Source organism: Virgibacillus sp. MSJ-26 (genome assembly GCF_018918075.1).
Taxonomy (GTDB): Bacteria; Bacillota; Bacilli; order Bacillales; family Amphibacillaceae; genus MSJ-26.
The window spans coordinates 173,015-403,700 of the sequence record NZ_JAHLPW010000003.1 but is presented as its reverse complement, the minus strand read 5'-3'; the positions used below and the strand labels follow the sequence as shown (position 1 = coordinate 403,700).

At 36.5% G+C, this 230,686-nt stretch carries 230 protein-coding genes, 6 pseudogenes and 3 riboswitches (2 of these 239 cut by a window edge); of the genes and pseudogenes, 178 read left to right on the top strand and 58 right to left on the bottom strand.

Going from position 1 to position 230,686, the window contains the following annotated elements:
* Positions 1-455, top strand: part of the annotated coding region (locus tag KQI49_RS03965) for an IS1182 family transposase (protein ID WP_253286641.1) (this coding region is incomplete at its 5' end). 894 nt of the annotated region lie to the left of the window's left edge; 455 of its 1,349 annotated nt are in view.
* Positions 456-518: 63 nt separating this feature from the next.
* On the opposite strand, the gene KQI49_RS03960 is transcribed toward KQI49_RS03965, so the two are convergent.
* The 4 genes from KQI49_RS03960 to KQI49_RS03945 form a co-directional block, all read right to left on the bottom strand.
* The gene (locus KQI49_RS03960) at positions 519-1,115 is read right to left on the bottom strand and encodes a protein kinase (RefSeq protein ID WP_216486982.1); all 597 of its coding nucleotides are present in this window, start codon (positions 1,113-1,115) and stop codon (positions 519-521) included.
* 718 nt (positions 1,116-1,833) lie between these two features.
* Positions 1,834-2,127, bottom strand: a complete 294-nt coding sequence (locus KQI49_RS03955) for a type II toxin-antitoxin system RelE family toxin (RefSeq protein ID WP_216486980.1) — start codon at positions 2,125-2,127, stop codon at positions 1,834-1,836.
* Positions 2,111-2,389: a hypothetical protein gene (locus KQI49_RS03950; protein WP_216486979.1), complete on the bottom strand. Its 279-nt coding sequence runs from the start codon at positions 2,387-2,389 to the stop codon at positions 2,111-2,113. Before KQI49_RS03950 ends, KQI49_RS03955 begins: the two co-directional genes overlap by 17 nt.
* A 408-nt stretch (positions 2,390-2,797) precedes the next feature.
* Positions 2,798-4,522 (bottom strand): SulP family inorganic anion transporter, encoded by a 1,725-nt coding sequence (locus KQI49_RS03945; RefSeq protein ID WP_216486978.1) that lies wholly within the window; start codon positions 4,520-4,522, stop codon positions 2,798-2,800.
* A gap of 321 nt (positions 4,523-4,843) precedes the next feature.
* Between KQI49_RS03945 and KQI49_RS03940 the strand changes: the two genes are divergently transcribed.
* The 5 genes from KQI49_RS03940 to KQI49_RS03920 all read left to right on the top strand — a co-directional run bounded on the left by KQI49_RS03940 (position 4,844) and on the right by KQI49_RS03920 (position 8,547).
* Complete coding sequence (locus tag KQI49_RS03940) at positions 4,844-5,437, top strand: Dph6-related ATP pyrophosphatase (RefSeq protein ID WP_253286640.1); 594 nt, start codon at positions 4,844-4,846, stop codon at positions 5,435-5,437.
* A gap of 144 nt (positions 5,438-5,581) precedes the next feature.
* Positions 5,582-6,565 (top strand): ABC transporter ATP-binding protein, encoded by a 984-nt coding sequence (locus KQI49_RS03935; RefSeq protein WP_216486976.1) that lies wholly within the window; start codon positions 5,582-5,584, stop codon positions 6,563-6,565.
* Positions 6,543-7,316 (top strand): ABC transporter permease, encoded by a 774-nt coding sequence (locus KQI49_RS03930; protein WP_216486975.1) that lies wholly within the window; start codon positions 6,543-6,545, stop codon positions 7,314-7,316. Before KQI49_RS03935 ends, KQI49_RS03930 begins: the two co-directional genes overlap by 23 nt.
* A gap of 107 nt (positions 7,317-7,423) precedes the next feature.
* On the top strand, positions 7,424-7,852 hold the full coding sequence (locus KQI49_RS03925) for a spore coat protein (RefSeq protein ID WP_216486974.1): 429 nt from the start codon (positions 7,424-7,426) through the stop codon (positions 7,850-7,852).
* Positions 7,853-7,986: 134 nt separating this feature from the next.
* The gene (locus tag KQI49_RS03920) at positions 7,987-8,547 is read left to right on the top strand and encodes an SLOG family protein (RefSeq protein ID WP_216486973.1); all 561 of its coding nucleotides are present in this window, start codon (positions 7,987-7,989) and stop codon (positions 8,545-8,547) included.
* 8 nt (positions 8,548-8,555) lie between these two features.
* On the opposite strand, the gene KQI49_RS03915 is transcribed toward KQI49_RS03920, so the two are convergent.
* Together KQI49_RS03915 and KQI49_RS03910 are read right to left on the bottom strand one after the other, a co-directional pair.
* On the bottom strand, positions 8,556-8,840 hold the full coding sequence (locus KQI49_RS03915) for a YesK family protein (RefSeq protein WP_216486971.1): 285 nt from the start codon (positions 8,838-8,840) through the stop codon (positions 8,556-8,558).
* A gap of 498 nt (positions 8,841-9,338) precedes the next feature.
* A complete protein-coding gene (locus tag KQI49_RS03910) occupies positions 9,339-10,220 on the bottom strand; it encodes a glycoside hydrolase domain-containing protein (RefSeq protein WP_216486969.1) in 882 nt (293 codons plus the stop codon).
* A gap of 164 nt (positions 10,221-10,384) precedes the next feature.
* On the opposite strand from KQI49_RS03910, the gene KQI49_RS03905 reads away from it, so the two are divergent.
* From KQI49_RS03905 to KQI49_RS03885, 5 genes are all read left to right on the top strand, one after another.
* Entirely contained in the window at positions 10,385-10,876 is a 492-nt protein-coding gene (locus tag KQI49_RS03905; RefSeq protein WP_216486967.1) for a GNAT family N-acetyltransferase, read from the top strand.
* Between the two features lie 21 nt (positions 10,877-10,897).
* The gene (locus tag KQI49_RS03900; protein ID WP_216486965.1) at positions 10,898-11,404 is read left to right on the top strand and encodes a GNAT family N-acetyltransferase; all 507 of its coding nucleotides are present in this window, start codon (positions 10,898-10,900) and stop codon (positions 11,402-11,404) included.
* A 181-nt stretch (positions 11,405-11,585) separates the two neighbouring features.
* On the top strand, positions 11,586-12,158 hold the full coding sequence (locus tag KQI49_RS03895) for a histidine phosphatase family protein (RefSeq protein ID WP_216486963.1): 573 nt from the start codon (positions 11,586-11,588) through the stop codon (positions 12,156-12,158).
* An 86-nt stretch (positions 12,159-12,244) separates the two neighbouring features.
* On the top strand, positions 12,245-12,868 hold the full coding sequence (locus KQI49_RS03890) for a zinc dependent phospholipase C family protein (protein ID WP_216486961.1): 624 nt from the start codon (positions 12,245-12,247) through the stop codon (positions 12,866-12,868).
* A gap of 25 nt (positions 12,869-12,893) precedes the next feature.
* Positions 12,894-13,340, top strand: coding sequence for an NUDIX hydrolase (locus tag KQI49_RS03885; protein ID WP_216486959.1), 447 nt, complete (start codon positions 12,894-12,896; stop codon positions 13,338-13,340).
* Positions 13,341-13,421: 81 nt separating this feature from the next.
* Here KQI49_RS03885 and KQI49_RS03880 read toward each other — a convergent pair whose 3' ends face one another.
* From KQI49_RS03880 to KQI49_RS03870, 3 genes are all read right to left on the bottom strand, one after another.
* Positions 13,422-13,808, bottom strand: a complete 387-nt coding sequence (locus KQI49_RS03880; protein ID WP_216486957.1) for a hypothetical protein — start codon at positions 13,806-13,808, stop codon at positions 13,422-13,424.
* The gene (locus KQI49_RS03875) at positions 13,805-14,362 is read right to left on the bottom strand and encodes a sigma-70 family RNA polymerase sigma factor (RefSeq protein ID WP_216487041.1); all 558 of its coding nucleotides are present in this window, start codon (positions 14,360-14,362) and stop codon (positions 13,805-13,807) included. The genes KQI49_RS03880 and KQI49_RS03875 overlap by 4 nt, the downstream gene beginning before the upstream one ends.
* Positions 14,363-14,614: 252 nt before the next feature.
* A complete protein-coding gene (locus tag KQI49_RS03870; RefSeq protein ID WP_216486954.1) occupies positions 14,615-15,787 on the bottom strand; it encodes an RtcB family protein in 1,173 nt (390 codons plus the stop codon).
* Between the two features lie 154 nt (positions 15,788-15,941).
* On the opposite strand from KQI49_RS03870, the gene KQI49_RS03865 reads away from it, so the two are divergent.
* Complete coding sequence (locus KQI49_RS03865) at positions 15,942-17,072, top strand: glycerate kinase (protein WP_216486952.1); 1,131 nt, start codon at positions 15,942-15,944, stop codon at positions 17,070-17,072.
* A 217-nt stretch (positions 17,073-17,289) separates the two neighbouring features.
* Here KQI49_RS03865 and KQI49_RS03860 read toward each other — a convergent pair whose 3' ends face one another.
* The 3 genes and pseudogenes from KQI49_RS03860 to KQI49_RS03850 all read right to left on the bottom strand — a co-directional run bounded on the left by KQI49_RS03860 (position 17,290) and on the right by KQI49_RS03850 (position 19,160).
* The gene (locus KQI49_RS03860) at positions 17,290-18,489 is read right to left on the bottom strand and encodes an NAD(P)/FAD-dependent oxidoreductase (RefSeq protein WP_216486950.1); all 1,200 of its coding nucleotides are present in this window, start codon (positions 18,487-18,489) and stop codon (positions 17,290-17,292) included.
* A 94-nt stretch (positions 18,490-18,583) separates the two neighbouring features.
* A pseudogene (locus tag KQI49_RS03855) lies at positions 18,584-18,892 on the bottom strand ((2Fe-2S)-binding protein); the annotation flags it as partial.
* Positions 18,882-19,160, bottom strand: coding sequence for a (2Fe-2S)-binding protein (locus KQI49_RS03850; protein ID WP_216486946.1), 279 nt, complete (start codon positions 19,158-19,160; stop codon positions 18,882-18,884). The pseudogene KQI49_RS03855 and the gene KQI49_RS03850, both read right to left, overlap by 11 nt.
* Before the next feature lie 199 nt (positions 19,161-19,359).
* On the opposite strand from KQI49_RS03850, the gene KQI49_RS03845 reads away from it, so the two are divergent.
* From KQI49_RS03845 to ribH, 13 genes are all read left to right on the top strand, one after another.
* Positions 19,360-20,535 carry an NAD(P)/FAD-dependent oxidoreductase gene (locus tag KQI49_RS03845; RefSeq protein ID WP_216486944.1) on the top strand — a complete coding sequence of 392 codons (1,176 nt, stop codon included), beginning with the start codon at positions 19,360-19,362 and terminating at the stop codon, positions 20,533-20,535.
* Between the two features lie 180 nt (positions 20,536-20,715).
* A complete protein-coding gene (locus tag KQI49_RS03840) occupies positions 20,716-21,780 on the top strand; it encodes a YkvI family membrane protein (RefSeq protein WP_216486942.1) in 1,065 nt (354 codons plus the stop codon).
* Between the two features lie 341 nt (positions 21,781-22,121).
* Positions 22,122-22,415 carry a WXG100 family type VII secretion target gene (locus KQI49_RS03835; protein WP_216486940.1) on the top strand — a complete coding sequence of 98 codons (294 nt, stop codon included), beginning with the start codon at positions 22,122-22,124 and terminating at the stop codon, positions 22,413-22,415.
* Positions 22,416-22,548: 133 nt separating this feature from the next.
* The gene (gene yukD / locus KQI49_RS03830) at positions 22,549-22,788 is read left to right on the top strand and encodes an ESX secretion system protein YukD (RefSeq protein WP_216486938.1); all 240 of its coding nucleotides are present in this window, start codon (positions 22,549-22,551) and stop codon (positions 22,786-22,788) included.
* A 59-nt stretch (positions 22,789-22,847) separates the two neighbouring features.
* Positions 22,848-24,161, top strand: coding sequence for a type VII secretion protein EssB (essB, locus tag KQI49_RS03825; RefSeq protein WP_216486936.1), 1,314 nt, complete (start codon positions 22,848-22,850; stop codon positions 24,159-24,161).
* An 86-nt stretch (positions 24,162-24,247) separates the two neighbouring features.
* Positions 24,248-28,678: a type VII secretion protein EssC gene (gene essC / locus KQI49_RS03820; RefSeq protein ID WP_216486934.1), complete on the top strand. Its 4,431-nt coding sequence runs from the start codon at positions 24,248-24,250 to the stop codon at positions 28,676-28,678.
* Complete coding sequence (gene esaA, locus KQI49_RS03815) at positions 28,675-31,731, top strand: type VII secretion protein EsaA (RefSeq protein ID WP_216486933.1); 3,057 nt, start codon at positions 28,675-28,677, stop codon at positions 31,729-31,731. The genes essC and esaA overlap by 4 nt, the downstream gene beginning before the upstream one ends.
* Positions 31,712-32,170 (top strand): type VII secretion protein EssA, encoded by a 459-nt coding sequence (gene essA / locus KQI49_RS03810; RefSeq protein ID WP_216486931.1) that lies wholly within the window; start codon positions 31,712-31,714, stop codon positions 32,168-32,170. The genes esaA and essA overlap by 20 nt, the downstream gene beginning before the upstream one ends.
* A 108-nt stretch (positions 32,171-32,278) precedes the next feature.
* Complete coding sequence (locus KQI49_RS03805; RefSeq protein ID WP_216486929.1) at positions 32,279-33,505, top strand: DUF819 family protein; 1,227 nt, start codon at positions 32,279-32,281, stop codon at positions 33,503-33,505.
* 158 nt (positions 33,506-33,663) lie between these two features.
* Positions 33,664-33,810, top strand: a riboswitch (FMN riboswitch).
* Between the two features lie 297 nt (positions 33,811-34,107).
* Positions 34,108-35,220, top strand: coding sequence for a bifunctional diaminohydroxyphosphoribosylaminopyrimidine deaminase/5-amino-6-(5-phosphoribosylamino)uracil reductase RibD (gene ribD, locus KQI49_RS03800; RefSeq protein WP_216486928.1), 1,113 nt, complete (start codon positions 34,108-34,110; stop codon positions 35,218-35,220).
* The gene (ribE, locus tag KQI49_RS03795; RefSeq protein WP_216486927.1) at positions 35,201-35,851 is read left to right on the top strand and encodes a riboflavin synthase; all 651 of its coding nucleotides are present in this window, start codon (positions 35,201-35,203) and stop codon (positions 35,849-35,851) included. The genes ribD and ribE overlap by 20 nt, the downstream gene beginning before the upstream one ends.
* 11 nt (positions 35,852-35,862) lie before the next feature.
* Positions 35,863-37,062, top strand: coding sequence for a bifunctional 3,4-dihydroxy-2-butanone-4-phosphate synthase/GTP cyclohydrolase II (locus KQI49_RS03790; RefSeq protein WP_216486926.1), 1,200 nt, complete (start codon positions 35,863-35,865; stop codon positions 37,060-37,062).
* Between the two features lie 18 nt (positions 37,063-37,080).
* The gene (ribH, locus tag KQI49_RS03785) at positions 37,081-37,545 is read left to right on the top strand and encodes a 6,7-dimethyl-8-ribityllumazine synthase (RefSeq protein ID WP_216486925.1); all 465 of its coding nucleotides are present in this window, start codon (positions 37,081-37,083) and stop codon (positions 37,543-37,545) included.
* An 89-nt stretch (positions 37,546-37,634) separates the two neighbouring features.
* Here ribH and KQI49_RS03780 read toward each other — a convergent pair whose 3' ends face one another.
* A complete protein-coding gene (locus KQI49_RS03780; RefSeq protein ID WP_216486924.1) occupies positions 37,635-37,949 on the bottom strand; it encodes a hypothetical protein in 315 nt (104 codons plus the stop codon).
* Between the two features lie 231 nt (positions 37,950-38,180).
* Here KQI49_RS03780 and KQI49_RS03775 point away from each other — a divergent pair, with 231 nt between their 5' ends.
* The 5 genes from KQI49_RS03775 (at position 38,181) to KQI49_RS03755 (ending at position 45,815) form a co-directional block, all read left to right on the top strand.
* Positions 38,181-38,858, top strand: a complete 678-nt coding sequence (locus KQI49_RS03775) for a GntR family transcriptional regulator (RefSeq protein ID WP_216486923.1) — start codon at positions 38,181-38,183, stop codon at positions 38,856-38,858.
* 30 nt (positions 38,859-38,888) lie between these two features.
* Entirely contained in the window at positions 38,889-40,082 is a 1,194-nt protein-coding gene (locus KQI49_RS03770; RefSeq protein ID WP_216486921.1) for a trans-sulfuration enzyme family protein, read from the top strand.
* Positions 40,083-40,319: 237 nt separating this feature from the next.
* Positions 40,320-41,510 carry an exonuclease SbcCD subunit D gene (locus tag KQI49_RS03765; protein WP_216486918.1) on the top strand — a complete coding sequence of 397 codons (1,191 nt, stop codon included), beginning with the start codon at positions 40,320-40,322 and terminating at the stop codon, positions 41,508-41,510.
* 39 nt (positions 41,511-41,549) lie between these two features.
* Positions 41,550-44,642: an AAA family ATPase gene (locus tag KQI49_RS03760; RefSeq protein WP_216486916.1), complete on the top strand. Its 3,093-nt coding sequence runs from the start codon at positions 41,550-41,552 to the stop codon at positions 44,640-44,642.
* 732 nt (positions 44,643-45,374) lie between these two features.
* Positions 45,375-45,815 (top strand): hypothetical protein, encoded by a 441-nt coding sequence (locus tag KQI49_RS03755; RefSeq protein ID WP_216486915.1) that lies wholly within the window; start codon positions 45,375-45,377, stop codon positions 45,813-45,815.
* An 84-nt stretch (positions 45,816-45,899) separates the two neighbouring features.
* Here the strand turns inward: KQI49_RS03755 and KQI49_RS03750 are convergent, their stop codons facing one another.
* From KQI49_RS03750 to KQI49_RS03740, 3 genes are all read right to left on the bottom strand, one after another.
* The gene (locus KQI49_RS03750; RefSeq protein WP_216486913.1) at positions 45,900-47,177 is read right to left on the bottom strand and encodes a serpin family protein; all 1,278 of its coding nucleotides are present in this window, start codon (positions 47,175-47,177) and stop codon (positions 45,900-45,902) included.
* 78 nt (positions 47,178-47,255) lie between these two features.
* The gene (locus KQI49_RS03745; protein ID WP_216486911.1) at positions 47,256-48,038 is read right to left on the bottom strand and encodes an ABC transporter substrate-binding protein; all 783 of its coding nucleotides are present in this window, start codon (positions 48,036-48,038) and stop codon (positions 47,256-47,258) included.
* Between the two features lie 147 nt (positions 48,039-48,185).
* Positions 48,186-49,583: a purine-cytosine permease family protein gene (locus KQI49_RS03740; protein WP_216486909.1), complete on the bottom strand. Its 1,398-nt coding sequence runs from the start codon at positions 49,581-49,583 to the stop codon at positions 48,186-48,188.
* 240 nt (positions 49,584-49,823) lie between these two features.
* On the opposite strand from KQI49_RS03740, the gene KQI49_RS03735 reads away from it, so the two are divergent.
* On the top strand, positions 49,824-50,591 hold the full coding sequence (locus KQI49_RS03735) for an NRDE family protein (protein ID WP_216486907.1): 768 nt from the start codon (positions 49,824-49,826) through the stop codon (positions 50,589-50,591).
* A 52-nt stretch (positions 50,592-50,643) separates the two neighbouring features.
* On the opposite strand, the gene KQI49_RS03730 is transcribed toward KQI49_RS03735, so the two are convergent.
* Positions 50,644-51,582 carry an MBL fold metallo-hydrolase gene (locus KQI49_RS03730; RefSeq protein ID WP_216486905.1) on the bottom strand — a complete coding sequence of 313 codons (939 nt, stop codon included), beginning with the start codon at positions 51,580-51,582 and terminating at the stop codon, positions 50,644-50,646.
* Between the two features lie 240 nt (positions 51,583-51,822).
* Here KQI49_RS03730 and KQI49_RS03725 point away from each other — a divergent pair, with 240 nt between their 5' ends.
* Together KQI49_RS03725 and KQI49_RS03720 are read left to right on the top strand one after the other, a co-directional pair.
* Positions 51,823-53,133, top strand: a complete 1,311-nt coding sequence (locus KQI49_RS03725; protein WP_216486903.1) for a M20 family metallo-hydrolase — start codon at positions 51,823-51,825, stop codon at positions 53,131-53,133.
* 621 nt (positions 53,134-53,754) lie between these two features.
* Complete coding sequence (locus KQI49_RS03720) at positions 53,755-54,711, top strand: alpha/beta hydrolase (protein WP_216486901.1); 957 nt, start codon at positions 53,755-53,757, stop codon at positions 54,709-54,711.
* 147 nt (positions 54,712-54,858) lie between these two features.
* On the opposite strand, the gene KQI49_RS03715 is transcribed toward KQI49_RS03720, so the two are convergent.
* The gene (locus tag KQI49_RS03715; RefSeq protein WP_216486899.1) at positions 54,859-56,109 is read right to left on the bottom strand and encodes a helix-turn-helix domain-containing protein; all 1,251 of its coding nucleotides are present in this window, start codon (positions 56,107-56,109) and stop codon (positions 54,859-54,861) included.
* Positions 56,110-56,538: 429 nt separating this feature from the next.
* Here KQI49_RS03715 and KQI49_RS03710 point away from each other — a divergent pair, with 429 nt between their 5' ends.
* Both KQI49_RS03710 and KQI49_RS03705 read left to right on the top strand, forming a co-directional pair.
* A complete protein-coding gene (locus KQI49_RS03710; RefSeq protein ID WP_216486898.1) occupies positions 56,539-60,603 on the top strand; it encodes a S8 family peptidase in 4,065 nt (1,354 codons plus the stop codon).
* 260 nt (positions 60,604-60,863) lie between these two features.
* Entirely contained in the window at positions 60,864-61,229 is a 366-nt protein-coding gene (locus KQI49_RS03705; RefSeq protein ID WP_216486895.1) for a BsuPI-related putative proteinase inhibitor, read from the top strand.
* Positions 61,230-61,372: 143 nt separating this feature from the next.
* Here the strand turns inward: KQI49_RS03705 and KQI49_RS03700 are convergent, their stop codons facing one another.
* Positions 61,373-62,116: a DUF3784 domain-containing protein gene (locus tag KQI49_RS03700; protein ID WP_216486893.1), complete on the bottom strand. Its 744-nt coding sequence runs from the start codon at positions 62,114-62,116 to the stop codon at positions 61,373-61,375.
* 207 nt (positions 62,117-62,323) lie between these two features.
* Between KQI49_RS03700 and KQI49_RS03695 the strand changes: the two genes are divergently transcribed.
* The gene (locus KQI49_RS03695; RefSeq protein ID WP_216486891.1) at positions 62,324-62,824 is read left to right on the top strand and encodes a GNAT family N-acetyltransferase; all 501 of its coding nucleotides are present in this window, start codon (positions 62,324-62,326) and stop codon (positions 62,822-62,824) included.
* A gap of 76 nt (positions 62,825-62,900) precedes the next feature.
* Here the strand turns inward: KQI49_RS03695 and KQI49_RS03690 are convergent, their stop codons facing one another.
* Together KQI49_RS03690 and KQI49_RS03685 are read right to left on the bottom strand one after the other, a co-directional pair.
* Positions 62,901-63,593, bottom strand: coding sequence for a hypothetical protein (locus KQI49_RS03690; protein WP_216486889.1), 693 nt, complete (start codon positions 63,591-63,593; stop codon positions 62,901-62,903).
* A 98-nt stretch (positions 63,594-63,691) separates the two neighbouring features.
* Positions 63,692-64,009, bottom strand: coding sequence for a hypothetical protein (locus tag KQI49_RS03685; RefSeq protein WP_216486887.1), 318 nt, complete (start codon positions 64,007-64,009; stop codon positions 63,692-63,694).
* A gap of 452 nt (positions 64,010-64,461) precedes the next feature.
* Between KQI49_RS03685 and KQI49_RS03680 the strand changes: the two genes are divergently transcribed.
* The 51 genes and pseudogenes from KQI49_RS03680 (at position 64,462) to KQI49_RS03435 (ending at position 99,476) form a co-directional block, all read left to right on the top strand.
* Complete coding sequence (locus KQI49_RS03680; protein WP_216486885.1) at positions 64,462-64,776, top strand: DUF5316 family protein; 315 nt, start codon at positions 64,462-64,464, stop codon at positions 64,774-64,776.
* 206 nt (positions 64,777-64,982) lie between these two features.
* A complete protein-coding gene (locus KQI49_RS03675) occupies positions 64,983-65,183 on the top strand; it encodes a hypothetical protein (protein ID WP_216486883.1) in 201 nt (66 codons plus the stop codon).
* Positions 65,158-65,634, top strand: coding sequence for a DinB family protein (locus KQI49_RS03670; protein ID WP_216486881.1), 477 nt, complete (start codon positions 65,158-65,160; stop codon positions 65,632-65,634). The genes KQI49_RS03675 and KQI49_RS03670 overlap by 26 nt, the downstream gene beginning before the upstream one ends.
* A gap of 217 nt (positions 65,635-65,851) precedes the next feature.
* A complete protein-coding gene (locus KQI49_RS03665; RefSeq protein ID WP_216486879.1) occupies positions 65,852-66,412 on the top strand; it encodes a class I SAM-dependent methyltransferase in 561 nt (186 codons plus the stop codon).
* A gap of 219 nt (positions 66,413-66,631) precedes the next feature.
* A complete protein-coding gene (locus tag KQI49_RS03660; RefSeq protein ID WP_216486877.1) occupies positions 66,632-66,964 on the top strand; it encodes a MazG nucleotide pyrophosphohydrolase domain-containing protein in 333 nt (110 codons plus the stop codon).
* Between the two features lie 446 nt (positions 66,965-67,410).
* Complete coding sequence (locus tag KQI49_RS03655) at positions 67,411-68,610, top strand: hypothetical protein (protein ID WP_216486875.1); 1,200 nt, start codon at positions 67,411-67,413, stop codon at positions 68,608-68,610.
* A gap of 55 nt (positions 68,611-68,665) precedes the next feature.
* Positions 68,666-69,124, top strand: a complete 459-nt coding sequence (locus KQI49_RS03650; RefSeq protein ID WP_216486873.1) for a GrpB family protein — start codon at positions 68,666-68,668, stop codon at positions 69,122-69,124.
* Between the two features lie 525 nt (positions 69,125-69,649).
* Positions 69,650-70,501 (top strand): AraC family transcriptional regulator, encoded by an 852-nt coding sequence (locus tag KQI49_RS03645; protein ID WP_216486871.1) that lies wholly within the window; start codon positions 69,650-69,652, stop codon positions 70,499-70,501.
* Between the two features lie 148 nt (positions 70,502-70,649).
* Positions 70,650-70,982 carry a MazG nucleotide pyrophosphohydrolase domain-containing protein gene (locus KQI49_RS03640; protein ID WP_216486869.1) on the top strand — a complete coding sequence of 111 codons (333 nt, stop codon included), beginning with the start codon at positions 70,650-70,652 and terminating at the stop codon, positions 70,980-70,982.
* Between the two features lie 80 nt (positions 70,983-71,062).
* The gene (locus KQI49_RS03635; RefSeq protein ID WP_371817515.1) at positions 71,063-71,440 is read left to right on the top strand and encodes an NUDIX hydrolase; all 378 of its coding nucleotides are present in this window, start codon (positions 71,063-71,065) and stop codon (positions 71,438-71,440) included.
* Positions 71,441-71,529: 89 nt separating this feature from the next.
* Entirely contained in the window at positions 71,530-72,144 is a 615-nt protein-coding gene (locus KQI49_RS03630) for a histidine phosphatase family protein (protein WP_216486867.1), read from the top strand.
* A 503-nt stretch (positions 72,145-72,647) separates the two neighbouring features.
* On the top strand, positions 72,648-72,827 hold the full coding sequence (locus KQI49_RS03625; RefSeq protein WP_216486866.1) for an N-acetyltransferase: 180 nt from the start codon (positions 72,648-72,650) through the stop codon (positions 72,825-72,827).
* Between the two features lie 103 nt (positions 72,828-72,930).
* Positions 72,931-73,185 carry a hypothetical protein gene (locus KQI49_RS03620; protein WP_253286638.1) on the top strand — a complete coding sequence of 85 codons (255 nt, stop codon included), beginning with the start codon at positions 72,931-72,933 and terminating at the stop codon, positions 73,183-73,185.
* Positions 73,186-73,273: 88 nt separating this feature from the next.
* Complete coding sequence (locus tag KQI49_RS03615; protein ID WP_216487043.1) at positions 73,274-73,453, top strand: hypothetical protein; 180 nt, start codon at positions 73,274-73,276, stop codon at positions 73,451-73,453.
* Between the two features lie 90 nt (positions 73,454-73,543).
* Positions 73,544-74,008, top strand: coding sequence for a GNAT family N-acetyltransferase (locus KQI49_RS03610; RefSeq protein ID WP_216486864.1), 465 nt, complete (start codon positions 73,544-73,546; stop codon positions 74,006-74,008).
* Positions 74,009-74,133: 125 nt separating this feature from the next.
* Positions 74,134-74,703 carry a nucleotidyltransferase domain-containing protein gene (locus tag KQI49_RS03605; RefSeq protein WP_216486862.1) on the top strand — a complete coding sequence of 190 codons (570 nt, stop codon included), beginning with the start codon at positions 74,134-74,136 and terminating at the stop codon, positions 74,701-74,703.
* Positions 74,704-74,864: 161 nt separating this feature from the next.
* Complete coding sequence (locus KQI49_RS03600; protein ID WP_216486860.1) at positions 74,865-75,404, top strand: NUDIX hydrolase; 540 nt, start codon at positions 74,865-74,867, stop codon at positions 75,402-75,404.
* A gap of 157 nt (positions 75,405-75,561) precedes the next feature.
* Entirely contained in the window at positions 75,562-75,711 is a 150-nt protein-coding gene (locus KQI49_RS18805) for an RAxF-45 family protein (RefSeq protein ID WP_371817509.1), read from the top strand.
* 189 nt (positions 75,712-75,900) lie between these two features.
* Complete coding sequence (gene abc-f / locus KQI49_RS03595) at positions 75,901-77,778, top strand: ribosomal protection-like ABC-F family protein (RefSeq protein ID WP_216486858.1); 1,878 nt, start codon at positions 75,901-75,903, stop codon at positions 77,776-77,778.
* 149 nt (positions 77,779-77,927) lie between these two features.
* Positions 77,928-78,368, top strand: coding sequence for an ASCH domain-containing protein (locus KQI49_RS03590; RefSeq protein ID WP_216486856.1), 441 nt, complete (start codon positions 77,928-77,930; stop codon positions 78,366-78,368).
* A 74-nt stretch (positions 78,369-78,442) separates the two neighbouring features.
* Positions 78,443-78,901 carry a GNAT family N-acetyltransferase gene (locus tag KQI49_RS03585; RefSeq protein ID WP_216486855.1) on the top strand — a complete coding sequence of 153 codons (459 nt, stop codon included), beginning with the start codon at positions 78,443-78,445 and terminating at the stop codon, positions 78,899-78,901.
* Positions 78,902-79,646: 745 nt separating this feature from the next.
* Entirely contained in the window at positions 79,647-80,135 is a 489-nt protein-coding gene (locus tag KQI49_RS03580; protein WP_253286636.1) for a hypothetical protein, read from the top strand.
* Between the two features lie 112 nt (positions 80,136-80,247).
* Positions 80,248-80,511: a GNAT family N-acetyltransferase gene (locus tag KQI49_RS18495; protein WP_216487033.1), complete on the top strand. Its 264-nt coding sequence runs from the start codon at positions 80,248-80,250 to the stop codon at positions 80,509-80,511.
* A gap of 144 nt (positions 80,512-80,655) precedes the next feature.
* The gene (locus KQI49_RS03570) at positions 80,656-80,796 is read left to right on the top strand and encodes a hypothetical protein (protein WP_216486853.1); all 141 of its coding nucleotides are present in this window, start codon (positions 80,656-80,658) and stop codon (positions 80,794-80,796) included.
* A 223-nt stretch (positions 80,797-81,019) separates the two neighbouring features.
* A complete protein-coding gene (locus tag KQI49_RS18875) occupies positions 81,020-81,148 on the top strand; it encodes a DUF3221 domain-containing protein (RefSeq protein ID WP_216486851.1) in 129 nt (42 codons plus the stop codon).
* A 143-nt stretch (positions 81,149-81,291) separates the two neighbouring features.
* On the top strand, positions 81,292-81,555 hold the full coding sequence (locus tag KQI49_RS03560) for a hypothetical protein (protein WP_216486849.1): 264 nt from the start codon (positions 81,292-81,294) through the stop codon (positions 81,553-81,555).
* Between the two features lie 156 nt (positions 81,556-81,711).
* On the top strand, positions 81,712-82,113 hold the full coding sequence (locus KQI49_RS03555; RefSeq protein WP_216486847.1) for a GyrI-like domain-containing protein: 402 nt from the start codon (positions 81,712-81,714) through the stop codon (positions 82,111-82,113).
* Between the two features lie 106 nt (positions 82,114-82,219).
* Positions 82,220-82,414: a hypothetical protein gene (locus KQI49_RS03550; RefSeq protein ID WP_216486845.1), complete on the top strand. Its 195-nt coding sequence runs from the start codon at positions 82,220-82,222 to the stop codon at positions 82,412-82,414.
* Between the two features lie 81 nt (positions 82,415-82,495).
* A pseudogene (locus KQI49_RS03545) lies at positions 82,496-82,986 on the top strand (GNAT family N-acetyltransferase).
* 83 nt (positions 82,987-83,069) lie between these two features.
* A pseudogene (locus KQI49_RS03540) lies at positions 83,070-83,582 on the top strand (GrpB family protein).
* A 244-nt stretch (positions 83,583-83,826) separates the two neighbouring features.
* The gene (locus tag KQI49_RS03535; protein ID WP_216486843.1) at positions 83,827-84,153 is read left to right on the top strand and encodes a hypothetical protein; all 327 of its coding nucleotides are present in this window, start codon (positions 83,827-83,829) and stop codon (positions 84,151-84,153) included.
* A gap of 504 nt (positions 84,154-84,657) precedes the next feature.
* Complete coding sequence (locus KQI49_RS03530) at positions 84,658-85,047, top strand: sigma-70 family RNA polymerase sigma factor (RefSeq protein WP_216486841.1); 390 nt, start codon at positions 84,658-84,660, stop codon at positions 85,045-85,047.
* On the top strand, positions 85,031-86,113 hold the full coding sequence (locus tag KQI49_RS03525) for a DUF4179 domain-containing protein (RefSeq protein WP_216486839.1): 1,083 nt from the start codon (positions 85,031-85,033) through the stop codon (positions 86,111-86,113). The genes KQI49_RS03530 and KQI49_RS03525 overlap by 17 nt, the downstream gene beginning before the upstream one ends.
* A 185-nt stretch (positions 86,114-86,298) precedes the next feature.
* Positions 86,299-86,604 carry a DUF3784 domain-containing protein gene (locus KQI49_RS03520; RefSeq protein WP_216486837.1) on the top strand — a complete coding sequence of 102 codons (306 nt, stop codon included), beginning with the start codon at positions 86,299-86,301 and terminating at the stop codon, positions 86,602-86,604.
* A 140-nt stretch (positions 86,605-86,744) separates the two neighbouring features.
* Positions 86,745-86,954: a hypothetical protein gene (locus KQI49_RS03515; RefSeq protein WP_216486835.1), complete on the top strand. Its 210-nt coding sequence runs from the start codon at positions 86,745-86,747 to the stop codon at positions 86,952-86,954.
* 107 nt (positions 86,955-87,061) lie between these two features.
* Positions 87,062-87,595 (top strand): GNAT family N-acetyltransferase, encoded by a 534-nt coding sequence (locus KQI49_RS03510; RefSeq protein WP_371817508.1) that lies wholly within the window; start codon positions 87,062-87,064, stop codon positions 87,593-87,595.
* A gap of 173 nt (positions 87,596-87,768) precedes the next feature.
* Complete coding sequence (locus tag KQI49_RS03505) at positions 87,769-88,224, top strand: GNAT family N-acetyltransferase (RefSeq protein ID WP_216486833.1); 456 nt, start codon at positions 87,769-87,771, stop codon at positions 88,222-88,224.
* Between the two features lie 110 nt (positions 88,225-88,334).
* Positions 88,335-88,985 carry a Type 1 glutamine amidotransferase-like domain-containing protein gene (locus KQI49_RS03500; RefSeq protein ID WP_216486831.1) on the top strand — a complete coding sequence of 217 codons (651 nt, stop codon included), beginning with the start codon at positions 88,335-88,337 and terminating at the stop codon, positions 88,983-88,985.
* A 234-nt stretch (positions 88,986-89,219) separates the two neighbouring features.
* Positions 89,220-89,783 (top strand): DUF6434 domain-containing protein, encoded by a 564-nt coding sequence (locus tag KQI49_RS03495; RefSeq protein WP_216486829.1) that lies wholly within the window; start codon positions 89,220-89,222, stop codon positions 89,781-89,783.
* Between the two features lie 197 nt (positions 89,784-89,980).
* Positions 89,981-90,823, top strand: coding sequence for a phosphotransferase enzyme family protein (locus KQI49_RS03490; protein WP_216486827.1), 843 nt, complete (start codon positions 89,981-89,983; stop codon positions 90,821-90,823).
* Between the two features lie 573 nt (positions 90,824-91,396).
* The gene (locus KQI49_RS03485) at positions 91,397-92,308 is read left to right on the top strand and encodes a CPBP family intramembrane glutamic endopeptidase (RefSeq protein ID WP_216486825.1); all 912 of its coding nucleotides are present in this window, start codon (positions 91,397-91,399) and stop codon (positions 92,306-92,308) included.
* Between the two features lie 177 nt (positions 92,309-92,485).
* Positions 92,486-92,791, top strand: a complete 306-nt coding sequence (locus KQI49_RS03480; RefSeq protein WP_216486823.1) for a hypothetical protein — start codon at positions 92,486-92,488, stop codon at positions 92,789-92,791.
* 95 nt (positions 92,792-92,886) lie between these two features.
* Positions 92,887-93,513: a Type 1 glutamine amidotransferase-like domain-containing protein gene (locus tag KQI49_RS03475; RefSeq protein WP_216486821.1), complete on the top strand. Its 627-nt coding sequence runs from the start codon at positions 92,887-92,889 to the stop codon at positions 93,511-93,513.
* A 114-nt stretch (positions 93,514-93,627) separates the two neighbouring features.
* Positions 93,628-93,801, top strand: a complete 174-nt coding sequence (locus KQI49_RS03470) for a hypothetical protein (protein ID WP_216486819.1) — start codon at positions 93,628-93,630, stop codon at positions 93,799-93,801.
* A 93-nt stretch (positions 93,802-93,894) separates the two neighbouring features.
* Positions 93,895-94,254: a DUF1648 domain-containing protein gene (locus tag KQI49_RS03465; RefSeq protein WP_216486817.1), complete on the top strand. Its 360-nt coding sequence runs from the start codon at positions 93,895-93,897 to the stop codon at positions 94,252-94,254.
* A gap of 66 nt (positions 94,255-94,320) precedes the next feature.
* Entirely contained in the window at positions 94,321-95,610 is a 1,290-nt protein-coding gene (locus KQI49_RS03460; protein ID WP_216486815.1) for a S41 family peptidase, read from the top strand.
* Between the two features lie 306 nt (positions 95,611-95,916).
* Positions 95,917-96,837, top strand: coding sequence for an ABC transporter ATP-binding protein (locus tag KQI49_RS03455; protein WP_216486812.1), 921 nt, complete (start codon positions 95,917-95,919; stop codon positions 96,835-96,837).
* Positions 96,830-97,549 (top strand): ABC transporter permease, encoded by a 720-nt coding sequence (locus KQI49_RS03450; RefSeq protein WP_216486810.1) that lies wholly within the window; start codon positions 96,830-96,832, stop codon positions 97,547-97,549. The genes KQI49_RS03455 and KQI49_RS03450 overlap by 8 nt, the downstream gene beginning before the upstream one ends.
* 111 nt (positions 97,550-97,660) lie before the next feature.
* Positions 97,661-98,089, top strand: coding sequence for an N-acetyltransferase (locus KQI49_RS03445; RefSeq protein ID WP_216486808.1), 429 nt, complete (start codon positions 97,661-97,663; stop codon positions 98,087-98,089).
* Positions 98,090-98,239: 150 nt separating this feature from the next.
* A complete protein-coding gene (cobC, locus tag KQI49_RS03440; RefSeq protein ID WP_216486806.1) occupies positions 98,240-98,821 on the top strand; it encodes an alpha-ribazole phosphatase in 582 nt (193 codons plus the stop codon).
* A gap of 112 nt (positions 98,822-98,933) precedes the next feature.
* The gene (locus KQI49_RS03435) at positions 98,934-99,476 is read left to right on the top strand and encodes a GNAT family N-acetyltransferase (RefSeq protein WP_216486803.1); all 543 of its coding nucleotides are present in this window, start codon (positions 98,934-98,936) and stop codon (positions 99,474-99,476) included.
* 54 nt (positions 99,477-99,530) lie between these two features.
* On the opposite strand, the gene KQI49_RS03430 is transcribed toward KQI49_RS03435, so the two are convergent.
* Positions 99,531-99,773 (bottom strand): hypothetical protein, encoded by a 243-nt coding sequence (locus KQI49_RS03430; protein ID WP_216486801.1) that lies wholly within the window; start codon positions 99,771-99,773, stop codon positions 99,531-99,533.
* Between the two features lie 205 nt (positions 99,774-99,978).
* Here KQI49_RS03430 and KQI49_RS03425 point away from each other — a divergent pair, with 205 nt between their 5' ends.
* The 8 genes and pseudogenes from KQI49_RS03425 to KQI49_RS03390 all read left to right on the top strand — a co-directional run bounded on the left by KQI49_RS03425 (position 99,979) and on the right by KQI49_RS03390 (position 105,447).
* Entirely contained in the window at positions 99,979-101,007 is a 1,029-nt protein-coding gene (locus KQI49_RS03425) for an alpha/beta fold hydrolase (protein WP_371817507.1), read from the top strand.
* Positions 101,008-101,166: 159 nt separating this feature from the next.
* Entirely contained in the window at positions 101,167-101,763 is a 597-nt protein-coding gene (locus tag KQI49_RS03420) for a class I SAM-dependent methyltransferase (protein ID WP_216486799.1), read from the top strand.
* A gap of 204 nt (positions 101,764-101,967) precedes the next feature.
* Positions 101,968-102,417: a GNAT family N-acetyltransferase gene (locus KQI49_RS03415; protein ID WP_216486797.1), complete on the top strand. Its 450-nt coding sequence runs from the start codon at positions 101,968-101,970 to the stop codon at positions 102,415-102,417.
* A 258-nt stretch (positions 102,418-102,675) separates the two neighbouring features.
* Complete coding sequence (locus KQI49_RS03410; RefSeq protein ID WP_216486795.1) at positions 102,676-103,314, top strand: hypothetical protein; 639 nt, start codon at positions 102,676-102,678, stop codon at positions 103,312-103,314.
* 75 nt (positions 103,315-103,389) lie between these two features.
* A pseudogene (locus tag KQI49_RS03405) lies at positions 103,390-103,982 on the top strand (AAA family ATPase).
* A gap of 168 nt (positions 103,983-104,150) precedes the next feature.
* Positions 104,151-104,603: a GNAT family N-acetyltransferase gene (locus tag KQI49_RS03400; RefSeq protein ID WP_216486793.1), complete on the top strand. Its 453-nt coding sequence runs from the start codon at positions 104,151-104,153 to the stop codon at positions 104,601-104,603.
* Between the two features lie 224 nt (positions 104,604-104,827).
* On the top strand, positions 104,828-105,037 hold the full coding sequence (locus tag KQI49_RS03395) for a helix-turn-helix transcriptional regulator (RefSeq protein ID WP_216486791.1): 210 nt from the start codon (positions 104,828-104,830) through the stop codon (positions 105,035-105,037).
* The gene (locus tag KQI49_RS03390; RefSeq protein ID WP_371817506.1) at positions 105,034-105,447 is read left to right on the top strand and encodes a hypothetical protein; all 414 of its coding nucleotides are present in this window, start codon (positions 105,034-105,036) and stop codon (positions 105,445-105,447) included. The genes KQI49_RS03395 and KQI49_RS03390 overlap by 4 nt, the downstream gene beginning before the upstream one ends.
* Before the next feature lie 84 nt (positions 105,448-105,531).
* On the opposite strand, the gene KQI49_RS03385 is transcribed toward KQI49_RS03390, so the two are convergent.
* The 4 genes from KQI49_RS03385 to KQI49_RS03370 form a co-directional block, all read right to left on the bottom strand.
* A complete protein-coding gene (locus KQI49_RS03385) occupies positions 105,532-105,870 on the bottom strand; it encodes an ASCH domain-containing protein (RefSeq protein WP_216486789.1) in 339 nt (112 codons plus the stop codon).
* 66 nt (positions 105,871-105,936) lie between these two features.
* On the bottom strand, positions 105,937-106,182 hold the full coding sequence (locus tag KQI49_RS03380) for a hypothetical protein (protein WP_216486787.1): 246 nt from the start codon (positions 106,180-106,182) through the stop codon (positions 105,937-105,939).
* Positions 106,175-106,678 (bottom strand): RNA polymerase sigma factor, encoded by a 504-nt coding sequence (locus tag KQI49_RS03375; RefSeq protein WP_216487028.1) that lies wholly within the window; start codon positions 106,676-106,678, stop codon positions 106,175-106,177. The genes KQI49_RS03380 and KQI49_RS03375 overlap by 8 nt, the downstream gene beginning before the upstream one ends.
* Before the next feature lie 16 nt (positions 106,679-106,694).
* On the bottom strand, positions 106,695-107,066 hold the full coding sequence (locus KQI49_RS03370; RefSeq protein ID WP_216486785.1) for a group-specific protein: 372 nt from the start codon (positions 107,064-107,066) through the stop codon (positions 106,695-106,697).
* 184 nt (positions 107,067-107,250) lie between these two features.
* On the opposite strand from KQI49_RS03370, the gene KQI49_RS03365 reads away from it, so the two are divergent.
* The 3 genes from KQI49_RS03365 to KQI49_RS03355 all read left to right on the top strand — a co-directional run bounded on the left by KQI49_RS03365 (position 107,251) and on the right by KQI49_RS03355 (position 109,092).
* A complete protein-coding gene (locus KQI49_RS03365; protein WP_371817505.1) occupies positions 107,251-107,457 on the top strand; it encodes a PadR family transcriptional regulator in 207 nt (68 codons plus the stop codon).
* 85 nt (positions 107,458-107,542) lie between these two features.
* A complete protein-coding gene (locus KQI49_RS03360; RefSeq protein ID WP_216486783.1) occupies positions 107,543-108,370 on the top strand; it encodes a hypothetical protein in 828 nt (275 codons plus the stop codon).
* 155 nt (positions 108,371-108,525) lie between these two features.
* Positions 108,526-109,092, top strand: a complete 567-nt coding sequence (locus KQI49_RS03355; protein ID WP_216486781.1) for a GNAT family N-acetyltransferase — start codon at positions 108,526-108,528, stop codon at positions 109,090-109,092.
* A gap of 84 nt (positions 109,093-109,176) precedes the next feature.
* On the opposite strand, the gene KQI49_RS03350 is transcribed toward KQI49_RS03355, so the two are convergent.
* From KQI49_RS03350 to KQI49_RS03315, 8 genes are all read right to left on the bottom strand, one after another.
* Positions 109,177-110,292 carry a 5-methyltetrahydropteroyltriglutamate--homocysteine S-methyltransferase gene (locus KQI49_RS03350; protein ID WP_216486779.1) on the bottom strand — a complete coding sequence of 372 codons (1,116 nt, stop codon included), beginning with the start codon at positions 110,290-110,292 and terminating at the stop codon, positions 109,177-109,179.
* A 73-nt stretch (positions 110,293-110,365) separates the two neighbouring features.
* Entirely contained in the window at positions 110,366-111,103 is a 738-nt protein-coding gene (locus KQI49_RS03345; RefSeq protein WP_216486777.1) for a cyclase family protein, read from the bottom strand.
* 81 nt (positions 111,104-111,184) lie between these two features.
* Positions 111,185-111,283: riboswitch (SAM riboswitch) on the bottom strand.
* Positions 111,284-111,397: 114 nt separating this feature from the next.
* A complete protein-coding gene (locus KQI49_RS03340) occupies positions 111,398-111,742 on the bottom strand; it encodes a TIGR04104 family putative zinc finger protein (RefSeq protein WP_253286633.1) in 345 nt (114 codons plus the stop codon).
* Between the two features lie 208 nt (positions 111,743-111,950).
* Positions 111,951-112,805, bottom strand: a complete 855-nt coding sequence (locus KQI49_RS03335; RefSeq protein WP_253286658.1) for a cytochrome c oxidase assembly protein — start codon at positions 112,803-112,805, stop codon at positions 111,951-111,953.
* A 261-nt stretch (positions 112,806-113,066) separates the two neighbouring features.
* Positions 113,067-115,304, bottom strand: coding sequence for an MMPL family transporter (locus KQI49_RS03330; RefSeq protein ID WP_216486773.1), 2,238 nt, complete (start codon positions 115,302-115,304; stop codon positions 113,067-113,069).
* A 596-nt stretch (positions 115,305-115,900) separates the two neighbouring features.
* Positions 115,901-116,590, bottom strand: a complete 690-nt coding sequence (gene tenA / locus KQI49_RS03325; RefSeq protein WP_216486771.1) for a thiaminase II — start codon at positions 116,588-116,590, stop codon at positions 115,901-115,903.
* A gap of 117 nt (positions 116,591-116,707) precedes the next feature.
* A riboswitch (TPP riboswitch) is annotated at positions 116,708-116,812 on the bottom strand.
* Positions 116,813-116,919: 107 nt separating this feature from the next.
* Positions 116,920-117,282 carry a hypothetical protein gene (locus KQI49_RS03320; protein WP_216486769.1) on the bottom strand — a complete coding sequence of 121 codons (363 nt, stop codon included), beginning with the start codon at positions 117,280-117,282 and terminating at the stop codon, positions 116,920-116,922.
* 125 nt (positions 117,283-117,407) lie between these two features.
* Complete coding sequence (locus tag KQI49_RS03315) at positions 117,408-117,767, bottom strand: Lin0512 family protein (RefSeq protein WP_216487022.1); 360 nt, start codon at positions 117,765-117,767, stop codon at positions 117,408-117,410.
* 181 nt (positions 117,768-117,948) lie between these two features.
* Here KQI49_RS03315 and KQI49_RS03310 point away from each other — a divergent pair, with 181 nt between their 5' ends.
* The 3 genes from KQI49_RS03310 to KQI49_RS03300 all read left to right on the top strand — a co-directional run bounded on the left by KQI49_RS03310 (position 117,949) and on the right by KQI49_RS03300 (position 121,658).
* Positions 117,949-119,235 carry a DUF6395 domain-containing protein gene (locus KQI49_RS03310; protein ID WP_216486767.1) on the top strand — a complete coding sequence of 429 codons (1,287 nt, stop codon included), beginning with the start codon at positions 117,949-117,951 and terminating at the stop codon, positions 119,233-119,235.
* Positions 119,236-119,316: 81 nt separating this feature from the next.
* Complete coding sequence (locus KQI49_RS03305) at positions 119,317-120,588, top strand: DUF6395 domain-containing protein (protein ID WP_216486765.1); 1,272 nt, start codon at positions 119,317-119,319, stop codon at positions 120,586-120,588.
* A 146-nt stretch (positions 120,589-120,734) separates the two neighbouring features.
* Complete coding sequence (locus tag KQI49_RS03300; RefSeq protein ID WP_216486763.1) at positions 120,735-121,658, top strand: glycosyltransferase family protein; 924 nt, start codon at positions 120,735-120,737, stop codon at positions 121,656-121,658.
* Between the two features lie 302 nt (positions 121,659-121,960).
* Here KQI49_RS03300 and KQI49_RS03295 read toward each other — a convergent pair whose 3' ends face one another.
* Positions 121,961-122,545, bottom strand: coding sequence for a Maf family protein (locus KQI49_RS03295; protein ID WP_216486761.1), 585 nt, complete (start codon positions 122,543-122,545; stop codon positions 121,961-121,963).
* A gap of 168 nt (positions 122,546-122,713) precedes the next feature.
* On the opposite strand from KQI49_RS03295, the gene KQI49_RS03290 reads away from it, so the two are divergent.
* Both KQI49_RS03290 and KQI49_RS03285 read left to right on the top strand, forming a co-directional pair.
* Entirely contained in the window at positions 122,714-123,910 is a 1,197-nt protein-coding gene (locus KQI49_RS03290; protein ID WP_216486759.1) for a DUF58 domain-containing protein, read from the top strand.
* Positions 123,900-125,102 carry a hypothetical protein gene (locus tag KQI49_RS03285; RefSeq protein WP_216486757.1) on the top strand — a complete coding sequence of 401 codons (1,203 nt, stop codon included), beginning with the start codon at positions 123,900-123,902 and terminating at the stop codon, positions 125,100-125,102. The genes KQI49_RS03290 and KQI49_RS03285 overlap by 11 nt, the downstream gene beginning before the upstream one ends.
* A 938-nt stretch (positions 125,103-126,040) precedes the next feature.
* Here KQI49_RS03285 and KQI49_RS03280 read toward each other — a convergent pair.
* Together KQI49_RS03280 and KQI49_RS03275 are read right to left on the bottom strand one after the other, a co-directional pair.
* Positions 126,041-126,625 (bottom strand): Fic/DOC family protein, encoded by a 585-nt coding sequence (locus KQI49_RS03280; protein WP_216486755.1) that lies wholly within the window; start codon positions 126,623-126,625, stop codon positions 126,041-126,043.
* A complete protein-coding gene (locus KQI49_RS03275; protein ID WP_216486753.1) occupies positions 126,612-126,791 on the bottom strand; it encodes a Zn-dependent hydrolase in 180 nt (59 codons plus the stop codon). Before KQI49_RS03275 ends, KQI49_RS03280 begins: the two co-directional genes overlap by 14 nt.
* Positions 126,792-126,936: 145 nt before the next feature.
* On the opposite strand from KQI49_RS03275, the gene KQI49_RS03270 reads away from it, so the two are divergent.
* From KQI49_RS03270 to KQI49_RS03240, 7 genes are all read left to right on the top strand, one after another.
* Complete coding sequence (locus tag KQI49_RS03270) at positions 126,937-127,074, top strand: hypothetical protein (RefSeq protein WP_216486751.1); 138 nt, start codon at positions 126,937-126,939, stop codon at positions 127,072-127,074.
* Between the two features lie 296 nt (positions 127,075-127,370).
* Positions 127,371-127,874 (top strand): hypothetical protein, encoded by a 504-nt coding sequence (locus tag KQI49_RS03265; RefSeq protein WP_216486750.1) that lies wholly within the window; start codon positions 127,371-127,373, stop codon positions 127,872-127,874.
* Positions 127,875-128,089: 215 nt separating this feature from the next.
* On the top strand, positions 128,090-128,584 hold the full coding sequence (gene ybaK, locus KQI49_RS03260; protein WP_216486748.1) for a Cys-tRNA(Pro) deacylase: 495 nt from the start codon (positions 128,090-128,092) through the stop codon (positions 128,582-128,584).
* A gap of 34 nt (positions 128,585-128,618) precedes the next feature.
* Positions 128,619-128,762, top strand: a complete 144-nt coding sequence (locus tag KQI49_RS03255) for a hypothetical protein (protein ID WP_216486746.1) — start codon at positions 128,619-128,621, stop codon at positions 128,760-128,762.
* 207 nt (positions 128,763-128,969) lie between these two features.
* Positions 128,970-129,164 carry a transcription initiation factor TFIIIB gene (locus KQI49_RS03250; RefSeq protein ID WP_216486745.1) on the top strand — a complete coding sequence of 65 codons (195 nt, stop codon included), beginning with the start codon at positions 128,970-128,972 and terminating at the stop codon, positions 129,162-129,164.
* A 134-nt stretch (positions 129,165-129,298) separates the two neighbouring features.
* A complete protein-coding gene (locus KQI49_RS03245) occupies positions 129,299-129,649 on the top strand; it encodes a hypothetical protein (RefSeq protein WP_216486744.1) in 351 nt (116 codons plus the stop codon).
* A 146-nt stretch (positions 129,650-129,795) separates the two neighbouring features.
* Positions 129,796-130,059 (top strand): hypothetical protein, encoded by a 264-nt coding sequence (locus KQI49_RS03240; protein WP_216486743.1) that lies wholly within the window; start codon positions 129,796-129,798, stop codon positions 130,057-130,059.
* 420 nt (positions 130,060-130,479) lie between these two features.
* On the opposite strand, the gene KQI49_RS03235 is transcribed toward KQI49_RS03240, so the two are convergent.
* Positions 130,480-131,475, bottom strand: a complete 996-nt coding sequence (locus KQI49_RS03235; RefSeq protein ID WP_216486742.1) for a D-alanyl-D-alanine carboxypeptidase family protein — start codon at positions 131,473-131,475, stop codon at positions 130,480-130,482.
* Positions 131,476-131,859: 384 nt separating this feature from the next.
* On the bottom strand, positions 131,860-132,093 hold the full coding sequence (locus tag KQI49_RS03230) for an SPOR domain-containing protein (protein ID WP_216486741.1): 234 nt from the start codon (positions 132,091-132,093) through the stop codon (positions 131,860-131,862).
* Between the two features lie 260 nt (positions 132,094-132,353).
* On the opposite strand from KQI49_RS03230, the gene KQI49_RS03225 reads away from it, so the two are divergent.
* From KQI49_RS03225 to KQI49_RS03205, 5 genes are all read left to right on the top strand, one after another.
* Positions 132,354-133,097, top strand: a complete 744-nt coding sequence (locus KQI49_RS03225; protein ID WP_216486739.1) for a hypothetical protein — start codon at positions 132,354-132,356, stop codon at positions 133,095-133,097.
* A 317-nt stretch (positions 133,098-133,414) separates the two neighbouring features.
* Positions 133,415-133,831 carry a MarR family winged helix-turn-helix transcriptional regulator gene (locus KQI49_RS03220; RefSeq protein ID WP_216486737.1) on the top strand — a complete coding sequence of 139 codons (417 nt, stop codon included), beginning with the start codon at positions 133,415-133,417 and terminating at the stop codon, positions 133,829-133,831.
* Positions 133,832-133,955: 124 nt separating this feature from the next.
* Positions 133,956-134,486 (top strand): YceI family protein, encoded by a 531-nt coding sequence (locus tag KQI49_RS03215; protein WP_216486735.1) that lies wholly within the window; start codon positions 133,956-133,958, stop codon positions 134,484-134,486.
* 173 nt (positions 134,487-134,659) lie between these two features.
* Positions 134,660-135,415 (top strand): SDR family NAD(P)-dependent oxidoreductase, encoded by a 756-nt coding sequence (locus tag KQI49_RS03210; RefSeq protein WP_216486733.1) that lies wholly within the window; start codon positions 134,660-134,662, stop codon positions 135,413-135,415.
* A gap of 480 nt (positions 135,416-135,895) precedes the next feature.
* Positions 135,896-136,513 (top strand): TetR/AcrR family transcriptional regulator, encoded by a 618-nt coding sequence (locus tag KQI49_RS03205; protein WP_216486731.1) that lies wholly within the window; start codon positions 135,896-135,898, stop codon positions 136,511-136,513.
* A 29-nt stretch (positions 136,514-136,542) separates the two neighbouring features.
* Here KQI49_RS03205 and KQI49_RS03200 read toward each other — a convergent pair whose 3' ends face one another.
* Both KQI49_RS03200 and KQI49_RS03195 read right to left on the bottom strand, forming a co-directional pair.
* Positions 136,543-138,060: a class I adenylate-forming enzyme family protein gene (locus KQI49_RS03200; protein WP_216486729.1), complete on the bottom strand. Its 1,518-nt coding sequence runs from the start codon at positions 138,058-138,060 to the stop codon at positions 136,543-136,545.
* A 25-nt stretch (positions 138,061-138,085) separates the two neighbouring features.
* The gene (locus tag KQI49_RS03195) at positions 138,086-139,684 is read right to left on the bottom strand and encodes an acyl-CoA dehydrogenase family protein (protein WP_216486727.1); all 1,599 of its coding nucleotides are present in this window, start codon (positions 139,682-139,684) and stop codon (positions 138,086-138,088) included.
* Positions 139,685-140,028: 344 nt separating this feature from the next.
* On the opposite strand from KQI49_RS03195, the gene KQI49_RS03190 reads away from it, so the two are divergent.
* The 6 genes from KQI49_RS03190 to KQI49_RS03165 all read left to right on the top strand — a co-directional run bounded on the left by KQI49_RS03190 (position 140,029) and on the right by KQI49_RS03165 (position 145,788).
* The gene (locus KQI49_RS03190) at positions 140,029-140,205 is read left to right on the top strand and encodes a helix-turn-helix domain-containing protein (protein ID WP_216486725.1); all 177 of its coding nucleotides are present in this window, start codon (positions 140,029-140,031) and stop codon (positions 140,203-140,205) included.
* An 89-nt stretch (positions 140,206-140,294) separates the two neighbouring features.
* Entirely contained in the window at positions 140,295-141,095 is an 801-nt protein-coding gene (locus KQI49_RS03185) for a DnaD domain-containing protein (RefSeq protein WP_216486723.1), read from the top strand.
* On the top strand, positions 141,092-141,418 hold the full coding sequence (locus KQI49_RS03180; RefSeq protein ID WP_216486721.1) for a replicative helicase loader/inhibitor: 327 nt from the start codon (positions 141,092-141,094) through the stop codon (positions 141,416-141,418). The genes KQI49_RS03185 and KQI49_RS03180 overlap by 4 nt, the downstream gene beginning before the upstream one ends.
* Before the next feature lie 2 nt (positions 141,419-141,420).
* Positions 141,421-142,707, top strand: a complete 1,287-nt coding sequence (locus KQI49_RS03175) for a replicative DNA helicase (protein ID WP_216486719.1) — start codon at positions 141,421-141,423, stop codon at positions 142,705-142,707.
* A gap of 504 nt (positions 142,708-143,211) precedes the next feature.
* Positions 143,212-144,477, top strand: a complete 1,266-nt coding sequence (locus KQI49_RS03170; RefSeq protein ID WP_216486718.1) for a metal-dependent hydrolase family protein — start codon at positions 143,212-143,214, stop codon at positions 144,475-144,477.
* Positions 144,478-144,615: 138 nt separating this feature from the next.
* Entirely contained in the window at positions 144,616-145,788 is a 1,173-nt protein-coding gene (locus KQI49_RS03165) for a hypothetical protein (RefSeq protein WP_216486717.1), read from the top strand.
* Positions 145,789-145,812: 24 nt separating this feature from the next.
* On the opposite strand, the gene KQI49_RS03160 is transcribed toward KQI49_RS03165, so the two are convergent.
* Positions 145,813-146,535: a hypothetical protein gene (locus KQI49_RS03160; RefSeq protein ID WP_216486716.1), complete on the bottom strand. Its 723-nt coding sequence runs from the start codon at positions 146,533-146,535 to the stop codon at positions 145,813-145,815.
* Between the two features lie 309 nt (positions 146,536-146,844).
* Between KQI49_RS03160 and KQI49_RS03155 the strand changes: the two genes are divergently transcribed.
* A complete protein-coding gene (locus tag KQI49_RS03155; protein ID WP_216486715.1) occupies positions 146,845-148,338 on the top strand; it encodes an aldehyde dehydrogenase family protein in 1,494 nt (497 codons plus the stop codon).
* A 168-nt stretch (positions 148,339-148,506) separates the two neighbouring features.
* On the opposite strand, the gene KQI49_RS03150 is transcribed toward KQI49_RS03155, so the two are convergent.
* The 3 genes from KQI49_RS03150 to KQI49_RS03140 all read right to left on the bottom strand — a co-directional run bounded on the left by KQI49_RS03150 (position 148,507) and on the right by KQI49_RS03140 (position 150,899).
* Positions 148,507-148,827 (bottom strand): type II toxin-antitoxin system RelE/ParE family toxin, encoded by a 321-nt coding sequence (locus KQI49_RS03150; RefSeq protein ID WP_216486714.1) that lies wholly within the window; start codon positions 148,825-148,827, stop codon positions 148,507-148,509.
* Entirely contained in the window at positions 148,814-149,080 is a 267-nt protein-coding gene (locus KQI49_RS03145; RefSeq protein ID WP_216486712.1) for a type II toxin-antitoxin system Phd/YefM family antitoxin, read from the bottom strand. Before KQI49_RS03145 ends, KQI49_RS03150 begins: the two co-directional genes overlap by 14 nt.
* Before the next feature lie 472 nt (positions 149,081-149,552).
* A complete protein-coding gene (locus KQI49_RS03140) occupies positions 149,553-150,899 on the bottom strand; it encodes a hypothetical protein (protein ID WP_216486710.1) in 1,347 nt (448 codons plus the stop codon).
* Positions 150,900-151,259: 360 nt separating this feature from the next.
* On the opposite strand from KQI49_RS03140, the gene KQI49_RS03135 reads away from it, so the two are divergent.
* The 21 genes and pseudogenes from KQI49_RS03135 to KQI49_RS03040 all read left to right on the top strand — a co-directional run bounded on the left by KQI49_RS03135 (position 151,260) and on the right by KQI49_RS03040 (position 184,013).
* Positions 151,260-154,619, top strand: a complete 3,360-nt coding sequence (locus tag KQI49_RS03135; protein WP_253286632.1) for a S8 family serine peptidase — start codon at positions 151,260-151,262, stop codon at positions 154,617-154,619.
* A 338-nt stretch (positions 154,620-154,957) separates the two neighbouring features.
* Complete coding sequence (locus KQI49_RS03130) at positions 154,958-155,713, top strand: SDR family NAD(P)-dependent oxidoreductase (RefSeq protein WP_216486708.1); 756 nt, start codon at positions 154,958-154,960, stop codon at positions 155,711-155,713.
* 298 nt (positions 155,714-156,011) lie between these two features.
* Entirely contained in the window at positions 156,012-158,066 is a 2,055-nt protein-coding gene (locus tag KQI49_RS03125) for a DUF262 and DUF1524 domain-containing protein (protein WP_253286656.1), read from the top strand.
* Between the two features lie 296 nt (positions 158,067-158,362).
* A complete protein-coding gene (locus KQI49_RS03120; RefSeq protein ID WP_371817504.1) occupies positions 158,363-158,971 on the top strand; it encodes a DUF1819 family protein in 609 nt (202 codons plus the stop codon).
* Positions 158,968-159,540 carry a DUF1788 domain-containing protein gene (locus tag KQI49_RS03115; protein WP_216486705.1) on the top strand — a complete coding sequence of 191 codons (573 nt, stop codon included), beginning with the start codon at positions 158,968-158,970 and terminating at the stop codon, positions 159,538-159,540. Before KQI49_RS03120 ends, KQI49_RS03115 begins: the two co-directional genes overlap by 4 nt.
* A 12-nt stretch (positions 159,541-159,552) precedes the next feature.
* Complete coding sequence (brxC, locus tag KQI49_RS03110) at positions 159,553-163,137, top strand: BREX system P-loop protein BrxC (protein WP_216486703.1); 3,585 nt, start codon at positions 159,553-159,555, stop codon at positions 163,135-163,137.
* Positions 163,138-163,151: 14 nt separating this feature from the next.
* A complete protein-coding gene (gene pglX / locus KQI49_RS03105) occupies positions 163,152-166,679 on the top strand; it encodes a BREX-1 system adenine-specific DNA-methyltransferase PglX (protein ID WP_216486702.1) in 3,528 nt (1,175 codons plus the stop codon).
* 148 nt (positions 166,680-166,827) lie between these two features.
* Positions 166,828-170,919 carry a DUF4145 domain-containing protein gene (locus KQI49_RS03100; protein ID WP_216486700.1) on the top strand — a complete coding sequence of 1,364 codons (4,092 nt, stop codon included), beginning with the start codon at positions 166,828-166,830 and terminating at the stop codon, positions 170,917-170,919.
* Positions 170,916-171,101, top strand: a complete 186-nt coding sequence (locus KQI49_RS03095) for a hypothetical protein (RefSeq protein ID WP_216486698.1) — start codon at positions 170,916-170,918, stop codon at positions 171,099-171,101. The genes KQI49_RS03100 and KQI49_RS03095 overlap by 4 nt, the downstream gene beginning before the upstream one ends.
* On the top strand, positions 171,098-173,119 hold the full coding sequence (locus tag KQI49_RS03090; protein WP_216486696.1) for an AAA family ATPase: 2,022 nt from the start codon (positions 171,098-171,100) through the stop codon (positions 173,117-173,119). The genes KQI49_RS03095 and KQI49_RS03090 overlap by 4 nt, the downstream gene beginning before the upstream one ends.
* Entirely contained in the window at positions 173,112-173,558 is a 447-nt protein-coding gene (locus KQI49_RS03085; protein WP_216486694.1) for a hypothetical protein, read from the top strand. The genes KQI49_RS03090 and KQI49_RS03085 overlap by 8 nt, the downstream gene beginning before the upstream one ends.
* Before the next feature lie 17 nt (positions 173,559-173,575).
* Positions 173,576-173,671 (top strand): annotated as a pseudogene (locus tag KQI49_RS18870) (restriction endonuclease); the annotation flags it as partial.
* 262 nt (positions 173,672-173,933) lie between these two features.
* On the top strand, positions 173,934-175,535 hold the full coding sequence (locus KQI49_RS03080) for an SIR2 family protein (RefSeq protein WP_216486692.1): 1,602 nt from the start codon (positions 173,934-173,936) through the stop codon (positions 175,533-175,535).
* 682 nt (positions 175,536-176,217) lie between these two features.
* Positions 176,218-176,505, top strand: coding sequence for a hypothetical protein (locus KQI49_RS03075; RefSeq protein WP_216486690.1), 288 nt, complete (start codon positions 176,218-176,220; stop codon positions 176,503-176,505).
* A gap of 217 nt (positions 176,506-176,722) precedes the next feature.
* Complete coding sequence (gene pglZ / locus KQI49_RS03070; protein ID WP_216486688.1) at positions 176,723-179,281, top strand: BREX-1 system phosphatase PglZ type A; 2,559 nt, start codon at positions 176,723-176,725, stop codon at positions 179,279-179,281.
* Between the two features lie 19 nt (positions 179,282-179,300).
* Positions 179,301-181,349, top strand: coding sequence for a protease Lon-related BREX system protein BrxL (gene brxL / locus KQI49_RS03065; RefSeq protein WP_216486686.1), 2,049 nt, complete (start codon positions 179,301-179,303; stop codon positions 181,347-181,349).
* Between the two features lie 111 nt (positions 181,350-181,460).
* A complete protein-coding gene (locus KQI49_RS03060; RefSeq protein WP_216486684.1) occupies positions 181,461-182,006 on the top strand; it encodes a hypothetical protein in 546 nt (181 codons plus the stop codon).
* Between the two features lie 168 nt (positions 182,007-182,174).
* Positions 182,175-182,318: a hypothetical protein gene (locus KQI49_RS03055; RefSeq protein ID WP_216486682.1), complete on the top strand. Its 144-nt coding sequence runs from the start codon at positions 182,175-182,177 to the stop codon at positions 182,316-182,318.
* 78 nt (positions 182,319-182,396) lie between these two features.
* Positions 182,397-183,017, top strand: coding sequence for a hypothetical protein (locus tag KQI49_RS03050; protein WP_216486679.1), 621 nt, complete (start codon positions 182,397-182,399; stop codon positions 183,015-183,017).
* Positions 183,018-183,171: 154 nt separating this feature from the next.
* Positions 183,172-183,552 carry a hypothetical protein gene (locus KQI49_RS03045; protein ID WP_216486677.1) on the top strand — a complete coding sequence of 127 codons (381 nt, stop codon included), beginning with the start codon at positions 183,172-183,174 and terminating at the stop codon, positions 183,550-183,552.
* Between the two features lie 314 nt (positions 183,553-183,866).
* A complete protein-coding gene (locus KQI49_RS03040) occupies positions 183,867-184,013 on the top strand; it encodes a hypothetical protein (RefSeq protein WP_216486675.1) in 147 nt (48 codons plus the stop codon).
* Between the two features lie 309 nt (positions 184,014-184,322).
* On the opposite strand, the gene KQI49_RS03035 is transcribed toward KQI49_RS03040, so the two are convergent.
* On the bottom strand, positions 184,323-184,571 hold the full coding sequence (locus tag KQI49_RS03035; RefSeq protein WP_216486673.1) for a type II toxin-antitoxin system Phd/YefM family antitoxin: 249 nt from the start codon (positions 184,569-184,571) through the stop codon (positions 184,323-184,325).
* 241 nt (positions 184,572-184,812) lie between these two features.
* Between KQI49_RS03035 and KQI49_RS03030 the strand changes: the two genes are divergently transcribed.
* From KQI49_RS03030 to KQI49_RS02875, 33 genes and pseudogenes are all read left to right on the top strand, one after another.
* On the top strand, positions 184,813-185,685 hold the full coding sequence (locus KQI49_RS03030) for an Rpn family recombination-promoting nuclease/putative transposase (protein ID WP_216487017.1): 873 nt from the start codon (positions 184,813-184,815) through the stop codon (positions 185,683-185,685).
* Positions 185,686-186,017: 332 nt separating this feature from the next.
* Positions 186,018-186,362, top strand: a complete 345-nt coding sequence (locus KQI49_RS03025) for a hypothetical protein (RefSeq protein ID WP_216486671.1) — start codon at positions 186,018-186,020, stop codon at positions 186,360-186,362.
* A gap of 798 nt (positions 186,363-187,160) precedes the next feature.
* Positions 187,161-188,069 (top strand): hypothetical protein, encoded by a 909-nt coding sequence (locus KQI49_RS03020; protein WP_216486669.1) that lies wholly within the window; start codon positions 187,161-187,163, stop codon positions 188,067-188,069.
* 185 nt (positions 188,070-188,254) lie between these two features.
* The gene (locus tag KQI49_RS03015; RefSeq protein WP_216487015.1) at positions 188,255-189,175 is read left to right on the top strand and encodes a S66 peptidase family protein; all 921 of its coding nucleotides are present in this window, start codon (positions 188,255-188,257) and stop codon (positions 189,173-189,175) included.
* Between the two features lie 401 nt (positions 189,176-189,576).
* Positions 189,577-190,656: an Rpn family recombination-promoting nuclease/putative transposase gene (locus KQI49_RS03010; protein WP_216486667.1), complete on the top strand. Its 1,080-nt coding sequence runs from the start codon at positions 189,577-189,579 to the stop codon at positions 190,654-190,656.
* Positions 190,657-191,100: 444 nt separating this feature from the next.
* Positions 191,101-192,120, top strand: coding sequence for an asparaginase (locus tag KQI49_RS03005; RefSeq protein ID WP_216487013.1), 1,020 nt, complete (start codon positions 191,101-191,103; stop codon positions 192,118-192,120).
* 11 nt (positions 192,121-192,131) lie between these two features.
* Positions 192,132-193,805, top strand: a complete 1,674-nt coding sequence (locus tag KQI49_RS03000; protein WP_216486666.1) for a sigma 54-interacting transcriptional regulator — start codon at positions 192,132-192,134, stop codon at positions 193,803-193,805.
* The gene (locus tag KQI49_RS02995) at positions 193,806-195,479 is read left to right on the top strand and encodes a peptide ABC transporter substrate-binding protein (protein ID WP_216486664.1); all 1,674 of its coding nucleotides are present in this window, start codon (positions 193,806-193,808) and stop codon (positions 195,477-195,479) included.
* Between the two features lie 216 nt (positions 195,480-195,695).
* Complete coding sequence (locus tag KQI49_RS02990) at positions 195,696-196,265, top strand: class I SAM-dependent methyltransferase (RefSeq protein ID WP_216486662.1); 570 nt, start codon at positions 195,696-195,698, stop codon at positions 196,263-196,265.
* Positions 196,266-196,498: 233 nt separating this feature from the next.
* Positions 196,499-197,737, top strand: coding sequence for a Tm-1-like ATP-binding domain-containing protein (locus tag KQI49_RS02985; RefSeq protein WP_216486660.1), 1,239 nt, complete (start codon positions 196,499-196,501; stop codon positions 197,735-197,737).
* A 1-nt stretch (position 197,738) separates the two neighbouring features.
* Positions 197,739-198,563 (top strand): phosphoenolpyruvate hydrolase family protein, encoded by an 825-nt coding sequence (locus KQI49_RS02980; protein ID WP_216486658.1) that lies wholly within the window; start codon positions 197,739-197,741, stop codon positions 198,561-198,563.
* Between the two features lie 88 nt (positions 198,564-198,651).
* A complete protein-coding gene (locus KQI49_RS02975) occupies positions 198,652-199,857 on the top strand; it encodes a phosphoenolpyruvate hydrolase family protein (RefSeq protein ID WP_371817502.1) in 1,206 nt (401 codons plus the stop codon).
* A 272-nt stretch (positions 199,858-200,129) separates the two neighbouring features.
* The gene (locus KQI49_RS02970; RefSeq protein WP_216486654.1) at positions 200,130-200,564 is read left to right on the top strand and encodes a YwqH-like family protein; all 435 of its coding nucleotides are present in this window, start codon (positions 200,130-200,132) and stop codon (positions 200,562-200,564) included.
* Positions 200,564-200,863 carry a YwqI/YxiC family protein gene (locus KQI49_RS02965; protein ID WP_216486652.1) on the top strand — a complete coding sequence of 100 codons (300 nt, stop codon included), beginning with the start codon at positions 200,564-200,566 and terminating at the stop codon, positions 200,861-200,863. Before KQI49_RS02970 ends, KQI49_RS02965 begins: the two co-directional genes overlap by 1 nt.
* 15 nt (positions 200,864-200,878) lie before the next feature.
* Positions 200,879-201,337 (top strand): T7SS effector LXG polymorphic toxin, encoded by a 459-nt coding sequence (locus tag KQI49_RS02960; RefSeq protein ID WP_216486650.1) that lies wholly within the window; start codon positions 200,879-200,881, stop codon positions 201,335-201,337.
* Positions 201,303-202,970, top strand: coding sequence for a pre-toxin TG domain-containing protein (locus KQI49_RS02955; protein ID WP_216486648.1), 1,668 nt, complete (start codon positions 201,303-201,305; stop codon positions 202,968-202,970). Before KQI49_RS02960 ends, KQI49_RS02955 begins: the two co-directional genes overlap by 35 nt.
* On the top strand, positions 202,967-203,467 hold the full coding sequence (locus KQI49_RS02950) for an SMI1/KNR4 family protein (protein ID WP_216486646.1): 501 nt from the start codon (positions 202,967-202,969) through the stop codon (positions 203,465-203,467). Before KQI49_RS02955 ends, KQI49_RS02950 begins: the two co-directional genes overlap by 4 nt.
* Positions 203,468-203,727: 260 nt before the next feature.
* Positions 203,728-203,841: pseudogene (locus KQI49_RS02945) on the top strand (HNH endonuclease); the annotation flags it as partial.
* A complete protein-coding gene (locus KQI49_RS02940) occupies positions 203,838-204,335 on the top strand; it encodes an SMI1/KNR4 family protein (RefSeq protein ID WP_216486644.1) in 498 nt (165 codons plus the stop codon). The pseudogene KQI49_RS02945 and the gene KQI49_RS02940, both read left to right, overlap by 4 nt.
* A gap of 126 nt (positions 204,336-204,461) precedes the next feature.
* Entirely contained in the window at positions 204,462-205,079 is a 618-nt protein-coding gene (locus KQI49_RS02935; protein ID WP_216486642.1) for a hypothetical protein, read from the top strand.
* A 13-nt stretch (positions 205,080-205,092) separates the two neighbouring features.
* Positions 205,093-205,503: a hypothetical protein gene (locus KQI49_RS02930; protein WP_216486640.1), complete on the top strand. Its 411-nt coding sequence runs from the start codon at positions 205,093-205,095 to the stop codon at positions 205,501-205,503.
* A 42-nt stretch (positions 205,504-205,545) separates the two neighbouring features.
* Positions 205,546-205,695: an immunity protein YezG family protein gene (locus tag KQI49_RS02925; RefSeq protein WP_216487011.1), complete on the top strand. Its 150-nt coding sequence runs from the start codon at positions 205,546-205,548 to the stop codon at positions 205,693-205,695.
* Between the two features lie 133 nt (positions 205,696-205,828).
* Positions 205,829-207,073: a pre-toxin TG domain-containing protein gene (locus KQI49_RS02920; RefSeq protein WP_216486638.1), complete on the top strand. Its 1,245-nt coding sequence runs from the start codon at positions 205,829-205,831 to the stop codon at positions 207,071-207,073.
* A 25-nt stretch (positions 207,074-207,098) separates the two neighbouring features.
* Positions 207,099-208,331, top strand: coding sequence for a PoNi-like cognate immunity protein (locus tag KQI49_RS02915; protein ID WP_216486636.1), 1,233 nt, complete (start codon positions 207,099-207,101; stop codon positions 208,329-208,331).
* 90 nt (positions 208,332-208,421) lie between these two features.
* Positions 208,422-208,586, top strand: a complete 165-nt coding sequence (locus KQI49_RS18865; RefSeq protein WP_371817514.1) for a DNA/RNA non-specific endonuclease — start codon at positions 208,422-208,424, stop codon at positions 208,584-208,586.
* Positions 208,587-208,590: 4 nt separating this feature from the next.
* Entirely contained in the window at positions 208,591-208,779 is a 189-nt protein-coding gene (locus KQI49_RS02910; protein ID WP_216486634.1) for an immunity protein YezG family protein, read from the top strand.
* 159 nt (positions 208,780-208,938) lie between these two features.
* On the top strand, positions 208,939-209,073 hold the full coding sequence (locus KQI49_RS02905; protein ID WP_216486632.1) for a pre-toxin TG domain-containing protein: 135 nt from the start codon (positions 208,939-208,941) through the stop codon (positions 209,071-209,073).
* Complete coding sequence (locus KQI49_RS02900; RefSeq protein WP_216486630.1) at positions 209,070-210,020, top strand: TNT domain-containing protein; 951 nt, start codon at positions 209,070-209,072, stop codon at positions 210,018-210,020. Before KQI49_RS02905 ends, KQI49_RS02900 begins: the two co-directional genes overlap by 4 nt.
* Positions 210,021-210,031: 11 nt before the next feature.
* Complete coding sequence (locus KQI49_RS02895) at positions 210,032-210,658, top strand: hypothetical protein (RefSeq protein ID WP_216486628.1); 627 nt, start codon at positions 210,032-210,034, stop codon at positions 210,656-210,658.
* Positions 210,659-210,872: 214 nt separating this feature from the next.
* Positions 210,873-211,142, top strand: coding sequence for a hypothetical protein (locus KQI49_RS18490; RefSeq protein WP_253286630.1), 270 nt, complete (start codon positions 210,873-210,875; stop codon positions 211,140-211,142).
* Between the two features lie 204 nt (positions 211,143-211,346).
* Positions 211,347-211,646: a hypothetical protein gene (locus KQI49_RS02885; protein WP_253286629.1), complete on the top strand. Its 300-nt coding sequence runs from the start codon at positions 211,347-211,349 to the stop codon at positions 211,644-211,646.
* Between the two features lie 154 nt (positions 211,647-211,800).
* Positions 211,801-212,103, top strand: coding sequence for a hypothetical protein (locus tag KQI49_RS02880; RefSeq protein WP_216486626.1), 303 nt, complete (start codon positions 211,801-211,803; stop codon positions 212,101-212,103).
* Positions 212,104-212,128: 25 nt separating this feature from the next.
* Positions 212,129-213,361 (top strand): PoNe immunity protein domain-containing protein, encoded by a 1,233-nt coding sequence (locus KQI49_RS02875; protein WP_216486624.1) that lies wholly within the window; start codon positions 212,129-212,131, stop codon positions 213,359-213,361.
* A gap of 340 nt (positions 213,362-213,701) precedes the next feature.
* Here KQI49_RS02875 and KQI49_RS02870 read toward each other — a convergent pair whose 3' ends face one another.
* The 5 genes from KQI49_RS02870 to KQI49_RS02850 form a co-directional block, all read right to left on the bottom strand.
* A complete protein-coding gene (locus KQI49_RS02870; protein ID WP_216486622.1) occupies positions 213,702-214,943 on the bottom strand; it encodes an L-lactate MFS transporter in 1,242 nt (413 codons plus the stop codon).
* Between the two features lie 195 nt (positions 214,944-215,138).
* Positions 215,139-216,848, bottom strand: a complete 1,710-nt coding sequence (locus KQI49_RS02865) for a sulfate adenylyltransferase (protein ID WP_216486620.1) — start codon at positions 216,846-216,848, stop codon at positions 215,139-215,141.
* A 979-nt stretch (positions 216,849-217,827) separates the two neighbouring features.
* Positions 217,828-219,363 (bottom strand): BCCT family transporter, encoded by a 1,536-nt coding sequence (locus tag KQI49_RS02860; RefSeq protein WP_216486618.1) that lies wholly within the window; start codon positions 219,361-219,363, stop codon positions 217,828-217,830.
* Between the two features lie 507 nt (positions 219,364-219,870).
* Entirely contained in the window at positions 219,871-220,071 is a 201-nt protein-coding gene (locus KQI49_RS02855) for a cold-shock protein (RefSeq protein ID WP_216486616.1), read from the bottom strand.
* 600 nt (positions 220,072-220,671) lie between these two features.
* On the bottom strand, positions 220,672-221,613 hold the full coding sequence (locus tag KQI49_RS02850) for an aldo/keto reductase (RefSeq protein ID WP_216486614.1): 942 nt from the start codon (positions 221,611-221,613) through the stop codon (positions 220,672-220,674).
* A gap of 404 nt (positions 221,614-222,017) precedes the next feature.
* Here KQI49_RS02850 and KQI49_RS02845 point away from each other — a divergent pair, with 404 nt between their 5' ends.
* Entirely contained in the window at positions 222,018-222,218 is a 201-nt protein-coding gene (locus KQI49_RS02845; RefSeq protein WP_216486613.1) for a hypothetical protein, read from the top strand.
* A 191-nt stretch (positions 222,219-222,409) separates the two neighbouring features.
* Here KQI49_RS02845 and KQI49_RS02840 read toward each other — a convergent pair whose 3' ends face one another.
* Complete coding sequence (locus KQI49_RS02840; protein ID WP_216486611.1) at positions 222,410-222,673, bottom strand: c-type cytochrome; 264 nt, start codon at positions 222,671-222,673, stop codon at positions 222,410-222,412.
* Between the two features lie 472 nt (positions 222,674-223,145).
* On the opposite strand from KQI49_RS02840, the gene KQI49_RS02835 reads away from it, so the two are divergent.
* Positions 223,146-223,793 carry a ribonuclease H1 domain-containing protein gene (locus tag KQI49_RS02835; protein ID WP_216486609.1) on the top strand — a complete coding sequence of 216 codons (648 nt, stop codon included), beginning with the start codon at positions 223,146-223,148 and terminating at the stop codon, positions 223,791-223,793.
* A gap of 101 nt (positions 223,794-223,894) precedes the next feature.
* Here KQI49_RS02835 and KQI49_RS02830 read toward each other — a convergent pair whose 3' ends face one another.
* The 6 genes from KQI49_RS02830 to KQI49_RS02805 form a co-directional block, all read right to left on the bottom strand.
* Positions 223,895-225,697: a BlaR1 family beta-lactam sensor/signal transducer gene (locus tag KQI49_RS02830; RefSeq protein ID WP_216486607.1), complete on the bottom strand. Its 1,803-nt coding sequence runs from the start codon at positions 225,695-225,697 to the stop codon at positions 223,895-223,897.
* Positions 225,697-226,086 (bottom strand): BlaI/MecI/CopY family transcriptional regulator, encoded by a 390-nt coding sequence (locus KQI49_RS02825; protein ID WP_216486606.1) that lies wholly within the window; start codon positions 226,084-226,086, stop codon positions 225,697-225,699. Before KQI49_RS02825 ends, KQI49_RS02830 begins: the two co-directional genes overlap by 1 nt.
* Before the next feature lie 117 nt (positions 226,087-226,203).
* Positions 226,204-228,291, bottom strand: a complete 2,088-nt coding sequence (locus KQI49_RS02820) for a peptidoglycan D,D-transpeptidase FtsI family protein (RefSeq protein WP_216486604.1) — start codon at positions 228,289-228,291, stop codon at positions 226,204-226,206.
* A gap of 61 nt (positions 228,292-228,352) precedes the next feature.
* A complete protein-coding gene (locus tag KQI49_RS02815) occupies positions 228,353-229,291 on the bottom strand; it encodes a penicillin-binding transpeptidase domain-containing protein (RefSeq protein ID WP_253286652.1) in 939 nt (312 codons plus the stop codon).
* Between the two features lie 68 nt (positions 229,292-229,359).
* Complete coding sequence (locus KQI49_RS02810) at positions 229,360-230,406, bottom strand: NTF2-like N-terminal transpeptidase domain-containing protein (protein ID WP_216486600.1); 1,047 nt, start codon at positions 230,404-230,406, stop codon at positions 229,360-229,362.
* A gap of 209 nt (positions 230,407-230,615) precedes the next feature.
* Positions 230,616-230,686 carry the 3' portion of a carbon starvation CstA family protein gene (locus tag KQI49_RS02805; RefSeq protein ID WP_216486599.1) on the bottom strand. It continues 1,384 nt past the right edge of the window, so only the last 71 of its 1,455 coding nucleotides appear in the window; its start codon lies beyond the right edge, outside the window; its stop codon occupies positions 230,616-230,618.

The following is a 230,686-nucleotide window of genomic DNA, read 5'->3' as shown; positions in this document are numbered from 1 at the left end:
CCGATTGTCCTGTGCGCTCCTTATGTACAAAGGCAGCAGAAGGTAAAAACAGAAAGTTATTTTACAATGAAAAATGGGAATACCAAAAAGAATATGTGAGAGAGAAGCTTTCAAACGAAGAAACAGGTGAAATCTATGGGAAACGTAAAATAGATGTTGAACCAGTTTTTGGATTTTTGAAGGCTAATTTAGGTTTCACTCGTATGTCCGTACGAGGTAAATCTAAGGTGCATAACGAAATGGGATTTGCGTTAATGGCGGTAAATTTAAGGAAGTATACCGCCATTAACAATGAAAATGGAACATTTTCACATAAAAACAAAAGAAAAAACGGTTGCGTTTATCTTTTATTGATAAACATAACCGTTTTTGTTTATTTGGGGCTAGTTATGTCCCAGCCTCTTGAGACATTTACTTTTTACTATCCTGTTGTTCTACAATCTGGCCGATTCTAATTTAATTTTCTTCGACAATCGCGCCCGATTGTGGTACAAACGAAATCACCTTAGAACATATCCTTATTCTTTCCCACATTCATAACAGCGTCTATCTTTGTCCTCATCCCCGTACATACATAGCTCCTTTTTCATTTTACAAATGTTACAAAAATCAAAGTAGATTTGAGGTAGTCTACCTTTCTCAGCTAATGGAACCCAACCTTTTTCGTACAAACTTTTCGTCATACCATAATCTATAAAAATAAGCTTATAATTACTGTCTAAACCAAAGTTACTACTATCCTCCAAATCAAAACAATCAAATTCACTATCCAATTCTTTTAAAACTTTTCCAAACAAATTTGGAATCAAATATGAATGTTCTTCAGCATTTATTTCATATGACTGATTATTTTTTAATTCCAGAGGGGTGTAGTATTTTTGTATGGAAATATAATTATCAACATAATACGTTTGAGCGAGTAATGCATCAAGACCCTTTTTTTGCATTGAGGTGTATATCTTTAATTCATTTACTGATTGTTTATATCCAACTGGATGCAGATGTACTTTTATCACATAATCAGAAACTTTATATACTTTTCTTGTGGCACCTATACCCACGAAATTATCTTCCTTACAGAATTGATTCCAATTTTGAATTAACAGTTCTAACATAATTTCCTCACTATCCTAAAAGCATTATTTCAGAATCTGACCCGATTCTTGAATAAACTAAATTAAAAATTCCATTAACTAAATTTTAACATAACTCTTATATTAACCTAACCAATGATGCAATATTCTCAGGAAGTATTATAGTGAATGTATCATCAACCACTAATAAAACAGATATAATGTAATTCGAAACAATTGAATCTCTACAAAAATATGCTCAATTGCATTGGGTTGTTATACCCGTTGATTACCTCGCACTTTTCCTCATTTTATTTCGCCCGATTTTTCACGATTCCTTATTCATGATACTTTTTTGTGACATTTCCATAAAAAAATGAGGTTCTCCCTTTAGAAAACCCCGTTATATCAAAAGTTTATTTATTCACTTTTTGGACCTACATCATGCCCGGTGTGTTGTGAGCCGTTTTTTGTCTTGTGTTGAATTATGAAATGCCGTTAAATCAATATTTTTGATTATTTTATTATAGTAAGACTTCGCGTGATTGTATATCTTTGTTTATCCCTGTTACTTTTTTGTTACTGTTTAAATGTATTTCTACAAACTAAAATATTAATTTATTGACATCTATTAATAGGTATTGCGGTACTACGGACAATTAGAAAAGGTTACAAACATCGTATCCTGACTTTTTATTCATTCTTCAGAAAAAAAATCCCTATTTTTATAGAGTTTATCTTTTGTCAAATTATTATTTCCCTATTTCCTTTTCCAATAAACATCTTCTCGCTTGTGTTTAATACCATCAATCCATACAACTAATTCCTCTTCGTTAACTTCGAATACCAGAATTACCTGATATAATCCAAGTCTTACCCAATAATTTTTTAAGATCCCGTTGGGTATTTGTTTTGCAGTTAAAGTCGGCATAAATGATAATCGCTTATGGGAATCTAAATATATTCGTTCTTTAACTTCTGAAGGATAAGCAACTATATTACTCAATTCATCAAGGGCGGTTTGCGACCAATAAACATTATAAATCTTGTTCACTTTCAAACTCCTTGATTTTTCTTTGGAGGTAATCTAATCCTTGTTTCTGATCATAAATACGTCCATTTGAGCGATCTTTTCGACTTTGTTGTACTTGATAAATAATTCCTTTATCCTCAGATAAATGGCCTAGATTCATTTGTTCAATTGTTTCTTTTTCCCTTTTCATATTTAAATAACCAATAAAGTCGTATACTTGAACAGCGTCTTCTTCTTGAATAGAGTCAATTAAGTTTTTAAGTTCTTCACGGTTAACACTCATCTATAGCACCGCCTTGTTATTTATTTACATCATTATATCATTGAATGAACCATTTCTGGAAATCGCCTGATTCTGACACGATTTAGGCACAGTGTTGTACGACAATAGTCCCCGTTTGTTGAACAAGCAATATTATTATATAAAGTAATTTAAATATATTTAATATTTTAATGGTACCATATTCTTATCTGAATTCAATGCAGTTAAGCAACTTCCCATGACTTAAAGTAACAGTAACGATAAATTGAATTCAGATTTGCTTTTAGTAACGAAAAAAAAAAGCGATGGAATATTCATCGCTTTTTATAATGTTATTAGTTTGTAAAATACATAACGTGAGTGTTTTATAAGTTTCTACAAATTAGGGAAATTATAAAAGGCTAACCGGATGCTTTCGCTTTTGTTTTCTTAACTTGATTCCTCCAATTCTTCACTCGTCTTAAAGGACTGGCAAGACGTCCGCCCGGCACGTGAGCATACTGTGCATTTCTCTACGCTGATAAGACTTAAACCATAATCCACAGCATCTTCAGATCTTGTGAAAATGTGTTCGTGTCCGACTTTCTCATATAGTCCGGTTATTTTCAGCATATCCAAAACATCTTTATTGGCTTCACTAATGAGAGTCGTGCCACCCATGTTGTGGAAATCAGTAATGAGCGATTCAAGGTTTGCTGCTCCAGTCGCATCTAACATCGGTACATTTTTAATTTTTAAAATGAGTACTTTCGGACGCTTATTGATGGATCTTGTAATAGTTGATTCAAACCTGTCAGCAGCACCGAAGAAGAGCGGGCCGTCAATCGTGTAGAATGATAGTTGAGGGCAGGTTGTATCGTATTCTTCAGAGCTGGTTAGTCCATTACGTTTAGTCATTACAGGAATAACTTCCTCCACATCTAATGCGTCACTCATTCGTTTAATAAACGAAATACCTGCAAGGAGTAGTCCGATTTGAACCGCCATCGTTAAATTAACGAATACGGTGAGTAAAAATGTTGTTGCTAGAACGAGCGAATCACCTGATTTTAATTTTAAAATATGCGCGAATGATTTATATTCACTCATGTTATAAGCGACAACCATGAGGATTGGTGCCATAGCTGCTAAAGGAATCGCCGAAGCATAGGGTGCAAATAACAGTAACGTCGCCAGGACAAATACACTTTGAAAAATTCCTGAAAAAGGGCTGACTGCGCCACTTTTTATATTGGTCGCTGTTCGAGCAATGGCGCCTGTTGCCGGGATACCTCCAAAGAGAGGTGTCACCATATTCGCAATCCCTTGCCCCATAAGTTCTCGGTCTGAATTGTGCCTTTTACCTGTCATCCCGTCGGAGACAACGGCGGATAGTAGTGATTCTATGCCACCTAACATCGCAATCACAAATGCCGGTTGCCAAAGCATCAAAATTTTATCCCAAGTGATCTGAGGGAATTTAAAAGTTGGTAACGATTGTGGGATGCCACCGAAAGCCGAACCAATCGTTGCAACTTTACTCGGAAAAAAGATGACTGCAATCACTGTTGGAACAATCAGAGCAACAAGTAAAACGGGTACCCTTGGAAAAAATTTTGGAATAAAAATGACGATTAAGAGACCAATAACGGCTGTAAGCACACTGAAAATGTTTATGGAATCCAGGTTTTGAGCAAGTTGGATCATATTTTGATGAAAATATTCCTTCTTTTCCAAGCCTTCTAATCCGAGAAAGTCACCAATTTGTCCACTGAAAATTATGACAGCAATCCCAGCGGTAAAGCCAATTGTTACAGAGCGGGGAATATATTTTATCAATTGCCCCAGTTTAAATACGCCCATCAAGAGCAGCATAATCCCCGCTAAAAATCCAGCAATCAATAAGTTTTCATAGCCATACTGCAGGACGATGGCGAGTAAAATCGGAATGAATGCGCCTGTTGGACCAGCAACTTGAAACCGAGAACCTCCTAATAACGCGACAAGTAATCCTGCAATAATCGTTGTATAAAGTCCATATTCAGGACTGACACCTGAAGCTATCGCAAAGGCCATCCCAAGCGGCATAGCAACAATACCAACAGTTACACCTGCGACTAAATCACGCTTTAAATCGTCAAGTGTTAAACCTTTAAAGCGATCATCTTTAAACACGAATCAATCTCCTTTAATATTTTTTAAACACAAAGAAACCTCGCCTAGGAGGCGAGACTAAAAAATAAAACATTTGCCCTATCCATCTAATCGTTCTGAAAAGGAAAATAAAGTAAAATAATGAATATTTTATCTACTATATATAATCATACCATATATAGAATAATAATGCTCGGGTTCTGCTTATGGTACTATTTATGGATAATAAAAATGAGATCTCTATATTTTGTGTCGATAAAATACATATCGCAAATCACTGAAAAAATTCAGCCTAGGCTTTATAATCAGGATAGAAATAAAATTCAAAGGGGGGGCATTAAATTGAAAAAAGTTGTTTTATCATTTAGTGGGGGAAAAGATAGTAGCTTAGCTTTGTATTATCTTTTAAAAGAAGGTTTAGATGTTGTTTGTTTAGTGACTACAGCATACAAAGAGAAAGGGGAAACAGTGGCTCATGGTGAGTCGTTAAGCAAGGTTGAAAAACAGGCAAATGAGTTAGGCATACCTGTTACTTTTATTAAAACAGATTTCGATACATATCAGGAGAACTTCGTTAATAAATTAAAAGAGTTAAAGGAAGAGTTAGATATTGACACGATTGCTTTTGGCGATATTTATCTAGAAGGTCATCGCGAGTGGGGTGAGCAACTTGCTCAAGAAGCAAGTCTCAACGCTTATTATCCGCTGTGGACAAGCAAAGAAAATGTGGTTGATATGCTACATGACTTTGTTAACTTAGGGTTTAAAGCGGAAATCATTAAAATAGACGATACTAAACTTCCGTCAAGTTGGTTAGGACGAACGATAGATGATTCCTTTATTAATGATATTTTAGAAAAGGACGTTTGCCCGATGGGGGAATCTGGAGAATATCACACCTTTGTTTATGATGGACCGATTTTTAAAAAAGAGTAGAAAAAACATTATTAATATTCATCTAAAGAATCCGCTCCAAGCTTTTCAGTCTTAGGACGGATTTTTTTTCAATCATTAGTCCGTAGAAGAAATATGTGCTGTTTCGTATGATAGGGTTAGTTAATAAAAGAAAGGGAGAATAGTATGGAGACGATTGTAGATGTGAATCATTTAAACAAAAGTTACAAAATGAGAAGGGGCAAAGAACATATCCAAGCGGTGAATGATGTTTCGTTTAAAGTACAAAAAGGAGAAATCCTTGGACTTCTGGGTCCTAATGGGGCAGGTAAAACAACAACGATTAAAATGATCTGTGGATTATTAATTCCGGATTCAGGCTCAATTTCCATTAAAGGGATGGATCTTAGTAAAAATAAGCTTCAAGGCCTTCAGCATATTAGCGCCGTTTTAGAAGGGAATCGGAATTTATATTGGCGGCTCACGGTTAGAGAGAATTTAGAGTACTTTGCAGGCAACCGAGGGAAATCACGAAAAGAGGTTTATGGTCGGATTGAAGAGCTGTTAGAACAATTTAACTTGAAAGGGAAAGAGCACGAGTTAGTGAATCGCCTTTCTCGTGGTATGCAGCAAAAGTTAGCGATTGCGGTTGCCCTTCTAGCTGATAGTGAGGTGATTTTGTTAGATGAACCGACACTCGGTATTGATATTGAAACAGGCTATGAGGTTCGACAAATCTTAAGAGATATTGTTGAAAAAAGCAATCGAACGATTATTCTTAGTTCACACGATATGGACGTGATTCAGGATTTATGTGACCGAACTGTTATTATTAACCATGGTCAAATTGTGGTTGATGACAAAGTTGAAAATCTTATGCGTTTATTTGCCGTTCGTTCCTACACCATTACGCTAGGTCAACCATTAACGGATCAACAAGAGATTTTACTCCAACAAGAATTTTCCCACTATCAGTATTCAGCAGACCGAATTGAGCCAATCCTTGAAATAGATTTAGCAAAAAGTGAAAACATTTATAAACTATTTGATATTTTTAAAAAGGAAAATACACCAGTGGAAACCATTGATCGCAGCACTATTAATTTTGAGCAAGTCTTTATGAAAATAGTAAAGGGGGAAAACGGGCATGAGCTGGCTTCATCTTCTTAAAGCGAATTTTAGAAAAGAATATATAGAACTGAAACGATATTTACCGAATACAATGGCGATGATCTTTACATTTTATTTTATTTTTCTAGGGATGTTTGCGGGGATTCAAGTTATCGGAGATCCAAGTGTTCAGGACGTTAATACACAGTATGCCATTGTTAATTATATTGTCTGGTTTTTAGCTATGGTTGTGATGCAAGACATTGGTTGGCAAGTAACAAATGAGTCAATGCGAGGGACGTTAGAGCAATTATCGATGTCTCCGATGGGACTCTGGCGGATTATGACAGCCAGGTTAGTGGCGACGACAAGTATTAATCTCATTATCGTTGTTGTATTATTGTACATTTCAATGTTAACGGCAGGTCAGTGGTTAAATATTGACGTTATAGCCATCGCACCTATTCTTATATTAACGCTGATTAGTATGTTTGGAGTCGGCTTTATGATTGCAGGTATATCCATTATATTAAAACAAGTGCAGTCTTTCTTGCAGATATTGCAATTTATTCTCGCTGGTCTCACATTTGTTCCGTTGTCGGTTGCACCTTTTTTAGCCTATCTTCCGTTTGTGAAAGGTGTGGATTTGATTAGATATGTCATGATTGACGGGGCAACTTTGAGTCAGATAGGCGTAGGGAATTTTTTAATATTAGCCTTTAATGCTATCTTTTACTTTATACTAGGACTTGTTTGCTTTCTTTACTGTGAACGGGTGGCGATGCATAAAGGTTTACTGGCCCATTATTAAGCTTTTTCACTAATCTATTTGATAAAACTAGGTTATTGACTTATACAACGATGCAACTTCTTTCATAGGTTATTAATGAACCTATCATAGGGAAGGGAGATATTTTTATGAGACATCATCATGGGCCAAACTGCAGGTGCCCTAAGTGCATCGTATATCCTGTTAAAGAAAATGTTGTGCATAAATGTACAGAAGAAACGGTGGAACATATTCATCCATCTCACACGACAGTAATGAATCATCATTTAGTGAAAAATAAGCATTTCTTTCCACATTCTACTTCTGTTGAGAACACGTATAACAGTGTTGATGAATTTGGAGGAGCATTTAATGTTCCAGGCAATCAAGTCGGTGGCGCAATGAGTCCAGGTATGGGTGGTTCAGGAGGCCAAGTTGGTGGCGCAATGAGCCCAGGTATGGGTGGTCCAGGAGGTCAAGTCGGTGGAGCGATGAAACCAGGTATGCATGGCGGCCAGTGCAAGCCATGCGGAGGACCGATGCATCACCATCATCATAAACACAATAAATGGTGCTAAATTTAATAAAAGAGCTGATGCCATCGTCAGCTCTTTTTTGTTTGTAAAATCATTCTACGCTTTAAGACGCAACATCTTATAACTAGTATGATAAGATAGAGAAAAATTGTAAGAGGAGAAAGGTAGTTATTAAAATGAAAATCATGTTTGTTACTGGTTATAAACCGATGGAACTGAATTTATTTAAGCCAGATGATGAGCGAATTACATATATTAAAGAAGCGATTAAAAAAAGACTCATCCCTTTTATTGAGGAAGGTCTGGAATGGGTTATTATATCAGGACAAATGGGAGTTGAACTCTGGACGGCGGATGTTATTTTAGATGACTTGAAAGATCATTATGATATTCAACTGGGTGTGATCCCCCCGTTTGAAAATCAAGAAAGCCGTTGGCCGGAACCTCTTCAGATGCAATACCAGGAAATGATCATGACAGCTGATTTTTACCAGCCATTGTATAAAGGAGACTATAAAGGACCTTTTCAATTCCGTGCAAAAAATAAATGGCTGATTGATAAAAGCGATGCTTGTCTTATCCTTTTAGATGAAGAAAACCATGGGAGTAATCGTTATTTTTATGAAGAGGCACAGCAAACTGAAAAGGATTATCCGATTTATTTAATCACACCAGCTGATTTAGATGATGTCGTTCGTGAAATACAGATGAATGACCCACGATATTGGGATCAATAGTAATGAATTTACTCCTGATCCCAATATGATTTCTTAAGCTCCTTCATATTAGCGATAATTGCCGTCATGATAAAGGGGATGGCAGACCCAATAAAAAGTGTAAAGCCAATAGTTCCAAGACCGATACCTTCCCAAGCACCTACGATAAATGAAATCCCAATTAATATTAGGCTAAGTATTATAACGCCAATCGGGATAAAATATTGTAAAGGTGACTTTTTACTTTGGAAATATAAAGTAGTCGTTAATAATATAATGACAGTTGCTATTAATAGTCCAATTAAAAGACCCATATCATTTACCTCCAAATATAGTTATCAATTTCTTCGAAGAGGCGTTTAGTTGCCCCGCATGTTAATTACCTGGGTTATGAAGGGCAAGTTCGGTGGAAAGTCCTGAAAGATGTCCTTCATTCAGATTTAGCTAAGCATAACAAGAAAATTCGCGGATTCTTTCTTACTTTTAATCTACAAAATTTAATTTTAAGATTCAATGTTAGTTATAGTAAGTCTAACTCGGACTATTACTTAAATTGTATTTTATCCGTCTCTTAAAAGCAATTAAATGGGGATTCTAGTAAAATCTATGTACCATTTGACTCTTTGATGAACTAAAACAAGTTGTCCAATTAGTTGTGTGAATAGGGGCTGAACATCCTAACGTTCAATATCCTACGAAACTATCACTGAAGCCGATCCTTTGGAAAAAGAATAGGCTTCAGTGATACTACTGACCTAATTATATATTACGTTTAAAGCAAGTGGGATAAAGAAGTAATGACACTGTGTCGATTACCATAAATAATCCAATAGATCGCCTTTAAATAAGTTGGTATCAATCTCGCATTTTTCTGCTTCAATCCCATATTGCCAGCCGTAAAGCTTGGCCTTGTCTGGTCCTTCTGCATCAAATTTCGGGGCGTTATCCTTCGTAGTGATATCTTTTTGAGGTTCTGCTGTCCATACAACTGTATTCTCTTGTGTGTCATCTGACGTAGCGTTATAGGCTTCAAGTAATTTACTATCTTTATCGAACACACCATATACTCCTGGATTATAAGTTGAATCGGCTAGAGTTTCATACCAACCATCAATAAATGCCGAATCTACGGAATAATTAGGTTCAATATCAGCAAAAATAGCAACATCTTCAGGTACTCCTAAATCTTTGGCATAGGAAATAGCTTGTTTTGCTTCTGATATACCATTATCATAACCTACTGCTTCTTCGAAATGGTTGTAGATGACTAAAATCTTAACGTCTTTGTCATGCAAGAATTGGGCTTCGTCTTGCGTAAGCCCGACAGATACATCGCTTTTATCTCCTAAATAGCGTCCCCAAACGTCTGGTTCTCCAAAATTATCTTTGACACAACGATACATATTTTTATCAGTCAAGCTTGCCGAATCGACACCCCAATACGTTTTATCCGACTCTTTATCAGCGTCTTGATCACCTGATTCTTTATCAGTGTCTTTGCTAGAATCATCAGAATCGTCTTTGGGGTCGTTATCGGAATTGTTATTTGGTATGATCTCACCGTTTTCAACTGTGGGTGCGGAAGGATTATCTGTGGCGATTTTTTCGTTTAAATAGAATAATGAAATGATTATAAAAGGGACTAGAAAAATAATTAGCCAACCTAGTAGTTTAGAAAACCATTTTCCATTCATAAGTTTTATTCACTCCCCTCACTTAATGCATTATATTGAGGGAAATCTTGTAATGTGTAGGTATATCAATGGTTTCAGAGATTAAAAGGCAGATGTTATTTTAAATGTTCTGAAATCATATGATATAATCGTATTATGCTAGAAATATATAGGAGGTGGCTGTGATGACAATTATTATTCGTAAAATGACTAGAAAAGATATGAAACAAGTACAAGATATTGCCAAAACAACGTGGCATGCCACTTACGACGGGATTATTCCACGAGATATTCAAAATAATTTTTTAGATAAGGCCTATAGTTTGCAGATGATGAAGCAACGGCTAAAACAACCTTATTTTTTTGTTGCTGAGGTAAAGGGAAAGGTCGTTGGTTTTTCGCAATTTACTGTGCCCGATCAACAAGGCATGACAGAGTTAGTAGCCATTTATCTTTATCCTGACTACCAAGGAATAGGTATCGGATCGGCATTTCTTAAAGAAGGGATGAAGCATCTTAAAGATGTAAAAGAAATCCAACTCAATGTAGAAAAAGACAATCATATTGGCAGACAGTTTTACGAGGCGAAAGGTTTTTCAGTAATTTCTGAGTATCAAGAGGACTTTGCGGGTCATGTATTAAATACAATGCGGATGGCTCTGAAGATGGGAAGGTAGGTATTTTAAGGGAGGGTAAATATGAAAATTAGACGTGCAACCTCAAGTGATGCAGCGAATATCGCAAAGGTGCATGTGGATAGTTGGCGAACAACATATCAAAATGTTTTGCCTACTGATTTTTTGGAGAGCTTATCCTATGAAAAGCGGAAAAAATTATGGGATAACAACCTAAAGGAGCAACAAGTCTACGTTGCAGTAATTGAAGGGGAAATCATTGGCTTTTCGGTTGGAGGAAAAGAAAGAACGGGTCATTATAAGAACTTTCTTGGTGAGTTATATGCTATTTACCTATTAGAAAACTATCAAAATCAAGGGATTGGTGGCCTGTTATTTAATCAAGTTATTAAGGAGCTGAAAGAAAGTAATCTGAATTCAATGCTTGTTTGGGTTTTAGAAGATAATGAAGCGGAGCATTTCTATAAAGCTAAAGGCGGTAAAAAAGTGGATACCAAAGAAGTTAATATAGCAGGACAAACATATACAGAGTTAGCATATGGATGGGAAAAGCTGCCTCTTATTCAATAAATGATGGTGCTCACTGATTTAAAAAACTTCAAACACCTAACATTAGAGTTCAAATTACATATGGACTCATTTGTTATCGATGAGGCATTAATTGAGTTCTTAATATTGCAGTTAATGGAATAAATCTTATAACATATTACAGTAGAAGACATATAAGATATTCATAGATAGGAGTTTTCACATGACGAAAATAGGTTTGATTAGACATGGCTGTACAGATTGGAATAAAGCTAAGCGGGCACAGGGACATTCGGATATCCCTTTGTGTGACGATGGCTACGTGCAAGCTGAAAAATTAGCAGACCGCTTAGCAAGTGAAGCTTGGGATATTATTTATGCTAGTGACTTAAAAAGAGCGAGGCAGACTGCGGAAACGATTGCAGAAAAGATGCAAGATATTGAGATTCATTTAGACGAAAGATTAAGAGAACGTTATGGAGGGCAAATTGAAGGAACAACAGTTGAAGAACGGATTGACAAGTGGGGAGAAAATTGGCGTGAGCTTGATTTAGGCATGGAAAAGAGTGACGAAATAAGTAAACGTGGGATGGCTTGTCTGAATGAGATAATCACAAATCATCAAGATGAAAACATCCTTATTGTGAGTCACGGGGCATTTATAAAACAACTATTAAGAACACTCTTTCCGGATCAGGATGTTGAGGGTTCACTTGATAATTGTTCTGTCACTATCCTTGAAACTAATGGAGAATTATGGGATTTAACCTTGCGCAACAGTGTGAAGCATATGTGAACTAAACCCCACTTAAATTCATACGAAATTTGAATTGGGGACTTCTTGGCTAAAAATGTTAAAAAGCATAGGAAGGGAGGAGCGTGATGGGCTCAAGGATGATGCATTTCATTATAGCGAGTGAGTTAGCGTCAAAGTTTCCAATTGAAAATAAAGAACAATTTTTACTAGGTGGGATAGCTCCAGATGCTGTAGCGACGAATAAAGAGGTCTCACATTTTTATATTGGAAAACATGAAGAATATACTAGGAGAATTGCATTTGAAGCATTTTATAATAAATACTCCAAGCTTACGCAACAAGATTATATTTTAGGGTACTATTGTCATTTGATTGCAGATGATTTATGGTTGACGGGTTTTTTCGCACCATGGTTGAAAAATCGAATTGAAACAGATCAGGAAATACAAAAGACCTATCATCGGGATTTTCATTTGTTAAATGGAAAGTTAGCTGAGCATTATAGTATTAATCCGAATGATGTTAGGAAGTTAAAGGTGACAAGTGATTTACCTGATATAGAGGAAATAGGGAGAGAGGCTTTGGAGAAATTTCTCCCTTTTTTAATGTATGATTTAAATTATAGCCATCTTGAGCTTGAACAACCTCTAGAGGTATTTACTATTGACCAAATTGTTGGTTATATTGAGACATCAATTGAAAAGAGTATCTACTTTTTGAATGAAAAATTAGACATGAATAAGTACTAAAATTATTGGTGAAAGAGGGCGGACAATGCAATCTGCTTACGTTAATTGGGGCTCATCGCGAATTAAATTAACTTGGAAAAAAGAAATGGCGTTGCCAGAGTACCATTTAATGTCAAGTGCCCATGGTTTTTGTTTTCATGAAAGGAAATTATTAATGGTTTATTTAGATGACCGTGGATGGGACTTTCCAGGAGGGCATTTAGAAAAAGATGAGTCACCGGAAGAATGTTTATATCTTGGCTGCCTTGAAATCGATCATCATGAAAACCCGGTTTGGGATAACAATAGCCCCTATCCAAAAGTAGGTTATCAAGTTTTTTATAAAATGAAGATTAATAACTTTTATCCTTTTAAAGGGGACCATGAATCAAGTTTGAGAAAACTAATTAATCCGGATGAAGTAGCTACATATTATAAAAGTTGGCATGAGTTATATCAAACTATTTTAGATGAAGCAATGGTGGGTTCTTAAAAATTTTGTGATAGTAAGCATTATTTGATGGATAAAAAAATCAAGGCGAATGATTCGTTCGCCTTGATTAGCTGAATCCGTTTATTCAGGTAATGTAAATGAAGCTTTCTTGCCTTTAGAAATATCTTTTGTGTCATCATTTTTGATGGGACCGAATTCGATTTCAAAAGGCTTATCTTTCCAAATTTTATCGTATTGTTCTTTTTCTAAAGTGTATACTTGTAAGAATTCTCCTGATTCACCCGGCTCAATCGTGTCGTCATTACCATAATCCAGAAGCATACCTTCATTCAGCAACCACTGCGATCCATCGTTGACTTCGAGTTTAGAAGAGGTAATGAATAATCCGATATTTTCATCACCATTATTTTCTAAGTTAAATTTAACGATATCGCTTTTATCTTTAATCATTTCCTTTTCGCACATCCGCGAGCCGAAAACTCGATATAATATGAGGGAATCAATCATTTAGTGTGAAATCCTAATTTCTTTTGTAACTCTTCATCTTTTAGTTTTTTACGGGCTTGTCTCCCCCAACTTTTTATAGCCTCTTCAGATTTATCTTCTAAATCAGCAATTTCTTTAACCGATAGATCTTTAATGATAAAATAATTTATCCATTTCCACTGATTGCTTGTTAGGTTTTCTTTTAAACAATTCCACATATAAGAATCTTGAACGGGAATATCAGTTGTATCAACAAGAGGATAAGATGTTTCGCTCGTTGTAAAGTAATTTCCGTCATTATGGTCTTTTATCCGCTCTGTAATGACTTTCTCATCATTGTCAGTTTGCCGTGACTCTTTTCTAACTTTATCGATTAATCGATTACGAATGGTGAAGTTGAAATAAGTTGCCATTGGCCCTTTATCGGGTTTATGTTTTTCATAGGCACTCCATAAAGCAATTAATCCTTCTTGGAAAAAGTCTTGGTGTGGGTCTCTGATGTTTAATTTTTGGATATGATAATAGATCCGGCGTTCATTTTGCTCAAAAATCTCATCGAAAGTAAAGGGGTTCATCTTTTTCAATTATAATTCCTCCTTTTAGGTTTTCATTCTTCTTATAACTAATATCGTTTGTAAAGCGAAAAAGGTGGCATGAATTATTAATTTATTTTAAATTGAGGGTTTGATGTGTATTCTAGTTGAAGTATTTACATGATAACAGAACGCATGTTCGAATATCAAGTGAAAAAAGTAATGCCCCTTTAGAAGGACACTACTGTTGTCAAAGTGATCTGGAGGATTTAGATTTTTACTGTCTGTTTAAAATTAATCCATTAATACGCCAATGGGGCGCAATATGTTTAATATATCTATCGTATCTTCATGAGCATCAAGCACTTCTTGGAGTTTTCGATAAACAAAAGGACTTTCATCTGTGCCGCCACCTCTGAGTTCAACGCCAAAATCTTTTACTGCGCGGTTCATCTGATCTTCAGAAATCAACCCTGCTTTCCGGCGTTTGCCACGTCCTCTGCCAGCTGCCTTTGTGCGGCTCATGATTCTTCCTGCCCCGTGGACGGTACTATAAAAAGCTTCCATACTTTTTTCGGATTCTTTACCCTCAAGGATAACGGAAATATCGCCCATACTGCCACCCACAAACCCGCGTTGACCTGGTGCAGCAGGGGTCGCGCCTTTACGAACAACAATATACTCTTTCCCGTCATGCTTTTCTTTCCATGCATAGTTATGATGATTATGAACTTCATCCAGCGCACGTGCATGTAAAATATCAAGGACTTGATTGATAACGATATCACGCCCTGCATAGGCATATTGTCCAGCTAGCTTCATCGCTCGGAAATACATTTGTCCGAGATCACTATCCATATCAAATAGAGTAGGTGCCACGTCCATGCTTTCGCGAGGCGGGTTCACGAAAAAGTCTCTATCATTAGCAAGGTTTAAAAACCCCGTAGCCGTTCGGTGCCCAAACCCTCGACTACCAAAGTGGTTCCCAACCCATACATCATCTGTTTTTTCATCAACTAATATATCGACATAATGATTCCCTGACCCGCATGACCCGAGTTGTTCTCTCGCTAAGGATTTTAATTTATCATGTTCATGCTTACCAATATCGCGAAACACGTTCCAATCAGGGTCGTCAAAAAGATCGTGGTCAAACTTTCGTCCACCTTTTTTGCCGACTCCAAAAGGAATCGTTGCTTGGAGTTCATCCATAATTGTTTGCATGTTGTCTTTAATATCATTGTATTTTAAATTAGTCTTAACTGCCTTATTGCCACACCCAATATCGTAACCTACACCTGAGGGTGAAATTTGTCCATCATAGACTACGACACCGCCAACAGGTTGACTGTATCCATAATGTCCGTCAGCACATAATACTCCACCGATAACATTTCCCGTTTCCAAGCAATGATTGAATTGCCTCAGTGTATTATCATCATGCTTTCCGAAAATAACTTTATTCATTTCATCTACCCCCTATATCCTTTATACCATAAAGCCTGAGGATGGGCTAGGAGAGTGGAATGTGAGGGGGAGAACGATTGGTTTTAGAGATTTTTTGGTATACTAAAAGGAATTAATATGGGTAATTTTATTTTTAAGTGAGGAGTGGATGACTATGAAAATTATTATTGCCCCTGATTCATTTAAAGAAAGCATGTCGGCGTTGGAAGCGGCTAGCGCGATTGAAGCTGGATTTAAAAAGAGTATACCAAAGGCGGATTACATAAAAATTCCTATGGCTGACGGTGGAGAAGGGACGGTTCAATCGCTCGTTGATGCAACGGGTGGAAGAATTTTGAAAGAGTTAGTGACAGGACCGCTCGGCGAATCTGTGGAAGCTTTTTACGGAATAACAGGTGACGGGAAAACGGCGGTGATTGAAATGGCTGCTGCATCAGGACTTCATCTTATTCAGAAGGAAGAGCGCAATCCACTTTATACTACGACACGTGGGACGGGGGAGTTGATTTTGGCCGCACTTCATGACGACGTGGAGCAGATAATTATCGGAATCGGTGGCAGTGCAACTACTGATGGGGGAGCAGGTATGGCACAAGCATTGGGTGCAAAACTCCTTGATTCGTCAGGCACTCAAATTGGTTATGGCGGCATTGCTTTAGAGAAGTTACATTCTATAGATTTGAAGAGATTGGACAAGAGACTACTCGACGTTGAAATTAATATCGCTTGTGATGTTGATAATCCATTAACCGGCGAACACGGAGCAGCGGCTGTTTTTGGACCACAAAAAGGAGCTACACCTAAGATAGTTGCAGTGCTTGATGAAAATCTTAGTCACTACGGTGAAGTGGTCAAAAAAGAACTTGGGAAAGACATTTCAACTATTCCAGGAGCTGGAGCAGCAGGAGGGCTCGGTGCAGGCTTGATCGCTTTTTTAGATGGGGATTTAAGACGGGGCGTTGACGTCGTGATAGAAACAGTGCAACTGGAATTGGCGATGGAAAATGCATCTCTAGTTATAACTGGCGAAGGGAAAATCGATAACCAAACAGCGTATGGAAAAACTCCGCTCGGCGTCGCTAAAGTGGCTAAGAAATTTGGTGTACCAGTTATTGGAATTGCTGGCATGGTGGATTATTGTGTGGAAGACAACCATGGACTTGATGCTGTTTTTTCCATCGTTCCAGGACCCATCTCTTCGTCTGAAGCAATGGAGAGAGCAGAAAAGTATACAGAAGCGCTGGCAAAAAATATTGCCGAGCTCATTCAGATAGGGAATTTATAAAGGAATTGGAAAGGCTGGTAAGAATAGTGTAAGATCTATTCTTATCAGATTTTATTCTTCAGCTGGGACATGTTGCTTGTAAAGATGAAATAGACGGGCGAAGAATATGCAAAAGACCTTCATAGTTCAATGGAGGTCTTTTCCCCCTTTATAAACCTAAGAAAAAATCCTTCATAAAGTTTATGAAGGATTTATCGTTACCAATTTAATTTTATGCTTAGCCTTGTGTCTGATACATCGTCTTCCTGCCTTCTTCAATCTCAGGATGGAATTGGATTGAAGCCTCGGCGCGAGTCTTTTGAACATTCTCCATTGCTTTTTTAATTTGTTTATCAAGATTTGCTGGTTTGTCAGTTTTCCTTTTAGCAATGGAAAGACCTGCGACAGTTCCCTGTGCACGTGCAACTTTTGCACTTTCAATACCCGTGATGTTACCCGCAACATAGAGACCGTCCAGTGGTGTTTCCATTTTTTCGTTATGAACCGGTACGTGACCTCCTAATGATTCAACAAATTGAGTCGGGCATCCGGCGACGGCTGCAAGTTCGGCTAATGGATATAAGCCACCGGCAATACAAACGAAGTCGACTTCAATTGTTTTTTCCGTCCCCTTAATGATTTTTCCTTTTGTTGTCACATTGCATATTGTAACTGATTCAACTTTATCTTCTCCATTAATACTCGTGATAGCTTTACGAACATGGATCGGCATGCCCCACATTTTAACGCCGCCCTTAGGGTAAAACTTCACAGCCATTTTACGAATCAAGGATGATCCTTTAGCAAATTTACTTCCGAATCGTAGAAACGCAGATGGTGCAAGGTGGGCAATTCTGACAAGTCCGTCCATAACTTTTTGCGGATGAGCATGATCTTTTGTCACTGAATTTTGTACAGGTAAAGTCATGCTTTCGAGGTCGATACCCGCGAGTTGTAATTCACGAGCGATGGCTGCAGATAAAACGTTCACACCAACTACAATTCCTTTTTCACCGACTTTTACCCGGTGCACATTGGTCATAACTTGCGCTGCACCGATCGACATGACACCAGGTAATGTCCAACCAGGGATGGGAGCTGCCGTTTCAGCTGCACCAGTCGCAATAAGAACATTTTCAGTATTAATATTCGCATCTGGTGTATGAACGGTAAAGCCGTTATCGATTTTTTCAATATGATAAACGGAAACGCCTAGTCTAATTTCCGTATCAAGTTCAAACGCTCTCTCTTTTAAAATATCGGTTTCCTTGATGCCATTCCACCATTCGCCATTCGGCTCTTGATGGAGTTGTCCAAGGAGGCGGCCACCCATTTTAGGGAATTCATCCAATACAAGGGTTTGTAAACCATTCTCACGGCACGAGATAGCCGCAGCTAATCCAGCGGGGCCAGCACCCACGATGACAACATCATACATGTGGATCACCTTCTTTTTCCATTCGTTTATATGTTTTTTCAAAATCAGCATACGTGCGCGGTAAATCGGTAGCGCCATCTTCTGATTTAAGTGGATCTGGCTCCATTTTTCCACTTTCAACGATCATATCTGCTTGAATTGGTGTCATACACGCTCTGATGCCTGATTCGTCATTCACTGTAACCCGGCACTCAAAGCAGTGACCGATATTACAGTAAATGCCTCTTGGATGTCCAGTTTCTTCGTGAACACGTAATTTGCGGATCCCGTTAGCAAGTAAAGCAGAAGCAATTGTGTCCCCTTCATAGCCTTTGTAAATTTTTCCATCAAATGTAAAAGAAATCACATTACGTGGTTCGATTTTGCCAAGGACAGGATGATCTGTAATTCTATTATTCTTCATAATCGACACCCTCCTTCAGTTTTGTAAGCGAAACAGGGCGCACGGGAGGTTGAACCTTTAACGGAATATTGTCATCCGGCGTTTCTCCAGTTATTTCTTCTAATACGGCATCAACAGCTGGTCTGCACGTTCTTCCGCCACAATATCCCATACCTGCTCTAGTACGCAGTTTTATTTCTCTAGCAGATTGTTCGTATTTGCAAGCTGTATCTTTAATATCTTTTAATGAAACTTCTTCACATCTGCAGATGATCATTTTGTCATCCATAGCGCGCTTCCTCCTTTGTGTATAAAAAAATATGTAAATGCTTACAATTAATCAGATAGTGGTTGCATGTTATTTAATGCTATTCTAACATATATGATACAATAGATATGAATTTTTGCATAAAAAATAATGATTTATTTACTTGTATTTAACGAAAATTGATAGTCTAGTAAACATAGGGCAAGGGGAGGAATAAATAATGAAAAAAGCAAACCACACAGATGTAGCGATTATCGGGGGAGGTATTATGGGCTCTGCAATCGCTTACTATGCTTCTAAATCCGGGCTTGATTGCATGCTAATTGAGAAAAACGATATTGCGAGTGGAACGTCTTCACGGTGTGACGGGAACGTAACGATTGTTGATAAAGACCCAGGATTTGATAGTCAAATGTCGCTGGCAAGCCAGGAACTCACCATAGAGTTAAATAAAGATCTTGAATTGCCTTTTGAATATAGGGAATTAGGTAGTATTCTAGTTTGTGATAATGATGCTGAAATGGAAGCAGCTGAAGATTGGGTGAAAATTCAAAAAGATGCTGGTTTAAAATTTAACGTCTTGGACCGTGAAGATATACGTCAAGAATCCCCATTTTTTGCTGACGATATCCCAGGAGGCTTAGAGTGTGAAACAGATTCTTTAATCAACCCATATCTCTTCTGTTACTCTTTAGTCGAACGTGCAAGAAAATATGGTTTAAAATTGAAAACCCATGCTGAAGTGACGAATATTACTAAAAAGAAAGACTTTATTATAGATACGACAGCCGGAAAAGTGACAGCTAAAAAAGTAGTAAATGCTGCGGGGATTTGGGCGCCGTTCATCGGAGAAATGCTCGGCATAAATATTCCCATCGTCCCTAGAAAAGGCCATATCATCGTTGGCTCTCGCTCAGAACCAGTCATGATGCGTAATGTCATGGAATTCGGTTATTTAATGAATAAGTTTGAACGTGAAAGAATTGCTGATCCATTAACCCAAAAGCACGGTGTTGCCCTTGTCCTTGAGCCTACTGAAAGTCAGAACTTCCTCCTTGGAAGTAGCCGTGAATTTGTCGGATATGACGGAAGCATTAACATAAATGTCGTTAAAGCAATCGCGAAACGAGGATTAAGATTCTTTCCGAAAATGGATGATTTCAATATTATTCGCTCGTATACAGGTATGAGACCTTGGACGGAAGATCACTTACCGATTGTCTCTGAAGTTGAAGACGTGCCTGGCTTCTATATTGCAGCTGGTCATGAAGGGGATGGAATTAGCTTAGCGACGATTACCGGAAAACTTATCGAAGAATTAATTTTAGAAAAAGAAACAACTATTCCAGTTGAACCACTACGCTATGACCGTTTTAAAAAAGTTCCAACCGCTTAATGATTGAGAAGTGACTATTTAATTCAATAGATGTATAATAAGCTATCATCTTTTAAAAGATTGATAGCTTTTTTGTTAAAATAATTGACGTAATTTTTCAGATAGTTTACTGTTAATAATATTAAACTTTATAACTATCAATACATATTAATTTTTAGTTAATGACATCAGGAGGACAACATGTTAAAAGTATTGAAGATTGGAAGCGCTTTTATTGGGATTATTGTTGGAGCAGGATTTGCTTCAGGTCAAGAAATTTTACAGTATTTTACTAGTTTCGGTTACTTAGGTATATTTGGTGCAATCGTGTCGACGGCTTTATTCGCTTATGTAGGGATGACCCTTGTAAGTGTGGGGAGCCGTTTAAAAACGACAAATCATAAAGACGCCTTTTTTGATATTAGTGGAAAAGTCTTTGGAACGATCATCGACTATATTATTATATTTACATTATTTGGGGTTGGCGTCGTCATGTTGGCCGGTGCAGGGTCACTACTTAATCAGCAATTTGGCTTATCCGCTTTCGTTGGAAGCCTCTTGATGGTCGTCTTAGTTGCCATTGTTGTCATGCTTAACGTCCAAAAAGTTATTTCTATTATTGGGAGTATTACACCGTTCTTAATTTTATTTATAATTTTGGCTGGTCTTTATAGTTTATTCACTATGGACTTGTCATTTGAAAAGTTAGAACCGATCGCTTTAGAGCATGAATCAGCTCTATCTAATTGGTTTTTCTCAGCTGTAAATTATGTTTCATTCAACACTGCTGTAGGAGCAGCGATGTCACTGGTGATGGGTGGAGCTGAAAAAAATCCAAAAGCAGCAGCACGTGGGGGCCTCGTTGGTGGACTAGGGCTTGGAATTATGATTATAATCAGTCATTTAGCTATTTTTTCAAAAATTGATGTTGTTGGTGCTTATGAACTACCGATGCTTAAAATTGTCGATCTCATTTCCCCTGTGCTATCATTTGTAATGACATTTGTCTTGTTCGGGATGATTTTTAATACAGCAGTAAGTATGTTTTATGCTTTTACAGCTCGATTTATGGTGATGAACACTCCAAAGGCAAATATATTCGTTGTAGTAACTTTAATTGTAGGCTTTATAGCGAGCTTTGCAGGATTTACTGGTCTGGTTTCATTCTTCTACCCGCTAATCGGTACTCTCGGATTAGTTTTGATTGGAGTTCTTATTTATGCTCCATTTAAGTTGGCACGGTATGAAAAGAAAGGGATTCAGTAATTATAATTGACTTGATAAAACTTAAATAGATTATTTATGGCTGTTCATCCCATCTAATGGTGGAGGGACAGCTTTTTTATCTTGTCGGCATTATACATATTTTAGATATGATATACATAAGGACCATTATTTAAGTACGAAAATGAGAAGCACTTCAATAGTAGGGCACAAAGCACTAGTCTTAAAGTACGTGTGTAAATGATTATATTGTTTATTGGGTTATTATGTAGTTCTAAATATTCAATTTAAAAAATGTACTAAAGTAGTATAGCCTTTGGAATAATCTTCTTTTATACTTAAACGTAAGAATATAATATTTTACTATGTGGAGGTTATTGATTATGTCAGGAAACATTCGTTTGAATCCAGAGGAACTAGAAGAGTTTGCGGGAAGATATGCTGATGAGAGCGGGCAGGTAGGAGAAATGGTAACTCGTTTGAGAGGGCTCATTGGCCAACTAACAGAAGCATGGGAAGGTGGAGCAGCGGAAGCTTTTGCTACACAATATGAAGAACTTGAACCATCATTCCAGAACATGCAAGTACTATTGGAAGATATTAGCCGTCAACTTTCTTCAAGTGCTAACACACTTAGAGATACAGATGCAAATATTGCTAGTCAGATTCGCGGATAATACATCTTTAATACTAAATGATAAAAAAAGTGCCGCAAATTTACGTGTCGGCACTTTTTCATTCTATCAGCATGAGTATATTAGACTATGATAATGGTCGGGGGAGAAAAATACGAGCGAGGCGAATGTTACGATGTATATCAATGTTACGGTTGATTTAAAACAATACAAGCAGTCTCCAATCGAGTTAAGATTATCGAATCAGCACTCCATCAAAAAGTTAATTGATATTGCTTGGCAAACAACAAATTTATCGATTAATCCACGAGAAGGTTATTGGGTTAGAATTCAAAATAAAGATAGGACCTTTGCGGGATCGCTCAGTCTTGAAGAGTGTGGAATCACAACAGGGGATCGTCTAGAAATATTATAATAGACATTTGATGTTAAGTGACAATCAGAGAGAGGTCCGTTGTAGGGGGAGGAATATGAGTGCCACAGGACGAAAAAAGCCGATCTTATTTAGAAAATAAACTGGATACAAAAATTACATATGATTCCGATAAAATCGAATTTGTATTCCAACGTGCGAAAGTAAAGTTGTCAGATGAATTGGAAATACATCTTTTAAAAACTATTAACCCTGAATTCAATAAAGAATTTACACTTACAGAGGACCAAGTCATTATAACTTATCATCCGCCAAAGTCATATGCACGATTTGAAAATATCTATAAAAATAGCATAAGAGCTAAATGGCAATTTGCTTATAACGTTATCCGCGCGATACGTAGTCACTCTATTGAAAGGGCTAAGCTTATTGTAAGTCCTGAAAACATTTTATTTGATCAAGGTCTTGTTCCTCATTTTTTACATTACGGAATAAGCGAAAGTATACCGCCGTATGAAGATAATGAAGAAAGACTATGGAAAGAGACAAAGGCGATTATAGCTGTTATAGCAGATAACAAACATGATTTTGCAACGTATCTAGCACACTATGAAACAATGGATTTACCAGATGTTGCAAAAGCAATTATGCATTCAGAATCTTATGAAGAAATAATCGATATTATTAAAGAAAACATTCAAAAAGACGATGCTTATGAAAAAACGGTGATTCATATCCCGGAGAGTAAATGGAAAGTTCGTCGATATATGATATGGATTTTGACGGTACTATTAATTCCGGCGATGACCTATAGTGTGTTTGCTCTATTTTTTAAAATTCCGGAGAGTGATGCATACGTTGAAAGTAATCGACATTTTCTACAGGATGAATATAGTTCTGTTGTCGATACATTAAGTAAATTTAACCATGAAAAGATGCCACGAGTTGTTCAGTATGAATTGGCCTCATCTTACATAGTTAGTGAATCATTGAGTGAAGAACAAAGGGAAAATATCCAAAATACTATTACCTTGCAAGCAGACCGGAAATATTTCTTATATTGGATTGATATTGGTCGTGGTAATTACCAGGAAGCTGTAGATACAGCAAGGCTTTTAGAAGATCGGGACTTAATCATTTATGGATTGTTGAAATTACGTGAAGATGTTAAAACAGATCAAAGTTTAAGTGGTTCCGAACGAGAAGATGAATTAAAAGAAATTCAGCGTGAAATTGACGAGTATCAGCAAGAAATGGAAGAAGAAAAAAAGGAGGCTGAAGAGGAAGAAAATCAAAAACAAGATAATAAAATAGAAGAATCATCGGATATGGATTCATCTGAACAAGAAGACAACGAAGATGATAAAGAAGATACTGTGGAGAAAGATGAATCAAAGAAAGATAAAGATAAATAAAAAATCAATGAAGGTTGAGCGTAACTTAGTTATATGAAATAACGAAAGTTTGGGAGTTAACCGAGTGTTATTTAGGAGGTGACAAGATGAGCCAGATATGGTTCTTTTATGACAAAACCCATCAATCAATAATGGTAGAGGAAGAAAAAGTAATAACATTAGGTAATGAGCTTCACCACACTGTGACTGTCCAGACATTTAAAGTTGAACCACATGTAACATTAGTTAAGTCTGATGAATCAAATGAGGTCAATGTCTATCAGGCTGATGAATTAGTTGGTACATTGACAGATGGAAACCAACTCGCATTAAAATGTCGCGACCAAAGCATCTATATTCAATATGAATCACAAACATATGAAGAAAATATGTATTATATTGGTAATCAAATTGAAATCTTATTTCCAAATGACCAGAAAAAAGTATTTTCAATGATTCATCATCAGGGTCAATGGCTCATTCAACCGTTAACTGCAGATGTTTATATCAACGGTATAAAAATAATGGAACGTTCAGAGCTTGCAATTGGGGATACTTTATTTTGTTCAAGTTTCTTTCTGATTTTAGAGAATCATGATGCATTAAAAGTAAAATCGAAACAGAATTTAACTTTTGATTTACCTTCGTTAAAAAAGCCAACAACCGTGATGAAACGTAAATACCCTAATTATAGACGTACACCAAGAATGATTTATGATCTACCAGAGGATAAAGTGGATTTCTCCTTTCCATCCGAAGAACGCGATAATGATCAAAAAGGATTATGGATGATTATTACGCCACCTCTGATGATGTTAATCGTAATGGGTGTTGTAGCTATGGTACGTCCACGCGGGATATTTATTTTAATCTCTATCACGATGTTTACAACGACTCTAGTGACATCTACGTTTCAGTATTTTAGAGAAAAGAAAAAACAACGTGAGAAAAAAGAAAAACGCATTCGCCTTTATACTAGATACTTGGAACAGAAAAGAGGAGAACTTCACAAGTTGTCCGAAAAACAGCGTGAAGTATTATATTTTCATTTACCTTCTTTTGAAAAGATTAAATATTTAACGGGGGAAATTAGCGACCGGATATGGGAACGTACGTTGGCGAGTCACGACTTCCTTCATTTCCGAGTGGGAAGGGCTTCGATTCCTGCAAGCTATGAAATGTCAGCTCAACGATCGGATACATCCAATCAAGAAATTGATGATTTATTTGAAAAATCTGAGGAACTTGTTAACCATTATGAAACGGTTAAAAATGCTCCGCTCGTTATTGACTTGGCTGAAGGAGCCATGGGGATGATCGGGAAGGATAGCATTGTAAAAAAAGAAATCCAGCAAATTGTTGGCCAACTTAGCTTTTCACAAAGTTATCATGATATCCGTATGGTGGCTATCTTTGATGAGGAAGAATATAAGTCTTGGGAATGGATGAAGTGGTTACCGCAATTTCAGTTACCACATACTTATGCAAAAGGTTTTATTTACAATGAACAAACACGTGATCAACTTTTAACTTCAATATACGAGATAATTAAAGAGCGTGAGCTCGATGAAGAGAGAGATAAGAAAATATTTACACCCCACTTTATCTTTATTGTGACTAATCGCCAGCTGATTTCTGAACATGCTATTTTAGAGTACCTAGAAGGTGAACATGATAATTTAGGAATTTCTATTATCTTTGCTGCTGACACAAAAGAAAGTCTTACAGAAAATATTCATACGCTTGTGCGTTATATTGACGAGACCCAGGGCGATATATTAATACAGCAGCAGAAAGCCGCTCATATTCCATTTAAATTGGATGAACACGGGCATGAAAATAATGAACGCTTTGCAAGAACATTACTTTCACTAAATCATCAACTAGGAATGAGTCATTCTATTCCAGAAAAAGTCACTTTCTTAGACATGTTTAATACGGATGAAGCTGAAAAAGTTGGGGTTAAGGAAAAGTGGAGAGAAAATCAATCCTCTAAGTCACTTGCCGTTCCTGTTGGCCTTAAAGGTAAAGATGATTATGTTTATTTAAACTTACATGAGAAAGCACATGGTCCTCACGGTCTTCTTGCAGGAACTACAGGTTCAGGAAAGAGTGAATTCTTACAATCTTATATATTGTCGTTAGCTGTTCACTTTCATCCTTATGAAGTTGCTTTTTTACTAATTGACTATAAAGGTGGAGGAATGGCTCAGCCATTTAAAAACATGCCGCATCTTCTTGGAACAATTACAAATATTGAGGGAAGTGAAAACTTTAGTAAACGTGCACTAGCTTCGATTAAGAGTGAACTCAAACGTCGTCAACGCTTGTTTGATGAATATGAAGTAAATCACATAAATGATTATACCGATTTGTATAAAGAGGGAGAGGCAGAATTACCATTACCACATCTTTTCCTCATTTCTGATGAGTTTGCTGAGCTTAAAAGTGAAGAACCTGAATTTATTAGAGAACTTGTCAGTGCAGCACGTATTGGACGAAGCCTTGGAGTTCACTTAATACTAGCAACGCAGAAACCAGGTGGGATCATTGACGAACAGATCTGGAGTAACTCACGATTCAAGGTCGCTCTAAAAGTGCAAGATGAAGGGGATAGTAAAGAAATCCTTAAAAATGGTGATGCGGCTAGAATCACAGTAACAGGTCGAGGTTATTTGCAAGTGGGAAATAATGAGGTTTATGAATTGTTTCAATCAGCTTGGAGTGGAGCACCTTATACTAAGGAAGCAATCGGGGCTGAAGATGAAGTCGCGCTTGTGACTGATTTAGGTCTTGTTCCGCTGTCGGAAGTCTCCGCTGAAGAAAATGAAGGTAAGAAAGATAAAAAGACAGAGATTGATGCTGTTGTTGAAGAAATTGAGAGAGTGCAACATGAACTTAATATCGAAAAATTACAAAGTCCATGGTTACCACCATTGCCTGAACGCTTGGTTATGTCTGATGACGATATTGGTGAACCAAATCATTATTATATTGGATTGATCGATGAACCGGAAAAACAAAGTCAAACACCATACAGCTACGAAGCAGTAGAAGACGGAAATATAGGTATTTTTGGAACTTCCGGTTATGGAAAATCTACTACCTTATTAACTTTTTTATTAAATTTCGCTTCAGTAAATAGTCCGGAAGAATTTCAGTTTTATATATTTGATTTTGGTAATGGAGCTTTATTGCCATTACAACAGCTACCGCATACGGGAGATTATTTCCGTTCTGATGATAGACGTAAAATTGAGAAGTTCCTCGATTTTATTAATCATGAAATGGATAAGAGAAAAGAATTATTTAGGCAGTATGAAGTCAGTAATATTCAGATGTATAACACAATCTCTGAAGATAAACTACCACTCATGTTCTTAACTATAGATAACTTTGATCTGGTCAAAGAAGAAATGACAGATTATGAAAATAAATTCACTCAAATTGCTAGAGATGGTCAATCCTTAGGTATTTATACAATGCTGACAGCCACTCGGACTAATGCAGTTAAACACGCGTTAATGAGTAATCTGAAAACAAAAATTGCCCATTATTTTATGGATCGAATGGAAAAACACAGCATTGTAGGACGGACCGAATATGAAACCGAGGCTGTGGCTGGACGAGTATATATAAAAACCGATTCAGCCTATCTTGCACAAATATATTTACCTGTGGAAGGTGAGAGTGACGTTGAGGTACTAGAGAATTTAAAAGGTAAAGTTCAAGAATTAATAGAAAAATATAGAGACTCCAAAAAACCAATTGCAATTCCAATGTTGCCAAGAAAGTTAAGTTTACTGACATATCGAAATAATTATACTGTTGAAGAATCAGCAACATTGACAGCAATTGGACTTGATGAAGATTCGGTACAACCTGTTTATATTGATTGGAAGAGACATAATCACTGTCTAATTGTAGGGGATGCACAAAAAGGAAAGACAAATATGTTAAAACTCATGATTGACCAGATGCAAACGAAAGCAAAGGCAACCATTGGATTGTTTGATTCAGTAAACCATTCACTAGCAGACTATGCCGATGATGATGAAATCATTTATATGGAAACTAAAGAACATATAGAAACATGGATTCAGATTGTAGAACAAGAGTTTGCTCGCCGGGAGGAAATTTATCGAGAGGCACTTCAAGAACGTAAAGCTAACGAATTGGAATTTGATCCATACTTATTAATGGTAGATGGAATGGGTAATTTTCAGCAAAGTCTTGATTCGAAATTACAAACTAAACTGTCAACCTTAGTAAAAAATTATAGCCACCTTGGATTCCGAATGATCATTACAGGCATGGCTAATGAATTTTCAAAAGGATTCGATGCCTTTACGAATGAAGTCAAACAAATTAAACATGCCGTCTTGTTAATGAAAAAGACAGACCAAAATTTCATACAACTTCCGTATACGAGGAATGAGCCAGAAATTAAAGCCGGTTTTGGCTACTATATAGAAGTTGGAAAAGCAACTAAAATTCAAATACCTCTATATGATGTAGAAAGGGTGACAAGTGTATGAAACGTGGATATAAATCTTCCTTAGGACTAATAGCTAAAGTACTCATTATTCTATTGTTACCGCTTCTCATGTTTCGATATGTTGATAGCCATCCCACTTCTATAGCAAAAGACGATGACGAAGACAAGGGGACAAGAAGCGTTGCCGTTGTTAATGAAGACATGGGGTATGATAGTGGAACAGAAGATATTTCGCTTGGTCAAGATATTACGTCATTATTAAATGATCAAGATGATTATTCATGGGTTGTTATGAATAGAAGTGCAGCTGAACAAGGCTTTAGTAACCAAACTTATGATGCTATTATATATGTTCCATCAAACTTTTCCGAAAATGTTATGACCTTTAAAGATGAATCACCATCGAAAGCGTCAATAAACTATGTAATTCAGCCAAATTTAGAAGCAAAAGAACGACAAAGAATTCACCGAGAAATGGCTAACGCTAAAAATACAATCAACCAAGAAATGTCCACTATTTATTGGAATTATGTATCCCAAGAGGTAGACATAATTCGAGAGGAATTTGACAAAGTTCTGGAAAAAGAAATCGCGTTCCAAGATGCCATGTATTCCTTTTACACACCATCTTCAGAGACACTAGCAAATGAAATTGATAATCATAAAAACCGATTAGAAGGCATTCTGGATCAGACACAACGGGTTGATGAAGTTTCGACTGATAGTGCAAATAGTGCGACAGAGGCAGAAAATAAGATCAGCCAGTTTACAGAAGCGCTCGATGCATATAAAGAGAGTCAGTTTGAGCAGCAGCAGTTATTAGGGGAGTTTCAAGCTGAAAATAAATTGGCCGTTCAAGAAGGAGTAACTGGTTATAAAGAGGCTGTAGAGAATTATCTTGCAGAGATTGATGAACAAATAAGAAAATATGAATCACCAGTATATAGGCAAGATGAAAAGCTAGAACATATTAATCAAAGATTTTCGATGATTAATAGCTCCTTAAATAACGGTAAGCATGAATTTGATAAGTGGAACAAATCTGGTAATGACAACCTAAGAGGACAAATTATTACTTTAAATGTAGCTTTTTTAAATGAATACAATAGCAGGATGACGTTGGAATCTAAGGACGAAGTTTTATATACTATTGAAAACTACTTAACGGATAAAGGTGAAGATGACCACAAAAAACCAGATGAATATACTCCTGAGTCACTTGACTTTGAAAAAATCTATAATGATGTTCAATCTGTGAGGGTAGCCGTAGAACAATTAGAAGATATTATCGGTGACTCAATTGATGACTCAGACACTGGAGGGGAAGAAGAACCTAATCCTGAAAGTGAAAAAGATGTAGAAAATGTAGAAGATGAAAAAGATGAAAAAGATGAAAAAGATGAAAAAGATGAAAAAGACGAAGAAGATGAAGAAGCGGGAAATAGTGAAGTGCAAAACAACGTAGTTTCTTCACCAAATAACTCTACCATAAAAATAAATTGGGACACAGTGTACGAAGAACTTGACAAATTGGATGGAGAAAATGGAACCATCGATACATTAAAAAGCGAATTCGAATCAGAGAAAAATTCTTGGGAAAAACATATAAAGGCGTGGGAAGAAGCATACGAAGAATTAGAAAAGGTGAGAGGACAAGTTTCAACACCTTTAATTGAACAAATAGAAGAACAACAAAACGATATTCTTAATAGTGACAAGTTACCTGAAGTGTTAAACAGTGATGAAATTGCTGTATTAGAAGAAGCTTTCTTGGATAAGTCAGAATTAGAAAATAAGAAAATTCTCTCTTTATCTATATATACGAGTGACTTATCTACTTTATCTAATAATTTAACTGAAAGAGCAAAAATAAATCGACAATTAGTAAGGAAAGTGTTTGCAAGTGAAATAATGCAAGAAGAGCTTGAAAAGATGTATGACTTGGATTCTGATTTAACTAAAGAATTAAAAGGTATGTTTGACCAACTTGTAGATGAAGATGAGTCGATTGGCGCAATAACAAAGCTGGCAGAGAACTTTGATTTGTTAGTAGATGAGACAAATGAGTTTTTGGATGAATATGATGAAAAGGTTTATAATGAATTAAACGAAATCACAAATACTATTGACGAATTGAAAAATGATGCCAATTCTATCGCTGAGCAAATTAGCGAGATTAACAACGAAATTTATAACTGGGAAGAGTCTCCATCGCTTGAATATCTAGACGGTCAGATGGTCTTCCAATACCAGCAGGGGACGGCATCTAATTTAGATAGTCTATCAGATCTTGTTTCATCTTTAGGAGAAAATCAAAATAATATTACATCTGATACAAAAGAGCTACAATCCAAAGTGAGTAGTGTCCAGGAACGTTCTGATGAACTTAATAATCGTTGGTCAACAAACGTTTCAACTACTGAGCAAATACGTGATGATGTATATGATGTACTTGGAAACACAGTTGTTGATGGACAGTCAAATCCATACGTTTATGATTATCTAGCAAATCCAGTAAACGTAGAAGGTCAAGTGGATGGAAAAGTGTTATCTGAAACAGAAGACCGCATGCCACCAGTTGTCCTGTTTATTATTATTTTACTATGCGGATTGCTGATTGGGTTCTTAACGCAGTATTATTCCGGCAACTCATATCTCGTTCAAGGTGGATTGTTTGTCCTCTTGAATTTAGCAGTCGGTATGATCATTAGCATCTATGGTTTAAACATTTATCCGTTAGATGATTCGCAGGCTATTATGTGGTCAGCATTCACTATTTTATTATTAATGGCATGCTCGAATATTATAAGAGGTGGATTGTTTGTCGGCCCATTTGTCGGATGGTTGGCAAGTATCGCAATGATTATATTCTTTATTTCACCATTATTGAATATAATCGTTCCAGAATTCAGTTTTAATAACCCAGTATCAAACGTTTATATGGGATTATTATATGGAGCTTCCTCTTCATATGCAGTAACCATGACAGTTTTAGCTGGAGTAGTACTTATCGTTTCAGCATTTATTTACGCACTTCAAGTGATGAGAAATAAGACTAAGGTGGAAGAACCGAATGAAGAAAAAGCTTCTTAGTTTCTTTATACTTTTAGGCTTAAATATTTGCTTAAGCCCCGTCTCATTGGCAGATGAAGAAAGTGAAGATGTTGAGCCAAATGTGTATGAAAAGCGTGAAATTAACATTCAAAAAAACTTTCGTGATAATCTTATTGAAAGAAGAAAGCTCCCTGAAGAGCAAAAGGAATTAACATTTGAAAAGCCAATAGAGACTGAGAGCGAACAAATAATGGATGAGCTGTTCCAGTCTAACGTGATAGAAACAAATACAATCACATCGAAAGCTGCACAAATGGATTTATTTTCGATGTCAGATCAGGAATCAAAACGAGATATGGAAGAAGAGTTAGTTCCAGAAGGTTCAAACTTATTAATGATACTAATGATAGCTGGTGTCATTAGTATCATTGCCATGTTATTCGTTATCATCCCAAAATTACAACACACCCGAGATTAAATCCCGGGTGTGTATTGTTTTTGCCTACATTCAGAATCTTTGTTTACTTTTGATGGGGTAAAGGTTAAAATTTATTATGACATGTAAAATCTTGGGGGAGAAAAGAATATGAGTCAAACACTGATCCAACCAGATGATACGATAACTCTTTGGGGAATTCTTATTGTTTGGGCGTCGGTAAGTATTTATTTGGAGCAACGGTTTAACTGGGCTTCAAAAATATCTGGAGCAATTATTGCTTTGATTGGGGCAATTATATTATCCAATACGGGGGTTATTCCAACAGAGTCATCTGTTTACGATGCTGTTTGGGATGTCATTGTACCTTTAGCTATTCCGCTTCTTTTATTCCATGTTAATTTTAAAAAAATATGGCAGGAAAGTGGAAAGTTGCTCATTATCTTTTTCATCAGCTCGGTTGGAACGATCGCAGGGACGATTATTAGCTTTATCATTTTAAAAGATCATATACCGTACCTTGAAAAAATCGGGGCGATGATGAGTGCGTCCTATACTGGGGGTGGCGTTAATTTTGCGGCTATGGCGGCTAAATTCGATACACCCGGAGAAATGGTATCAGCGACAGTTGTTGCAGATAATTTAATGATGGCAATCTATTTCGTAATTTTAATGATGATCCCGGCAATTGCTTTTTTTAGAAAGCGATTTAAGACCCCACATATAGAAGAAGTTGAGCAAGGAATCGGTAATGATGACGGAAAAACGTTAGCTGAGAGCTTTTGGAAGAGGAAGGAAATCTCTTTAAAAGATATGGCACTCGCCATCGGGACGGCTTTTCTACTTGTGATTGTGTCATTTAAAGTTGCTGATTTTATTGCTGGTATCATACCGGCTGAGGAAGGAAGCTCATTTATTTTAATTCTTTTGAACGGCTTGTTTGGTGATCAGTATTTAATGTTAACGACAATTACGTTTATCATGTTGGCACTATTTCCACGATATTTTGAAAGTATTAATGGAAGTCAAGAGATGGGGACGTTTTTAATCTATATTTTCTTTGTTGTAATTGGTGTACCAGCATCCATTCCACTTATTGTCCAAAACGCACCACTACTATTAGTCTTTGTATTTATCATCGTGCTATTTAATATGGTTATCTCACTTGGTGCCGGAAAACTATTAAAATATAATTTAGAAGATATCTTAGTTGCTAGTAATGCCAATATCGGGGGTCCAACAACAGCGGCTGCGATGGCGATTGCTAAGGGTTGGAAAAACTTAGTCGGCCCTATACTTGTTGTCGGTACACTCGGTTATATTATTGGAAATTATATCGGAACGTTTCTCGGATTTTGGTTTTCGAGTATGATGTGAGCGCAATTCTAGCAGCATTTACCGATTTGCAATACTTATTAGAACGCTGAATAAAAAAGATGATGAAGCACCAAAATATCGGCTTATAAATTAAATCTCACTATTGTATTTCATTTCAAAATAATGTTATACTAAATTTGAAAATTGAATATATCGTATGATTCCTTCGGGGTCGGGTGAAATTCCCAACCGACGGTGATGAAGCAGTGCTTCTTAGTCCGTGACCCGTGTGGTTGATGAAACCTCACGGTGGATCTGGTGCAACTCCAGAGCCGACAGTATAGTCTGGATGGGAGAAGGAATTTTGTTAGACGAACAAAATCTGTACATAGGCATGACTGTTTTATGTATGTTTATTTAGTTACACATGACTTAACTTAAAACAGTAAAGCTAAAATAATGATTCAATAAGCAAGGTAGTTAATCTGCGCTTGTTTAATGAATTATTTTGCCTAATTTATTTTTATTGTGTTCGTTCATTAAAATTCTACCATCAAGGCCTTTGAAGATACTTTCAGAGGTCTTTTTTTTGTGAAAATAGAAGGAAGCCTTTACGAACTGGAAACTAGATTTAGACCTAAGATAACGGAAAGGAGAAAATCATGTCAGATGAAAAATTTATGCAATTGGCGTTAAATCTTGCTAAAGAAACCATTGGCCAAACATCACCCAACCCTGTTGTTGGTGCTGTTATTGTGAAAGATGGTGATATTGTCGGATTCGGTGCACATTTTAAAACTGGTGAAAAACATGCGGAAGTCCATGCGATTCACATGGCAGGTGATGAAGCAAGAGGATCTACACTTTATGTAACACTTGAGCCTTGTAGTCACCAAGGGAGGACACCGCCTTGCACCGACTTAATTATCAAAAGTGGCGTTAGGCGTGTTGTGATAGCAGCGAAAGATCCGAACAAGCAGGTGAATGGGATAAAAATATTACAAGCTGCGGGGATAGATGTTAAAACAGGTGTTTTACAAGATGAAGCACAAAAAATAAATGCTCTTTTTTTCCATTTTATTAAAACAAAAAGGCCCTATGTCACATTGAAAACTGCGATGAGCCTAGATGGAAAAATAGCGACAAAAACGGGGGAAAGCAAGTGGATTACTGGTAAGACGGCGCGATTTGACGCACACACTTATCGACATAGCCATGACGGGATTTTAGTTGGCGTTGAGACGGTGATTGCTGATGATCCTAGTTTAACGACAAGGTTAAAAGTTGGTGCCGGCAGAAATCCGGTTCGTATTATTTTAGATACACATTTACGAACACCTCTTGATGCTAGCGTAATAACAGACCCGGAGGCATCGACGTGGATTATAGTAGGCAATAAAGTAACTGAAGAGGCGAAAAAACTGTTTTTGCAATCTGATCAAGTAAGGATTATTCAACTTAAAGATGAAACAATCCGCATACCAGAAGTGCTCGACGTTTTAGGACAAAATGAAATCACGTCATTATTTGTTGAAGGAGGAGCGACAGTGAACGGTTCATTTTTACAAGAAAAAATGTTTAATCAGCTTATTGTTTATATGGCGCCTAAGTTAATCGGCGGGTATGGAGCGCCAACATCTTTTTTAGGAACTGGGTTTGCATCATTAGCAGAAGTACCGTCACTTTCTATTCTGCAAGTAGAGCAGGTAGGGGAGGATATAAAGATTGTTGCAACGTACAAAGGAGAGGAAAGCTATGTTTACAGGGATTGTTGAAGAAGTAGGCAGCATTAAACGTATACAAAAGACAGCCAATCAATCGATGCAACTTGAGATTATAGCAGAAACTGTGCTTGAAGATGTTGAACTGGGTGACAGTATTGCGGTAAACGGCATTTGCTTAACAGTGACGACATATTCTAAGAATTCATTTTCAGTCGACGTTATGCCAGAAACCATCAAAGCAACGTCTTTAAACGGGTTAAAAACTCATTCACCTGTCAATCTTGAACGGGCGATGGCCGCTAACGGACGGTTTGGTGGTCATTTTGTAACCGGACATATTGATACAACTGGAACCATTATTAAAAAGGAAGCTCAAGAGAACGCTGTTTATTATGAAATTGAAGTACCGCGACATCTCGAGGCTTATTTTGTCGAAAAAGGGTCAGTAGCCATTGATGGAATTAGTTTAACGATTTTTAAAAATAGAGCAACGAGTCTACTTTTATCTATCATCCCCCATACGGTTAGTGAAACGACCTTAGGTGCAAAAGAGACTGGTGATATCGTGAACATCGAATGCGATATGCTTTTAAAACATGTTCACCATTTGATGAAGTTAGGATCGGTAGCTCATTCAGATCAACTTAACGAAAACTTTCTAATAAATAACGGTTTTATGTAGGAGGAGATAAGATGTTTTATAAGATAGAGGACGCTTTAGCTGATCTAAAAAAAGGTAAACCAATCATTGTTGTCGATGATGAGAATCGAGAAAATGAAGGTGATTTTGTCGCCTTATCGGAAAAAGCAACGCCTGAACTCATTAATTTTTTCATTACTCACGGGAGAGGGTTGGTTTGTACAACGATTACGAGTGATAGGGCACGTAAATTAAATTTAAATATGATGGTTGACGAAAATACAGATCCTTATGGAACAGCCTTTACTATCAGCGTTGACCATGAAAAGACAGAAACTGGGATTAGTGCATTTGAACGTGCGGAAACGATACAGGCGCTGATTGATGAAAAGTCAGTTGCAGAAGATTTTAAACGACCTGGACATGTTTTTCCACTCATTGCAAAGAATGGGGGTGTTTTTGAACGGAAAGGGCATACGGAAGCGTCGGTTGATTTAGCAAAATTATGTGACGTGGCTCCGTCTGCCGTTATCTGTGAAATTATTAATGAGGACGGCACAATGTCAAGACTTCCGCAGCTTCAAGAACTAGCTGAAAAGTTCGATTTGAAACTTATCCATATTGAAGATTTAATCAAATATAAACAGAAAAATGAATCTCTTGTTCAGCGGGAAGTTGAAACCATGTTACCAATGCAGAACTATGGGACGTTTAAGGTCATCGGGTATTCAAATCAGCTGGATAATAAGGAACATATTGCAGTTGTAAAAGGTGACCTCGACTCCAATAAACCAATATTAGTTCGGATTCATTCTGAGTGTTTGACTGGTGACGTCTTTGGTTCTAAGCGATGCGATTGTGGTCCTCAATTAGATAGTGCCTTAGAACAAATCAGCGAGGAAGGAGCAGGGGTTGTAATTTATTTACGTCAAGAAGGCCGAGGTATCGGTTTGTTGAATAAATTAAAAGCATACAAACTGCAATCAGAAGGATTAGATACATTAGAGGCGAACGAAGCATTAGGCTTTCAAGCAGACGAAAGGGATTATACAGTAGCTGCTCAAATACTAAAGGATTTGGGAATTCATTCGATGCGGCTGCTAACAAATAATCCTGAAAAAATAGCAGCTATGAAGCAGCATAATATTGACGTTGTCGAACGAGTGCCACACTATACAACGGTATATCAAGAGAATAAGCAATATATATTAACGAAAATTGAGAAATTCGGTCATCTGACAAAAAATAATTAATAAAAGAGGAGAATAGACATGGGAAATATTTATCAAGGGAATGTCGTCGGGGCAGATTTAAAAATCGGGATTGTTGTTGGGCGGTTTAATGATTTTATTACTAGTAAACTATTAGAAGGTGCGACGGATGCTTTAAAAAGACACGGGGTGGACGAAGGAAATATTGATACGGCTTGGGTGCCAGGGGCGTTTGAAATTCCATTGGTAGCTAAAAAAATGGCTGAATCACAATCTTATGATGCGGTTATCACCTTAGGTACGGTGATTCGCGGGGCAACACCCCATTTTGATTACGTGTGTAATGAAGCTGCTAAAGGGGTATCAAGTGCCTCACTTCAGACGAATACGCCCGTCATTTTTGGTATATTAACGACAGAAACGATTGAACAAGCGATTGAGCGGGCTGGAACTAAAGCAGGAAATAAAGGAGCTGAAGCAGCTGTTTCAGCGATAGAAATGGCTAATTTAATAAAAAAACTATAAAGATACTTTGAAGAACACAAACTCAAGCGCCCAGCCACTATCAATCTAGTGGCTGGGCGCTTGAGTTGGATATGACCAATCTTAGTCATTTAAAAGACATGTAGGTTAGTTGATTTATTTGTTACTTCTTCATTTTGTTTAGAAAAGAAGACTTTACCGAGTAAGACAAGACTTAATATGCTAAAAAGTGTCTCGACACTAACGCTTGCACCTAACATACCATGTGTTTCAGCGTAAGAGCCTGAATAAATGAAAAGTAGACCGCCAATCGACCAACAGATAAAAGAAAGTATAACCGTTCGATTTTTTAATTTATTCCCTTTTTCAGTAATTAAATATAAACAAGCCATGAAAAAATACGTCGCTATAGAAACCATCGTAATTGATCCAAATAAAGAAATCATGCTTGCTCCCCCTTATTATTCATCATTTCAAAATGTATCTCCTAAACATGTGTCCGATTTGTGAATTTCCTTATATTTATTATAGCAAAGTTCACAAATTTGTAAAGTATTTTTAACTGATTGGACATAATAAAGCCATTTATTAAACATAATTCAGATAATTTCCTCTTGACGCTTCGACTAATTTAGAATAGTATAATTGTATACAATTATACAAAGGGTGAGAGCATATTGAATAAAAATGTTTCGCAAGGAAGATGGGCATCTGCGAATGATTACACGTATCATGTTTTAAAAAAACAAATCATTCATGGCACCCTTTCTCCAAATCAATCGATTGTCGAACAAACATTATCGAAAGAATTAGAAGTAAGTCGAACTCCATTAAGGGAAGCCATCCAGAGATTAGAATACGAAGATTTACTGACTAGGAAAGCGAATGGCCGCCTAAAGGTTTCTCCTATATCTATTAAAGATGTTGAAGAAATTTTTATCGTGAGAAGTAAGTTGGAAGCGGTTGCGGTGGAACAGGCTATTGATAATATGACCGGAGAAGATGAAAAAAGACTTTCACACCTCACGTTTATGATTGAAGAAATGTCCAAGCAAAAAATCATTGAGGAAGTAGTAAATTATGGCGAGCAATTTCATAAATATATTCATCAATTGAGTAATAATCAGACCGTCATTAAGATTTTACTTCAGTTGAAAGATCATATAGATCGCTATCGACGATTGGCACCATCTAAGGAAGGGAAGCCGAGAACGGTAGTTAATGAACATCAGTTAATCTTGGACTATATGATTGAGGGAAATAAAGATAAAGCTAAAAAAGCAATGGAAACACACATTATTAAAAGTATGAATTCGATTGTGGAGAAAATTAAAGCAAATAGTCAACTGCAATAACTGTGAAAACATGAAAAGGGGCGGGATTTTGTGAGTAAAGATTGGAATTTTAATACGAGAGCAGTTCATTTGGAACAAACACCTGATGAGAAAACGAGAGTGGTTTCAGAGCCCATCGTTCCAGCTGTTGCCTATTCTTTTAAAGATGCTGACGAAGCAGCGGCTGTTGTTTCAGGTGAAATGGAAGGGGTTTATTATGGCAGATACGGCAATCCGACAACACGTACGCTTGAAAAAAAGATTGCTGCACTTGAAGGAGCAGAGGATGCATTAGGTGTCAGCAGTGGTATGGCCGCTATTTCGATAGCATTGCTTGCGTTTTTAAAACATGGGGATCATGTTATTGTAACAAAAGATGTTTACGGGGGAACGCATAAGTTTTTAACAAACTTTGCAGTAAGATACGGTATTGAAGCTGAATTCGTGGATTGTACAGACGTCGATGCAATTGAGAAGGCAATTCTGCCGAATACGAAAGCCATTTATATCGAGACACCGTCTAACCCTGGATTATGCCTCATTGATATTGAAGCCGTTTCAAATATAAGTCGGGCCCACGGGCTACCGCTTATTATTGATAATACGTTTATGACGCCGTGTTTACAGACACCGCTTGACTTAGGCGCAGATGTTGTTATTCATAGTGCGACGAAGTATTTAAATGGTCATGGTGACGCGATTGCGGGCTTTGTTTGTGCAGATCAAGAAATGATTCAAAGAATGCATAAAGATTTTATGGGTGACCTCGGTCAGCCACTTAATGCGTGGGAATCATTTTTAATTTTAAGAGGGATTAAAACGTTAGGTATTCGGGTGGAAAAACACTGTGAAAACGCTCAGAAAGTCGCTGAGTTCTTAGAGAACCACCCTCTAGTTGAGCAGGTGTATTACCCAGGGTTAGCGTCCCACCCGCAGCATGCCTTAGCTAAACGACAAATGCGCGGAATGGGTGGCATTGTCTCATTTGAAATAAAAGGTGGGGTCGAGGAAGGTAAGAAGTTTATTAGTTTGCTTGAGTTAGCGATGATTTCGTTTAGTTTAGGGGACCCTGAAACACTCGTTCAACACCCTGCATCGATGACCCATTCATCGATTCCTGAAGATGAGCTGAAGTTTTTCGGTATTTCGAAAGGATTAATTCGTTTGTCTGTTGGTTTGGAGGATGCGGTTGATATTATTGCCGATATTGAGCAGGCATTGATTAAACTTCCAGTTAAAGTTTAAGTAATATATATGAAAAGCGATAACCATGTTAAAATGGGGTATCGCTTTTCTTTTTTTGATGGGTAAAAATTACGTTTTCTATATTAACGTAGGTATAAAAATTGAATTTTACCTTTTTGATAGATTGGATGGCTTGTTATAAAATAGAATCAGTTAAAAATATAGGTTAATAATTTTCGACTAGCGTTTTTGCTGGCAATGATATATAGATATTTTAAAGAAATAGGAGGGTTAATGATGAAGTTTTTCCATACGGCTGATTGGCATTTAGGGAAATTGGTGCAAGGGGTTTATATGACAGAAGACCAAGAGTATATTCTTAATCAGTTTATCCAGGCGATTAAAGAAGAGAAACCCGATGCGGTTGTCGTGGCGGGTGATTTGTATGATCGTGCTGTGCCGCCTACTGAAGCTGTACATCTATTAGATAAAGTGCTTGACGAAATTGTATTGGATTTGAAAATACCTGTTTTAGCAATTGCGGGAAATCATGATAGTCCAAGCCGATTGAATTTCGGGAGTAAAATGATGCGCGAAAATGGTTACCATATTGTAGGTGAGTTGCCTGGAAAAATAGAACCTGTCGTGTTGTCTGATGAGCACGGAGAAGTTCATTTCCATCTTGTGCCATACACTGATCCAAGTACAGTGCGCAATGTTTTTGAAGACGATGAAATTCGTACACATCATGACGCTGCTGAAAAAATAGTTGAGCACATTAAAGAAAATATGAAAGAAGATGCACGTCATGTCTTTGTCGGTCATGCTTTTGTGACGCCTTACGGGGAACAAGAGGAAAATACAAGTGATTCAGAGCGTCCACTTTCGATTGGTGGTGCTGAGTATGTCGGTGCCGATATTTTTTCATCATTTGATTACACAGCGCTAGGCCATTTACATCAGGCGCACCGAGTCATGTCTGAAACGGTGCGTTATTCAGGATCGATTTTAAAATATTCCATTTCAGAAGAACATCATCATAAGGGATATTATATTGTTGAGCTGGATGCTCAAGGGAACGTGACAACTGAAAAACGCAATTTAACCCCGGTACGTGATATGCGAACAGTGGAAGCAACGATGGAAGAAATTTTAACCCATCCAATCAGCGAAGATTATGTGTTTGTTAGATTATTAGATGAAACACCGATACTTTCACCGATGGAAAAAGTGAGATCTGTTTATCCAAACGCGATGCATGTTGAACGAAAAGTATTCACTTCAGGCGCTAGCTCTGACACGTCAGAAGTAAAAGTTAGGAGTCAAATGAGCGACTTAGATCTTTTTAAAGCCTTTTATGAAGAGGTAAAAGGTATACCAGCAACAGAGGAAACGGAAGATCTTTTTAAAGAAATATTGGACGAGCAATTAAAAATAGAAAATGAAACGATTGATAAAAGTGCAAAAGAAAAAGTAACTTCAAATTAGAAGCGAGAAAGGGAGAAAGGAAGAAAGGGGAGAATACATGTGAAACCACTTAAGTTAACAATGACTGCGTTTGGTCCGTATAAGGATTCCGAGACAATTGATTTTAACGAACTTCAAAATAATGATTTGTATGTCATTTCTGGAAATACTGGAGCTGGAAAAACAACGATATTTGATGGTATTTGTTTTGCTCTCTATGGCACAGCAAGTGGGGAAGACCGTGAGAATCATATGATGCTTCGCAGTGATTTTGCAAATGATGATACTCATACATCAGCTGAGTTGGAGTTTGAATTGAAAGGACGGACGTATCGTATCCTTCGTCAATTAGGTCACGTGAAACAAGGAAACAAGACGAAGACCGGAGAGCGTTATGAGTTTTATGAAATGGTTGATGGAGGCGAGGAGCCTTGTGTTGATCGGCAAATAGTTTCTGAGATTAATCGAAAAGTAGAAACTTTAATGGGGTTAACCGAAGATCAATTTAAACAAATTGTTATGCTTCCACAAGGGGAATTCCGAAAATTACTTACGTCCGAAACTGAAAATAAGGAAGAAATTTTAAGACGTTTATTCAAAACAGATTCATATAAACATATGGGTGAGCAATTGCGTCAGAAAAAATCAGCAGCTGCAGAAGTGTTCAATCAAGTAAAGCAAACACGCGATACATATATCGAACATATCAAAGCTGTGTTACCTGAACGTGAAGAGGCTGAAATATTTCAAGTGCTCGAGGAAGACTATAGTAATGTAAATCAAGTGTTGGCTGCTTTGGAAAAAGAACTCGATTATTATACGGAGCAAATTGGTCATGATGAAAAAGCGTATCATGAAGCCAGTAAACAGCAACAAAAGCTGCAAGAACAGTTTCATAATGCGAGAGCGACAAACGAGCGTTTTGAGGAATTGGAACAAAAAGAAAAACTTCTGAAGACATTAACAGAAAAGATCCCTGTTGTTAAACAGAAAGAAATGCATTTGGAAAAAGCTGAAAGAGCGAGCAAAATTGAACCAGTCGAAGAGAGATTACGAGAATGGCGAGAAGATCAAACGATTAAAGAAAAAAGTTTGACACATGCACGTCAAACTAAGCATGTAGCTGAAGAAGCGGTTAAGCAAGCTAAGACCTCATATGAACAAGAGGAGAAGAATAAAGATGAGCGGGAAAATGTTGGGAAAGAGGTCACCCGTCTTAAGGAATTTTATCCAACCGTTCAACAAATCGATCAAAACAAACAAGAGCTTGCCCAGTTTAAGAAAGCAGTTGACCGAGAGCAAGCAGAAGTTGAAAAACTAAATACCTTATTAAATGAAAAAGAGAAAACATTAGAGAAAAATCAGCAGCATATAAAATCATTCGAACAAGCAGATAGTACCCGATTGGAAAAACATCAATTATTAACAGAACTAAGAAATCAAATGAAACTAGTCATGGCTTATGAAAAAGCTCAAAAAGACGAAAAAGTAGCGAGAAAAACGCTTCAACAGAAAAAGAGTGCTTTAGAACAGGCGAAAGATCAGTACAACAAATTAGAATCCACTTGGCTCAACAATCAGGCTATCGTTCTTGCGAGTCATTTGCATGATGGAGAATCTTGTCCGGTTTGCGGTAGTTTGGAACATCCTCAAAAAGCGATGAGTCACTCAGAAGATGTTAGCCGGGACAAGTTAGATGCGCATAAAAAAATAGTTGATCAAAAAGAAACGGAATATCAAGAAGCGGCAAAAGCCCATAGTGGCGAACTAACTCGGCTGACTGACCGAGAAAATGATTTAAAGGAAATGAATATTTCCACAGAAAATATCGACACTTTGAAAGAAAAATTATCTGAGCAAGGTGTCAAACTAAAAGAAGAAGTGGCGTGTCTTGATGCAAACAAAACCAAATTAGACGAGTTGAGAAAAACAAAAGAAATCTTAGAAGCAGAAATTAAAAAACTAAAGACGGAAAAAGAAGCAAAAGAGCAAACCTATCATAAAAACAATCAAAAACTAGCTGGTGACTTAGCAGCTTATAAGGAGCGCATTCGCCAGATTCCCGATGAGTTACGTAAACTAGCTGTACTAACAGAAAAGATCACTGAAATGGGAGCAATGCAGAAATCATTGGAAGAGAAATGGGAAGCGGCTCAAAAGAATTTACAATCTGCTAGAGAGAAGTTTACAGAAGCAGAGACAAACTTAAGCAATGTAGAAAAGCAATTGTCCGAGTCAAAACAAAAGAGACTTGAGGCGGAAGAACGATTTAAGGTAGCCTTGGTAGAAGCTGAATTTTCAACTGAAGAAATTTATCGTGACGCCAAACTCAATGTAGAAACCCAGAAAAAGTTAAAGGATGAGATTAAGGAATTCACTCAGCACCTATCCACAACGAGAGAACAGGTTGGTGAATTAAAGATTCACTTGAAAGATAAAGAAAAAGAAGATCTTAGCAAACTTGACGCTGATTTATCTCAGGCCAGAAAAGTCAGTGAAGAAGCTTCTCGCAAATGGAACCAAACACTTGAATACCAAAAACAGGTCACAACCCTTAAAGAAAAAATTGCTGAATCTAATGAGAAAACAGCGGAGAGTGAACGACAATTTAATGTTGTTGCAGATTTACACGACGTCATTCGCGGTCAAAACAGTAAAAAAGTATCGTTTGAACGTTACTTACAAATCGATTATTTAGATCAAATTATTGATGCTGCAAACCAGCGTTTACGAGATTTATCAAATGGCCAGTATTCTCTCATTCGCAGTGACCGCCAAGAAGCTCACGGCAGACAAAGTGGTCTCGCCCTTGACGTTTACGACGAATATACTGGGCAGACCCGCGATGTTAAGTCGCTATCTGGAGGAGAGAAATTTAACGCCTCACTTTGTCTGGCACTCGGCATGTCAGATGTGATTCAAAGTTTTCAAGGAAATATATCCATAGATACCATGTTTATTGATGAAGGATTCGGTTCCCTTGATGAGGAGTCTCTCAATAAATCAATCGATACATTAGTCGATCTGCAACAAACAGGCCGTATGATTGGGGTAATCTCTCATGTCAAAGAGTTAAAAGCAATTTTTCCAGCTATCCTTGAAGTGACTAAAACAAAAGAAGGTTATAGTGAGACGCGATTTGTTGTGAAGTGAGTTAAGGAGGGAGCCCTCCTTCTTTTTTTTTGTGGTTAAATATAAGAGGTGTGTGAGCCTTGATTTTGTATCGAGGTGACGGGATCCCCATGCGGTCGCGCATCTTTCACCTTAACTCGCGCGGGATTCCCATGCGGTCGCTCATCTTTCACCTCAACTCGCGCGGGATTCCCATGCGGTCGCGCATCTTTCACCTTAATTCGCGCGGGAATGCCCTTAGGTCGCGCATCTTTCATCTTAATTCGCGCGGGAATGCCCTTAGGTCGCGCGGCTCGCTCTAACTCACATAGGCATCGGCTCGGTCACAGAGATTGAGCATCCCCCTCACCTCTAGACTGAGAAAATATCGTACGAAATATTGAAGCTATTTTGTAATGAAAAATGTATAAAGAATATATAATATTTTCAGAAATCAAGCGCAAGGGGGAAGAACATGTTAAACAGGCAGCACTTGAAACAGGAGGGGATTTTTCAGAGATATTCGTGGAAGATAGATATACGAACCAAATGTCTCTTAGAAATTCGGTTTAAATGGGGTGTACCAATCACGATAAAAGGAGAAGAATTCCTCCTTTTATCAAATCAATTGAACTAAGGATGTCTACTCTAAAAGAAGCATTACTAAATCCATCTTTAGTCTGACGAGAAATCATTCCTAATACGCAAGTCTTCTGGGGAAGGTGCGCATATAATGAATATATGATAACTAGGAAAAGGGTGAGGGGAACGAGGATGGATTTATTTCAATGGGCGATTGCTCTTCAAATTCTCTTATTCATTTATTTTGAAGTCACAACTTTAGTAGATTTATATCCATGGAATGACCTGAGAAAATATTCATTGCAAGAAAAGCTGTTAGAAGCTACTGTAAATGGTCTCATCATTCTTACTGCAATAGCTTTATTTGTTACTAATATAAAATGGTTGATGATTGTATCGATAATCATATGGTTTTTTCATTTTGTCATGCAGCTATTAACATGGTGGATGCCCTATTTAACTGGAAAACATTTAAAGCAATTTTCAAGAACTCTTTATAATGCTCATTTCAGGGAAACAATTAAAATTCTACCACCGATTAAAGATCATATTATTCCTGATGCGCAACACAATGTCTTACAACTCCTCTCTTTGATTACATTGGTGTTAAGTACATTAGCTATTGGGACTTAGCTTATCTTCACTAAAGCATATCCCAAGCCGAAAAAATATCGAGATGCCCTTCCTGGATGGAGTGGCGTCTCGATTTTTGTTCACTTATTCTTTTCCTTCTGGTGGGTTAGCCATGCTTCCCATAAATAGAATGGTTCCCGTGTCGTTATCTGTAATGGTGAAAAAGAATGGACGGTCAACAATCATGTCGAATGTATCCGGATTGAATGACGTGACCTCCATCTCAGTCTCGGTTGCAGCTGCTGCTTCAGTTCCTTCTTCATTCACTTTCACATATGATTTTTGTTTGACATCACTAATAAAGATTTGTTCGTCGCCCAAGGAAATATTTGGAAAATTCGCTTCTTCAGTGTCAAAAGCTGTTTTCATCCCAAGTTCTGTTAATGGATCATTTAAATCGACTTCATACTCTAATTCAAACTTTGGTAGCATAAGCGTTCCTTCCGTTTCGGTGAAATCTTCTTGCCATGTTTCCCATCGATCAAGTGTAAGTGACTCAGTGAAATCTTCTAGACTCGAATCTTCTTTTGGTAAAAAGATATGCATGCTCATTTCATTGTCCGTGTATGGGAGTTCGACTGCTTGGAACTTATCATTTTCCATATAATTTAACTCTTCTTCCAGTTGCATTAACGGCACTTGTTTTGTATCGCCATCGCTTGTCTGGAAGTCATGTGTTTCTGTAAGATCACTATTAAATTCATATTTCCAGTCACCTTTGAAATAAATGGCATTAATGAGCATAGCGACTAAGTCCTGACTTAATGGGGAGTCCACCATGTCGGTGATTTTTTCATTGGTGGCTTGTTCTACCCAATCATTTATGTCGTCAGCTGCATTTGCGTCGCCAATATTAATCTCCTGTACTTTAGCGTTAAAATAATCTGAGGTATTTTGTTTAAAATCATCGTCAAGGGCAAACTCATCATTAAGCCAAATGGAGTTGGCAATGTTCAATTCAGATTTTGATTTATCATGCAAATTCTCAAGTAAGGCGGCATTTGCTTTATTTAAATCTTCTAAACCGATATTTTCGGACTGCAGTGTGTTAGCGATTTCTTCTTTTGTTGCACCATCAGCTCCGTTATAAACCATGGATAACGCCATGAAAAGGCTTGTTTGTGACATAAATACATTATTATTTTCATCCGGATCAACCATTGGCAAAAGTTTAAACCCGAGTTCGTTTTGTGGTTTCACAATTTGTGTGACGTCCACATCCTTATAGTCGACATGGGATGGGATGACTAATTCATCTTCGTCCGTATTCTCGCTTTCCTCATTTTCTGTTCCACAACTTGATATGATGACCAACATTCCAATTAAAAATAAGACTGTCAGAGCGATTCGTTTTCGGAACATAGTCTCACCCTCCTTAAAAGGGATCTTTATTCTAATTTTACCCAGTAACAAAAGGTTTTAACCTTATCTCCTAGTATGCTACTTAAAAGAAGAGAGTAGTTTTGAAAAATAAGAAGCTGCTTCAATCATGCGTGAGCCATACCAGAACATTTCACCATCAATATTGATAGGTGTCACGTCAGGAATATACTCTTGAAATTCTGCGTGATGGTTGTCAGTAAAAGGATAAGGTTCACTCGATAAAAATAAATAATCTAGATTGGCCGCTTGCAAATCTTCAGGAGTAATGACCGGATATCGCTCAGTTGAAGTGGCAAAGGGGTTAACGAATCCTAGCTTTTCAAGCATATCATTAATATATGTATCTCTACCTACAGCCATATATGGCTTTTTCCAAATCAAATAGGCAATTCGTTTACCTGTCGCTTTTGGCAGTTGATAAAATTGCGCCAGAATATCTTTTTTTAAGTTGATGGCGGATTCGGTTTTTCCTATTAAGACACCTAACTCTTCAATCATATGAAACGCATCATCAACCGTTTGAATCTCAAATACGTAAACAGGGTAGTCGGCTTCAAGTGTCTCGACCATATCTTTCGTGTTTTCTTCTTTTTCAGCGATAATTAAATCTGGTTTTAAGTCATGAATACGTTCTATTTTCATGTCTTTTGTCCCGCCTACGTTGACTGCTTGCTCGACTTTCCCTTTTGGGTGAATGCAAAAACGTGTGCGTCCAACCACTTCATCTTCTAATCCAAGGTGGAATAACGTTTCTGTGATGGCTGGGTCTAACGAAATAATCCGTTTTGGTGGGTAAGTATAAGTTATGTCTCGTCCTAAATTATCAGTTACTCTTTGCATAACGTCCCTCCTCATTAATTTCCCTAATAATATATGTAAATTAAAATATAACTTCTATGTCCGATTATAGACAACTTTCATATTAATTGATAGAGCTTAAATATAATCAACAAAAAAGAACGATGAATCAAATCATCGCTCCCTTTATTAAGCTACATGATCTTCCCTTGCTATATCATGGACTTCTTTTCTTAAATAGTATTTCCCTTTTGTTGCCAAGGCAATAACAACGGTTAGGATGGCAGCTAAGATTGATGCGAAAATAGCAGCGGTATGTTCTAAAAACGTTCCCATATATCCTAGTGCGGCAATGGTCCCTAATGCACTTGCGATAATTAGAGGGACGACTCCGACGGGATTCCATCTATACAAATTCTCTTGGCGATGTTCATAAAAAGTTGGGCCAATTTTAAGTATCATTTTAACAATAAGAGCGTCTGTTATCAGAACAGCCCCCCAGGCTAATAGGAAAACACCTTGAAATGTGAGTGCGGTATCTAAATGATCAACAATTCCCCCTAGCATTAACACCATTGCTGAAATTCCAGCAACCACTACCCAAAAACGACGGCCAGGTGTAAATCTGAAAATATTTTCAAAGAAATTAGACAGTGATAGTGAACTACTGTAAATATTGGTCACGTTGATTCTAATCTGAGTCAGCATAGTGAATAGAGCACCACCAACTCCAAGTAGCTGGACGATATAAACACCAGGGTTCGGCTCGGCTAAACGTACACCAAACCAAATTCCAAGTCCGCCCATCACACCGTAACAAAATATTTGCGGTATAAAACCGATAGCGATTGATCCACCTTTAATATGTTCAGGTTTTAGAAAGCGAGCATAGTCCGACGCTAATAAAGCAGTCAACCCCATAATCCCGTGCTGCATACCAATACAAAGTAATAGAGCTGATCCGCCAACTTGTACACCCTCAGGCATATAGGTCCAAAAGCTGCCCTCAGTTAAGGAAGGCGTGAAAAAAGACACAACGATAGCCGTAATTAAAAATATAAAAAAGATGGGTAATGACCATTTTTGTAATTTATCTAGTTGTTTAATGCCAAACCAATTCAAAGGGATAACAATTGACCCAAAGATAACAATTAAAACCCATAAAGGAATTGCAGGCATAAATTCGTTAACAGCAAATACAAGAATCATTCCTTCAAACGCACAGTACATTATAAAATTAGAGGCATAAATTAAAGAGGTGAGAGAGGCACCAATATAGCCAAAACCACCACCACGGGACATTAAATTGACATTCATCCCTGATTTAGCAGATAAATACGCAATAACTGTTCCCATGATACCGGCAACGACAATAGCATATCCCGCTGAAATGAGTGCATTAATCGCACCAAATTGGAGAGCCATTACACTACCTAATTGAAAGTAGAAAATCGCGGTAGCAATACCAAACGTTATGTTTGTGATGCTTAACCAACCCATGTTCCGTTTTGAAAAAGGTACTTTATCAAGGGAGTAATCATCTTTTAATTCTTCACCTTTTTGATCTGCCACGTTCACAGATCCCATATGTATCATCTCCATTCTACAAAATTTAAAAATTGAATGACTTATTCAATATATAGATATTTTTAAAGTATCTCAAACTGCTTAAATGTTGAAGTTTGACTATTAACACTAGAAAAATCTATTTAAATTGCAATAACGCTATTTTACATAGAATAGAAAGCTGTTGGTCGCGTTAAAGGAGAGAAATGAAGTATTATTAAAAAAGAAGTAATGATTATAATTAAATAGAGGGGGATAAACATGTGTTTAATTAATTTTCAATATGAAAGACACCCGAACTACAAGTTAATTATTGCTGCCAATCGAGATGAATTTTATGAACGCCCAACAGCTCAAGCGCATTTTTGGAAAGATCATCCTCAGGTCTTAGCCGGTCGTGACTTACACGGAATGGGTACGTGGCTTGGCATTACCAAGCAAGGGCGTTTTGCAGCGTTAACGAATATTCGTAATCCAGAAGAAGATGTATCAGATAAAAAGTCACGGGGAGATATTTTGAAAAATTATTTAGCAGGGACTGAATCAGCAGAGTCCTTCGTTGAAAATCTTAAAAAAGAGAAAAATCAATATGCCAGTTTTAATCTTTTAGTTGGAAACTTGGACCAATTACTATATTTTAATAGCAAACAAGGCGAAATCGAAAAAGTAGAGGCAGGCACCCATGGCTTAAGCAATCACTTTTTAAATACGCCATGGCCGAAAGTGGAAAAGGGAAAACAGATGATGGAGAGTTATGTGGCCGGTCGGGAAAAGGTTGAACCTGAGCAACTTTTTGAAATATTGACGATGGCTGACATTGCAGCTGACGGAGATTTACCCAATACAGGCGTCGGAGTGGAGCTTGAAAAACAGCTTTCACCACTGTTTATTAAAATGGAAAATTACGGGACACGCTCATCCACAGTATTATTAGTTGACCGTGATGACAACGTGACTTTTGTAGAACGGACATACCAAAAGGGAGAATACCATGGAGAGGCCAAATTCACTTTCCAGATTGAGGATTAAATTTAGAAGGGCGAGCTCTCACTATCAGAATGAAAAGCTCGCTTTGCTTAGCTTATTTCGTATAAATCCATTGTCCGTCTTGCGTATGGCGGTCAAGCTCTCCTTTTACCCGCAAATATTCTAAATGGGAAAGAGTTTCTCCAATGGCGAAGCGGATTTCATGGATGGTCAGCTCTTTCGGAAATAATTTCTGGCACACGTCGTATACATTGGCCCCTTCTTTAACGTATGTCATTGTTTGGGACAACCGCTCTTCATGATGGGCGATAATGTCGTCAATTCGGTCATTTGCACCGTGGAATGGTTTACCATGTGACGGAATAACTAAATCAGCATTTAATTTTTTAACTTTTTTAAGGGACGTTAGGTAAGTGGCTAATGGGTTTGAATCACCGTGAAACCAGTATGAAATATTCGGTGTAATTTTCGGCAAAATATGATCAGTCGAAAAGAGTACGCGGTTTTCTTTATTATAAAAATTAATCAATCCATCAGAATGTCCCGGAGTAAAAATCACCTCATATTCATAGTGGCCAATCACGACTTTTTCACCTTCTTTGAAATGGTGTTGAACCGTGGGATAAGGCGTGACCCGCGGAATAAATTCCTTAGTATTTTCAATCATTTGCTGGGCAATGTTTTTAGGAATCGCAGCAATTGTGTAATTGTCTGGCAGCGAATTTAGAAAGTCGTCTTCCCATGCCATGAACGCGGCATTTTCATCGGTTTTTGACATAGAAAGCTTGGCGCCTGTTTTTTCTTGTAAACGCCCTGCATATCCAAAATGGTCGGGATGGTAATGGGTGAGAAAAATATCCGTAACTTCCTTTCCCGATAATTCCTGTTCCCATCGACTTGCCGTTTGTTCATTATGTAGGCCAGTATCAATCACAATCCAACCATTTTCACCTTCAGCGACAAAGCAATTTACATGGTTTAATCGAAAAGGTAAGTCAAGCCGAATGGACTCGACTCCTAAATGTTCAAGCATCTTATCACATCTTTCCACAAAATAGATATTCATGTTTATTATAACTAACCTGTACTTATTTTAGAATTGAAATGATTCAGAATACAATAGGTGACTGGGATATCGACAAATGATTACTGTAAGAATTAAGCCTAGATGAATCTACATAATATAAAAATTCCTATGAATTTTTCGCTTATTTTGTTATATTCATATTAGTAAGAAATAGGGAATTAACTTAAAAGGAGTTTTTTATTATTCATGGGATATTTTCAAGATGAGGATAACTTTTACGAAAATTTAATTAAGGATTACGATAGTAAATTAGATACAGATGGCCTTAGCGGTCAGCGGTTGGCACGTCGGTTGGCAGTTTTATCCCATATTGGTGAAACAGAAAATGGTGGTGTGAACCGACCTGGCTTTTCTCAGGAGGAAAAACAAGCGAAAGAATTTGTGATGGACTGGATGAATGAAGCCGGGCTCGAAGTTTCAGTGGATGGGGCAGGGAATGTGTTTGGGCGCTTAGATGGTTTGAAAAACGTATCACCGATTATTTCCGGCTCACATCTTGATAGTGTTCCAGATGGTGGAAGTTTTGATGGGCCACTTGGTGTTTTAGCGGCTCTGGAAGTCGTGGAGGCGTGGAAAACAAAAGGGTACACACCTGAGAAACCATTTGAAATCGCGATTTTTTCAGATGAAGAAGGCGCGCGCTTCAAAAGTGGGCTCATGGGCAGTCGGGCTTTTATGGGGCAAGTCAAAGAAGAAGAATTAACTGATTATGTCGATGAACAAGGTCACACATTTACCGAAGTTATTGAGGAATATGGGAGTGACATGGAGCAATATTTAGATTATGAATTTAAGCGAAAAGCGATTGATATGTTCATAGAACTTCATATCGAACAGGGCGAAGTTTTGGAAGAAGAAAATCAACCGGTCGGTATTGTTACCGGGATAGCAGGTCCCGCCTGGCTTGAAGTCAATTTTAAAGGTGAGGCAGGTCACGCGGGAAATACGCCTATGGTCGGACGAAAAGATTCCCTTGTAGCAGCTGCAATGTTAGTGAAGAAAATAGAAGAACTCCCAAAAAAGGTGAGCGATACAGCGGTCGCTACAGTTGGAAAACTAAATGTTATTCCAAACGGATCGAATGTTATTCCAGGTGAAGTGAATCTCATTGTTGATGTTCGTGATATTCATGAAGAAACGCGCGATGAATTGCTTGGAATTATTGAACAAGAAGCTAAAATTATTGCAGAAACGAAGGAATTAGATGTCGATATGATTCATAATTCAACAATCAAACCTCTGCCAATTGAGAAGAAATTTCAGCAAGAATTAGCAGAGATACTTAAAAAGCACCAGATTAAACCGGTCTATATTCCAAGTGGTGCGGGCCACGACTCGATGATACTAGGAACCAAAGTCCCTGTTGCTATGTTGTTTGTAAGAAGTAAGGACGGAATAAGTCATCACCCTGATGAGTGGTCATCACTGTCAGACTGTATTCAAGGGGTACATGTTTTAAAAGATTATATTGAAAAACAAATGGAAACGAAGGAATAAGTGATTATTCAAAACTCTGGTGTATGTCTTTGCTTAAGACGACCTGGAGTTTTTTGTTTTTAGCTATTTCATTTATCGATTGGGTTGTGTGATCGTAAATGTTTATGATATGTGGTTGTCGGGATGATGAAGACCAAATTGAGCGGTGAAATTGAAAAAATTGTCGTTCATTGAGATTATGAAGACTAAAGTGAGTGGGGAACTTGAAAAAGTTGTCGTTCATCGAGGTTATGAAGACCAAATTGAGTGGAGAACTTGGAAAATTTGTCGTTCATCGAGGCTATGAAGACCAAATTGAGCGGTGAAATTGAAAAAGTTGTCGTTCATCGAGGTTATGAAGACTAAATTGAGCGGTGAACTTGGAAAATTTGTCGTTCATCGGGGTTATGAAGACCAACTGAACTGGAGAGACCAGAAAAGTTGTTGTTCATACCGCTATATTGTGTAAAAAATCATTCGATCTATCTAGAATTTAATGATAATTAAGGGTATTATAGAATTAATCTAATTTTGCATGAATACTATTTTAACAGATAAGTAGATGAGAAATTGAGCTTCTATACGGATAGAAGATTTTAAAAATCAATATTCATGGAATGGGCTGAAGGCAGAGGGGGATACATGGTGAAAAAGAGAATACTGATTATTTTAGGAAGTTTAATAGGAGTGTTATTAATTGGATTAATATTTGCAGGGAATTATTTTTATGGACAAGGGATTAAACGTGGGACAGAGGTCGAGCTTCATAGAGAAGCCTCAGCTGTGAATGAGGCAGCTACTGATGATGATCAAACATTGCTGGATGAAGCGAATGAGTGGTTTGGTGAAAGGGAGACAGAGCGATTAGAAATAACTTCTTATGACGATTTAAATTTGGTTGCGCAATTTATCGATAATGATGCGAATACGAACAAGGCTGTCATTTTAGCACATGGCTTTAGGAACACGAGTGACGATATGGGGAAACTAGCAAAGTTTTATTATGAAAATGGATTTGATATTTTGCTTCCTGATGCTCGAGGACACGGTGATAGTGAAGGGGATTATATTGGGTATGGTTGGCATGATCGGTTGGATTATTTAGATTGGATTGACCTGTTGGTTGAAGATTATGACGCTGAAGATATTATATTGCATGGAAACTCAATGGGTGCGGCAACTGTATTAATGACGAGTGGTGAAGATTTACCAAGCGAGGTAAAAGGGTTTATCGCGGATAGCGGCTATAGTACAGTGAAAGATGAATTGGCTCACCAGTTGAAGCATTTATACGGGCTGCCGGCATTTCCACTTCTTGACGTGACAAGCGTGATTACAAAGATGAGGGCTGGTTATACGCTTGGAGGCGCCTCATCAATCGAACAAGTGAAAAATAATGAGTTACCATTATTAATCATCCATGGTGAAGATGATGATTTAGTTCCGACTGCCATGTCGCAAGAAATATACGACGCAGCGGGCGGAGAAAAAGAATTATGGTTAGTGCCTGGAGCAGGTCATACGAAAGCATTTGATAATGTGACTGAAGAATTTAATGAACGTGTGAAAGAATTCCTTGATCGTACGATAGAGGAATAATGTATAGCTGTTAGGGAAATGAAAAAGTGAGTAAGGGCGAGAACAAAAGGAGATCGACCTTACTCACTTTTTTCTAGTTATTCATTGTTCTCTAAAATAGTGCGACATCTAATGTGAAATATTTTACAAAGAAAGTGACAGGATTATTTAAACAAAATAGTCGTCAGTGTATGTTTTTGATACGATGTGACGAGCATATTCGTTTGCCTTTTCTACTTTTTTCCTTTCCATATGATAATTAAAGAGTTTCATGCGATAATGCTCTGTCAAGAATTCATGCCCAGATTTATTGAAATAGGGGTATGCTTTCGATTCTAAATAATTAAAATACTCCTTATCTTTTCTTAAAAGTTTATATTTATGTAATTGAAAAATATGAATATAGACAATGTCCTCTAATTCTTTAGCTAGAGATAGACCTTTTACCGCCAGAAGAAATAATTCATCGTAAGATTTTATATTTTGTGCAGTTAATGCATTTAAATAACCATCTAAGGACCCAAGATAGCCAGAAGTATTAGGATCTTTCGTATCCATCGCTTTTTTGTATAATTTACAAGCATCATCATAATGTCCACGTCGGAGTTGATGGTAACCATAATTGTGAAGAAGTAAGGAACGTTGCTTCTTTAAATCATAATTATCGACCACTTCAATTAACCTTTTGTATTCGGAATCTTTAGGATCAAAAAAATTGTCTTGTTCTAGCTGGATGAGCATGAGCATCTCCGTATCAATTAGCCGAGAAAAACTTCGAGCATCTTTAAAAAACTGGAGTGCCTTATTGGCATAATAATATGAAGAAACGCGAGCTTTAATAGAGTGATATGCAACTGCTAAATCATAATTATATTCGGGATGATTGTAGGAGTTTACATCAATCTCTTTTAAAAGGGAAATGGCTTTATAGTAATCATTTTTAAAATGTAAAAAATAAATCCCTTTAACATGTAACAGCATATTTGTTTCATAAGGGGTGAGGTTCATCCATTTATCCATTTTGTTGATAAGAGATTGAACAGTATTCCCATTACCAGCTAATAAATAATATCTGGTAAGGATAAGTGTGTAGGTACGATAAAAATCTTGTAATTGTAAAAGTGGGATTTTCTCCAACTCACTCTTCAAACTTTCTGCTTTTGAAGCAAAGTTCAAAATGATAGATTCATGCCATTCTTTTAATAGATTCTCTAATAAAGCATAAGTTTCAAGCTGTGCCTTCATATTTATACCAAGCCGTTTAGATAAAATTTCTATTACATCCTTTGAAACTTCCGTTTGTCCCCGTTCAATTTTACTTATATGAGTGGTTGAACATACTCCTTCTACTAAATCTTTTTGTCTCAATTGCTGAAGTTCACGATAAAATTTGATGATTTTTCCTTCTAAGTCTTTCATCCAGCATCCTCCTTGCATATAAAAACTGGGTAAAACCCCAACTTTCGTTCTGAGTTTTGGGACTTTAGTGTATTATTCAGCCCCTGAATAGTCAAATTGATAGAAAAATTTGAAATTTACTAGTACAAAAGACTTAAAGTAAAACCCCGATTGCTTCCAGTGTTGTACATAGGTATCCTTAATTTAAGGGTTGCTAGATTGCTAGATTACCAAAAAGAAATGTATGATTCGTTATTACAATCGACAAGCCTGCGTGACATCAATCCTCACTAGATAATACTACCATTCATTATTATATTCGTCACGATATGCTGAAGTTCTTTCTAATCTAATGTTTTTTAGTTTAGTAATCTGATCATTTTCTAAGAGGGAAAGGAGGGCATGGTTCTAAACTATCAAATTACTACATTTTCTGGAAGGAGAAAAAACATGAAGTGTCAACCATTAATTAAAAAGTCAAGTATTATAGTTCTATCCTTAAGCTTAATAGTCTTCACTCTACTGACTTCAGTGATTATACAATCACCTACTTCAAATGCGCTTGAGAAGAATACCCCAACCGGAGAACAACATCAAGAACTTGGCAGCGATGAAGAAGGCAAACATGTCGTTACCTTAATCACCGGAGACATTGTTACGGTAACTGAAATGGAAGATGGTGAGGAAATTATTTCTGTTGAACCATCGACAGAATCCAATGAGGGAACGCGTATGACTACTGTTGGAGAAGATACATATGTTATTCCCAATGAGGCTATGCCTTATTTAGCAGCAGGGGTCTTGGACAGAGAACTGTTTAATATAACATCACTTATTGAATATGGATATGATGACAGTGAACGTCACACAGTCCCACTCATTATACAGCATTCACAAAAGACAAAAGCTCAAATCTTAACTTCAATGCCTGAATTGGCTAATGCTGAAGAAGTAAGTGTCCTTGAAAGTATTGATAGTGTGGCACTATCAGAAAATAAAAAGAACGCCGGGAACATTTGGGAGGCAATAACCAAAGACTCAAATAACGAAAAAGTTAAAGCAAATGATAATCACTCAGAGGTTGCGTTTAATAATGGTATTGAAAAAATCTGGCTTGATGGACAAGTTGAGGCGACACTTGCTGAAAGTGTTCCACAAATTGGGGCACCAGAAGCTTGGGAATCTGGATATAGTGGTGAAGGGGCAACAGTAGCGGTGCTCGATACTGGAATTGATAATGAGCATCCGGATATTGAAGGACAGCTAATTGATATGGAAAGTTTCGTACCAGGTGACGATGGTTTAGATCGTCATGGGCATGGAACTCATGTAGCATCGACGGTTCTTGGAACGGGTGCTGCATCAGACGGTAACTATAAAGGTGTTGCAACTGGTGCCAAACTACTATCTGGTAAGGTCCTTGGAGATGATGGTTTTGGTCAAGATTCTTGGATTATTTCCGCAATGGAATGGGCAGCCCAGAATGCCGATATTGTCAACATGAGTTTAGGTAGTAATTATCCAACGGACGGAACTGATCCCATGTCTCAAGCATTAAATGAAATCAGCGCTGAAACAGATACGTTATTTGTAGTAGCTGCCGGTAATGCTGGGCAAGTGGAAAGTGTCGGTTCCCCTGGGGCTGCCGATTCTGCCTTAACGGTAGGAAATGTTGATAAATCGGATCAACTTGCTGTTCTATCCAGTATGGGACCTCGTGTAGGGGACATGGCAATTAAACCTGATCTTGTCGCACCAGGTGAGGAGATTATAGCGGCTCGTTCTCAATTCGCTAGTGGAGGTACTGGAGATTATATGGGGATGAGCGGTACATCGATGGCATCACCGCATGTAGCGGGTGCAGCGGCAATTATTAAACAGAAATATCCAGACTGGACAAACACTCAAATTAAAAATGCCATGATGAGTACGACGAAGCAATTAGATGAGTATCAAGCATATCAAGTTGGTACAGGGAGAGTAGATATTCCTTCTACCTTAGACAGTGATATTTATGCTACCGGTTCTTTGTCCTTTGGCTTTTTTAAATGGCCTCACGATGATAATGACCCTGTGGAAAAGACTGTCACGTATCATAATAATGGTGATGAAGATGTCACTTTGGATCTGACAGCAATCTTCACTGATGAAAATGGCGATCCAGCACCGTCAGATATGTTGGAATTATCAGATACTAGCGTTACTGTGCCGGTCAATGGAAACGCTGAGATCAGTGTCACGCTTGATCCTAAGTTTGGCGATGAAGGCACTCGTTACTGGGGACAGTTAAATGCTGAATTAAACGGCGAAACGGTTGCTCATACAGCAATGGGGATGGTTAAAGAAGATGAAAAATACCCATTGACGCTAAATGTAACTGATCGAGATGGTTCGCCAGGTTCGGCATATGTTGAAATTATCGGTACGGGACTTGAAAATCCAAATCCAGAATATGTAACTGTTGAAGGAACAGCGGAAGTCCGATTACCAAAGGGAACGTATTCTGCCATGTCATTGATGGATGTTAATGTGGATACAGAACAAGAAGGTATTGCGTTGGTTGGTAATCCTGAAATCCATCTTGATAGTTCTGTGACAGTAGATATGGATGCACAAGAAGCAAACGAAATCACTGTGGATGTTCCGAAGAAAACAGAGTCTTCCTACCAACGAGTTGAATATTATCGTCAAGTTGGTGGTATGGAGACCAATAGTATCTATATGTTACCGGCATATATGGATAAGGTTTATGCTACACCAATTGAGCAAGTTGAAGAAGGCGAATTCGAGATGGTAAATCGCTGGCGTTTGATCAAGCCATTTCTAACTGTAAACTCAGATGAATATGAATATGATGTTACACCTCTCCCAGGTATGACATTATTTAATGGAGAATACCACTTGGATACAGTGTATGCAGGTAATGGTACCCCAGAAGATTATAAACAGACAGAAGCTAAAGGCAAGGCTGTTGTGGTGACCCGTAATGAAAATATATCAGCTGCCGCGCAAGCAACCGCTGCATTGGAAGCTGGAGCAGAGTTATTAATTATTGCAAATAATGAATCAACAAAGTTTAGTGAATTTGTGGGGAATGATGACAACTCAGATATTCCGCTTACTGTAGTTTCTGTAAGTGGAGTGGAGGGTGATAAACTTATTAAATCGATTGAGCAAGGTAATGTTGTATTAGACGGGGAGGCAACACCAGACACCCCATATCTTTATGATTTAGTTGATGCACACACAGATGAGATACCTGAAGATTTATCCTATTCTCCTACACCAGAAGAATTAGTTAAAATCAATTCCAAATACATTTCTAATGGTCACGGAGCTGGGGCTGAATTTAGATTCGATAGCCGAGAATACTCGCTACGATCCTGGGGAGAGCCAGCGTTACTTTCTTTACCTTCCGTTCGTGAAGAATGGGTGTCTGCAACTGAAGGAACAGAGTGGTACCAAGAAGCCAGTGAGCTTGAAAATTCAAGTCCATATACATTAGATGATTCTTGGCAAATTCGGGGTACAGGAGTGACCTATGAACCTGGAGAGCGATTAGAAGAGGACTGGTTTGTCCCTGTTATTCAACCGAGGTTCGGCGATGGTTACTGGACACCTTTCCGTGAGATTCAAGGTGGTTTTCAATTTAATGTTCCAGCATTTGCTGATTCAGGATTTGGACGCACTGGTGGACTGTCCAATTGGGAACAACAGCAACAATTTCAGAAATTGAAAGTTTATCAAGGAGATACGTTACTAGAAGAAATGGATGGACAGACGCTTATTATCTGGGATGAGCTTCCTGAAGAAAGACTTGAGTACCGACTTGTCAGTGAAACAAAACACAATGAAAAATACTGGGATACATCCTCTGAAACACATACAGAGTGGACGTTCTGGTCAGAGGGCGGTCATCAATCAAATGTCGATCTTCCATTACTTTCACTTAATTACAAGACGGACGTGAATATGGCAGGTCATTTAGTCGCTAATCGTTCGACTGACCTGACAATTGATGTCACACAACTTGAGGGTGTAAGTGGCTATGGTGAGATTGAAGATACATCGCTTAAGGTATCCTATGATGAGGGACAAACGTGGGAGAAGGTTGATTTAGTCCAAGAAGATGGTTGGCTAGCTGAAATTAAGCCGCCAAAAGACGCCAAATCTATTTCATTGCAAGCAAGTGCATCGGACGATGAAGGCAACGAAATTTCTCAGGAAATTATCGAGGCATATAAATTAACGAAGAGTGGTGCAGCTGATATGCAGCCGCTCCTTGAAGATCTTGAGGAAAAAGGAGATGCAAAGTCAGAAGCTACTCGGACCTTAAATATGCATTTGACGACATTAAAGCTTTTTGAAGAAAAAGGAGAAGCTGAAAAAGTCATTAAACATTTAAATGGTTTAAACCAATTGCTTGATCACTACGAAAATGAAGGATTACTTTCGGGGAGAGCATATAATCTTCTGAAGTCAGATGCTATTTATTTAAACGAGACATGGGAATAAGTTCTTTAGAACATGAATAATCATCCCCTGTGGCCATCCAATTGATGTGCCACAGGGGAATGATGTTATACAATAAACATGGATTCAGGCTTGCATAGTTAGCTCACTAGCCAGTAATCTATACTATATACAAGCTCATCTTAAATAGAATAGCTTTCATTATTGAAGTATACTGATAATAGTTGAATGAGTACATAAGAAAAATGCCCAAAATACATAAAAAATTTGTATGGTTAAATGTGAGAGGGGTTACGCCAAGTATGTATGAAACGATGCTAGATATTGACCAAGTAAACGACGAAATTCATTTTGGCTTACATGTGATAAACCACTATAATTTCCCGGTCACCTTTATTTTCTCAAGTGGAAAAAAATATGAAATAGTGGTAGAAAATCGAATGGGGGAAAAGGTTTATAATTCATCAGAAGGAATGTTCTATATACAGGCACTACAAGAGGTTACAATCAAGCAGAATGAGCAAAAGAGTTGGAAAAAAACATGGGAATTCAACCAATTACCAAAAGGGATCTATGTAGCTCATGCTAAAATAATGCCTACAATAATTAAACCTAATCAGACTAACATGGAACAATTACAGATATCAAAAACCTTTGAAATTAAATAGGTTTCCTTTTTGAACGGGAACTTGTGAATTTAGAAGATGTTTAGCATAGACTTCATCCTCATATCCCTTTCACTACTAAACTGTGAAGCAATCATGTAACCTTTGCTTCACAGTTTAGTTTTTTCATGGGTCAAAATGCTTTGCTAATATTCGATACTCTCAATCAGTTTTCTATACATGTCATCTATATCATTTTTGTTTTTTCGATTGATCATGACATAATCATCTTGAGTCGCAACGTAAAGCACAGGAGTGTCTGCTTTTTTATCAATAAATAACCGTCCAGTGCCGTATGGTTCTTCCAGTCGAAATTTTCCTTTTAGTAGATTACCAGGCGCAAAGCCGTTCGTTTTCATTTTTACTTTAGGCAATGCGTCCAGTAATTTCACAGATTCAATCGTATCGATTTTCCATTCAACGCCGTAACTACCGGTAATTTCAAATGTGTCATGATTTACTTGAACATCATTATCGAGATAGCCATACCCAATCGCTCCAATGATAAAGAGCAAGGAGGCACCTGAAATACTTGCCGTAATCCAAGTCTTTTTCTTTCGCTTGTGTGGTACTTCATAGCGCTGTACCCACACCATTCCGCCTAAAAGGGCTATTAAGAAGATACCAATACCCAACTCGAATCCGTACGGAATGGGCAATAAGCCTAAAATAAACACAGCGACAAAAATCCAAAAAGTTATCGTAAGTAATTTTCCCATGGCATCTAAATAGCCACTTTTCTGCAAATACTCCTGTTCTTCCTCAGGCCGTCTGTGGAAGCCACTGAGTAACATGTAATCTTTTTTCTTAGCGAAGAGATAGGTTAATCCACCATAAATGACCAGCGTCCATCCCATTGTTAATATGTAAATAAGTTTCCCTTTATCCATTTTCATCCATCCTCGGGTTGGTTTATTGATATTACAAATAACTCACTTTTATTATACGTTAATCTCTTAAACTAGGTTTCAAATTTCAAATGATTTTTATAAGGATTTTGGTATAATGAGTCTAATTAATTTTAAAATTTTCATCAAGGGAATAACCATGGGAGTGTAAAAATCCTAATAAATGAATTAGAAAAGGTGAGAGAAAGAGTGAATATAAGAGAAGCAGAAACATCTGATGCAAGCAAATTAGCAAAAGTCATTCAACAAGTTGAGGCGAGTTCCGAGTACATGCTCTGGGGAGCAGGAGAAAGAGAGTTTCATGCCAAAAAGCAATTAAAGATGATTGAGGATTTGAAAAATGATCATAACTCTACGATTCTTGTGGCTGATAACGGCGATGAACTAGCCGGTTACTTAATCGTAATAGGTGGAAAGGCTAAAAGAAATCAACATTCAGCTTACCTCGTTATTGGTATTTTGAAAGATTTCAGGGGGCAAGGAATTGGTACCATGCTTTTTAATGAGTTGGAAAAATGGGCAGCAATTCATTATGTCAGTAGGTTAGAACTCACAGTAGTGACTAAAAATAAAGGTGCATTGTCGTTATATCAAAAGCAAGGCTTTGACATCGAAGGGACAAAAAAGAATTCCTTACGTATTGACGGTGAATTTGTTGACGAATATTATATGGCGAAAATATTAGAATAGCATAGCACCGTTGAAAATTGTTCAAATGCTGAGTTTACCCACAAAAAGGTGTTCGGCATTTTACACGTCCTGAATCTTAAATGAAATATTGATAAAAGACAAAAAGAGGTAAAGCGATCGTTAAAATGCTAAATATCAAAGCAACCGTTCTTCGGCTTGAAATCATTTTGTATTGTATCCAGTAGGACAGGGACCAAAATAGAATAAGGCCGAGTGGCATAAGGAGCATGGGATGATATCCGGCAAAAATCAAAATGCCGAAACCAAAGAGAACCGCCCAACCGAAAATGACTAGACCAACCAGTAGATTATAAACATGGATCACTTGGCGGCCTATGACTATTTTTCCATTTGACGAAGGTGTTAACGCAATTAGAAAAATCAACAGTAAAGAAATAACCATTAAAATGCCAGCAAGGACAGTTAGCCAGAATACATATCTTTCTCTTGAAGTATCAAGTAGTAAAAAACCGAAAAAGTAAAGGGCGTTAAGTCCAGCGAGCACACAACAGATAAGCACTTTTTTACCGGGTGTAAAGGACAACCTGATACCATACCACAAGACAATAGCTCCCAATAAAATCATGAAAATCAGCCATAAAATAGGCGAGTCATCAAATTTAGAATGATAATGTAGAAAAGTGAAAATACCGAACAGAATGGTTCCTAAACCAGTAAAAAACAGTAGAATCCTATGATATGGATATACTTTTTTGGAATGTTGACCATCGAGCTGTGTATCGTTATCCAAATAAGGATTTTTTGTCATAAGCAAATGACCTCCTCTTAACACGGTATTTTTCTGTTAACCAAAACAATATCCTTTTTCACTAAAATTCATGCCAACTCCATACTAATTATTATTTTCTAAAAATATTCCCGATAATGATAAATAAGAGCTATGAGCATGATCACTGAGTAAACTAAAGAAGTGTAAAAAGCAATATTCGGGGTAAATGCGTACTTTTGCTTTTGTAATTTTTGGTCTGTATATCCTTGAACTTTAGCATCAGCAAGTCTTGAAGCATGCCCACCTTTCGAGTTAAAGAACCAAATAATAACTGTCACAGCAATCCCTAAAATCCCAGCATAATCAATAAAAGCGGAATAGGTGAAATAAGCAATTAAATAACCTAATCCTACTAAAACAACTAAGGTCGTTATGATGACGATGATATTTCTCATACTACCCCCCTTAATTATTATCGATAAATAAGTAGTCTTTTTTGATATTATTAGAATGATGGTATAAATTGAAATTAATAATGTACTCAATTTTCTTATAATTAAGTTTAACATACTTATAGCGGACCCTCGATAGATAATTTCCTTTTCAAATATGTGAAAGTCGTAGTTCGAGTTAGAGGGAAATGACTATATAAAGTAAAGAGGATAACACCTCATTAAAAATTGTACCTTATAGGTTCTCGATTCTAGAGTCTTATGTGCTGGATTTTTCTGGTTGTTATTAGTCATATCTGCAATCATTGGTTATCTTCAAAGGTTAATATTCGGTGTGACATTATCGGGCACTTTTGCTGCCACCAATTTTGAATGGGCCTTTTTCTAGAACTTCAAGACAAGGGACATATAATTGAATAACACTATTCATAAAAATGATACAGGAGGATGATATCTTGCTAAAATCATTTTACTTAGGTGTTTTAGCTTTGATTGTGGTCTGTGTTGTTTGTTTAATTACAAATAGTTGGATCTATATTTATCGGATCTCTGGAGTGATTGGAGCTGTATCTTTGGCGGCTTGTGGAATTGCTATTGGTGCATTTCAAAGTGGGGGTGAAGCAAGTTTTGCAGGAGATTCAGTATCTGACGTTATGAGTCAAACTAAGAAGAGTCAAGACTCTCGTATAGAATGGTCAACCCGATTTTTACTATTTGGTTTACCGAATGTAATAGCGGCAGGTATTTATATTTATATTGTTTTTTTATAATGGGTATTCTACTTCATGGAGCCGTATTGATTTTTGTTGGTATGGTTTGATTTGCGATAGGAATTAGCGAACCATAGAAAATATTCAGGAAATAGACGCTTTTCTTATCTAAGGGAATGAAGCCCATTTATTCGTCTGAATTAGAAAGTTTGAACGACCTACCTACCTTTTAGCATGGTATAATAAATAAAGGATGGTGATTAGCTATGATTGATAGGAAAGCATTACATCGGTTGGTGGATGAATTACCGGAAGAAAAATTGCCTCGCATAGGTGACTTTTTCCGTCATTTATTTGATGAAGAGGAATTGAAATTGAACGATGAGACAAAAAAGGATTTGGGCTATTTTGTTGAAAATATTAAACGAATGGTGGGATTTAATGTATACAACAGAAGATCTAATTAATGATTTTGAAGGTTTTAATTCTTATGTTAGTTCCTTGAAGGCAATTGAAGAGACACTTTTCTTTAAACCAATTGCGGAAGGTAAATGGTCTACAGCGGAGATTATTAGTCATCTATCATTTTGGGATAGGTACATTCGTGAAGAAATGTTGTCACAAATGAAACCTAATGCATTTATTGAAAGTGTTAATTTTAAAACATTAAATAAGCAAGCAGAAGAATACGCATTATCTGGTGTATCTCAACAGCATTTACTTCAACAAAAATTAGAAGAAAGAACTGGGCTTGCCTCTGAGTTAAGAAAAAAGGATGAAGAGGAGTTTTTTGCGAAATTTACACTGAATGGAGAAGAAATCGACAAGTATTCAGGATACCCACACACCATTTTTAATTATATAGCAGGATTTCAATGGCACGATAATCATCATAGACAGCAAATTGATGGTTTTTGAAAGAAAAAGGAGTAGAGATAAGTTTTCGTTAACAGCGATATTGTAAAATAAGTATCATAGTTTCTTGAAAATATAATCTTCTTAATCGGCGCGCGCTTTTTAACAAACTGCCTCCTGTTGTGATTGAAACGGGAACAGAAAACTGGTCTTCCCCTTCTTATTAAATGACGGAATGTTGAATAAATAAGCAATCAATGTGTAACGTAGAGGTGATTTTTTGAATGTAGAGGACAAAAAAATAAAAGTAGTAATAGGAGCAGGAAAATATAATAACAATCCTGGTTGGTTGCATACTCAAGAAAAAGAACTCAATTTACTGGATGAAAAAACCTGGAGTAGAATGTTTAGTAATAATTCGATTACTGCAATTTTGGCTGAACACATATGGGAACACTTAACCTACAATGAAGGTGTCGAAGCTGCAAAAGTGTGCCGTAAATTTTTAAAAACCAAAGGATACATACGCTGTGCTGTTCCTGACGCTTTTTTTCGAAATAAGGAATATCAGGATATGGTTAAAATAGGTGGTCCTGGTCCCAAAGATCATCCCGCAGCAGATCATAAAATTGTTTATAATTACAAAACCATAACAAATATGTTTAATACTGCTGGATATGAAGTAAAACTACTTGAGTATTGTGATGAGGAAGGTAAATTTCAACAGAACCCTTGGGAAGGGAAAGATGGAGTGCTTTTCAGGTCGAAAAAGTTTGATCCAAGAAATCAGGGGAAGCAACTAGCATTTCCATCTTTGATAGTTGATGCCATAAAGATTTAAACAAACAGGCACGATTATTTAAGATAGGTTACGCATAGAGGAGGGAGTACCGTAGTTAAAAGTAAAATTGATTACTATGAAAAGAAATCAGGATATTTTAATCCACTAATACACTTTTCTACACTTATTAAGGAAATGGAAAATAAATCGAACTATGGGGCAAGGGCAATCAATGAGTATTTTGTTACGCAATAAAAAAATTAATAAAGGACGGGTAATATGAAGCAATTAGCGTTTCACGAGTTACAGAACTATCTAGCATTAAAATACAATGAAGGGCGTACTTCAACTGCATTGTTTATGAAACTAGTAGAAGAAATTGGCGAGGTAGCAGAAGTACTAAACAAATTAGAGGGACGAAAAAAAAATACAGGAAGCACTTCTTTAGAAAGCGAATTAGTTGATGTTATACATTATGCAGTGGCTATTGCGGGGATAAATAACATTGATTTAACAAGGGCTATTATTAATAAGGATAAGGAAGCCGCAATTAAATATAATCAATCCCCTAATTTAGAGGAATTTATAGCAAAACAAAATAAAAAAAATTAGCATTAAAATGTCCAAAATAAGCTTTGTTTGTTTAACAAATTTATTCAATTATTGGGCCATTTTCTTGAATAGAAGCAGTTTTGTTAGAGGGTTTCAAGGTGGGGCTTATCTTCTTTTAGGTTTCTTTTTAATAATTTTTGCTTTTATTTTTTGTTATAGGGAAAAGATTGTGAATTGATTTATTTAAGTTAACGGGCGCAATTGTTTAACAATTTTATTCAAATATCGGGGCATTTATTATAAAAAAAGAAATAACAGATGAGCAAACTCATAAGCAAGAGTATTTAATGGAGTGGACTAAAAAGTAAGATCACATCAAAAGGACGCCATTCTGGAATGGAGTTTTCGTATCTTCTCAGTTTGCGGAATAATTCGACTTTAAAGAAAATGAATTTAGTTTCTTTAAAAATTTAATTATAATGGATTTTATATAGAGGATGAAGAGGATGGAAGAATATTTTGATGACATTATCCAAGACTTAGCAAATGAAAATTTAAATAATTATTGGGTGGGTTTTGAATCAGTTGCATACGCTTTATATGATAAACGTTTCGTGTATTTGTTCAACCATCCTAAAATGACAAAAGAACCTAAAGGAAATTATCAAATTTTAAAACGAGATGACCAGTTTGTGGGTTGTACTCTTATTCTTTATCAAGATTATCCAACGGCGATAGTAGATTTAGGATTGTATAAGGATTATGCAAGTTTATATTCAATTATCGTGCACGAATTATTTCACGGTTTTCAATATATTAAGAAAGAAAAGCGATTTGCCGATGAAATTCTGGGAATCACGTATCCTTTAATAAAGGAAAATGTTGAATTACGAAATCAGGAAAGATCTTATCTATATCGTGCGGTGTTAGAAAAAGATAGAATAAAAAAGAAACAATTACTTACTACTTTCATTTCCTTAAGAGAAAAAAGAACATACATAATCAACAATCATCTTTTATATGAAAATTTAATTGAAACAATTGAAGGTCCTGCTTGGTATGTCGAACTAAAGGCATATTTTAAAAAAGGCCAACAAGCATATAATCAAGTACTAAAAAGTTATGGTCAACAGCTGATGGATGATTTTGAGTCAACTTCAAATGTAAGAAAAAGCTGTTATAGTTCTGGGTTGTTTATTTGTCTATTACTTGATGACTTTGTTCCTGATTGGAAGGAGAGTTTTTGGGAAAAAGAAGAGACATTGTACGATTTATTAAAACAGGTTTATGATGAGGTTGAGCCTATCAATGACATAGAAATATATCCCGAAACAGGGAAAATAATAGATCATGCTTTAAAAGACAGACAGAACTCTATAAGAAACTTTGAGCAACAAGAAGGAATTCATTTATTTATTCAAGGTAAAATAACCGCTAAATCTTTTGATCCGATGAATATCATTCTATATGAAGATAAATTTTTACATAAGAACTTTATAAAAATAGAGATTAACAATCAAGAATATCTTATTGAACAACCTGTTATAGCCTATTGTAAAGGCAGACTTCAAAATATAAATAAACTACATTTGATAGTTAGGAAAAGCCCCATAGAAAATATCGACTCGCTTACTATTGATGGTGTAGGGCTAATAAAGGGAAGGTATGAAAAAAATGAAAACATTCTACATTTATATGTAAATTAGAAGAAATTCTATTTGAACTAACAAGGCCACTAACTAATAAGGATGGGAAGATGAGGTGCAATTTTTGAGTGGGGTGTTCGGGGATGAAGTAATCAGATTCAAACATTTTGGTAGTACCTCTGTCCCAGGCATGAATGCAAAGCCTGTTATCGACATGATGTGCCTCGTTAACGACATCGAAAAAATTGATACGTTCAATGACCAAATGCATTCACTTGGATATGATGTAGCTGGGGAATGGGACATACAAGGTAGACGGTTATTTCGTAAAGGTGGAGAGAACAGAACTCATCACATTCATGTTTATCAATTTGATAACCCCCAAATTGAACGACATTTAGTTTTTCGAGATTATTTGAGAACCCATCCCGGTGAAGTGGAACGTTATAAGCGTTTAAAGATTGAATTGGCTCAAAAATATGACGATACAGCTTATTACAGTAAAGCAAAAAAGCTTTTTGTGAGAGAAATGGAACAACGAGCATTGGGATGGTTTAAGAAACAGAGAGGGTAGCAGATGTTGGAGAATTGGATCAGATTGTCGAACAAGTAATTGTAGGGAATGTGAGATTTTGGATGTTTGTTTGGGGGAGATTCAGTATCTGACGCTATGAGTCAAACTGAGAAGAGACAAGCCTCTCGTATAAAATGGTCAAACCGATTATTACTATTTGGTTTCTCAAATGCAATAGCAGGCATTTATATTAATATTATTTTTTTGAAATAAAATGATTTTTAGTTTCTATACTAAAGAAAATTTTAACATAAAGTGGTTTACCAAAAAATTAAAAATTGGTAGAATTACATTTATTTCATTAATCGGCTAATATTCGGTAGTTTTCTTTCTCCATTTAATAGCATTTCTATAACTTGTTTTTCCATTAACAGGCGTGTTTGTTTAATACAGTTTTTATTTATCGGGCTATTTAAAGGAACAAGAGTCGTGTCTTTATAACTAAAAAATACTGTCCAAGGAAAGCACAGGAAGACAGGAATAATAAATGATGCTCTATTAAGATTTAGATAAGGAGTGAGTGACTTGACGTGGGTTAAATCGTTACAGGCAGCAATAGACTATATTGAAAAGCATTTACTTGATGACATTTCAATAGAGGGTATTGCAAGACAGGCTAATTTTTCAGTTTTTCATTTTCAGCGTACCTTTGCTATCTTAACTGATATTTCTGTTGGTGAATATCTTAGGCGCCGTCGCTTAACGTTGGCTGCTTATGATTTATCGAGATCTAATACAAAGATAATTGATCTTGCCTACAAATATGGTTATGACACTCCTGAAGCTTTCTCAAAGGCTTTTCGTCGACAACACGGTGTAACACCAAGTGAAGCACGAAAATACACGGGATCGCTAAAATCTTATAACCGCCTAGTCATACAGGTGAGTTTGAAGGGAGCAGAACCAATGCAGGTAAAAATTGTAGAGCTTAAAGGATTTCAGATTGTCGGAGTTAAACAGGAATTTTCACTGGTTAATGAGGAGAACCTAGTGGGCATTCCTAAAATGTGGGATAAGATAAATGAGGAGCGAACTGATGAGCAATTGTTTAAAGTGAACAATGGTCCGGTTGAAGGTGTAGTGAGTGTATGTGTTGAAAGAGATTCTCGATCCATTGATTATTGGATAGGTACAGCACACGAGGGGAGTGTATCAGATGGGTTATTCGCTTTGGAAATTCCCGCATCCAAATGGGCTATATTCGAGGTTCACGGACCGATGCCGGATGCTATGCAAAAAGCTTGGAAAAAGATTTTTTCGGAATGGTTTCCCTCAAGTGGTTACGAACACGCAGGTACACCGGAATTAGAGGTATATTCAGATGATGATCCATCCAGTCTTAATTTATATTCAGAAATCTGGATCCCTGTAAAATAGGAGGCATACAAGCAGTGGGTTTACGATGTAACCCACTGCTTCAAAAATGAACTTAATCCACAATAGGGCAGGTTGTTTAACAATTTTATTCAACTAAAGGTCCATTTTGTCGCGCAATAAATAAAAAAATAAAAAAAGGACGGGTAATATGAAGCAATTAACGTTTCTCGAATTACAGAACTATCTAGCATTAAAATACAATGAAGGACGTACTTCAACTGCATTGTTTATGAAACTAGTAGAAGAAATTGGCGAGGTAGCAGAGGTACTAAACAAATTAGAAGGACGAAAGAAAAATACAGGAAACACTTCTTTAGAAAGCGAATTAGTTGATGTTATACATTATGCAGTGGCTATTGCGGGGATAAATAACATTGATTTAACAAGGGCTATTATTAATAAGGATAAGGAAGCAGCAATTAAATATAATCAATCCCCTAATTTAGAGGAATTTATAGCAAAACAAAATAAAAAAGATTAGCATTAAAATGTCCAAAATAAGGTGCGTTTGTTTAACAATTTTATTCAATTACTGGGCTATTTTATGCAGTAAGCTATTAAATAAAAATTGTATTGAACGACCGGAAGGAAATTTTGCTGATTAAAGGGCCTATGAGAGGTTGGGAAATGCCAGGTGGAATAGTTGAGGAAGGCGAGTCTCTGAAGGACGCTGCAATTAGGGAAACTAAGGAAGAGTCAGGTATTGATATTGAAGTTCTTAAATTCTGTGGGGTCTTTCAAAATGTAAATAAATCAATTTGTAATACTCTCTTTTTAGCAAAGCCAATTGGAGGTGAATTAACAACTTCTTCAGAAAGTTTAGAGGTAGGTTTTTACCCTATCGATCAAGCTTTGAAAATGATAACTATTGATAATTTTAGACAAAGAGTGGAGTACTGTCTCGATAACAGGAAACAACCGTTTTATATAGAATTTTAAGTTCTACGATATATTAACGTTAATACCGGAATCGGCGCAGTTGTTAAAAAATATTAGATGAAGTAGGAAAAGTAATCGGGGGAGAAAAAATGAGTACATACGTGTATTTAACAAGACATGGAGAAACTGTTTGGAACACAAAGAAACTTATGCAGGGGTGGAAAGATTCACCATTAACAGATAAAGGAGTAAAACAAGCAAGACAATTATCTCTAAGATTATCTGATGTCCCATTGAACGCTATTTATTCTAGCACGAGTGATCGGGCAGTTAACACTGCTGAAATAATAAAAAGGGAAAGACCCTTAAATGTAATTAAAATTGATACCTTAAGAGAACTTTCCTTTGGAAGTTGGGAAGGTAAAACGTTTGAAGAAAATGAAAGGCAAAGCCCTGAAGAATGGCAATCTTTTTGGGAGACTCCCCATCTTTTTTCAAATGATACAGTTGAACACTTTATTAAAGTGCAAGAAAGAATGGTTAAAACAATAAACAATATAGTTAAACAGCACCCTTTTGAAATTGTTTGTATAGTTTCTCATTCTATTGCACTTAAACTATTAATGTATTACTTTGAAAATAATACGATTGAAAATTTATGGTCTACTCCATCTATTCCTTCAACAAGTTTAACTTTGCTTAAAATGAGCAGTACAACTAATGAGATTTTATTTAAGTATGATACTTCTCATATGGAAGAATAGTACAATGCTTAAATCCCCATATTCCCCATATGGGCGCTTTTTTTAACAAAGATATCCAATCATCTGGCCACATTGTTGAATAATGTTCATAAGTGAGAGAAAATTATTAAAGTAGAGAGAATTTGTCTCATGAAGAGGAAAATAAAAATGATAGCATTATTTTATATTAACATTTTTAATAGTATGATGAACGACAAATCGTTCAAATTGCATATAAGATAAAGCATGATGAATATTAGTAACTCATTGGCTGTTATTCCAGAATCGGACGCGATTGCTTTGTAAGCGAATTGCTCCATATCGCACAAACAATCCATTGTGTTGAAGAAAAAGTATTGGAAATATTCACTTGGGAGGGGAAAATAGATGTATTTGCACAATCGGCTAATTCTAAAGCATATCTCTTATTTTCTTCAGATATATCAAATACTGTTACGTCCGCCCCTAAAAAAGGATGGAAGAATGGTCTATTCTAAACAGGGAAAAGGATTTGCTAAACGGCAATGAATTTAATTAAACAATTTGTTAATCAAGAATACCCTGAATACGATGAAATTATATTAGCTGTTAATCATAAAAATGTACCAGCGCAAAATTTATATAAAAGGGTTGGGTTTAGTGACACTGGAAAAAGAAAAATAGGTAAGATAGGAGAACAGTTTATTTTCAATACTTTTATCTAATGCAGTTGAACTGGTTTAAATATACTGCAATAGGATGTAGTTGTTGAACAAACAATGTGGCAGAAACGTTCCAGGTTGTTTTAAAATGGGAGGAGATTAAATAATGCTTGAAGGTCCATTACTAATGTCTCTTACACCAGGTATTATTGCAGTTATCCTATCGTGGTGGTTCTATAAAAAACGTTTTCACTTATTTGTACGGTTGTTGCCTGCAATCCTGTTAACCATATCCGCTGGTATTATTTTTTATATCGGATATGTTCATGTTAGAGGGTTTCAAGGTGGGGCTTATCTTCTTTTAGGTTTCTTTTTAATAATTTTTGCTTTTATTTCTTTTGTTATAGGGAAAAGATTGTGAAAATTGATGTATTTAAATTAATGGGCCCCATTGTTTAACAATTTTATTCAATTACCGGGCCAAATTGTGTAAGAGAGGGAGTTGAAATATGGGAGATTTGGAGGTAATGTTAATTTTTTTGGCAGGTGTTTTTATTGTATTTATTATAGCTTTACTTTCAATTGTCAGAATGTCGACTAACAAAACTACAGCCTCAGTAGACGATTTAAAAGAAGAAATGAAAAATCTTAAACAAAGAATTAATGATCTCGAAAATGAAAGGTTGTAAATTTAAGTATTTTATTCAATAAAAGGGCGCGATTACTTTGTAAGGGAGTCGCTTCTTTATCGCACAAACGATATGAATGGAGGTTCTACTATGAATTATAATTTCAGTAAAATGTCACAGGAACAAGCAGAAAACATTGCTTCAAACTGGCATTATGAAGGGAAGTATTCTTTTTATGATGTTTCCGCGGATGAAGAGGACTTAGTGGAGTTCTTGAATCCAAAAGAACGGGGAGACTCCCATTATATTGTGAAAGCGGATGAACAAGAAATTGGGTTCTTTAGTTTTGATAACAAAGGTGAGTTTATTGATATTGGGTTAGGAATGAAACCTGAATTGACTGGAAAAGGACTTGGCTTAAGTTTTCTTAAAGCAGGGCTATGTTATGCAATATCAAAGTATAAACCCAAAGAAATAACACTCTCGGTTGCCACTTTTAATGAAAGAGCGATAAAGGTCTATAAAAAAGCGGGTTTTAAACCTGTTGTGACCTTTATGCAAGACACAAATGGCAGTCGTTTTGAGTTTTTGAAAATGAAATATGAATGTGCTTAGTTAATAGCATTTCTTATACTAGCTAACGGCAGAAAAGAATATTCCAGAATAGGGCACAACCAGAAATAACATATCCTTCATAGTCTCTAGCTTGAGGGTAATATTTTATGTTAAGGAAGTGTTTTATGACGTTTGAGCAATGTAAGTACATAAATACTGTAATGTCTGGTTTCAATAAGCATTGGTTTTTTGCGGGTGGTTGGGCAATTGATCTTTTTTTAGGAAAAGAAACTAGAGACCATAGTGATATTGAGATTGGTATATTTAGAGAAGATCAAATAAAATTAAAGCAATTTCTTAGCACCTGGGATTTTAAAAAAGTTTTTAAAGGTAAATTTATATCGTGGGATGATGAGTATTTAGAATTACCTATTCATGAAATACTTGCAACAAATAATGCAAATTATTTTGAATTAGAAATTCTATTAAACGAGTGTGATGCTGAAAATTGGAAGTTTAGAAGGGATTTTAAAATTTCCTATCCTTTAGAATCAGTAATAATGTATTCTGAAACAGGTATACCGTATTTGGCACCAGAAATAGTCTTATTATATAAGGTAGGAAACACACGAGAAAAAGACCATAAGGATTTTTTATCTGTTAAAGAATTTCTTAAATCTAATCAACAAAATTGGCTGCGACAAGCGATAAAGATTCATGAACCCAAGCATGAATGGCTTCAATTATTAGGTTAGGTGTCGTTGCTCCATAATCGGACGCTTTAATGGAAGAATATTATGTTTCATGGGTGGAATTTGCGGAATAATTACTTAAAGTAACAGAGTTTTCATAATTGTCACCAAGCCTAACATCGCTTAATTTAATTAGAATTCGTGTTAATAGAAAGGATACTAGTATGTTTAAATACACAATTTGCCTAATAAGAAAAGGAAAAAATATTTTACTTTTAAATAGAAATAAAAAGCCGACTATGGGAATGTGGAATGGAGTCGGAGGTAAAATTGAAGTGAATGAAACTCCGTATGAAGGGGTCGTTAGAGAAACCTTCGAGGAAACGGGTATCCGACTTAGAAATGTAACTTATAAAGGTAATGTTATATTTAAAAATAAGGATAAGGATGAGATTGAGGAGACCGATGGAATGTATGTTTTTCTTGCTAATTTACCAGACGAAGTTCATATTCATACTCCGTTAAACACTGACGAGGGTATATTAGAATGGAAATCAATTGACTGGATATTAGATTATGGTAACAGGGGTGTAATTAGCAATTTAAAAAAGTATCTTCCAAGAATATTAGATGAGGAAAGCAATTTAGAATATACATTTATTTATGACAGCAATCACAATATTATCGATTATTCAACTGTTATACTTAATAAAAATGATATTCATAAACGTTATATAGGTCACTTTGTTTCAAATAGGATATGATAGAAAAATTGTTTGTAAACATTAGAAGATTGACAGTTTATCGTGTACTACGGTCCCAGAAATCAGACAAAGTTTTATTACAACTTTGTTTTATTTTAAAATAGGAAATTATCTATTGAATAGAGCTCCTTTAAATGATAAAATATAAATTACTTTAATGAATCGGAGGTGGGGTCAGATGTTGAATCAAGCTGTTTTAGTGCGCGGATTTTGGGTTGAATTCCTTTTTTTATACCGTGCAAAATTTGCTGCTAGAGTTGTTAACGGGATACGTGTGCCCTTTTTTAGCAACTTAATAGCAATCTAAAACGGTGAAAAACATCTCTTAACCCACATGATAGAGGACGGTTGAAAGGAGAGCATTTTCATGCTCTCCTTTTTTTAAATAGAATAGAATGCTGATCGACTGAAATTAATGTTCTATTAAAAGCTGTAGCCATGGGAAGGTATGTCTTCTCATGGCTTTTTTTATATTTTTTTACGAGGAGGAATAGTAGTGATCGTATGTAGCGTTAATAAAATAGCAAAGATGTATGGAGGAAACTCTATTTTTGAAGATATATCATTTGAAATAAAAGAAAATGATCGGGTTGGTCTGGTTGGCCGAAATGGTTGCGGAAAAACAACTTTGATTCATTTATTGGCTGGTGAGGAAACGCCGGATTCAGGACAAATTCATTGGAAAAAAGGGGTTGCCATTGGTTATCTTACACAAATCCCAGATTATCATGATTCAACAACTACTAAGGATGTATTAAGATCAGCCTTTTCACCTTTACTACAGATGGAAGAAAAGATGAAAAGATTAGAGACTGAAATGGGGGTGGAGATGAGCACAGATAAACTTCAAAAACTTATAAGTGAATATGGAAATTTACAAGACCAGTATGCGATTAACGGTGGTTATGAAATAGAATCCAATATTGATAAAATCGTTCACGGTTTAAATATTCAGCTCTTACTTGATCAGCCATTCTCCCGATTAAGTGGAGGAGAAAAAACAAAGGTTGGGCTAGGTTTGATGCTATTAAAACAACCAGACCTGTTATTATTGGATGAACCGACGAACCATTTAGATTTAATGGCAGTCGAATGGTTAGGAAACTTTTTACGAGAATATAACGGGACAGTCCTTGTCATTTCACATGATCGCTATTTTCTAGATGAGGTAGTCAACAAGGTAATTGATTTGGAAGACGGAGAGGTCACTGTTTACCATACCAATTTTACAGGATTTGTAAAAGAAAAAGAAGAAAAGCTTCTAAGGGAATTCCAAGCCTACGAGGAACAGCAAAAGAAAATAAAAAAGATGAAGGAAGCCATTAAAAGGTTAAGAGATTGGGCAAATAGAGCCAACCCACCTAATGCGGATCTTCATAGAAGAGCAAGGAACATGGAAAGAGCTTTAGAGAGAATGGAAAAGTTGAATCGACCGATATTAAATAGGAAGAAAATGAGCCTAGAGATGGATGCCTCGGATCGAAGTGGAAATGACGTTATTAAGCTTACAGATATCTCGAAACGTTTCGATGACAAGTTGTTATTCAAGGATGTAAATATGCATCTTACCTACCAAAATCGGGCTGCCATAATAGGTGAAAACGGAACAGGGAAATCAACCTTACTCAAAATAATCCTTCAACAACTTTATCCAGATAAAGGAAAGGTGCGGGTAGGTAGCAATGTTAAAATAGGGTATCTATCACAAAATATATTCTCTACGATTGAAGATGATACGGTTATTGAGATATTTAGAGATGAGGTTAAAGTGACAGAAGGAGAAGCAAGAAGAATTTTAGCAAGATTTATGTTTTATGGGTATGCTGTTTTTCAAAAAGTCTCGCAGCTTAGTGGGGGCGAAAGAATGAGGTTAAGGTTAGCCCAGTTAATGTATCAAGATATAAATTTGCTCATCTTAGATGAACCAACAAACCATTTAGATATTGAATCAAGAGAAGTGCTGGAAGAAGCACTCGAAGATTTTCAAGGTAGCCTTTTAGCCGTAACTCACGACCGGTATTTTCTAAACAGGCTATTTGATAAAATCTATTGGATTGAAGCAAAGGAGATGCATTGCTTTGAGGGAGACTATACGTGGGCCAAGGAAAAAATTACCGAATTAAGAGATAAGGTAGTTCATGCAAATGTAAAGAAAAAGAAGGAAACTCCTCCACGGCAAAAGGTAGAGAAAAAGAAAGAGCATGTGGACAATGAAGATTTAATAAAGTATTTATCCTCATTGGAGGAACAAATTATAGAGTTAGACAAAAGATTATTGAAGGTTAAGGATTTAGAGTTATTACAGAATTTATATAATGAAAAAGAAGATTTAGAACAGGAATGGGAAGCCCTTTGTGAACAGATAGAAAATTAAATATCCAGCTGAAAGCGGTTGGATTCTTCAAGACAATTTTTTCTCATGTGTCTACTTAAAAAGTGACTTAAGAATGTTTAGTTATTAGTTCTGCAAACGGGCCATTTTGTGGCACGAGAAATGATTCTATATTAAAAGGAGATTATTTTATGGATAAAGTACAACAATTTTGGCACAGTTTTTGTGTGGAAAGTCATAAAAAAGGAACGGAATATAAAGATGCATTTCAATTTGGAGCATCAGCTGATTGGTTAGCTGATTTAGTTGTTGAAGAAAAAAAGACAGCGACTACCTCAAGTCTTGTGCTTTATGAGTTAGAAAAAGAATCCATACCTCAAGCAGGCGAATATTATATTGTTTTAAATGGTCAGGATGAACCTGTTGCAGTTATTCAAATTAAATTCGTCGAAACTGTTCCGATGAATGAGGTAACAGAGGATTATGCCTTAGCAGAAGGAGAAGGGGATTATCAATTTTGGTGGGAAGCGCATGAAAAATTCTTTACCGAATTACTAAAAGAATATGATATAGAATTTTCGTCTGAAATGTTAGTTGTATGTGAGCGGTTTGAAAAAGTATATCCAAAATAAATAGTAGAGCAAACAGCGTTGATAATTTAACAAGATATATAATGAAAAAATGGAATTTTGAAAGGACATTCAAGATGAATATTGAGTTCAAGCCAATTGATAGAACAAATTATAATGAGTGTATAGATCTTAATGTAAATGAAGAACAAAAAAAGTTTGTCGCCCCTAATATTTTTTCTTTAGTACAAGCGGCATATGAACCCAAATTATATCCATTAGGAATTTATAATGATAATAAAATGGTTGGTTTTATTTTATATGATTTTGAAAATGAACTTAACGGATGGTCAATGAGCAGATTTATGATCGATGCGGATTATCAAGGCCAGGGAATTGGAAAAATGACTGTACAAAAGTTCATAGAATTTTTCACAAACAAATATGGACATTTAAAACTATATACAAGTGCTTCGGTTGATAATAAAAAAGCTATTGCTTTATATGAAAAATTTGGTTTTGAGAAAAAAGATGTGTTTGAGTATGAAGCGGAGGGAAGAAAACATAAAGATGTTAGAATGATTGCTCAACTTTAATTTAAAAGATTTTGTAAAGGTGAACCTAACAAAAGGGCGCAATTGCTGTATAACACTGTTCCCGAATTGATCCAGGTTAAAGTTCCTCATGCGAAGCCAGTCTATTAGATTAATTATAACATGGAAATTTGATATGCCTATTGAGTGGGATGGCAGAAAACTTCACTTTGAAAAATGAAGATTAAACGGCAAACAGGCGCATTAAATAAAAAGTGTACAAACATCATTTACGTGGTATAATTAACATAGAAAGATTATAAATGCATAAACTAATAAAGACCGTCCATGCGCTAACATGGAGCGGTCATAATAGACTGAACCCCAACAAGAGGGGAACGGTAGCTAAGGAAAATAATCCCTCACGTACCTGCTAAAGCGCATGAGGGATTATTTTTTATGGTTACTATCAGAAACGATAAACGCCACTAACATTCCAAAAGAAATCATAAGCGTTAACGCACTAACAATGTCCATAGGCAAGCACCTCCCTCCCTGGGAAGTCTCCCATGGCAGATCGACAGTGCTACCAAACCCCTCATGCGAAGCCAGTCTATTGGATTAATTATAACATATTGCTATCACTTATATTGTATTTAATGGGCAGTTTTTTCTCTTTCCAAACGAGCATTAAATCATTGTCAGGAAAATAGGACGATAACTTGCAGATACAGATCTGACTATGTTGCGAATGGGTTGACTGCTTAACAAGCGATTGTATCCTTATCGTAAAAAATGAGGGGGGGAGATGATTCTGAATCTGTTACTATTTCTAATATTTCTAACCATTGTTATTCCCATCTGTCTAATACTTCACGAAGTAGGTCATGGAATTGGAGCCGTCTCTACTTCAAAATCTGATGTACATATCTATTTGGGTATAATAAATGAGGATAATAAAGAAAACTTCAGGCTTGGAAGGCTTCATTTTCACATTCAATGGGGCTTTGTTGGGTTTGCTCATTGGGGAAAGGGTTTAAATAAATGGAAAAGTGCAGTTGCTATTGCGGGTGGGCCCATTATGTCATTATTACTGGTAATTTTATTTGAACTATTAGCATGGTTTATTAATCAAGAGGAACTAAGTCAATTGTTTTCACTGGCCAAGATAGTATGTTTTAGCCAATTTATTTTTACAATAATCCCAGTAACTTATCCTCGTTGGATGGGAGGATTAGGTGGTTTTCCGTCTGATGGTTTGCAACTGTTGCAAGTATTAAGGGGGAAAAATCACTAACACGCCAGTATTAAGCAATTGGGTGCATTTGCTGCACAATATTATATAATGGGTTATTTTGTACTGAATTAACTTAATATTCAGTGGATATTATGGTATATTGGAAATATAAATTTTTTCGGAAATATACAAGAATACACATAAGCAGGGTGATGGATTAACGATTATCTATATTCAAGATATTCTTGTGCTCAATGCTTATCAGAATCAAGGAATTGCCACTCAATTGATGCAACAGATTTTAAAGAAATATAAAACTATTCGTCAAAAATTATTGTTAACCGAAGAAGCTCCAAATATAAGGCACTTCTATGAAAATAATGGTTTCCAGTCTTGCGATAAGGGTGCTTTAGTAGCGTTTGCTAAATTAAATTGAACTAGGTAAGACAATCATTTTGTGAAAGAAGAAAGTCCTATTGTCATAATAGATAATTATGGAGACGATGAATTTTCTTGCTATTCGCCAAATGACATTTCAAGTTCTGTTTCTCAATGTGTAAAACGAGGATTTAACTACGACGTGATAAACACAGAGTTTGTTTTCGATTCTGTTGAAGAAGCAAAAGAATTGCTTACTTTCTATTTCGGAGAACAAGAAGAAATAGTCAATAAAACAAGGCTTGAATACAAGGTTGTTGCTTACACAAAAACTATACACTAATTTTGCTACAGTATGAAAAATAAGAGTGTACTTTCTGATTAGAAAGTACACTCTTTCATAACTTTGAAATATGTTAGAGTATGATTTTGGGATTGAAATTCTGTAATGGACCATTTTCTTGTATAGGGATGTAAGATTAATTTGAGTGATTAAGATATCAAAGAAATTAATGATAATATAGCGTTCGTATACGCTGAATTAGGAGGCGGAAAAGGTAATATGTTTGTTAACCCTGTCCGTGAATAATGATGAAGCATTTCAAGTCGGAAATGAGATAAAGGTAGGATATGACGGCACTATGGAATCTTATCCCGCGCAAATTCATACATTGTCCGTTGAATTAGTCGATTAATAAATGGGTGCGTTTGTTTCACAACTTTATTAAATTATCGGACCATTATGTGGAACAACAACATTTGGTAATTCTTAATTATTTTTCTAATTTTGAAAGTTGAATTCTTTGAGCTGGATCAAAGTTAGTAAGGGAGTGATGAAATGAAGAAAATATTTGAAGCTATATATGACGGTCATCAAATACGAGTGGAGAATAGATGGTTTGCCGGCGAAAAATTGTATGTAGATGGAGGATTGCAGGATGAAAATATTGGCCTGGGACTTAGAGCAACGTTAACTGGAAAGTTAAGAATTGATAGTAATGAATCTAAGAACATAAAGGTGGCTATCGGCGGTTATTTAAAAATCCACTGTAAAATCTTTGTTGATAATGTATTAATTGCTACTCATCAAATTAAAACTTAGATAAATCTATTAAAAGCAAGTTGGTTGTGAGGGAATGTTAAAACATACAACAACTTTCAGCAATAGGGCGCAATTGTCGTTGTACAACTTTGTACCATAATCGGGCAGATAGTCTAATAAAATTAATATAAAAATAACTAAAGGATGGGATTTAATATGGAGCTAAAAATTATCGAAAAAATTAGGACAAATAATTTTAATGATGAGCATGTCATGCAAAAGATTACAGATATGTGGAAAAATGCATCATATGTTTTAACTGATAAAAATGAGAATGTATATGGTTTATATCATGAATATGAATCTAATTATAAAGGTGATTATACGCTGTGTGTTGCGGTTGAGGGCAGAGGTAAATCATCCGTAGCCATTCCCGATGATACGAAATACGAAGTTTTTAAAGTCAATACCAATGATGAACAAGGTATTTTTAATAAATGGAATGAAATATGGCAAAAAGAAGATGAAAATCAGTTAAATAGGGCATATACTTATGATTTTGAAAAATATTATCCAGATAGAAATATTGATATTTATATTGCTGTAAAGAAAAAGTAAGCCTATTCAAGAATCGGGCGCTTTTATCGCATAGCAACGTACCATATAGTTGAATAAATGGAAGTTTTACTATTCTTAAACAACATAACAAAAAGGAGAATTTTCAATGTCAGAAAACTATCCCTATTATTACAGGACTTGGTTTGTTGTATTTATGTTAGTTTTATTTTTCCCAGCAGGACTAATCCTTATGTGGAAAGGTAATAAGTTTGGAAGACTGGTTCGGATTATTATATCTGCCTTTGGACTGTCATTGTTATATCCATTTATATTAAGGATTAAGAAACAAATATCGTCTTAAACTAACGGGTGCATTAATCGAACAACTGTATTAGTCAATCGGCGCAGACTGTTTAACAATAACACAGAAAGGTACAAAAAAATGAGGATTAGAGAGTTTCAAAGTTTTGATGTTAACCAAATTATTACTTTATTTTATAAAACGGTGCATTCGGTAAATCAGTAGATTACTCAATAGAACAGCTTAATGCATGGGCGCCTATCGATGAATTAGAGTTCAAATTGGAAAACTGGAGAGAATCTTTAAGTAATAACTTTGCATATGTTGCTGAAATTAATGATAAAATCATCGGATTTTGTGACATGGATTGTAATGGACATTTAAATCGACTTTATATTCATAAGGATTTTCAGAAGCAAGGAATAGCTACAGCTTTATTACATATGATTGAATCCAAAGCGAAAGAAATGGGTCTTTATAAAATAAATACAGAAGCAAGTATTACAGCAAAACCTTTTTTTGAACATCATGGATATCAAGTGATCAATTCTCAGATCGTGGAACGCAGAAATGTTTTATTGATTAATTACAAGATGATTAAAAAATTAGTATCTGAATATCCCAATAGTTAAACAATCGGTCGTGTTAGTTTAACAATAATACTCAAGGGTCATTTTGCTGAAAAACGTAGCAAAAAACAGAGAGGATAACCAAATTGAGAAAAGTCGAAGTAACAGCGTATAACAAAAATTGGCCTTTGATGTATGAAGAAGAGACAGTGAAATTACGCAAGATTTTAGGGGCTGAAATATACAAAATCTATCATATTGGCAGTACGTCTGTTGATGGTCTAATAGCCAAACCTGTTATTGACATAATGCCTGTCGTTAGGGATGTTAATTGAGTTGACGACTTTAATACTGCAATGATTGATATCGGTTATGAACCAAAAGGAGAAAATGGACTTCCTGGTCGTCGATTTTTTCAAAAGGGTGGAGACAGTCGAACACATCACATCCATTTTTATGAGATAGGCAATACTGAAATCGAACGTCATTTAGCATTTCGTAACTATTTGCGCACACATCCTGATGCTGTTAAAAAGTATGGTAGCTTAAAAAAAGAATTGGCCCAACGCTTTCCAAATGATATTGAAGCATACATAAGTGGGAAAGAACACCTGGTTTTAAAGATTGAAAAACAGGCGATGGATTGGAGCAAAGGTTAAAGTATTATTAACTCCGATGGGAAAAATGTAAGCTTAACAAGGAGAAAAAGTCAATAAAACAAGGCTTGAATACAAGGTTGTTGCTTACAAAAACCAAACACTAATTTTAGCCATAGCATGAAAATAAGAGTGTACTTTCTAATTAGGAAGTACATTCTTTCATAACGTTGAAATATGTTAGAGTTTGATTTTGGGACTAAAATTCTGTAAATGAGCCGGGTTGTCGTAGAAAGGAGAAGTCACCTTGAGTAGAAACCTTATTATTTTATTTGCGATAATATTAACTGGAATATTATCTGCTTGTGGCTCTTCTGGTGGTGAAAAACTAGATGACAGTGAAATAAAAGACACTTTTACAGGGACTATTGAAACAATAGAAAATGAAGTTGCTACTGTGGATATAAAAGAGGGAAAAATACTTCGTTCTGGAAAAAAAGTGACTGTAGACCTTTCAGTTGCGGATGATACAACGTTTAAAATTGGTGATGAGATTAAAGTCGGGTACGAGGGCGCAGTAAGAGAAAGTGGACCACTTGGAATTAATACAACTTTTGTTGAATTGATTGAATGATAAACCATAAATATTCCTATGATCGGATGCTAAAGATTTGCGTCCGTTCAAAAATAGGACAGATTGTGAAATTATATCAGTCTACTAGGTACGGTATGTTTTGATTCGAAGTCAAGACATACTTTTTTTATTATTTAGCGTACTATAACATTAAATTTTTGTGTATAACTTTATACTAAAATTGGCCACGTCCAACTCCAGTGCCCAGCCCCTCGAGGTCTTAAGCATTAAAACTGCGTGGCAAAAACCTCCACTACGTTTTTCTGCTTAAGCTTTTCGGGGCTAACCGGGCACCTGCGCTTTTGTTCGTCCAGCGCAAGCGTCCAGCAACTATCAATGCTTTTTGGTGGGGCGAGTAATCACAGCCCCAAGTTTCGAATGCCTTCCTACGATAAGTCGACTTTGAATCGCTTCCGCTCTTCAAGTCTCCTTTATCTCGTCAGGCCTTCTCCAACTTGTACGTTGCTAATCGGGCATTTGCACTTTTGACTTTTGAAACATGATATGTCTAATGCTTTATTATCCATTCATCAATTGAAGAATCCAGAATATTTTTCTACTTGGTTATTTAGAATACTTATTCGCGAATGTTACAAGTTGCTACGTGAACAAAAGAAAGTGATCCCATATGAAGATGATGTCTTATTAAAAAAACTGGAAAGCAAAGATGATAAAGAATTAGAGACCTCTTACGTGAGAGAAGCATTATCTAAGCTTAGTACATCATATCAAACATCAATTATTTTGTTTTATTATCATGATTTATCAATAAAAGATATTTCAGAGGTTATGGAAAAACCTGTGGGAACAGTAAAAACGCATTTGCGGAGAGCTAGAAAAAAATTAAAAGTTGAGATAGAAAGGAGTTATCAATTTAATGAAAAATCCATATGAAGAATCAAATGATTTCCCTGAAGAGCAAGTTCGTACAGCCATTCAGCTGGGTATTGCTAATGGCGAGGCTGAAAAAAAGTTAGGAAAAAGGCATAGAAAGAATAGTAATAAACGTACTTTGGTGTACGCATTAAGTAGTATTGCAGCTGTTTTTGTTATACTAATTGGTTTTTCTCATCAATCTCCTGCTTTAGCTAGTAACTTATCTAAAATACCTATTATTGGTTCCGTCTTTGGTGATTCAGATTTAATCGGATTAAAACAAGCCCAAGAAAAAGGATTAACAAGCCAGGTAGGAGAAACGAAAACGATTAATGGTATTTCCGTTACTTTGGATGAAGTGTTATATGATCAAAACAATATAACGATTGGTCTGAAAATGGAGTCAGAACAAGAACTGGATGAAGAATATTTTGGATCAGGAATGGATTTTATCATCGACGGTAAAGCACCAAGTGGAGCTTCAGGTTCATATGGGGAAGAAATACTATCTTCTACCTCTCGGACAGCTATTGAAACAATTTCAGTCACAGATGAAATGCCCAGCGAATTTGATTTAGGATTATTGTTGCAAGGCGAAAATGACGAAAATTGGTATTTCTCTGTTCCTGTGAAGCAAGCAAATGATATAAAGCAAATACCAGTTCAGCATGAAGAAACAGTAGATGGAATTCAATTAAATGTTACCGAATTTTCCTATGGTGCTTCTGGTACCAGTGTTTCATTTACAAGTTCAGAGGACGCAGCGTTAGCAGATGATGATCGTGACAGAGCAAGTTTTATAGAGTTTAAGATTGAAGATCAGGATGGGAATGAAATTAAGAGCCACTCAGGCGGTGTCAAAGGCGAACGTGTAAAAGGTAAAATGATTTATACAAGTAATAAACAATTTGATCCGATCGATTCTGATGTAACTGAAGTGACTATCACACCATATTTGGATCTTCCAACCGGTGGCGGTGGTGTAGAAATTGATGAAAATGGAGAGGAAACAGAATTAGAATATAAGAATGATTCTATCCAGCCTGTTGAGTTTAAATCTTTTAAAGTGAAAATTTCTCAATGAAACAGAGCTAATATTCAGCTCTGTTTTTCCGTTACAATGTTATAAATGTTACGCAACAATTAGGTGCTATTCTGGAACAAGGATTTGCACTCGTTCGAAAACAGGACCATTTTATGGAATAAATGAAACTTCTTATATGTTAAATACGTAAGAATAATTGCTGATATAAAGGGGAGGCAAAAGAAATGGTAATTGAAGTGGGAATCGGCCTATTCACTGGCGTACTTTTAATTTGGGCTGGCTATATTGTACGGACAAAACAGGTATTTGCCTTTCTTGCAGGTTTCAGGGAATCGTGGGAACCGGTTAATAAAGAAAGACTGGGGAAGAGGATTGGTATTCTCTTGGTCATCTTAGGTGTTTTAGCTATGTTAACATCTATTTTAGCCATATGGTTTGGGAATACAGTTGGAAAAATCTCTGGAATATTAGCTTTTATTGATGTGATTATGATTATTATTGTAATCGGATTAGATCAAATGGGATATTAAAAGGATTGCTCCAATACTATATATATCAGTTATTTCTTCAATAATTTGGATAGTTTTATCTTCTACAATCGGATGCAATTATTTAATAACGAGCAGCACCCAATTTTGAGTTAGCTGTATAACTTTAGGAGGTGAAAATGATGAAAAAAAATCTAAAATTCGCCTGGATAGCATCGTGGTTTGCACTTGTGGGGCAGTTATTATATTTTACGGGAGTGTCATTTTTCACAGGAGAATGGCGTTATGTAATGTGGAGTTTCATGGCGAGTATGATAGTAGGAGTTCCCAGTATGATTAACACTTGGCAATTACATAAAAAAGAGAACAACAAAAGTAGAACAGGTTCATAGGAATTCTCAATGTCCTTTTTCTAGAATAGGCGTGTTTATTTAACGACTTTATTCAATTATCATACTATTTAATCGTTTAAAGGATTATGTTATATGGGGGAGAGAAAGTGCAAAAAACACTCGAAACAGACCGTTTAATTCTTCGTCCTTTTGGAATGGATGATGCCACTAGAGTCCAAGAATTAGCAGGAAATGAGGATGTTGCCAAAACAACATTAGGTATACCACATCCCTATCCAATAGATGCAGCGGAAAGTTGGATTGAAAGTCATCTCAGAATGGTGAAAAACGGGACATTCCCTTTTGCGATGGTGTTAAAAAGCGAAAGCATTCTAGTTGGAACTATGACAATACGTGTTAATAAACCCCATAAAAAAGGAGAGTTGGCTTATTGGGTAGGTAAAGCTTATTGGGGTAATGGCTACGCGACTGAGGCAGCTGCTGAAATAGTAAGACATAGTTTTGAAGATTTAAACCTCAACCGTGTATGGGCAAGGGCTATGTCGAAGAACCCAGCGTCAGTCAAAGTAATGAAAAATATTGGAATGAAAAAAGAAGGAGTTCTCAAGCAAGACATTATTAAACTAGGTGTATTTGAGGATTCAGAAATTTATGGACTTATAAAGTCAGAATATAAGTAAAGGGCTCCATTTATATGAATAACGGGGCGTAGTTGGATTGTTTCTTCGTTATCTGAAATTGATGTGCAGAACGGTCTTCAGCAACGGGTCAGAATCTTGAATAAGTCCTTTAATAAAGGTAAATTTTCGTACAATATAGTATTCATACATACAAAAATAAAGGAGGGAGAAGTATGTATCAATATTTTAATGGAGTTACAATTAGAGAAGGAACGAACGGGGTCCCAGCAGATGCCGTAGAAGCCCTTTTCGAAGATGCTGGCTGGGCTAGAAATACTCCAACTTGGCAGAAAGAAAAGTTTTCATTAATTTTTATTAATTCAACTTGGGCATTTACTGTATGGGACGATAACAGAATGATTGGGATGGTTAGGGTTATCTCAGACAAAATAATGGCTGCTAACATAATGGATTTGGTTGTTTTATCGGAATATCGAGGAAATGGTATAGGAAAGAAACTTGTGGAACTTTGTGTTCAAAAACTTCCTCACGGGGATTGGTTCGCACATACCTCAGCTAACAATTTTAATTTCTATAAAAAATGTGGTTTTGAAGTTAAAGATCTAGCCCAAAACGGTACTTGTGTGTTTTATGGATATATAAAAGCTCGTAAAGATGGACACAGGTAGGATATCATTATTCAAAAATTGAACCATATTGAGAATATTGTGTTGGTGATAAGAAAACAGAATAAGATGCAGGAAATTAATGCTCTTTACACTTTGCTACGGAGGTACTTATGAAGACTCACTATTATTTAGGTTGGTTTAGCAATTTTTTTCCAGAGAATCTAGGTAGGGTTTTAGAGGAGGATATAACTGATAGAAAATCGCTTGTTATGATTAGCTCGAATCCATCTTGTTATGAAGATGATGGTGCTACTGAACGTTCGTGGCTTAACAAGGCAAGCATTATGTTTGATAAATATCACTTAATTAATTATTGCATACAGAAGGAAGATGCCCAAACGTTAATTCAAAATGCTTCAGTCATTTTTTTATTGGGTGGAAGTATTCTTAAACAAAAATATTTTTTGAAGGAATACGAATTGTCGGATTTAATTAAAAAAAGCAGAGCCGTAGTGATAGGAGCAAGTGCTGGTGCAATCAACATGTCAGCTAAATGGTTATGCTCGAAAAACTTTGGAGATGAAATAAGTGCTGTTTACGACGGAATCGGCCTTGACGATTTTTCCGTTCTGTCTCATTTTGATCTTGAAAATAATATGGCGCTCGTTCACAGCGAACTGTCTCCCTTATCGGAAGAAATGAATATATATGCGTCGAACAAAGATTGTGCTGTACGCACAAAAGGAGACAAAATCGACATTTTAGGCGATGTATATTTAATTTCCCACTCAAAGATTCAGAAATTGGATGAGACGCTTTAGTTATGGTGAATGGCTATGGCTTAATTTATACAAAGCTTCTATATTAAATTTAGTGAAGGAGAACTACGCTAGATAGGAGTGTTTCTTCGTATCCGGAAACATAGATGTGCAGAATGGTCTTCAGCAATCGGGCCATTTAACGAAACAAAGGGATGGCAGAGTTTCTTAGAGATACTATTAAACATAAGGTGAATAAAATTGGGTGAATGGTGGATTGGAATGGAGAGAGAGTAATTGAGACCTGAACTAACAAGCAATTTAAACGTAGATGACTTTCGTAATTTTTATTGGTTAAAAGAGGAATTGCAAACATTTTGTAGGGGAAATGGAATAAGTTCTTCTGGATCTAAAATAGAAATAACGGATAGGATAGCAGTGTTTCTCGAAACAGGGAAAATACAAAAGCCGATGAGAAGGAGAAATATTTCCACAAAAAAAGTAAAATTAGAGGAATTAAGTTTAGATACGGTTATTACGAAAAACCATCGTTGTAGTCAGGTAGTTAGAACATTTTTTAAATCGGTAATACCTAAATTTCACTTCTCAACTTATATCCAAAATTATTTTAAAGAAAATGTAGGAAAAACATATCAGGACGTTGTAAATGCGTGGTATGGGGAAGAAGAAAGAAAAAAAGACCCATCCTATAAAAGACAAATCGGCTCACAATTTGAATACAATCAATTTACTAGAGATTATTTCGCAGACCCTAAAAACAAAGGAAAAAAAAGAGAAGATGCAATTAAAGCTTGGAATGAAATAAAGGCATTGCCTGGTAGCAATAAATATAAAGGATAAATATTTATTTAACACTTGCTTTGAAGCATGAGTTGATTTATAAAATTGACTAATCCAGAATTGGGTGCAGTTGTTGAATAATGTTCTGTGCCCTGTATTTCAGAAACGGGCCAGATTGTTGCACAATGTTAGTTGACTCGATTTCTAATCTCGCCATAAGTAGAAATTTATAAGACACACCTAGTAGGGGGTACATGGTGCAAAAAATCATTATTAAGCAGTCGGAAAAAGTATACGGTGTAGATTCAGATAAACTTGAACTCCTTGGTGGGTTTGATGATAACGTTTTTCTTAGCCATGATAGAAACATTGTAATTAAGTTTTTGGATACTAAGAAGCACAGAAAAGAGAATTTGTTAAAAGAATTAGAAGTTATAAAATTGATGTCTACAAATGGTATTAATACGCCAGCGCCGATACTTTCACAGAACGGAAAGTTCATTGAATTGGTAAAAGGTCAAAAGAAAGATTTTTATATAATTGCATTTTCAAATGTTGAAGGAAACGTTCTGCTCGATTACGAGGAGGACAATCATCTCATTAAACAGTGGGGGAGAACGTTAGGGGAAATGCATGAAGTATCCAAAAATTACTCTCTTGAACTGGATAAAGGTTACTTGGAATGGAACCATGATATAAATTATGAGGACTTTTCCAAAGGAACGGGGAGAATAATCAAAAAAAAATGGAGTACATATATGGAGCAGTTGTCCATAATGCCATTTAACAAAGATGTTTATGGTGTTGTTCATCACGATCTGCATAATCAGAATATAATGATGAGTGGTAACGAAATGTACGTTTTAGATTTTGGTGATGTCCGAAAAAGTTGGTATGCCTACGATGCTTCCATACCAATTTATCATGCGCTAGAAAAAAATAGAACACAAAATAAAATTAACAGTGCTGAATTCTATGAACAGTTTACAAAACATTTCTTTGAAGGGTATCTTGAAAAGACTACAATATCTGAAGAACAGTATAAATTAATTCCCTTTTTTTGGAGTATAGGTTGTTATACTCATACTTATTTTTTATAAATTCGTTTAAATCCAATGAAATGAGTACAGATATTAAAAATATCCTGGATGACATGAGATTTAGAATTGAAAATGATGTGCCATTCATCATTTAATTTTGTGGTTACTTATCCATTTTATCAAATGCTTTATTCCATTAACGAGCGCAGTTGTCACATAAGGAATCGGGCCAGATTGTTTAAGTTAAAACAAGGGGAGATAAAGTGTAGGGGAGATATTATGTACATGAAGAAAAAATTATGTGTGGAATTATTGGGTGGACACTAGCCGTAGTTCTAGGAATAGTGCATTTCCAACAAGAGGAAATTTGTGACCTACAGTCAGTTCTTTACCTTATAGGAACACTAATAGCTATGATATTTATCTTCTCATCACTTCCTAAAGAAAGAAATAGTTCTTTATTTTTAATCTGAGCTAAGAATTCCTAAGCAATAGAGCGCGTTTGCTCGATTTCGTCTTTATAGAACAAACGGTCAGGTTGTTGAATAATTTTATTATGATTTTGTTTTTTTAAATTAAAACGATGTTACTATTTTGTAAAGTTCAAGATAAAGAATGGATGTGTGTTTTCGAATGGATAAAAGAAAGATTTTGACTTATATTTTATGGCTTTACGGATTGAGTTTTGGCATTTCTACTATATTTTTTCTTAGTGGTCTTGGAAATAACCCGTTTTTAATCTACATATTCATGCTAGGGTATATGTTTATTCCATTAATCGCCGTATTGATTGTCCAAAAATTAATCTATAAAGAAGCAGTCGCTCGACCATTATTACTCACGACACGGCCAAATTGGTGGTGGCCTTTCGCTATGATCTTTCCGTTACTACTTATTGGACTAACCGCCTTAGTCGCTATTTTATTCCCAAGTGTAACGCTTGATTTAGGGATGGAGAATTACCTAAGTACCGTAGATGCAACAACTTCTGCAACAATGAATGATTTATTTCAGACACTGCCTTTCCATCCACTGTGGTTACTCGCTGGTCAAAGTTTTATTGGCGGAATTACCATCAACGCTATATTTGCTTTTGGAGAAGAGATTGGCTGGCGCGGTTTTCTACTTCGTGAGTTTCACGCACTCGGCTTCTGGAAAGCATCATTACTCATAGGACTCATCTGGGGGCTATGGCATGCACCACTAACAATCTTTGCAGGACATAATTATCCAAGTACTCCTATCTTCGGTGTATTGATGATAACTGTATCTTGTATGCTTATGTCACCGATTTTAGCTTTAATTACAATTAAATCACGTTCCGTCTTTCCGGCTGCATTTTTTCATGGTGTTATCAATGGTAGTGCTTCCCTTGGTATTATGATCGTAGCTGGTGGGAATCCGGAATTGCTCAACGGTTTGAATGGACTTGCTGGCTTCATAGTTTTATTGGCTGTGAATGTAATTATTTTTATTCGCACACGAACCACGATTAACACTAATTACAATGCGGTTTTTGCACAGTCGGAAAGTCATCTTAAATAAATCATTCTTACTAAACTTTTTTATAAAATAAGCACTTTAAAAATAAATATCTTTGATTATTAGCGAACCAGATTGTTTAAAAGAGAAGGAGGTGATTCAATGGTTTTTCCCTCAAAAAGCATTGGGAATATCTGTTACTTTCAATTGAAAATAGCATAACAGGAGACGAGGACAAAAATGGGAATTGAAACGGGAATCGGTCTTATTATCGGTGTGTTTTTAATTTGGGTTGGATATATTGCTCGGACAAAAGGAATAATTACCTTACTAGCCGGCTTCTGGATAACGTGGGAACCGGTTAATAATGAAAAACTGGGAAACAGCGTTGGTATTCTTTTTATTATTTTGGGTGTTCTGGCGATTTTAACAGCTATATTTAGCATATGGTTTGGAGCTGTGGTTGGGAAAATCTCTGCAATCCTAGCCCTTATTGATGTGATTGTGATTTTTATTGTAATTGGATTGGACCAAATGGGACGTTGATAGGAAGTATACGATGAGTACTAGTAAATAAAGTAATTCTGCTTTAAATGGGCCATTTAACAGAAAAGGAAAGCGTGAAAAGTGAGGGGAACAATATGAAATTTTATCTTTCATCTTTTAAAATTGGAAATGAAGAACGGAAACTAATCGAACTAACGGAAAATGGAGATAAAAAAGTCGCTTATATCAATAATGCATTAGATTTTGCTACTGATTTGGAAAGAAAAAATAAAAGTGATGCGGCGGATGTAGGTGATATACAAAGCTTAGGTCTCACGGTTGATATTTTAGACTTGAAGAAGTATTTTCATAACCAAGAGCGGTTGAAAGAAAAGCTTGATCAATACGATGTTATTTGGGTAAGAGGCGGTAATACTTTTGTTCTTGCACAAGCGATGAGATTAAGCGGCTTCGATCAAATTATTAAAAAGTATTATAAGGAAAAAAGAGATATTCTATATGGGGGATATAGTGCAGGGGCTTGTATCCTTGGACCAACTCTAAAAGGTATACATTTAGTAGATGAACCTGAACAGAAGCCTTACGGTGATGAACATCAGACTATATGGGAAGGGTTAGGCATTTTGGATTATGTAATTGCCCCTCATTATAAATCAGACCACAAAGAATCCAACGATATGAACCAAGCAATTGAATATATGATCGAAAATAAAATTCTATTTAAAGCATTGAGGGATGGGGAAGTAATCATAATTGAATAAACCGTTCTCCTTAAAGGAGTTTAGCAAACGGGCAAGATTGTCCCACTAGTTGTTCCAGAATTGAATCAGATTGTTACACAACTGAATAAAATTATCTTAGAAAGGGTGTTGGGTATGGTTCGAAAATGGATTTACGGAATCTTATCAATGATAGGTCTCATTGTATTGTTTTTGGTTGATCTAACGATGCTTGTTCCATTTGCCACAAATCAGATAATTGTTTCAGCCCTTGTATTTGCGTTTTACCTGTATCTTTTGTATCTCATCATATTCCGTAAGATTTATTAAGCAATCGGTGCATTGCTTAATAAATTATTCAATCAACGGACCATTATGTTAAATAAAGATAAGGTATTATCGATAATATTTGGGGGTGGAGATATGAATAAATATTCAACCAAAAAAATATTTTTAATACACGATATCGTTTGTGTAATTGTAATAATCGGGATGATTGTATATACGCTTTATGCAATTACACAAATGCCGCAAACAATACCAATCCATTTAACAAATGGCGTAGTTGATGGCTGGGGGAGCAAATGGATTAGTTTGTTAATGCCTGGAACAATAGTCTTTGTTTATGTATTATCAATCTTATTTATCAGATATCTAAAGAAGCATAATAACTCAATAATATTGGTGAGTTGGGTAAAACTTGGATGTGTAATCTTGTTTTCCATTGTAAATATACTTTTTATTCAATTTGCTCTTTCGCAAACGAGTCGGATCATTGCATAACCAAGTGTGTTACTTCTTCTGATTCATTATTATTTCAATTTATACTTTTTTCAGGGATGTGAAAATATGTACACGGAAATTTTTCAAGAATTAGTTAATATTATGCATCACGACTACGCGGGATACATAGACAAAAAGGGTTGGGATAATCCAGAAAGATACGCGGATAGTATTAGGGATTTGGAAAATAAAGGTGAATTAACGATAAACGGATTCTTGGAAATTGTTCAAGATTATTTACTGGACTTTAAAGACCCTCATATATTTTTCAATTTAATCGGAAATGGTTTACAAAAAGAATACGATAACGGTTTCCGTGTAAGACGGTATAAAGATAAATTGTATGTTACTGCAACTACAAATGAAAAGCGTATAAAGCTAGGTGATGCAATTTTGTCTCTAGATCGTATACCAGTTTTGGAATTGGTAAAAAAGCATAAGCGTCAACTTATGGAGTCTAAAGCAGAACGTGAAAGTTGGAGAAAGATTATTCCAAGGTATAGTGTGGCTAAGATTGTAAATCCCCAAGGAAATATACGAACCCTAGATTTAAAGAAGTATGAAAAGGAAGAATATAAACAGTCACATACTATCAAACGAATTGATAATGATACATTACTTATGACGTTATCCGATTTTTTTGAGCCTACCCCCATTGATCACCTACTAGAAATCTACGGAGAGCAGCTACAAAAAACACAAAATTTGATTATTGATGTACGTACTAATCTAGGTGGAAGCACGCTGTCTTACAAATCATTGGAAAAGTATCTCTTTCCCAAAGGAAAAAATAAAATTGACTTTACTTTCTATAACATGAAGGTCAACTGCACAAATAGGAATGCAGATTTAATCATAAAAGTTATTGAAGAGGAATTAGAAAAGATTGATAATGATGAGTACCGAGAACGGCTTAAACAGTGGAAGGAACAAACTTGGGATAAGCATCGGGGAAAAGGATTTGTTAATTTAAATGACGAAAGCAGTGAAAATACATACGAAATAACTGGCCAAGACTTTCCTAGAAGTATTATTGTCCTAACAGATAATTATTGTGGAAGTGCAGGAGACATATTTGTTTACTTGTGTAAACAGACCCCGAAAATAACGGTAATTGGCCGTCCAACAATGGGCGTCAATGATTATTCCAACCTATCAGAGATGGTATGGAATGATCAATTTAAACTTATGTATGCGACATCTAGATTGGATCAATTAGATCACCGTGAGATAAGTGCTGAACAGGGAATTAAGCCTGATGTTTATATTCCTTGGACACCAGAACACATAGAAAAGGATCTAGATATGGAGGAAGCGATAAAATTATTACGGGAATTGAAAACCCTTAATCAATAGATTGCTTATGACTTTTATAACAATTTATTGGTAATAACTACAGCTATAATTTTGGGATAAGGATGATTATCTCTAGTAAACGTGCGCGATTGCGGCATAATGGTATTCTGGAATCGGGCCAGATTGTTGAATAAGTCTTACTAGCGATGATCAGCATGATCCTAGAGTGTTTCTTTCAAAAATGTAAGGTTAATGTAAGAAAAATCGATTTCTGTATTTCTTTCGCCTGTATAAGGTTAAGGGGTACAACGTTGGCGAATGCCTATATTGTTACTATGAATGCTTAATTGAAAGCAGGTGTTTAAAGTGAGTGAAATCATCAAAACTAGAAATTTAATGAAAATTTATGGAGAACAGAAATCAGTGGATCACCTGAACATAACTGTGAATCAAGGGGAGATTTACGGTTTTTTGGGTCGAAATGGTGCGGGAAAAACGACTACTATACGGATGTTATTAGGGTTAATTAAACCTACTTTTGGGCAAGTTGAAATATTTGGTGAGAACCTATTTAATAATCAAAAAAGTATTTTAAGACGTATCGGATCCATTGTAGAAGTTCCAGGATTCTATGAAAACCTCACAGCAAGAGAAAATCTTTTAATCAACGCAAAAATCCTAGGGGTTCATAAGAAAAATACGATAGAAGAGGCTTTAGAAATTGTCGATCTGCATAATGAAACAAAAAAGCTTGTCGGCAAATATTCTTTAGGAATGAAGCAGAGACTCGGAATAGCCAGAGCACTTCTCCATAATCCGGAACTACTAATATTAGATGAACCTACTAATGGATTGGATCCAATTGGGATAAAGGAAATACGAAGTTTAATTCTATCTTTAGCTAAAGATAGAAATATAACTATATTTGTATCCAGTCACATACTATCAGAAATTGAACAATTAGCAACTCATATGGGGATTATCCATGAAGGAAGACTTTTAGAAGAAATTGCATTCGACAAGCTTAGGGAAAGAAACCGTAATTATTTGGAGTTTCAAGTCTCTGATGACAATAAAGCAATCATGCTCTTAGAAAGTCAATTTGGCATATCTGATTATGAAGTTCATGCCGAAGGTAATATTCGTGTATATTCCCACCTGGGCAAACAGGGAAGGCTTAACAAGGCTTTTGTTGAAAATGGTATTGAAGTGTTAAAAATAAATATAAGCGAGGAAGGGCTAGAGGATTACTTTACAAAGTTAGTTGGGGGTGGTGCAATTGGCTAGTTTATTATTTACTGAACTTTTAAAGCTTAAACGTTCTAGTATGTTTCTGTTAAGCATAGCTGGTGCAGCCGTAGCTCCTCTTGTAGTGGTAGTAGCCACATATGTGAATGAACCGTCTACTCCTTTCAAGGAACTTTTTTACAATGTCAATTTATATACTGTTCTCATCATAGGGGCTCCCTTATATGGAGTGGTAACTACTTATCTTTTCAATCGTGAATATGTGGAAAATACAATAAAGAATATTTTAACAATCCCCGTATCACGAGTAAGCTTTATTATGAGTAAAACGCTTCTGCTGTTTATGTGGATTATGATGTTAACAATGATAGCCTGGTTTCTCACTTTGTTCTTAGGCCTGTTAACGCAGTTTGATGGTCTGGACATCTCATTACTGGTAGAATCATTTAAAGAATTTAGTATAGGAGGAGTATTATTATTTATACTCTCCACACCCATTATACTTGTGACGCTTGTTATGAAGAATTATGTTCCAACTATTATTTTTACTGTGGTTATAACTTTAATAAATGTAATGGGAGGGAGTTCGGAGCACAGGGCGTTATTTCCATGGGCAGCGGCAGGAGATATTGCTAATCATACACTTCCCTCAACATATCCGCCAGAATACTCTTATACAGCTATAATAGTTACAGCCCTCACAGGATTTATTGCGTTGATCGTCTATTTTAAAAAGGCGGATATTCATTGATTTTACTGTGCCGCAATCGGGTGCATTTTTGGAAGAAGGATCAGCGTGAAGTTAGACTAAAAATTGGACACGGATAGTGAAGTATGGGTTAAATGGAAAAAGAGGGATATTATGATAAGGGCATATAAAGAAAACGATATTGATATCTTGATTGATATTTGGTACAAAAGTTCATTACAGGCACACGATTTTATTTATTCTGGTTATTGGGAATCCCAAATTGAAGAGATGAAAGAAAAGTATATTCCAATGTCAGAAACGCATGTCATAACTAATCAAACAAAAATTATAGGTTTTATTTCAATGGTAGAAGGCTATTTAGCAGCGCTTTTTATTGATGTAGCATATCAAAACAATGGAGCTGGGAAAGAGTTATTGAACTTTGAAAAAAGACGAAGAAATAAAATTCGGTTGAAGGTGTATAAAGAAAATTTATCAGCAGTACGTTTTTACGAAAAGAACGGCTTCATTATAAAAGAAGAATTAACAGATGAGCAAACCAATAAACAAGAGTATTTAATGGAATGGACTAAAAATTAAATTTTGTTCATCAAACGGGCGCGCTTGCGGCATAGTGGTGTTCCAGAATAGGGCCAGATTGTTATATAAAACCAGTGAACAACCCTTGTTAAAAAAGATTTCTAATTTATGAATAAAGCAAGAATTTTATTAGGTAGGAGGTGTTCATTTATGCAGATTTATTTAATAAGACATGGACAAACAGATTGGAATATAAGAGGAAAATTACAAGGGAGCATGGATATTGAGCTAAATCAAACTGGTATTACTCAAGCAAAACTACTGAGTAATACTTTGCTGAATTCCGATTATAATTTCTCAGCAATTTATTCAAGCCCGCAAAAAAGAGCAATTCAAACAGCACAAATTTTAAGTGAATTAACTAAAGTTAAATATGTATCAATAGAAGGTTTGCAGGAAATAAACTTCGGGGAATGGGAAGGGTTGACTTGGAATGAAATTGAAGAAAGATATCCAGCACAATATAAAAAGTGGTCCGTGAATCAGAGATATAGCAAACCCCCTAAGGGAGAATCCTATCAAGAATTGCTAAACCGTGTTTTGCCAGCCATACATAAGGTGATTAAGAGAAACCGAGAAAATGTTGTAATTGTAACTCATCGTGCAGTTATTATGTGCTTGCAATGCTATTTAACAAATACACCTTTTGATCAGATGATGAAATTTAATATGGACAACAGCTCGATTCTCAAACTCGATAGTAAATTATTTATTAGTGAAAATGTTCAGTAGTAGTACTTTTAAGATCTCCGCAATCGGGCGCGTTTGTTTAACAATATTAATCAATTAACGGCCCAGACTATAGTAAAAAAATTTGACGATAAAAAATAGCGAGGAGACTTATATGAGCGAGAAAATTACGTCTAAATCATTGATGTTAGAGCCATTGAAAAAAGACCATGCATCAAGATTATTTGAGGTATTAAAAGACCCGAAAATTTATAATTATATTCCTGAAAATCCACCTACAAGCGAAGAAACTCTCGCCAACAAATTTGATGTTTTGTCCAAAGGGGCTCCCTCTCATTTGGATGAAATTTGGTTAAATTATGCTTTGTATGATAGCGAAATATCACAATATATCGGAACCCTTCAAGCGACAATATTCATGAACGATAAAAAAGCATCAGTTGCTTATATCCTAAATTCAAATTATTGGGGAAAGGGATATGCTACGCAAGCTTTGTTGTTGATAATAAATAGGTTAATAGAGGAATATGAAATTATTGAATTTGAAGCGTACATAGACACTAGAAATATTAAGTCGATTGAATTAGTTAAACGTTTAGGATTTGAGTATACGGGCTTTGAAGAAAATGCTGACTTTTTCAGAGGAGAGCCAAGTCACGAGTACATTTATACTGCGGAAGCTAAAAAGTTCCGATGAACATCGGTTACAGCAAACGGGCGCTTTTCTTAGTAAGCCATTTTAATCCTCATGTTAGTAGAATCTCCTCAACACTACATCTTGTCGGACTTCGAGTACAATACTTTCATGGGAAGTGTGATATATCAAATCTTCACCTTTTGATTTTAAAAGTTCCTTTGTAGCTGATTCTTCCGGTACAGACCTTATCACAGCCATATTCTCAACGATTTCTTGATTATCTTCAACATGAGATGAAAGTATTTTCAATTTTACAAATTGATCTGGGTACATTTTTCTTACTTCTGACCACTTCAATATTACTGCTCCTATCATTTCATATTATTATATCATTATTTTGATATCTACCATAATAGTTTGGAGGGAGTAATGCCGTTGTGATTATATGCTAGGATTAAGAAGGTATTATGAAGAAATGTACATAAAGAGCTGCTAGTATGTTCAGTAAGCCTCAAGATCTATATTAAATTACTTCCAAGACTCATTACTAGAATTTGTTCGTATGGTATTATGGAATAAAAAAGAAAGAAGGACACAGGAAGTAATGAGAAAAAATAAAAAAAAGAAATTTAGACCTTGGATAATTTTAAGGAATATTGTATTAGCTTTAATAGCAGCATTTGCTATATGGGTTATTTTTAGTAACATTATGACTGCATTGGAACAAAAAAAATACCCACCAATAGGGGAATTAGTTGAAGTTGATGGGAAAAACATGCACATTTATACTAAGGGTGATGGCGATAATACGATAGTTTTATTAAGTGGTCTTGGAACTGCAGCACCAGCATTGGATTTTGAACCTTTGATAAATGAAATGGCAAAGAAAAATAAGGTAGTAGTGGTAGAGTTGTTTGGATATGGATGGAGCGATATAACCAACAAGGAAAGAACAGTGGAAAATATAGTAGGTGAAATAAGGGTTGCTTTAAAAAAATCTGACATAAAAGGCCCATACATATTGATGCCGCATTCAATTTCAGGAATATACAGTATGTATTTTGCCAACACATATCCAGAAGAAGTTAAAGCCATCATAGGAATCGACCCCACGTTACCACAGGCATTGGAATACTTTGGGGAAACCTCCCCTACAATGCCCAAATGTTTGAGTTATGTGGCACCTACTGGAATTGCAAGATTAGCATTATATATAAGTCCCGAAAGTTTTTTACCTATTGCTGATGATGGTTCATATTCCGAAGAAAATTTAAAAATGACCAAAGCAATCTCAGCTTGGAAGGGTTACAACAAAAACGTTGTTAACGAAGCCAATAATATAAAAAATAATATTAACAAAACAGTTGATATGAAATTTCCTTCTAATATGCCAGTTTTATTATCCACAACGAAAGAAGATAAGGTAACAGAGGATGGTAAAAACAATGTGACTTTTTATGAAACACAACTTACTAATTCTCCTGCCAGTAAAATTGTTACTTTACAGGGGCATCATTATCTTCATTGGACTCGTTATAAGGAAATGAGTAAAGAAATTAATAAATTCATAGAATCATTTGCTGGGGATTGATAATGGAAATGGGTGTAAACCTTCTTTAATTAACGGAGCACAATTTTGAAAACATATTAAATATGTGTCGGAAGTTATTTTAATATTTAGTTATTAATTCGACAATAGAGCAGGTTGTTTTATAATATAATTAATAATAAAAAGAACGGAGAAGTAAATATGGAAAATAACCATTTTGAAAAGATGGCAAAAAGGTACGATACAGAAGACAGAATTGAATTAGCTAAAGTTATAATTAATGAAGTAAAACCAGAATTACAAAATAGTAAATCCAAATCCTTATTAGATTACGGAGGTGGAACGGGTCTAGTCAGTCTAGAGTTATCAGAGTTAGTTGATTCTGTTTTGTTGGTAGATTCATCGAAACAAATGTTAGATATTGCGGAAGCTAAGATCACCACCAAAAAAATCAAGAATGCAAGGGTACTTCATACAGATTTTACAGAAAAATCTCCTGATTTTAAGGTAGATATAATTTTAATGTCATTAGTTCTCCTTCATATCCCAGATACCCAAAAAATACTAAAAGAATTATTCAACACTTTAAATAATGACGGTAAGCTAATAATTATTGATTTTGACAAAAATAATAATGTAAGTCATCCAAAAATTCATAATGGCTTTTCGCACGATGAAATGGAAGAAAGATTATCCGAAGTTGGATTTAAATCAAATGAGATTAAAACATTTTATTACGGGGAGCGAATTTTTGCGAAACAAGATGCTTCAATGTTTATATCCAGTAGTATTAAGTGATTTATTCCACAAAAGGTCAACCAGAAATATCTGGTTAACCTTATATTACGAGTATGCGCGATTGTTTAATAAAATTATTCTATGATCGTGGCATTTAATGGAATGAGAGAGGGTGTTTGATAATGATTGTTGCGCAAACTGTGTCAGTTATTCGTAAATCCTTTAAACGTTTTAAACAAATGGATAAAATTGAGGTGATTATCAATGGAATTTCGTAAAGCAAATAAAAATGATTTACATTCAATTGTTCGTTTACTCGCTGATGATGAATTAGGATCAAAGCGTGAACGTTTTGAAGAACCACTACCAGAAGCTTATTATGAAGCATTTAATGCGATAGAAACACAGGTTGGAAACCAGATTATTTTAGCTGTTGAAAACCAAAAGGTGATTGGATGTCTTCAACTGACAATAATTCCTGGATTAGCAAGACAAGGAATGAAACGTGCACAGATTGAAGGTGTACGTGTCGATCGAAATTATCGAGGAAAGAGGATTGGCGAAAAGTTATTTGAAGAGGCTATATTGATTGCTAAATCAGAGAAATGCGGTATGGTTCAATTGACCACGGACAAACAACGCAGCGATGCCCATCGTTTTTATGAAAAGTTAGGGTTCACAGCAAGCCACGAAGGAATGAAACTCATTTTATAAATAGTTTAATTAATATTGTGATTTCTTCAGAGTCTCAAAAACAATCTCCCGGAATTAGGCACGTTTGTTTAACAATATTATTCAATTATCGGGTCAGATTGAAGGGATATCATAGATATATGGAGATGTTGTTTTGACTTTACCTTTAATTATTATAGCTGCATTTTTTGAAACCTATTTAGCTGATTTTATATCAGACTGTTTTAGTAGCTGGCTTAAAAAATAGGGAAGATTGTTAAGTAAAGGAGTAATAAGACGATGGAAATGATATCTTTTTTAATGCAGCATAAATGGTCATTCGTTATCGTAGCCGAAATTCTCTTTTTCGTATTGCTTGGTGCATTTTTTATCATGAGATATTGGTTCAATAAGCCGAGGATAGGTTATGTTTTTATAGTTTTACTAATTCTGAATGAACTATTTATAGCTTTAATCGCAATCTATGACTACGTTGAAACTGGAAAGGTCTCTTCTTTTCAAGTGATTACCGTCTTGTTTTTTATTTATTTAATTTCACTAGGCAAAAAGGATTTTCTACAGTTAGAAAGTTTTTTCAAAAGGAAAATTGCAAGTTGGAAAGGAGAGCCAGTTCCCGAACTTCCCCACAAAGAAATCCATAAACAAGAACTATATGGGAAAGTGCACGCAAAAGAAGAAAGGAAAGGCTGGTATTCCCATCTCCTGATTTTTGTAATAGCACAGTTCGTCTTTTTAAGTATGAGTGGATTTGCTGGTTGGCAAGAATTTTCTTTGAATCGAATAAAAAATATGTTCCAAATATACGAAGATAACAAAATTAACCACGCAAACAGTGTGTGGGGAATTATTTTGATTATAGATTTTATCTGGTCTTTTTCATATACATTTTGGCCAAAGAAAAAGAAATCATCTTCCTGAAAAGACATAAAAATAAAAACTATTAAATTTTATATTGCAATAGGGCGCTACTGTTTAATTATTACGGGAGAGTATTTGTGTGAATTTCGTGTTGGAGGAGAGTTTTTTAAAAGGTTAGTTATTATTACAGTAGGAAAACCCATAGTGGAAAAAGTACATTTGCTAGAGATTTAGAAAAAGAGTTGGATCGCTCTTTTGTTATGGACCAAGATAACCATGCTGAATTTATCAATACTTATTATAAAAACCTACAACCTAAATCAGGACCGAATACTCTTAAACATTCCATATCAAAGTTAATTATTGATTATGCTAAAGTACACACTGATTATCATATAATTGTTAGTAATTCAAACCGTACTAAAAAAGGAAGACAGTATTTACTTGAAGAAATCTATCCTAAAAGCGAGTTTGTTCGTGTCTTAGTCCATTTCGATATTCCAGATAAAGTTCTATACAAGCGAGTCACGAATAGTCAACGCAGTACATCTATATTCAGGTTTGCTTCTAATTTTGAGGAAGTGCTATTAAGGCAACAAGCTGACTCTAAAATGAAAGATGTTGTTGATCCAACAGAAGGGGAAGCAGACCATTTATTTGTAATTAAAGATAATAATGAAGTTTATTCTGTAATAAAAGAAATTACTCGTATTGCCAAAAGTTTATAATGGATTTCGGCTTCGGTTCTAGGTAGAGAGAGCCTATCTATTCTGAAGAAATTTTTTAGTTTCAAAGATATTGGATTTTAATAATATATGAAACTTAGTATTGAGAAAGCTAGCACTTTAAACGCATTAAGGCGAGACCAATAAATGTAATAAATACAGGAGATAAAAATGCATATTAGAAAGTTAAATAGAGATGAAAAATCACCGATGGAATTATTATTATTAGCGGATCCGTCGAAAGAACTTGTTGAGGAGTATGTTAAAAGGGGCGAATGTTATATAGCCGAAAGTGAGCAGCAAATTATTGGGGTATATGTATTACTCCCAACAAAACCTGGTACAGTGGAGTTAGTGAATGTTGCAGTTTTAGAAAGTCAACACGGTCAGGGGATAGGGAAACATCTAGTAATGGATGCTATAAATATGGCTAAAATAAAAGGTTATCAAACCATTGAAATTGGTACCGGAAATTCGAGTATAGGGCAGCTGGCTTTGTATCAAAAATGTGGATTTAGGATTATTGGTGTAGATACAGATTTTTTTATTAGGAATTATTCAGAAGAAATTTTTGAGAATGGTATAAGGTGTAGGGATATGATTCGCTTGTCTCAAGATTTATAGGATACATAGAATTGCCCCTTATTAAGTTAATTTTCCGGAATAACATTAGCTTATAATACAAAATCAATGGGATGTTGGTGAGGTATAGTATGTTTTGATATTACATCAGGACATGCTTTTTTATTTAAAAAGAAAATGAAGCATTCTTTATAATTCATATGTAACTTATATATTGAATTATGTAACTTATATGTTACGATAAAAGTAAGATGGGGGGATTATATGTGAAAAACAACGTAAAGCTTGCTCGCGTTCAGGTAGATTTAACCCAGCAGGAATTAGCTGAAAAAGTTGGGATTACTCGTCAGACGGTTAGTTTAATTGAAAAAGGAAAGTATAATCCTTCCTTGAAGTTGTGTCTTGCGATTTGTGATGTCGTCAATCAATCGTTAGATGAACTATTTTGGGTGGATAAGGAGGATCGTGCAAAATGATGAAAAAGATTACTGATGAACGATTGCAATTGAAAAACTTGAAAAATATTAGGGTCTTATTTTTAATACAAACCGTTGGAATCATTGCTATCTTAGGGTATGACTTGGTCACTAAAGGAATGGAAGGGATGACAGCCAATCCACTATGGCTCGTTTTTATAATCACAGGTGTCGCTTCTGCCTATTTGTCCATGGGCATTAGTATAGATCATGAATCAAGTGAAAAATCTCCAAAAAAAGGGTTAATCATATCACTCTTCGTCAGTGTTATTGTTGCGATTGGGTTTGGAATATTAATCACTTTAACAGGTGATTTAGCTACTGGAACCCTTATTGGGGGAATTGTTTTCGTTTGTTGCCTAGCACCATCCCTTTATATGTATTATCTGCGGATGAAACGACAAAATTAGTTTTAAAAAAATAATGGTCAGTAAAATCCCCACCTGCAAAATAAATTAGTATTTTCGGTGGGGAATCGATCTTTTGTTAAATTATTATTTTTCCTTCAACTCATGTGCCCAAACGACTGCCTCGGGATCCCAGACTGCGCCATGGTGAATGGAAGTGAGGGACTTTTTGTATTCCTCTAAGTTATCGTAACCTTCTTGTTTAGCATTTTCTTCAGTCACTGTTTTTAGTTTTTGAGGATAAACGTCCTCGACGACAAATGTATGTCCGTCCAACTCTAATTCATCGCCAGCATCAGCATAGCGATCGTTACGACGTTCAGATGTTTTTTCACCTTTGATAATCTTGTCAATGTCCTTTTGACGTGTGACAAGCTTGTTAATATCATATTTTTCTGGCCAATCTTGTTTATTTTCATAAACCATATTTATCTCTCCTTCACGGTTAATATTCACCAGTTTCGTTGAGTTTAAACGACTGTATCAAGGATTTTACAGGAAAATTAACATTTGAATGATTGCAATGATTGCCGCACCCATAATGGGAGCAAGTTTTAGAAGTAAGAGGCCACCGGATGTAGATAAAAATGGTTCAAGAGGATCTCGCGTTGGTGAGGCCAGGAGGTTGATCAGTCGCTCCCATCTATTCGGTTTCATTGGAAAATCGGGTATATTAACATGATATTCGTCAAGCTTTTTTTGTAGGTGATGATTGTTTTTAAGCGGATCTTTACTCATAGTCCTCTACCTCCAATTCTTGTTTTAATTTTTGAATTGCAGCATGCAATCTTGATTTAACCGTTCCTTTGGGAATCTCAAGTATCGTTGCTATGTCACGTTGCGGTACGTCATGATAATAGAAAAGGATGATGACAGCACGCTGAATGCCGGGAAGTTTCGTAACAGCATCGCGAACAACAATCCGGTCAGAATGATGGAAGTCTTCCGCCTCACTTGGGGTCAAAAAAGGCAAGAGATTTCTCCATTTTTTGCGACGGTTTAATTTCGTAACCATTAATCGATAGGCAATTTGAAAAAGATATGATTTCAGTTTTCCTTTATCTGGATTGTAATCATGTTTGTGACGTTGAAGTTTGATAAACGTATCTTGCACGATATCAATGCTCAACTGCTCATCTCGTGAATAACGATAAATAAAGGAATAAAGCGGCTGTCTTAGCATCATGTAAATTTGATCTAAGACAGCGTCATCGCCATTCTGATAAGCAAGCATCAGCTTATCAATTTGATCATTCAATGTCATCGCCCCAACGTTCTTTTATCGCTTTCAAGGTCATTGATACTCTGGATATTAAATAAAGAATTGCAACGAGTGTCCAGACTTGACCTTGATTCGTAAAAAATTGTACATAGACGTTATCAACTGTTTCACCACTCGATATTAAAAAGTTTAGCACTTGGACACAAAGCACGGCGTAAATAGACAAAACAACTGTCACGGTGTCAAAAACATTCCATCTTAAATATATTTTGGTTTTCTTATAATTAATTTTACCATGTTCACGAACAACATGTTTACGTTCCATGGGAATCACAACCGCTAAAATCAATATTGTCATAATACCAACAACGACGAGAGAAACAATCCAACCTGTATCCATGTATATCATCCTCCAAATACTTATTTACTAACTATACAAAGGGGGAAGGGGAAAGGTTCATTTATTTTGAAAAATTATTTAATGCACCAACATATAACAGTTTCTATAATAGCTTTGATTGATATATCGCTTCATGATATATTTAAACAAATGTATCATGAGATGATATAGAGGGAAAATTGAATTGAAACCACCAATACCAATTACGGATTCAGTATTTTATATCATGGCTGCACTTACTGAACCACGCCATGGTTATGCCGTGATGAGTATAGTCGAAGAAACTACTAAAGATGATTTTGTAATCGAGCCTGTTTCACTTTATACTAGCATTAAAAAGTTGTTAGCGGAGGAGCTAATTTTAGTACAGGATTCATCAAATTCGCGCTGAAAAGTATATATCGACAAAGAAAGGTAGTTTGTGAATAATGGCACATGATCTTTCACTAATATTTTTATAAAATGGGGAATTCACAATGACGAAAACAAAGTGGGCACTAGTTCTACTTGTAACTATAGACATACTGCTGGTCATCATGCATGCTACTGATTATTTTTTTCTTTTTTTCAAGCCAACAGGATATGTGATTCCATTTGCGATTAATATTATCGTTTTGGCAGTTATTGGTTTTCGTGCTCCAAAGATTTACATTTTCTGGCCAATATCTTTTTTATGTCTAACTATTCCCGTTCTACTTATATACAGCTTTATGATCTGGTTCATGGATTACAACTATACAACCATTGACTCCCCACATGATCAGCAATCGCTTTTCATTGAATACCGTGATGTCACATTGGGTGAGACGACATACTTTTATAATTTTTATAAAACTAAAGATGGTATTGTTGGCAAAAAGCTTGAAGATGAGGCGATTGAATTGGTCGTTCAAGGTACGGATCATCCGAGTGGAGGACTAGATGCAAAAGGGGCTCTCGGAGTAGGAAAAGAACAATGGATCACTGAGGATGTTGTTCACTTTTCGACTTGGAAGGGGCTGAAGGAAGTACAGTTAAATTCCATGCAGGCCTCTGTGAATCAAGAAGATATAGAAATATTTATTGCGAGATCAGAAGATAAAGAGAATGGATACTCAATCACTATTAACGGTAACCATTTAGAAACGCGCTTTGACGAATCGTCTGGTGACCATTGGATTGACGTATCCAGTGATTATGAAGAAGGAGCCATTCCAACACAACAATGTTCCCGAATCATTCGTAATGAAGAGCGTGGATATTTTATGTTGGAAGAATGCACTCACCAATGGGAGTATTTGTTGTATCCAATGGAACGGAAATAATTTAACAAAAAAGATTACAATAATTAGATTATTATGATAAGATTATTAAGACTATACTGTCCAATACAAAACATGAAAGGTGTGATGTCTTATGTTAAATAACTTGAATTTGAATGAGCGGTTGAGAAATAAAAGAATGAAGAGGAGATGTCACATTGGTATTGGAAAAAGACGAATTTGATATTGTGTCAGAAACTGAACGGTTGGTCTTAAGACCTTTACAAGAAACGGATTACGAAGAGTGGTTGGCAGGCTTCTATGATAAACGGCCGAAGCAAAACAAGTATGATGACGAAAAAACTGTCATAAGCGAATGGACTCAGGAGAAGTTTAATCAAGTGGTGAGGTCGCATCAGGATTTGGCTATGAAGGATAAAATCTATGTGTTTAGTATTTTTCGTAAATCGGATTATAAAAATATAGGTTATGTGGATATATCAACGATTATGAGAGAGGAATTTCAGTGGGGCGCCATCGGCTACAGGCTCCATAATCAATTTTGGAAAAAAGGTTATGGAAAAGAAGCGGTGAGTGCTGTGCTGCAGATTGCTTTTGAATCTCTTGCATTTCACCGGATTGAAGCTCATATCAACTTGGATAATAGCGCGTCCATTCAATTAGCTGAGAATGTCGGATTGACTTTTGAATGTGTCCGGGAAAAGTTTATCTATGAATTTGGGGAGTGGACGGATAATTTGGTTTACATTAAGAACGGGAAATGAGCACTCTAGTCTCATGAAAAATGGCTTGGATTATATTCCAAGCCATTTTTTGATGATACTGCTACTGCCAAATCGCGATAGGATTTATTCTCCCCAAACTTCTTTTGTGATGTCGATGATGAATTTCAATTTTTCCCATTGTTCTTCTTCGGTTAATTTGTTCCCGTGATGCGTTGATGAGAAGCCACATTGCGGGCTTAGGCATAGCTGCTCAAGTGGCAGGTAGTTCGTCGCTTCGTGGATACGGGAGATGATCTCGTTTCGGTCTTCAAGTTCTCCGGATTTTGAAGTGACTAAGCCAAGCACAACACGTGGACCGCCTTTTGGAATATGTTTGAGTGCTTTGAAGTCGCCCGAGCGTTCATCATCATACTCTAGGAAAAAGCCATCAACATTTTCCTTAGCAAATAACGTTGGTGCGATTCGGTCATAGCTGCCTTCAAAGGCATGGGCTGATTGATAGTTTCCGCGGCAAAGATGAGTCGTTACAATCAAATCTTCAGGTTTATTTTCCAAGGAACCGTTCACCACTCTTAGTGCCAAATCAATCAAATAGTCGCGTGAATACTTTCCATCGCTAAAAGGAATGTTGGGTGCTGATAGTCCAGCAATATAAACATCATCCAATTGCAAGTAACGCACACCTGCATCATAAAAGGCTTGATAGGCATCTTGATAAGCCTTGATAACATCCTTGGCATATTCCTCGATATCCGGATAAATATCTTCATTGCGGATGCCAACGTTGAAAAACTGATTAGGGCTTGGAATGGTTTGCTTCGCGATAGCGCGACCATCAACGAGTTTATTAAATTCGATAAACTCTTGAACATGTGGATGATTCGAGTTAAAAGAAATCTTCCCCGTGTTTCTAACGTTATACCTTTCAGTTTCTACATCGCCTTTAAATAAATAGCCTTGCTCAGGAACGTAACCTTCAAAACCGTTAAGATGCTCCATGAAATCAAGGTGGAACCACGTTCTGCGAAATTCCCCATCTGTCACAAGGTCGAGTCCTATTTCAATTTGCTTATCAATGATTCGCTTAATTTCTTTCGTCTCAACGTCATATAGTTCCTCAGCTGACAGCTTACCTTCTTTGAATTCTTTTCGAGCTTGGTGTAAGGTTTCCGGTCTTAGGAAACTTCCTACATGATCAGCCCTGAAAGGCACGTTTAGTTTTGTTTGTGTATTTGTCATTAATAACTCCTACTTTCTCTATTTTATTAGAAATCCCATTTAATTGGGAAAATTCTTAATATAACTTTGTTTTTTATGGCAAAATGGCAAATGAACGAACCGGAAATCCTGAAGCATTTTCAGGTTTGGGCACGAAGTTAGCTATATAAGCTCCTTTCGCCGGTACCTGGTCTAGATTAGCGAGTAGTTCTACTTGAAAGGTATCTTGTTCAAGGACATAATATTCACCAAGTAGTGCGCCATTCTTTTGATACTCAACGGAAGAATCTGTATCAAATGTTTCATGGCCGACTGCTTTAATTTGCCTTTCTTCAAATAAAAACTTTAATGCTTCAATTCCCCAGCCTGGTATTTGATTGTTTCCTTCTTCATCTTGATTATTAAAGGCTTCTTTGTTCGGCCAGCGTTGACTCCAGTCTGTACGTAAAGCTACAAAGGTATGTGGCTCGATTTTTCCATTGGATTCTTCAAATACCAAAACATCCTCAACAGATAATGTAAAATTAGGATCTTTTTCAATGGCCTCTACTTTATCAATTACGATTAAAGGCAAAATAAGTTCTTTTAATCCCAATTCATGGACATAACGTTGGTCGCGTACGAAGTGGATTGGTGCATCGATATGTGTTCCATACTGCCCCGAGAAAGAAAAGTTCTGAGCGAAGAATCCGTCATCATGATCAAACAAAGTTTTAAACTCTGCATCATCAAATGCCGCAAAATGCGGTGAATTTGGACCGAAAGTATGTGTTAAATCCACCCATTTCTTAGATTTTAAAGTATTGATAGCTTGTGCTAAGTCACTTTCCATACTCCTACCTCCATTTAAATTTTTATATAAAAAAACCTCTTCCTAGAAAAAGAAGAGGTTTAATGTATATGTATGTCGCTCTTCTTATCTTCTAGCTAATGCTACTGGAATTGGCACAGTGTCTTACAACCTGTTGCCGAGGCTTCAAAGGGCCAGTCCCTCCACCTCTCTGGATAAGAATTAAATTTTTATTAAATTGTTATACATACTATACGCATTAAAATTCTAATTGTCAATAGGGTTTTAATATTAAGATAATTTTGTGTGTAAGAATAGACTTTTTGAAAATAGGATTCACCAAAGCGGCTCTTCTTGATTAGACAGTTCGGTCAAATATGGAAAACTAATGAATACGATAAGTCCCACGCCCACAAAAAGGATAATGGAAATTAATGGTGTCATTGAGAAAATAAGGCGAAGCAACATAATGAGCGGAATGAAAAATACAAGCAGGGACGTTCTTTTTCTTGATTTTTTAGTTATATATTGTTTGTTGCCACAATGCGGGCAAGTTAAGGCCGTATCTAACGTAAAACTTTTGCGAAAAGTCTCTGACCAGCTCCATTCATGATGGCAACTTTGGCATGTTGGAATGGTAATCCACCTCCTATGGAAAAAATGAATCTGAGTTGTAATCATGATTGTGCCCCCTAAGTGAGAAAAATCGTTATAGGGGTAATGCAAAACTCGTAATCATTCCCCCTAAGAAGAAAAATTCGCTTTAGGGGTAATGCAACTCTCCGACTCGTGCCCCCTAGGACTGAAAATCCATCTTAGGGGTAACGCAATACCCCAAAAACCCTCCACAACAAGCAATCAACACTAACAGAGGACAGCCCTAAGAACGCTATTTCTTCTCATCATCCACCCGAATAACAACACCTTGAACGACGCGGAAGTTTTTATCATAGGCATGACCTTCGTCTTCTTCACGCCACACCCAACCTTGCACGATTTTATACATGGCAAAAATAAAGCTTGATAGCTGAATCAGCTTCAGTAGGCCGCCTGCCAATTGCTGATCATAAACAGCGGTCATAACTGGAAAAATATCACCGACCGTACCCTGATAAGCAGGATAATGGGCGGTCAGGACGAGCAGGAAGAAGAATCCAATCGGCATCAATGCGAGTGAGGCAAAGAAAATATAGCCGATCCTAACTAGGGGAGCAAGGTCATTTAAGCGGCGCACCGGATTGATTATCGCCCACCACATGAAAAAGGCGTACACGAGCATCACGATTTTAACAGTCAAGGTCAAGATGATACTGGCATGAATGACATTAAAGACACTTGGTATAAAATACACTGTAAACATCCCACTGAAAATAACGAGTGTCAGCCATGGGTGTCCAGCGACTTTAATGGACAAGCGCAGTTTATGATTCCACGCATACTTTTTAAACCATTTAAATGGCAAACCGATAATCAGTAACGGCACTACGACAAAATAAGTGAGTGACATTTGCAGCATCAATGCACTGAATAAATAATGATCCGCGATAATCGAAAATGGACTCCCATGCAGCAAGTACAATAGAACAAGTCCTGTATAAAAGTATTTCACTCGACCGGAACCAACGTCGTATTCAGGCGACTTGATAATATGTTTGTTATATGAATAGCCGAGCCATATAACGAGAGCGAGCCAAAGTGGCCCCACGATTTCATACCAAGCAAACCCTTGAAAAATTGAGCCCATCAACTTATTTTCCCCCATCTGTTAATATTATTTGCAACGTGAGAATAGTAGAAACTAAGCAAAAAGTATCGATTAATCAAAGTGTATCCAAATCAACTGAAAATATCGTCATTGTCAATAGTTTATCAAAGAGAGGCGGAAATGAACAGGGAGTTAATGGATATTAGCCATAAAAAAAGAGGAGGCACTGTTCAGTGTAAATCGATTTTCGACTTTTAGAACAGTGCCTCGCTAGAACAATTCAATCATCTATTCAAATAACTACTCGCGTATTTTTGATTTACTTCCCTCGCTATTTTTCATTTTCCACATTTCACCTGGCCAAAATGCAAACCGACCGAGAACTGTGGTAATCGCCGGAACGAGAAGTGGTCTAACAATAAATGTATCGAGCAAAATTCCGATGGCTGTGATGGTTCCAAAATGAACGAGCACTTGCAGTGGTAGGACGGCTAAAACGGAAAAAGTTCCTGCTAAAATTAACCCTGCTGAACTGATGACACTTCCTGTTTCTCCGACACTTTCTGAAATAGCCTGTTTTAATGGCATTTCTCTGCGCTTTCGCCATATGCTTGAAACGAGGAAAATATTATAATCCTCACCAAGCGCAACTAAGAAAACAAAGGCATAAAGCGGTATTAGACCTTGAATCTCTGGAACGTCAAAAACATGATGTAATAAAATCCAACCGAGTCCGAGAGCTGATAAATATGATAACAATACGGTTGCTAGCAAATAAATCATAGCAACGATTGAGCGTAAATATACTACTAGAAGTATACCGATAACTAAAAGAAGGACGGGCATAATTATAGATTGATCTCGATTAGTAATTTCCTCGGTGTCGTAGAGTGTTGCGGTTTCGCCACCAATCCAGACGTTATCTTCAGCATGGGTGATACCTGACTTTTCCAAGTTAGAGACGACCAACGCCTTAATATCAGGGATACTTTCAACCGCTTCTGTTGAATAAGGGCTGATCGAGAGTGTCATCGTCCATTCCTTCAACGCGTCATTTTCTGAACTGTCACTCGGATCATCAACCGATTCAACATATGATAAATCGGCCAATTCATCTTGAAGTGCCACGTCTTCGCCCTCCGTATCAACAATAATATTAACAGGAGCAATTTCGCCTGGTGGGTAGTGCTCTTCGATAATTGAAAATCCTTCTCGTGACGGCATATCTTCTGGAAATGAGTCCAGTAAACCATAAGTGAATTGCATTTTAGGAACGAATGCCGCCAACCCTCCAAGCACAATGACCGTCGTGGCAATGATTAACCACGGTTTTTCCGTTACCCACGCACCAATCTTTTTTCCAATACGGTGGCTTGGTTTCGGGCGACGCAGTTTTTTTCCTTTTTTCTCTTCAATTTCTTGAATCATTTTTTCAGGTCGGGGTATAAACGGGATAAAAGCAATCCGGCCAAGCAAGGCTAAAATCGCTGGAAGTAAGGTCAATGCGGCAATGCCCATGATGAAAATTGATAAACTAAACGGTACAGCGAAGCGTTCATAAGACGCGTAATACGCCAAACCGAGCGATAATAATCCTAATACAGTCGTCATTGAGCTCATCATGATGGCGCCACCTGTGCCACGAACCGCGTGTTTCAAAGCCACATATTTATCTTCTTCACGACGCAGTTCCTCCCGGTAACGTGAAATTAAAAATAAACAATAATCCGTACCTGCACCAAACAACAGCACAGTCATAATTGAGATCGCTTGAGAATCAACGACAATCCAACCTTTATCCGCTAAGAACCCTAGCAATGGACTGATTAAGCCATACGCAATCCCAACTGCCACAAGCGGGACGATGGCTAAAATTGGAGAACGGTACAATAAAATAAGTAAAATAAATACTAGTAACACGGTCGTGATAAGTAGTGTTATATCAGCATTACTAAATAGTGACACCGCATCTGTTTGAATGCCAACCGGACCTGAAAATCGAACATGAAGTCCAGAGTCCTCTAGGTCATCCTCAACAATATCAGCACCGAATTCCTGTTCAATCCGTTGCTGCAGTTCTTCAAGACTTGCATGCAATTGATCTGTTGAAGCGTCGTCATCGAAAAATACTGGCGTCGATAATGCCGCCCCATCGTCAGAAGCACTTCCCATCAATGCTTCAGGTGGAGCCTCGGCAAATGGTGGGATAAATGTCTGATGAGCAACGGGATCCTCATCCAACTCACCGTATACTGCTTGAATCGCCTCAAAATCAGACGTCTCAAGCCCACCATCCCGGTACCAAACCAAGAGTAAAGGTGTCCCAGCATCATCTGAAAATTCCTCGTTCTGAAGTTTACCCGCTTCAACCGACATCGCATCTTCAGGCAGCAACTGATTATCTGTCGTCTCACGGTCATTCACTTGCGGCCAAACATAAGAGAAAATACCAATCAATAAAATCCAAATAAAAATCGTTGCCCAGCGGCTCTTGGAATTCGCCACCAAGCCACCCCAATTTTTAAACATTTTCTTCATCGTGTCCATCCTCTCTAGAAAGCAGTATTACAAGATATCCTTCAAAAAAATATCGTATTATTAAGTTATGTAGAGTTAAGTCTGTCTTAATCAAGATATAAGAAAATAATACCATTATAGATAAAAACATTAAAGCGTTAAAAAATCTCTAATCATGTGATTTCGTCGAAAACGGGGATTCTGCATCGATAGATCATCTCTCACGATGTGAAATCCTTGAACTTGAGAATTATGCATCGATAGAGCGCCTGTCATGGTGTGAAATCTTTGAACTTGAGAATTACGCATCGATAGAGTGCCTGTCACGATGTGAAATCTTTGAACTTGAGAATTACGCATCGATAGAGTGCCTGTCATGGTGTGAAATCTTTGAACTTGGGAAATACGCATCGATAGAGTCTGTCACGGTGTGAAATCGCTGGAATTCGAAATTACGTATCGATAGAGTAAATTACACATAAGGAAAAGTCGAGGTTTTTAATAGCAGCATAAATGTTAACTATAAAATAAAAATGCAGTCCACCACAAGATGGACTGCACAACTTCAATTGTAATATTTCATGCTAAAAATTATTTTAAACGGTGAACGAGCTGGACTAAATCGTCTCCTTAATTTTTTTCTGTTCCGACAGCCATGATTCAAAGGTATAGGACATTTCCCAAAAGGCGAGTTCATATTCTTTCGCGATAATGAACTGCTCCTTAATTTTTTCCTTTTCGTCACCGCTCGCTTTTTCGGCAAGTTCATCAAGCAAGTCAATCATTTCATTCGTTGATGTCTGGAACCATTCGCTCGCATATGTTCCAATCCAGTTTTCATAAATTTCAACACCAGGCTTAGCGTCTTTATTTTGCAGACCAATATCTGCGTACAACCAGTAACATGGCAACATCGCGGCCACAATTTCCGCCAGATTACCAGACAAAGCAGCCCGGTACAGATGCGATGTATAGGCGTATGCCGTTGGCGCTGGTTTAAAATTTTCAATGTCCTCATCCGTTATTTTTAAAATTCTTGCATGTTCATTGTGAACCGTAAGCTCTGCCTCAGCTGTACGTCTTGCTTTATCCGCTAATTTGGAAACCAAACTGAAATCGTCAGCATGTGCTGCGGCAAAGGCATGTATTTTTCCATAATGCTTTAAATAGTAGATGTCCTGCATGATGTAATTTTTGAATGTTTCAAGAGGCAGATCCCCGTTGACAATCCCCTGAACAAAAGGATGATTCAAGCTCAATTCCCAACTATGTTTCGCCGTTTCCTTCAATGACTCTGAAAATTTCATTAAAAATTCCTCCCCTAATGATCGTTTCCGACTGTTGGAGGAGGAAATGGAATCGCATGATATGATAAGCTCTAGAATCATGGTGTGCTTCATCAAAACAAACGCCACCACTTAAGCGAGCGCGATTTTCCACTTCCCTCCGCTGGTATCAACCAGATCAGGTTCCAAGGGTCTTAAAGATCACTTTAATCTCAGCCTTTACAGGCACCCCTAGCAGAAACGTATTTGTTTGTACATCTATACCATAACATATACTTTCAAAAAGTTTAATATTATAGTTCACTAAGCTATAAAAAAAGAGACGCTAAGCAAACGCCTCTCTTAAATCATTAATGTAATACTTCTGTTAAAGCCTCAGTATCACTAACTATTTCATTACCCATTCGATGGTCCTCAGGGTCAACAGCGACAATAATTTGACCTGATTTAATCGAATCTTTAAAACGCTCCGACTGAACCTTCGACATTTCTAAGCCACGAAAAACCTTATAAAGATGCTTCTCCGCTTCATCATCAGCCGCTCTGTATGTGCTGATTACAGTCGAATTAACCCTTTTATTAAGTTTATCAGCCAAATCTTCCTTTGCAATCACATTAATCGAATCATCTCTATATCCCTTTAAACCAAGAACCTCAACATTAGCAACAGCATCATCCATTGACTTATACGGACCATATATCTCAAAACCCAAACTAAAACCTCCTTAATAAATCATAGCCATATAAATCTATACCTCGAAAAAAGAACCGCTAAACATTGGGACATGGGGACAGGCACACCGTCCCATTTTTCCCGGGACGCAGAACGCACCAGCTCTTAATATCCCACTTCCACCGCCGCATTCACAATATACATCAAGTCATTCTTATCCCGCTGCTCTTCCAAATAAATACCACTCGTCGTCGCCATGCCGCCTTGCATCACCTCAACCGACACCGCCCCATAAGGAATCATCGCCTTAATTTTTTCCACATCCAGCTCATCCTCATCCGCCGGCACCGCCAGTTTCACGTTCACCTTCATCTGATTCAAATCCTCATCAGGCAAAATTTTCTTCACACCCGGCATCGAATTATAATGCACCGCATCTTCAACTGCCCGACGCGCCGCCACATTCACATCCTGACCATGAACATCAAGCCCCGTACCTGTTTCTATAAATGAAATATTTTTCATCATTATCTACCTCCATTAACCTCATCGTACCATAATAGAATCCCTCATCGAAAGAAGCGACGGCTAGCTGTCATCTTCAGTTGTTAGCACATTTCCAAGTCACATTATAAAGCCCCATACAACAAAGCACCCTGTTCAATAGAATAGATAATACGAAAGTTAATAAAAAGGTGTGAAGAAAATGATTATTGATTACACATGCCAAAAAGGAAAATTAGAATTGCTATTCACCCCTGAAGAAGACGACCCGACAACACAACACATTTTTAACAATGTATTTAAAAAAACAATGAAAGTGGAAATGGGATCCAGGAGATGTGAAATACATTTACCCACCGATTGGACCGTAAGATCGATTCACCCTGACGCTTTCGCACTCGCTATGATGGCGATTGTTCACCCATTTTGCGGACCGAAAATCAGGTTGCGTCTTGGCGTGAGCAGGACTTTTCACAACCAAGTTAAGACGGCCACGAATATAGAAATTTTACCAATTAATGAGGAACTTACGCCGCGGAAAGCACCAACTAGTGCCGTGCCTGCTTTGTCATACAGTGGTGGGATTGATTCGAATGTGGCTGCTTTATTACTGCCTAAGGATGCGCATTTATTTTATATAGACCGGATGCCTCCTAAAGGGCAGACGCTTAAACTATTAAATCAAGAAGCTGCCTATTATGCCTGTGATTCATTAACTAAATTAGGAAGAAATGTTCATAAAATTAAAACGGATATGCAATATATCAGGAAGCCAGTGGGCTTTTCTACGTTTCTAACAGATTCGGTCCCCGCACTCTTATTAGCCGATTATTATGGACTGGATTCAGCCGGTCATGGGCAGACGCTCGAAATCGGTTATCAAGTCGGTATACAAAATTTTAAAGACTGTAAACATAATAACGTAGGAAGTCCGTGGCATAAATTATTAGAAGCAATCGATATGCCATTTACGCTACCGACCATTGGCCTCAGTGAAATTAGTACGACGAAAATTATCAATCAATCACCGTTTCGTGACTTCGCTCAACCCTGTGCTAGAGGTAAAGTTAAAAAACCATGCATGAACTGTTATCAATGTTTCAGAAAAAGTTTATTAGAAAGGGTGATGATGAATCGTCCGATAAATAATAAGTTTCTAGATAAACTATTTAATATTAAAGAAGTGAAAAAGATTATCAGCACGTCGCCCGTTCATTTTGAAAATGTCCTAACCTATATAACCGCCCACTATAACGGTAAGCATAATGACATGTTGGCATTGAAGAAAAAGACAAGAGGAGACACTTTAAAAGTAGATTGGATGAATAAATATTATTACGAATCACAAGAACTTCTTGCCCCAAAATACCGCAACCACATCAAAAAAGAAATCTACAAACATATCAAACCCATGAACAAACACGACATCAAAACAATGAAGCGGGACATGGGCGCGTGTGCTCCGTCCCAAGCAGGGCATGGGACATAGGGATATGGTGGGACATAGGGACAGGTACACTGTCCCAGAGCCGTCTCAAACAAATCCCAATCAAGGGAGGTGTAACAAAGATTGATTATTAACCATAAATGTGAGAATGGACGATTGATAGTAAAGATTACTCCGGAGAACGATGACCCAAACACACACACCATTTTTAATTCTACATTCAAAACAACGGCCACTATCGGTATGGACTCTAACCAATTTGAAATTCACTTACCCAGCGATTGGACCATCGAATCGGTTCACCCAGATGTCTTTGCCCTTGCGATGATTGCAGCTATTCACCCATTCATTGGTTCTACCATTCGATTGCCACGAGGCGTGAGCCCAAATTTTCATAATCTAGTTAAGAGAGTAGCGAATAAAAGAGTTTTGCCAGTGAATGCTGAATTATCTCCAAGAAAAGCACCATCAAATGCTGTGCCGGCTCTAACGTTTAGTGGAGGAATTGATTCAACCGCCGCTGCGATCTTACTACCGGAAAACACCCATTTATTTTATTTTGATCGCTTGATTCCAAAGCCAGAGGTAAAGACTCTATTAAATCAAGAAGCTGCTTATTATGCCTGTGATAGGATGGCTGCTCTCGGAAGACCCGTCCATAAAATTAAGACGGATATGCAATATTTAAGGAAACCGGTTGGCTTTAATAGTTATTTAGCAGATGCTGTTCCACCCTTATTATTAGCAGATTATTACGGCTTCGATTCCGTAGGCCACGGCCAAACCTTAGAAATCGGCTATCAAATCGGACATCTCGGCTACAAAGATTGTAAAAAGACAGAGGTGGGAGATCCATGGTTCAAACTTCTCACAGCTGTTGATTTGACGTATACACTCCCGACAATCGGGTTAAGTGAAGTTATCACCACAAGGATTGTTAATAACTCCTCGTATCATGAATTCGCCCAAGCCTGTAGTCGAGGGAAAATTAAACAGCCATGTATGAACTGCTTCAAATGTTTCAGAAAAAGTTTACTTGAAAAAGTGATGAGGAACCAATCGATTAGTGATAGTTTCCTAGATAAATTATTTAATATTAGAGATGCAAAAATAGTCTTGAACGCACCACCACCGATTTATTTTGCAAGTATCTTAGCCTATATCACTGCGCATTATAACGGAAATCATCCCAAAATGCTGGCATTAAAGAAAAATGTGCGCGGCGATACGTTACAAGTCGACTGGATGAACAAATGGTATTCCAAATCTCAAGAATTCCTAGCACCAAAATACCGCAACCACATTAAACAAGAAATCCTCAAACACGTCGAACCCATGACCCCACAAGACATCAAAACAATGAAACAATCATTCAGCAAATCTTATTTCAACTAGGGACATGGGGACAGGTGCTGCGTCTCACTTAGGGACATGGGGATAGGGACATGGGGACAGGTGCTCTGTCCCATTATTACCTAAATGTTACCCTTGGGACAGTGTGCCTGTCCCTCTGTCCCACAAAAGTAAAGGAGGTTGGTAAGATGGGGAAACTTAATATACTCATGCTTGTGAGGAGATTTGATAAAATATATCCGAAACATAAGGTGAAGTATGAGTTTCTAGAAGCTGTTGAAGAGTTTGCCAATGTTTCATATCATCACGAAGATGGGGATATATTGGAAATTTTAAAGCAGCAGAAAAGCAGGCCGGATTTCATTTTTCATTATGATATTACAGCACAAAATCTTTTATCTCCAAGGATTGAGAACTTAGATAAAATCGATATCCCTATAGGAACCTATGTTATCGATGCCCATTGGAAAAATGATAAAAGAATAGAATACTTCAAAAAGAATAATATCTCACTAATTTTTTCAGTCAGCAAACATGCTTTTCTCAAGCGGTTTCCGGAATATAAATCTCACTTCCGTTTCTTACCGTTTTCGATAAACCCTAAGATCATTAGAAACTGGGGTCTCGCCAAAGATATTGATTTTCTTCTGATGGGTCATATCGCCCAAAGTTACCCATTCCGTGCCGCAGTTAGGGATAAAATGGAAAATATCGCAGGATTCGTGTACCACAAACATCCGGGCCATCTTAAGCAAGACCGCTCGATGTATATTATCGATGAGGATTTTGCCAAAGAAATTAACCGTGCAAAAATATTTTTCACCTGTGGTTCCATCTACAAATATCCTGTCATGAAATACTTCGAAGTTCCAGGCTGTTATTCGTTATTAATCGCCGAGGAAAATCCAGACTTAGCTGAGTTAGGCTTCAAAGATGGGGTTAACTATGTTGTGGCAGATCAAACAAATTTTTATAACAAAGGATTATATTATTTAATCAATGAAAAAAAACGAAAAGAAATCGCCCTCGCAGGCTACAAGTTTATTCACAAAAACCACACCCACCGTATTCGCGCTCAGCAATTTATTCGTCATGTGAAGGGAGTTATTTAATAAGAGGGGGTGGGCGTTTTGCTTGCTGACGAGTGCGTTTCCCTCTCGATTAGTTTTTACGGGTCGAGGTGATTTTGACCGAGAGAGGCAGTCTCACGGTTAGAATTAACGAATTCAGATGGTTTTTGATCGAGAGAGGCGATTTCACGGTTAGAATTAACGAATTCAGGTGGTTTTTGACCGAGAGAAGCGATCTCACGGTTAGAATTAACGAATATGGCTGACTTTTGACCGAGAGAGCCGCTCTCTCGGTTAAAATTTACAAATCCGAGTAGCTTTTGACCGATAGAGCCGTCTCACTATTAAAATTCACTAACATCAGGTTGTATGGAAAAATACTTTAATTCTCTGCAGACACGGGAAATTGGTAATCCGACGACGGTGAAATAGTCGCCGATAATTTGTTTGACAAACATGGCGCCTGCGCTTTGAATGCCGTATGCACCAGCTTTATCATACGGTTCGTCGGTTGCGATATAGGAGTTAATTTCGGCATTGGACAGCGGCCAAAATTCTACTTTTGTTTTTTCCACAAAGATTTCTTCCTTATGAGCAGATCGAAGCATGACTCCGGTATAAACATCGTGTACGGAGCCGCTTAGTAATGAAAGCATCTGTAGAGCATCTTGCTCACTTTTGGGCTTTCCGAAGATTTTATTTTTATAAGCGACAACCGTATCCGCTGATAAAATGACTTCTGATTCATTCGAAAGAGTTGTCGCCAAACCTTTAAGCCTTGCTAACTGTTCCACCTTTTCTTCTGGATCACTTTCGATTACTTGTGACTCATCGACATCCGGCTTTCGAACGGTAAAAGGGATGTGCACTTGTTGTAAAAGGGCTTGTCTCCGTGGTGAAGATGAGGCAAGGATAAAATGTTTTTTCATTTAAATTCCTCCTTCAGATATCTTATAACTTACCTCTATTGTAATCCTATTCTTTTCAAAAAAACAAAAAGAAAAAATAGAATACGTAGAAAAATCTGCAGACATTCCTGTATAATGAAAAAATAGTGAAAATTCCTAACCTCCAAGAGAAACGAAGGTGGACACCTGATGCAATGGAGAAAAACAATACAAGAAAATCATCTGCAAATTGACGTGCTCATGGTTATGGGCGCACTGCTCGCCGTCGTTAGTTTATTTTTAGAGCGGCGCCTACCTTTTTTATTCATCGGCTTACTCGCAATTTATTTTTTGTTCATTCGCGTGTATAACAAAAAAATGGGCGAAAAACTTATTTTAGTTAACCCGACACGATTTACTCGTGTATTTGTCGGAGAGGAATTGCATTTCGAAATAAAAATTCGGAATCACTCGGTTATGCCATATATGGAAGGGTATCTTTATTTTGACGCGAGTCATAATGTCATGAATCATAACTATTTTCATCTAAAATATGGTGAGTGGAATACTTACCGGATTCCCATTTCAATTGTTGGAAAAGATGAAGTGAGTGCCACTGTCCCACTTAAAGCAATGAGTCGGGGCAAGATGGGCATTCGTAATATCCGCTATACATTTTCCCATCCACTTACTTTTGAAACGGTCGAACTAGCTTTTGATGACCATTATGACACGACGGCAATTATTTATCCCAATGCTAAATTTGTTCAAAACATCACAAAAACTCACGACAATTATTTTGGTGAGGAGACAAGCCCTTTTTCAACGTATGAAGATGTCCTGCAACCTATTCATACGAGAGACTATCTCCCTTCCGATTCATTTAAACGGATTCATTGGAAAGCGAGCGCTAAACGCCAAACCTTGCAAACAAAAGTCTTTGAGCACAATCAAAATCTCTCTTGGCTTCTTTTAATTAATATTGCAGTTAAAAGTCCGCTTGGTAACGATTATGTGAGTAAGGATGCGGAAAAGTATTTATCAGAAGCGGCTTATATCGCGAAACATATCATTAAGCAAGGACTACCCGTGGAAATGTTTGTCAATAATCACACAACTTCAGGCCCGCTACATGTCAAAGAGGGAAAAGGGATCGGCCATTTCAGAAGAATATTGGAAGCCTTAGCGATTGTTGATGTGAATAATATTTACCCAATGAACAGTATTTTTTATTTAGTTTCTAACCAACATATGCATTCACAAAGGATTATCTATTTAGGGGATTCGGATAACGACAACAGGGAATCCATCGAGGAATTGAAAACACTGGGGCATCAAGTTTTCTATATTGAGGCATCAACCCTATTACCGTTTGCTGCCAAAGGGAGAGAACGACATGAAGTTTAATCTAAGTAAACTACTCCAACTGATACCTGAAGGCATTTTATTTTACTTTATCATGGTGCCAATTTTCTCTGTGAGCCAGATGCAGTATCCTTTCTGGAGTTTTCTTTTCATCGTGATGATAACCCTAATCCTGTTTGACGCAGGGATAAAATTAACAAAAAGCTATCTCGTTTATTTGCCGATTTTGTTATTAGGTTTTGCGTTCGCTGTTTATGGGCTAGGGTATCCGGTAGCCATAGCTATTTTATTACTCGGTTACCTCTTCTGGCGTGAATGGACTTTTGAAATGAGCGGGGTGGAAAATAACCGCTTAATCCTCTTTACTTTAACGACCGTATTGCTTCTAATCGAAGTGATGTTTTTCTATAATGATAACCTTATTTGGATGGGAGCGGTTCAAGCCATTGTTGTGATTAGCGGTTACTGGCTCGACTTAACATTTTCGGCACCTCAATCAAAACGCGCGCAGAATAAATCACTATTCTTCACCCTGTTGCTGTTAAGTGGCGGTATTGCTTTATATGTGCTATATCCGCTCATCAACGGCGCGATCGGAATTATTTTTTCAGTCATTGGATTCGGTTTTAAAACCGTGGTGTACGGCATCGCGGATTTACTAAATTGGGCTGGGATAAGCCTGAATTTAGATATAATTGATGAAAAAAGCTACAATCAAATCATCGACAATTTTAAAAGCGACATGGATGATTTAAAAGAAATAAAGGAAGCCCCAGTGACTGGCGGAAATGGTGAAAGTGGGTTCAGCATATGGAAGTTCATCGTTCTACCTGCAGTGTTGATCGCAATCGCCGGGCTTCTTTATAAAAAAAGAAAATACCATCCACTTCCGAGCGATAATGAAAATCAGTGGAATGATCCTAACATACAAGTCAATCCCGTTGATGGAAGTCAGCTTTTTGATGAAAAAGGTCAACAGGATCCCCCAGAGGAAGAACCGGAACATCCTATTAGAAAGCTCGTCCTTGACCTCGAAAAAGAAGCAGACAAAAACGGATACGGCAGAAAAAGTTATGAAACCATTGAAGACTGGTTTATACGCCTAAAACTAAAACCTGATGAATTAGAGCTATACCAAAAAGTAAGATACGGACAATCCAAACTAACAAACAAAGAACACCAAAAACTTAAAAAAATCATACAAAAAGTCAAAAAACAATTACAGGGACACTAGGGACAGGTGGAGTTCACTGAAAAAGTCCTCCAACTTGCTCACGCACCACATGTCGGCCAGTATATACATTAGCCTCCCTGGTTTTGTTCCTAACTCATATTCCAGGTAGTGTACCTACATTAGCCTCCCTGGAATTGTTCCTAACTCATATTCCAGGTAGTGTACCTGCATTAGCCTCTCTGGATTTGTTCCTAACTCATATTCCAGGTAGTGTACCTGCATTAGCCTCTCTGGTTTTGTTCCTAACTCATATTTCAGGTAGTGTACCTGCATTAGCCTCTCTGGAATTGCTCCTAAACCATATTCTAGGTGTGTAACTTCAAAATCCAAAAAGTCTGCTGGAGATTATGTCCTAGGTTGAAGCACTTTTTCAGCGGTTTCGGATAGGCACTCCGTCCCAACGTATAGTGCGTGTCATTCTGGTTACCTTAATTAATGAATGGAGGTCATCACATGAAGAAGAATGAACAAGCACCAAAGAAAAATAAAAATAATGAACCCAAATTGCCAGACGAACAAAGACGTAATAAGGGCAAGTCGAATGCGAGAAATACAGAGTCTTAGCCCGATTGGAATGTGTGAATTTTAAAGAGTAATATACAGAAGTCACCCTTTTTCATACGTGAGGAGGGGTGATTTTTTATTTTCTATTTTAATTTATTGAATATTTAATAAGTTTGTTTGCTAGGTGGAAAAATGGAGGGAAAAAAATAAGGGAAAGAAGAAGGGAAAAAAGAAGGAATCAAAAAGGCTAAGGGCGCGGTAGCTAAAAATGCAATAAAAGAAGGCATGGAGTTCCAACTCATCGAAAAGCTAACGGGATTATCGAGACAGGAAATTGAAGAAATTGGACGGGTATTAGAGAAATAACTTTTTAGAGAGTCGTCATTTGAGGGATGATGTATTTTAAAAAAGGTGCTATCCCATCATTTACCTACTCATGACTTACCTTCCTTTAATGTTTCAAAGATTATTGTTTGTAATAAACGGTTGTTTGTAACTGACTCAATCATTGCATATTTATAGGATGAATTATCAATCTCATTAAAGTTCCAATAAAAGTTGTGCATCTTAGCATGTTCACGAATAATTATACGAATGGTACGTCCACTTCCTTCGCGAAAAGGATGAATCATGTTTAATTCCGTTTTATAATAAGCTAGTCGTTTAGCGGCTTGCTCACGTGATATCCATATAGGCTCCTTTTTAATCTGTTCGCATATACCTTCTAAGTTCTGATGAACAAACGCTGCTTGACAAAAACGGGTGTTGTCCTTAATTAATTGCACACTTCGGATTTCACCTGCAAATGCGTATATATCTTGGAATAAGTAGTAATGTAGTTGCTTAATGCATTTTATAGATATGGGAAACAACCAGTCATATCCCTCTTCTTCTAACTGTGTGGAACGTATAGAAAAAGCAACTGCTTCCAGTTGCTCTAGTTCGTGAAATGTATCAGCGTCTAATAAGTTATGTTTTAATAGGTACTCGTCTTGATTTTCAACATTATACTTTCCCATGGGCATCTGCCACAATCTTTTTAATGATCTTAGGTGTGATTGTCTGTCTGCTGTTCACCGTTTGGATGACTTTTTCTTGAAGCTCTCTTGAAAGAGACATCTCTTCAAAACGAAGGTTATGAAGGGTATCTTGAAATTCTCTTGAGTCAATTGATAATGTTGACATTAACATACACCTCCAAACAAATATACTTACTTATATTATACCATATTTCACAGGTTTTATAAATGTTGTATATGTCCCTATCCGACGAATAAATTGCCCCATTTATCAAAAGCTAATTCGTAACTTCATATTAGGAGGCTGTAAAATGTCTGAAAAGAATAGACAATTCAAGAAAAATAAGCAAAGTGGCGAACATCGTAACGGACGTAAAAGCCAATATAAAAATTATAATGTAGAAGCAGGGGAAGAACCGAACGAATTTTTTAGTAGAAAGAAAAAGTAACTTTAAATCTTAATAAAGATAAGAGGTTGGGACCTTAAGTGTTGATTATTAAAAGATAAATACTTTGCCCAGCCTTTTTTTGTGTTAAACATAATTTGAAAACTAGCTTATTCATTCCACATTAATTTACAAAAACACTATCTGATTATTTGGGTGTTTATGTTATTCTTTATTTAAGCATCTAATCGGTTTTACCAGAAATGATGAGAGATAAAGTGGTCACATTTTACTTCTGATTCAGGATATAATTGAAAGACTGACCGTGAAAAAAGATAGTCTGAAAGAGAGTTGAAAAAATGACGAAAACATCAAAAAAGATATTGATCCTTGTCACAGTTCTTTCTCTTTGTTTAAATGCATTTTTTGCTATTCAATACTATCAAGAACAAGTCAAGAAAAGGAACAATTTAATTGATGCAACAGAGCGCGTATCGGTGCGCATTAGTGATGCTTCTGATAGATTGACGACAATTGATAAAGACTCGCCAGATTATGAAAACCACATCATAGGAGCAGCAAGGGATATCGCAATAAGCAAAGGTTGGATAGAAGCGTATGCGGAAGATATGCCGCGAAATTTAGTGTCTTGGATTGGCGGTATAGAAGTTGGATTAAGTAACGGGGCTTACGGCATTGATGAAAATGGTTTTAAACATACCGTCCAAGATCTTAAAAATTTCACTGACGGATATTACAAAGAGTCCGAATCCTTAAACCAAGACCCTGAAGAAACACTAAAGATAATGGAAGATGTTCTTAGTAGCAAAAAATATATGGGTGACAATTATATTAAAAAGTAATAACTGAAGGTAGCTTGTTAATATAGGGTGGTTTAAGAATGAACGTAAAAATTGGGTGTGTCATATCTTCATTTCCGAGAAAGTTATAAAAAATTGATTTGTTGAGTGGACAAGAGAGACAAAAGGTCCTTGATAAAATTAAAGAAAAATAAATGATATAATCTTGTTGGGTAAAAACTGCTCTTGATAGCAATCAGAAACAAAGAGGGATTTCCATGAAAAAAAGAAAAATACAAAAAACAAATGCAATCCGTTTATTGGAAAAAGAAAAAATTAATTACAATGTATACGAGTATGCGTGGAATGAAGATCATTCAGATGCAAAGACGGCAGCAACTAGTATAGATATGCCGATAGATAGGGTTTACAAAACGTTAGTAACTGTGGGAGATAAAAAAGGGACTATCGTTGCATGTATTCCTGCCGAGAAAGAGTTGGACTTAAAAGCGTTAGCAAAAGTAAGTGGAAATAAAAAAGTAGACATGTTACCCATGAAAGATTTGGAAAAAACAACTGGTTATATTCGTGGGGGCTGTTCACCAATCGGTATGAAAAAGAATTTCCCTACATATGTAGCTACTTCCGCTGAATTGACGGATAAAATTATTGTTTCAGCAGGAAAAAGAGGAATGCAAATTGAGCTAACACCAACAGATTTGTTACATGTCACCAATGCAAAAACTGCTGATATCACAGCCAATCATGGTTAATTTTATCTTTAAACATAGGAAAAAGTGGGAATTATTGGGGAAACATATCGAATGGAGAGGACGTTTTTCAATGCTATGGGTCATGACACAAAATAAACAGAGCTTGGTGAAAGTTAAAGATGTAACTGTAAAAGGAAAATACATAGAAGGTTTTATCGAAAACAGTTTGTTAGACTAATGGAACAAAACTTTGGGTAAATATGAATCTAATGAAGTATTGGAGCTAGATTATATAGCAAGGGGAATGTTTTAAACGATAGTCATAATTACTATTCTAATTATTATTTTTATTATAGATTAATTAATTAATTAATAGAAGGCTGATAAAAAGTTAAATGTAAAAGAATCAGAATTAAAAATAAAGTACGATGAAAGGGGAATGTCTATGAAAATAGCAGAATGTCCAAAATGTGGTGAGAAAGAATTAGGGAAAGGCAAGCAAACCGGAATGGGCAGTATTATACCAAATGGCAAAGTCAGTTTCGGTGTGGAAATTGACCATATCATTTGCTCTAACTGTGGATTTATAATTGAAAGTTACGTAAAAAAACCGGACAAATTCAAAGATACTAATTATTAATTTTGAGTAACGTGATATTTTCGTTGTACTAGTCATTTTCCTATTACTTTTATCTGCAAGGTTGTTGCATGTTATTTTGCTTGAAGAATTCCACCAGTAAAGGCTGCTAATTGAATATGAGAGGGGTTAAAGAAATGAAATTATATTCAACAGGAATGATCGCTCTGCTCGCATCTGTTGCAGCGTTAGTTGCAAATCTTCAAAGGGGAGAAGGGTTTAATCATACAAACCCCTATTTATTCTGGGGGTTACAAACGATTTTCATAATATTGTTTGTTTTAGCGATTTTGTATACAATGTTACACTGGAAACAAGTAGGGGAACTCACAAAGAACAGGTTTTTCACTTCAATTATAATTTGTGGTTTCATATATGCAATCGCATATATAGATTTTAGGTATTCGTTTCTTTTAATTTTCGTATGTGGCGTAGCAGAAAGTTACTTAACAAGAAAACGAGCTGGATTTGTTAAAAGTAAAAATTGAAAATTCATGATAACAAAGTGATTGAGGCTTATATCCTGGGAATGGACCAGTAAAATATTCTGCAACTAAAGTCAATATGTTAACAGCTGGAATCTATAGCTCATGAAAGCCAAAAGGATTAGTTTTTATCCTAGGAGGATGATGAAATGCAAACATCAGAATGGGATATAGAAGAGGTGAAACGTTTAAAAAAGAAGTTGTTAGTTCAAGGCAATCTTGTAATGCTACTATTATTGCTTCTCTCTATCTATTATATAAAGACAGGGGGATCAGTTACTGTCTTTTTTGGTCTAGGTTGTGTGTTGATGTGGATTGTAGTAGCACATACTTTTAATACACTTATAACTGGAAAAAATATTGGCACAAAAGCGTGGGGCGCCCCCAGCTGGACGTGGCCAATTTCAGTATAAAGTTATCCACAGAAGTTTTAATGTTATAGTTTCCTAAGCAGGCACAAAAACAAGTAAACTTGTCCACGCTTTTGACAAAGACCGTTTGGGGGATAAGCGCTGGAAGAGAAGGAAAATTACCGAGGCCATCGTAGTTACTGCTCTAAGCATTATGACTACAATTTTAGTTATAACTGGCATTGATTCCGCACAGATGAGAATTTTTGATTTATTCCCCATCGCAGGGGCTTGGTTAGGTTATAATCTAGGAGAAATAGTAAGAAATAAAAATTTATAAGGCAGGCGGATATACCTCGGACTGTTGCATCGGCAGAGGAACCAAACAAGTTCTAGGCATCGTTTTTCTTGACCGAAAAAGACCAAGAATAAAGAAACAGTCATCGGAGCAATCTCCCCAATGACTGTTTTCATGACAAGTGTTTAATCCATTTGCTCAGCAATCGCCTCATACAATTTACCTGTTTCAATAAATCGCTCATCAAACCCTTCAGTTCCAATCACGACTGAGATAAAGCGGGTTCCGTCAATTTGGACAGTTCCAGTAAACCCATAGCCGGCATCACTCGTATATCCGGTTTTCAATCCATCCACCCCGTCATAAGTGACATCGACTCCAAGAAAGTTTTCCTTTGCCCCAGGTAGCATCCAATTCGAATTATCAAATGTTTTGTCCTCGATATCAAATTCAGGTAAACGGGTCATGTCCAAAAGATCTGGATAGTGATGTAACGTATATTTCGCAAGTTCAGCCAAGTCGTGTGCCGACATTTCGTTATAATCATCGACAGAACCGGTTGTGTGATTATCTTGCAGGTCATGATTGGTCAAACCAGTACTATTAACAAAATGCGAATCCGCAAGACCGAGCAGTTCAGCTTTCTCGTTCATTAATGCTACAAACTCTTTTTCGCTTCCTGCTACGGCTTCAGCTAAAGCGATGGTTGCTCCATTTGCCGAGGTAATCGCCATGCCATGAAATAAATCACGGACCAAGTAGCGTTCATCTTGTTTCAACTCTATAGAAGCAAAACCAGGCTGATGAGAAATCGTATAGGCATAATCACTGATGTCGATAGCGTCATCCCAGTCAAGCATCCCCTCATCAATGGCTTCTAGCACCAATAGTTCCGACATGATTTTGGACATACTGGCAACGCCTAATGATTCATGACTATTTTTATCAAAAAGCACCCGATCACGATCTGCATCAATCAAGAAAGCGGCTCTTGATTTAAGCTCAACATCGGAAAGGGGCTTTAGAAAAAATCCATTAGGAAGTTCTTTACTATGAAAAAAGTGAGCTGAGTCGGACTGGGATGTCATCTTCAACGGCCCACGGTCAAAAAGGGCATTTCCAGTACATGCTGTGAGTAAGAGTAAACAAGCTAATATGAGTGGTACCTTGAATTGTTTCATTATATCCTCCAAATATTACGTTGCGATGTTAATAGGAATGGGGCGAACTAATATTATCCATATTTTTTAATTATTTATCAAATCTCCAAGAAAAGCAACTTTAAAATCATCTTAACAATATATCAAGATTTATTTATGCCTGTAGAAAAAGGCTGATATCTATTAAATAGATATCAGCCTTTTTTGTAGGAGATTTCTAACAAGTCACGACACTCAAGATATGAGGAAGTTAGGATGGTAATGATGGTAAAAGTTGTCGCACTAGTTTCCATGAGGATATAGGTGGAACGGAAGTACGGAGAAATCATCTATATCAAAGTTGTTTTCAAAAAAAGCACTATTAAATTGTATCACAATAGATTGCTAGATAACTCCGGCTACCAATTATTCACGAATAATAAAGGCGTCTTTTATCCCTAGTTTTTTAATTTTATCGATATCTTGGAGAGCTTGTTTTCGCCTAGAATACATCTCAGTTTCGACACGATATAGCTTTCCATCAGCGGTTTTATAAACTTTAATATTCGTATTAATTTTATTATCGGTCATTAAATTATATTGACCTTGTGCATTTTTCTCCCTAGTCGTTGTACCGACAACTATTTTAAACTTCTCCATGTCAAACCTCCTTTTCTATAGATAGTATATTCACTCATAAACCCGTAGACTGGTTATAAAACATGCTTTTCCAACAAATGATTAAATAATCTAGTAAAAACAATCGGTCTTATGTATCCTATATGATAAAATTTACAGCCTAATCAATACCAGTAGTGACTACATGTTGATGGGCAATCCAGGGTGAACTATACTTGAAGGGTGGATTTTTCAAACGACAATTTAAAACAAGCTACTGAAAAAGTAATAGGGTGATAGATATGAAAAATAAATTTAAAATTGATCCTTCTCTTAAAAATAAAAATTTATCTCAAGATATTTCAGAACAACTAGGATTTATCTATCCTTCTGATGTTAAATCAGGAGTTATTGTTTTCGTTTTACTCTTATTTGATTTGCCACTGTTGCTCGGATTATTAAGTTTAGCAAGTGTTAAAATTGCGTGGGTGCTTTCTCCCTTTATTCTTCTATTTCATGTGTGGGGAGTGAGATTTTTAATGAAAAACCCTTATACAACACAGTTTGAAATGATATTATTCACGGGCAGTCTTGGATTAATGAGCTCCTTATCTTTGTTTGTAATTGTCCAAGGTATTTTACTGAAAAAATTAGAACTAGGTCCCGTTTATTATCTAGTAACCACTTTACTTTTTTTAATTGGTTTTTTTGTAATTGCAAAATACCAAATAAATAAGCTGACCAAAGATCCAACGATAGAGCGGAAACGAAGTAAAATCGAAAGGCATCTTAATAGCATTGGTTCAGCTTTACTTGGTAGCGGAGGACTTGGAACAATGGGGTATGTTTCAGGGCAAAGGCTAGAGCCGAGCTTTTTTGCTACGTTAGTGCTTATAGGCTTTTTCATGCTATTTAACTTCTACATCGGAGCCAAGTTTTTATTGCGTTTTTATTTTATGAAAATAAATCCATCTTTTATTAATTATCATCCACTGTCAAATAAGAAAAAGAAAAAAGTTTTAAAGCAAGGGATCAAATTAAAATAGATTGAGATGCACATTAATTGGTGCCAGATACTAAAGTCATTGAATTGTCCAGGTGTCCGGCACCGATTTTTTTAGTAAAACTTCGCATAACCCCCTCTAAATAAATCAACTTTTAAAACTCCCCATCAACGGGTATAAAATAAATAAACAGTACAACACTGTAACTGTAGGCTTCATACAACAAACAAAAATTGTTTTGATACCGGCACAGCATAGATTAAACCTCGGTCAGTTAAAAAAGGTTGACGAATTATCAGTTTAGTACTAAACTGATAATTAGACATCATATCTATATGATATAGAAGGGAATTACCAATATGGTTAAGAGATCAAATCGCCTAGATTTAATGATCTGGTTCCGACTTTCGCGGTTTTATAATCATAGCCTAAGGTTGTCAAACCAACATTTGAAAAAGTGGCAATTAACGGCTGCACAGTTTGACGTTCTTGCGCAAGTTGGTGGAGCCGATAAAATATCACAACAAGATTTAAGTGAAAAACTAGTCGTATCCAAGGGGAACACTACCCAGTTACTTCAAAAAATGGAACAAAGAGACCTTATTACAAGGGAACAGGAATGGAAGACAAAATATATTTCATTGACAGAGAAAGGGAAAGCTTTGTTTGATGATGTCGTTCCCATTCAAGAAACGTTTCAAGCTGAACATTTTAATAAATTAAATGAAGAAGAAAAAAAGCAACTTCATCACTTACTGAAGAAATTAGGTTCCTAAATGAGATAACTAATGATTACTTAGGAGGTGGTGGAGCGTAATCAGTAACTGTATTCAAAGAATAAGTAAGCACCTGCTTAGAATATAAATAAAACTTTTTGATTAACAATAGGAGGAATATAATATGGCAAAAGCAACATGGGAAGTCAATAAGGAACACAGTACAATTGGGTTTACAGTGAGACATATGAAAATCTCTAAAGTATCGGGAACATTTAATGAATTTGAAGCAAGTGTAGAAGCAGATCCGAATGATTTAACAGATGCTGATATTGAATTTAAAATTGAAGCAAACAGCATCGACACACGCAATAAAGGACGTGACGATCATTTACGTTCAGGAGATTTCTTTGAGACGGAAAAATATCCACATTTGAAATTTAAAGCAACAGATATTAAGAAAAAAGATGAAGATCACTATGATCTTACAGGCGATTTCACGATTAACGAAACGACATTGCCAGTTACTTTCGATGTTGTCTTTGAAGGAACGGCCAAGGATCCAATGACTGGTCAAGAAGCAGCTGGATTCACAGCTGAAACAACGATCAACCGCAAAGACTTCGGTTTAACTTGGAATGCTGCACTTGAAACAGGTGGCGTTGTAGTGAGTGATGAAGTGAAAATTAACCTTGAAATACAACTTAGAAAATAAATTAATATATTTACGTGAGAACAAGACACTCCATTTTATGAAGAGTGTCTTGTTTTTTTAGGATTGAGGTAATCGTATATAAGGTAAGGTCTCAACCCCTTATTTGATTAGAAAATTCCTTTTCTATGATAAAATATAAATGGAGGTTAACTTATAAAAAAGGAGAGGATAGAATGTTTGATTTAACTGGTAAAATCGCATTAGTCACTGGTGGAGCAAATGGGATAGGTCAAGGAATCGTAAAGACTTTAGCTAAGGCTGGTGCCAAAGTTATGATTTGTGATATCGATGAAAAATCTGGTCAAGAAACGGCTAAAGAAGTTGGCGGGGAATTCCATAAATTAGATGTCACGGATAAAAATGCTGCTGAGCAAGTGGTTCAAGATGTGTTGGACAAGCATGAACGGATTGATATTTTGGCAGCCAACACTGGAATTTATCCAGAAGTGATGATTGAAGACATGACTGAAGAAGATTGGGACAACATCCAAAACATCAATCTGAAAGGCATGTTCTTTATTGCCAAACCTGTATTAAAAGCGATGAAAAATCAAAACTACGGTCGTGTGATCCTCACCTCATCGATTACAGGAGATATTACCGGCTACCCTGGCGGTTCAATTTACGGTGCGACAAAAGCAGGAATACTTGGATTTATGAGAAGTGCTGCAGTTGAATATGCAAAATTCGGCATAACAGTTAATTCAGTACAACCGGGAATGATTGCGACAGAGGGTTTGAAAAAGCAACTCGGTATCTTAAGTGAAAAAGGTGCAGAAGCCGTTCCAATGAAACGCTTAGGTGAACCGGAAGATATCGGCGCAACAGTATGCTTCTTCGCATCTGAAGAAGCAAAATATATTACCGGTCAATCTCTTGTCATAGACGGCGGTCAGATTATACCTGAAACCCCCGATGTTATTTTGTAAGTGAAAAAAATATGATAAAAAATTTCAATCGAGACAGTTGATTAGACAGTGTTTTTTCATCGTTAAAATGCATTGTTGTATAAACCCGTTCAATGATTTTTAACACTATTTCATTGAACGGTTTTTTGTTTGAGAAAAACTTCGCAGTTGCAAAAACGAAAACAGGAAAAACAGGATTTAAGTTATGCCATGTGAAATGCATAGAAAATTTTGAGGAATAAACTAGAGTAATGATTTATTTGAACCGAAAATTAATGAAATTGACATGTTGATAATCTAACTTATAATAGGTGATAAGAAGAGGAGTAAGCAGTGAGTATGACTGTATATGCTGAGACATATAAAGATATTAATATAGCTTATAAGAAAAAATATACCTAAAATTGTGAAGGAAACGAGTTTTATAGGTTGTATAAAATTCTGATTTAAATCAGTAACTTTTAGCAAAAAACTATAAAACATCGTTTTGGAGGGTCAATAGTGACAGAAAAAAGTACATTAAACGAGCTTAAAGAGCAAGAACGTTTGGTAAGAAAAAAGTTAATTTTACAGGCGGCGATGGAGTTATTCAGTACAAATCAAGTTTCTAATGTTAGTGTCAGAGATATTGCAAAAAAAGCGGGTGTTTCACCTGCCTTAATTTATCGTCATTTTGAAGACCGAGACGAACTTTTTGTAGAAGCTTTCTTAAAGCAAAGCGATGCTATTCTGTCCGCCTTTGAAAAAATAATTAAAGAAAGTAAAACTGTATCTGTGGAAACTTTAGCTGAGACATTTGTCACATATTTATTGGATAATGATGATTTTTTTCAGATGATGACTCATTTTATGCTCGATGCAACACTGAAAAATGAAGCTTTGCAAACATTTAACAAAAGTATGCGAAGGCTCTTAGATATATTTGATACAGTATTTAAAAATAGTGGTATAAAAGATAATGTTCGAACAGATTCTCAAGCACTGTTTTCCTCACTAAATGGCCTAATGATTACGTATCGTAATTATCCAGGGAGGAGTAAACAAGAAACGAAAGAGCATGTTCTAAATTTAACAAAAGTTATAAGTTCAAAATTCGTATCAAAAAGTCCTACTGTTTAATTCAGTAAGACTTTTTGAGTTTAAATAACTTATGAAATTTTTTGTGCTTCATCCTTCAGCACATTTTTTAATATTTTACCAACTGCATTGCGTGGTAATTGTTCAACAAATGCAACTTCCTTAGGTACTTTGAAAGATGCCAAATGTGTCCTACAGTATTCCATAATTTCTTCTTTCGTTAATGAAGAATTTTCCGATTTAACAATGTACGCCCTCGGAATTTCTCCCCAATTTTCATTGGGTATTCCCACTACAGCTGCTTCAATTACTTCATGGTTGTCGGTTAGGATCTCCTCTACTTCTGCACTGTATATATTTTCTCCACCACTGATAATCATGTCTTTAAGACGGTCCACTACATATAGGAAGCCACCTTCATCAAATTTACCCATGTCACCACTCTTGTACCAATCACCCATAAATGCTTGAGTAGTGGCTGCTTCATTTTTCCAATACCCTTTAAAAACTTGTGGTCCTTTGCAGAGAATTTCTCCTATTTCACCGCTGGGCAGTTCTAGTTGCGAATCAACATCAACAATTTTTAATGAACCATGCATTACCGGTTTCCCCATGGAATCATATTTATCAGGATCAAAAGATTCTTTCCAGAAAGAAACGGCACCCGTATATTCTGTTATTCCATATACTTGTTTAATTGAAATTTCAAGATTCCTGAAAGTTTCAATCAATTTTGGTGGCACTGGAGAGGCACCACAAGAAATATAACGGAGCGTGCTCAAATCTGGTTTTATTTTTTCTACAGTATCCGCCATAACTGTTAGCATAGCAGGTACCGTCATCATTGATGTAATCTTTTCTCTTTCTATGATTTCCCACACTTTTATTGGATGAAAATCTTCAAGTAAAACTGTTGTGCAACCAACGTGAACGTTAGCAATTAATGGAGCGAATCCACCTATATGGAAAAAAGGAGCAACTAATAAAAAACGATCTTCCGCCCACCAGTCTATAGTATGGGTTAGTCCTATTGATGCTGCAAATAAATTATTATGGGTAATCATAGCGCCCTTTGGTTTTCCGGTCGTACCAGATGTATACATAAACAAAATGGTATCTTCATCAAAAGAAATGATTTCGGGCTCTGTTTTACTGTATGTGTTTAATATATTTTCAAATGTTTCATCAGTAGAACTATCGCCGCTACAAATGAATATTTCAACAGAAGTTTTAGGTTTGAGTTCATTTATATCTTGATTAAATGCTTCATCATAAACTACTGCCTTAGCCTCGGAATGGCTCAATATATATATTGTTTCGTGTGTAGAAAGCCTCCAATTGATAGGTACTGTAATGACGCCGATTTTGGCACTTCCAAAAAAAGCAGTGACAAAGTCTTCATGATTCTTGCAAATAAGTGCAATGCGATCACCTTTTTGGACACCCTTTTTGAGTAAATAGTCTGCAAAACGATTAGCGCGCTGATTCATTTCACTAAAAGTATAATCACTATATTTTCCAACAAACCCTGTTTTTTCACCAACCATAAAAGCTCTATGGGTTAACCATTCACCTACATTCATCTTCATTATATCAACTCCATTTTATATTCGTTTAAGATAAACTATCAAAAACATCGTGAGGAATTAGACTAGTATCTTGCAACTCTTCTAATACTTGATTTTGATAAAGATAGAAGACATCGCTCCACAAATCCTCCCATTTTTTAGCTGCATTAATATTTGAATTATTTGGCCTATCATATAGGTTTATTTGGAGAAGGCTTACTAACCTCGTTTGTAAATCCTTAATAGTGCCTATATCATAGCTGGATAATAAGGAGGCTAATAATTTTTCAGGTGGACAAGTAGATTTATTCTTCTGTAAATCACGATAAATTTGTGAGAGGAGTACATTTCTTGGTCCTTCCCATAATTCGTTAACCATAGCATCGCGAAACAGTCTTGGTATTGAAGAAAAGTCTTCCATAACACCATGCCCACCAAAGATGGAGATTGCCGTTTTCAGAATATCGACTGTATCTCTTGAAGCAAAAATTTTCTGAAGTAAAATTAATATCCTTATTTCTAGTTCTTGGTCGCGTGTAGCAGGTTTGCTAGAGATTGTTTCAAAAATATTAGATATTTTAAACGCGGTTGCTGTCGTTCTTTTAGCCATATGTTCAATGTTATCCAATTGCGCTTTTGCCATAGGAAACTCATCAATTCTCCGGTCGAATACTTCGCGAAATCGAGCGTATAGGATAGATTCTCTAGCAGCACGCATCATAAATGCAGCACTTGCGAAACCAATATCTATTCTAGAACGTGTTAATACAATACCTACAGCTAATGCGACTCCTTTATCGATTGGTCCTATTGGATAGGCGATTGCACCTTCATATTCAATTTCAGCGGATGGCAGTTCAGTTGTACCCAATTTCCATTTAAGACGATTAAGTTTATGATTATTTCGTATCTCTTTTTCTTTATCTCCCTTTAGCCATGTAGGAACAACAAATACTCCTATATGGTCTGTGCCTTCAATTCTTGCCGTTACAACGGAATAATCTGCATGGGCAGCCGAACAAAAAAATTTATTACCATACAGTCGATAATAATTCCCTTCATTAACAGCTTTAAGAACGTTAGCGGGGATATTCGAACCACCTTGAATCTCGGACATGAACTGAGCACCAATCCCAAAGTCACCATTTATTCCTTCTTTGCAATGTTTGAGTATTTGTTCTAACTCTGGTGACAGTTCATCTTTAAAATTTTCCAAGAGTGCAATTAAACCATCAGTACAAGCAATGGGACAAGTTAATCCAGCTTCACCATTATGATGCAAAAGGAACCTTTTCATCGCCCTTAACTGGGATGAAGTTTTTTCTGAAAATAAGCCATTAGAAAAAACTTCATTTTCAAGTTGATACATTTCTTGGGGCCTTATAATTCTATCAATACGATGGTTATAAGCATCATAATGTCTTATTTTAGGGTGATTCTCTACCCTAGAGATTTCATCAATTAATTGTTTCCATCGGTTGGAAGATTTGAGAGAAAACGCTTTCAAATTATCGAAAGAATAAGTCCAATCCTTTTCACTATAATTATGAAACACTTTTTGTAAAAATGGGTTATCTAGGTAATCTAATTTATCACGTTGTTCTAAAAATTGGTCGAATGAGTATTCACTCTTAATCGTAATCATGGAAACCACCTTCCTGTATATTTAGAATAATCTTATTTTTAATCTTAACATAAAACCCACAATAGTCAACAGCGTTTTAAATAGTGAACACTGTTTATTGAAGTTGGTTTGTCTTTATTAGACAGGCAGTTCGGTAGTCGGTTTTACCATCATGGCAGCTAATTCAACTATAATGAAAATACAATCAGGGATAGTCCAAATCTTTATCCAGACGCCAGCCCCTACCAAAACCGACCGTCTTTTCCCTAAAACACCCGTCAACAAGATAAATTAAAATTAATTTTCGCTTTAATGCCACCTTTTTCTCGTTTCCTTCGATTGTAATAGTGAAGGGAGGGAAAGACATGCAAAAACGTACGATGTCGGTTCAAGATGTGGCGCTCTATTTTGGACTGCATAAGGACACAGTCTATGATCTTGTCAAAGAAAATAAACTTCCTCATTTCAAAGTGGGCGGAAGAATTTTATTTTTAGAAGATGTCCTTGAAAAATGGATGATGGACAATATGACGAATGAGTAAATTATTGCTCGCACATGAGGGCAGTGATTTGCCCTTTTGTCATGCTTTAAAAAGCTGATATTTAAAAAACACAAGGGAGAATGAATCAAATGGCAAAATTAACTTATCACAAAGACAAAAACTTTTTTATGGACTGGTTGATGTTGAATGAAATGTCTACGGGAGAAATTGCACTTTGGCACACGTTGATGAATATTGGAAATCGAGTAGGGCAAAAAAGCATTTTTAATGCACCGACCTCAACGGTGATGAAGTTGACGGGACTCTCAAAACAAGGACTCACCGATGCGCGGAAAAAGTTAATAAAACGGGGATTTATCAGCTATGAAAAAGGTGGACAGAATAGAGCACCGATCTATGAAATGATTCCTTTACATAAAGTATTTAGTAACTATTTTTCTTTTGCCAAGGAAGAAGATCGGGCAGAGAACTTGACCTCGGACTTGACTCCGAACTTGACCCCACACTTGGCTGAAGACTTGCCTCAAGAGTTGACCATACATAAAGAACAAAATACAAAGAAAAAGAGAAGAGGAGGAAGCGGGCGCGCCTCGTCATCTCTTTGTAAAATCTATGAAGAAAATATCAACAAACTGACCCCATTGATTCAAAAAGAATTAATGCGCTGGGTTGATGACATGGGGGAGGACGTAGTGAAAGAAGCGCTCATCATGACAGTGAAAAAAGGCGGTAAGACGTTCAGCTATTTGGAAAAAATTCTCGAACAATGGCAACAGGCAGGACTCAAAACGTTGGATGAGATACACACCTATGAGCTGGAAAAAGAGCTTGGGAAAAGCAGTAAACTCATCCCGTTCAAAAAACAACCACCCAAACAAAAGACAGCGGAAGAATCCCTTGATGCCTGGTTAAAGGAGGAATTTCAATGACAAATCAAGAAGCGCTCGACGTATTAAAAGCGATTAATGAGATGTATCCACGTTTTAATTTGACGAAACGAAAAGCGACATTGCTCATTCCTAATTTAAAGAAAATGGATTACAAAGGTGTGATGAAAAATTTATCCGCCTTTGTGATGGAGAATCCTTATCCACCGCTGCTCAGCGAAATTGCCGCTTATCCAGATGACGAGGAGTCGGCGCTCGAAATAATGGAAGAATGGCAAGAAGAAGCGAAAAAGGTCAACCCTGAAGTCAAAGAGCGTTTTCGTCAGGAAATGAGTCAATTGCTAGAGCAGAAGAGAGGGTGTTAAAGATGGATATGTACGAAGTAGAAGCCACTTATCTCGGTTCCATCATCATTGAAGGCTCTTTGTTTAAAGAAGCTGAAATTGATGAAAGGTATTTTGCCAATGGCGTCCATCAACACATTTTCCAGGCGATGAAACAAGTGGCAAAAAAAGAGAGACCCATTGATGTCATCACTATCACGACGGAACTTTTAGAAAAAGGAGACATTGAAAAAATAGGGGGAGTCGGCTATCTCAGCCAGCTGGCTGAATCCGTCCCAAGCACATCAACATTCAAACATTATGAGGAGATTTTAAGAGAAACACATCAATTACGTCAAGCTGAAAAAGCCGTCACCCGTTTCCTGGATCAGCCCTCTGAACAAATGATCGACCATTTGATGAAAGATTTAGCAGAATGTAGCGAATTGACCATAAGCAAAAAAGAGAAAAGCACGTACGACCATTTAGTCGATATTACTGAAGAACTGCTCGAGCCGAGTCAAGAACATACAAATTACGAGGTCGACCTTCCAACATTTGACAGACTCACTGGAGGGCTGCAACGCGGGGATTTGATCATCCTCGCGGCAAGACCTTCCGTTGGAAAAACAGCCTTTGCGTTAAATCTAGCAGCAGGGCACTGTAAAAAAGGTGGTAATTCCCTCATATTCAGCTTGGAAATGGCAACAAATCAACTGCTCAAGCGAATGATTTCAACGGAAGGTATGGTCAATATTAGCAAATGGCGAGATATTCCAAATCTATTCACAGCTGATGATTATGAAAAGGCCATGACCGCTATCGGTGAACTGACCGACTGGAAGGTAGAAATCCATGATACGAAACACACATTGACAGCCATACGCACAGAAATCAGGAACTATACCTATAATCATCCCGACCATAAGCCCCTCGTCCTCATCGATTATCTCCAGTTGATCAGGCCGACACTTATCAGAAAGGATCGGCGGGATCTTGAAATCGGTGAAATCACACGGGAACTTAAACTGCTTGCGCTTGATCTCGGAATCCCAATCGTCCTCCTTTCTCAACTTTCCCGTGGTGTCGATTCTAGACAAGATAAGCGTCCGGTGATGTCCGACTTGCGCGAATCCGGAAACATTGAACAAGATGCCGACGTCGTTGCCTTCTTATACCGTGAAGATTATTATGACAGGCGAAGCGAGCAAAACACAGAGCTAGAAGTCATTCTCGCCAAGCAGCGGAACGGTCCGACGGGGATGGTGCGAATGGAATTTTTGCGGGAGTTTGGGAAGGTGGGGGAGAATTTAGTGTTAGCTGCAATCTAAACTGTGTTTGATCATATTAAAAATCATGTCTTATCTACTTATCTCCAAAATTAATAGCGAATTAAATAGCTTTACCTCACAATTTACTGTTAATGTAGGCACTTTGTTCCGCTCTAGTGTTTGTTGCAATACACTATTTGGGACAGTGTGCCTGTCCCCATGTCCCAACTGAAACTTTATGCTCATTTTTATTTATTATTCATTTTTGTGGTCTTCAACGGCGATAAGATTGATTGCGTTTACATTGATAATTCTCTATTGTGCCTACTTTTAAAATTTTGGGAAAACATGTAGTCAAGTCAGCCAACCTATGATAGACTCATTAACAATTAAAATTTATATGAATGAAGTGAGGTGACATGAGGGTCTGGATTAGGAAGGAGTGTATAAGTTATAGATACCTAAGAAGCGTCTAGTCTGTCATTGTTTCTTCTCGGTAAATTCAGAAGTGAATTATCGAATTATTCCGATCAAATTTTAAAAAATGAAGGAGTGGAATGAAATATGGTTTACACGCTAATTAAGAATGGGACATTAATTGATGGTAATGGAGGACAACCAGTTCAGGATGCGGCTGTATTGGTGAAGGACAATGTGATTGAAAAGGTTGGTACGTTGTCCGACATTCCGGTACCAAACGAGGATGTGACAGAAGTTGATGCACAAGGTGGCTATATTTTGCCGGGCATGATTGATACGCATGTTCATTTAATGATGGAAATCGAAGCGGTGGAAAAGCAGCTTACAACACCATTTTCCTACCGATTCTATAAAGCCGTTAAACATATGGAAAAAACACTTCATGCTGGGGTTACAACCGTGCGTGACGCCGGTGGAACAGATGCTGGAGTTAAGAAAGCTGTGGAAGATGGGCTTGTACCTGGGCCGAGAATGCAAATAAGTGTAAATGCAATAACGACAACGGGTGGTCATGGTGATAAATGGATGCGTTCTGGCATTGATACAACGCTTCATGGTTACCCCGGCAGCCCAGCAGGAATATGTGATGGTGTGGAAGAAGTGACGAAAAAAGTTCGTGAAGTACTTCGAGCGGGAGCTGACTTAATAAAAGTTCATGCAACAGGGGGAGTCATGAGTCCGACAGATCACCCTGAATTCACGCAATTTAGCCAAGAGGAACTGGAGGTCATCGTCCGGGAAGCGGAATATCGCAAGGGATTAAAGGTGATGGCTCATGCACAGGGAGAAGAAGGAATTCTAAATGCTGTGAAGGCGGGAATTCATTCGATTGAACATGGTATTTATATCAGTGATGAGACAGCTCAACTTATGATTGATAACGGAACCTACCTAATCCCAACTCTTCTAGCACCGGTTTCTGTCTTGGAAGCTGCAGAGTCAAGTGACTCCATGCCATCATACGGCGTTCAAAAAGCTAAAGAGGTGGTTGACGCTCATAAAGAAAGTATTGCAAATGCATATCAAAAAGGTGTCAAAATCGCCATGGGAACGGATGCAGGTGTCATGGCCCACGGAACGAACCTTCGTGAGCTTGGCTTAATGTGTGAAGCTGGCATGTCTCCGATGGAATCCATTGTCGCATCCACGAAAGTAGCAGCTGAATGTATGGGCTGGGAAAATGAAATTGGTACAGTGGAACAAGGAAAATACGCGGATATCATTATAACAAATTCCGATCCGTTGGCAGATATTTATTCACTTGAAGAAAATGATAATATCGTTGCTGTATTAAAAGACGGCAAACTCGTAAAAAATCACTTGAGTAAAGTGCCAACACCAAGCCACTAATGTAAGATGTAATAGATGTGTTTTAAAAAGGCTGAAAAACCGTATTACACAATCTTGTATGTGTGTAATACGGTTTTGTTAAACATAATAGAAAATGACTATCAATCAAAAATAAAATAGTTTAAGGGGGATGCGTGAATGTTGAATGAACCGGTAGTTACGGCCATGTTGGTGTTACTGTTATTAGGTATTGGTGAGTTCTTATCCATTATTTCCAGGGCACGCATTCCAATGTTACTCGTCGTGGCCATAGGCTATTTCGGCCTTTTATGGACAGGAGTGTTTCCAAAAGATATGATCAGCTCCTCCACGATGGGTGCATTTGGTGCCATGATGGTTGCACCGCTAATCGTTCATATGGGGACACTTATCCCTTTTAAATTAATTAAATCGCAAATCAGAGCTGTATTTATTGCTTTAATGGGAATTGTATTTGCAGCACTTACAATATTAGCTGTTATCCCACTTATCTTTGATTATCCTGCTGCCGTAGCAGGGATTGGCCCATTGTCAGGAGGGACCATTGCTTTTATTCTGACAACTGAAAGATTACAAGAATTAGGGATGACAGGATTAATTACAGTCCCAGCCCTTGTCATAGCAACCCAGAAGTTCATAGGTATGCCGCTTACCACTTATTTCCTCAGGCGTCATGCCCTAAGCGTGAAGACAACCGTTGTTTCAGAAGGATATGTCGAGACCACAGCAACAGTGACAGACGATTATGAACAGGAAAAACGAAAAACATGGATACCTGAAAAATATCAAACAGGTATTATCATGTTGCTACAGGTCTTTATCGGTGCAGCACTCGCTATTATTTTAGGAGAAATGACAGGCATCAACTATAGTTTATGGGCCCTAGCCATTGGAATCGTTGGGGCTTATGTAGGATTTTACAATGATAAAATGTTAGACCGCTCCAATGCGTTTGGTATTGCGATGGCCGGGCTGATTATTTATACACTAGGTTCCATGAGTGACGTCACACCAAGTATGTTTATCGGTTATATTCCTGTCGTGCTGTCCATTTTAATTATAGGTGTTATCGGCATTGTAATCGGCGGCATCATTGCCTCAAAATTGATGAAATGGGATCTCAACAAAGGAGTTCCCGTTGCACTCACAGCTTTATTCGGCTTCCCTGGAGACTATTTGCTTTGTGAAGAAGTCAGCCGAAGTGTAGCCGATAATGACATGCAGCAAAAGGCAATCTTTGATGAAATACTAACACCAATGCTTGTCGGAGGATTTACAACGGTCACGACTGCCTCGATTGCCGTAGCTAGTATCCTCGTTCAGACATTGTAGAGCGACATGTTAGAATCCCGTTATTTAAATTAGGTGAAAAAATTCGTGCCAGGTACTGAAACAATTCTGAATTGTGCATGTATCTGGCACGATTTCTACCAGCTTTATCCTCCCTGGATTTACTCCTGAACTATATTCCAGGTAGTATACCAGCTTTACCCTCCCCGGATTTGTTTCTGAACGATATTCCAGGTAGTGTATCAGCATTCCCCTCCCTGGATTTCCTCCTGAACTATATTCCGGGTAGTGTATCAGCATTCCCCTCCCTGGATTTGCTCCCGCACGATATTCCAGGTAGTATACCAGCTTTACCCTCCCCGGATTTCCTCCTGAACGATATTCCAGGTAGTGTATCAGCATTCCCCTCCCTGGATTTGCTCCTGAACTATATTCCGGGTAGAGTACCAGCTTTATCCTCCCTGGGTTTGCTCCTGAACTATATTCCAGGTAGTATACCAGCTTTACCCTCCCCGGATTTGTTTCTGAACGATATTCCAGGTAGTGTATCAGCATTCCCCTCCCTGGATTTGCTCCTGAACTATATTCCGGGTAGAGTACCAGCTTTATCCTCCCTGGATTTGCTCCCGCACGATATTCCAGGTAGTGTACCGGCAAAATCCAAAAACGTCTGCTGGAGATGATGCCATAACGTTGAAGCACTTTTTCAGTGGTCTCTGCCTGTCCCCTATGTCCCATATTTGATGATGTATTAACGCCAATGCTTGTCGGAGGGTTTACAACGGTCACGACTGCTTCTATCGTTGTAGCTAGTATTCTTGTTCAAACATTACAGAGCGACAAGATAGAATACACAGTCGAGTAGATGAAATGTATTGTAAGTATAAAAAACCCTCTCTGGATGAATCGATTCATCCAGAGAGGGTTTTTATGTTTTAGAGAGTGTTACAAGGAACTGAGAGAGTCTGTTTTTTTAGTTTAAAAACACCTTCCCACATGTGACTTGAGCAGATACATTGGTACGTATTTTTCATAGGTGTAAAATATAGTTGTAAGACAAAATTCATGTTTTCTACTAAACAGGGAGGAAATCACATCATGAGTCATTCTATTAATGTAGAAAAATATATCGATCCATCTTATAAACTATATATAAATGGTGAGTGGACTGACGGCTCTGAAGGAAAAAGAATCGAGTCGAGCAATCCAAGTACAGGGGAAAAACTTGCTGATTTTATTGATGCATCTCACGCCGATGTTGATACAGCGGTGGAAGCGGCACAAAAGGCATTCCCTGAATGGAAGAAAGTTAGCGTGGAAGATAGAAGTAACATGCTTCTTCAAATTGCTGACTTAATGGAAGAAAAAGCAGACCATCTAGCCATGGTAGAAACACTTGATAACGGAAAATCTTTAAGAGAAACAAGTGGTGCTGACGTTCCGTTAAGCATTGATCATTTTCGTTATTTTGCTGGAGTTATCCGTTCTGAAGAAGGAACAGCAAAACAACTAGATGAAGATAATCTAACACTCATTCTTAAAGAACCTATCGGTGTCGTTGGTCAAGTTATACCATGGAATTTCCCGTTATTAATGGCTGCGTGGAAACTTGCGCCTGCCCTTGCTGCGGGAAATACCATAGTTATCACACCATCATCATCAACACCATTAAGTATTTTAGAACTTGCAAAAATTTTAGATAAAGTATTACCAGCGGGAGTCGTGAACATCATCACTGGACGAGGCTCCAACTCTGGAGATTATCTCCTTCACCATGAAGGTGTCCAAAAACTTGCCTTCACCGGCTCGACTGAAGTAGGATATAAAGTTGCAAAAGCAGCAGCCGATCGACTTATCCCCTCTACTCTAGAATTAGGCGGTAAATCGGCGAACATCGTCTTTAAAGATGCACCATGGGACCGCGCTTTAGAAGGGGTTCAATCAGGTATCCTCTTTAATCAAGGCGAAGTGTGTAGCGCTGGTTCTCGCATCTTTGTACAAGAAGATATTTATGACGATTTCGTGGCTGAGATGAAAAAAGCATTTGAAAATGTAAAAGTTGGTCTCCCATGGGAAGAAGGCGTTCAAATGGGAGCACAAATTAATCAAAAACAACTCGACAAAATCTTAAGCTACGTAGACATCGGCCAAGAAGAAGGCGCCAAACTTCTTGCAGGGGGTTACCAGCTTAAAGACAATGGCCTTGAAAATGGGTCATTTATGGCGCCAACCATTCTCTCAGATGCCAATAATGACATGCGCATTGCTCAAGAAGAGATTTTTGGACCAGTGGCAACAGTCATCAAATTTAAAGATGAAGAAGATGCCATCCATCTAGCAAACGAATCCGAATACGGACTTGGCGGCGGTGTTTGGACAAGAGACATTAACAAAGCCCTTCGCGTCTCACGCGGTGTGCAGACTGGACGCATGTGGGTGAACCAATACTCAAACTTCGCAGCTGGCGCCCCATTTGGCGGCTATAAAAAATCAGGAATCGGCCGCGAAACGTACAAGAGCATCCTTGACGCCTATTCACAAACAAAAAATATTTTCATTAGTACAAAAGAAGAGAAAGATGGCATGTATTAAGTAGATAAATAAATGCGGTGAGCAGTGCCAGGTACTGAAACAATTCTGAATTGTTTTGGTACCTGGCACTTTTTATAATCGTGCAAAAAAGTAAAGAAGTCTAAGGTTTACACAGTATCTGATTACCGGTTATTAAGGGCATAAAAATAGCACCTGTTTTTTCAAATGCTAGAGTATATCTTCATATTTTTGACGGCCGTAAAGTATCCTCATTACGACTACTTGTTTATCCACTTCGTCAACTAAATAGAATGCAACATAATTATCAATTATTATTCTTCGATAACCCTTGTTTTTTAGAAATTCATCTCTAACAAAGCTATTCGCATATGGGAAATATTTTAATTGCATAACCTTTGTTTCAATACTATCCAAAATATTATTTGCCGCATCTCTAGCTGATAAATCACGAAAAATATAGCTATATATATCATTTAAATCCTGATTGGCTAGTGGAGTTAATTTGACACTATATTTACTCTCTTCCATGCTTTTTTCTCAGCTTTTTAAAAACGTTTTCTGCATCTAAAAGAGGTTCATTATTTTCAATTTGTAATTCAGCTTCGGCAAGCTTCTTATATAAATCTGATTGGGCTATCTTTTGTTTGTAAGTGTCCATACTCATTACGACTAAATCTCCATAGCCATTCTTAGTGATAAAGATTGGCTCTTGTGTTTCATGACAAAGTTCTGAAATCTTAGTTGTATTTCTCAAGTCTTTTATCGGTCTAATTTCTGGCAAAACTACACATCCCTTCAGAACGTTTATAACATGATTATAGCATAATTATGTTATAAAATCATGATAATCCAAATGGCAGGTACAGAAATAATTTTGAATCACTCAAATCTCTAAATTCTACCTGGCCAAGGTCATGCCGCTCTATTTTCTTGCTTAAGCTATGCCTGAGGCTGACCAGGCGCCTGAACCTTTGATTGTCTAGCTCAAGCGCCCAGCAACTGGCAAACTTCAGACTCCTTCCTACGATAAGTCAACATCGATTCGCTAATCGCTCATCGTGTTTCCTTTATCTCGTCAGAAGTCTTCCAGTTTGTACGTTGCTAAACGGGCGCTTTTGCTTTTGCTTTTGTTCGTCTAGTTCAAGCGCCTAGCCCCTCGAGGTCTTAAGCAATAAACCTCCATGGCATAAAGCGTCATTGCGATTTCTTGCTTAAGCTTGTCAGGGCTGACCAGGTGCCAGAACCTTTGAGTTTTAACTAAACCACAGCAAATGCATCGCATAAATCACAACCGAATGAATAAGCGCAAGAATAATGGCGTAATGTAAATTCCAGCGCAAAATGACTTTGAACGGATTTACCTTAACGATGTTGCTGACTATCGCAATCACTGGTGATATGGGTGAAACCGTTACGGACACTTGCCAAGCGCTGAGCAGCATCATTGCCATGACAATCACGTCAATTCCTAAGGCTTGATAGGAAACTGTGGCAACAATGGTACTGACGGTCACGATTTGATGTATTCCAATCAGCGATAACAAGGAAACAATGACAATTGTGCCAAAAATCAAGAAGAACACAGACCAGTTCGCCAAACCTTCCCAAACCCCTTGGATCACACTCGAAATAGGTGTTTTTTCTAAAACTAACCCAAAAAGCCCCGCGGTTAATAGTAAATTAATGACATTCGCTTTACTTGGAAAAATGGTCTGTCGGTAGTCGCTCAATTCTTTCAAAAATTGAGTCGGCACCTGTAAATACAAGCTCCAGAAAAAGGTGAAAACTAAAACAATGAGTGAAATCAACACGATCACATTAAATTCAACAAACGGTTCTAGTCCAAAAATCAATCCCGTTAATAGAATGATAATAGCAGCCAGTTCGAATAGTTTTTTATTCCCTTGGTCTCTCATCTCATGCTGAAGATGAAACTCGATATGACGCGCTTCCACGTATTTAAATAATAAATAGGCAACAACGAATTGCAGTAAACCTAGCATTAAACCATAAGGTAAATACTGATAAATCGGGACGTGCAAGGAATAAACGACTAAAAATACCGAAGCAAAATAAGGCGACCATGTATGAACAGAGGTAATCCCCCTGACATAGACCCTGCCAATAAACTCCTTGGGAAGGCGCATCTTATCAAGCATCGAATCAATAATATAAATCGATCCGATATTCGTAATCGGTGCAATGAGCACAAACAACCCACTAATCATTAAATAAAGGAAATGAGGCTTCTTCTGAAACTTACCTACAAACCCCGATAAATGCTCATGATAATTCCCTAACCTAATCGGAATGCCTAAAATCGGAACAATAATAATCAGCAATACTAAAGCCAGGTTTTTCGTAATCCCTTCATTCCAAACCTCAAAACCTTGCTTTTGATAAATTAAAATAGCGACACTGATCACCGTCATCACAATTCCAAAATACTTCGGCAACCCCTTACTATAGAAAAGGCTGATGATCATAATCATGGCCGTTAATAAAGCTATTCCATAGGTCACGATGGAATGAGAAACAAACTGACTCAATATGAAAACAAAAAATAAAACAGATATGATTGTATTACTAATAAATTTCAAAATGTATACTCCTAGCAACAAGTTATTCCACTTTAGTATGATTGAAAACCGGGTTTATTATAGCATAGATTAGGTGAATAGTGGAGAAACGGGTATTAGGAAGTATTTTCGTTTGGTTTTTAAAATTAAGTAGTAAAAAGTCCTATCTCTGATTAATATCTAACTCAAATGGTATACAAGATTCATCAAATATAAGTAATGCTCCCCAGTACAAATTAATTGTTTTTCACCACTTCCTCTTTTTCGACAAGTTGCGACAAAAACATTAAGATTACTTCGTTACAATAGTAGAACTAGCATAATTTGATATGAAAACTATCAATCTAGTAAGGGTTAAAAATTATCAAAGGAGGAAAAGAGTTGTTAAAACAAAAGCAGCAGTTACATAAGTTTTGGTTAGCATTATTAATCATGTTGCTAGTTTCTACTTCTATATTGCCTATCTCAGTCAAAGCTCAGGGAAGTAGAGGATTAGATAATCATACTGAAATAGGCGGTCATCAGGAACAAGATAAATTGAGCAGTCGTCTAGTTAGCCAATTTAAAGAACAAGAAAATGTGACGTTTCTCGTTAAATTTAAACAAAAAGCTGACACTGACAAGGCTGTGCAGGAGGTAGAACGAAACGCAGAGAATAATACGTTGACTACATACGACATTCAAGCACGTCAGCATGCAGCAGCTGTCACGGAGCTAAAAGAAACAGCATTAAGAGAACAGCAGGATGTGTTAGCCTACCTTGAAAAGGCTGAAAAGTCTGGACAGGTAGAAAACTTTCAAACCTATTTTATTGTCAACGGCATCGCAGTGACAGGTTCCAAAGAAGTCGCGAAGGACATTGCAGCCTATCCAGAAGTGGAAAAAGTTTTACCGAATGAAGAGAGAGAACTTTTTCCAACGTCAGTAACCGACGAAACTGTCAAAAAACCGGAAGCTAATTTGGATCAAATTGAATGGAATATCGAAAAAGTGAAAGCGCCCCAAGTTTGGGATAAAGGAATAAACGGACAAGGGGCAGTAATAGCAAGCATTGATACAGGAGTGCAGTGGGATCACCCAGCTTTAAAAGAAAAGTACCGTGGATACGATTCAGAAACTGGCGAGATGAATCATTCCTATAGTTGGTTTGATGCTACTGCAGAAGCTACAGAACCAATGGATGACGAGGGGCACGGGACGCATACAGTTGGTACGGTGGTTGGGAGCGAGCCAGATAATACAGAGCAAATCGGTGTGGCTCCTGGGGCGTCATGGATAGCAGTGAAAGCTTTTAAAGATGGGAAAGCAACGGATGAAGATTTGCTCGCAGCCGCTGAATGGATTTTAGCTCCAACAGATGAAGCTGGGAATACACGACTAGATCAGGCGCCTGATGTCGTCAACAATTCATGGGGCGGTGGTCCAGGTCTTGATGAATGGTACCGTGATGTGGTGAGAGAATGGAGACATGCTAATATTTTCCCAGTTTTTGCAGCGGGCAATGTAGATTCGGATAATCCAGGAGGTCCTGAATCTGTCGCATCACCTGCCAATTATCCAGAATCATTTGCTGTAGGGGCGACAGATATTGTAGATAAAGTAGCAAGTTTTTCATTAAGAGGCCCTTCCCCATATGATGAAATAAAACCAGATGTTGTAGCACCTGGTCAGGTCATTCGCTCCTCCATTCCGGGAGACGGATATGCGGAGAATAGTGGAACATCAATGGCAGCACCAGCCGTTGCAGGGGTAGCCGGGTTGATGCGGTCCGTCGATAAAACAATTTCTCCTGATCAATTAGAGGACATCCTAACGTCTACAGCAATTCCGCTTACAGATGAAGAATATGAAGACAGTCCAAACAATGGCTATGGTTATGGGCTGGTAGATGCCTTAAATGCAGTGTTATCTATCGAACTTGGTGTCGGATCTTTAGAAGGAAATGTTAAAAATGAAGACGGCGAAGCTCTCCAAGCAAATATAACACTTAAAGGGCAAGATCGCACCGTAAGCACTGATCCTGCCGATGGATCATACACACTCCGCTATGCTGCAGGAGAATATCAAGTTGCGGCAAAAGCTTATGGGTACTACGAAGATGAACAAACAATCACACTTGAAGATGGTGAAACAAAAATAAAAGATTTTACACTAGAAGCGATTCCAGAGAGAACAATACATGGACAAATAACAGATGACGTGACAGGAGAAGTGATTGAGGGAGCAACGTTGTCCTTGAAGGAAGATGCCAATGTTGATCCTGTTTCTTCAAATGAAAATGGTCAATATGAACTGACAAGTTTTGAAGGAAATTATACGCTTAAAGTCACGGCACGCGGCTATGAAAAAGCAGAAGTCGATATAGAAATAGATGAAGACACATCGGAATTCAATTTGTCTTTATCGCCTTTTTATAGTTATCCAGGAGACGAACTCGCTTATGACGATGGAACGGGCGAAGGAGGAAGCTGGTTCCATGAAGCAGGAAGCGGCTGGGGGGTAAGAATGTCGTTACCTGAAGGAAAAGACCGGGCCATGGTCACAGGTGGAAAATTCCTTTTCTCCAGTGGAGGCGGAGATCATTTTCAAGTGGAAGTGTTTGACGCAAGCGGACCTGGTGGTGCACCAGGTAAGAAAATTGCTGGGCCGATTGATGCCACAGCGATCAAAGATGGTGACTGGACGACGGTCGATTTAAGAGATGAGGGTCTCGTTGTAGAAGATGACTTTTATATGGTGTACATGCAAACTGAAGACGGCGATAATGCTCCAAAGTTACAACAAGATAAAAATGGTGAGTTTACAGAACGGAGCTGGGAAAACTATCATGGAAACTGGTATCAACTGGAATCAAATTTTCTGACCGGAAATAAAATGATCCGGGCGCTTGTCGATTATGAAGTGGATCAGCCAATGATTACCACACCAACCGATGGCGAAATCACAAATGAACAGGACGTAGTGGTAGAAGGAACAGCTACGCCCAATACTACGATTCAATTATTAAATAATGACGAAGAAATAAAAGAAACGAATGTAAATGAGGATGGCCAATTTACTACAGAGGTGTCGCTGGACCAAGGCGAAAATAACTTGATTGCCGTCTCACTTGTTGATGGTGCGTATTCAGGAGAATCTGAACCAGTCACAATCACATTGGCAAATCAAGCCCCCGAACTAACCATTGATACTCCAAACAACGATGAAAAACTTCGCAGTGATGTAGTAACCGTGGAAGGGAAGGTAGAAGCTGACCATCTTGACTATGTTGAAGTTAATGGGATAAAGGCTGAAGTCAATGGCAGCAGCTACTCCAAGCGAATCATACTTGATGAAGGCGAAAATACAATCGAAGTGATCGCTGAAGATCAAGCGGGGAATAAAACAACAGAACAAATAACTGTACAAGTGAAGACAAGTACACCTAAGATTGAACAATTAACACCTCAAGAAGATATCTACATTGAAACAGGTGAAAGTGTTGCGATAGAATTTGAGAGTGAACCTGGATTAGATGCTGTGTTTAGAATTCATATGCCGCTGACCTCGACGTTTGGAATCATGAACACAACAGAGCTTCCTTTTATGGAAGTTGAGGATGGCCGGTATGTCGGTTACTGGACAGCAACGGACGTTACCATGGAAGGGGCAGTCCTAGAAGTGAAAGTGACGGATGAATTCGGCAATGAAACGTATAAGAAAGCGGATGGTCGGTTGTTTGTTAATAGTGAAGGAGAGTAAGGGATTTGATAAAAGGTGTGTTATCACGAGGGAAAGGATTTTCCCTTGGGGTAGCACTTTTTTGATTAAAAGAAAATTGGGTTGTATTTAAGTTACTTGATTAATTTGGATAGAAAAAATTCTACTAGAAATGAATCAGCAAATATTAATTATAGGTGTAGATGTATTGTTAACCCTTTTGCTTTCTGCTGATTTGCATCAAATTGTTGAAAGTTATTGAAGGAGTATAGGAAAGTGGGGAGGGGTCCATTTCACCTCTAGAAGCCTTGTCAGACTAAAAACCTAGCAGACTATGATAAGCTATACATAGAAATAAATCACAAAAAGGAGAGGATAGCATGTTTGATTTAACGGGAAAAATTGCACTAGTTACTGGTGGAGCGAATGGGATAGGTCAGGGAATCGTAAAAACTTTAGCCAAAGCGGGCGCTAAAGTCATGATTTGTGATATCGACGAAAAAGCGGGGCAAAAAACAGCTGAAGAAGTCGGCGGAGAATTCCATAAATTAGACGTTACAGATAGTAATAAAGCACAGGAAGTCGTTCAAAGTGTTTTGGACAAACATGAGCGGATTGATATTTTAGCAGCTAATACTGGAATCTATCCAGAAGTGATGATTGAGGACATGACTGAAGAAGATTGGGATAAAATACAAAACATCAATCTAAAAGGCATGTTCTTCATTGTTAAACCTGTACTAAAAGCGATGAAAGAACAAAATTATGGACGCGTCATCCTTACTTCCTCGATTACAGGGGACATTACCGGTTATCCTGGCGGTTCAATCTACGGTGCAACAAAAGCAGCTATCCTTGGATACATGCGAAGTGCGGCAGTTGAATACGCCAAATACGGTGTCACGGTCAACTCAGTTCAGCCTGGGATGATTGCAACAGAAGGATTGAAGAAACAACTCGGTGTTCTAAGTGAAAAAGGGGCAGAAGCCGTCCCTATGAAACGCTTAGGCGAACCAGAAGACATTGGAGCTACGGTCTGTTTCTTTGCATCCGAAGAAGCTAGATACATTACAGGTCAATCTCTCGTAATTGATGGTGGACAAATTATACCAGAAACACCAGATGTTATTTTATAAGTGGGTTAGTTTAAAATAAAAAAAGAATATAATTATGTAACAAATTAATCCCCTTTTTTCTATCGTGCGGATAGGTGAGAGGGGGTTAATTTTTAATTGTGGCTAGATACTTAAACAATGATGAATTACATTTAATTTTAATGTCTTATTGAACGTTAAAAATAAGATTAAAAAGATAAATTTGATGCAGTGACAAAAATTAAATAATGATCTATATTTTGATATAATATCATATTAAGGCTCTATTAAATAATGAGGTGAGAAATTGAAAGCAAATGAAGCAAATCTTTTAAACTTCATGCAAGGTACGAAACAGTTTATTATACCTATATATCAACGCAAGTATAGTTGGACAAAAAAACAGTGCGCACAACTGTGGGAGGATATAGTGAAGGTTTCAAATGACGATGATACGAATGCACATTTTGTTGGCTCTATCGTTTATATAGAAAAAGGTGTTTTCCAAGTATCCACGGTTCCCCAATTACTTGTTATTGATGGTCAACAACGTCTAACAACAATGAGTTTATTACTGTTAGCATTAAGTAAAGAACTAAAAGAAAGAAAACAAAAGTACAGTATCAACAGTAGGAAGGTAATGAATTATTATTTGGTTAATAATGAAGAAGATGATGATTTATATCATAAACTTATTTTAAACCAAATAGATAACGAAACTTTAAATAGCTTAATTGAAGATAGAGAGCTTCCTGAAGAGTATTCTCCGAGGATATATGAGAATTTTAATTATTTCGTAGATCAAATTAGGAAAAACAGTATAGATATTGATCAACTATTTTCAGGGCTTAAGAAATTGATCATCGTGGACGTCGCTTTAGACCGTGACCATGATAATCCCCAACTAATCTTTGAAAGTTTAAACTCTACGGGTCTTGAATTGTCCCAAGCAGATTTAATTCGGAATTATGTATTGATGAGCCTTACAGCTGAGGAACAAAAAAGGTTATACAAAAAATATTGGCGTCCCATGGAAAAAAGTTTTGATAACTTAAATGAATCTATTTTGTTTGATCGTTTCATGAGGGATTATCTTACGGTTAAGACCGGTCGAATCCCTAATATTAAAAATGTGTACACAGATTTTAAAAAATACCTTTTAGAAAGACGACATACTGATATAGAAGACATTTTAGAGGACGTCTATAAGTATTCTAAGTATTTTGTTCGACTAGCGTTCCAAACTGAAAAAGATGATGAAATCAAAGATGTTTTAAAAGACTTTAACTCATTGAAAGTTGATGTATCATATCCCTTTTTACTTGAAGTCTATGATGATTATAGCAATGACATCTTATCAAAATCTCAGTTTATTACCATATTAAAAATAGTAGAATCTTATGTTTTTCGTCGCGCCATCTGCGGTGTTCCAACGAATTCACTTAACAAGACATTTGCTACAATTAGTAAAGAGATAGACAAAGGAAATTATTTGGAAAGCGTAAAAATAGCCTTTCTACTTAAAGATTCATATAGAAGGTTTCCAAATGATCAAGAATTTCTAGAAGAGTTAGTGATCAAGGATGTTTATAATTTTAGAAATCGTAATTACTTATTAAGAAAACTGGAAAATTTAGAAAGAAAAGAAATAGTAGATATTGAGTCTTATACAATTGAGCATATTATGCCACAAAACGAAAATCTATCTCAAGAATGGCGTAAGATGCTTGGAGAAAATTGGTTGGATGTCCAAGAAAAATATTTACATGTATTAGGAAATCTAACTTTAACCAAGTATAATTCTGAATTAAGTGATAAGCCATTTATTAAAAAACGAGATATGGAAGGCGGTTTTGCGGACAGCCCTCTCCGGTTAAATCGAGGTTTAAGACAACTGGAAACTTGGAATGAGGAAGAAATTAAAAAAAGAGGGCAGTTACTTGGAAACCGAGCGTTACTTGTTTGGTCTTATCCGGAAGTTTCACAGGAGTTGCTTTTAGAGCATAAAAAGGAAAGTAGACGAGAAGGCAATGTATTAACAAGCCCAAAAGATTATCCTGAGTTAACGGGTGAAATGTTGGAAGTTTTTAAAGAGCTTCAGAAAAGAGTTCTCAACCTAGATAGTTCGGTCAGAGAAGAATTTAAGAAAAAATATATAGCTTACAAAACCACAACTAATTTTGTGGATATGGTTCCCCAAAAAAGCAGACTCCGATTAAGTTTAAACATGGAGTTTGATGAGATTTATGATCCAAAGGGAATGTGTAAAGATATAACAGACTTAGGAAGATGGGGAAATGGCGATATAGAAGTTGGCATATCAGAAACAAGTAAAATTGAGGATGTTATGCATTTAATCCAACAATCATTTGAAAAACATAGAGACGGCGAATGATTTCATTCAATAAGAATATTAAAAGGATATACTCTCCAAGTATATCCTTTTAATATACCCATCTAAACATTTTTTTGTACACCCATCGTGTTATCATTTAATATGTAATCAAAAAAGAGGACTATCGTCTTATTCAATCCTCTTTCCAACCACCTAATCGCCAAACCCTTTATCCATAAAGTCCCTTATTGATAATAATACTATCACAGAGTAAAATAGAGATGATATATAGAAAAAACATCATTAATTATTAAATAAACTGCTGTGAAGTTTTTATATAAGAAAGGTTGATCAAGGTGGTAAATGAAGCGCCTTACTCTACCTCTATGACGGGGTCGGGTTTTTTGATGTATGAATTTAAACAGCTCGCTTCTTTAAAACTGGAAGGATTGAGCGATGATCAAATTAGAACTAAAGTGCTAGAAGAAAATCTGTTTCAGTACAATAAACTAGCAAGTTTAAAACGTGCTTTTCCATATCTCTTAAAAAGAGTGAATACGCTGGATTCTCACTTGCAACAGATGGTGGTAGATGAGCCTACTCATGTTGGGAAAACGATCAATTTATACGCAACGATGAAGGCAGATCAACTGTTTTATGAATTTATGGAAGATGTTGTAACTGATTCTCTTGAAAAAGATATCGGAATCTTAGAGAAAAAGGATGTTAATGTATTTTTTGTTAATAAGGCAGAGCAATCTGACTTTCTAAAAAGCCTGGCTGAATCAACTGTCGCACGTTTAAAAAGTGCTTACTTAAGAATGCTTCTAGAAGTGGGTATGTTAAGTGACTTAAAGTCACGCGAGTTAAAGCGTTTGGTTATTGATGAGGAACTGAAACGTTATTTATTAGAAATAGGGGAAGGACAGTATGTCAAGGTAATGGGTGACGAGGGGATACAATGACTAACATTAATGAACGTCTTGATAAAATCCAAGAAAAAATAAAAGAAGATAAGTTTATCAAAGGTCGCGGTCTAGGTAATGAAATTAGCTTCTACATCTTTGATTATCATCCAAGGTATGAATTAATTGTTCGTGATCATATTAAGTCTTTAAAAAGAATTTTTAGTCGTGAAAGATATAATCGCAAAATTCTAGAGGTTGATTTATATAACATGTTACTTTCACTTGCTAAAAAGCAGCGCATCTACGAAAGTATTTTTGAAATTGAAAAAGATCAAGGTAAAGATGCATTATTTACAGCATTAAATAACTTTGCGATTCCTGAAATTTTCCTCAATGAAATTGAAAATCAAATGAACGATCATAATGTTGTTTTCATTACAGGGGTAGGGAAGATTTATCCTTTTGTACGTTCCCACACGATATTGAATAATCTACAGGAACGACTTGATAAGACACCTGTTATCATGTTTTACCCAGGCGTGTATGATGGTCAATCACTGAATTTATTTGGATCCTTTAAAGATGATAATTATTACCGGGCATTCCAATTAATCGACAATAAATAAGGAGGCAGACCCATGCTATTGAAAGAAATGTTCGCAAAAGATATAGATCGAGATATTCGCGGCGTGATCAAGGCGGATCAAACAAACGAAGATGATGTTTATCAAGAACTGAATGAATACGTCGTCACAAGAGAATTACATAAACACTTCTCAAAATTTTATGAAAACTATTTAAAAGGAGTAGACGGAAAGACAGATAAAGTGGGTGTTTGGATATCTGGATTTTTCGGATCAGGTAAATCCCACTTTCTTAAAATCCTTTCCTACCTTTTGAAAAACAACCCTGTTAAGGGCGAAAAGCCGATTAACTTTTTTGAAGATAAAATTTCTGATCCTCTAGTCTATGCCAATATGAAACGTACCGCTGAAATACCCACGGAAACTATCTTATTCAACATTGATTCTAAGAGTCCACTAGATAATAAATCAAAAGAAGATGCGATTTTAAGAGTTCTCCTTAAAGTGTTTTATGAACATCGTGGTTATTATGGTGATAATCCGGTTGTCGCCGAACTAGAAAAGTATTTAGATGAAGAAGGTTCCTTAGAAGCATTCAAAGATGAATATGAAAAAGTGGCAGAAGAACCGTGGCTTAACCGTCGTCACTCTTTTTATTTTGATACCCATTATGTAAAAGAAGCCTTAATTAAAGCAACAGATATGACCGAAGAAGCCGTTGACAATTGGCTTAATTACGGTGCGGAAAATATCGAAGTGAGTATTGAAAAATTTGCTCATGATGTAAAAAAATATATCGATACGAAAGAACCCAACTTCCATCTTGTCTTTCTCATCGATGAGATCGGCCAATATATTGGTGATCGCCGTGACTTAATGTTGAATCTGCAAACGGTAACGGAAAATTTAGGAGCCATCTGTGGCGGACGAGCTTGGGTAATGGTGACGTCACAGGAAAGTATCGACTCCATTGTCAAAGTAAAAGGAGACGACTTTTCTAGAATTCAAGGAAGATTTGATACCCGTTTATCACTCTCTTCTATTTCTGTCGATGAAGTCATCCAAAAACGTATTTTAGAGAAAAAGGATTATGCAGAAGATAAACTTAAAGCCATCTATCCAGAAAAAGGTCCTATTCTAAAAAATGTTATTAGTTTTCGTGACAGTACAGCTGATTTGCAAGGATTTGAAGATGCCCAAGAATTTTCGGATGTTTATCCGTTTGTCCCCTACCAATACCGTTTACTGCAAAACGTCTTTGAACAAATAAGAAAACATGGATCTTCAGGTAAGCACTTATCTGAGGGAGAACGTTCGATGCTTTCTGCTTACCGGGAAGCAGGTATCCGGTTTATGGAAGAGAACGAGGGCACACTTATTCCATTTTATGCTTTTTACGATACCATTAGAGAATTCCTACAACCGACTGTATCTCGCGTTATCGAAGGAGCAGCAGAAAATCCTAAACTTCAGGACGATCTATTTAACATTGAGCTTTTAAAAGTCCTGTTTATGATCAAATACGTGAAAGAACTCCCGGCTAATATTGACAATATTGCTACATTAATGGTTTCACATATTGATGAAGATAAATTAGAGTTGAAAGAAAAAATAAAAGTATCGTTAAGAAAGCTGATTGGCCAAACTCTTATTCAAAAAAATGGCGAAGAGTACATCTTCTTAACTGATGATGAACAAGATGTCAATCGTGAAATTAAGTCAGTTATGGTTGAAGAAGAAAAAATAAAAAAACAACTCGCTGAGTATATTTTCGAAGACTTATATGAAATGAAGAAGTATCGTTACTCTAAATGGTATGACTTTTCATTTAATCAAAAAATGGATGAAAAAAATCACGGAAACCAAACAGCAAGTATTGGCATAAATATTCTGTCTCCACTTTCAGAGCATTATCATAAATCTGATCAAGAATTAATGATGATGTCTAGCGCGGAAAATGAAGTAATCATTAAACTGGGTGGCGTAGAATCTTATGTAGACGAATTGGAAGAAGCACTCAGAATTGAAGAATATAGGCGTGGTCGTAATATTGCCCAACTCCCGGAAAACATTCAAAACATCCTTAATAATAAACAAGTCGAAGTGAGAGACCGTCGTCGTCGTGTCCGTGAATTGTTAGAAGAAGCCATTAAAAATAGTACTTTCTTTATTAAAGGAACAGAAGTGGATATTAAAGGCTCGACGGTCCGTGACAAAATGGACGAAGCCTTCAAAGTTCTCGTAGAAAATATATATAAACATCTACCACTGATTCAGGAATTTACGAGTCAAGAGAGTGACCTAAAAGCCTTTTTAGTTGCGGATAATGATCAAATCACATTAGACGATGCAGAAATGAGGAACCCGAATGAGCAAGCAAAGCAAATGATTGATGAATTTATACGCCTGCAAGCAGAATTAAATAAGCAAATTAGAATTAAACCTCTCTATGACCGATTTGGTGATGTGCCATATGGCTGGAGAGAGCTTGATATAGCTAGCTTGATTGCCGAACTCTTAAAAGAACAACGCATTCGCATTCGTTATAATGCGGAGTATTTAGAACCGAGAGAGAATGCGAATTCGCTAATGACTGCTTTCACACGTCCAAAAGAAGCGGATAAAGCAATTATTATTGTCCGACAGAAAGTTGATGAAAGCTTACTACGCTCGGTGAAACGCATTGCACGTGATCTATTCGACAAACGCGATCTAGCAGATGATGAAGACGGCTTAATTAAAGATATTCGACATTTAATCGAGATGAAAGAAGAAGAAATTCATAAATACAAAGAGAGATATGAAGGGCGAAGCTATCCAGGTATGAGTTTACTCAATAAAGGTCTGGAATATTTCTCACAATTTGATAGGGGTATTGATAATCTAACTTTCTTTACACGTTTTAAAGAGCTAGAAGATGATCTTGCGGATTGGTTTGAAGATATTCAATCTGTGAAGAGCTTCTTTAATTCAAATCAGCAGAACATTTATGACACAGGTCTTCAAGCGATTGAAACATATGAGGAAGTCAAAGCCTATGTCCAAACGGAAGAAGTAGAAACGGCTATGAATCAATTAAATGATATTTTAAATGATCCCATTCCATATGGAAGAATAAAAGATATCCCAGAATTGGTTCATAGACTAGACGAGCAAATTAATGCCGTCCTGACAGAAAAGAAAGAAGCGGCTAAAGAAAAGATCCAACTCGATTTCGATGAAGCCTCTTTACAAGCGGGTCAGTATGGTGTTTCAAACCTGACGAAAGAGCGAATTCAAACAGAGTATAAGAACATGCTCACATTATTAAATTCCTATACAGATATATTTAAAGTCGACGCCATGATTACACGAAGTAACTCTTACAAAATAAAAGCAATCCAAGATATTCAAAGAGAAATTACTGAGTGGCAAAGACAAAAAGAATTAGAGCAGAAAAAAAGAAAAGATGCACAGATTACTGAACCACCAATCGTAGAACCTGAACCAGTCATTCGAAAAGAAACGGTTAAACTATCAGAGCTTATGACAATTACCACACTTTCTTCTGAAGAAGATGTTGATAAATATGTTAATACGTTATCGAATAAACTGAAGCAAATTATTAGATCAAACAAAGAAATAGAATTTAAAGAGTAAAGGATGAAAGTCCAATGAATAAATCAGCATTACGAATCTATGCCATTAATGCCCGCAAAGAATTATTGGAACGAGTTGAATTACAAGCGAGAAAAATAGGGATTACAAAAGATAAAATAGCAGATGCTGCTTCAATTAAAAGTTCGGATGCAATCTATATTGATGGCAAGCAATTGACGGATGTCGAAAAAAATCAACGAAACAGGCTTATTAACCGTATCAATGATATCGGCTTTGACCAGGTGATGGAAGAAACGGCATATACCTGGTTCAACCGTTTCGTTGCCCTTCGTTTTATGGAAGTAAATGATTATTTACCAACAAAGGTTCGCGTCCTATCTTCCGAAACAGAAGGTAGTACCGAACCCGATATGATTAAAGAAGCATTGTCCCTTGATCTACCTATCGATAAAGAATATGTTTATGATTTAAAAATGGACAATAATACAGAAGAACTTTTTAAATACTTAATCAAACTTCATTGTAATGATTTAAATCGATACATGCCGTTCATGTTTGAGACGATTGAAGATTATACGGCGATCCTCTTTCCAGAAGGACTGCTTGGAACGGATTCTTTTGTGCAGGAAATGATTGATACGGAAAAGTTACCGGAAGAAGACTGGAAGAAAGTTGAAATTATAGGATGGCTTTATCAGTATTATATTTATGAAGAAAATGATCGAGTGATTCGGGCGAAAAAAAGATATAAAAAAGAGGAAATACCGTATGCGACCCAACTCTTTACACCTGAGTGGATCGTCAGTTATATGGTCCAAAACGCATTAGGGCGCTATTGGATCGAATCTCATCCTGAGGATAAAGGTTTAATTGAAAAATGGGAATTCTATCTTGAAAGTCAAGAATCAAAAGAGGTTCTAGAAGAAAAATTAGCACCATATATAAATAAAGATTTAAAAGTAGAAGATATAAAATGCTTTGATCCAGCTATGGGAAGTGGACACATACTCGTTTATATGTTTGACGTCTTACATGAAATTTACAGTAAATCTGGCTATATGGACCGAGAGATTCCACGTTTGATTATCGAAAATAACTTATATGGACTTGACATTGATGACAGGGCATATCAATTAGCAAGCTTTTCTGTAGTGATGAAAGCTTTACAATATAATCGACGCTTCTTAAGAAGTATTGAACGCGATGGATTAACAATACACCTTGCAGCCATTCAAGAAACAAACCTTGTGACAGATGAAGAGATTGCTTATTTGGCAGGGGAAACAGAGGGCAATCATTATGATGAAATAGAATCATTTGTTGATCAGTTTAAACATGGGAAAGCTATTGGTTCCCTTATTAAAATGGAGCCAGTAGACTATGACATCTTAAATGATCGATTAGAAGAACTAGAGAAGCAAGAGAATAACATTTTTGAAATGGACTTTAAAGAGCATACACTACCCTTATTTAAGGGGCTGTTAAAACAGGCAACTATTATGGGAAGAGAATATGATGTCTTTGTTACAAATCCTCCTTACGCGGGGAGAAGGTATGTCACAAAAGAAGTTAACGAATACTTAGACAAACACTACTCTGATGTGAAATCTGATCTATTTTCATCTTTTATAGAATATAGCTTTTATGCGACCAAGAAAAATGGACAAATCGGATTCATGACACCCTATGTGTGGATGTTTATCTCATCCTACGAAAAGTTAAGAGAAAAAATTATAAACGATCGAAATATAAGTAGCCTAATTCAACTCGAATATTCTGGATTTGATGGTGCAACAGTACCAATTTGTACATTTACACTTAGAAACTATCATAGTGGAACAGATGGAGAATATGTTAGACTTTCAGATTTTCGTGGGGCGGCAAACCAACCCATCAAAACTTTAGAGGCTGTTCAAAATCCAACTGTTTCTTATCGCTATACGTTTAATCAAGATAATTTCAACAAAATTCCAGGAAGTCCAAATGCTTATTGGGTGAGTCAAGAACTATTAGTTGCTTTTGAAGAATTCAATGAAGTAGGTTTTTATGGTCAAACTAGAAAAGGAATGGTTACTGCAGATAATAAAAGATTTATCAGACATTGGAGTGAAGTTTCTTTTGTTACAATAGGGTTTAATTTTGATAATAGGAAAGTGGCAAAATACAGTAATAAAGTATGGTTTCCTTATAAAAAAGGTGGAATGTTTAAAAAGTGGTACGGGAATAATGAAGAAGTTGTTAATTGGGAAGATGATGGTTTTGAACTCCGAAACATGAGAGATGAAGGATACAAAGTTGGGTCTACTAATCATAATCTAGACTTTATATTTAAACCGGCTTTGACTTGGAACAAGATTACTAGCAGTAAATTTTCGGCTACTTACTCTTATAAAGGATTTTTATATGATGACGCTAGTCCTTTTATTTCAATAAGTGATAAAAATATAAAGAAATATATTCTAGCACTTTTTTGTTCGAAAATTGCACAGTATATATTAAACATAATAAATCCTACATTAAATTTTCAACCAGGAAATATAAGTAAAATTCCAGTAAATTTAGAGAAAGATAAAATAACTTTTATTAATGACTTAGTAGATATCAACATTAAAATTTCAAAAAAGGACTGGGATTCTTTTGAAACATCATGGGATTTTACAAAACATCCCTTATTAGAGTTTATTTCAAATTCAATAGATTCTTCATTTCGTAATTGGAATGGATTTGCCGAATCTCAATTCAATCAACTCAAAGAGAACGAAGAAAAACTAAACCGAATTTTCATTGACTTATATGGCTTACAAGATGAACTGAATCCTGATGTGGCTGATGAGGATGTGACCATTCGAAAAGCTAACTTAGAACGTGACGTCAAAAGCTTCATCTCTTATGCAGTCGGTTGTACTTTTGGTCGCTATTCTTTAGATGAAGAAGGCCTCATCTACGCAGGAGGTGAGTTTGATCTGAGTCGTTATCAAACCTTCCCAGCGGATGAAAATAATATCTTACCTATCCTACCAGGGGCTTACTTTGAGGATGATATTGTGACTCGCTTTATTAATTTTGTGAAAGTGACGTTTGGTGATGATACGCTAGAAGAAAACCTTACCTTTGTGGCTGATGCGATTGGACGTAGGAAAAATGAAACGGCCAGGGAAGCGTTACGTCGCTATTTCTTAAATAATTTCTATAAAGATCATGTGCAAACATACAAGAAGCGACCGATTTATTGGTTGTTTACGTCAGGGAAAGAGAAGGCGTTTAATTGTCTTATTTATATGCACCGTTATGACAAAACAACCTTATCTCGGATTCGTACGGATTACCTCCATGATGTTCAAGTACGCTATGAATCGGAAAAGAAAGATTTACTATCAACGATTGAAGATGAAGGTAATGCCACCGCAAAAGAAATACGCGATGCGAAAAAAGAATTAACATCGGTCGAAAGGAAAATAGAAGAATTAAAAGCATACGACGAAAAACTCCACCATTTAGCAGACATGCAAATCGAGATCGACTTAGACGATGGTGTGAAGGTTAATTATGAGAAATTTAAAGGGTTAGTTGCAAAAATATAAAGTTTTTGATATAGCCATTATTAAATTTCAATGTTCTTTGTACCCTACATAAAGGGGGGCAGAACAATATAAAGGTAAAAAGAAATAATTAAAACACAATCACTACATTATGCTTGTATAAATATTTTATGTGAGGAGGAGGGTTTATTTGTCTACTATATTTGAATTTACAAAAGAGATATCAGATGATTTCCATCAGTTGGCAACGGAAATTGAAAATCTAATATATGAGCAACCCAATGCTACTTTGATGAAGAGTCGTCTATATTGTGAGCATATAGTGAAGAGGATTAGTGAACAGGAAAAATTAGAAGAAATGTATCCTTTAAAACATGCTGAACGCATCTATAAGCTTTACCGAGATCAAGCGATTGAAGAGGAAATCTATTTAAAACTGGAATGGATTCGAAAAATGGGAAATAAAGCAGCACATCATTTGAATGCGGTAGATATTCAAAGTGCGATTCAGGCTCATCGATTTTTATTTGATATAAGTGTTTGGTATATGGAAGTGTATGTGAGTTATGATTTTGTAGCACCTATTTATCAACTGCCGCGTCGACAAAGTGGTCCGTCAGATGCTGATCAACTTATCCAGCCATATGTCGAACAGACGATGGAAAAGATTGATAGTTTATGGCAAGAAGTGAATGAGAAAATAGAAAGTATAAATAAAGAAAAACAGCAAGCAGAAGTTTATCAAGCGCAAAATATTGTAGAAAAAGAAAAAATTCCGTTCCCTATTTTGGCCTATCTAAGGGAACAAGAGCTGGAGTATGTTGATAAACGTGATCAGGATGGGGTACTTTGGATTCTTGGTGATTGGTCTATCAATGAGAAATTAACGTCATTGAAAAAGCATAAAATGTATTTTCGCTTTACTAAAAAGGGTGGTAAGTCAACGAACTATCAATCTGCCTGGTTTTTATTGAATAAAACCCTACCTCTTGTAGAAATTGATAAAATTGGCGTGAAGCAATCGGACACGGTGGAATGGAGCGACACGATTCAAGAAAAAAAAGAAGAAGATCAATTACTTACTATCGTATCTGTTGAATCTGACTACTGGATAGATAGGGGACAAATTCAAATCCCACGTCATCTGGAGCACGAAAGACTACCTGAAGATTCATCTAACGGGATTGCTTATCTAAAAAAACATTGGAATCTATCGCGTTTCAATGAGGTGACAGAAGACGCTCTGCGTGAAATCTATCAACAATCTAGGTTTCATTTCTTTAATCTTTTAGAAGAATTGTATGTACAAGGGTTTCGTTTTACAGGTGTACTATCAAGGTTTCATAATGGTCCAACAGTAGAAAATGATTTGCAAATTCAAGTGAACAATTTTACCGCTAGTTTGGAATCCTTTTTTTCAGCACAATTCCACGAGCGATTAAAAAAGTATCACATAAATACAATAAAAGAACTTGACAAGCGATTGCTTAGTACGATGGCATGGATATTAAAAGAAGATATAGGTCAAGTTAAAATATTACTTGAAGGTATCACATTTGATAAGTCTGATCGGGAAGAAGAAAAAGAAGAAGAGTTGTTTACTTTGCATTTTGAGGAAGAAATGCTTAAGATTCCAGGAAACCTAGCAGAAACATTGTTCAACGATATGGATATTCAAGGATGCAATCATATGTTGACAAAATTACAAGAAAAAGGAATATATCGTTTGAGTGAGATGCCAACCTATTTAGATGGGATTCATAGGCAATTGAAAGGTGTTGGAGAAGGTACGGTAATTAAGTTTTGGCAAGAGTTACAACGTTTGGATAAGATTGAAACGGCAGCCAATACGCCTCCTGATGGAGAGTTAGTTATTCGTTATGAACAAAATGTTGTCACAATTCCTTCAGAAATTAAAAATAAGAAAATGAAGTCAGAATGGTTTCCGGCTAATGTCTTTTCAACTCTTGAAACGATGCAGGAAGAGGGGATCATTCTATTAAGCGATTTACCTGTTGATTTGTTGCAATTAAAAGATCTTCCTGGGATTGGAAAAGTCCGGATTAAAAATTTGTTCCATAGTTTGGAGGAAGTTGTTAGCCAGATTTTCAAAGAAGAAAAAATAAATAAGTTAACTAATGAAGAATTGCTCGATTATGAGTTGAAGAGGTATGTCGAGTGGTATCAAAAAATAAAAGAATCAGATAAAGAACAAAAAAAGTTTAAAATTCCTAAGCAATATATAACACTCGTTCAAAAGCGATATCAGGCCTCACTAGAAGGAGAGCATATAACCCTTGAACAATTAGGAAGTAAGCATGGTGTTACAAGGGAAAGAATCAGACAAATTTTGAAAAAAGGGGATAGGATTCTGCTTGATAACTGGGAGCGACTCGTATCCGTATTGACCCATGACCTTTCTGCAGGCAAAGAGATGATTCCAGCGAGAGAATTAGATGATAAGTTAGAGGCTCATTTTCTTCTTATCCATGCGCTTGATGCAAATGGAATCTTCTATCAAAACATAAATGAGATTGCGGTTTTATCGATGAAAAACAAACGTCAGTTAGAGGAATATGTTGAAACGGTAAAGCGTGACATGCAAAAGGTATTTTCAAAACGTGTTATTACATTGGTTGATGTGGACGTGTTTTGTAAGGAAAGGGCGCTGGAAGATGGTTCACCAGAGGAAGTGGTATATACGATTGCTACTACTGAAATCAATTGGTTGTCTGAAAATCAGGGGATTATTAAAAATATGACAAAAGCAGATATTGTTGAAATGGTTATGTTGCAATATCCAAACGGTGTAGAAATTTATCAAAGGGAAGAAGAGTTGATTGAAAAAGCAAATGCTTTAATGCCTGGTGGATTTCATGGTGAACGCTCTTTTTATTCGATTGTTATTCGAGATGATTTGCAGGATACGTTTTATATGTGGGGAAGGGGGACATATATTCATGTGAATTTTGTATTGGTCGATGAAACATGGTTGGATTCCGTCATTACTACGGCTGAATCATGGCATAAAGAGGAAGAATTTTTTCATATACGAAAGCTTTTTAACGCGGTGAAAAAGGAAGCATTTGAACAAGGTGTCCCGAATGAATATGCATTGTATTCTTTAATTCGTATTTTTCCACAGCAAAAGTTATCTTTGCCGCGGTTTCCGACTGTTCTGCCTTATGGGGCGGACAGACTGGAGAATCATGAGTGGGTTACAAAGTTTTTGAAGGAACGAGCTCGGCCTGTTGCAGTTCGGGAATTAATGGAGGAATTCGTGCATCAAAAAGGATGGAGAGAGTTTACACTGACTTCTATTTTATGGGGTTCAACAAAAATTATTCCGTATGATCATGGAGTCTACACGCTTGTGTCGCAATATGAGGATATAGAATCCGAGGATATACAATTTATTATTTCAAAATTAAAGATGGCGATGAATAAAAGGCAATTCATATATTTTCCGTCCTTTTTCAACGAAAATGAAATGTATTTGAAAAGTATTGGAATACCAACAGCTTATGTTCTATATGGTTTGCTTAAAAATATGGGATTATCTACGTTCAAATTCCCTCGATTTCCTTATGCGGTTTTAGAAGAATTTGAGGGCGATACTTTGACGATAAAAGATTTAGTGGAAGGCCTTATCCTAGAGGAAAATCGAATTGTCGCTCGGGAAGAGGTGAATTTTTGGTTAACTGAATTGCTAGGTGAAGGAAGCAGAATACTCGATCTTGTATTGCTTCGTTCGAACAATTTGCTGTATTATTCTCGTGGGCAGTTCGGGGAGTATGTTCACCGTGATACGATTCAGATGGATGAAGAGAAGGTTCAAACTATTTTAGACATTACTAGTGCTAAGTTTGAGGAAATCAAACATCAATTCAATCGGAAGTATGTTTATATATCTGAGCTGTTCAATCCGACTGAGCTACCAACATTACCCGAATCCATTCGGTGGAATGAAGATTTGTTGGGAGATATATTAAGAAAATCGGGTGCCTGGAAAATTTTGGGATCCTTTTATGCAGTGTTGTCTCCTTTAGATGGGGGAATTCCAGATGAGGTAACATTCATTGAGACTATTTTACAGCAGCAGTTTGATGGAGCGGCAAAATTAACGGAGATTAGAAGTTTTCTAGAAAGCGTGAAGTACTCAAAAGACGGACAATTTCTTAGTGATGTTCATGATGCAATTGATAAAGAAAAGACACCTTACGTCATTGAAGGGGATGAATTGATTCATAAAAGTTTGCTAGAAGGAGGTAGGCTAGAATGACAGATCATGTGTTGACTGCGAAAATTAGCATTTTGTTAGAGGATGAAGATCCATTGGTTAGTGATTTGATTTTGGAAACGATAAAGCAAGTTGAAACCAAACCTATATCGATTGAGGCACATGCTAAAAACATGCAACGATATTTGGATATGAAAGTAGAACAGAAAGGAGACGAGTCATGATTATTCAGTCGCTACAAATGAATAATTTTCGCCAATTTTATGGCTTACAGGCGATCGAATTTGCCGAAACCGAATCAAGTGAGCTTGTCACCGTTATTTTAGGAGAGAATGGACGGGGTAAAACGGGTATTTACAGGGCAATGATGTTTGCATTATTTGGAGACATCAAGCTTATTCAGGATGCACAAGAAGCGGATGTTTTATTGGCAAACGTCAACGCCGTAGAAGAACAAGCGAGCCGTGGTAAAGGTGGGATCAAATGCTCTGTAACACTTGATTTCACTCACCATAATGAAAGTTATACGATTGAGCGGGTATATTTTGCCATGAAGGACGATACAGGAAAACAAAAAGAAGAACCGTTTAAAGTCCATTTGGTTAACCATACAACAGATGAGGAATGGCATTCAGATAAAGAAGTTAAATATATAACGGATCAAATCATTGATGATCGAGTGAAGCATTATTTCTTCTTTGACGGAGAACGGATTGAGAGATTAACTCGAGTATCCCCACAACAAAGACAAGAGGTGACGGATGGTATTAAAAACTTGTTGAAAATCGACCAGATATTGAAAACACAACAAGTATTCAATAAACTCTTGTCTGATACAACAAAGGAATTGGAGCAGCTTTCAACAGGTGATTATAAAAAGGCTTTGCGTGAGATGAATCATTTAAATGAAAAGCTAGCAGGTATACAAAGTGAATCTACTGAACTAGAACAATACGATGCGAAAAACTTTGTTCGTTTAGCAGAGATTAACGAAGCTTTAAAAGAATACCAAATGATGAGTACAAGTATAAAGGAACGAGAAAATCTTGAGAATGATCTTGAACAGATTGGATTAGAGATAGAAAGTAAGTTTGGACAGACTAAACAGCTGAATAAATATTTGCCACTTTTAATGGGGGAAAATGTATATCAACAACAACTTACGAAGCTTTCTTATGATCTAGTTAATCAAGGAAGTGGTATTGATTCCAGTTTCATCGAGTCGCTGTTGGAAGATATGCGCTGTATTTGTGGAACATCGTTTGATAGAACTTCCCAGATGTATCAAAACTTGTCGATGCTATCTAATTCGGCGAAAGAGTTTGAAAAAAATAGAGATATGCAGAGTGTTCAAGCCGAGATGAAACAATTAGCTGCTTACTTAGATGGAAGAGTCGATCAAATAGAACAGTGGAAATATGAGTTCAATGAACTCCAGTCTAAAAAAGACCATATTCAATATCAGTTAGAGGAAATCAATAAACGTTTAAATCAATCCGGTGAAAATCAGATGAAGGAATTAAACCTAGAGCGAGAAAAAATTAACAAAGCCAAACTAGAGATAGATTTTAAACTTAAGAAGAATGCAGAACAAGAAGATGAATTGAAGAAAGAAATAGCTTCATTGGAAATCAAACTTAAAGAGCTTGAACGAGAAAGTGGCTTACATAAACATGTTTTACAAAAACGTAATATTATAGAGGTTTCTGTGAGTAGATTAGAAAAGGTAATTAAAAAATTTGAGAGTGAACTATTAGAGGAACTTGAATTAACGACAACTCAAAATTTAAATTATTTATTGGATGATTCAGGTAAGGATATGATAAAGGAAGCGAAGGTCACTAAAAATTATAATCTCGAAGTATTAAATCATTATGGACAACCATTCCTTGCAAACATATCCCAAGGTCAGCGTCAAGTCTTATCGTTAAGCTTCATTTCAGCTTTAGCCCAAGTAGCTGGCGGTACAAGTGCCATGGAAATGCCACTATTTATGGATACGCCATTCGGAAGATTGTCCGGTACACATCAAAAAAATTTGATTGAGTATTTGCCACAGATTTGTTCACAGTGGGTTTTGTTAGTAACTGACAAAGAATTTGGTGCAGCAGAACGTATGCAATTTAGAAAGGCAAATACGATTGGACGATTCTATGAACTTGTATCCGAGGAAGCTGGTGTAACGAATATTAGAGAAATTCAAATTGAGGAATATGAAGAAAGGCTGGTTAAAAATGAATGACAATGCGCAGCTTCGAGTCTATGTATCCGATAAATACTTTCCAATTTTCCACAAAATGACGCGTAATGGAATATTTACCCAGAACAGTGAATTTTTTATCTTCTGTACTTTTTGGGGCGAAAAAAAAGGAAAGAAAATTCCAATTGAAAAACGTCATGAACTATGTCGGGCTGTGACATTTACGGAATATGATAATACTTCTGTTAAAGCCTTGTTTTTGAAAGAATTTGGTGAACTATCTACTCAAAAGGAAATGATCGGTTTGGCAGAAGAATATGCGAATGGCGGAATAGAAGATTTGATAGAAACAACATTGAAAGATATGGTGCATCAAGATGTAGATGGGAGTTGGCACTTTAATCCTGATGTAAATACAGAGCAATTTCAGTTAGAGTTGTTTGATTTTGTGCTCCGTGAAACGACAGAAGTTCCCTTCTAATTGTTTATTGAAAAAAACTCCACTATTTAGCCGATATGCAAATCGAGATCGATTTAGACGATGGCGTGAAAGTCAATTATGAGAAATTTAAAGGGTTAGTTGCAAAAATATAAAAACAACGTATTTGTTCAAAATAAACAAGAATAATGCGTTTCAAAAAGTAAAAAGGAGCTTTATCCAACAATTAAGTGAAATTTGTTGGGAGCTCCTTTTATAAACAATGTGAAATGATTTCAAATAGTCTCTAACAGCAAATGGAATGGTTTTAGAGTAAGTAAAAACAAGAATAAATGTTCGCCTAATTTATCGAATTTTGTTACAATTAAAAAGTAGTTAGAACTTATACAGATCAAATATAGTAAGGGGTGGTAAAAGATGACGGTGTTGGAAGAATTGAAAAATAAAAATGAATTTCCAGTCGTTTTTATAGGATCTGGGATATCCAAAAGATTTTTAAATGACTTTCCAAATTGGCAATTGCTATTAGAGGAATTTTGGAACAAAGCAAATTTATCGAACTTCTACGGTTATTACAATAATTTAAGGGATCGAATAAAAGAAGAAAAACCTTTATATGATGAGCGGGAACTGGATCACTATTCCAATATAAAAATTGGTGAAATATTAGAAACCAAATTCAATCAGGAATTTAACAACGGAAACATAGAAATCAATCAATTTACCCCAAGGAACGCTTATACTTTAAAAGTATCCCCCTTTAAAGTTGCCATAGCAAAACGATTTGGTTCTTATCAACTCAAACCTGAAATGGAGTATGAATATGAGTCATTTAAAAAAATGTTGATTAAATCTCAAATTATTTTAACTACTAATTATGATGCATTCATTGAGAATTCATACAACCAGGAAAGCGATTATCATATAAAAAAATATACAGGTCAGCAGGGATTTTTTGAAGAAACATTTGGCTTTGCTGAATTGTACAAGTTACATGGTTGTATCGAAAATCCGAAAGATATTATTATTACCGATAAAGACTATGCCTATTTTGAAGAGAATTCTGTATTGATTAGTGCTAAAATCATTTCCATGATATTGCATTCCCCAATCATTTTTCTAGGCTATTCACTAACTGATGTAAATGTAAGAAACATAATCAAGGACTTTACAAAGTCTCTTTCATCAAAAGAATTAAATATATTGGAAAAGAAATTGGTGCTAATAGAATGGGAAAAAGATCAACAGGAATTAGTGGAAGAAATCGTTAATGATAAAGATTTAGGTTGTAGATTAAGAGTTATAAAGACGGATAACTTTAAAGCTGTTTTTGATAAAATTAGCACTATAAATCAAGGAGTGGCCCCGACGGAAGTAAGAAAGTACCAACATGTTATTAAGCAATTAATTATTGATAGAGGTAAAGCTGGAACATTAAAATCTGCCCTCATTTCCCCTGAAGAAATTGACAGGCTGGAAGATGATCTTAAAAATCAAAACATTGCAATAGCAGTTGGGGACTGGAAACATATTTTTCAAATGCCGGATATTATTCAGTATTCGCTCGACTATATTTCAGACAGTGATGAAATAACGACAGATATAAGACTGAAATTTGCTGCAAGTCAGGGAGGAAAGGATAGATTTCCAGTTCATAAGGTTTTGGACAAAGAGTTAATTAAAAATAGTTCTCTACATCCGACAGAAAAAGAAAAATTACTTAGACGTTCAGACAGACTTTCAAATTATAATCAACATTACGATAAGATTAATAAAAGTTCCGTATTTACACCTAAATCAATCGATGTTACGACTATAAAAAGTGCTGACGAGAAAAAGGAAAAGATCTTTGAAACGTTATCTTTTTACCTTGAAAATTTGGATTTAAATGAATTAAAGCAGTTTCTAATAGAAGAATTAGAACACTTAGAATTAAGAGGGGAAATTAAAATGATAACGGAATTAAGAAGATTATTGTTATTATATGATATTAAGAAAAACAAAGGAAGCAATCCCTAACCACGATGTGTGATTGCGATTGCTTCCCTGCTTTTATAATTAGAATTCTACACTACTATGTTATGTTTGTCAATGTTTTTTATTCTTCTGAGTAACAATTTATATGCAGATATTATTTGAAAGATGTTGTTGTTTAAATTGTATAAGTGCTCATTTTGTTGCCGATGCGATTGGTCGAAAAAATGAACAGCTATACAAACGTTGTGTCGCTATTTCTTAAATGACTTTTATAAAGATCACGTAGAAACATATAAATGGCAGACCAATTACTGGTTGGTGAGGTTAAGTAAAGAACATGCAGCGGTACGATAAAAGTCTTATCCCGAATTCGTCCGTTTATCTATTTGATCTAAAAGTCCGCTATGAATCTAAAAAGAAAGATTTACTCAGGAACATAGGAGATGAAGGGAATTCTGCTGTGAAAGAAACTCGTGAAGCGAAGAAGGCTTGAAACCAGTTGAATAGAAAAAGCCTTTGTTCTGAACTTAAAACATGTTATATTATTAATAGACAAAATACCTCAGTTTTCTCCATCACATATGCTTCAAAAAGACGTAGCTATATGATAGCTATACCGCTATTAAACATGAAGTTTTCTTAACTCTAACATGAAGGGAAACAGTAGTGTTTTCACTGAACATCGTTCGTTGAAAGAGTAATTGAAAAAACAGGAGGTGTATTCATGAATAAAGAAGTTAGTAATTCTGAAATCCTACAAGCAATTACCGAATTATCAGATCAAGTCCGAGACCTCACAGGTCATCAACAAAATCTTTCGGAACAGGTTCAAGGCTTTTCGGGTCAACATCAAAATCTCTCAGAACAAGTTCAAGGCCTCTCAGGACAGTTGAAACAAACGGAGGAAAGGTTAGTCCAAAAAATAGATAAGTTGGATGCTAAAGTCACTGTTCTTTCAGAAGGATTATTGAACACGCAAGCAGATGTTAAAATCTTAAAAAATGCCAAATGATCATTGCTTAAATGCTAAGAGATTGCCGCCTAAGGTGATCTCTTTTTTTATAAAGTGCTCATTAATACAGGGGATAGCTTTTAATTTCTCCAAATAATAGCGTCATCATTATTTTACCATTATCTCCATATCTTAATCCGCCTTATTGAGGTTGAACAGTCGCTGGAGAAAATTCTGCTATGCTATACTATACTTAGAATGAGGATAGGTGATCTACATGAATTTAAATCAAATAATGACATCCTTAACAGATCTTTTTAACGAACCATTAAACGATGGAGAAAATCGCAAAATAGTGTTCTGGACAGATTTGGATGAAGAGTTTGTGACTGACTATGAAAGAGTGACGATTGATGATGTGAAGGTCATTCACTTACACGACAATAATCAATTTTACGTTAAGCATTTATTAGAGGTAGAAGATACGGATAGTTCGTATTTAGTTTATACAAATTTAAATCTAGATTCTAAAGATAACTGGCTCTATGATACAGTCGTGTATTCTAAAACATTTTACGCTGATCGACTTTCCTTAATTATGAATGATTTAGGTATTGATAGTTCATTAAGGGCAGTAGTCCAAAAATATATTAAGTTCTTTGATAGAAAAGAACGTGCCGAAAAGTTTAAAGCGTTTGACATTCACACATATACGAAGGAAACGATAGAACTTGCCATGATGAATGTGCTTTGCGGCATGAACTCACTAGATTTTGAAACGGTGTTAAGAACAATGTTAATGGATACACTTGATGATGAAAATAATCGTTATTTAAAGAGTTTTAGTAGTTATTTTGACGTGCAGACGTTTTGGGAATTTACTCATCGTGAGTATGATTACCAGCGCGAAGAAAAAACGCTCAAAACACTATTTATTCATATGGCTGTCACGGCATTTAGCCAAACCATGGATATGAAGTATCTCGATCGGTTCAGTCATTTTATTGCTGAACAAAACAAAACGAATTGTTATGTGTTTATAGATCATTGGATGCATCATACAACAGATTATCAAATTTTTCATGACTATGTTCATCAGATTGAAGGCGACATTCAGCTTCCTGAATTAATTCGAAGTCTTCCGGTTGAAGCATTCCAGAATGCAGAAGTTTTTCCGTATGTTGATAGGGCTGTGATTATTTATATTGTAAACAGTTTAATGGAACAGCGAGAGGATTACGAAGACTATATTGATTTGATTAGTGTCAGAAGACCGAAGCATTTTTATCACATGTATCAATATATTTATGACGCGCTTTTTTACGCTGTGAAAATGCATGCGTTTCATAAGCGCTACTCTTACGGGATTCCTCAAGAAAAAGCTATTGACATGTACAACAAGTATACAGAAGACTATTATCTAATGGATACGTATTACCGGAAATTTTATGTAGCCTTTGATGCTGAAGGCGATAATGAAGTGCTGCATAAGCTAAAGTCCGTTGTTGAGAATTTATACACAAACTGGTTTATGGGTGAGTTGAGTACGCATTGGTCGCAAGCCGTTAATCAAGAAATGACTGACGAATGGACGTTACCAGGTGTTCATAATCAGCAATCGTTTTACACAAGGATGATCAAACCACATCTTGATAAAAATGAGCGGGCTTTTGTCATTATTTCTGATGCCATGCGTTATGAAGTGGGTAAAGAATTACAAGAACGATTAAACTCTGAAATTTTAGGTGAGTGTGAGCTAGATACCATGCTTAGTGTCGTTCCATCAGTTACCAAATTTGGGATGGCTGCTCTTCTACCTCATCGCGAAGTAGATATCGATGAGAAAGGAAGTGTATTAGCCAATGGAATGAGCACGTCAGGCATAGAGAATAGAAAGAAAGTCCTTTCTTCCTATTCAGACGATAGCATCGCTGTTCATTTCAAAGATATTTTAATGATGGATAAAGCTACAAGGCGGGCTACATTTAAAGGGAAAAAGCTAATTTATATTTATCACGATACGATTGATGCTTTTGGCGATAAGCGTGATACGGAAATGAATACATTTGACGCAGCAGAAGATGCCATTGAGCAACTATCCGATTTAGTTCGCATTATACGTAATGATCTGAGCGGAACACATATTTATTTAACGGCTGACCATGGTTTCCTCTATCAAAGAGATCCTCTAAAAGTGAGTGATTTAATGGATAAAGAGTCACCTGATGCCTTTGAAATAAGTCGACGTTATATTTTGTCTAAAGAACAAAGGGAGGTACCCGGACAATTAACGATTGATTTATCAAGCGTGATTAAAAATGACCAAGAACTTTTCGGATATGTCCCAAATGCGACAATCCGCTACCGTATTCAAGGTGGGGGGGATAATTTTGTACATGGGGGTGCCAGCTTACAAGAAGTTGTTGTGCCATTACTCAAGGTGCGAAATAAACGTACAGGGCAACGGGGAGCCGTTGCCAGTGAAAAAGTGGCGATTAATTTAACAAGCACGACGCGCCGTATTACGAACAGTATTTTTTCTCTCGAGTTTTTCCAAAATGAGAAAATATCGGGTAAGCATATTCCGCGGTCGGTTGTTGTATATATGGCGGATGATAAAGGAAATGTTCTTTCTAATGAAGAGAGAATTATTGGTGATTTGACGTCGGATAATCCAATAGAGCGGGTGTTTAAGCAACAATTTGTGCTTAAAAATATGGAGTATGATCGGAATAAGACGTACTATTTAGTTATTAAGGATCTGGAAACAGATGCGATTACTGAACGGATTCCTTTTACGATAAATTTAAGCTTTATAAGTGACTTTGACTTTTGATTGAAGGGAGGCATGACAAATGGAGCAAATTGATGACACAAAAAAACTGGATGAGAAATTAAATGAGACCTTTGCAGGGCGTGTCGTGCGGAAAGATTTGACTAAGTTAATTAAAGAAGGGGCAAATGTGCCTGTCTATGTCCTTGAGTATTTGCTTGGGATGTATGCTGCGACAGATGATGAGACAAGCCTCGCAGCAGGGGTCGAGCAGGTTAAGAAGATTTTATCGGATAACTTTGTTCGACCTGACGAGGCGGAGAAAATAAAATCGCGGATTCGTGAGCTTGGGCAATATTCAATTATTGATAAGGTCACGGTAGCACTTAATCCGAAATTTGATCGTTATGAGGCAGAGTTTTCTAATTTGGGATTAAAGGGTGTGCCTGTACCAGCAGGATTTGTTAAGGAATATGACAAGCTGCTTGTTGGTGGCATATGGTGCATGATAAAAGTTGATTATTTTTATGATGAATTTGAACGAAATACCAGTCCTTTCACCGTGAACACCCTGCAGCCGATTCAAATGCCTAATATGGATATGAGTGAGATTTTTGAAGGTAGATCTCAGTTTACTAAGATTGAGTGGATTGATGTTTTGATGCGTTCGATTGGCATGGAGCCGACGCAATTAGAAGAACGTGTGAAATGGCATTTGTTACTTCGATTAGTACCTTTGGTGGAGAATAATTTCAACTTATGTGAACTCGGGCCACGTGGAACAGGTAAGTCCCATGTGTATAAAGAATTGTCTCCCAACTCCATTTTAGTATCAGGCGGCCAAACGACCGTGGCAAATTTATTTTACAATATGGCGTCACGCACGATTGGTCTAGTGGGTATGTGGGATTGTGTGACCTTCGATGAGGTGGCAGGTATTCGTTTTAAAGATAAAGACGGCATCCAAATTATGAAGGATTATATGGCTTCAGGATCGTTTGCTCGCGGGAAAGAAGAGAAAAACGCGAGTGCATCGATGGTTTTTGTGGGGAACATTAATCAGAGCATCGATGTTTTATTGAAGACGTCTCATTTATTTGCTCCATTCCCTGAAGAAATGGCTAATGATTCGGCGTTTTTTGATCGAATGCATTATTATTTACCGGGTTGGGAAATTCCAAAGATGCGTCCCGACTTTTTTACGAATCATTATGGCTTTATCGTGGATTACATCGCTGAATATTTTAGAGAAATGCGGAAGCGATCTTTTACAGATGCGGTTGATAAATACTTTAACTTAGGAAGCCATCTGAACCAGCGGGACACCATCGCTATTCGGAAGACAGTTTCAGGAATGATCAAGTTAATACATCCACATGGCGACTATACAAAGGAAGATATTGCTGAGATATTGCAATATGCACTTGAAGGCCGTCGCCGTGTCAAGGAACAATTAAAGAAAATTGGTGGCATGGAGTTTTATGATGTCATGTTTTCCTATATTGATAAGGAGACAATGGAAGAGGAATTTGTCTCGGTTCCTGAACAAGGTGGAGGCAAGCTAATACCTGAAGGCATTGGTAGACCAGGGCATGTTTATGTTGCTGGGCAAAGTGATTCAGGTATGCTTGGAGTTTATAAACTAGAAAATGAAGCTGTTAGCGGTGATGGAAAGTTTGAGAAATCAGGTATCGGATCACATCGCGGGGCACGTGAAAGTTTAGATACAGCGTTTCGTTATTTTACATCTAATAGTAATAGTGTAAGTCAAACGATTACGACGAAAACGAAAGATTATTTAATGCATGTCAGTGATCTTCAAGGAATTGGCTTAACGGAGGATTTGGGTGTCGCTCAATTGATCGGCCTATTTTCTGCAGCAATGGAACGTCCAGTTCAGGAAAGTACAGTCATTATCGGCAATATGACTGTCGGAGGCACAATCTCTAAAGTGAATAATTTTGCTGATTTATTACAAATCTGTGTGGACGCAGGTGCGAAGAAAGTGCTGATCCCTGCTGCTCAGGTTGCTGATTTATATACGGTACCGAATGAGTTGATTGTTAAGGTGCAGCCTATCTTTTATTCTGATCCGATTGATGCGGTGTTTAAGGGATTGGGCGTTGGGTAGTCAGTTAGCTTCAAGGGATGCAAATGCTGTCTTGGAGTTATTAGTTATTTCTATTAAGTAAACTTTTTGTTAAAGAACCAGGAGAACATATATCAAATAAGGGGGAGGAATTTGTTTAGTAAATTTCTTAGGAAGTTAGTTGGTAGCACATCAACCGATAAACGTAGGTATCAAGATAGATATTTTGATAATTTGCATGCTAGGTTTGAAATATATAATGAGATTACTGAATCATTTAACACGAAGTATTTTGATATTTTGGAGTTAATGGAAAGTAGGACTAGCGATAGCGATGAAAGGAGGTATGAATATATAGATCAAATTCTTAATCTAATAAAAGAAACGAAACTTGAACTCAAATTAGTTCCGTCAAGTTTGGATGCTCCAATAAGCGTTGAAAGAATTTTTAATGAAGGTGTAGAAAGATTAATTAAGGCATTTGAATTAAAAGAGTGTTCTTATGAAATACAAAGAACACTTTATAAGAATTTAATAATGCTAAACGAAAATAGTGGTGACATTGAAAAACTAAACACAATTAATGAAAATCTGTTAGAACTTCCAGAAGATGAAGATTACATGGAAACATCACATAAGCATGAAATGGCGTTTTTAAAGTGCTACGAACAGGCTATAAATATCATTTATAAAGAATAAAAGGAATTGAAAGGGTCTGACCCCCATTACAGATCCGGTGGATGCGGTTAGATTCCTGTCACTTCCTGATAGAAGGTATTCCGGATAGATTGGCGGTTGAGTGTGATGGGGAAAAATCAAAACAAAAATATAGTTTATGAGACTCTTTAAAATAAAGGATGAGATGTAATGAAATTTAAATCCACTTTGTATAAGGTATTACGTATATCGAATGATATTAATGCAATAAAACGTGGTAAAGTAACGAGGAGAATAGGTAGACGCGCTGCAGGGAAGGCAACGGGTAAACTATTCAGGAAAATTTTTGGTTAGCTATAATATTTACAGGCAGAGATTTTCTCTGTCTGTATTTTAAGCTGAATTTATATTCTCAGAGGGATGTATATAAATGTGATGGAAAAAAATTTAATAAAAGTTCAGGTTAGGTTATTTATTCAACCTCGTCCAAGGCATGAGGTTCATATAGTAAATTTATCCTTGAAAGATCTACACTTGGTAGATGACAAATATGTTCTTGCATTGGAAAGGGAAAATAATCGCCAATGGCTGTCAGTGGGTATTGAGATAGATAAAAAGATTATCGAAAATAGAATGGATGTAAAAAGGGATATTGCCCACATTATCTTTAAGGAAGAAACTTTTGATATCCTCATCGATAGGTATCTGCCTATACAAAGTATAAAAAAAGAAAATGATAAATACACCATAAAATACAAATCAAATCAATTTCAAATAAAAGTTGAAATATCCAACCAATTAAATCCAGATTACTACGACAAAAATATTCGGCCTAAAATAGAAAATACGTTGGATAGAAAAAGAAAGAAAAGGAAACAATACAAATCTTTGAAGAAAACGGGAAATGATTTAACAGAAGACCTGTTGAGAAAAGACTTTTTGGACTCAGAGTTATATAGGACAGTATATTCCCCGAACAGTGATGCGGACCGCTCTTTTAGAGAAAGATTTGGAGGAAACCTTGGGAATTACTCACGAAGTAGAAGAAGATGAAGGACTGAGTTGGATCAAGTGCAAAGTATAAAGGAACCGGAAATTGGTCTTTTTATCGCTATATTGATCGTGGAAAAAAGCGTGAGGATATTCAATGTGAATGTGGCCGCTCTTTAAGACATCAATATATTTTGATTAACAAAAGAACGAACAGGTGAATTATCTATATGATAAGATCCAAGAGTTAAAGGTTAAGAAAAAACATTTGAAAGGTTTTATTTGGGAACATCAGGGGTCTAGCTATGAAATAAAGAATGGAGAAATATATAGGATATTGATTGGTTCCGTCGATCCGATATCCTATTTTGAAAAAAGACATCGCAGAGATATTGAGCGATTTCTAAGGGAGCAGGAGTTCTGTATACCTATTTATGATATTATTAACTACTTAATAATTAAAGGTTTACCTAATGAAATAACCTATGGACAACATGCAATAACTAAGTTCTTACAAAAGTATCTGGACACTAGAGAAAATATAAAAGGTATCTATGATAATTATGACGGCCATACTTATTATGCGATAATGGAATAAACTTACATAAAAAAACTGAATTTAACCGGTGCCTAGTATCTCTTTCTACCATATTACCTGGAGCCTATTTTGAAGATGATATCGTGACACGATTTGTTTCGTTCGTAGACAACTTATAGTGAAGAGACATAGAAGAGAATCTTGACTTTGTGGCGGATGCGATTGGACGCAGGAAAAATGAAACAGCAAGAGAGACACAGTGTCGTTATTTCTTAAACAATTTTTATAAAGACCATGTACGAACATATAAAAATCGTCCCATTTATTGATTATTTACTTTTGGGAGAGAGAAGGCATTTAATTGTCTTATTTACATGCATCGTTACGACAAGACGACCTTATCAAGGATTCGTACAGATTACTTGCATGATGTCCAAGTGCGCTATGAAGCGGAAGGAAAAGACTTGCTTGCTGTGATAGAAGAAGAGTCCATAGCTGAAGAAATCCGAGATGCAAAATAGAATTCACATCAGTCGAGAAGGAAATAGAAGAACTGAAAATAAACGATGAAAAACTGCATCATTTAGCGGATGTGCAAATTGACATTGATCTGGATGATGGGGTGAAAGTGAATTATGAGAAGTTTAAAGGGTTAGTGGTGAAAATATAAAATTAAGATATACAGACCTTGATAAATCCATCAAAAATCATGGTTGAAAAGGTAAGATGTTCCAACAGATGTGTGTTTTCGAAAATTCTGTTGGAGCACTTTTTAGCATAGTGACTGAAATTCCTATAGCATAAGTCAAGATAAAATTTGTATACTCACTTTATAGATTCTTTTCTAAATCGTCCATTGCTTCATTGAAAGGTCTGACTTTCTTTTTCTCTAATGCAATGTTACCTATGTTGATTAATTGGTGAAGTTCGAACTTACCGACAAGCTTTTCATATGAATTAATGCCCATCACAGCTTCTCCTTGACCATTTTTGGTAATGAAAACGGGTTCATTATAGTTGTCGCATAATTCCAGTATTTCTCTGTAATTATTTCTTAAATCAGGTCGGATTGATGGCATGACCAATGCCTTCAAAAAAGTTATATCGTTAATATATTATTATTTTGGTATTATTATTTTAATATGGAACCTGGCTAATTTATATAAAAGGGATGTAAGACAATCTTCTCTCTCCATATGGCATATTCTGGACGTTCGAAACGTTTGTTCTGCATTCAGAAACATGCTATATTATAATCAGATATTTCACTCAAGTTCCCATCCTCTAAAACTCTCCAAGGGACGTGATAAAATGGCGGCCATGCCACTATTAATCAAAGAAGATTCCTCTAAGACGACCTACACAAAACATGATCAATTATTTAAAGAACTCATCAACACATTTATCAAGGAATTTCTTGAAGTATTCTTTCCTGACGTTCACGACAACATTGATTTACAAGCCATAAAGCCCATACGAGACGAAGTATACACAGACATGATCGAAGGAAGCACCCGCCGTCTTGATATTGTTGTGGAAACAACGCTTAAAGGAAAAGATGTCGCTGTTATCGTACACATCGAGCCACAAAGTTATAAGCAGGACGATTTTCATGAACGAATGTATCATTATTTCAGTCTACTGTACAATAAGTATCAGAAACCAATCATCCCCATAGCCGTTTTTAGTTATGAGGAAGACTGGGAAGAAAAACAGTATACGATGAAATTTCCTTTCTTCAACGTTTTGACATTCAACTACATGACCCTTCATTTACGAAAAAAGAATTGGAGGAATTATATCCGTTCCGACAATCCTGCAGCCGCCGCGCTTTTAAGTAAAATGGGTTATACAGAAAAAGAACGGGTACAGGTAAAGAAGGAATTTCTACGTATGATAACGAGAATGGAACTTAACCCCGCGAAAGAACGTCTAATTTACGGATTTTTTGAAACCTATTTACAATTAACAGAAGAAGAGGAGGAAGAGCTGATGAAGGAAGTGGAAAACTTACCTAAAGAAGAGGCGGAGTGGATTAAGGAATTGCCGATTTCATATGAGGAGAAGGGGAAAGCAAAAGCTAAAAAAGAAGTGGCGATGGAAATGCTAAGAAAAGGGTTGGATATGGACCTTATAGCAGAAGTTACACATTTGGATATGAAGGACGTTGAAAAGTTGAAAGAACAGTTGTAGTTAAACCTAGGAATGGGAGTTGAATCTGGGCCTGGTTGAATTTTAAAAAACGAAAAGCGACTAATAAATGTCGGAGTTTTACTGAATAGCGCTTGTGTGTGCACAGGCGCTATTCGTAAATAGAAAACACATCATTTCCGCAGATACCGGGGAAAGAGTTTATTCGTTATTTAATTCTTTAATCTTATTGATATTACAATATTTATATCTTTCTTGTTATCACGAATGAAGCGGGTGAAGCGACCTTAGTTAGCAGAACAGATGATGTTGGCACATTTGAATCAGGACCGATAAAGTTAACGGTCGAGAAAGCAAACGGAGTATCGATGGGCGTGAGTGATGAATATCATGATTTCTTTGAAACGGATCAGCTGGAATATATTCAAGTGGATTTACAAGTAGAAAATACATCAGATGATAATATTACATTCTATGCATCTCAAGCTATCATGACAACTTCTACTGGCGAGCAGTTAGAGCCAGACATGTTAATGAGTGACCATATTGATGGGGAGTACTTTGGAGAGGTAAATAAATCGGGGACATCAATTTATATTCTTGAAAACTCTGTTGCAGAAGATGTAGATTCCATTCGATTGATTTTTAGTGCGGCCTCAGATGAGAACTTTGAAGATGTAGGTGAAGAAATAGATATTGAGGTTGAACTTGATAAGTAGTTTTTAAGATTTACCATTAAAGTATAAGGCTCGGTCTCGGTGAACAGTGACCGAGCCTTATACTTTTTAGTTGAATTATCTATTCATCTTCCTTGGTGGGCAGTAGGGGTCTGACCATAGATACTTCGTCCAAGTACTTTTAGCAGTGGGATCATATTGTAGTTTGTTTTGAAATTGAATAAAAATGAGGTAGTATTCTCTCAATTAATGGTGATTATGCTATACTTGTACCAAGTGTAATAAGGCTTTCATGGGTGATGGCTCGTGTTAATCGTGTCAATTCTGTCAGATAAAAAATAATCACCCTTTAGCCTGACCAGCGATTTGGGTGATTATTTTAATACTCTAATGCGAGTCGCTCCCTTGAAGAGCTGTTACACGCTTGACCGCTCCATGTATCAGCATGGTGCGGTCTTGTTATATGTTATGTGCCTCTATTTATAGTATACCTTATTTTTAAAGAATGTAAACTTACTAAAGTGATTGTATTTAGAATCTGATAAGAGTATGAAAAGGAGGCCAACATTGCTAAAGACAAAAAAAGACATCCTCCAACTAGAAGACAACATCAATTATATAAAGACGAATACCAAGAAGTGAATCCATAAGTGAAGATGGGCTTAAAGGGTCTTGACCCTAATATTACGAATTGAATCATGTGTATACTTTGCGGATGACGATTGATTTAGATGTCAATTTGTTTATCCATAAACAATGGGTTTTATCTCCTAATCGACGTTTCAAATAAATTTAATTATCACATAAATGAGCCTTATTTCAAAGGTTAAGGAGAATTAAATGTCTAAAAAGTTTCTAGCTTTTAAACCAATATCAGGTATATATGAAGAAGCATGGGCTCCACATGAAAAGATTACCGAATTAGCTGAAATGAGTGTGTTATTAGAAGTTGAGGGAAAGTACTATCGTATTTTACGTAATACATTGGATAGAAAAAGGTCTCGTAAAATGCTGGTGTGCCAAGAAGATGGGCAAATTGTGAAAGATAAAAGTATTACCAAAGAGTGTTTTAATTATTTTGTTTATCTGGACTTATATGATCTATCTAAAAGGAACATAAAATTTGACCAGAAGCAAGCGGATAAGAAAAAGCATGAACCGATGATTGAAGGATTTAAAGCGATTGTTCAAGAGTTAAAGCCTGTTTTGTCAGAAGAAGAAAATGAAGCTATGGCTTTCCATCTTTATTATTTTGAAGAAATTTATCGTTTAAGTATTATTATCGCTGACTTAGCGTCAAAGGTAGAGGAGTTTAGAAACCAGCTTAAAAGCATAGAGACAGATAGACTCTCCGCTGAATTTATAAATGAAAGCCGACAAACGTTACGGTCATGGCGCCTACTTAGAAAACAACTGGACAGTATCTTAATAGAAGATGGAGAGCGAGCTAGGCCACTTGTCACTAAAATCCTAAAGGGTTGGCGCTACAGAAAACAGAGGAAACATATCACTAATTGGGGCGATAAGGATCGTGTTTTAAAAGAAATGCAAGGAGCTGATTATGCATCTAAAAGATACGTTAAGGGATACAAAAAGGATTTTCAGCTGATAGAATTGAATTCGGAAATTGTTAAAGGCCCATTTTCAGTTGACAAATTGATTGAAGAATTACGCACGGGTCTTATAGAGGACCAAATGATGGAAATAAGTGAAAAAAAGTTTTTTAGAGAGGCATTGGGCTTTATCTGACAATTGTGAGTTTAAATAAATGAAGAAAATTACAGCGCCGAGATTTTCATTAAGGTGGTTTATTCTTGTGTTTTTCCATTTTAATGTAATGTTGTACAATGCGTGTTAGTAGTTGCATGAAAATAATTACGTTTATTCACGTCAAAAAGAAATTGAACTATTTTAAGGAGGAAAATGATTTGGAAATGAAAATTCGCCCAAAACGTTTACAAAAAGGAGATACAATTGGTATTGTGTCACCGTCAAGTCCACCAGGTAGAGAAGAACTGAAACGGTCATTACAATTTATTGAAGAGCTGGGGCTCAAGTGGAAGTTTGGGAAGCACGCTAAAAATATTAATGGTTATCTGGCTGGAACTGATGAAGAACGTGTTGAAGATATAGAGACGTTGTTTCAAGACCCCGAAGTGAAGGGCATTATATGTTCAAGTGGCGGCTACGGGGCTGGCCGTCTTGTGGACCAAATTGATTTACAAATTGTGAAAGAACATCCGAAAATCTTTTGGGGATTTAGCGACATTACCTTTCTCCATACAGCGATGGGGATGTATTCGAATCTAGTGACATTCCACGGGCCAATGCTTGGGCCGAATATCGGGAAAGACACATTTGAAGACCTATCAAAAAAGATGTTCCAACAATTATTTGAACCGTTGGAATTGCATTATACAGAGGAAATTTCCCCATTAGAAACAATCAATTCCGGTGTAGGGCGAGGCGAGTTAATTGGAGGAAATTTATCTGTACTCACTCGGACGATCGGGACACAATTTGAAATTGAGACGGCTGGTAAGTTACTACTTGTTGAAGATATCGGAAAAGAACCTGCACGTGTCGACGGATTGTTGAATCAGTTACGTATGGCGGGTAAGTTGAAGGATCTTGCAGGTGTCGTTGTCGGTGACTTTGCCAATGTCGAAACAAAGAAAAAGTGGACCCTGACATTAGATGAAGTGTTAGATCATTATTTGAAACCGCTTCAAGTACCTGTCGTCAAAGGATTTAAAATAGGCCATTGTGAACCACACTTTGCCGTTCCACTTGGCGTAGAAGCAAGATTAGATGCGAATGAAAAAACATTAACGATACTGCCTGGAGTAGAATGAAAGAGAGATGCTTGTGTAAAACTCCGCTAAACTTAACGTCATGAAATTATCACATAATCAAACTACATGACAGTATGATAATTAACAGCATAAAAGTAAGTGTTATAGTACTTGCTACATATTTAAATGTAGTTATTCTTCACAAATCAGGGAAAGTAACCTAACTCTTACAATCGGCGGATGGTAAGTGGGTTACTTTTTTTGTGTTACTGCGATTATGGAACCGATCAGATTCGAAATAAGAATTAAAGTAGATTTTGGGATCTGCCCTTTGGATTTCTATTCATTATTTTCTATGTTATCAAATATGCAGAACATTTGTTTGCATCGTGGGTTTTTGTTATAATATTTTTAGATATACTTCCTGTCAAGTCCCCATACCATTTAAAGGACGTGTACCTATGACATTATCTTATCTGATCAATGAAAAAGGCTTTAACAGCTCGAACATTACACGAGTAATGGAAGAGCGAAACAAATATTCTAAGCGAGGAAAGAAACGAACAAGGTTACTCAGGCGTATCCCCCTAGACCAGTTGATGGATTTGAAAATTGATTATGCTTTCAAACAACTGTTTGGAAATGAAAAAAACAAGGAGATTACAGTTGTATTTCTAAATGCAATCTTACAAAAAACAGGCAGAAATCGAATTAAAGATATTGCTTTTATGAATACGGAAGTTAATCAGGAATATGTAGGGGATAAGCAATCAAGATTGGATTTGTTGGTCATTACCAGTGCGGGAGAACAGATAAACGTTGAAATTCAATTTACAAACCAATATGATATGATTAAACGCTCTATTTATTATTGGTCTAAAATGTATTCGGTTCCACTAGGAAAGGGAATGGCATATAAGGAATTGCGTCCGGTAATAGCCATAAACATTCTCAACTTTAGTATATTTAGTCAAACCGAACGCTTTCATACTTCATACCATTTATATGAAGATGAAGATCAATTCAAATTGACAAATGAGATGGAATTTCATTTTATTGAGATGAAGAAATTAATGAAGGATTGGAAAGCGGATAAGCTTGATCCGTGGAATGATGTGCTGGCAAGATGGCTGCTGCTACTTGGTATGGTTGACTCTAGAAATGATAAGGTCTATGAAGATATTTATCGGGAACTGGAGGGGATAGCTGTGAAAGATGAGTTAATGAAGGAAACATTTGAAAACTGGGAAAACCTAAGTATGGAACGGGAACAACGAGAAGCTTATGAAGGTCGTCTGAAGCGAATTATGGATGAAGAAGCAGCCAAGCGGGAAGCAGAATTGCGTGAACAAGAAGCAGAAAGAAAAGGTAAACGAGAAGGAATACAAAAGGGAATACAAGAAGGAATACAAGAAGGAAAACAAGAGGAAAGGGAAATGATTGCACGTCGTCTATTAGAAAAAGGTATGGGTGTTAAGTTTGTCGCGGACTCCACGGGTTTGGATGTCGATAAGGTCAACGAGATTCAACGTGATATATAAATAAAGATTTAAATATGCAGGTGTTCTCGTGTACGATATGACGCATATTTCAATGAAAAACGACTAGAGAAAAGTAACCTAACTCTTACAATCACCAGACGGTAAGTGGGTTGCTTTTTTGTGTTATTGCGATGATAGCACCGGCCAGACTCGACAAAAAAATACATTTTCATAAATTAATGTAGGATAAAAAGTATAAAGCTAAAAAATAGTCATTGGAATATTACACCAATGGCTATTTTTTTCAGGGCATCAATTAATGTGATTCACATTAAGACAAACGAACAGCTAATTGCGATGTTTTTTAAAAAGAATACTAATCATCTCTCGGATTTGCTTGCACTACATACAACCTATTTTAAAATTTTCAAATAAATAGGTTGTAATTGGTTAAAGGTTAGTTTATTATATAAATAATCCGAATATTAGGAGGAGAGTTAATTGATTAAAAATGAAAATTTAATTAAAGTACGTAGAGGTCATAATATAGAAAGTGTTCATCATGTACATATCGCGGTAGTTAATGCTGAGGGTAAGTTGTTACATCAACTTGGGGAAGTGGATAAGAAAATTTATGCTCGTTCTTCTATGAAGCCACTTCAAGCGATCCCGATAGTAGCAACGGGGGCAGCCGATCATTACGATTTCAGTGATGCTGATCTGTCGCTTTGCACTGCTTCGCATAATGGTGAAGATATGCATACTAATCGCGTGTTATCAATTTTGAAACGTGCAGGGCTTGATGGTACTGATTTGAAGTGTGGTACTCATAAACCACGTTGGGAAGAGGCATATAAAAATCTTATTTTAAATCATGAAGAAGTCACGCCCTTATATAATAATTGTTCCGGGAAGCACGCGGGGATGTTAGCTACTGCTAAATTTATGAACGAACCTATTGAAACCTATTATAAGTTGGATCATCCCGTTCAACAGCGGATCTTGCAGACGATTAGTGACGTTTGTGATTATCCTAAAAATGATATTGAAATGGGTGTGGATGGATGTGGTGTCCCTGTCCATGGTATTCCTTTGAAAAGTCTAGCATATGGCTTTGCTAGACTGGCCAAGCCTGAAACATTAGGAAAAGAAATGGGCGAGTATGCTAAGAGGGTAACGAAAGCCATGGCAGCTGCCCCGGAAATGGTAGGAGGAACAGATCGATTTTGTACAGATTTTATGAGAGTAGGAGAAGGAAGATTCTTTGGTAAAGCTGGTGCTGAAGGGGTTTATTGTATTGGCGATATGGAAACTGGCTTAGGAGTTTCCGTGAAAGTGGCCGATGGTAATGGAAGGGCAGTCTACCCTGCTGCAATGGAGGCACTCGTACAGCTTGGATTGTTGACAGATCATCAGAAGGAAGAGTTGAAAGAGTATCATCATCCAAAATTAAAAAATGCGAGAGATGAAATCATCGGGGAGTTAATTCCTTCATTCCAGTTAAATCAAATGACTTTGGCTTAGGGGCTGAATCAATGGTTATTAAAAACGTCAGTATCATAGCGATACAAGAAAAATATTTAGATATCATTACAAAGCAAATTAAGAAAATTATTGGGGATAAAGCGGAAATCAATTCAGTCACCGTAAAGAATATACATCCTCATACCATATCACCAAACGATATTGTAGTTATCTCGAGTCCTCTTATTAAAGGGCTGGTCGATCAAGTGATACCTGAGAAGTGTCCTGTCGTAGTCGGGCATCGTGATATCAACTACGTGAACACGCAAAAGTTGTTAAATCTTCCTTCCGGCCAACAAGTTTTAGTGGTCAATGATAATAAGTCAAATACAGATGAAACGGTAGAGTCTTTACGTGAAACGGTGTTTGAACATAACTATGAAGCGTATTTGCCTGCAAAACCAATCCCTAAAGACATCGACTATATCGTGACTCCTGGAGAAGGGGATATTCTGCCAAAAGGCTTATCCAATGTCATTGACATAGGCCCAAGAGTGCTTGATTTTAACACGATCGAAGAGATAATCAATTTACTTCAAATCGATTACGAGAAATCTCAAATTGTTAGACGTTATTTTAAAGCGTGTGTGTCGTTATCCACTCATAATAATGATGAGATTAATAAAATAGAAAATACTCCTTACGCTGCAGAGTATCATTTTAAAGATATAATCAGTACAAGTAAAAAGATGAATGAAACGGTCCGACTTGCTAAACAATACGCTGATGATAACAGTATAAGACATATTCATATTGAAGGAGCACCGGGAACGGGGAAGAGTATGTTGGCACAAGCCATCCATAATCATTCCGTTAATAAGGGCTTACCCTTTCATTCGATGAATTGTGAGTCCACAGACTGGGATGATATCGAAACAGCTTTGCTCAGCTCAAGTCGGAAAAGTCGGCATCATGATTCAGGAAACTTTCTGGATGTTGGTGAAAAAAGAACGATTTGTATTGAAAATATCGAACATCTTTCATTAATAGCATTAAAAAATTTGTTTCAAATATTGGGTGAAGGTCTGTTTATGTCTAGAGTGATCACGACGAGTTCCAAAAGTTATCAGGAATTTAATGATGAAGATTCTCATCTATTGCGTGAAAACATGCTTATTCTACCGACCTTATCTGAACGGAAGGAAGATATTTTCCCCTTAATTGAAAATATGAAGCAGCGAATCCAGCGAGTAGATATGAATTTTACAGATGACGTCATCGAATTTTTCAAGGAATACGATTGGGAAAGTCATGTCAAAGAGCTGTATGACGTAATCACTTATTTATCTTTATTGGAAGAAGATCCCATTGGAATCAATTTTCTACCATACTATCTTCGTCACAACGTGAATGAACAACAATTTAATGAAATAGAAGAGAATCATAGAATGATATCAAAAATAGAAGAACACGGATTCTTAGGAGAAAGCATTGCAATATTAAAGACTTTTTATGAAGGGAAAAAGGAATATCTATCATTTGGAAGATACGCGTTAAAAAAACGACTCGAAGAAAAAGGTTTAAAACTTTCCGAACAGCAACTACGTGCACGATTGGAAGTGCTTCAAGAACTTGATTTAACCATTGTAAGACAGGGGAGAGCAGGAACTACCATTTCCCACAAAGGTGAGCAATTTATTAAATCTTTTTTAAAAAATACATCGGACGAAAAGGAAGGATCATAAATGAAAAAACTATCAAGAATTATGTTACTTGTATTATTTAGCATTTTGATAGGAACAGCCCTCGCTGGTTGTTCGAGTAGTAGTGGAGGTGACAAGGAGGTAAGCAGTGCAGACAATGAGACGGATACAGAACAGGAAATAAATTTGATTAGCAATGATTCTATACCTACCATGGACCCTCATATGGGAACAGATGTCATTTCGTTTGAATTTATCGGTGCAAGTAACGAAGGGTTGTATCGTCTAGGCGATGATTTGGAGATAGAGCCGGGAATGGCTATGGATCATGACGTAAGTGAAGACGGATTGACTTGGACGTTTAATCTTCGTGAAGACGCTAAATGGGCAAACGGTGATCCAGTGACAGCAAATGATTTCGTTTATGCATGGAGACGCGCTGTGAATCCTGATACTGGCTCAGAATATGGTCCGTATCTAATGGATGGGGTCATTAAAAATGCTACAGCAGTTAGCAACGGAGAAAAGTCGGTTGATGAGTTAGGAGTTGAAGCAGACGGAGATCATACCTTGGTCGTAACGCTTGAAAAACCGACACCTTATTTTGAATCATTAACGACTCGAAGTACATTCATGCCTTTAAATCGAGAATTTGTTGAGGAGCAAGGGGATGACTTTGCAACGAGCGATGATAATTTATTATCCAATGGGCCTTTCTTAATGACCAACTGGGAAAGTACGTCAGACTCTTGGACTTTAGAAAAGAATCCAGATTATTGGGATGAAGAAGCCGTGTCATTGGAAAAAATAAATTTTAATGTGATTAAAGATCCACAAACAGGTGTCGATTTGTATGAAAGTGGTGAAGTTGATCGAACAGATTTAACGTCTGATTTTGTTGACCAGTATAGTGTACAAGATGATTTTGTAGTAACACCAGAGACGTCATTGTATTATTTAAAGTTAAATCAAACTGAATCCGAAGCACTCGCAAATGTCAATATACGTAAAGCATTGAGTAAAGCTATAGATAAACAAGCTTTGGTTGATGAATTGTTGAATGATGGCTCTCTTGAATCGAACGGATTTGTTCCACAAGATTTTGCTAAACAACCTGAAACGGAAGAAGATTTCCGTGACATCAATGGTGATCTATTAACATTTGACACAGAAGAAGCTCAAGAATTGTGGGAAAAGGGTCTTGAAGAAATTGATGAAAAAGAACTAGAGCTAGAAATCTTAAGTGGTGATACGGAAACTTCAAAAACACTAGGTGAGTATCTTGCTAACCAAATGGAGACGAATCTGCCTGGCTTATCTGTTTCCTTGAAACAAGTGCCATTTGAACAACGTATTGATTTAGATAATAATATGGATTATCAAATTCAAATTGCAGGATGGGGACCTTCCTATCTAGACTTATATACATGGATGGACCTATGGTTAACAGATGGTCAAAATAACAAGATGGGCTATTCAAATGAGGAATACGATGAATTAGTCAAGAGTACCGTGGATGAACTCGCCCTTGATCCAGAAAAACGTTTCGATGCCTTTTTAGAGGCTGAAAAAATACTGGCGGAAGATGTACCCGTTGTGCCACTATATCAAAATGGTCGCTCACAACTCATCGATCCTAAAATTGACGGTATCATCAGCCGACCATTTGGACCTAAATATGAATATAAATGGGCAGAAGTTGTCCCAACAGAATAAATGATTTGAAAAACGGGAACTGGGCTATATTGTCTCTGTTCCCGTTTTTTGTCATTCGTTTTATATTGATGTTTGCACCTAGCATGAATTTAATAATATTGTTTAAAATATAGAAGGTAAGTTTAGATAGTGGACGTATGATAAGTTGAGATCGATAATGGAGAGAAGTACGTAATCTAGATTCCATTTATAAAAACTTTTCAAGGAGTGTGAAGCATGGATAGTAAACGATTTAATCCAAAAAATGCAGATAAGTTAATGAGTAAAGAACGAACAGATAAATTACAACCTCATAAATTAATTGAATACTTAGAGGTAGGTGAAGAGGATTCAATTGCTGATTTAGGTGTGGGTCCGGGTTTGTTCGCCATTCCTTTGGCGAAAATGACGAACAAACCGGTTTATGGAGTGGATGTCGAACCAGAAATGTTGAAACGACTAAAGGAAAATGCGGAAGCTGAAAACCTTGATAATATTAAAATGCTCGAAAGTGATCTTGAAAGTATTAATTTACCAGATGAGTCAGTCACTCGGGTATTAAATACGTTTGTTATTCATGAAGTGGGCGATATAAATAATGCTATTAATGAAATGAAACGAATTCTTACACCAGATGGAATATTATTGTTAGTGGACTGGGAGGCTGTGGAAACCGAGTCAGGCCCACCACTTGAGATTAGAGTCCCTTCCGAAAAAATGGTGCGTTTATTAAAGGAAGGTGGATTTAAAGCGGAATTAGTGTACGAAGGCCCGGAGAATTATGCGGTGAAAGCGGTAAAAAGTTAAGATTAATTAAACTACAAACTAGAAAAGAGGTGACCGTTAAGATGATCTCTTTTTAGTTAAGTTGTGTTGAAATCGTTGTTTTAACGAAGAATCTTCCTTTCTATGTTGTTTTTTAAAGTGATATAACATAAAACCATATTTTACTAACATAAAGACATTTTAATTCAATGAAGTAAGCGTTATCATAGAGATGTACTAAAACATGACAGATTATATTGGAAGGGGAGATTCACTTGTCTAAGACGATTGCTTTAGCTGGAACTCTCGATTCAAAAGGAAAAGAATTTTCATACGTTAAAGAGGTGATAGAATCACTGGGATTTGACACACTTTTAATCAATACAGGTGTATTTCCGTCAGAAATTGAAGCGGATGTTTCCAACGTTCAAGTTGCTGAAGCGGCTGGCGTAGAGATTGAACAGCTTGCCAAGCGAAAAGATCGTGCCGAAGCAACGAGAGTATTGGCAGAAGGGATGGAAAAATTACTGCCTGAGTTGTATGAACAAGGTAAATTTGATGGAGTTCTGTCATTCGGTGGCACTGGTGGGACGTCGATTGTTACTCCAGGAATGCGGGCATTGCCGATAGGTGTTCCAAAAGTGATGGTGTCAACAGTCGCGTCAGGTAACACTCAACCTTATATCGGCACGAGTGACCTAGTGATGATTCCTTCTATTGTTGATGTAGCGGGATTAAATGTCATATCTACGAAGGTCTTTCGTCAGGCGGTCTTTGCGATTGCTGGGATGTTAGATTTTCAAGATAAAGCTTTAGCCGATTCGGATGACCATAAGAAACCACTTATTGCCGCATCGATGTTTGGATTGACCACGTCCTGCATCAATCATGCTAAAAGTTATTTGGAAGACCGGGGCTATGAAGTGTTGATTTTCCATGCGACCGGTATTGGTGGCCAAACGATGGAAAGTTTAATTGAAGAAGGCTTTTTTGTAGGTGTGCTTGATATAACAACGACTGAATGGGCGGATGAACTCATCGGTGGCGTCTTAAATGCGGGGCCACACCGTCTCGAAGCGGCAGCTAAAGCAAATGTGCCGCAAGTGGTGTCCGTGGGTGCGATGGATATGGCTAATTTTGGACCTTATGAATCTGTCCCTGAAAAATTTGCCGGACGTAAATTTTACAAACATAATCCAACGGTCACTTTGATGCGTACGACTAAAGAAGAAAATAAACAAATCGGCGAAGTGATTGCACAGAAATTAAATATGACAAAAGGACAAACTACTTTAATGTTACCGCTAAAAGGACTTTCTGGTTTAGATGTAGAGGAACAAGCCTTTTACGGACCTGAAGAAGATCAAGCGTTATTTAATACACTCAAAAAACATATTGATTCTGAACGAGTAACTGTGGAAGAAATGGATACAGATGTGAATAATCCAAAGTTTGCGGAAGCAGCAGCTGAAAGACTTATTCAAATGATTGAATCAAACAAGGAGGAGAAGTAACATGTTATCAAGACAAGAAATTTTAACAAGATTCCAAGAAGAGGTTGCTAAAGGAAATGTTCTGTTAGGTGTTGGTGCTGGAACAGGCATTACGGCAAAAAGCAGTGAAGCAGGCGGAGCAGACATGCTCATCATTTACAATTCTGGACGTTATCGTATGGCAGGGCGTGGGTCATTAGCAGGCTTGCTCTCATATGGAGATGCTAATGAGATTGTTGTGGAAATGGGAAGTGAAGTACTTCCTGTGGTTGAAGATACCCCTGTTCTAGCCGGTGTCAATGGCACTGATCCATTTCGTGTGATGGATGTATTTTTAAAACAGCTGAAAGACCAAGGATTTGCCGGTGTTCAAAACTTTCCAACAGTGGGGTTGATTGATGGCGTATTCCGTCAAAACTTAGAAGAAACGGGTATGGGTTATGATCTTGAAGTCGAAATGATTCGCAAGGCTCATGAATTGGATATGTTAACGACCCCTTACGTTTTTGATGAAGAACAAGCGAAAGCCATGGCTGAAGCAGGTGCTGATATTTTGGTAGCGCATATGGGATTGACGACAAAAGGAACCATTGGTGCACAGACAGCTTTGACACTTGATGACAGTGTCGAACGGATACAAAAAATTGTAGAGGCAGGACAATCTGTCAATCCTGATATTATGGTGATTTGTCATGGTGGTCCGATTGCTGAACCTGAAGATGCTGATTATGTGATTCAACGTGTTGACGGCATTGTAGGATTCTTCGGTGCTTCAAGTATTGAACGGTTTGCAGCAGAAAAAGGGATCCGTGAGCAATCTGAGGCATTTAAACAGATTAAGAAATAAACACAAAAAAAGCAAGTATCCTGTTGGGATGCTTGCTTTTTTTTAAGGTATAATAAGAACATAACGTAAAATGAACGGAGCTTTAAAGGTGCAGACAAACAAATCGAAAATCACGGAACAATTGAAAAAAGAAATAAAAAAAGACCGACATATTATTGGTGTTGCTGCTGGTTCAGGATTAACCGCAAAATTTGCTGAAGCGGGTGGAGCGGATTTTATTTTAGCGCTAAGCTCAGGTTATTTCAGGCAAAGAGGTGTGAGTTCTCTTGCCGGTTATCTCCCAGTAGACAACAGCAATCAGGTCGTCATGGATTTTGCTTTAAAGGAAATTATCCCTGCCATGAAACAAATTCCTGTCATTTTTGGATTATCAGCGACAGACCCAATGATTAATCTGGAAAGCTACCTTATAAAAATTAAGGAAAGTGGCTTCGCAGGTATTAATAATTACCCTACGATTGGATTGATTGACGGTGATTTTCGTGATGCACTGGAGGCAGAAGGGATTACATATGAGAAAGAAGTGGAGGCTATAAAAACAGCTAGTGGGTTAGGGCTGTTTACCATTGGCTTTGTTTTTAATACATCGCAGGCAATAGATATGGTAAAAGCAGGTGCTGATGTAATTTGCGTCCATCTTGGTTTAACCACTGGCGGGGTACTTGGTGGGAAGCAAATTAAATCATTACAAGCGGCGAAAAAATTAGCGATTGATATTTTTCATGCATGCGATCAGATGAATCCCAATACAATTAAAATGGTATATGGGGGACCACTCAATAAACCGATTGATGTTCAGTTCGTGTATGATGATACAACGATTAATGGATTTATAGGGGGATCTGCATTTGAAAGAATACCAGCTGAACAGGCCATTTATAAAGTAACCGAGTCTTTTAAGACAACTCTGGATATTAGTTATGATCACCTGATTCAAAAAATGATTGACGGTTTAAGTTCCAATGATGATTACATTGATTTTATAAAAAAATATATTAGCCTACATTATAATGAGGAAATCACTCTTAATGAGCTCGCCGAAATTATGAACTTATCAAGACCTTATTTAAGTACCCTGTTTAAACAGAAAATGGGTCTATCTTTTCAACATTATCTGATTCATTTTCGAATGAATCGAGCCTGTGAAATAATGGGTGAGAAAAGAGTTTTATTGAAAAATATAGCAGACATGGTGGGCTATCCTGAATATGCTCAATTCAGCAAGATATTCAAGAAGTACAAAGGAGTTTCTCCGAAAGAATATATGGAGGGGTTATCTGAAAATGAGGAATAAGAATAGTGAAGAGTTTTTAGATTGTGTTTTAGTATAAAAATATCTTTTCTTTCATTTTAATATTTATGGATTAAAATCATTTCATATTTAAATCTATCGTTATATCTAGGTAAAAGGAATCATTTTCTTATTATTATACTGGAAATTAATTTTAATAATGCTAATATTATCTTTAATGTATATTATTTGTATCTGATTTTGTCCGGTTAAAATCGGTGCAGAAAGACTTACAGCTTAGTTGAAATTTATTGAAGAAACAGGAGGAGAGGACTATGTCTGATAATGAAGGATTTTTGATTAGTGCAGCTTCTACTATTTCATCTCAAACGGCGGATATAGAAGAAAAGATTGACCGACTACAAAAAGCTAAAAATGATTTAGTGAGTGAGCAGGAAACGTGCATGAACGAAGTGGAGCAATGTAGGAAACCAGAACTCTTTCCATTATGGGACGGAGAAAAGGGAAAAGGCTATGATGAAAAGCGGGAAGAAGTTTACACGATCATGGAATCTATTTACGAAAATGATTATAATGCGAAAATTTCACTGATTGAATCCAAAATTAGTTCGCTTAATTTCCAAAAAAGTGCTTTATCTGCAACAAATTCATTGATAAATACGGCAAATGACTTGTTAAGCATGGGGGAGGAAGCTATGCAAGAACTTACAAGTACAATCGGAGAAATTAAAGGGAGGTTGTTTGGGTAATGGAAAAAGAATTGCAGGCAACAGGCGGTGGCTCTTCTGAAATCAAATTAGATTATGAACATGTAATCAGCACCCTAGAAAATGCAGAACAAGCTTTGCCACCCCTTTTTTTATCAAATGTATATGAAGGGATTAATGGGGCTAATAAGCTAGAGTTTATTGAACAGTGGCTCGAGCGTGAAGAGGGGATTCGTGAACTCTTGAATCAATATATTGAAATTGTAGAAAAAAATATTGAAGATACTAAAGCCAATGTCAAAACAATTAAAGAGCAAGATGAGGCGATAACAAGGACATAGGGGTGGGATGTGAATATGGGTGCTGGGAGAACGTTAGAAAAAGATTCATTACTTGAATCACTTAATGGCAGAGCGGAAAAATACAGGGATTTGGAGACGAAATTTAACACCTTGAAAACTGCTTTTCAAAAAATTGTTGACTTAGATGATTTCAGGGGGATGGGCGCTAAAGCAATTAAAGGATTTTATCAAGCACAAATTGATGTCATTGATGCTTGGTTAGAACTGATTGATATACAACTTATATTTTTAGATGATATTCCGAATATACTACAAGATTACGAGTTGGATGAAGAGAATTTCGTACAGTCCCATTTTTTAGAGAATGACCTGAAAACTGGCCATAATAATGTTAAAACCATGGTGTATGAACAACAAGAAAGTCAAGAGACGATACTGGATTCAATTAATGATATACTGTCACTGAATGCATTTTCACTTGATAGTTTTAATAGAAGAATTGAAGCTGGCTGATGATAAACGAGAGGAAACCTTGGAATTGCTCGAAGCCTTTGACCAAGGACTTGTAGGGGAATACTCTCAATCTATACCTGCCCAAGAAGCGGTTTATGGGCTGTTTAGTGAATTATTAAATGCAACTGAACAAGGTGGCGACATACAACCTATAAACTTTGACGCTCACGCTTATAAAAATAGTGAAGCGCACGACTTGAAAGATGCAGCAGATGAAACAAAAACAGAATACTTAAACTACAAGGATGAACAACAAGAAGCCCGCGAAATGCGTGCCGAAGCTGAGCGTATCGAAAATATGGCTTGGTATGAAAAAGCATGGGAATACGGTAGTACCTTTGTTGGGGAACTGACGGGGTACTATGACGCCAGACGAGCGATCGATGGAATCGACCCCACGACAGGTGAAAAAATGTCGGATGCAGATCGCTTGAAACATGCCACTTTCGCCCTTGCAGGATTTATTCCAGTGGTTGGTTGGGCAGGGCGTGCCGCTAAAGGAGGCAAAGCCATCCATTCTACTGCTAAGGGAATGAAGGCGGTAGATAACTCCCTATCGGCTTATCAATATGGAAAGTCACTTGATGTCTTAAGAAAAACAGAATATGGCATCTATGGTTTAGCGTCGGCAAATGGCTTTGGAGAATACATCACCGGAAAAGATATGTTTGGAAACGAGTTGAGTGAAGAAAAGCGCAATCAGAGCTTGACTGAGAGCCTGTTTATATTGGGTGTCAGTGGTATGGGGATGTATGCGGATAGATTGATAGATAAGAATGCGGTGTATGCAAAACCACCGAGTGGAAATACACCAAATAATGGAATAATGAACACTATCGATCAATCCATTAGCCAAGGAATTAACAACCTAAATTCTATGATACACGGCCCTAAATTAGCTCATGAATTTGCGGGCTGTGGAACGAACGTGACGGTGAGTTCGTTTAAAGATACGTTGCAGAGGGTTAATAAGGTAAACTCTCGAAAAGGTAGTTCACTTGAAGACATAACTGATATAGCTAAGACCTCTGGAAAAAACTATAATAAAGTAGAATTAGATGAAGTTGTCGCACACGGTTACGATAAAAATGGCACATTAAAAGAAAGATGGGTTATTCCTAAGGGCTATAATAGTATTGATGAATTCCTGGAATCTGTAGATGATGTGTCAATCAAAAGTTTTGGTTACGATAGTGTTGAAGAATTTAAAGAAGTAGCTGGTCTTGTCAATAACCATTTAAATTCCTCACCTAATAATAACATCCTAAATAAAAGTTTAGCAGGAGGGACACATGTGAAAGGAGTAGATTATGACGTATTAGGATTTCCAATTTTTAAGGGAGATGATGTTAAGTTTTCATATAAGTTGAATAAGGAATTATTTATAGCTAGCGATACTAAACAATTCAAGAATAGTACTAAAGCATTGAAAGATGCAATAAATAAAGGTGAAATACCTGCAAAATTATTCACTCCAAAGCAATTAAAAGAAATCAATTTAGAATTGCCGAGAATAACCGATTTAACATGGCACCATCATCAAGTACCTGGTAAAATGCAATTAGTAGTTTCTGATACACATAGTGTTAATCATTTAGGTGGAAACAAATTGTGGGGAGGAGGTATAAGATGAGAAATCAATTATCATGGCCAACGGCAGATGAACCTGTATCAGAAGAATACATCGATAAGATAGGGAGCCGATTAAATGTCCACTTTACAAAGGATTATAAAACCTGTGCAGCGAAAAATAATGGATCGGCAGTAATTCCTTATGAATTTGATGTTGGTCAAGTAACTAGAACGTTTGGGACTTTGTTATCTTATGATAAATCAAGTAATGAATTTATTTTAAGAGTCTATAATAATTATAAAAACACACTACCTAAAGATGTTATCCCTTTTGCTTATGATCCAGCAGGTAACTTAATATGTTTTGACTACAAAGGATCTGATACTGACCCAATAGTTGTATTTTGGGAGCATGAAGGTGCGGCAGAAAAATCAATGCTAATCAATAATGAAGGCATGACGGAAGAGGAAGCAGAGCGGACGGCACGTGAAAACATTTATTATGTTGCAGATTCATTTACGGACTTTTTGAATCAACTTTATGATAGTGAAGAATAGCTAGCTCTCTTTATTAATGTTTAATACGACTTTTTAGGCCACAGTGGACATTTAATTCAATGCATTGTGGCTTTTATTATTTCAGTGATTTACACTGATTAGTTTTTCAGTACTGTATGAGTCAAGAATGACACCAATTTTTAGACTAGTGAAGGATTGGCAATAGCGGACTGTACAAAATATAGTAGATTAAACCGAACTTTATGATACAAATGCTAAATTAGCAACAATTATAAACTTTTAATAGGAAACCCGATCAAGGTCTGACATGGCACCATCATCAAGTACCTGGTAAAATGCAATTAGTAGATTCTGAAGTTCACAACGTAAACCATCTAGGTGGTAATAAACTTTGGGGAGGCGGAATTAGATGAATCATTTAAAATGGAAATATACTTATAACCAAATAAGTGAACAAAATGTAATAACTATAGTTAGCAGGGTAAACTTTAAAGTGCCTGAAAGTTATATGAAATGTGCTGCTCAAAATAATGGTGGACACGTTGAACCGAAATTATTTATAGTAGATGGAAAAGAAAAGGTGTTTGGTTCTTTATTGTCTTATGATGAAAGTGACATGGAGTATATTTTAAAAATTTATGAGGATTACAAAGATACTTTACCTAAAAAAATATTCCCCTTTGCTTTTGATCCCGCAGGTAACTTAATATGTTTTGACTACAAAGGATCTGATACTGCCCCAATAGTTGTATTTTGGGAGCACGAAGGAGCGGCAGAAAAATCAGTGCTAATCAATAATGAAGGCATGACGGAAGAGGAAGCCGAGCGGACGGCACGTGAAAACATTTATTATGTTGCAGATTCATTTACGGACTTTTTGAATCAACTTTATGATAGTGAAGAATAATTTATTTTTCAAACCTTATCACGACTTTTCATTAAATGAAGACAAAAAAATGATTTTCAGCATGAATCCATTATCATGGTGGAAGTCTTTTTTTAAAATTGAAGTCAGGCTTCACTATGTAGTGAATTGATTGAAATTAATAATCATTTAAAAGAGCATGGTATAGCAATCGAAGGCTTTAACAATTTACGTTTAAAACCAGTTTCAGAGCTAACTGATGCAGAAGCCAAAATAATGAAAGATATACGGGATTCTGTACCACCAGTAACACAAGATACATTGTTGCAAAAAACAATTCCTGTAAACGACGTAGACAAATATTTATCTGGAGATTACACAGAAATAGGCGGTTATGTAGCGAAAGTAGAAGATTTATCAAATGTCAGAATGTATGATGATATCGTTGAGTCATTACGTCTTGATTATGTTTCCTGGGATGGTTCAAGACCTTATCCTAAAGATGGCGAATCTTATGCTATGATTCGGTTTAAAACTAATAAAGTAGATGAAATAGAAATACCTTATGGAGAAAGGCTTGGGGGCACAAATACGGATGGACCTCCATGTACTTTAAACGGATTTACTGGGGCCAGAAATGGGCAGATAGTTCCTGAATGGGCATTTGAAAATAGAAGACATCCTCAACATGGAGCAGAATTATATAAAGTTGTTCAAGGTGAAGAAAAATTAATAGGCATATTTGATAGCGACTTAAAAAGATTTATTTCAATTAATGTTAAATAGGAGAATGTGTGATATGAGAAATGGCTTGTATGCAGATTATCTGAAAAAGGTATATCAGGTTAGCGATATTGATGGAGACAAAATTAGATTAGTAAGTAAAGATAAGAATGATAAAGAACTTGGTTTTAAATTAAAAGTTTATCCCGATTTTTACAAGGAGAAAGAAAACCTACCAAGACTTTATATTAAAGAGGTTATTAAAAAAGATTTAAATGATTTGTTTGAACTGAGTACACTGGCAATTTATAAAAACAATAAATTTGAATTCATTAGTAAATCGAAAGATAGGGTATTATTAGGAACAACTGATGCAGCACTTGCCAATAAATTAAAATTTGACAGAACCGATAAGTATTATTATGAAAAATGGGTTTCAATTGAAGATGTAGAGCTATTTGAAGAAAAAACAGAAATTAATTTATAAAATACCTTATACAATGAGTGTAGATAAAATGTTAAATTTAAGATTCATTATGATTGGTTTAAAACAGATTATCTTTTCGATGCACAAAAAATTATATGGAAGTATAAATATTTAAGAATAAAACCTGAGCACCCAAATGATCAAAAGGTTATTGAAAAGTATTTAGGGGAATATCCAGACAATCCAATTTAATTCAAGTATGATTAAGCCACAGTGGAAGTAAAAATACATTGTGGTTTCTTTTTATTATCACTCCTACAAGAAGAATGAGACATAGCTTAAAAAAGTCCTAGATACTAGAGACGAAGGCGAACGCATCGAAAACATGGCTTGGTATGAAAAAATATGGGAATACGGTAGTATCTTTGTTGGGGAACTGACGGGGTACTATGACACCAGACGAGCTATCGAAGGAATCGACCCCACGACAGGCGAAAAAATGTCGGGTGCTGATCGCTTGAAACACGCCACCTTTGCCATTGCAGGATTTATTCCGGTGGTTGGTTGGGCAGGGCGTGCCGCTAAAGGAGGCAAAGCCGTCCATTCCACAGCTAAAGGAATGAAGGCGATAGACAACTCTTTAAGCGCTTACCAACACGGAAAATCACTTGATGTTCTGAGAAAAACTGAGTACGGCATCTATGGACTAACATCTGCCAATGGTTTTGGTGAATACATCACTGGGAAAGATATGTTTGGAAACGAGTTGAGTGAAAAAAAACGCAATCAGAGCTTGACTGAGAGCCTGTTTATATTGGGTGTCAGTGGTATGGGGATGTATGCGGATAGATTGATAGATAAGAATGCGGTGTATGCAAAACCACCGAGTGGAAATACACCAAATAATGGAATAATGAACACTATCGATCAATCCATTAGCCAAGGAATTAAGAACCTGAATTCTATGATACACGGCCCTAAATTAGCACATGAATTTGCGGGTAGTGGAACGAACGTGACGGTAAGTTCATTTAAAGATACGTTGCAGAGGGTTAATAAAGTTACATCAAAAGGTTCTGGTGGTGTTCCGCCACTACATTTGAATATTGCGGGAAATAACTATAATCAGAGAATCCAACCAAAGGTTGAAGGGTTTGATCCGAAAAAAGCGAGCACTAAGCAAAAAGGAAACTTTGGAGAAATTGTATCCAGTGATAACATATTAAATAATCAAAGCTTAAAAGAAGCGGGGTATGACTTGAAACCAATCGGAAGAAACGCACCATCAGGAATAGATGATAAAATAGTTAGAGGGATTGACGGACTTTATGAAAATACAAATCCAAACTCACCTATCAAATATGTTATTGATGAAGCGAAGTTTGGTAGTGGGAGATTAGGTAAAACTAAAGATGGGAAGCAAATGTCAAATGATTGGTTGACGGGTGAATCCACAGGAAGAAGCAGGATCTACAAAGTTGTAGACAAAGATGAATTTTTAACATTTGAAATTACGGACGCATTAGAACGTAATGCAGTAGAAAGAGTTTTATCAAAAGTTGATGCGAATGGAAACGTTAAAACTTTTAAGTTAGATAGATACGGGAATAAAGTTGGAGAGTGGCCATAATTTATGTATGGGGAGGAGCGGAGCTATGAGAAATCATTTCTGTATAGAAGAAAAATGTAGACAAGGAATAGAGTATAAAGATTTATTTATTAAAAAAAATAGAGAGAAAATAATAGAATTAAAAGAGGATATAAAAAGTGGTATACAACGCTATCCAGCTGACAATAAAAGTTACCTAGAGGCAATTCGTGCGAGGACTGTATCATACTATTTGGAAAAAATTAGAGCAAAATACTCTTTAGGTGATCAAGTTAGTACAATCGAAGAAGGTTTTGAAGATGCCATTAGCGATCTAGAGAATGTCGGAGAAAAGAAAGTTGGCTATATTAAGTTACTTTGGATGGTCGCTTTAGGAATTTTACTAGAAACAGATCAACAGAACATGAAGAGACTCGCCAAAGTGATGGAGAATCAAAATATGAATGACTTTGTCATAGATTACTTGCTCTGTGCCAGCGATATCGGCTGGACAAAAATTAGTCATGCTTTCTATGAGGAAATTCCTTATAGCAACACGAAAGAAATCATCAAACTGGCTCAGACGGATAAAAAAGAAGCTTCAGATAGACTACATACCTATATGGACGAAGAATGGTTCCAGGGGCATTATGACTACGAGTGGCGAAATGCACACAAGGAACCTGGATACGTTGGCTTTTGGAGTTTTGAAACGGCCGCCATCGCGAAGATCTTAGAACTTGATGATGAAGGTCTTAAAGATAATATTCATTATCCCTATGATTTAGCCCATTACAAAAATAACATGAAGCTTATAGATATCCCCTTAAATCAATATCTAGAGAAAACAGTCGTAGGAGAACCAGAAGATTGGATAGAAGGCATTGACACCAATCCCACGTTAGAAAAGATTATCCCTGTTAAATGGCACTCTTTTGTCAATGAATTAATATCAGATTATCAAGCATTATCCGATGAACAATTTTATGATAAATATAAAGAACCGTTGGAATTGGAGCAAATCTGGTTTTATAAAGACGAATTTAAAGAAGAAAACGAAGAGAAAAACTTGTTAGGAACTTTAATCGTATTTGCCTTAACTCAAAGAGATTATATATTACAATTGGATTATAAAGATGATTTAGAAGACTACATTCACACTATTAAAGACTTCTGGCAAGAATCTGAGACGAAGCTCATTGAATTTGATATAGGTGATGATCAACATTATTATGCTCAGGTGCCAATAGATGCGAATGTAGAAAATATGTATGAAGTTATAATCAAAAATGTAAAATAGAATATAAAAACAATGGTGGTCATTCGAAAGTTCAATAACCACCATTGTTTTTATATTATTTTGGCTTGTTTTTAGTACTTATTCGGAGAGCTGGAGGGAAGGAACGTAAATGCTTTAAACGAACAGCCGCCAAGGACTGTTTCGGTGAAAATAACTCCGGCTTATTCGAACTTTTCTTTTAGACCCGATAAATTTAAGGTAACCTATAAAATAGAAGGTAAAAAAGTAGTTATTCAAAATCAAAATTGGGGATAATTCATTGGAAAAACAATTACAAAATATTTATCAAGAAATAGCTGATACTGTCAACCAAATGATTTCGGAGGAGTGGGGAAAAGTATATTTTTACGCACAAATATCAGAAACTGGATTAGATATTTATTTTTACTATAATACACCGGAAAACCTGCTCATCCCAATGATCAAAAAGTTATTGAAAAGTATTTAGGGGAATATCCAGACAATCCAATTTAATTCAAGTATGATTAAGCCACAGTGGAAGTAAAAATACATTGTGGTTTCTTTTTATTATCACTCCTACAAGAAGAATGAGACATAGCTTAAAAAAGTCCTAGATACTAGAGACGAAGGCGAACGCATCGAAAACATGGCTTGGTATGAAAAAATATGGGAATACGGTAGTATCTTTGTTGGGGAACTGACGGGGTACTATGACGCCAGACGAGCGATCGAAGGAATCGACCCCACGACAGGTGAAAAATGTCGGGTGCTGATCGCTTGAAATATGCCACTTTCGCCCTTGCAGGATTTATTCCGGTGGTTGGTTGGGCTGGACGTGCCGCTAAAGGAGGCAAAGCCATCCATTCTACTGCAAAGGGAATGAAGACGGTCGATAACCCTTTAAGCGCTTATCAACACGGGAAATCACTGGACATCCTAAGAAAAACAGAATATGGCATCTATGGTTTAGCATCGGCAAAAGGCTTTGGAGAATACATCACCGGAAAAGATATGTTTGGAAACGAATTGAGTGAAGAAAAACGCAATCAGAGCTTGACTGAGAGCCTGTTTATACTGGGTGTCAGTGGCATGGGGATGTATGTAGACAGATTGCAAGCGGGAAACTCAATCTATGGTAAAGTTGATTCGAAAGCTAAAGGAAATAATCAAATCAATTCATCATTTGCCGACGCTATGGATGCTACTGATGCAAAAAGATATAACCAGTTCTGGGATTATGTACAACACGATATTAAAGTGGATGATAGAATTAAGATTGGAAACTGGGATTATAGCCCTTCTGGGGAGTTATATTCTAAGTATAAGCCCACCTTCGATAATCCAAAATATTATAATCAAGAAAATGGAAATATTAATTGGCCAAATCATAATGGCTTTGATGGAAAGGTTATTAAAGAAGAGTTACCTGCTGGTCACATTTTAGATAGGTATGGGGAAGCAGGAGGATCATTTTTATCTCCAGATGGGGTTCCTTTTGAAAAAAGAGCCTTAGCTTTACACAGTGAAAACGCCAATTATTATCGATATGAAGTAATTAATCCTTTCGAGGTCGAAAGTGGAAAAATAGCACCCTGGTTTGATAGACCTGGAGGAGGGACTCAGTATTATTTAGGAAATGTTGAGATATTCGATCCAGAGACCGGAAAGTATATAATCCCAACAGTAGAAGACCTGGAGAGACTAGGTCATATAATAGAACTTCGCTAGGAGGTTTGACTGTGGACATTAAAATTACTGCTAAAATGTTAAATGATGTTGGAAAAAAAATTATTTATAATAAAAATAAATTAGAAGAAGTGGTACCTGACTTTCAGAATTATTATGTGTTAAAAAAAGCCGAGGATAAATGGGTATATGGATTATTTATGCAAGAAGGAAATAATCAGCCATACTTAAAAAGTGATGAGCAATTCCTTAAAGAAAGTGAAGCAAGTAAGTATTTCTTTTTAAAACAACTGTCCAGGTTTTACTTTAACACTATAATCAAATCTTTTATACAAAAACATCCAGCTCTTGGTATAGGGAGACCTCAGTTTGATGAAGAAAGTTTATTAAATTCTTTTAAGAGTGCAGGTATACCTAAAGAAATACTTTCAAAAGAAAAAGATAATAAAATGAGTGTTTCGATTGAGGAGAAAGGGGATAAGTATATTGTTGTTTACTATGGCAATGGTGGAAAGGAAATAAACTCTACTTATCCTATAGCAAAAAGTCAAGCATTATTTTTAGCTTTTAGAAAAGGGTTTTTATTACACTTGTATGAAACTAGGGTCAAAGATTTATTAAGGAAAAACGGTCTAAAAGATGAAATTACAGATAAAGATATTAACATTTTCATTACCTGAATGCTCTCTAAAGTACATGTAATTTTAACATGGCACTATCTATTCCTTCCGCTAAGGCTGTATTTCAAAAAACTTGGATTTATCGGATTACCTCTGAGATGCTACCATACATTATCAGAGGTTTTAATTTGGAATTAAAAATTCACTGAAGCTGATTGTTTTGAAAAGATGGCCTAGCTCTATAAAAAAGAGCAAAACGAAATCCACGGGACGCATGCAGAGGCTAAAGCACTGGGAAATAAGTCCTGAATTAAAAAGACGTAAGAAAGTTACTGTAACAAATAAAACTGATTTACCGGATCAGTTTAAGAATTCTTTTACTGATGGTGAATACAGAACTGTCGTTACTAATGAACCTGTAACGGTTTATAGAGCATTTGGCGGTGATGCTGCTTCTCAAGGTGCTTTCGCTACAACTTCTCCGGCAAAAAGTAGAATAGATGTTAAAATTGATTTAGCTTTGAAACCAGAGTGGAAAAAATAAAGGATACACGAAGTTAAAATAAAAATTCCAGATGGGGAAATTTTAAATGTTGGCAAGGTAGCTCCACAAACTATTGATAAAACTGGAACTGTATTAAGTGGTGGCGGCGATCAAATTTTAATGCCGAGGGATTGGCCTTCAGAGTGGATTCAAGATATTTACAAAGTGCCAATAAAGTGAGACCTGTAACTTGGAGGTATAAAATTGAAGTTAATAAAAAAAAGACTGATAAATCAAATACAGATAGTACTAGAAATTCTTGAAAAACAATATTCTGAACAACTATCTCGTGGCGGTGTACTAGAAAACATACAACGTAAGTATAAATTAGCATTGGAAAAAATTGAATTAGACAAGGATTTAAACGCACTCGGCATTAGTGGAGGGGTACGGGCATATCTAGATAGCCACACCGATTATGATAATCCATTATTAGTGGAAATGGGGAAGGCTGAAAAGATGGCTGATAAAATCCAGAGAGGACAAAGTTATAATGGATATTAACAATCCAATCATTAATACTGCTTTAATTACGACTTAAAGAAGGATTACCCGACTGAAAATGAGAAATTTTTTTTAGGAATTAGTAAATGCTAATTTTCTTGCTCCGGTTATCATTAATCCAGCACCGAATCCTATTACTGAAAAAAAACTGCATTTGAATATTGCGGGAAATAACTATAATCAGAGAATCCAACCAAAGGTTGAAGGGTTTGATCCGAAGAAAGCGGGCACTAAGCAAAAAGGAAATTTTGGAGAAATTGTATCCAGTGATAACATATTAAATAATCAAAGCAGAATCTATAAAGCTGTGGACGGAGACGAACTTTTAACATATGAGATTGTGGATGCGTTAGAAAATAATGCTGTTGATAGAGTTTTATCAAAAATTGATGATAATGGAAACGTAAAAACTCTCAAGTTAGATATTTATGGTAATAAGATTGGAGAGTGGCCATAATTTATTATGGGAGGGATTAAATAAAATGCGTGATCATTTATGTGTGGAGAATGAATGTAGAGAAGGGATAGAATATAATTACGAGTTTATTGAAGAAAATAGGGAAGATATTAAAGATTTAGAAGAAGATATTAAAAATAAAATTCAAAGATATCCTAGTGATAATACAAATATTATAGAAGCAAGACATTTAAGAAACTCTAAATATTTACTAGAAAATATAAGAGCGAAATATTCCTTAGGGGAAAAAATGATTACTTTGGAAGAAGATTTTGAAAATGCAATAAGTGATTTAGTAAATATGAATAAAAAAGAAACAGGATATTTAAACTTACTATGGATGGTCGCTTTAGGAGTTTTACTAGAAACAGATCAACAGAATATGAAGAGACTTGCCAAAGTAGTAGAAAAACAAAAAATGAAAGACTTTGTCATAGATTACTTGCTCTGTGCCAGCGATATCGGCTGGACAAAAATTAATCATGCTTTTTATGAAGAAATTCCTTATAGCAACACGAAAAAAATCATTGAACTGGCTCAGACAGATAAAAAAGAAGCTTCAGATAGACTACATACCTATATGGAAAAAGAATGGTTCCAGGGGCATTATGACTACGAGTGGCGAAATGCACACAAGGAACCCGGGTACATTGGCTTTTGGAGTTTTGAAACGGCCGCAATCGCAAAAATATTAGAACTTGATGATGAAGGTCTTAAAGATAATATTCATTATCCCTATGACTTAGCGCATTACAAAAATAACATGGAACTTATAGATATTCCCTTAAATCAAAATCTAGAGAAAACAGTTGAAGAAGAACCGGAAGATTGGATAGAAGGCATTGGTAACAATCCCACGTTAGAAAAGATTATCCCTGTTAAATGGCACTCTTTTGTCAATGAATTAATATCAGATTATCAAGCATTATTCGATGAACAATTTTATGATAAATATAAAGAACCGTTGGAATTGGAGCAAATCTGGTTTTATAAAGATGAATTTAAAGAAGAAAACGAAGAGAAAAACTTGTTAGGAACTTTAATCGTATTTGCCTTAACTCAAAGAGATTATATATTACAATTGGATTATAAAGATGATTTAGAAGACTACATTCACACTATTAAAGACTTCTGGCAAGAATCTGAGACGAAGCTCATTGAATTTGATATAGGTTATGATCAACATTATTATGCTCAGGTGCCAATAGATGCGAATGTAGAAAATATGTATGAAGTTATAATCAAAAATGTGAAATAGAATTGAAAAACAATGGTGGTCATTCGAAAGTTCAATAACCACCATTGTTTTTATATTTTGTTTTGGCTTGTTTTTAGTACTTATTCGGATAGCTGGTGGGAAGGATCGTTTACCTGACGTTGATGGTGGGCATTTAATAGCAACGCAGTTTAACGAGTTAGATTGGAAATCTTGTTCTACAGAATAGTCAAATAAATTGAAGTGAAGAAGAATGGTATAAAATAGCTTATACAAACGCACAGCCTAGCTCTGTCTTTAAGAGCTAGGCTTAGTTTGTAACCATTATTCTTAAAAAATCATAAAATTGTAGAAGCTAAAATAACAGTATTCAGTATTTCTTTTAAACTTTAATTTTTGGTTTTTTTGTAAATAGGGCCATAATTGCTGCAACAATTAGTAAAATTGCAGAAAAGATATAGACCATGTTATATTCACCTGTAACGTCGATGATACGACCTGCAATAATTGGACCGAATAATCCTCCGAGCCCCCAAGAAGTAAAAATTAAACCGTAATTTGTACCCGCGTTTTTAAGTCCAAACCAATCCCACGTAGTAGCGGGAAATAAAGCTAATAAAGCCCCATAAGTTGCTCCAGTTACGATAGCTCCTATTGTCAACATGACACCAGAAGTATAACTGACAAAAGCAAGCATATTAATTGCCTGGATGACAAAGACCAAAATCAAAGTTGCAGTTCGACCAAGTCGATCTGAAATAGCCCCACTTATTAATCGTCCCGCCGCGTTACCAACAGCCAGTAAAGCGACAAAAAGAAATCCAGTTTGAAGCCCGCCTTGAATAGATGCAATCGTTGCAACGTGTCCGATAATAATAAGTCCTGCTGAGGCTGAAAATGCATACATAAACCATAGTGACCAAAACTGTCCAGTTTTCATCATTTCAGTTGGTGTATAATCTTTCTTTTCTGTCGCGACAGTAGTTTCATTTTCTTTATCCGGGTCCTCTTGAGGCTTTGAAGGTTCTTTACCAACTGGTTTCCAATTTTTAGGAGGAAGTTTCATAAACAAAGATGAAATAACAATTAAAATTGTGAAAAACACACCTAAATAAATAAAGGCATTTGAAACTCCAAAGTTATTAATTAACCATTCCGAAAGTGGTGATACATAAACAGGCGCTAAACCATAACCTGAAACAACAACGCCAGTAATGGTTCCCCTAAGATGGGGTTTAAACCATCTTGTAGCAGTAGGGGTTGGAGCAGAATAACCAAACCCCATTGCAGCCCCCGCAATCATACCAAAACCGATAATGAGTCCGGTGAGGTTTAGGAATATGCCTGCTACAATCATTCCGATACCCATTAAGATTCCCGATAAAAATAAAAGAAGTCGCGGTCCTAATTTATCAAGCATAATTCCTGCTGGTACCATGAAGAAGGCAAATACTACAATTGCAACACTATAAGGGACTGATGTTGCTGTTGCAGAAAGTCCGTCATCTTGTAGTGCTTTTGAAAAAACACTCCATGCGTATAAGACACCTAGACATAGGTTGATGATTGTTCCTGATGTAGCTACTCTCCAAGCCTGAGAATTACTTTGTTGTAATTGGGTCAATTAACGACACCTCCAAAAATCTATTAAACGAACCTTAATTACTTTTCATAACTAGAACGTTTGATTTAATCTAAAGGTGATACAAAGCAACCTGTTTGTTCAAAAAGTTTCTAATCTCCCTAACACTAAAATCGCTTTCTTTATTTTTAGTGTTAGAGAGACTTTGTTTATAACAAATGATTATCGTAATATATCTTAGTAATAATTACCGTAGGGTGCGATATTCCAAACACGATTCTTTGTTTTTTCTTCAGTGAGTGGGGCAGGGGTTTCATCAAGAATTTTCTTGGCAACTTCTAGCTCTTTTTGTGCTTCTTCTTTATCCTGATACATAAATTCATCAGAAGCTTCTTTAGGAGCATTTGCTACTTTCACTTTTAAATCGCTAATAACCATTTCTTGTTGCTTGAGAATATCGGATTTCGCTTGATCAACCCATGTAGGTTGTGCTGCCCGATTAATATCTGCATTTGTTGCGTATTCCTCAAAGGTTTGCTTGTAAATTAAATCACCATTTGTTCGAATGTCTAAAATGATTGCTTCTAAATCGTCATTTGTTAAATCATCAGGATTGAGAGGTTTTTCACGCTTCGGTCCACCTAATCTTGTATGAGTGAGATAGAATGGAAACATACTTTTAATAACTTTGCCTACAGGTAAGACTGCATTACCTTCATCGTCACGCCCTTTTGGTTGAACTCCTTGTATGGCAATACGTGATGATTCTGGGCGAACAATTTCTTTTGGAGGAAGAATTCCGTGACGTAACAGTTCTCGGATACCTGTTCCGGAAATATTAATCCTTACACTTTCATCATGTGGGCAGGCCTGCTGAGAAGTGGTCGCATTACAGCGTGTACAGAAAAACACCTCATAGAATAAACGGACATCTATTCCCAGTTCTTCAGGTGGGAACTCATCGAATACTGTATGGCTTGCATATTTCTCATAAAAATCACCAATCCCAGCATGGTCACGTCCAATAATGGCATGAGTACAACCATAGTTTTTCATGACGAGCGCATGTAAAATTGTTTCTCTTGGTCCAGCGAAAATATAGGTTACACGTAACGGACTGAGTATTGTTCTTTCTTTTGGATAATATTGTTCTAATACGGCACGATAAGATAACATACGAAACTCGTGTCTTGTATATTCACGTTTAGCCATTTCTACAAGGGGTTGAACTAATAAACCATCAACATCTTCTAAAAGATTTCTATGCATATGTTCGTGTCCGCGGTGCATTGGATTAGCTCCGGTAATAAAACCAGCAACTTTTTTAAACTTTTTCTCTTCATAGAATAAATGCCACGTATCTTTTGGTTCTAGTCGTAGTGGTTCAAATGGTCCCCAATCCACGCGGTTCAATAATGTGATTTGTCCACCAATTGCTTTGTCTCCCATACGACGATAGATTGAATCAACACCAGGATGAGCTCTATCTTTCGTTCCGAATAAATGTTCAGCCCGGTGATCTCGATCATATTCAAAAAGATCCTCGACTTTTAATAATGCGATTGGTAATTCCTCATGGTCGACTAAGAGAACCTCATCTCCTACTGAAAGTGATGCCACTACTTGTTCGTTTTGGTCACCAATCGGAGCAAAGCTTAAAGGAGTTGGCCAAACGATGCCATTTTTCAAACGGCCTGTTTCTAACACTGATAGATAATCTTCTTCATTCATGAAACCATCGTTTGGTGATAGGACTCCAGTTGCGATCATTTCTAATGTGATAACTGCTTCCAAGTCAATCATAATTTTTGATAACGATTTTGCTTTTTCTAACCCTTTTTCTCGTTCTTCACCTGTTGCCACTCGGTCTACTAACTTACCACCGTGAGGCTTTTGAGGGTACTTAGATAATGTTTCTTCATTTAAAACTGTTGTTTTATTAGTCATAATACTTACTTCCTCCTTAGTTTACTTATTATGCTTTTCTTTCATAAACACCTTAAGGCTTGTGAAGGGTATAAGTACTAAGTAAAAGCGCAGTTGAAAATGGTGATGATTTAAATAATATATATACTAAAGGAAAATGATTAAATCATTAGTAATAGAGTACTCAAATTTATGTCAGACTTTCAATAGAAAAGCTATTGTATTGAACTTGTATCATTCCGCTTCACCTCTCTTATTGTTTCTTTTTTAATAAAGACATAAATAATCTTTGCTAAAGAGCACTCTAAATCATTTAATGTCAATCACTTGCAAGCGCTTACTTATGTTGGCACGACTTATCCCGTTATACCAACATCTATATGCATGAAATAATGGACTATTACTCTATAATTATATGGTAGTATAAATAGTTGGGAATAAAACCTGCTCACCCCAATAATCAAAAAAGTTATCGAAAGGTATGTAGAGGAATATCTGGACAAGCCAATTTGAATCAAATATGATTAAGCCACAATGGAAATAAAAATACATTGTGGTTTATTTTTTATTATCACTTCTACGAGAAGAATGAGACACAGATTAAAATAAGTCCTAGATTCTACAAACGAAGCTGAGTGCATAGAAAACATAGCGTGGTATGAAAAAGCGTGGGAATATGTTAAAGCTTTTGTTGGGGTTGAAGGGTTTAATCCGAGAAAAAAGCGACCACTAAGCAAAAAGAAAAGTTTGGAGAAAGGGGTATGACCTAAGACCAACCGGAAGAAGTGCACCATCAGGCATAGATGATATTAAGATGAGGCAAATAGGGAAGATATATTAAAGATTTAGAAGAAGATATTAAAAAGTAAAAATCAAAGATATCCTAGTGATAATACAAATATTGTAGAACAATACATTTAAGAAACATTAAATATTTTATAGCTAAAATAAACATAGCTTTTTCCCACCTCTAAGCAGGAAAAAGCCATTTTCATTAATCCTAAACTAAATTATCTTTTTGGTTTTCATATAACTCTTTACAAGCTTTTGGCGCTGTCCAAAACGTTGTTAATAGCAAGAAGACAACAGGGACGGCGGTCACGACAATAAATGATTGAAGTGCGTTAATACTGCCCTCGCCAATTGAGACTAATACAATGGCAACAGCCCCCATAAGCAATGCAAAAAATGCTCTTAATGAACGGGGTGGATTTCCATCACCTGATATAGCCATTGAAATTGTTAATGACATTGAATCTGTCGTCGTTAAAACGAAAATAATGGTTGCTAGTAAGAACAGAAATCCGAATATAGTACCGAATGGTAATTGTTCAGCAATCGCCATCATCGCGGCAGGAGGCCCAGCTTCATTCAAAGCTGTTGATACAGAACCAGGCGTGTCTAACTCTTGGAAAATTCCTGTTCCACCTACAACAGTGAACCAGAACGTTGCGATAACAGGGGCTATGATTGCGACTGATAAAACAAGTTCTCGAATCGTTCTACCTCTAGAAATTCGGGCTGTAAAAATAGCCATCATGGGGCCATATCCTATAAACCACGCAAAGAAAAACACGGTCCAAGAACTAAGCCATGCTTCGTCACTCCGGAAAGTATTGAATGGAATGAATTGGTTGACATAAAGACCAAATGCCTCAAAATAATTATTAAAAATAAATAATCCAGGGCCAAGCAATAAAACGCCAATAATTAACCCAAGTGCCAAGAGGACATTAAAGCTACTTAAAACCTGAATTCCTTTATGAATCCCTGTTACAGCTGAAATTGCTGCACTAATGACTAATAAAATAATGATGACGATATGGAGACTAAGTGAATCAGATATCCCTGTTAAAGTACTTATGCCATAGCCCGCTTGTAAACCTAGGAATCCAATTGGGCCAATGGTTCCAGCAGCGACCGAAATAATTGAAAACGAATCAACAATCGTTCCGAAAATGCTCTTTTTCATTATTTTTTCACCAAAGATTGGATATAAAAATGCTCTCGGTTTTAGCGGCATGCCTTTATGATAATGTGCATACATTAATACGATTGTGCCAAGTGTCCCTAAAATCGCCCAGGATAGAAAACCCCAGTCAACGAAACTCATGGAGAGTGCGGGCACAACCGCTTCAAGTGACCCAGCCTCGATTCCAGAAAAATGAGGCGGCACCGTTAAAAAGTGACTTAACGGCTCAGCAGCTGCCCAAAAAACGCCACCGGCTGCTAAAAGTGTACACATAATAATTGAAATCCATTTAAATGTACTTATTTCAGGTTTGTCCATATTACCTAAACGAATGTTGCCGTATTTTGAAAATCCTAATATTAATGCAATGAAAAATGTTCCTAGTAAAACGATTTGATAAACGAGTCCAAAATAAGTAGCTGATATTCCAAATAGGTAATCAACCGTGCCTGCAACAAAGTCCGCGTTAATTAACGCGATGATCACAAATAATATCAATACACCGCCACTTATTAAGAATGATGGTAAGTCTAGTGAACTTTTCTTTTCTTTTGAACCAAACATTAACTTTAATTCCTCCATTTTTACTGATTTTGCTTGTTTTTAAGCATGGCTCCTTAACGTAACTTCCCATCTAATTATGATAATCCTAAGTTATCCATAAAATACATAAGAAATTTACTTAAAAGAAAAAATGGAATTATGCCTCGATAATAGAAGCATAATTCCATTACTTTTCCCATCCTATAGAAGATCGGTCTGTTTGTAAACCCCATTTTTAAAAATGACAAAACGAGGGGTAGCCCCTCGCAATTATTGACGTCATGACTATGAAATGCATGGGAAAAATGAGCACAAATGATCATCATCGTCGCCATGACGATGAAACGTGTGAAAAAATGAGAGCAAGCAACCATCATTTGATCAGTAACGGTAAATATTTCGCTTTATGAATGTCTGTCTTTACCGACGTGGTTATTGATAACCATAGGATTGATGCATATGATAGCTTACTTAAGGCAAAAAAAGAGTCAAACTCTAGTTTGAGTTTGACTCTTTTAATATGATTCATTACATTTTTTCAACGTTTGCAGCTTGAGGTCCGCGTTGACCTTCTTCAACTGTAAATGTAACTGTTTGGCCTTCGTCTAATGTTTTGAAGCCTTCACCTTGGATAGCAGAGAAGTGTACGAATACATCGTCTCCTTCTTCACGTTCGATAAATCCAAAACCTTTGTCTGCGTTAAACCATTTTACTGTACCTTGTTCCATTATTTGTTGCCTCCTAGTGCCTATGCACAATGTATTACTATCTCTGTCCAAGTTGCTTCGTAAAGCCACGAGTTAAAAAGCCAAGTCTATAAACTTTTTCACACCGAACAAAAATAATTCTTTATTAGTATAACACGGAATGAAAATAATAACCAGCTTTATTAAAGTTAGATAAAGAATTGCATGAAAGCATAGCATTACGTGAAGGGCTATAGAACAAGATAAAGGGCTATAGAACGGAACGAAAGGCTATAGAATCGTATGAAAGAGTATAGAACTAAACGAGAGGCTATAGAACAAGATGAAGGGTCATAGAATCGCACAAAGGGCTATAGGACAATATGAAAAGCAGGTCACTCGCGCGTATTTCTACATGATATAAAAAATGCCCGAAGCTAAAAATAACTCGGGCTTTTTACATGATTCATGGATTTTGTGATTATTTATTCTTTTAAAGTTAGTTCTTATTTCGGCACTATTAGCGGTAGCTTATCTGCTGTAGATTTCTTGCTGTTGGGCAGATTCTTCTGCCTTCTTGCATTGGTCTTTTAATGCGACTCAGTTGAACTGTTTGGGTTTGCTTTTCTTCCATTCGTTTATCTAATTTCCCACAGTGAAAATCCGATCAATGATCTGAATTTCATCCTCTGACAGATTGATATCTACAGCTTTCAAATTACTCAATACTTGTTCAGGTCGTTTAGCTCCGGGAATTACTGCATCAATGGCGTCACGGGTCAAATACCAAGCTAAGACAATTTGGGCAATATCTGCTTGTTTATTTTCTGCTATCGGTCGGAGTTGCTCTACTTTAGCTAGATTTTTTGCAAAAGCTTCTCCTTGTAAATGCGGTTTTCTGGAACGATGGTCATTAAACGTCATGTTTTCATCATATTTTCCGGCTAAAATCCCTGATGCGAACGGATAAAAAGGTACAAATGATATTCCGTGTTCGACCATATAAGGGAAATAGGTTGTTTCCGCACTGCGTTCCAGCAAGTTATAATGTCCTTGATAAACATCGACATAACCGTCTTTATTAGCTTCTTCTAATTGGTCTGGTGTAAATTTTGATACACCGATGGCTCTAATTTTGCCTGCATCACGGAGTAATTTCAATGCACCAACCGCTTCATCTTTCGGGGTATAATCATCAGGATTATGGATGTAAAATAAGTCGATGTAGTCAGTTTGTAGTCGCATTAATGCTTCATCTACAGATTTCGTTAAAAACTCCGGCGTGTTATTCAGCACGATATCGTCGCCTATGAATTCATGTGATGCTTTGGTAGCTAAAACAATATCATGCCGTTTACCGGTTTCTTTTAGTATCTCACCAATGAGCTCCTCAGAGCGACCAAATCCATAATAAAAAGCCGTATCGATAAAGTTCATGCCATTTTGAATGGCGGTGGTGAACACGTCCTTGCTCATCGGCTCATCAACCTGTGGAAAAAGGTTTTGTCCGCCCACTGCCATCGCTCCAAGGCCAATCGGATTCACTTCTAACTCCGACTTTCCAAGACGCTTTAATTTTAACATGTGTATTCCTCCTAATTGACGCAAGTTTAACGAAAATTTGGTGTAGACGTCAATAGTAAGTGGGTCACTTTTTTGTGTTATTACAATTATAGAAAACAGTTGACATGACACGTCAGTTATGATAGTCATTTTTAACAAAATATGTTATAATAAATGTAGATACTTCTATCTATTTCTCTACATCCACACCTATTTAGCCTCAAAGGATGTGGTAACATAGCTCCATGCCGCTACAAATTAAAGAAGAAAATTATCCTAAGCCTACCTACACAAGTACTGAAACCGCAAAAATGACTAGAAGATAACCGTTAAAAGCTCTCAAGATATATACCAAACAGACAGGTTTGTATGATAGGAGTATAAGGGTATACAACTATTAATTAAACAAATAGGAGGGATTGGAAATGTCAAAATCTAAACGGAATCCTATTGTAGTTGATAAGTCAGAAGAAACACGGTCAAACGAAATTTCCAGAATGATTGACGAAGGTGGTTTAGGCGCGGAAAAGTATTACGATATTACAAAATTATCCCCTAAGAAGCCGGAGATTTCAAAAATGATTAATGAAGGTGGGCTGGGAACAAGAAATTATTATAATAGCTAGAACCATTTTAATTAAGATTAATTAATACGGATTGACCCGCTTTCTTTAAATGATTTGAAATAGTAAAAGTTCGTTAATGAATAAAGAAGAGTATAAAGATAGATTATTTACATGACCGAAAGAATACCTCGTTATAACAAATGGGAAGCCACTTATAAAAGGAGACTTCCCATTTGTTATGATTCGCCTATCTAATTGACATTCTCAATTTCTGTCCAATCGAAATCACCTGATTGGATTTTTTCGCGACGGTCTTTTGTAATGATGTCTGTTGGTCTGCTTCCATGTGGAAAATCGTCATCATGGCCTTTCCATTCAGGACGGTCGTGCATAAGCATGTAGGCTGCTAAGTTTGTAGCTTCTTGGTCTGAGAGTGTCCCTTCTTCACCCACAGGCATATTATTTTGGATATAGCCTGCTGCTTTGGTGAGGCTTTTTTCCTCCCTTTTATCCATAAATTCCTCGAAAAAACTTTCTGTTATTTTCTGTAAATCTTATGTAGTGATGGTGATACCACTCACTTCTCCTAATTCTCGTTTTGTAAAAAAAATTTATTGCATTAGTATACCACTATATATTCCGGGCGTCACGCCTAAAGTAATAGGGCTTTTGGATTACTCATTGAATTAATTTAAAAACTAAAAAAGCCCGGCTTCGTCTTTCGAAGATAGGCTTCAATTGTAATAATTATTTTTAATGTATAATGGAGGTAGGACTCAGGCATGCGTATTTTAATTATACTATATAGAGCGGAGCACAGGCCTTATATTATATGAGGTAAACCCTGCGTATAACAGAATTGAAACCGATATCTGGATGAAGGTAAAATAAAGACTGAACAATGTACGGTCTTGGACTAGAAACATAAACACATAGTCGTTTTGTGCACTTCAATCGTGAAGCAGACAATTAACAAAGGAGAATAACATGGCTAATAAGAAATATTATGTCGTTTGGTCGGGTAAGAAAACTGGGATTTTTGAGACTTGGGAGGAATGTAAAAAACAAGTTATAGGAGTGAAAGGGGCAAAATATAAATCTTTTCCCTCGAAAAAAGAAGCGGAAGATGCTTTTAAAAGGGGGCATGCCCAGACTACCAACCCGCCAACTAAATCTAAAACAAAGAACTCTACTACATCATCCCGAGCTCCAGAGCAACCCGATTCAACATATATAGAAGAAAGTATAAGCGTCGATGCGGCATGTAGTGGTAATCCCGGACTGATGGAATATAAAGGAGTCTACACCAAAAACGGAGAAGAACTTTTTCATTATGGTCCTGTGCAACATGGCACGAATAATATTGGCGAATTTTTAGCGATTGTTCACGCCCTTGCTTGGATGAAAGAAAAAAACAGTGATTTTCCCGTGTATTCAGACTCGAAAATAGCTATTGGTTGGGTAAGGAAGCGGAAGGCGAACACCACCATTCCGAGGGATTCATCTACAGAACATTTATGGAAGTTGATTGACCGGGCTGTAAAGTGGTTAAACAACAATACATATAGGAATAAGATACTTAAATGGGAAACTCGATTTTGGGGTGAGAGTAAGGCGGATTTTGGACGGAAGTAAATAATCAATATAAATCTAAAGCAGAGGACAGTTAAATCCTCTGCTTTTTAAGAAAAAATAACACATGCAACAATACACAATCGACTTTTTGCACTAATCGATTAGTAGATATTCTTATCATGTAGAATCTGAGTGGTTATTTCTGCAGCCATGTTTCCAGTGGCTTGTCCATCTTCATTTTGAATATTAGCTGCAAAATAAAAAGTACGATTTGCTTTTTTCACAAAGCCAATAAACCAACCATTCATATCTATGCCATTGATTGTTCCCGTACCAGTTTTACCATATAAGTGTCCATCCGATTGATCATCGATATGGATTGCCTTTTCTATAGCTTGAATATTATCTTCATTAAAATCGTATTTGTTTTCCTCTAATTCATACAATAATTGAACTTGTTCAATGGGTGATACTTTTAACGAAGATTCCATCCAGTAACTATCCAGGTTTGCTGAAAGATTCTTGTTCCCATAATTTATTTTATCAAAATAATGTTGTAGTTGTTCTTTCCCGAGTTTTCGATCAATATCTTGGAAATACCAATTCACCGAATGACTCATCGCGGTAGATAAATTTTGGTCTTTATTCCATTCCTTATAAGGATGGCTATGGCCATCCCAATCTCTTTCGTTGTTGCTTGGGGTGATAACATTTGCTTCTAAAGCGAATAAAGCTGAATAAATTTTATATGTGCTGTCGGGAGATACTCGTTGTTGACTCATTTCTTGATTATAAATATGATATTGTTTACTTGAACTATCAAATAAAACAAAACTTCCATCATAACCATCAAAATAGGTACTGAGGTCTTCATATACTACATTTTTTTCGGTGAAATGATAGACATCGTCTGTGTTTGCCACAACAGCGGTTAGTGGGGTAAGGGTTAATACGAATACCCCAAGAAGGGCGTAAATGACTTTGCTTTTCCATTTCAAGTGCAGAGATTCTTTTGAATAGCTGGCAATGGCGAGAATTCTTTGTTTTATTTGTTTCTTTGTTCCTCCGATTCCTGGACTGAACTGTTCATAAGGTCGCGTATATCTGTTATCTGCAAAATGAATAATGGTATGTCCGTATTCAACATGCCCTTTTTCATTTAATAAATTTAAAACGGAAGCATCACACGCTAGTTCTCGGTCAACACGCATTTTATTAAAGGCGTACCATACAAGCGGGTTAAACCAATAAATAGTTTTTAAAAACCACATTGCATAATTAACCAAGATATCTTTATTTTTTTGGTGACTTAATTCATGTAGAAAAACATATTTTAAGTCATTGGTTGTGAAAGTTTGCCGGGTTTCTTTAGGTATGATGATAAAAGGACGAAAAAGTCCTAGCGTAATTGGAGAGTTTAATAGAGAACTTTCTCGTAGTTTTATTTTCCTCTTCACTCCCACTTCTTTTATACATCTTGCCAGCATGTCATTTATTTGTTTGTTTTTGATTGTCGTAGACGCTTTTTTCAATCGATTGATCTGATAGAGTGAATATATAATCATTCCTGTGAAAAAGATTATTCCAATAAGCCAAACAATAAAAAATACGTTATAAAAGGTATCTAGGGATGTTTTGTCTATAGATACAGTCAAATCGTGTAATAAGTTGGTGTTTGATTCACCAGACATGTTGGCATTGGTCGTTCCTTCGCTTCTAGGTATAACGTCTTTATTTTTCCAAAAAGGATTGTTGTTAATAACATTAGAAAGGTATTCTCCTAAGTGGAACGTCTTCCATGGAAAAAGAAAACCAATGCATGGTACGAATAAAAAATACCAGACTTTATAATGTGTTTGGATTGATAGATGTTTGGAAAATGTTTTTTTCACTAGAAGAATAGATAAAATGAGAAGGGATACGACCACAGTACTTATTAATAATCGAAGTATAATGTTGTCCATTATTTTTCGCCTTCTTTCATATCCCTTTCAGATAATATCTGTTTTAACTCGGAAATATCTTCATCGGATAGTTGATCATTTTCTATGAAATTTAGCACCATTGAATTTAAGGTGCCACCGAAAAATTGATCAAGAAACAATTTACTTTTTTTCTCTACGAATTCGTATTGTTCAATAAGTGATTGATAAACAAAGGCTCGGCCGACTTTTTCTGCTTTTAATGCTTTTTTCTTTTCAAGTCGTGTAAGCATGGTTTGGACGGTATTCGGTTTCCAGTCTATTTTTTGCAATACTTTGTCCACAATCTCTGGTGTAGAAATTGGCTCATATTTCCATACAACTTTCATCACTTCATATTCGGCTTCAGATATTTGTGGCATATTTTCCATTTGAATTCCTCCTGCTTCTACAACTGTAGTATCTATTATAGCAAGAAGCCCCAAATCTTTAAAGTATGTTTTAACTATTCACGGCAAGGTACCTTTGATGATAGATTACTATTTTTATTAGTTATTTTCCGATTCTCTTTCCTTTTTTAAATCGTAATAGGCTTTAAAAATTCCTTTGGCGATATTGTGTTTCGTAGGTGTGCCCAACCCTATGCCTGTATTGGGTACAAGGACTGCAATCGCGATTTCGGGATTATCAAAAGGGGCGTAGGCAACCAATGAATGATTTTCCGTATTTGCCACTTTCTTACCGTCTTCATATATTTCATTTTCAGCTGTTCCAGTCTTAGCAGCAATATTGTAAGAGTTGTAAGGAGCTTCATTAAAATAACTATGAGCTGTTCCGTCAGTACTTTGAGCAACTCGACGAAATCCTTCTTGAACCCGTTTAATATATTGATCATCCATTTGAATCTTGTTTAGAATATCTGGGTTGATTTCTTTTCGTATTGGTCCTAGGTAATCTTCGGCAATTGGTGCTCTGACTTCTTTGAGAAAGTGCGGGCGGATTCTATAACCATCATTGGCGATTGTTGATACATATTGTGCCAGCTGTAACGTGGTGAATGTATCGTAGTTGCCAATTGCAAAGTCCAATAGATTCCCTGCTTTCGGGTGTTCGCCTTTATACCCTGTTGCTTCATAAGGAAAATCAACACGTGTTTCAACGCCAAGTCCGAATTGGCTAAAATAATTTCGCATCTCTGTTATCGCTTCAGGATGATAGACTATTTTTTTCCCTGGCTGATAATTATATTCGCCTCCCATACGCATGGCGATATGGAACATATATATGTTTGAAGATACTTTTAGGGCATCGATATCATTTAATGTTCCTAAACCATAAGGCTTCCAAGACTTTTTTGGGGGTGTTCCGGCAATTTTTATAGGCTCATCGTAAAACGTAGTACCGATATTAATTACCTCCGATTGAAAACCCGATAAGATAGTAGCACCTTTCACGACAGAACCAGGTTGTCTGGCATCATACATTACTTGATGATCCGCATTTTCATATTTACCTTTTTCTTTATTGTAATGTTGGCCTGATATTGCTAAAATTTCACCTGTTTTGGGATTGAGTGCTACGGCCATAACATCTTGTAGGTATCGATTTAAATAGGGATTTTTATTTTTTGTAGTCTTCAGTTGATCTCTGGTTAGGTCGGAAACGCGTTTCTGTAAATCCATGTCAATCGTCAATACTAAGTCATTGCCGCTTTCACCATCGGAAATTTTACTTGTATCGACTATTTCACCTTGTTTATTCGTCGTATATTGAACTTGTTCTTTCTTTCCCTGCAAAAAATCTTCATATTGTTCTTCCAAGCCACTTTTGCCGACTCGGTCGTTTCGGTTATAACCTTTAGCAAGATACGTACTTAGTTTCTCAGAAGGGATACCTTGTTTTTCTGAGGTAACCGTTCCTAATATATTTTTAAACGTATCCTTGAAGGGATAAGACCTGTTCCAGTCAGTCGTCGTATTAATTCCAGGTAATTCATCTAAATGCTCGGAAACTTTGGCATATTCTTCAAAAGAAACATTTTCATTTTTGATAATTTTTGGTGTTAGTTCATATGCTTTATCCATTTCTTTTTTTATTAAAATAATTTGTAAATCTTCTTCTGAAAAGTGGCTAATTTCATCTTTTGTAATTCGATCTAAAATCGTATTATATTGTTCTGTGTTATCCAATTTAGAGATTTCTTTCTTAGATATTTTTTTATTTGCTTTTTTTGGATGACGCAAATACCAATACTCTCTTTTTTCACGATCGGTAATCGTTTTTAGTTTACTTTTTTTCGTTTTTTTATCATACAAGGTCATAAATTTGGATAAATCTTGGGCTACTTTCAGTTTTTCCTCTGCTTGAACGCCTTTTGGCGGGATATAGGTAATGGCGTATAACGCTTTATTATCAACGACTACTTTATGGTTTCGGTCATAGATGTTTCCGCGTGGTACTGGAATTTTAATCGTATCTTTAACTGTACTATAAACTTCATCTTGATATTTTTGTCCGTTTAAAATCTGGACAGTCCCTAATTGAGTGATAAGCGCAGTGAAGAGTACAAAAATAATAAAAAATAGTAAATTTAAACGAAAAGGAAGTTGTACGCTCTTTTTTCTTTTTTGTTTCATGGGAATCCTCACTTATTTGAATTTTGTTGTGACTTTTATCGATACAATTTCTGTTTCATTGTTATCGCTTATGAAGATAATCGTATAAATTATCAATAAAACTACTGTTCAATTGGGTTGCAGAGTTGCCTGACGAATAATCTTCTGCAAGTGAAAGAAGTATGAAACTGTCCTCTTTCTTTTCAAAAGCTAGTAAAAAACTATTTTCAACTCCTTTTTCGCCTTTACGCCTTTTTAACTCCGCGGTTCCGGTTTTGGCAGCTAGTTCATATTTCGGGTTAGATAATCTATGCGCTGTTCCATTAGGATTGTTAACCACCTCTTCTAGACGGTGTTTCATTTCGTTTGCAGTTGCGCTTGTGATAGCCGATTTTGTTTTAGGTTCGCTATCATCATTTATTAATCTTGGATAAACAATATCTCCTTCATTTTGAAAGATTGAATACATGGCTACCTGCTGAATAGGTAAAATTAGTAACTCACCCTGACCATAGGCGGTGTCGGCTAACAGAATCTCTGAATCAAATGTTGGTTTATTTGAAATTTGGGCTGGCTCCATGGCTATGGGGAGATCGAGTTCCTCACCAAAAATAAACTGATCGAGACCTTTTCTAAACGTTTCTTCTCCCATTTCAAGAGCCTCTTGCGCAAAATAAATATTATCGGAATAGATAAGCGCTTTTTTCATATCAACATTTTCAACATCGGAAACACGAGTGACCGAGTAATCTCCCCAGGATTTATTCTTTTTCCAATTTAAACCTTCAATTTTTCTTACCTTATCCGGATAAGTTACTTTACTATCTAAGCCAATACTGGCTGTAAGGGCTTTAAAAGTAGAACCAGGAGCATACCGGACTGCAAATCTGGAGATAAATGGTTTATCGGGATTGTTTGCATACACGTCGTAGTCCTTTTGAGATATTCCTTGTGTCATTAAATTAGGGTCAAAAGAAGGGGAAGATGCGAGAGCATAAAATCCTCCATCTTTGGGATTCATCACAACGGTGGAACCAGGTTGTTTATTTAAATTTTCAAATGCTTCTGTCTGAATATAAGCATCAATCGTTAGATGAACATCTTTTCCATCAATTTTTTTGTTTCTTGTACGACTTGTTTTTTATGTCCTTGTTCATCGACAATTATTATTTCTCCACCATTTGTACCGCGTAAGTCTTTATCTAGGGTTTTCTCTAATCCAGATTTTCCAATGATGTCTCCTTCAGCAAGAGAAGGATGTTTTTCCAAATCTTCTTTAGTTACTTTTCCTGTATAACCAATTAAATGAGCTGCAGCTTCTTTTAAAGGGTAATATCGACGTTTTGTGTTTTGATAAGTTACTCCAGGCATTTCCTCCGCCTTACTAGGATCGATCATTTTTATAGGAACAAATAAATCATCTTTCACCCAACTTTGATTTAACTTTTGATTTATTTCATCAATCGGTATATCAAATACCTGACTTATAGTTTCTAATATTTTCTTCTTCTCATCGCCTTCTTTTAGATCGCTTGGTACAATGCCTAACGACTTAAACTCTTTATTTATTGCTAATCCGTTATTTAAGCGATCCTTGATTTCGCCTCGTTCCGCTTTTAAAACTCGAAAGGACACTTTATCCTTACCTTCCATGCCAGGAAGAATTAATGAGGGATCCCATTTTAATAAGAAATGATGATTTGTTTTTATTATTTTTGTGTGATAATTCAATCCTTCTAACTTTCCTAAAGGGGTGGTAAAGCTTAAACGGAAAGTAAAGTCGTATTCTTGGTTATTTATTTTATTAATTTTAATGTTGGAAGCATGTATATGATTTATCTGAATCCCGTTAAATATTTGTTGATATTTTTTTATAACGTCATCAAGGGAGTATTCTAAGGAAGTGTATGATTGTGGTTCCAACACCTTATCTAAGTTGTCATAGTCTTTGTTTTCTAATATTTGAATGAAAGCATCTGCTTTCTTATTTACTTCGCTACTATCGTTTTCGATGATTACTTTATAAATAATCAAGCCAGTGAGACTTGCAAATACAAATGTCATGATTAATTTAAAAATAAAAGAGGAATTGGCTCTTCTTTTTTTGTGTGTAATTCTACGATTCACATCATTCACGTCACTTTCATTTGAATTAATTACTACGTTTGTAGTATTTAGGGTAAAACTACACCTGTAGTAATTAGGGTAATTATAGCATATATTTTATAGATATCAACTTTGAATAGTGTTCAAGCCCAGCTTCTATAGGAAATAGCCTTTGCTGATGAAAAAAGTAGTTTTAGTTAAAAAACAGCAAACAGACGAGGGCACCCCCGTCTGTTTTTCTATGCAACGTCGTTTTTCGAATCTTGAACTTCAAGGTCCACTTGCAAGTTTTCCATTTTATTTTTCTTGC

Bases quoted from the DNA above. Each gene is read 5' to 3' on its own strand.
- KQI49_RS03960 (WP_216486982.1), bottom strand. From the start codon at position 1,115: ATGTTAGAACTGTTAATTCAAAATTGGAATCAATTCTGTAAGGAAGAT.
- KQI49_RS03950 (WP_216486979.1), bottom strand. From the start codon at position 2,389: ATGAGTGTTAACCGTGAAGAACTTAAAAACTTAATTGACTCTATTCAA.
- KQI49_RS03935 (WP_216486976.1), top strand. From the start codon at position 5,582: ATGGAGACGATTGTAGATGTGAATCATTTAAACAAAAGTTACAAAATG.
- KQI49_RS03930 (WP_216486975.1), top strand. From the start codon at position 6,543: ATGAGCTGGCTTCATCTTCTTAAAGCGAATTTTAGAAAAGAATATATA.
- KQI49_RS03925 (WP_216486974.1), top strand. From the start codon at position 7,424: ATGAGACATCATCATGGGCCAAACTGCAGGTGCCCTAAGTGCATCGTA.
- KQI49_RS03920 (WP_216486973.1), top strand. From the start codon at position 7,987: ATGAAAATCATGTTTGTTACTGGTTATAAACCGATGGAACTGAATTTA.
- KQI49_RS03915 (WP_216486971.1), bottom strand. From the start codon at position 8,840: ATGGGTCTTTTAATTGGACTATTAATAGCAACTGTCATTATATTATTA.
- KQI49_RS03910 (WP_216486969.1), bottom strand. From the start codon at position 10,220: ATGAATGGAAAATGGTTTTCTAAACTACTAGGTTGGCTAATTATTTTT.
- KQI49_RS03905 (WP_216486967.1), top strand. From the start codon at position 10,385: ATGACAATTATTATTCGTAAAATGACTAGAAAAGATATGAAACAAGTA.
- KQI49_RS03900 (WP_216486965.1), top strand. From the start codon at position 10,898: ATGAAAATTAGACGTGCAACCTCAAGTGATGCAGCGAATATCGCAAAG.
- KQI49_RS03895 (WP_216486963.1), top strand. From the start codon at position 11,586: ATGACGAAAATAGGTTTGATTAGACATGGCTGTACAGATTGGAATAAA.
- KQI49_RS03890 (WP_216486961.1), top strand. From the start codon at position 12,245: ATGGGCTCAAGGATGATGCATTTCATTATAGCGAGTGAGTTAGCGTCA.
- KQI49_RS03885 (WP_216486959.1), top strand. From the start codon at position 12,894: ATGCAATCTGCTTACGTTAATTGGGGCTCATCGCGAATTAAATTAACT.
- KQI49_RS03880 (WP_216486957.1), bottom strand. From the start codon at position 13,808: ATGATTGATTCCCTCATATTATATCGAGTTTTCGGCTCGCGGATGTGC.
- KQI49_RS03875 (WP_216487041.1), bottom strand. From the start codon at position 14,362: ATGAACCCCTTTACTTTCGATGAGATTTTTGAGCAAAATGAACGCCGG.
- KQI49_RS03870 (WP_216486954.1), bottom strand. From the start codon at position 15,787: ATGAATAAAGTTATTTTCGGAAAGCATGATGATAATACACTGAGGCAA.
- KQI49_RS03865 (WP_216486952.1), top strand. From the start codon at position 15,942: ATGAAAATTATTATTGCCCCTGATTCATTTAAAGAAAGCATGTCGGCG.
- KQI49_RS03860 (WP_216486950.1), bottom strand. From the start codon at position 18,489: ATGTATGATGTTGTCATCGTGGGTGCTGGCCCCGCTGGATTAGCTGCG.
- KQI49_RS03850 (WP_216486946.1), bottom strand. From the start codon at position 19,160: ATGGATGACAAAATGATCATCTGCAGATGTGAAGAAGTTTCATTAAAA.
- KQI49_RS03845 (WP_216486944.1), top strand. From the start codon at position 19,360: ATGAAAAAAGCAAACCACACAGATGTAGCGATTATCGGGGGAGGTATT.
- KQI49_RS03840 (WP_216486942.1), top strand. From the start codon at position 20,716: ATGTTAAAAGTATTGAAGATTGGAAGCGCTTTTATTGGGATTATTGTT.
- KQI49_RS03835 (WP_216486940.1), top strand. From the start codon at position 22,122: ATGTCAGGAAACATTCGTTTGAATCCAGAGGAACTAGAAGAGTTTGCG.
- yukD (WP_216486938.1), top strand. From the start codon at position 22,549: ATGTATATCAATGTTACGGTTGATTTAAAACAATACAAGCAGTCTCCA.
- essC (WP_216486934.1), top strand. From the start codon at position 24,248: ATGAGCCAGATATGGTTCTTTTATGACAAAACCCATCAATCAATAATG.
- esaA (WP_216486933.1), top strand. From the start codon at position 28,675: ATGAAACGTGGATATAAATCTTCCTTAGGACTAATAGCTAAAGTACTC.
- essA (WP_216486931.1), top strand. From the start codon at position 31,712: ATGAAGAAAAAGCTTCTTAGTTTCTTTATACTTTTAGGCTTAAATATT.
- KQI49_RS03805 (WP_216486929.1), top strand. From the start codon at position 32,279: ATGAGTCAAACACTGATCCAACCAGATGATACGATAACTCTTTGGGGA.
- ribD (WP_216486928.1), top strand. From the start codon at position 34,108: ATGTCAGATGAAAAATTTATGCAATTGGCGTTAAATCTTGCTAAAGAA.
- ribE (WP_216486927.1), top strand. From the start codon at position 35,201: ATGTTTACAGGGATTGTTGAAGAAGTAGGCAGCATTAAACGTATACAA.
- KQI49_RS03790 (WP_216486926.1), top strand. From the start codon at position 35,863: ATGTTTTATAAGATAGAGGACGCTTTAGCTGATCTAAAAAAAGGTAAA.
- ribH (WP_216486925.1), top strand. From the start codon at position 37,081: ATGGGAAATATTTATCAAGGGAATGTCGTCGGGGCAGATTTAAAAATC.
- KQI49_RS03780 (WP_216486924.1), bottom strand. From the start codon at position 37,949: ATGATTTCTTTATTTGGATCAATTACGATGGTTTCTATAGCGACGTAT.
- KQI49_RS03765 (WP_216486918.1), top strand. From the start codon at position 40,320: ATGAAGTTTTTCCATACGGCTGATTGGCATTTAGGGAAATTGGTGCAA.
- KQI49_RS03755 (WP_216486915.1), top strand. From the start codon at position 45,375: ATGGATTTATTTCAATGGGCGATTGCTCTTCAAATTCTCTTATTCATT.
- KQI49_RS03750 (WP_216486913.1), bottom strand. From the start codon at position 47,177: ATGTTCCGAAAACGAATCGCTCTGACAGTCTTATTTTTAATTGGAATG.
- KQI49_RS03745 (WP_216486911.1), bottom strand. From the start codon at position 48,038: ATGCAAAGAGTAACTGATAATTTAGGACGAGACATAACTTATACTTAC.
- KQI49_RS03740 (WP_216486909.1), bottom strand. From the start codon at position 49,583: ATGGGATCTGTGAACGTGGCAGATCAAAAAGGTGAAGAATTAAAAGAT.
- KQI49_RS03735 (WP_216486907.1), top strand. From the start codon at position 49,824: ATGTGTTTAATTAATTTTCAATATGAAAGACACCCGAACTACAAGTTA.
- KQI49_RS03730 (WP_216486905.1), bottom strand. From the start codon at position 51,582: ATGCTTGAACATTTAGGAGTCGAGTCCATTCGGCTTGACTTACCTTTT.
- KQI49_RS03725 (WP_216486903.1), top strand. From the start codon at position 51,823: ATGGGATATTTTCAAGATGAGGATAACTTTTACGAAAATTTAATTAAG.
- KQI49_RS03720 (WP_216486901.1), top strand. From the start codon at position 53,755: ATGGTGAAAAAGAGAATACTGATTATTTTAGGAAGTTTAATAGGAGTG.
- KQI49_RS03715 (WP_216486899.1), bottom strand. From the start codon at position 56,109: ATGAAAGACTTAGAAGGAAAAATCATCAAATTTTATCGTGAACTTCAG.
- KQI49_RS03710 (WP_216486898.1), top strand. From the start codon at position 56,539: ATGAAGTGTCAACCATTAATTAAAAAGTCAAGTATTATAGTTCTATCC.
- KQI49_RS03705 (WP_216486895.1), top strand. From the start codon at position 60,864: ATGTATGAAACGATGCTAGATATTGACCAAGTAAACGACGAAATTCAT.
- KQI49_RS03700 (WP_216486893.1), bottom strand. From the start codon at position 62,116: ATGGATAAAGGGAAACTTATTTACATATTAACAATGGGATGGACGCTG.
- KQI49_RS03690 (WP_216486889.1), bottom strand. From the start codon at position 63,593: ATGACAAAAAATCCTTATTTGGATAACGATACACAGCTCGATGGTCAA.
- KQI49_RS03685 (WP_216486887.1), bottom strand. From the start codon at position 64,009: ATGAGAAATATCATCGTCATCATAACGACCTTAGTTGTTTTAGTAGGA.
- KQI49_RS03675 (WP_216486883.1), top strand. From the start codon at position 64,983: ATGATTGATAGGAAAGCATTACATCGGTTGGTGGATGAATTACCGGAA.
- KQI49_RS03670 (WP_216486881.1), top strand. From the start codon at position 65,158: ATGTATACAACAGAAGATCTAATTAATGATTTTGAAGGTTTTAATTCT.
- KQI49_RS03660 (WP_216486877.1), top strand. From the start codon at position 66,632: ATGAAGCAATTAGCGTTTCACGAGTTACAGAACTATCTAGCATTAAAA.
- KQI49_RS03655 (WP_216486875.1), top strand. From the start codon at position 67,411: ATGGAAGAATATTTTGATGACATTATCCAAGACTTAGCAAATGAAAAT.
- KQI49_RS03640 (WP_216486869.1), top strand. From the start codon at position 70,650: ATGAAGCAATTAACGTTTCTCGAATTACAGAACTATCTAGCATTAAAA.
- KQI49_RS03630 (WP_216486867.1), top strand. From the start codon at position 71,530: ATGAGTACATACGTGTATTTAACAAGACATGGAGAAACTGTTTGGAAC.
- KQI49_RS03625 (WP_216486866.1), top strand. From the start codon at position 72,648: ATGAATTTAATTAAACAATTTGTTAATCAAGAATACCCTGAATACGAT.
- KQI49_RS03620 (WP_253286638.1), top strand. From the start codon at position 72,931: ATGCTTGAAGGTCCATTACTAATGTCTCTTACACCAGGTATTATTGCA.
- KQI49_RS03615 (WP_216487043.1), top strand. From the start codon at position 73,274: ATGGGAGATTTGGAGGTAATGTTAATTTTTTTGGCAGGTGTTTTTATT.
- KQI49_RS03610 (WP_216486864.1), top strand. From the start codon at position 73,544: ATGAATTATAATTTCAGTAAAATGTCACAGGAACAAGCAGAAAACATT.
- KQI49_RS03605 (WP_216486862.1), top strand. From the start codon at position 74,134: ATGACGTTTGAGCAATGTAAGTACATAAATACTGTAATGTCTGGTTTC.
- KQI49_RS03600 (WP_216486860.1), top strand. From the start codon at position 74,865: ATGTTTAAATACACAATTTGCCTAATAAGAAAAGGAAAAAATATTTTA.
- KQI49_RS18805 (WP_371817509.1), top strand. From the start codon at position 75,562: ATGAATCGGAGGTGGGGTCAGATGTTGAATCAAGCTGTTTTAGTGCGC.
- KQI49_RS03590 (WP_216486856.1), top strand. From the start codon at position 77,928: ATGGATAAAGTACAACAATTTTGGCACAGTTTTTGTGTGGAAAGTCAT.
- KQI49_RS03585 (WP_216486855.1), top strand. From the start codon at position 78,443: ATGAATATTGAGTTCAAGCCAATTGATAGAACAAATTATAATGAGTGT.
- KQI49_RS03580 (WP_253286636.1), top strand. From the start codon at position 79,647: ATGATTCTGAATCTGTTACTATTTCTAATATTTCTAACCATTGTTATT.
- KQI49_RS03560 (WP_216486849.1), top strand. From the start codon at position 81,292: ATGAAGAAAATATTTGAAGCTATATATGACGGTCATCAAATACGAGTG.
- KQI49_RS03555 (WP_216486847.1), top strand. From the start codon at position 81,712: ATGGAGCTAAAAATTATCGAAAAAATTAGGACAAATAATTTTAATGAT.
- KQI49_RS03550 (WP_216486845.1), top strand. From the start codon at position 82,220: ATGTCAGAAAACTATCCCTATTATTACAGGACTTGGTTTGTTGTATTT.
- KQI49_RS03530 (WP_216486841.1), top strand. From the start codon at position 84,658: ATGTCTAATGCTTTATTATCCATTCATCAATTGAAGAATCCAGAATAT.
- KQI49_RS03525 (WP_216486839.1), top strand. From the start codon at position 85,031: ATGAAAAATCCATATGAAGAATCAAATGATTTCCCTGAAGAGCAAGTT.
- KQI49_RS03520 (WP_216486837.1), top strand. From the start codon at position 86,299: ATGGTAATTGAAGTGGGAATCGGCCTATTCACTGGCGTACTTTTAATT.
- KQI49_RS03515 (WP_216486835.1), top strand. From the start codon at position 86,745: ATGAAAAAAAATCTAAAATTCGCCTGGATAGCATCGTGGTTTGCACTT.
- KQI49_RS03505 (WP_216486833.1), top strand. From the start codon at position 87,769: ATGTATCAATATTTTAATGGAGTTACAATTAGAGAAGGAACGAACGGG.
- KQI49_RS03500 (WP_216486831.1), top strand. From the start codon at position 88,335: ATGAAGACTCACTATTATTTAGGTTGGTTTAGCAATTTTTTTCCAGAG.
- KQI49_RS03485 (WP_216486825.1), top strand. From the start codon at position 91,397: ATGGATAAAAGAAAGATTTTGACTTATATTTTATGGCTTTACGGATTG.
- KQI49_RS03480 (WP_216486823.1), top strand. From the start codon at position 92,486: ATGGGAATTGAAACGGGAATCGGTCTTATTATCGGTGTGTTTTTAATT.
- KQI49_RS03475 (WP_216486821.1), top strand. From the start codon at position 92,887: ATGAAATTTTATCTTTCATCTTTTAAAATTGGAAATGAAGAACGGAAA.
- KQI49_RS03470 (WP_216486819.1), top strand. From the start codon at position 93,628: ATGGTTCGAAAATGGATTTACGGAATCTTATCAATGATAGGTCTCATT.
- KQI49_RS03465 (WP_216486817.1), top strand. From the start codon at position 93,895: ATGAATAAATATTCAACCAAAAAAATATTTTTAATACACGATATCGTT.
- KQI49_RS03460 (WP_216486815.1), top strand. From the start codon at position 94,321: ATGTACACGGAAATTTTTCAAGAATTAGTTAATATTATGCATCACGAC.
- KQI49_RS03445 (WP_216486808.1), top strand. From the start codon at position 97,661: ATGATAAGGGCATATAAAGAAAACGATATTGATATCTTGATTGATATT.
- cobC (WP_216486806.1), top strand. From the start codon at position 98,240: ATGCAGATTTATTTAATAAGACATGGACAAACAGATTGGAATATAAGA.
- KQI49_RS03435 (WP_216486803.1), top strand. From the start codon at position 98,934: ATGAGCGAGAAAATTACGTCTAAATCATTGATGTTAGAGCCATTGAAA.
- KQI49_RS03425 (WP_371817507.1), top strand. From the start codon at position 99,979: ATGGTATTATGGAATAAAAAAGAAAGAAGGACACAGGAAGTAATGAGA.
- KQI49_RS03420 (WP_216486799.1), top strand. From the start codon at position 101,167: ATGGAAAATAACCATTTTGAAAAGATGGCAAAAAGGTACGATACAGAA.
- KQI49_RS03415 (WP_216486797.1), top strand. From the start codon at position 101,968: ATGGAATTTCGTAAAGCAAATAAAAATGATTTACATTCAATTGTTCGT.
- KQI49_RS03410 (WP_216486795.1), top strand. From the start codon at position 102,676: ATGGAAATGATATCTTTTTTAATGCAGCATAAATGGTCATTCGTTATC.
- KQI49_RS03400 (WP_216486793.1), top strand. From the start codon at position 104,151: ATGCATATTAGAAAGTTAAATAGAGATGAAAAATCACCGATGGAATTA.
- KQI49_RS03390 (WP_371817506.1), top strand. From the start codon at position 105,034: ATGATGAAAAAGATTACTGATGAACGATTGCAATTGAAAAACTTGAAA.
- KQI49_RS03385 (WP_216486789.1), bottom strand. From the start codon at position 105,870: ATGGTTTATGAAAATAAACAAGATTGGCCAGAAAAATATGATATTAAC.
- KQI49_RS03380 (WP_216486787.1), bottom strand. From the start codon at position 106,182: ATGAGTAAAGATCCGCTTAAAAACAATCATCACCTACAAAAAAAGCTT.
- KQI49_RS03375 (WP_216487028.1), bottom strand. From the start codon at position 106,678: ATGCTTGCTTATCAGAATGGCGATGACGCTGTCTTAGATCAAATTTAC.
- KQI49_RS03370 (WP_216486785.1), bottom strand. From the start codon at position 107,066: ATGGATACAGGTTGGATTGTTTCTCTCGTCGTTGTTGGTATTATGACA.
- KQI49_RS03360 (WP_216486783.1), top strand. From the start codon at position 107,543: ATGACGAAAACAAAGTGGGCACTAGTTCTACTTGTAACTATAGACATA.
- KQI49_RS03350 (WP_216486779.1), bottom strand. From the start codon at position 110,292: ATGACAAATACACAAACAAAACTAAACGTGCCTTTCAGGGCTGATCAT.
- KQI49_RS03345 (WP_216486777.1), bottom strand. From the start codon at position 111,103: ATGGAAAGTGACTTAGCACAAGCTATCAATACTTTAAAATCTAAGAAA.
- KQI49_RS03340 (WP_253286633.1), bottom strand. From the start codon at position 111,742: ATGATTACAACTCAGATTCATTTTTTCCATAGGAGGTGGATTACCATT.
- KQI49_RS03335 (WP_253286658.1), bottom strand. From the start codon at position 112,805: ATGGGCTCAATTTTTCAAGGGTTTGCTTGGTATGAAATCGTGGGGCCA.
- KQI49_RS03330 (WP_216486773.1), bottom strand. From the start codon at position 115,304: ATGAAGAAAATGTTTAAAAATTGGGGTGGCTTGGTGGCGAATTCCAAG.
- tenA (WP_216486771.1), bottom strand. From the start codon at position 116,590: ATGAAATTTTCAGAGTCATTGAAGGAAACGGCGAAACATAGTTGGGAA.
- KQI49_RS03315 (WP_216487022.1), bottom strand. From the start codon at position 117,767: ATGAAAAATATTTCATTTATAGAAACAGGTACGGGGCTTGATGTTCAT.
- KQI49_RS03310 (WP_216486767.1), top strand. From the start codon at position 117,949: ATGATTATTGATTACACATGCCAAAAAGGAAAATTAGAATTGCTATTC.
- KQI49_RS03300 (WP_216486763.1), top strand. From the start codon at position 120,735: ATGGGGAAACTTAATATACTCATGCTTGTGAGGAGATTTGATAAAATA.
- KQI49_RS03295 (WP_216486761.1), bottom strand. From the start codon at position 122,545: ATGAAAAAACATTTTATCCTTGCCTCATCTTCACCACGGAGACAAGCC.
- KQI49_RS03290 (WP_216486759.1), top strand. From the start codon at position 122,714: ATGCAATGGAGAAAAACAATACAAGAAAATCATCTGCAAATTGACGTG.
- KQI49_RS03285 (WP_216486757.1), top strand. From the start codon at position 123,900: ATGAAGTTTAATCTAAGTAAACTACTCCAACTGATACCTGAAGGCATT.
- KQI49_RS03280 (WP_216486755.1), bottom strand. From the start codon at position 126,625: ATGGGAAAGTATAATGTTGAAAATCAAGACGAGTACCTATTAAAACAT.
- KQI49_RS03275 (WP_216486753.1), bottom strand. From the start codon at position 126,791: ATGTCAACATTATCAATTGACTCAAGAGAATTTCAAGATACCCTTCAT.
- KQI49_RS03270 (WP_216486751.1), top strand. From the start codon at position 126,937: ATGTCTGAAAAGAATAGACAATTCAAGAAAAATAAGCAAAGTGGCGAA.
- KQI49_RS03265 (WP_216486750.1), top strand. From the start codon at position 127,371: ATGACGAAAACATCAAAAAAGATATTGATCCTTGTCACAGTTCTTTCT.
- ybaK (WP_216486748.1), top strand. From the start codon at position 128,090: ATGAAAAAAAGAAAAATACAAAAAACAAATGCAATCCGTTTATTGGAA.
- KQI49_RS03250 (WP_216486745.1), top strand. From the start codon at position 128,970: ATGAAAATAGCAGAATGTCCAAAATGTGGTGAGAAAGAATTAGGGAAA.
- KQI49_RS03245 (WP_216486744.1), top strand. From the start codon at position 129,299: ATGAAATTATATTCAACAGGAATGATCGCTCTGCTCGCATCTGTTGCA.
- KQI49_RS03240 (WP_216486743.1), top strand. From the start codon at position 129,796: ATGCAAACATCAGAATGGGATATAGAAGAGGTGAAACGTTTAAAAAAG.
- KQI49_RS03235 (WP_216486742.1), bottom strand. From the start codon at position 131,475: ATGAAACAATTCAAGGTACCACTCATATTAGCTTGTTTACTCTTACTC.
- KQI49_RS03230 (WP_216486741.1), bottom strand. From the start codon at position 132,093: ATGGAGAAGTTTAAAATAGTTGTCGGTACAACGACTAGGGAGAAAAAT.
- KQI49_RS03225 (WP_216486739.1), top strand. From the start codon at position 132,354: ATGAAAAATAAATTTAAAATTGATCCTTCTCTTAAAAATAAAAATTTA.
- KQI49_RS03220 (WP_216486737.1), top strand. From the start codon at position 133,415: ATGGTTAAGAGATCAAATCGCCTAGATTTAATGATCTGGTTCCGACTT.
- KQI49_RS03215 (WP_216486735.1), top strand. From the start codon at position 133,956: ATGGCAAAAGCAACATGGGAAGTCAATAAGGAACACAGTACAATTGGG.
- KQI49_RS03210 (WP_216486733.1), top strand. From the start codon at position 134,660: ATGTTTGATTTAACTGGTAAAATCGCATTAGTCACTGGTGGAGCAAAT.
- KQI49_RS03200 (WP_216486729.1), bottom strand. From the start codon at position 138,060: ATGAAGATGAATGTAGGTGAATGGTTAACCCATAGAGCTTTTATGGTT.
- KQI49_RS03195 (WP_216486727.1), bottom strand. From the start codon at position 139,684: ATGATTACGATTAAGAGTGAATACTCATTCGACCAATTTTTAGAACAA.
- KQI49_RS03190 (WP_216486725.1), top strand. From the start codon at position 140,029: ATGCAAAAACGTACGATGTCGGTTCAAGATGTGGCGCTCTATTTTGGA.
- KQI49_RS03185 (WP_216486723.1), top strand. From the start codon at position 140,295: ATGGCAAAATTAACTTATCACAAAGACAAAAACTTTTTTATGGACTGG.
- KQI49_RS03180 (WP_216486721.1), top strand. From the start codon at position 141,092: ATGACAAATCAAGAAGCGCTCGACGTATTAAAAGCGATTAATGAGATG.
- KQI49_RS03175 (WP_216486719.1), top strand. From the start codon at position 141,421: ATGGATATGTACGAAGTAGAAGCCACTTATCTCGGTTCCATCATCATT.
- KQI49_RS03170 (WP_216486718.1), top strand. From the start codon at position 143,212: ATGGTTTACACGCTAATTAAGAATGGGACATTAATTGATGGTAATGGA.
- KQI49_RS03165 (WP_216486717.1), top strand. From the start codon at position 144,616: ATGTTGAATGAACCGGTAGTTACGGCCATGTTGGTGTTACTGTTATTA.
- KQI49_RS03155 (WP_216486715.1), top strand. From the start codon at position 146,845: ATGAGTCATTCTATTAATGTAGAAAAATATATCGATCCATCTTATAAA.
- KQI49_RS03150 (WP_216486714.1), bottom strand. From the start codon at position 148,827: ATGGAAGAGAGTAAATATAGTGTCAAATTAACTCCACTAGCCAATCAG.
- KQI49_RS03130 (WP_216486708.1), top strand. From the start codon at position 154,958: ATGTTTGATTTAACGGGAAAAATTGCACTAGTTACTGGTGGAGCGAAT.
- KQI49_RS03125 (WP_253286656.1), top strand. From the start codon at position 156,012: ATGCAAGGTACGAAACAGTTTATTATACCTATATATCAACGCAAGTAT.
- KQI49_RS03115 (WP_216486705.1), top strand. From the start codon at position 158,968: ATGACTAACATTAATGAACGTCTTGATAAAATCCAAGAAAAAATAAAA.
- brxC (WP_216486703.1), top strand. From the start codon at position 159,553: ATGCTATTGAAAGAAATGTTCGCAAAAGATATAGATCGAGATATTCGC.
- pglX (WP_216486702.1), top strand. From the start codon at position 163,152: ATGAATAAATCAGCATTACGAATCTATGCCATTAATGCCCGCAAAGAA.
- KQI49_RS03095 (WP_216486698.1), top strand. From the start codon at position 170,916: ATGACAGATCATGTGTTGACTGCGAAAATTAGCATTTTGTTAGAGGAT.
- KQI49_RS03090 (WP_216486696.1), top strand. From the start codon at position 171,098: ATGATTATTCAGTCGCTACAAATGAATAATTTTCGCCAATTTTATGGC.
- KQI49_RS03085 (WP_216486694.1), top strand. From the start codon at position 173,112: ATGAATGACAATGCGCAGCTTCGAGTCTATGTATCCGATAAATACTTT.
- KQI49_RS03080 (WP_216486692.1), top strand. From the start codon at position 173,934: ATGACGGTGTTGGAAGAATTGAAAAATAAAAATGAATTTCCAGTCGTT.
- KQI49_RS03075 (WP_216486690.1), top strand. From the start codon at position 176,218: ATGAATAAAGAAGTTAGTAATTCTGAAATCCTACAAGCAATTACCGAA.
- pglZ (WP_216486688.1), top strand. From the start codon at position 176,723: ATGAATTTAAATCAAATAATGACATCCTTAACAGATCTTTTTAACGAA.
- brxL (WP_216486686.1), top strand. From the start codon at position 179,301: ATGGAGCAAATTGATGACACAAAAAAACTGGATGAGAAATTAAATGAG.
- KQI49_RS03055 (WP_216486682.1), top strand. From the start codon at position 182,175: ATGAAATTTAAATCCACTTTGTATAAGGTATTACGTATATCGAATGAT.
- KQI49_RS03040 (WP_216486675.1), top strand. From the start codon at position 183,867: ATGCATCGTTACGACAAGACGACCTTATCAAGGATTCGTACAGATTAC.
- KQI49_RS03035 (WP_216486673.1), bottom strand. From the start codon at position 184,571: ATGCCATCAATCCGACCTGATTTAAGAAATAATTACAGAGAAATACTG.
- KQI49_RS03030 (WP_216487017.1), top strand. From the start codon at position 184,813: ATGCCACTATTAATCAAAGAAGATTCCTCTAAGACGACCTACACAAAA.
- KQI49_RS03020 (WP_216486669.1), top strand. From the start codon at position 187,161: ATGTCTAAAAAGTTTCTAGCTTTTAAACCAATATCAGGTATATATGAA.
- KQI49_RS03015 (WP_216487015.1), top strand. From the start codon at position 188,255: ATGAAAATTCGCCCAAAACGTTTACAAAAAGGAGATACAATTGGTATT.
- KQI49_RS03010 (WP_216486667.1), top strand. From the start codon at position 189,577: ATGACATTATCTTATCTGATCAATGAAAAAGGCTTTAACAGCTCGAAC.
- KQI49_RS03000 (WP_216486666.1), top strand. From the start codon at position 192,132: ATGGTTATTAAAAACGTCAGTATCATAGCGATACAAGAAAAATATTTA.
- KQI49_RS02995 (WP_216486664.1), top strand. From the start codon at position 193,806: ATGAAAAAACTATCAAGAATTATGTTACTTGTATTATTTAGCATTTTG.
- KQI49_RS02990 (WP_216486662.1), top strand. From the start codon at position 195,696: ATGGATAGTAAACGATTTAATCCAAAAAATGCAGATAAGTTAATGAGT.
- KQI49_RS02980 (WP_216486658.1), top strand. From the start codon at position 197,739: ATGTTATCAAGACAAGAAATTTTAACAAGATTCCAAGAAGAGGTTGCT.
- KQI49_RS02970 (WP_216486654.1), top strand. From the start codon at position 200,130: ATGTCTGATAATGAAGGATTTTTGATTAGTGCAGCTTCTACTATTTCA.
- KQI49_RS02965 (WP_216486652.1), top strand. From the start codon at position 200,564: ATGGAAAAAGAATTGCAGGCAACAGGCGGTGGCTCTTCTGAAATCAAA.
- KQI49_RS02960 (WP_216486650.1), top strand. From the start codon at position 200,879: ATGGGTGCTGGGAGAACGTTAGAAAAAGATTCATTACTTGAATCACTT.
- KQI49_RS02950 (WP_216486646.1), top strand. From the start codon at position 202,967: ATGAGAAATCAATTATCATGGCCAACGGCAGATGAACCTGTATCAGAA.
- KQI49_RS02940 (WP_216486644.1), top strand. From the start codon at position 203,838: ATGAATCATTTAAAATGGAAATATACTTATAACCAAATAAGTGAACAA.
- KQI49_RS02930 (WP_216486640.1), top strand. From the start codon at position 205,093: ATGAGAAATGGCTTGTATGCAGATTATCTGAAAAAGGTATATCAGGTT.
- KQI49_RS02920 (WP_216486638.1), top strand. From the start codon at position 205,829: ATGGCTTGGTATGAAAAAATATGGGAATACGGTAGTATCTTTGTTGGG.
- KQI49_RS02915 (WP_216486636.1), top strand. From the start codon at position 207,099: ATGAGAAATCATTTCTGTATAGAAGAAAAATGTAGACAAGGAATAGAG.
- KQI49_RS02905 (WP_216486632.1), top strand. From the start codon at position 208,939: ATGGCTTGGTATGAAAAAATATGGGAATACGGTAGTATCTTTGTTGGG.
- KQI49_RS18490 (WP_253286630.1), top strand. From the start codon at position 210,873: ATGCAGAGGCTAAAGCACTGGGAAATAAGTCCTGAATTAAAAAGACGT.
- KQI49_RS02875 (WP_216486624.1), top strand. From the start codon at position 212,129: ATGCGTGATCATTTATGTGTGGAGAATGAATGTAGAGAAGGGATAGAA.
- KQI49_RS02865 (WP_216486620.1), bottom strand. From the start codon at position 216,848: ATGACTAATAAAACAACAGTTTTAAATGAAGAAACATTATCTAAGTAC.
- KQI49_RS02860 (WP_216486618.1), bottom strand. From the start codon at position 219,363: ATGTTTGGTTCAAAAGAAAAGAAAAGTTCACTAGACTTACCATCATTC.
- KQI49_RS02855 (WP_216486616.1), bottom strand. From the start codon at position 220,071: ATGGAACAAGGTACAGTAAAATGGTTTAACGCAGACAAAGGTTTTGGA.
- KQI49_RS02850 (WP_216486614.1), bottom strand. From the start codon at position 221,613: ATGTTAAAATTAAAGCGTCTTGGAAAGTCGGAGTTAGAAGTGAATCCG.
- KQI49_RS02845 (WP_216486613.1), top strand. From the start codon at position 222,018: ATGTCAAAATCTAAACGGAATCCTATTGTAGTTGATAAGTCAGAAGAA.
- KQI49_RS02840 (WP_216486611.1), bottom strand. From the start codon at position 222,673: ATGGATAAAAGGGAGGAAAAAAGCCTCACCAAAGCAGCAGGCTATATC.
- KQI49_RS02835 (WP_216486609.1), top strand. From the start codon at position 223,146: ATGGCTAATAAGAAATATTATGTCGTTTGGTCGGGTAAGAAAACTGGG.
- KQI49_RS02830 (WP_216486607.1), bottom strand. From the start codon at position 225,697: ATGGACAACATTATACTTCGATTATTAATAAGTACTGTGGTCGTATCC.
- KQI49_RS02825 (WP_216486606.1), bottom strand. From the start codon at position 226,086: ATGGAAAATATGCCACAAATATCTGAAGCCGAATATGAAGTGATGAAA.
- KQI49_RS02820 (WP_216486604.1), bottom strand. From the start codon at position 228,291: ATGAAACAAAAAAGAAAAAAGAGCGTACAACTTCCTTTTCGTTTAAAT.
- KQI49_RS02815 (WP_253286652.1), bottom strand. From the start codon at position 229,291: ATGAATCCCAAAGATGGAGGATTTTATGCTCTCGCATCTTCCCCTTCT.